Raw genomic sequence first — 228,928 nt, 5'->3', positions numbered from 1 at the left:
CCGGACCTTCGCCACGGGCTTCTCCAACGGCGGCTTCTTCTCGTACCAACTGGCCTGCCAGCGCGCGAGCCGCTTCGCCGCCATCGCCCCCGTGGCGGGCATGGAGGGCGCCACGCCGTGCAACCCGTCGCGCCCCGTGCCGGTGCTGCACATGCACGGCACCGCCGACCCGGTCATCCGCTACCAGGGTGGCAGCAACCTGGGTCCCTTCGGCGGCACCTACCCGTCCGCCGAGGAGTCCGTGCGCCGCTGGGCCGAGCGCAACGGCTGCACGGGCCCCACCGTGGAGACATACCAGCAGGGCGACAGCACCTGCACCGCCGCCACCGGGTGCAGCCCGGAGTCCGCCACCGCGTCCCTGTGCACGGTGCAGGGTGGCCAGCACACCTGGCCCGGCTTCACGGACTTCAACCACGGCGGCACACCCCACCTGGACGCCACGCGGGAAGCGTGGAAGTTCTTCCAGACACGCCCCCGGCCCTGAGCCCACCGCGAGGAGAACCCCGCCATGCCGTCACGCGCCCTCATCATCAACGCCGACGACCTGGGCTACGACCCGGCCGTCACGCGCGGCATCCTCCGCTCCATGCGCGAGGGCGTCGTCTCGTCGGCCACCTTCATGGTGAACACGCCCTTCTCCGAGGCCGCCGCGCGCGAGGCCCGGGGACTCTCCATCGGCCTGCACCTCAACCTCGCCCGGGGCACACCCGTGTGGAGCGGCTTCCCGCGCGAGCTGCTCGGCGAGGACGGCGGCTTCGTGGAGGCGCGCGCGGGCAGCCTGCCGGCGGACGTGGTGGAGGCGGAGGCCTTCGCCCAGCTCGCACGGCTCGCGGGCCTGCTGGGCCAGCCGGCCACGCACGTGGACGTGCACAAGCACCTGCACCTGCACGCGGGGGTCCTGGAGGGCCTGGCGCGGGCGGCGCGGAGCGTGGGCGTCCCGGTGCGCTCCATCGACGCGGAGATGCGGCGCACGCTGCGGGCCCAGGGCGTCGCCACCAACGCGCACTTCGTGGGGGACGCGGGCGCGGAGGCATACTGGACGCTGGAGCGCTTCGCCTCGGAGCTCGCCGCCCTGCCCCAGGACGGCGTCATCGAGCTGATGTGCCACCCGGGCTACCGGCCCGAAACGCTGAAGAGTGGCTACGCGGCCCAGCGGGAGGTCGAGCTGGAGACCTTCCTCCACCCCCAGGCGCGCGAGCTCCTGGCCCAGGCGGGAATCGTCCCGGTGGACTTCCGCGTGCTCACGTCCGGGAGCTGAGCAGGTCCAGCGGCGCCTCGGCCGTGGACCGCCGCTCCACGGAGAGCGCGTTGCGCACCCGAGTCACCAGGTCCTCGGGCCGGTAGGGCCGCGTACACAACGACGTGCCCTCATGCGCCCACCAGGGGCGCTCGTCCCCAGCCAGCAGGATGGGCACCGGCCGCGCGCGAGGCAGCGTGGCGAAGGTCTCCAGGAAGACGCTCGTCTGTCCCTGCGTGGCGCTGGTGGACAGGACGATGAGGTCCACCGGCAGGTGCGTGGCTCGCCGCAGCGCCTCGGCCCCGTCGCGCGCCGTCAGCACCTCGAAGCCCTCGGAGAGCAGCACCTGCTCCGCCGCGGCCTCCTGGGTCTGGTCCTCGTCCAGCAGCAACAGCCGGTGGGGCAGCCGCCTCACGTCGTGCGGCGCCATGCGGGGCAGGCTCAGCGAGAAGGTGCTGCCCTTCCCTTCCGCGCTGCGCATCGACAGCGCGCCGCCGTGAAGCCGGGCGATGGAGTGGCTGATGAAGAGGCCCAGCCCCAGTCCGCCGAAGTTGCGGTGCGACACGTTGCGCGCCCGATAGAAGCGCTGGAACACCTGCGACTGGTCCGCGCCTGGGATGCCGATGCCGTGGTCCTGGACGTGGATGCGCGCCTCGCCCTGGGAGCGCTCCACCGTCACGGCGATGGGCTCTTCCGGCGCGCTGTACTTGTGCGCGTTCTCCAACAGGTTCACCAGCACCTGCTCCAGCCTGTCCCGGTCCCCGCGCACCCAGACGCGCTCGCGGGGCACCTCCACGGCGAAGGGCCGCTCGAAGGCCGCGCGGAAGTGGTCCACCACCTCCGCCACCAGTTGCCCCACCTCCAGCGGCGCCAGGTCCAGCGCCAGCCTTCCCGCGTCCAGGCGCGACGCGTCCAGCAGGTCATCCACCAGCCCCACCAGCCGGTCCACCTGTCGCTTGGACTTGAGCACCGTGGCCAGGTCCACCGGCTGGCCCGACGACAGGCGCCGCTCCATGGTGAAGAGGCCCAGCTTCAGCGGCGTGAGCGGCGTCTTCAGCTCGTGGCTGGCGATGGAGATGAACTCCTCGCGCACCTGGAGCGCCGCCTTGGCCTCGCGCAGCAGGCGCGCGTTCTCCACCGCCACCGCCAGCTGGTTCGCCGCGGCGCTCCACAAGTCCAGCTCCCGCACGGAGAAGGACGTGCCCTGTTCCTTGTAGAGCAGCAGCAGGCCCACCGTCCGGCGCGGCGCGCACAGCGGCACCGCGGCGAAGATGGAGCCCATGGAATCCCCGTAGCCCCGCTGGATGCCCAGCTGCGCCTGACGCAGCGCCAGCGCCTGCCGGAACGGGTCCGACTGAGAGTCGAAGGTCGCCTCGGGGGACTCCGAGCCGGCCAGGTCCGACACCGCCACCCGGCGCAGGCTCCCGCCCTCCTCTTCGCAGAGGAAGACCTCGGCGCGGCGCACGTGCGCGCAGCGGACCAGGGCCACCACGGCGGCGGCGCAGACGCTGTCCACCTCCAGCGTCTCCCCCACCGAACGGGCAATCTCCTGCACCGCCTGGGAGAAGGCCCCCTCGTCGTCCACGCCCGAGGGCTCCACCACCAACCAGACGCCCGCTGCCTCGCCCGCCGAGGCGGGCTTCACCTGCACCCGGACCTGACGCAGCGCGCGGGTGATGACGTGGCCGGTGTGGGACGCACCGTCCCGGATGGCGCGCTCCAGGGCGTCCAGACTCCGGGTGCGCTCCAGGGCGTCCCGCAGGTCGCCACCGGCGTGCAGCGCCACGCCCGTCTTGTGGGCGAATCCTTCCTCGCACCACTGCACGCGCAGGTCCGGACCGACGCGAACCAGCGCCAGCGGCAGGCACGAGAATGCATCTTCGACGTCGGAGGGAAGCGGCATGTGCTCGGGCAGGGGGAAGAGGCTCCCCTTGATTATGGGCCCCTGCCCACGCGGCAACCGGGCCCTCCCCAGGATTCCCCCCTGCTGGGCGCCAGGCGCGTTGGCAGGCGGACATCGAAGGGAGGGATGACACGCGGCGTTGGTGTGGTAGACGACAGCGCCATGCCCTCGCAGCCGTCCAAGGAACTTCAGACCTTCCCCAACCCCGCCGCCGATCGCGACTACGAAATCGTGTTCGACGTCCCGGAGTTCACCTGTCTCTGCCCGCTCACCGGTCAGCCGGACTTCGCACGTTTCAAGATCAGCTACGTGCCGGACCAGAGCTGCATCGAGCTGAAGAGCCTCAAGCTCTACATGTGGGCGTACCGCAATGAGGGGGCCTTCCACGAGAAGGTCACCAACACCATCGCGGACGACATCATCAAGGCCATCCAGCCGCGCAAGCTCACCGTGGTGGGCGACTTCTTCGTGCGCGGCGGCATCGGCACCATCGTCACCGTCACGCACGACAAGTCCAAGCAGCAGGCCTGAGCCACCCGCCGGCCTCAGCGGGCGAGCTGCTCCACCAGCGGCGCCCACTGGGCCTGGGTGAAGTAGAGCCCGGTGCCCGCCGCCGTCATCAACGCGATGGCGGCGGCCAGAGCCCACCGCAGCTTCCCGCCCTGGCGGGAGCGCCCCGTGTCGAACACCTCCACCGCGGCGTCCAGCTCGTGCGGCCGCATGAGCTGCTGGGCCTCCGTCTCCGTCAGCTTCTGACGGTGGCGCAGGAAGGCCACCAGCAGCGCCGCGTGGGACACCTGCACCTCCTGCGCGAGGAAGACGTCCAGTTCACGGCGCATGGCGGCGGCGTCCGGGAAGCGGTCCTCCGGCTTCACCTCCATGGCGCGCTGGATGATGCGCACCAGCGGCGCGGGGACGTTGGGCGCCACCTTGGAGAGCGGCGTGTACTTGCCGTCGCGAATCTTCGCGAAGACCTCGCCCGCCGTCTTGCCGTGGAAGGGGCGCGCGCCGGAGAGGGCTTCGTAGAGCAGCACGCCGAGCGAGAAGATGTCGGTGCGGCCATCCACCGGCACGCCCGTCACCTGCTCCGGGGACATGTACGACGGCGTTCCCACCGCCATGCCCTGCTGGGTGAGCGCCTCCATGCCCACGTCCTTGGCGATGCCGAAGTCCATCAGCTTCACCTCACCGGACTTGGTGAGCATGACGTTGGCGGGCTTGAGGTCGCGGTGGATGATGTGGCGGAAGTGCGCGTGGTCCAGCGCGCTGGCGATGCGCGCGGCGATGACGCCGGTGACGTCCGCTGGCAGCGGGCCTTCCTTGATGAGCGTGTGGAGGGTGGGCCCGTCCACCAGCTCCATCACCATGAAGAGGCTCTCACCCTTCTCCACCATGTCGTAGAGCGTCACGATGTTCTGGTGACGGAAGGCCGCGAGCGCGAGCGCCTCGCGCCGGAAACGCGACAACGTCTCCCTGTCGCGCTGGCCATCCGGGAGCAGCTCCTTGATGGCGACTTCGCGCTGCAGCATCTCGTGCAGGCCTCGGTACACCAGGGCCATGCCACCACGTCCCAGCTCTCCGAGTACGCGGTAGGCACCAATCTTCCGATGACGAACGGGCTTCGCAGCAGGGGGCACGGCGCGCAGGCTATCGAAGCAATCGCACAGCGTCGATGGGGGGAATGTGGCCGCGCGCCGCCGGGCCGGGTCCGAGCATTCATGTCCTGGCCCCGCACGATGAAAGCCCGTCTCCTCCTCCCCGTTCTCGCGCTCTTCACCTTCAGTGGCTGCTTCCACCATCACCACTACGACTCGCGTCCGCCCAAGTCGAAGAAGTCCAAGCGGAGCAGCAAGCACTGCCACCCGAGCCAGTACTGGGACGGCACCGAGTGCAAGCACAAGGGCAAGGGCAAGGGCGCGCGGAAGCACGACGGGCGATGACGGCTCGCGGCGGGACGGCCCCCATGTCACGGTGAGGCTGTCCCGTCGAGACGCTGGGAACGGTAGGGTGGAAGGCGCTCATGCGCGCCGAAGCCTCACCGCCGCCGTTGACCGCTCCTGGCGTCCGCGTTCCCCTCAACGAGGTCCGTGAGGAGCGCTTCACCCTGCTCGACGGCGGGACGGAGGCGTACCCGCGGATGCTGGAGGCCATCGCCTCCGCGCAGGTGCGGGTGCACCTGGAGGTCTACACCTTCGAGCGGGATGGCATTGGCGCGAGGTTCCTCGAAGCGCTGGTGGCCGCGGCGCACCGGGGCGTCGCGGTGAAGGTGGTGGTGGACGGCTGGGGCAGCATTGGCGCCAGCCGGCACCTCACGCAGACGCTGGAGGCCGCGGGGGCGAAGGTGCGCGTGTACAACCCGCTCACCTCGCTGTGCACCGGCCGCTCCTGGCGCAACCACCGGAAGATTCTCCTCGTCGATGACTCGGTGGCGTTCCTGGGAGGCATCAACATCGGGGACGCGTACGCGGCGAATGGGGATCAGCCCGGCTGGGCCGACCTGGCGCTGGAGCTGCGAGGTGACATCTGCCGCCAGCTGGGGGCCACGCTGCACGCGGGGGCCTCCGCGCTGGAGTCGGGCGCGGTGCGGCTGTTCCTGTCCGGCTTCGCGGGTGGGCACCGGCTGCGCAAGCGGTACCTCCAGGCGATTGACGGCGCGGAGCACGAGGTGGTGCTGGCGCACGCGTACTTCCTGCCGGACAAGGGCTTCATGCGGGCGCTCAAGCGCGCCTCGCGGCGAGGCGTGGCGGTGCGGCTGATGCTGGCCGGGCGCAGCGACGTGGTGTTCGCGCGCGCGGCGACCATGCGGCTGTACCGCGACTTCCTGCGCGCCGGGGTGAGCATCCACGAGTGGACCGACTCCACGCTGCACGCGAAGGCGGCGCTGGTGGACGGAAGGAAGCTGCTGGTGGGCAGCTTCAATCTGGACCCGCTGTCGCTGGTGAATCTGGAGACGCTGGTGGAGGTGGAGGAGCCCGGCGTGGCGGCGCAGGCGCAGCGGTGGTTCGACAAGCACCTGCGCGGCTCGCGGCGGGTGTACCTGGAGGACTGCGCGCGCTCCGGGCTCCAGCAGTGGCTGCTGGACATCGTGGGGCTGGCCGTCGCCCGCCTCGCGGAGCGCTTCGCCAGCTTCATGGGCCGGCGGCGGAAGCGGTAGCGTGTCCCCCGTGTGTGCGCGGCCCCCATGGCCCTGCACGGGAGGGGACATGCCGCGACGTCCGTGGATGGCGCTGGTGGTCAGTGGCCTGGTCGCCGGTTGCGCGGCGCGGCCGGAGCGCTACGGCTTCGACTCAGCGACCAGCGCGTGCCGGCAGAATCCGGCGGTGTGCGCGCGAATGGCGGGCGAGGAGGCCGTCCTCCCTGGCACCCGGGCCCTGCGGGTGGCGGCCTCCATTGGCACCGCGGGCGACGCGGCGCTGCGACTGCTGAAGGCGGAGGAGCGGGATGCCATTGAAGAGGCCCTCGCGCGTTGTGCCGAGGACGCCCGCTCGACCATCCTGGTCGAACGCTTCGGTGGCCGGAATCCTACCTCGGAGGAATGCAGAGAGGAGGTCGGCAGAGATGCCCAAGGCCAGCCCGTCACCTGGGCCATGAAGCTGGGAATCGAAATGCACCGGATGGCGCTCGACTGCGCCCGGCGGGAACTGAGCAAGCAACGCCCAGGAGGGTTCAGCGTGGAGCCGAGATACCATCGCGATCCGCGAACCCAGACCTGGGAAACACTCAGCGACAAAGCGGTACAGGCGCTCGTGCAGCAGGGCCGCGGCAGCGAACTGAAGGGTTCGCTCATCCCCGATGTCGTCATTCACGCGGGAAGCCCCCATCAGGCACTCGTCGTGTACGACTTCAAGTTCCCCTGCCTGGGCGATGACCCATCGAAGTGGAGGGTCTACCCCAGAGGACATCCACACGCGGGCCGAACGCAGAAGTTCATGTACGAACTGGCGGTGGGTGCGCGAGCCTTCCGCATCATTCCCCGGTGGGGAGTCCTGCCATGACCGAGCACTACCCTCGCCTTCGCGTCCATGCCCGCAATGGGCACCTCGTACTTCGGGAAGGACTGAATATCTGCTTCTACATGCATCGGCCGCATGCCGCCGTGGCGCAGCATGTCCTGCGTGCCCTGGAGACCTTTCGGGAGGCGGTCGGCGCTGACGTCTTTGGCAGATATGCCGATTCAGAAGGGGACTGGCACCCGCTGGATGCGTCGGGCTGGCAGCACGTCCGGAGCGACCTTCAGGCCGATGACTGGGCCGTGGTCCGGCTCCAGAGCGGTCCCCACGAGGAATCGATTCACGCGTTCGAGTATCACGGGAAGGACCTCCAGACCGCCGCCACCGAAGCCCCAGGCGCTGTCACCGCGCTGGGATTCTGGTTGCCCACTGAACGCCTGGAGGACTGGGGCCCCCAACGCATTCGCGAACTCGCACTCGACCTGGCACGGCCGCTCCCCTTCTGCTCCGGACATGCGGGCCTCTCCTTCAACGGGGAACTCGACCTCGTGGGCGTCGAGCAGCAAACCGATGCGTGGCGCTTCCGTTACCCGGGGCTCGACATCATCGACGTGGGAGGGCTCTCCTGGAAGCTGGGCACGCGACTCCGAGGACCTTCCTGGCTCACCTTCCTGGGCCAGCCCGTGCTGGACGAACTGAACGGCGCCATGGGCCTCCAGACTCGCCTGAGCGCGGCGGGGACCACGGTGCAGGCCCTGGATGACGGTCGTGCCGTCGTCACGCTCGGGGAACGGCCAGAAGCCGGGGATATGGACCAGGGCGACAGGCTCCCCGCCTATCGCGAACTGGCCCGTGCGCTGGAGCCTTGGATGTATCGCGAGGAGCACCTGCTCGGATTTGGGGCGGAAGCGCAGCGCCGCTGGGAACGCCGCTTCCTCGACTGAGCAACTGATACAGGGCTGTCACGCGCTGAAGCGAGGGGCCAACCTGCCGGTGCGGTTCCCGCTGCGATTACCACCGGAGCCCCGTAGACTCCGGCGAGAACCACCCATGCCTTCTCGCCCCACTCCGCCCGTACTCGCCGCCATTGACGTGGGCACCAACGCCGTCCGTCTGGAGCTGGCGCGGCCAGACGCCGACGGCGCGCTCGAAACCCTGCACCAGGAACGCGACGCCATCCGCCCGGGAGAGGGCGTCTTCGCCACCGGTTCCATGCCGGAGGAGACGGCCGAGCGCCTGCTGGCCACCCTGCGCCGCTACGCCGCCCTCTGCCGCCGCCACAAGGCCCAGGTGCGCGCCGTGGCCACCAGCGCCATGCGTGAGGCCAAGAACAGCGCCGACATCGTCCGCCGCGTGCGCGAGGAGGCCAGCCTCAACCTGGAGGTCGTCAGCGGAAAGGAAGAGGCCCGCCTCATCTGCCTGGGCGTGCTCCACCGCAAGCCGTCCCACACGCGCTCGCTCCTCATCGACATCGGCGGCGGCAGCACCGAAATCGCCACCGCCATGGGCGAGAAGCCCGACAACCTCTGGAGCCTCGCGCTGGGCTCCGTGCGCCTCACCGAGGTCTTCGACGCCTCGCGCACCGTGCCGCCCCGGCAGCTGCGCCTCATGCGCAGCTTCGTCTCGGACGTGCTGCAAAAGACGCTGCCCCCCACGGTGCCCAACGTCCCCCGCGTGGCGCTCGGCTCGTCCGGCACCATCAACGCCGTGGTGTCCTTCGCCGCCGCGGAGAACAGCGGCAACGCCACCGTCCGGCAGCTCACGCAGACAGTGGACACCCTGGCGCAGATGCCTCCCGAGCGCCGCCGCAAGCGCTTCGACCCGCGCCGCGCGGACATCATCGTCTCCGGCGCTGTCATCCTGGAGGGCGTGGCCAGGCACCTGGGCGTCGAGTCCGTCAGCGTCGTCAACCGCGGCCTGCGCGACGGCATCCTCGTGGACCTGCTCTACCGGCAGGATGAGCACCGCCAGGACCACAGCCTCGCGGACGCCGCCCTCGCTCTGGGCAAGCGCTTCTACTTCGACGAGAAGCATGCCCGACAGGTCGCCCGGCTGGCACTCACCCTGTTCGACAACCTGGCCGCCCTGCACCAGTTGCCGCTGTCGGTGCGCTCCCACCTGGAGGTCGCCGCCCTCCTCCACGACGTGGGCCACGCCGTCAGCTACGAGCGGCACCACAAGCACACGTACTACCTCATCCGCCACGCCGACCTGCCGGGCCTCGCCGACCGCGAGCGCGAGCTGGTGGCCCGCGTCGCCCGCTACCACCGGCGCAGCCCGCCGGAGCTGACCCACGCCGGCATGGCGGGCCTCAACCCAGCCGAGGCGCGGACGGTGCGCAAGCTGGCCACCTTGCTGCGCGTGGCCAACGCCCTGGACGTCAGCCACCACCAGCCCATCAAGGACTTCAAGGCCACCAACGGCCGCGATGGTGTGGCGCTGCACCTGCACACCCGGCACCCCGTGGACCTGGAGCTGTGGAACGCGGACCGCGAGGTCGTGAACTTCCGCCGCGTCTTCGGCAAGCGGCTCACCTTCCACGTCCACCACGCCTCCAACGGCCGCTAGCCCCCGCTCCCCCGTCCGCCGGGCAGAAGAGGGGGCGGCGCTCGCTTTGCCCTCATTCGGGGCGATGCCCAGGCTCCAAGTCACGCGGGTCTGCGTCCGCGCAGGCCCTTTTCGTCTTGGGGCCCCGAGGGGGCAGGAGCGCGCGCAATGAAGGCTGTCGTTTTCCATGGGATTGGGGACATCCGGCTCGACGACGTGGAGGAGCCGCGAATCGAGAAGCCGACGGATGCCATCGTCCGCCTGACGGCGAGCGCCATCTGCGGCACGGACCTCCACATGATTCGCGGCACCATGCCGGGCATGAAGCCGGGCACCATCCTGGGCCACGAAGGCGTGGGCGTCATCGAGGCGCTGGGCGATGACGTCCGCAACCTCAACATCGGCGACCGGGTGGTCATCCCGTCCACCATCGCCTGTGGCAACTGCTCGTACTGCCGCGCCGGGTACCACGCGCAGTGCAACGACGCCAACCCCAACGGCCCCAGCGCGGGCACGGCCTTCTTCGGCGGTCCCCAGGAGACGGGGCCCTTCCACGGCATGCAGGCGGAGAAGGTGCGGGTGCCCTTCGCGAACGTGGGTCTGGTGCGCATTCCCGAGGGCGTCAGCGACGAGCAGGCCATCCTCATCTCCGACATCTTCCCCACCGGCTACATGGGCGCGGAGCTGGCGGAAATCAAACCCGGGGACACCGTGGCGGTGTTCGGCTGCGGTCCCGTGGGCCTCTTCGCCATCGTCAGCGCGAAGCTGCTGGGCGCCGGCCGTGTCTTCGCCATCGACTGCCACGAGGACCGGCTGGACCTGGCGCGGGCCCAGGGCGCCGAGGTCATCAACTTCGAGGAGGAAGACCCGCTCGAGACGCTCAAGCGCCTCACCAACGGCATTGGCGTGGACCGCGCCATCGACGCGGTGGGCGTGGACGCCATGCATCCCCACCACGGCCCCGCGGCGAAGAAGGCCCACCAGGAGAAGGCCGAGTTCAAGCGCGAGGTGAAGGAAGCCGCCCCGAAAACGAATCCCAAGGGTGACAACTGGGTGCCCGGCGACGCGCCCGCGCAGGCCCTGATGTGGGCCGTGGAGGGACTGGCCAAGGCCGGCACCCTGTCCATCATCGGCGTCTACCCGGCGCAGGTGCGCACATTCCCCATCGGCATGGCGATGAACAAGAACCTCACGATGAAGATGGGCAACTGCAACCACCGCAAGTACATCCCCAAGCTGCTGGAGCTGGTGCGCACTGGCGTGGTGGACCCCACGGCCATCCTGTCCCACGTGGAGCCCATGGGCAGCGCCATTGACGCGTATCGCAACTTCGACGTGCGCAAGCCCGGCTGGGTGAAGGTGGAGCTGGAGCCCACGCAGCTCCAGTAGGGCCCCGAGGCCCACACCGCTCACGCGTCCAGCAGCAGGCACGAGTCTCCGAACTCGTGCCCCAGGTAGCCGCGCGCCTCCGCGTGCGCGGCCACCTCCTGGAGCAGCGGCAACGGCGCGAAGGCCTGGAGCAACGCATGGTGGCTGCTCCCCGGCTCGTGCACGCCGGTGAGCAGCCCGTGCACCAGCCGGGGGACGAAGCCCGGCCCCAGCAGCAGGTCCGTCACCTCCTCCCCTGCCACCAGCCAGCCGCCGTGCCGCGCCGCGCGGCCCTCCAGGGCCCGCACCACGGTGGTGCCCACCGCCACCACCCGCCCGCCGGAAGCGCGCGTGTGCAGGATGGCCTCCACCGTGGCGGCGGGAATGTCGGAACGCTCGGGCCGAGGCAACGCCGCGTCCAGCGTCGAGTCTCCCGTGGAGGACAGCCCCGCCGCGTGGGTGAGCGAGGCCAGCCGCACGCCCTGCTTGCGCAGCGTCAGCAGCACGCTCCAGGAGAGGGGCAGCCCCGCGGAGGGCGCCTCCACGGACCAGGGCCGCGCGCCATACGCCGTCTGCACATGCCACAGCGACAGCGGCGCCTCCATGTACGCGTACTGCACCGGACGCCCGCTCCGGTAGAGCCCGGACCAGAGCGCCGCCCCCGTCTCGTCGAAGGCCACCCGCAACAATCGGGGAGACGGTGGCAGCACCGCCACCACCCGCGCCTTCAGGCCTCCCACCACGAGCCCCGCGCCCACGGCCAGCACCGGCGGTGGTGGCCGGTCCTCCGTGCGCCGTCGCCAGTCCCCCGCGCCGAAGAGCACCCCTGTCCAGGTTCCGTCCGGCTCGCGTGACAGCAGGCGCAGCTCGATTCGCTCTCCGGACTCCGTTCGCCCCACCAGCGACGCGGGCAGCGTGGCGGCGTCGTTCACCACCAGCAGGTCCCCGGCGCGCAGCAGCGACGGGAGGTCCGCCACGCGGGTGTCGCGATAGCGGCGGGCGCGCGGCTCCACATGCAGCAGGCGTCCCTCATCGGGGTGGTCCGCGGGCCAGCGCGCGGGCTTCATGCGGCCTCCAGCTTCGCTGCCTCCAGGCGGGCGCCCGAGGGCACAGACTCCGACTGCCACACCATCCACTCCACGAGCCGGGCCGCCACCGCCTCCGGGCGGCTCAACTGCGAGTAGTCCCCATCCGGCACCGCGTCGCGGTACATCCGCGTGTCCATCTCCCCGGGGTCCACCGAGACGAAGCGCACGCCCGTGCCCTCCAGCTCCGCGGCCCAGACGCGCCCCAGGTGCTCCAGCGCGGCCTTGGACACGCCGTATGCGCCCCAGCGGGGATAGGCGGACACCGCCGCATCCGAGGTGATGTGCATGACCAGCCCCTTGCCTCGCACCGCCATGTTCCCGGCCACCGCCTTGGTGAGGCGGAAGGGGCCCACCACGTTGACCTCCAGCACGCGCTGCAGGTCCTCGCAGGCGGTGTCCAGCAGCAGCGGCAGCGGTGTGGGCCCCAGCGTGCTCGCGTTGTGGACCAGCACGTCCAGCGGGCCCACCAGCGCGGTGGCCGCGCCCACCATCGGGTAGATGGCCTCCTTGTCCCCCACGTCGTAGGCCAGCGCGTGCGCCTCCAGCCCCTCCCAGCGCAGCGCCTCCGCGACGGCCTCCATCTCCGCGGCATGACGCGCCACGCCCACCACCCGCGCGCCCCGGCGAGCCAAGCCATTCATCAGCGCCAGCCCCAGTCCCCGGCTCGCGCCCGTAATCAGGATGCTCTTGTCGATGCGATTCATTCGTGCGTTCTCCTTGCGACGGGAGATACACGCCGCTCGCCATTGCGTTGGCATGTGGGCCAAGGGCTTGGCAGATTGCCAATCCATGAACGACGATGACCTGCCCGGCAGACTGGCCCGCAACATCCGTTCCCTGCGCGAGACGCGAGGCGCCACACAGGCGCAGCTGTCCCGGCTGGCGGGCGTGCCGCGCGCCACCTGGGCCCATCTGGAGTCCGGCGCGGCCAACCCGACGCTGTCCGTGCTGCACCGCGTGGCCGCCGCGCTCCAGGTGTCGCTGGAGGAGCTGATTGCGAAGCCCCGCGCCAGTGCCCGGCACTACCCGCGCGCCATCCTGCCCGTCCGGACGCGTGGGGGCGGCATGCTGCGCAAGCTGCTGCCGGACCCGCTGCCTGGCATGGAGTTCGACCGCGTGGAGCTGCCGCCGCAGGTGCGCATCACCGGCGTTCCGCACACCCCCGGCACCCGGGAGTACCTGGCATGTGAGTCGGGGGAGCTGGTGCTCGTCGCCAGTGGGGAGCGCTTCCACCTCCAGCCCGGGGACGTGGTCGTCTTCCGGGGGGACCAGAAGCACTCGTACGAGAATCCTGGAGCACGGACGGCCGTGGGTTACTCGGTCGTCCTGCTGGCGCCTTCGCTATGAGCTCGCCGGAAGCGCCTGCCCGAGGAGGTACACTGGGGCCCATGGCGCACCTCTCGCGAGTCCTCACCGTCGTCCTGGGCGCCGCGCTCGGCGCGCTGGGGGCCTGGCTGCTGATGAAGCCCGCATCGCCATCGCTGCCGGACACGCCGTCCGTCGTGCAGCAGATGCGGGACGTGGCCCGGCTGGAGACGCTGGAGGTCGCGCTCTACAAGAAGGTGACCTTCACGCCGGAGCCCCAGGCCACGGATGCGCTCTGGAAGGACGTGCTGAACTGGGCGCGTTACGCGCTCCAGAATCCGCATGGCCGCGCCATCGTCTTCGCGAACGCGCACCTGGGCTTCGACTTCCAGCGCTTCGACCGCTCTCATCTCCAGGTGACGGGCACGCGCGTCTACGTGGTGCTGCCACCCATGGAGGTGAAGGTGGAGCTGCGTCCCGGGGAGACGGAGGTCATCGACTCCAACCTGGACAGCGAGCAGACGGCGCAGTTGCTGGAGAAGGCCCGCCTCGCCTTCGAGCAGGAGGTCCGCTCGAACGGGAAACTCCAGCGGCGGGCGCGGGAGTCCGCGGAGCGTTCACTGCGGGCGCTGCTGCTCACGCTGGGCTACCGCGAGGTGCTGTTCGTGGACCAGCTGCCCGCGGGCACGGCGGGCTGAAACCGCCTCACACCGCGGACAGGCCCTCTTCCGTCAGGCGGAAGGTGCCCGGGATTCCATCTGGCGAGGGCACGAGTCGCGCCAGCGCCTCGCACGCGGCGGCATCCGACTCGCGGCAGACCAGCACCAGCTCCCGCCGTCCGAGGGCCACGCGCAGGGGGCCCTCTCCGGCGAGCAGGGCCAGCGCCTTGCGCTGCGGAGGCAGGAGCAGCCGCGCGGCGTCGTGGCCGTCCCCCTCCGCGACGGCCCAGAGTCCGGAGAAGGCCTCCGCCAACCGGACTTCCCCCTGGTCGACGAGCACGGGCCGCACCGGAGCCAGACGCGAGGCGAGGTTGCGCCACGCCGCCGCGTCCGCCGACTCCGGCGTGAGTCCCGCGGGGGCCAGTGCGGCTTCGGGCAGGTAGCGCACGAACTCCGCGTCCTCCAGCACGTAGAAGACTTCCAGACCCGCGGGACCGGGCCGGTGCAAGGCGCCCACGGCGCGCGCCGCGAAGTCCGCTGGGCGCAGCACCGGACGCAGCCGCGCTTCCAACGCCGCGACCTCCGCGCTCAGGCCGGAGGACAACCCGCCGAGCCGCGCCGCCAGCGCATCCGCGTAGGCAGTGAGCCCCTGCGTGCCCGGGGACTCCTGATAGGCCGCGTACAGCGAGCCCACGTCCACGCGTCCGACACCGCCCGTGGCGAGCTTCACGAGCAGGTCCTTCCCCTGCCGTCGGAACGCCACCCGGGCGCGGCCCAGCGCGGCGGTGAGCGCGGCGGTGAACTCCGGGCGCAGCACCTGCTCCTGGGGAACGGACGGAGGCGGCAGGTCCACGGACTCCAGCTCCTCCTTCAGCAGCCGCGCCTCGGCGTCGAAGGGGTCGCGAGCCAGCGCATCCGCGACATAGGCACGCGCCTTGTCCGCTTCACCGCGCCGCAGGCCCAGCACCGCGAGCACCTTGAGCACCTCCGGGTCTCCTGGCGATTGGGCCAGGACCTCGGTCAGCAGCCGCTCCGCGTCGCCGTGGCGCTCCAGTCCGAGCAGGGCCCGCGCCAGTCCCAGCCGCACAGGCAGGTCGCGTGGGAAATCCCGCCGCAGGCTCTCCAGCAGGGGCAACGCCTCACGTTCAGCGCCCGCGTTGATGAGGGCGTGCGCCAGGGCCAGGCGCAAGGCGGAGCCGGTGCCACGCTGCGCCTCGGCACGGAGCAGGGCCAGCTCCGCGTCGCTCAGAATCTCACCCGCCTCCACCTTGCGGCGGACGCGCTCCAGGTCCAGGGGGGCACTCACTGGCGGGACTCTAACGACCATCTCGGCGCTGGACGATAGGTTCCCCCAACCATGCGAACACTCCTGTCACTCTGGCTACTGCTGCTCACGGCACCGTGGGCAGGCTGCGCGTCGGCTCCGCAGGTGCCCACTCAGCAAGCATGGAACGGCGCCGAGGAGGCGTGCGCCACGCCAGATGAGGACCAGTGCGTCTCGCTCTTGTGCATGGGAGACGCTTGTGGCTTCTACCGGTGTCAGGACGTGGACGGCGCGGTGGAGCTCGCGCGCTTCCCACCGGCTCGCCCGCCCGTGGCGGCCGCGGCTCCCGGCAGAGGCCCCCGGAGGCATTGGGGCGGAGGACAGCACCTGCCTCGGGGCGCCGTCATGGTGTTCCCCAACTGGAAGGGCGGCCCTGAGCGATTCTTCTCAGCGCCATCTCGACTCACGCCTGGGCGCTGGGAGAAACACCACATCTTCCCGCAGGCAGAGGACCTCGCCCGCTGGTTCGAACGGCAGGGAGTGAAAATCCACGACTACACGATGCCCATTCCACGCCACGTCCATCAGCGGATTCACCGAGGCGGCGAACGCGGCGGCGAGTGGAACAGGGCCTGGCGTGAGTTCAAAGACGCGAACGAGGGTGCGACTCCCACCGAGATTTTCAGACACGCAGGGGAGCTGATTCACCGCTTTGAGCTCATGGGCGGTCCCATCCAGCCCTACTATTCTCGCCCTGGAGCATGAGGACGAATGACGCGTTTCTTCTGGCTGCGCGAAGACTCGACGGTGCAAGCCCACACCAACGGCAGCCTCAACGCCGCGCACAAGTGGGGGCTGCCCGGCCTCGCGGGATGCCCGGGCTGCGGTGAAACCTGGGCCAGTTCAGGACACCAGTATCCCGCCGTTGATTTGTCCGTTCTGCCCGAGCAGAGCGCCTTCTTGAAAGCCAGGCCTGAGCCATTCACCGAGTTCTCACGGCTCCGGGAGTTGGTACGGCCCCTGGCACCGCCAGGTGCTCTGCTTCCTCCGGGGACGACGTTCGGCCCGTTGGTGGGAACCGCCTCCGGGCGGTTCGGTTCCTTCGCATGGCTGGGCAGCAGTCTGCTGCTGATTCGCCACGAAGAACTGGAGCGACTTCGGGAGGAAGGCCTCCGCGGGCTGCTCGGCGCGCGAACAGCGCTGCGATTCCGGCAGAAGGACGCCCCCGAGTTCCTGGAGCTTCAGCTCGACCCGCGTGGCCAACTGCACGCGGACTGCATGCCTCCTGACCTGCCCCCTCGGTGCGCCACCTGCGGGCGCCTCGGGTTCCGTCGACCCGACGAGCCCATCCTCGACGCGGCCTCGCTCCCAGTGGACGTGGACCTGTTCCGGGTGGGCAACTTCGCCACGATGATTGTCGGCACCGAGCGGTTCATGGAAACGGTGCGCCGCCTGGAACTGGACGGAGTCTCGTTCCGCGAGCTGCCCACGCGCTGACAGGCGCGTCCCTCAGTGCCTGCTCGGCTGCTGCGGCTCCTGCATCGACATGGGCCGGCCCATGCTGGCCTCGGGTGCCTCGTCCTCGAGCATGCCGCGAATCATCTCGCGCAGCTCACCGGAGTCCTCGTGGCCGTGCGCGGAGACCGCGTGCGCGATGGCCGCCTGGAATACCTCGTCCTCCTCGCCCGAAATCGTCAGCGTGCAGTGGGTGTCACTGGGCGCCTTCCGGCAGTCCATCGTCTTGCGTGACATGGTGGTGTCTCCTCCTCCCTCAGAGGTGGACACCGCCACCCAGCGCCACAAGGGAGGGACAGGCAGCCAGGGCCCGGCTGCCGTGCCCACCATCACACCTTCCGCCTCAGCGCGTGTTGAGCGTGGCCACGAAGAACGCACTCCGCTCGCCGAACAGCCGCGCTGACACCGCATCGTATTGCTGCTGCGCCTCGGGCGTCTCGAAGTACTGGTCGTTCCACGAGCCCATGCCGCCAAATACATCCGACAGCAGGTAGGCGAGCAGTCCACGCAGCTTCTCCTCGGACATCCCCAGCGACTGGAACAGTCCCAACGAGCCCAGCCTGTCCTCGAAGACCTGCACCGGCCGCCCGTCGAAGCCCGCGGCCTTCACCGCCTCCAGGTAATCCGGCACCCGCTCCGGTGACAGTTCGTCGTAGCGCGGCGCCTGCCCTTCGAGCGCGAAGAGCGCCAGCTTGAACGCATCCGCGAAGTTCGAGCCCTGCGCGGCCGAGAAGGCAACTGCCTCCCGCAGTGCCTTCGTGAAGCCACGCCGCGCCTCGTCCCAGGACGGCCTCTCGGACACGGGCGCGGGCCCGGCCGCCAGTTCGTGGAACAGGTACATCTGGTACACGTCGGGATTGGACTGCAGGCGCAGCAACTCCTTGCCCGGAATCCGCCCCGTGTCCTCTTCCTGAGAGAACACAGGCCGGATGCATCCGCGCAAGGGCTCGGGGATGACCAACTCCGCGCCATGGGCCCGGGCCGCCTGCTGCAACGCCATCATCAGGTTGCCGGTCAGCATCGACTGGAGCCCATCCGGCGCCATCGTCCGGAGCCGGGCCTCGAAACCCTCCGGCGTCACGGGCGGCTCCCCCTCCGCCAGGAACGAGTTCTGGTCCCGGGCGATGCGCGTCCAGGCATCCGCGGCGAAGGGCTGCGCGGCCACCAGGTCCGCGAACTGCTGGGGCGTGGTGGTGTCGGTGAGGAGGAGCTGCTCCTCCGACGGGACGAATTCCGCCTGCTGCTCGGGAGACAGCATCTCGCGAAACAGTGCGTCCGGGTCGCTGGTGTAGAAGCAGGCTCGGAGCGCGTCTGGAATCGTCACGTCCGCGCCGTGACGGCGAAGGGTGGCCTGGAGTTCCTCCACCAGGTCACCGCCGCGCAAGTCGTAGTGCACGAACCCGTCCGGCGAGGCCAGGTAGTCCGGCACCTCCGAGGCCGGCACCGCGGGCCGGTCGTTGAGCTGGTTGTTCTCGGAGATGGACGCCGCCCAGGCCTCGAAGACGCGGTCCGCGTGCGACTGCGCACGAGCGAAGTCCACGAGTTGCCGCGCGGTGAGCAGGTGCGGGCGGCTGGAGTGCATTCGCAGGAGGAAGAGCGAGGACGCCCCACCCGAGGTCACCTCCAGCACCACGCCTCCCGAGTTGGCGAACGCGGCGGCGATGTGCGCGGGCAGCGCCTCGGACGAGGACGCGCCGAGGTCCACCACGCGAACGGAGCGCCCCCCACCTTCCTTGAACGAGTCGAGCCACGCGGCGAGCGGGAGCTCACGCCCATCCAGGAGCCGCACCCCCAGGGAGTACGCTCTCGGCACCTTGAGCCGCCGCAGCGCCCAGGACTCGCCCAGTTCCTCTTCCAGCGCCTCGAGCCGCTGAGGCCACCGGGCACGGTCCTCCCGCAACAGCGAGGACACCAGCACCAGGCAAAGGTCATCCACCCGCACGCACTGCCTCCGGGAAAGGACGCGGCGGGAAGCGCCGCGCCGGAGACCAGACAAAGCACGGCGACGGACGGATGCAAACACGTCACGGCTCCGCCCGCGCCAGGACGGCACGCGAGCGAAGCCGCGTCAGGCGAAGCGACGGCTACTGCTTCGGCTTCGGCTCGCCGTGGGTGTAGATGTCGTAGCCGATGCCGCCCAGGCTCTCACGGTCAGGCTTGTCCTGGTCGAACTGCACGACCTCCAGGTGGTAGGGCTCCGGCGTGGCGTCCGCCGAGCGCTCGAAGAACATCCGCAGCTGGTGCTCCTCGCGGAAGCCTAGCGGCAGCTCGTGGAACACGCCCCCTTCCGGAGACACGACCTCGAACTCGCCCTCGCTCAGCATCTTCATGCCCTCGGCCTTGCCGCCCGCCTCCACCCAGCGCTTGAACAGCGCGTCCGGCAGACGCACGACGACACGGCCGCCATTCACCGGGAAGGGCCGCTGCCGGTCCGTTTCCGGCACCCGCACCGCCAGCCGCAGCGCGCGGATTCCCTCGTGCACGTTGCGCACGATGAAGTGGACCTCCTCGCTGCCGGACTCCAGGTCCACGATGTTCACGTTGCGCCAGATGATGTTGTTGTTCTGACGGACGTTGGTGTCGATGTCCGTCGTCTCGGTGAACGACATGGGGTCGGATGCGGACTCCCAGCGCGCCACCAGGCAGTAGTGGCCCTCGCCGGGCAGGCTGCTCCACGGCGCCTGGACGATGTGCGTGTCGGGCGTGAAGCCGTTGACGGCGACGTCACCGAACTGCGTCCAGTCCGTGGGCCAGGCCAAACCGGTGGAGGCGTTGGCGTAGTACAGCTTGAGGCGCCCGAGGCGCCCGGACGGGGCCCGCCGTGCAGCTTCACGTAGGCGTAGTTCGTCGCGCCCAGCTCAGGGTTCTGGTGGACGTGCGGGTTGGCGACGCCGTCCGGGTTGCGGCGAATCCAGATGTACGGGCTGGCCCACATGTCCTGGCCCGCGGTGGCGGGGTCCGGCTCCAGGCCGGTGTCGGACCAGGTGTCGCGCATCCAGACGTCATACGGGTCCGGGCAGGTGGCGCTGCGCAGCGCGCACTGAGGCAACAGTGAGCCCAGGTGGGAAATGATGGAGGTGATGGGCACGCCACGGTTGGGGCAGTTGGCGCAGTGGTGCAGCGCGACGACGCGGTGGTCGGAGTTGGCGATGACGGGAGAGCCGGACGAGCCACCCTGGGTGTCCGCGTAGTAGCCGATGTCCAGCGGGCCACCCGGCGAGCACGCGGGCCGGTTGAGTGCGAAGATTTCCGCGAAGCCCGAGGCGTCCGACGCGTGCGTGGAGTTGCGGGCGATGTGCTTGCCCCAGGCGGCGGGGTGCTGGGGAATGTAGATGCGCTCATCCACGAACGCGGTGGTGTTGCGAAGTTGGAGGTAGCCGTAGGTGGCCGTGGGGTTGGTGGGCAGCCGCACCAGGGCGTAGTCCCGGGGCGCGTCCACGGCGATGAGCGTGGAGCTCGTGGCCACCACCGTGCCCGGACAGCCGAACCAGCTGTTGCAAGCGGAGGTACAGGCGCCGCCCTCGGCCATGAACTCGAAGTCGGTGTTGAGCGCGTCCGAGGTGTTGGCGATGCAGTGCTCGTTGGTCATCACGTGGCCCTGGTTGCCCACGAGCCAGCCCGTGCAGGCCCCGCTGCCGTTGATGAGCAGACGGGCCACCGCGCGCGAGTGCTTGTACTGACGCGGGTCCGACGTCTGGTAGCAGCGCGCGTTGCGCGAGTCGTCCGGACCGCAGAGGGCCTTGTTGTCCAGCTCCTCGCCCAGCGCCGCCAGGTTGGCGAAGCCGCGAGCGAACCGGTCGATGGTGTAGCCGGACTTCGCTTGGCCGCCCGTGCTCCACAGCTCGACGATGGCGACGTCACCGGAGATGTGACCACTCCAGAAGCCGCCCCTCACCGGCGCGTTGCCCTCGCCCTTTCCGAAGCCCTCGTAGCGGTACTCACGCGAGCCGTCCGGCGCGCGGACGATGACGTAGTCCCCCGACGCGAGCGCGAACTGGCTGAAGTGCGGCGCGATGTACGTGGCACCCGGGCTGCTGACGCGGTCCGTCCAGGCCAGCTCGGCCTTGGCGCGAACGCCCTCCGGCCGCGCACTGGGCTGACGTGACTTGAAGGTGGCGACGACGTCCTCGCCCACCTTCACGCGCCCCTGGGCATCCCGCTGCAGGGGAGGTTGTGACGTACGGCCTTCGCAGACCGCGCTCTCTTCCGCCATGGCACCGCCGCCGGCCAGCATCATTCCGGCCAGCAACAGGCCTCTCAGATTGAATCTCACGCAGCACCTCGTGGGGGGTGGCAACCACCGGGGGTGGACGCCCGAATCAGGACCGCGGGCACCGGCGGGCCCGCGGACCTGGAGCAAGCGACGAGCCACACTCGCAGTTCTATCCAGACAAGGAGATTGCACTGGGGAAGCACCCGCTCCCCTCGGACACGGGCCCATCCCGGCGGAACGGGCTTCGCGGTGTGACCCGCGCCGCAACACTTTGAGTGAAAACTGTAACGCCGCGAGCTACCGGTCCGACGGAGGCACCACGTCGTCCAGTCCGCTGCGCTCAGGCGGGGGGCGCGGAACCCGAGGTCGACGCACCGTTCTCGGAAGCGGCGGCGGTATCGGACTGTCCTAGGAAGTCATCCAGCGCGCCCACGTCGATGGGCTTGCGGAACACGGCGTCCACCAGCGCGAGGTTGGCGCGGTTCTGTCCACGCACGTCCATGCCGGTGACGATGGCCAGCAGCGCCTGAGGGGTCTTCTTGCGCAGCTCGCGCGCCAGCTCCCAGCCGCTCATCTCCGGCATCACCGCGTCCAGCAGCGCGGCGTCGTAGCGGCGCCGGTCCCACATCCCCAGCGCCACCGCGGGGCTGTGGGCCACCTGGACCTCGTAGCCTTCCTCGCCCAGCACCTCCGCCATCATCCGCGCGTTGTCGAGGTCGTCATCCACCACCAGCACGCTGCGCGTCTGCTGGAAGCGCCGGGGCCCCGTCGGCCGCATCAGCTCCGCGCGCGACGGCTCCGGACGTGGCGCGGTGGACACGGCGCCTTCATGCACGCGGGGCAGACGCACCACGAAGGCCGTGCCCGTGCCCGAGGCCGGAACCTCCGCCGTCAGCTCGCCGCCCCAGCGCTCCACCTGTGCCCGCGCCACCGCCAGGAACAGGGACAACTGCGGCGCGCTCGCGTCCCGGCGCAGCGGGTCGAACAGCCGCGCCAGCTCATCGGGCGCGTAGGGCGTGCCCTCGTCCTCGATGCGCAGCACCAGCCACGAGGAGCCATCTGTGCGCGTGGAGACATGCAGCCGGCCGCCGGTCTCCATCCGGTCTCTCGAGACGAGCAAGAGGTTCACCACCAGCTCGCGGAAGAAGCCCGTATCCGCGCGCACGTTGCCGGCGTCGCCCAGGTCCAGGTCGACGTACACCGGGTGCTCGCGCTGCTCCAGCTCGCCGCGCGCCAGCTCCAGCGCCTCGCGCACCGTCTGGTCCACGGGGACGTCGGTGGGCTGCTCCTGGGTGCGCTGGATGTTGAACTCCTGGAGCCGGGCCACCAGCTCGCCAATCTGCTGCACCGTCTTGTCGAGCGCCTCCAGGTGCTCGGGCTTGAACTCGCGTTGCAGCAGGGTGATTCGCAGCCGCAGCACGTTGAGGAAGTTGTTGAGCGCATGCGCCGCGCCGCTGGCGAGCTGTCCCAGCGCCTGCTGGCGGGTGCGCTGGAGCAGGCGGCCCTGGAGCCTGCGCAGTTCCCCGTGCGCGCTCTGGAGTGCCTTCGTCTTGTTCACCGCTTCCGTTCGGTCGGTGAAGGTCTGGATGGCGCCGGCCAGCTCGCCCTCCTCTTCCCAGACGGGCGTGGCGCTCAGCTCCAGCGTCGCGGTGTCGCCGCCGGGGCGCTCCACCACCATCATCACCCCACGCACGGGCCCCTTCTCCTTGAGTGCCCGCAGGAAGGGCATGTCGGCCAGCCTGAAGGGCTCACCCGTGAGGTGGCGCGCGTTCACCTGCGTCAGCACGGGATTGATGGTGTTCGCCGCCCGCCCCCCCACCACCGCGCGCATGGGCACCCCCATGAGGCGGCTCACCGGCGGCGTGGCGAAGGAGACGGTGCCGTCCACCTCCGCCAGCATGATGCCCACGTCCACTTGGTTGAGCACCGACTCCATCACCGCCGCTTCACGAAAGCGCACCTCCTCCGTCTTCAGGATGCGCGCATAGGACGCCTGGGCCGCGGCGTCCGCCTCCCACACCAGCTCCGCCACGAGCTCCGCCACCTGGGGCTCGATGAAGCCACCGTTGCGGCGCGCGTAGACGTGGAGCATCACCTCTTCCAGGGACTTGAACTCACGCGTCAGGTCCTCGGGGTCGAAGTTCTGGGTGTAGCGGAAGGCGCCGTGCGGGCGGACCACCTCCGGCCAGAGCCGGACGACGTCGTCGGGCCGGTCCCTGAGCAGGCGGGCCAGTTCGTCCAGCAACCGGCGCAGCGGGGCGCGCAGGTCCCTGCCGGGGACCTCCACGTCGTATGTCTCCGCGCGCAGGCGCTTGGCCCACAGGCGTGCCAGGCGCTCGCGCTCCTCCTGAAGGAGGTGGGACAGGGCCTGTATGGGATTCACGTCGGGCACGTTCAAGTCAGCAAGCTGCACACGCGCGCCCGCCATGGCCACCCGTGCGCCCGCCCGCCTGCCTGCCATCCCCACCCCGCCTGCGTTGCAAACGCCCACTGCCCAGCCCACCTTCCGGCGAAGGATGCCCGTGCGTGAACGTGACAAAAACGATGTGCTGGAGTCGCCCTGGCTCTCCCAGCAGGCCATGGCCCAGCTGTTCCGGGGGGAGCTGAGCCGCTCCGATACCTGGCGCACGCGCCTGGACACCACCACCAACTGGGCAATCACGACGACGGCGGCGGTCATCTCCTTCGGCTTCGCGTCGACGCAGAGCTCACACGTCACCTTCCTGGTGGGAATCTGGATGGTGGTGTCGTTCCTCCTCATCGAGGCGCGGCGCTACCGCTACTACGACTTGTGGAACCGCCGGGTGCGCCTGCTGGAGGACGGCTGGTGGGCCCCCATGCTCCGGCACGAGCCGGTGGACCCAGACGCCCTGCGCGAGCTGGCCCTGGAGCTGGAACGGCCCCAAATCCAGCTTTCCCTCTTCTCCGCCATCTCCACCCGGCTCAACCGCGCCTACGGGCCCATCTTGATGGTCCTGATGATGACGTGGTTCGTGAAGGTCTACAGCCACCCGAAGCCCCCCGTGGACCTCGACGAGTTCCTGGCGCGGGCGGGGGTGGCCTGGATTCCCGGCGAGGCCGTGACGGCCATCCTGCTGCTGCTCACGCTGACCGCGTCCTACCTGTTCCTGTCGTCCTTCTTCATCCGGGCGCCCCTGGGCGAGCTGCGGACCCGGCCCCGGGGACGCCGGGCGGCCCTGTGGGAGGCCTTCTACCGGCCCTACGCCATCCGCACCCGGCGCAAACCCACCCGCCGCCCGCGGCCGTCTTCCACGTCCGAGCACTGACACTCGGAGCGGATGCCCTCCCGCCCGGAAACCGGCCAGGTGACCCACCAGGGTGCGCCTACCTCATGGCCGCCATGCCTGCGGCTGAATTCCGGGCGTTTTCGTCCTTTCGACACCAGGGAAATTGTGCTGTGACTCCGCACCCATGGCGACCACACGAACTGTCACGATCATCAATGGCGATGGCATTGGCCCCGAAGTCATGGCGGCCACCGTTCGCGTCCTCGAGGCGCTCAAGGTCCCCCTTGATTTCGAGTACAAGGACGCAGGCACGGAGGTGGTGGCCAAGTACGGCACCAACCTGCCTCACGAGACGGTGGAGGCGGTGCTGCGCAGCGGCATCGCGCTCAAGGGCCCCACGGGCACGGTGGTGGGCGGTGGCCTCCCGTCGGCCAACGTGGGCCTGCGCAAGCGGCTGGACCTGTACTCGTCGCTGCGGCCCGTGAAGAGCGTACCGAACGTGAAGACGCGCTACGAGAATGTGGACCTCGTCGTGGTGCGTGAGAACACGGAGAGTCTCTACGCCGGCCTGGAGCACATCATCGTCCCGGGCGTGGTGGAGTCGCTGAAGATCATCACCGAGAAGGCCTCCACGCGGATTGCCCGCTTCGCCTTTGAGTACGCCCGCAAGCACGGCCGCAAGAAGGTCACCGCCGTGCACAAGGCGAACATCATGAAGCTGTCGGACGGCCTCTTCCTGGACTGCTGCCGCAAGGTGGGCCGTGAGTTCCCGGACATCACCTACGAGGAAGTCATCATCGACAACCTCGCCATGCAGCTCGTGAAGGACCCGACGCGCTTCGACGTGCTGGTGGCGGAGAACTTCTACGGCGACGTGCTCAGCGACCTGTGCGCGGGCCTGGTCGGCGGCCTGGGCGTGGTGCCGGGCGCCAACATCGGCGAGCGCACCGCCGTCTTCGAGGCCGTGCACGGCACCGCCCCGGACATCGCGGGCAAGGGCATCGCGAACCCCACCGCCCTGATGATGTCCGCGGTGATGATGCTGGACCACCTGGAGCTGGGCGAGGCGGCGCGCCGCATGGAGAACGCCATCTGGAAGGTGTACGGCTCGGGCGAAGTCCGCACTGGCGACCTCGGTGGCAAGGCCACCACCCGCGAGTTCACCGACGCCATCATCGGCGCGCTGTAGTTCGCTCGGCGCAGGCCGTAGCAAGAAGCCCGGGCGCCTTCACGGCGGCCCGGGCTTTTTCGTGTCTGGGCTACACCCTCGTGAACTTCACGCCGGTGGCCTCTAGCCGCTCCAGAGCCTGTTTGATGTCCTCGGAGACGATGAGGGCCATGGTCCAGCCTTCCGTGCGGAACACCTTGGTTTCGCCCACCTTGGCGGGGGCGATGCGCAAGTCGCCCACTGATTTGTGGCAGCGAGCGCGACACACGGTTCGACCTTCGCCGTCTCCGCGTCGTCACCTGACATGGCCGGAGCGTGGTGGGCTCGTGCCTGGTGGAGAACACCAGGCCTCGCCCTCCGCGAGCAAAGCCCGACGCCGAGCCCGTCAGCCGACCGTGACCTTCCGCACGCCCCGCGCCTCGAGCAGCGCGGGCAGCCGCTCACGCTGGTCGCCCTGGAGCACCAGCGTGTCGTCCTCCACCACGCCGCCGCAGCCGAGCGAGTTCTTCAGCGCCTTGAGCCACACCTCGCGCTGAGCCGCGGGCAGCTCCAGGTGCTCCACCACCGTGACTTCCTTCCCACCTCGGCCCTTGCGCTCCATGCGAACCACCGCGCGCGCGGGGCCCTTGGGTTCGGCCTTCACAGGCGCCTGGGCCACGGGCGCGGCGGGAGCCTGGGGCAAGGCCTCCCGCTGCGCCGAGAGCGCGGCGAACGGATTGTTGAACGGAGCCGCCGGTGCCGCCGGCGGCTCACCCTTCTTGTCGCGCTTGCCCATGGTGAGGGTGCCGCGTCCTCAGTGGTTGTGGCCCGCGTGGTCGTCGTGGCCGTGGCCATGGCCACCGGCCGGGCGCGGGCGCGGCGGGGGCAGCACGTCGAAGCCAGGGGCGCTCGGGTTCCCGTCCGCCATCACCAGCGCGTAGAGGAACGGCGCGGAGGGCGGCGTCTCGCGGCCGTTCACCAGCACCAGCGGCGTGCCCTGGATGTGGTGGCGCATGGCGTAGCGGGAGTCCTCTTGAATCTTCGCCGCCGTGGCCGGGCTGTTCATGCACACCTCCAGCTGCGAGCGCGGCACCGAACCCGACGACGCAATCTCCACCGCCCGCTCCGTGTCCAGCACGGCCTGCGCGGCGAACATCTTCTCACGCAGCTCCCAGTAGTCCGGCGCGCCCTCCAGGCAGATCTGCGCACGCGCCGCCACACAGCGCACGCTGGGCGCATCCGGGCCCCGGCGCGGAATCGCCGGGTTGCACGCGCCATCCAGCGGGAACTGGCGAGCCTCCAGCGACATCTTCCCTTCGGGAACCCGCTTCTTCAGCGCGGACAGCTCCTCCACCAGCATCTTGCAGTGGGGGCACTTGCTGTCCGTCCACTCGACAATCTTCACCGGCGCATCCACCGGTCCGTAGCGGTGGCGCGCGGGCGCCGCGGCCGGCTGCGGCGTCTCACTGCGGTACGCGGCCAGCGCGTCCGCGATGAACTGCTGGTGCTGCGGCGGCAGCGAGCGCAGGAACTCCTCCAGCGACGCGGGCGGAGGCGGCGGCGTCTGCGGCGTCACGCCCGGCGTCTGCGTGCTGGCCACCTGCGGCGCGGGCGGCAGCAGCGCGGCACCGGACGCCTCCGACGCCTTGGGCGTGGCCCGGCCGGGCAGCAGCGTCGCCAGGAAGACCGCGGCGGTGACACCCGCCGTCCACTTCAGCGTGGCGCCCCACTCGCCCGCGCCGGGCAGCAGCGGTCCGGGCAGGCCCTTCCAGGCCACACCCGCGAAGGCCACCACCAGCGCATAGGTCGCCAGACACGTGGGGCACAGCGCGCCCGACTGCGCGCTGGCCACGGCGAAGACCACCACGGACACCAGGCCCGCGGCGGCCACCAGCCGCAGCCCGTTGGCCGCCGGACGCACCGGACGGCCCGAGCGCGCCCACGCCAGGAACAGCGCGGACAGGCCCACCGCGACCAGCCCCCACACGAGGCCCAGGGCCGCCACGGGCAGGCCCACCAGGTCATGCACGCGGCTGGCGAAGGCGGAGTTCCACACCGTCTCGCAGTTCACCGTGTCGGAGACGCCGCACACGGTGGAGCCGCCACCGCGCAGGGTGAGCAACTGCATCCACTGGAAGATGGACAGGCCGCTCTCCGCGAGGCCCAGGACCAGCAGCGCCAGCGCGCCACGAGTCGCCACGGGAGTGGGCGAAGGGGAAGACGTCGAGCTCATGCATGCTCCGGGGGCGGGGACATCAGGACGAGGAGGCGGGCAGCATCGGGGCCGTCGTTGGCGACGCCGTGTTCGGCGCCCGCGGGGGCGAAAATGGCGGCGCCAGGGCCGTGGACTTCTTCTTCGGCGCCCACGCGAAAGCGGCAGCGCCCGTCGAGGACGACATACACCTTGTCCGACGTGGCATGGCGGTGGGGCTTCTGGGCCTGTCCCGGCTGGAGGCAGTACACGTCCAGGAAGAAACGGCCGGACTGGAAGACATTGTGCTTCAGGAGCTTCTCCGGTGAGAAGTCCTGGAAGGACGACAGGTGCTTCACATCCATCGTGGCATTCGCTCCTTCGCCTCTATATAGCGACGGACATGGAACCGCTGTCTCTGCATTTTCTTCACGAGAAGGCGGGCGCCCGCTTTGGCGCTGTGGGCGGCCGGGAAACCGTGGCCGGGTATGGAGACTCAGAGGGAGAGTACCGGGCGGCGAAGGCGTCCGTGGCCCTCCATGATGCCTCCTACCGCGAAACCCTCCGAATCACTGGAGAAGACCGGACCTCTTACCTACACGGGATGGTCACCCAGGAGGTGAACAACCTGCCCGTGGGCACCGCGGCCTATGCCGCCATGCTGACCGTCAAGGGGGCCATGGTGGCGGATGCCCGCATCCTCAAGCGGGAGACAGACCTCCTCCTGGATTTGGAGCCCGGCACCGGCGCCAAGGTGCGGGAGTTCCTGGATAAATACCTCATTTCCGAGGACGCCGAGCTGCACGAGGCCACGGGGGAACTGGCCCTGCTCCGGCTGCTCGGGCCCCGGACGGCGGACGTCCTGTCGGCCGCCCTGGGCAGCCCCCATGCGCCGCTGTCGCACCATGCCTCCCGCACGGCCACGCTGGCGGGCCATGAGGTGTGGCTGCTGGGGAGCACCGCCATCGAGCCCCATGGGGTCGACGTGTGGGTGCCGCGCGCCGGCCTGGAGGACGCCTGGCGGGCCCTGTCCGAGGCTGGCGCCGCTCACGGCCTGAAGCCCCTGGGCTTCGAGGCCCTGGAGCTGCTCCGAGTGGAGGCCGGCGTCCCCCGGTACGGCCAGGACATGGTGGACACCACCATCCCGCTGGAAGCCAACCTGGCGAACGCCATCTCCTACAACAAGGGTTGCTACATCGGGCAGGAGGTCATCGCCCGAGCCACCTTCCGCGGCCACATGAACCGCAAGCTGACGGGGCTGCTGCTGGGCGACGCGGACGTGGCCCCCGGCACCGAGCTGCGGCGCGGGGAGAAGAAGGTGGGCTGGCTGACCAGCGTGGTGCAGTCGCCTGTCGCGGGGCAGCGGGTGGCCCTGGGCTACGTGCACCGGGACTCGCTGGAGCCGGGCACCGAGCTGACGCTGGCGGCGGGCCCCGCCACGGTGAAGGTGGCGTCCCTCCCCTTCTCCGCGTGAAACAGTCCCAGCATACTGGTGAGCCATGCTCCATGGCTCACCGTGCACCCTGCTTCGTCCCGCGCTGCTGCTCACAGCGCTGTCCCTCTTCCTGACGGGCTGCTTCAACGTCGAGCAGGACCTCTGGATTGAGCCAGGAGGTTCGGCGCGCCTCGTCGTCGACATGGGGATGCCCAAGTCACTGACGGCGCTGGCGCGGCTGGGCGGTGCGACGGATACCAAGGAAGCGTTGCTCGCGCAGGCGCGCGAGGCGGAGCAGGCGCTGCGCCAGGACCCGGAAGTCTCCCAGGTGATGCTCCGGGACTACGAGAAGGACGGCCAGGTCCATCTCGTCTACGACGTGACGGTGAAGGACGTCACCCGGCTCCCGGAGCTCTACCGCCGCGCCGCCGAGCAGCACACCCAGGGCCAACCGTCGTCGCCGAAGGATGCGTGGGACTTCCGCATCGAGCGCCAGGGCGGGGACTACGTCTACACCCAGCGTTTCAACCCAGAGAAGGCCTTCACCGCGCCGGTCGGCATCGGTGACGAGGCCGCGGAGCAGGCCGCCCAGGAGCTCGCGAAGGGCATGGTGAAGGCCATGCTCATCAACAACCGCCTCACCCTTCGCATCCACGGCCCTGGCATCGGCGAGACGAACGGCACGGTGAACGAGCAGAAGGACACCGTGGAGTGGAAGCTCAACCTCGCGGAGTTGATGGACGCCCCCACCGAAGGCCGCGAGTTCCGCGCCGTCATCCACGGCGGCGAGCCGCTCTGGCTGTGGCCACTGGTGCTGGGCGTGCCCATGGTCGTGCTGCTGCTGACGATCACCGCCGCCCGGAAGCGGCGGGGCATCGCCGCCCGATAACACGCCCCTGACACACCTGTCACAGCACCCCTGCCGTCGCTGTCCCCCCACATCAATCATTTCGAGGACTTCGCCTTGGAACGGGCCTTGCTGAAGCAAGCGTCCGAGCATGCGACCCACGTCTTCGCTGACATGGCTGTCCTTCATCACCGGCGCGACCGTCATGGCGTCGGAGATGGCGGCGTCACGCCTGATGGCGCCCTACTTCGGCAGCAGCACGCCCGTCTGGGCCGCGCTCATCTCCCTGGTCCTGGGTGGGCTCGCGTTGGGCGCGCATCTGGGAGGCCGCGTGGCGGACCGCTCGGGTCGCCTGACACTGCTGCTGAGCGCGCTCTGCCTCTCCGCGCTCGCCCTGGCCATGTTGCCCTTCCTCGCGCGGGTGCTGCTGCCCGGCGCGACGGCCGCGGTGCTGGGCGGACGCCCCATGGAGGGGCTGGGCCGCGTGGCATTGCTGCTGGTGGTGGCGATGCCGCCCCTGCTGGTGCTGGGCGCGGTGGGGCCGTACGTGCTGCGCGTGGGGCTGGCGGGAGTGGAGTCAGCGGGCGCGCACGCCGGACGGCTGTCCTCCGCATCCACGGTGGGCAGCATCACCGGAACGCTGCTGGCGGCCTTCGTCGTGCTGCCGCTGCTGGGCACCGCGCGCACCATGGCGCTCTTCGCGGCGGTGCTGGGGCTCACGGCCTCCTGGAGCCTGGGGTGGCGGTGGCGGCTGCCCGCCGTGGGCGTGCCCATGGTGGCACTGGCCCTGGGCGCCCACGCCCTGCCCCGCGCCCCCAAGGCCGTGGACGTGGCCGAGTCCCCCTATGCCTTCATCCAGGTGGTGAAGGACGAAAACGGCACCCGCTCGCTCGTCTTCGATGAGGGCTACGCGGTGCAGAGCGTCCACCGGCCTGGCCTGCCTGTGCGCGGAGAAGTCTTCGGGCACTACCTGCTGGTCCCCGCCATGGCCCAGGCAGCGCCACGAGCGCCCCGGGTGCTGGTCCTGGGCCTGGGCGCGGGCACGAGCGCCAGGGGCCTGCGGGAGACGTACCCCGGCGTGGAGGTGGTGGGCGTGGAGCTGGACGCGGAGGTGGTGCGGCTGGGCCGTGCGCACTTCGACCTGCCCTCCGAGGTGGAAGTCCACGTCGGAGACGCGCGCGCCTTCCTCGCGAGCGACACCCGCCAGTACGACGTCATCCTGGTCGACGCGTTCCGCTTCCCCTACGTCCCCTTCCACCTGACGACGCGCGAGTTCGCCGCCGCAGTGGCCGCGCGCCTGAAGCCCGGTGGCGTGGCCTGCTTCAACGTGGGGCGCTACGCGCAGGAGCGCGCGGTGGTGGAGGCCGTGGGCGCCACGCTGGCCACCGTCTTCCCGGAGGTCCGAGCCGCCGACGCGCGCAACCACAGCAACACGCTGCTCTTCGCCGGGGCCCCCGGGCTCGCGGAGCGGCTCGCGGCACGCACGGCGTCGCTCCCCGCATCGCTGCGCCCGCTGGCGGAGCGCGTTGCCGGAGAGCTGAAGCCGGTGCCCGAGGGCGAGCCGCTGACGGACGACCGGGCCCCGGTGGAGCTGCTCACGGACGCCATCCTCCTGCGGGCCCTCTCGAGTGGGGAGAAGCTCCAATGAAGCGCCTGCCCGCGATGCCGGAGTTCCTCGCGCCGCTGCCCCTGTTCGCGGTGGTGCTGATGGCGGTGAATGACCGCTGGCTCAAGCCCACCTTCCACAACGCTCTCACCGGCAAGCTGTCCGACGTCGCCATCTGCTTCTTCCTGCCGCTCTACGTGTCCGCGCTGCTGGCGCTGGTGACGCGCTGGCCCAGGGCGCGCAGGGTGGCCGTGGGCGCGGGCTTCACCGCGTGCCTCTACACCGCGCTCAAGGTCTCCCAGCCCGCGGCGGACCTCTTCTGTGAGCTGCTGCGACCCTTGGGCTTGCCGCTCGGCATCCGGAGCTTCCGAGCCTGGGCCGACCCCACCGACCTCGTCACCTTGCCGCTTGTCTGGGCGGCGGTGCGTTACAGCCGCGCCGCCGCCCGTGAACCGTCGTCCCTCCCCGCCTCACCCTCCACTGGAGTCAGCACGTGAAAGTCATCCTGATGAACCTCGCGGCCACGGCCGCGCTCGCCACCACGGCGGTGCTGCTCGTCGCGGACTCGGGAGAGAAGGGCTGCCACCAGCCCGCCCAGAGCGTCACCTTCGACGTGGGCCACAACACGTGCGGAGCGCCGGGCATCCTCATGGTGAGCACCCCCCAAGACACCTGCCGCCTCGACGTGGAGGTGGAGGAACGAACGGGCCTGCCCATGACGGGGGACGTCTACGACGGCAACGTGGACCTCCGCCAGGGCGACAACTGGTACCTGGCGGACATGAACGTCGCCATCACCGTGGGCGCGGATGGTGGGACGCTGCCCGGCGACGCGGGCACCGGAACAGCGGTCGAGGTCAACCGCGCGTGCGAAGTCCTGCGCGAAGGCGAGGTCCTCCGGCTGAAGTGCACCGCGCGCAGGGCGGACCTCGCCAACGAGCCGGTGAGCGCCTGCGAGGCCGTGCTCACCCCGCGCTGAGACCCCCGGCGGCCAGCACTCCCACGCAGCCGCCGCCCAGCACCAACCACGCGGAATTGACGCGATAGCGGATGAGCAGCACGGCGGCCACGGCCGCCAGGGCCACCGGCAACGGACTCACCAGCACAGCCCGCCCCAACTGCCACGTCACCACCGCCATCAGCGCGAGCGACGCCACGTTGACGCCGTCCAGGAAGGCGCCGGCCACCCACGAGCGGCGCAGCCGTGGCACCAGCGGTCCACTCAGCGCCACGAAGACGAAGGCGGGCAGGAAGATGCCCGCCGTGGCCACCACCGCGCCCGATGGGCCGCCCATCACGTAGCCGATGAAGGTGGCCGTGGTGAACACGGGCCCCGGCGTCACCTGCCCCACCGCCACCGCGTCCAGCAGCTGGGCTTCGGTCAGCCAACCGTAGCGCTCCACCAACCCGGTGCGGAGGAAGGCCAGCAGCACGTAGCCGCTGCCGTACAGCACAGAGCCCACCTTGACGAAGAAGAGGAAGAGGCCGTGCAGGGTGAACGGCGCGGCAGCCGTGGCGGTGGTGGCCCCCAAGGACAGCAACGGCCACAGCGGCGCCACCCCCGCCCGAGGCGCGCCTGCCCGTTGTCGTTCCATGCCGCGCCACGCGAGCACGGCGAGCCCCGACAGGAGCAGCAGGAGCAGCTCATTGACGCCCATGAAAGCCGCCGCCACGGCAGCCGCGCCCACGCAGGCGGCCAGCGGTGTCCGCACGACGGTGCGCAGCAGCCCCCAGAGCGCCTGGGCCACCACGGCGATGATGACGGCCTTCACGCCGTGCAACACGGCGTCCACCTTCGGCAGCGTGCCGAATCGCGTGTACGCCCAGGCGATGACCGCGACCATGAAGAAGGCGGGGAGGATGAAGCACGCGCCCGCCACCAGCAGGCCGGGCCAGCCCGCGCGCCGATGGCCGATGTGGATGGCCAGCTCCGTGGAGTTGGGCCCCGGAATCAGGTTCGTGGCGCCGAGCAGGTCCACGAACTCCTCGCGCGACAGCCAGCCGCGGCGGCGCACGACCTCGTCCTCCATCATCGCGATGTGAGCCGCCGGGCCGCCGAAGGCGAACGTCCCCAGCCGGAGGAACAACCCCGCCAGCTCCCGCAGCGCGGCGGCGCGGTCCACCGGCGAAGCGGGAGACGACGGAAGACCACCCTGAGGGGACGAAGAGGGACGCATGGGAATCGAGTGTCCCACGCCGCGCTTCCGGCGACCGCGCCCACGACAGGCGCGGCCGCCACACCGGACTCAGGCGGGAACCGCGTCCGGCTGCCGGTCGGCCTGGGCGGCCTGGAAGGCGGGCAGCGCCTGGCACTCGGCTTCGATGCGCAGCAGCGTGGGGTACGGCGACAGGTCCACGCCGAAGCGGCGCGCCCCATAGAGCTGCGGCACCAGGCACACGTCCGCGAGCGACACCGCGTCCCCGACGCAGAAGCGGCCCATCGTGGACTGCACCGCCGCCTCCAGGGCCTCCAGGCCCCGCGTGTTCCAGTAGGCCGACCACGCCTTGTCATCCGCGTTCAGCGACTGCTTCACGTGCTGCATCACGGACAGGTTCTGCAGGGGCTGGATGCCGGAGTTCACCATCTCCGCCAGCATCCGGGCCTTCGCCCGGAGGAACGCGTCAGCGGGCAACAGCGCGGGCGCCGGGAAGCGCTCGTCCAGGTACTCCAGCACCGGCAGCGACTGGGACAACCGGCGCACCGTGCCATCCGCCTCCGTCCACTCCAGCGTGGGCAGCGTGCGCATGGGATTGACCGCCCGGTACGCGGCGCTGTTCTGCTCGCCGCCGTCCTTCACCAGGTGCACCGGCACGTACTCGAACTCCAGCCGCTTCAGGTGCAGGCCGATGCGCACCCGCCAGGACGCGGACGAGCGCCAGTAGCTGTAGAGCCGAAGGCCCTTCATGGAACCTTCACCACCTTCTGGGAGATGCGGCCGAACACGCTGCGGCCCTCGGCGTCCGTCATCTCGATGTCGATGGTGTCGCCCGGCTTCATGAAGGGCGTCTTGGGCGCGCCCTGCTCAATCGTCTCAATCATCCGGCGCTCGGCGAGGCAGGAGATGCCGCGCTCGCGGTCCGCGTTGGACACGGTGCCGCTGCCCAGGATGGTGCCCGCCGTGTAGCTGCGCGTCTTGCACAGGTGCTGGATGAGGTCGAAGAAGGAGAAGTGCATCTCCGGACCCGCGTCCGTGTCGCCCACCTGCTGCCCGTTGAGCACCGAGCGCAGCCGCAAGTGGATGCGCCCGTCGCGCCAGGCCGCGCCCAGCTCGTCCGGCGTCACCGCGAAGGGGCTGAAGGCCGTGGCCGGCTTGCTCTGGAAGAAGCCGAAGCCCTTGGCCAGCTCGTTGGGGATGAGGTTGCGCAGGGACACGTCATTGGCCAGCATCAGCAGCTTGACGTGCGGCGCCGCGTTCTCCGCCTTCGTGCCCTGGGGCGTGTCGCCCAGGATGGCGCAGACCTCGCCTTCGAAATCCAGGCCCCAGGCCTCGTCGGCCAGGGGGATGTCGGCGGTGGGCGCCAGGAAGTCCCCGGAGCCGCCCTGGTACACCAGCGGGTCCGTCTTCAACGTCTCCGGGGGCTCGGCGCCGCGCGCCTTGCGCACCAGGATGACGTGGTTGAGGTACGCGCTGCCGTCCACCCATTCGTAGGCGCGCGGCAGGGGCGCGTGCAGGGCGCTGACGTCCAGCGGGCGGCTCTGCACCGTGCCCGCCTCCAACTGGGCATCCAGCGCGCGCAGTTGGGGTTCCTTCGTCTCCCAGTCATCCAGCGCGGCTTGCAGCGTGAGCGCCACGTTGGTGGCCAGCGCATAGGCCGTGTTGTCCCGCTTGACGACAATGAGGCGGCCGTCACGGGTTCCGTCCTTGAGCGTCGCGAGCTTCAATGCCGGGCTCCCCGGCGGCCTCTGAGGAAATGAGCCGGGCCGCCTCGTGTGTCCGGGCTTTTCCGACGGAGATTCCGGGGTGTCAAGCAAGACGGACACGCGCCGCCGGAGAAAAGCGAACGGCCGACACGTCGCGAAAAAAAGAGCGCACGGGCGGAACTGGCCGCCCGTGCGCTCCTCGCTGCTTCAATCACTCACGCCCGGAGCGGATTCACGACCTCGGGGCAGTGCCAGTACGTGTACTCGCAGGCCTCCTGCTCGGCATCGCAGGGCACCTGGATGATGGTGATGGCCTCGCACGGATGGCGCGGAGCCTTGCTCTGGCCTCCACCCCTCGTGCGGCCTTCGTCGGGGACCGCGCCCTGGTTCTCCAGCGCGTCCTTCGCGTCTGGAGGTGGCGTCACCCCCGCCGGATGGACGGGAGCGGATGCGCCCTTCGCCGGGCCTCCCCGGCCCTTTCGAGAAGTCCCGCGCGAGTCCTGACGCGACTCCTGCGTGGACGCCACCGGCGGCGCCGACACCACCGGCAGCAGGCCCGGGGCGGCGCCCAGCACCGCGCCCAGGACGTACAACTTCGTGTTCATGAAACCCCCTTGCCGGGTGCAGCCGCCGGCGCGCCCCTTCGGCGCGCCGGTACCGGAGCAGCGGCAGGGACGTCAGTACCAGGTGGGTCTGACATTCCCTGCCCTTCCGGACAGGGCCGGGAAGGTGCCGCCAGGGCGCCCCATCCACCCTCCCGCTCTAGACGTGTCACCGCCTGCGGCTAGGATGGCGCGCCCGCCCGGAGCCCGTCACCGTCATGCCATTCCAGATCACCGTTCACTCGCAGGACCGCATCCTCGAGGTTGTCTATCCCCCGCAAGTCACGACCGCGGACCTGGCCGAGTACCTGGCCGACGTGAAGAAGGCCATCAACGACCTGGCCGGTGAGTGGTCCGCCCTGGTGGACCAGTCCCAGCTCCGGGTGATGCCCAGCGACGTGGTGACGGCCATGGCCAGCCTCAACGCCTTCGCCCAGCTCCACGGCATGAAGCGCTCCGCCCGGGTCGTCAGTGACGCCCCCTCCGGACTCCAGGCCTGGCGGATGACGAAGCGCGCCATGCTGAGCATCCCCACCCGCACCTTCGAGACGCGCGGGGAAGCCCTCCAGTGGCTGCGCGACCCCGACGCGGACTGAGGCGCGCGCGGACTGTCCGCCAGCAGACAGCAGGAACGCCTTTTTTCACATATATTGCGGCAGCCCGCCCCCGACGGGGCTGGGCCTCACATCTCCCGTAGGAGTGGTTGTCTCATGCGTATCCCCCGGACCGACGCCCGCAGGAAGCTGCTCGGCGCGCTGTTGTGTACCTTCTCCGTCGCGGCCTGTGGACCGGCTCCGGAGGGCGAGCCCGCTGGCAGCGGCTCCACCGAGCAGCCCGTCGTCTATGGCAACGACGACCGGATGGACGTGTACGCGCACCCCGACGCCACCCTGCGGCAGTACGCCATGCAGGCCAGCGCCGTCATGGTCGACCCCTTCGAGATTGACGACTCGGACCCCAACAACGTCGTCTTCACCAGCCTCACGCTGGGCGAGTATGGCAACCTCTGCCCGGGCCAGCGCTTCATCGACGACCCGTCGCCCGGCTACTGCTCGGGCACGCTCATCGACGATGACCTCCTGCTGACCGCCGGCCACTGCGTGGAAACCGCGGCCGACTGCAGGGACTTCAAGTGGGCCTTCAACTTCTACCGGCCCGACGCGAACTCGGTGCAGACCATGACCACGCAGGACATCTTCAGCTGCAAGGAGATTGTCGTGCGGCGGGACAACACCTCCGGCGGCCGCACGCTGGACTACGCCATCATCCGCCTGGACCGTCCGGCGGCGCCGCGCTTCACGCCCGCGCCCATCCGCCCGGGCAACGCCGCCATGACGACGGGCGCCAACGTGGCCGTCATCGGCTCGGGCAGCGGCATCCCGCTCAAGATTGACGCGGGTGGCATCGTCCGCAATGGCCGCGCCAGCACCCTGGACTACTTCACCGCCACCACCGACACCTTCGGCGGCAACTCCGGCTCGGCCGTCTACGACATGTCCAGCCACACCATCGCCGGCATCCTGGTGCGCGGCGAAACGGACTACGTCATTCAGGGCAGCTGCTACGTCGTGAACGAGTGCAGCCAGAACGGCACGGACTGCGGCGGCGAGGACATCACCTACGTCCGCCCGGCCATCGAGGCGTTCTGCGCCGCCCACACCAGCGTCCGGCTGTGCAACACCACGCCGCCGCCGCCGACGTCCTTCGACTTCACGGCCAGCAACACCCAGAACGCCACCGTGAACACCACCCGCCACATGGTGGAGCTCACCGCCGGCCAGAGCATCACCGTGGGCACCTGCGGCCTGACGGGCGCCAGCGCCACCGGTGACACGTGGCTGCGCGTCAATGGCCCCAGCGGCATCGAGGTCGCCTCCAACGATGATGGCTGCGCCACGGGCCGCGGCTCCAAGGTGACCTTCACCGCCGGCGCGGCTGGGAACTACGAAATCATCGCGGGCTGCTACGGCAACACCAGCTGCAGCGGCACGGTGGCGTGGACCATTGGCACGGCGACGCCGCCGGCCACCTCCGGCACGTTCAACTACAGCTCGGTCAACTCCGACAGCGCGCGGCAGAACACCACCAACGAGAACGTCACCCTCACGGCCGGCCAGAGCCTCTCCTTCGGCACCTGCAACGTGGCGGGCGCCTCCGGCACGGGTGACTCGTTCATCCGCCTGTACAACGCCGCCGGCACGCAGGTGAAGTTCAACGACGACGGCGCCGGTTGCGGCTCGCTGTCCCACGCCACCTACACGGTGCCGGCGGGCGCGGGCGGCACGTATCAGATCCGCGCGGGCTGCTACGGCAACACCAGCTGCAGCGGCACGGTGGGCTGGACCGTCCAGTAGTCACGTTCCACCGACGAGGTGGGCACCGCGGGGCGTGTCACTCTTCACGGAGTGGCCGCCCTGCTGTCGCATCTGGCCACCCGCTCGCGGTTGAAGGTCCTCCCCGCAAAGCGTTAAAATCCACACATTCGGCCGTTCGGTCCCGGAGCGTGCGTGGTCCTGAGGATTCGCCCCGAACAGATGGCGTGCCTCGACACCTCGGTACGCGGCGCCTACGTGAGCAGCGTGGTGCGCTTCCTGAGGACGCAGCTCCCTCGGGAGAGCGCGGACCTGAAGGAGCGGGAGCTGCGCGCGCGGGCCGAGCGCGGCATCGACGCCGCGGCCCGGCATGGCATCACCGCGCGCTGGGACGTGGCCCGCTTCATCGCCTGTCAGCTCTGCCTGGGCGAGCACTTCGACACGGACCCGGCCCATGCCTGGCCCCAGGCCGTGCTCGCGCGGCCGTACCTCACGCCTTCCCGGAAGATGGACTGGATTGAGCGCCACTACCTGCGGCCCCGCCGCGGGCGCTCCCCCACCGTGCCCTGACCCATGCCCTACCTTCCCCTGCGCTGCGACTGGACGCACTTCGCTCCTTCCCAGGAGACGCTCGCCGTCACCTACGACCCGCCGGATGAAGGACGGCTCGTCTCCGTCCAGTTGGAGGTGCGCGACTACGCGGACGCCCTCGTGTACCGCTCGGACGCACTCGATTGCCGCGGCGGCCCGGCGGCCATCACCTGGTCGGGCGCGCTGAACGTGGGCAATGACGCCGTCCAGGAACCCTTCGCCACGCCGCTGAGAGCGCCCTACACGCTCCGGGTCGAAGCCGTCATCGCAGCGGATGCGCGCGAGGACCTGCGCCAGCCCGAGGACCTGCCCAACACCGAGCTGGGCAGCGTGGCGCCCTGCGAGTCCCGGCGCGACGAATCACTCCCGGAGGAAGAAGCGAGGGAGCTGCCGCCCCCGCCCCCCACCACCGCGCGGGTCAACGTCCTCTACCATTCGGTGGAGGTCGTCCGCGGCCCCTGGCTGGCCACCGGCGAGGTGTTCGTCCGGGGCACCGCCGCCAGCATCTGCCACAAGCTCAACCAACTCGGGTACTACGCCGGCCCTCCGGCACGCGCGGCGGCCACCACGGACCTGCTGGACAAGGCCAAGGAGCGCTTCCGTCGCAACCACGGCGACCTGCGAATCATCGCCGCGCCCACGAACGACGACTTCGAGAACGCGCTGGACGGCGCGCTGGGGCACGCCCATGGCGCACGGCCGACGCTGGTCGACGACCAGAGCAACCCTGTCCCGGAAGGCACCGCGATTCCCGGAGGGAATGGAGCGCCGCTGCGCGTCTACGTGGAGGCCGTGGGCTTCGACGAGGACCTCGCCAACCAGACCGACGAGTTCATGCGGCAGATTCCTCCCAACCGGGGCAACGCCGCCATCGACTGGAGCACGCTGCACAACAAAACGAGGAGCGAGGCCGGCAAGCTCAACCGCCCGCTCGTGCCGCTCGAAGCGGTCATCTACCTCAAGGGCCATGATGGAAGCCGCGTCGCCGCCCCCCAGGCCGTGGGCGCGGTGAGGGTGGACTGGTCCGCGCTCGAGCCGGGCGAGGACGTGTCACACCTGCCCTTGAACCACGACCTGCACTTGGGAACCCGGGCCTACGTCAACCGCGTCCTCGGTAGCGACTTCGTCGACCTCGCGGGTGACGGTGGCACGAACTGCCCCGTGGACTACGGCGGCATCCGCACCCAGGACGGCAACTTCCGCAACCCCTTCTGGCGGGAGCCCCAGTCCTATGCCCCGTATGCAGCGCCCACGGAGGACGCCAGGGCCAGGAAGCTCTGGGTCCCCGCCTTCACGGACGGCGCCGCGCATCCGAACCGCGTGGGTCGCTCAGGCATCTACTTCCAGCCGTCACTGATTGCCGGCGACCGATACCAGGTGCGCGCGCGGCTCAGCTACGCGGGCCGCGGCAATGCCATGCAGCTCGAGGCCGCCAACCCCGTCTGCCAGTACGAGACGAAGCCCATCGTCGTCTGGCGCCGGGTGGAGGTCTTCGGCATCGTGGGATGGCCGCTGCGCAACCACGGGAACCTGCCGCAGAAGTGCCGGGACCGCTATGCGGAGGCCTACCTGGAGGTCGACTTCTCCTACACGCAGTACCGGCGCATCTCCCAGGTCATCAACGACACGGACTATTCGGACTGGTTCACCCACATCCGGACGCACGTCAAGCCGTCCGTCGCCAGCGTCGTCGGCCTGCTGGACACCACGCACGTGCATGACGCCAGCCCCGTCGTGCGGCTCCGCCCTGACGTGGAACTCAGCGCCAACCAGAAGAACAACATCTGGTTTTTCGTCAGCGACATGTTCAACGAGCTGGTCAGCACGGCGAACGTCCGCAGCGCCGGCGGATTCCTGCTGTCGCGCATCTCCGACAGACTCCGCATCGGGGATGCCCCCTGCGGCGGCATCGTCATGCTCGAATACAAGCTGTCGGATGACATCGTGGACGCGCTCGAGACGTCGGACGCCGGAGAGGTGCCCACGACCTCCAACGGCAACGGCGACCTGCTGGGCATCATCGACCAGAGCGTGGATGCGAACCCCGACTTCGTCTTCACCCACGAGGTGGGCCACTGCTTCTGGTTGACCCACCACGAGGCCTCCTCGGGCGTGGTTCCCCAGCACCACGACCCGCTCGACCACAACTGCATGATGAGCTACCCCGACTGGGAGCAGAAACGGCCGCAATACCCGCATCATGCGCCGGCCCGCTTCGACCCGCACTTCTGCGGCAAGTGCAACCTCAAGCTGCGGGGCTGGGACATCACCCACGACGACATCCTGGCGCTCGACCCGCCCGCGCCGGTCGACCAGCTCAGCACCCTCTTCTATTACGACCGCGCGGACCCCGAGCTGCAGTGGAACGTCGAGATGGGGCACGTGCGCAACGCCTTCGCCCTGGCCTCGCGGGGTCCGTTCCGTGAGCGCTTCTTCGACCGGGACGCGAACTTCGACACCTGGGTGAACCAGCTCGGCGACTGCGACATCTACCACCACGTCACCCACGGGAACGTGCGCTGCTCGAAGCACGCCGTGCGCCTCGCGTCCATGGACATGGCCTATCCCCGCTACCCGACGTGGTGCAGGAACGACCGGTCCAAGGTGGAGAGTCTGGCGACCCGGGAGGAGGAGCTCTGCGTGGAGACCGGCTTCGACCCGGTCGCGCTCACCCAGTGGGCGAAGGAGTCACTCATCATGCCGAAGCTGGGCTGGAGCCTCTTGAGCCCCGACCACACGCTGAGAAGCGTCATCCAGTGGACCGTGGACGACAACGACAGCAGCCGCGACGTCGAGTTCACCTACGAGGCCATCGAGCAGGCCTTCAAGCGCGGCAAGAAGCCGCCCCGGCTGCTCGCCTTCTTCAGCTCGTGCCTGATTGGCTGGGAGCATCACTTCGCCCGGCTCTTCATCAACCATGGAACGCCCTATGTCATCGCGTTCCGCAGCCGCTACCAGACCTCCCAGGCCCTGCCCTTCAGCCAGGAGTTCTACCGCATCCTGGCCCTGAGCAAGCTCGAGCCCCAATTCATCCACCGCGCGTTCCAGACCGCGGCGACGGGCCACCCCCACGCCGAGCCCTGCCTGTTCACGAAGGACCACATCGTCCGCTGCGTCGCGAAGACCAAGGCGGGCGAGGCGGAGTTCCACGACGTCAAGTGGGACTCCAAGGAGTTCTACGAGCCGCGCTTCCCCACGCAATGACGCATGGTCCTCAAGCGAGCCCCACCCCACCCTTGACAGTCCCCAGCCCCAGGTCTAACGCAAGGCGCCATGAGCACTCCCCAGTTCCCGCCCTCTCCGACGCGCGCCATCAGCAGTGACGGCCCCTTCCGAGCCCTGCTGCTGGAGAACATCCACCCGTCCGCGGGCGAGATGCTGGCCGCCGAGGGCTTCCAGGTGGAGCGCGTCTCGTCCGCCCTCAAGCCGGACGAGCTGGCGGAGCGGCTGAAGGGGGTGCACCTGCTGGGCATCCGCAGCAAGACGACGGTGCCGCTCGCGGCGCTGGAGCACGCGGAGAACCTGCTGGCCATCGGGGCCTTCTGCATCGGCACCAACCAGGTGGACCTGACGTCCGCCAACACGCACGGCATCCCCGTCTTCAACGCGCCCTTCAGCAACACGCGCAGCGTGGCGGAGATGGTGATTGCGGAAGTCATCGTCCTGACGCGGCAGCTCTTCGAGCGCAGCCGGGAGGTCCACGCGGGCCAGTGGCGCAAGGTGGCCACCGGCAGCCATGAGGTGCGCGGCAAGACGCTGGGCATCATCGGCTATGGCCACATCGGCTCGCAGCTGGGCGTCATCGCCGAGGCGCTGGGCATGCGCGTCCTCTACTTCGACGTGATGACCAAGCTGCCGCTGGGCAACGCGCAGCCAGCCATCACCCTGGAGGAGCTGCTCGGCGCTTCCGACTTCGTCACCCTCCACGTGCCCGCGCTGCCCACCACGCACATGATGATGGGCGCCGAGCAGATTGCCCAGATGAAGAAGGGCGCCTGCCTCATCAACGCCAGCCGAGGCACGGTGGTGGACATCGACGCGCTGGCGCGGGCGCTCAAGTCCCAGCACCTGGGCGGCGCCGCGGTGGACGTCTACCCGGAGGAGCCGGAGAGCAACTCGGACGGCTTCGTCACCGCGCTCCAGGGCCTGCCCAACGTGGTCCTCACGCCGCACATCGGCGGGTCCACGGAAGAGGCGCAGGCCTCCATCGGCAAGGAGGTGGCCACCAGCCTGCTGAAGTACTTCAAGGCGGGCGCCAGCACGGGCGCGGTCAACTTCCCGAACATCGAGTCGCCGCTCATCCCGGGCACGCACCGCATCCTCAACGTGCACCGCAACATCCCGGGCGTGCTGCGCGACATCAACCGCATCGTCTCCGACCTCAACGCCAACATCCACGCCCAGGTGCTCAGCACGGACGCCAACATCGGCTACCTGCTGATGGACCTGGACCAGGACGTGTCCACCCCGGTGTGCGACGCCATCGCCGGGCTGGAGACGGACATCAAGACGCGCATCCTGTCCTGACGTCCGGCGCCCTCAGGCATCCACGACCTTGCCCGGGTTGAGGATGCATCGAGGGTCCAGCGCCCGCTTGAGGGTGCGCAGCAAGGCCAGCTCCGCCGGCGCGCGTGAGTAGCCCAGGTAGTCCTTCTTCAGCAGGCCGACGCCGTGCTCGGCGGAGATGCTTCCGCCGTGCTTCTGCACCAGCGCGAACATGGTGGGGTCCGCCTGCTTCGTGTGGGCCAGGAACTCCGCCTTGTCCATGGCGTCCGGCTTCATCACGTTGACGTGCAGGTTGCCGTCGCCGATGTGGCCGAAGAGGCAGATTTCCCAGCCCGGGTAGCGCGCGCTGAAGATGGCCTCCAGCTCCGCGCAGAAGGCCTCCAGCCCCGCAACCGGCAGGGAGATGTCGTTCTTGTGCGGCAGGCCGGTGGCGGAGAGGCTCTCGCTGATGCCCTCGCGCAGCGCCCACAGCTCGGCCGCCTGCGCCGCGCCCTGGGCCTGGACGCCGTCCGTCACCAGCTCGCGTTCGAAGAGCGAGCCCAACCAGCCCTCCACCGCGGCGGCGTCCTTCGCCTCCGCCTCCAGCAGCACGTAGCACTCGCTGGGCGTCTCGAAGGGCGGGCGCAGCTTGCGGTGGCGGCCCAGGCGCGCCATGCACCGGTCGGTGAAGAACTCGTAGGCGGAGATGCTGAAGGCGTTCTGCCGGCGCGCGTCGCGGAACAACCGCAGCACGGCCGCCACGTCCGGCACCGCGAAGAGGAACACGTCCTGCTTGCCGGGGAGCTGGGTGAGCTTGAGGGTGGCCTCGGTGATGACGCCCAGGGTGCCCTCGCTGCCGATGAAGAGCTGGCGCAGGTCCGTGCCGGTGTTGTTCTTCTCCAGCGCGCCATTGAGCTCCAGCACCTCCCCCTGGGCGGTGACGACCTGGAGCCCCAGCACCCACTGGCGCGTGAGGCCGTAACGGATGACCTTCACCCCGCCCGCGTTGGTGGCGATGTTGCCACCCACCGTGCTGGAGCCCTTGGAGGCGAAGTCCACCGGCCAGGTGAGGCCGTGCTCCGCACAGTGGTGATGGACGGCCTCCGTCACCGCGCCCGCCTGCACACGCACCGTATTGCCGAGCAGGTCCACCGGCCCCATGCGCGTCATGCGCTGGAGGGACAGGACCAGCTCGCCCCGGGCCGCCACCGCGCCGCCTGCCAGCCCGGTGCGACCGCCGGAGGGCACCACGGCGATGTGATGCTGGTGGCACAGGGCGAGCAGCCGGGAGACCTCGTCCGTCGTCCGGGGAAGCGCCACGGCGGCGGGGGCGGGCGCGTAGACGCGCGTCCAATCGCGGCCGTACTCCTGGAGTTCCCCAGGCTCCCGGGTGAGGAAGTCTACGGGGAAGCCCTCGGTGATGGCCTGGAGGAAGTCGGCGGGGAGCGCGGCGGTGGACATGCCTCTAGGCGTATTGCAGCCAGACGGCTGTGACAAGGTGCAGCACGGGGCGCGTTGGCGCCGAACCCGCCAAGGAATCGAATGGAGGGCGTATAGGGCGTGGGCCCATGGCGGAATCCGCCCGTTTTCAGCCCCTCCGCGAGGAACCCCTTATGCCGAAGTCCCTGTCCCGGCGAATCCAGGCCTTTTCCATGCTCGCGGCCGTTGCCCTGGCTCCGACCGCGCTCGCGGAACAGGCAACAGTGGGCCAACCCTATGTCTTCACGACAGTGGACGACTACACCATCAGGCTCGATGGCAACGTTGAAGTCACGGGGGTGCTCCAAGGTGAAGCGGCTCCTCGGACCGTGACCTTTCGGGTGACACATGGCTCGGAAGAGAATTTCCAGGTGCTTGGTGGCCGCTGCGACCGGATGGCCCTGCTCACCATGGCGAAGCCCGGCGTCTACCTGTTCACGATGTCGGTAGAAGCGCAGACGAATTACTACCGTCAGTTCGCCTGCAAGCTGACCCGCCTCCCATAGCGCCACACGCGGATGGCACGAACGGCGCCCATGGGGACGAACCGAAAGACGTGGCTGGTGTTGACGCTGACCGTGGCGGGACTCCTCGCGGGGTGTTCTCCGGAAGCAGGCCCCACGGAAGAGGACACGGACGGGGACGGTGTCGCGGACGCGGCGGACTGCGCACCCGGCGATGCGAGCCGGTGGCGGCTCCTGGAAGGCTCCGCGGACGATGACCGCGACGGCGTGGGCGCTGGCGCGATGCGCGAGGTCTGCGCCGGCGAGCGCCTCCCCGAAGGCTGGAGTCAGCAGAGCGGCGACTGCGCTCCGGGCGACGCGACCCGCTGGCGGGAGCGGGCCGGGCTCTATCCTGACCAGGATGGCGACGGAGCGACCGCGGAAGGCCCGGTGACGGGCTGCGTGGGAGAGCCTCTCGTGGGCTACCGCGAGCAACCCGGCGCGCCGGACTGCGACGACAACGCCCCCCGCTTCGCCGCATCCATCCAGCTCTGGCCGGACGCGGACTTCGACGGCATCGGCAACGGCGAGCCCATCTCCCACTGCGCGGGCATGGACCTGCCCCGGGGCTACGCGGCAGTCGACGGCGACTGCGCGCCCGACGACCGCGCGCGCTCGACGTGGCGCGACTACACCCACCGGGACGCGGACGGCGACGGCTTCACCGTGCCCGAGGAAGGCCGGGTCTGCTCCGGCATGACCCTGCCCGCCGGCTACGCCCTGGAGGCGCGCGGCCTGGACTGCGACGACACGAACGCCGCATGGTGGCAGGAGCGCACCGTCTACGCGGATGCGGACGGAGACGGCTTCGGCAGTGGTGACCCCGTCATGCGATGCACGGGCCGCACGGCGCCACCCGGCTACGCGCTGGACTCCGTTGACTGCGCGCCGGAGGACGCCACGCTGTGGCAGTGGCGCTCCTATGCCCACCGGGACTTGGACGGTGACGGCGACACGGTGCCCGAACAGGGCGTGACCTGCAGCGGCGCGGCGCTTCCTCCGGGCTATGCCCAGTGGCCCACCGGTCATGACTGCGACGACCGCGATGCCACCGTCATGGTGACCTGGCATGTGTATTCCGACGATGACGGGGACAGCTTCGGCGCGGGCACGCGGCAGACCTTCTGCGCGGGTCGGCAGATTCCCTTTGGGTACTCGGCGGTGAACACCGACTGCGACGACACGGCCCCCCTCCGCTGGAGGCTCCTGGCCTACTCGCACCGGGATGCGGACGGTGACAGCTTCACCGCGCCGGAAGAGGGCACGGTGTGCTCGGGCATGGCGCTGCCGCCCGGCCATGCCACCACACCACGAGGGAACGACTGCGACGACGCGGACCGGAGCGTCCACACCACGCTCCAGGCATGGACGGATGCGGACGGGGACGGCGTGGGCGAGGGAGACGCGGTCGCGCTGTGCACGGATGGCACGGTGCCCGCGCCGTGGTCGGCCCAGGGGACGGACTGCGCGGTGGAAGACGCGGCGCGCTGGCGACAGGTGGCCTACGCACATGTGGACCGGGACGCGGATGGGCACACCCAACCCGAGGCCGGAACCCTGTGCACCGGTGCGTCACTTCCCGCTCCCTACTTCACCCAGGCCACGGGTAACGATTGCGATGACACGGACGCCGCGCGCTACCGGAGGGTCGTTCTCTACCCCGACGTGGATGGCGACGGCGTGGGGACCTCGCCCCGCACGACTCCCTGCATCGGCGCACAGACACCCCTGGGCTTCTCCCTCAAGGGCTACGACGTGGACGACTCGGACGCGTCCATCCAGGAGGACCCCGAGGACGACCTGATGTTGGAACTCATCCTCGACTAGGCGCGGACGCTGGCAACGCCAGACGCATTCTGAATAACAATTCCCAGTGGGCGACAGGTCGCTGCCACAGGCTTTATTCCTCGTCGAAGGCCTCCTCCTCCCGCCCGAGGAGCGCCTCCCCCGCACACACTGGAATCCCGATGATGCGTCTCGCAAGAACCTCATGGCTCTGGGCCCTCCTCCTGGTCCTTTCCGCCTGCACCCCTGACAGTCCCACCCCCACGCCCGACGCCGGCACACCGCCACACGACGCAGGGACACAGCTCGGCCGCGTGACGGGGCAGGCCCTCCTCGAAGGGGAGAGCCACCATGAGGGCACCACCGTCATCCTCTCCGGCGTGCGCGACAGCGTGACCACGGACGCGCAAGGCCGCTTCACGTTCGACAACGTCCCCCCGGGAACGCACACCGTGGAGGCCCATCGGAGCAACTACGAGCAGGCCGGGAACACGCTGGAGGTCCAACCGGGTCAGACGACGTCGGTCGACCTGTCGCTGAGCCGCCGCCAGGAAGCCCTGGTGCTCCAGGCGCCCGCCCTCACCGTGCAGCGGGGCCACCTGAAGCTCACCGGCTCCGGCTTCGGCGAGGCGCGTGGCACCTCCCGCGTCTCCATCGGCGGCGTGGACGCCGAGGAATACCTGTCCTGGTCGGACACCGAGGTGGTGGTGCGCGTGCCGGGGAGCCTCGTGCCCGGCGAGCAGGAGGTCGTCGTCACGCCTGGCGTGGATTGGAAGCCCGCCGCCACCGCGTCGCTGCGAGTGCTCCGGCAGCGGACCCTCGCGCATGCGGCCGACTGGGGCATTGGCGTCCTGCCGAACAACACCGTCACCGTCTGGGGCTCGGCCGACTCCCTGAATGATGTCACTCCGACGCCAGCAGGGCTTTCCGATGTCGTGAGCGTGGGCGCGGGGATGTCCTTCGCCGTGGCCCTGCAGGCGGATGGAACCGTCGTCAAGTGGGGAGGCCCCGACCCCGTCCCGGTGCCCGCGGGCCTGTCGGACGTCGTGGACATCAGCGCGAACGGAGTCCTGGTCCTCGCGCTCAAGCGGGATGGGACGGTCGTGGCCATCGGCGCGGAAACCGACCCGCAGACGCATGTCCCTGAAGGGCTTCAGGACGTGGTCGCGGTGTCCGCGGGGGCGTACCACGGCATGGCGCTCAAGGCGGATGGCACCCTCACCGTCTGGGGGCAGGACGTGTTCGACCTCCTCGCCGTCCCGGCGGACCTGGACGACGCAGTGGCCATCGCCAACACGAGCAGCAGCGCGCTGGCGCTGCGGGCGGACGGGACCGCGGCCGTCTGGGGATTTGGCGCGGCGTACTACGACCTCGCGCTCACCCCGGACCTCAGCGACGTCGTGGAGGTCGCGGCAGGCGAACACCACTACATGGCGCTCCGGTCCAACGGCACCGTCGTCGCCTGGGGGAACGGCGCCTATGGCCAGACGACGCTCCCTGCGGGATTGACGGATGTCGCCGCCGTCGCGGGCCAGGCCTTCAACAAGAGCCTGGCGCTCCGGCACAACGGCACCATCGCGGCCTGGGGAGACACCACCTCTGCCTGGACCCTGCCTCCGCCGGGCCTGGTCCTCCGCGTCCCTGCCCGGTAGCCCCAAGCCGCTCCTCCGGCGCCCTCACCTCGGACGCCGGAGCGACAAGTATTCCAAGGAATACAGGTTGCACATGGAGTCATGCGGAGGAACACTCCGGCATGCTCGCAATCCAACGGAGAGACGCGGCGATGACAGCTCCCGTCCAGCTCGACGCGCCCGACATCCAGGATGTGGTGCGGAGCCGAACGTTGGGGCTGGCATATGTCGGCACGGTGCTGGTGGTGGCGCACAACGCGCAGCCACCGGCCCCCGACGACTGGGCGCGCTACTGCGAGCTCATCGCGCGTCACCAGGACACGGCCACCGGGCAGCTCGTCCTGGCCGAAGGGCCCGGGCCCAATGCCACCCAGCGGCAACAGGCGCTCAACCAGGTGCCCAAGGACTACGTCATTCCGCCCACGGCGGTGTTCACCGAATCCCCACTGGTCCGCGGCGTCGTGACGCTCTTCAACTGGTTCAGTCCCCGGGCCATGCGCGCCTTCATTCCGGGGGACGTCCCGGGCGCCGCGCGGCACCTGGGCTTGAGCGAAGAACAGGTGCGGCGGCTGGTGGACATCGGCAAGACGGTGCGGCCGGAACTGCAGTGACACGCACCGGCTACGGCTGGGTGCCCTGCTGGATGCGCAGCTCCCGGATGCCCTTGAGGATCCGGGGCGCCGTCAGCAGCATGTTCTGGTTGAGGAGCTTTCCATCCACGGGGGTGCAGCTTCCCGACACACAGGCGGTGTACGCGGGGCACGGTGACTCGCACTGGAAGGACTCCGGCGATATCTGGCAGGTCTCCGAGCAGTAGCCGGAGAGGCAGGCCTCGTGCCGCATGCACGGCTGTCCATCTGGGAGCTGGCACAGCTTCGTCGCGCCACACTGCGTGGGCGAATGACATTCGGCGTTGCTGTCACAGCGCCCGTCATCCCGGTTGCATTTGCGCTCCGCGTTGCAGAAGAAGCTGGCGCAGTCGCGGTCGTGCTCGCAGTCCTCTCCCGGCTCGAGGAGACAGACGGACGAGCCCAGCACGTCGGCGCACGTCAGCGCGCCCGGGCAGTCCTCCGGGGAGGCGCAGTCCTTTCCCAGCGGCACCGTGCACCCCACGCCGGGCTCACAGTAGCCGGTGATGCACTGGGAGCCGGCCTCACAGGGCTGGCCTTGCGAGGCCAGGCACACGCCCCCATCGAACTGCTTCGCGCACGTCAGCCCCCTGCCACAATGCCCATCCGGACAGGGGGCCCCGGGGCTGGGCTGCCGCGCCCTGCCCGCGGCGAGCAGGGAGGCCACCGTCCCCAGCAGGATGAACGTCCCCACCGCCATGACAGCCCAGTTCATGGGGAATGCCCTGGCGGCGGGCGGCGAGGAGACCACCTCCACGGTGACGGCGGGCCCCTGCGCGAACCGCGCGTCGGGGCTGTCGCAGTCCTCCACTCGCAGGTGGAAGGTGAAGTGGCCCGGTGGCGTCCCCGCTGGCACGCGGAGCCGGATGAGGATTCGCTGCGCGCCCGTCGGAGGAAAGTCGCGCTGGGTCTCGCCGTCGATGAAGAGCCACTCCCGCCGGGCACCTGCTTCAGGCACCACCGAGAGGCGCGCGCGCACGGGTGCACGCGAGGCGTTGATGACGTGGAAGACGGCCTCCCCCGTCCCGCTGGGGGACAGACGAAGGGTGTCCGTGACTGCGGAGACATCGAAGACGCGAGACATCGACCTGTTCTCTTGGAGGACCGTGCGGCATTGAGCGAGTCAGGCCAGCGCTCCCGCCTCAAGCCCGGCGGTTCCCCCATCGCCCGGCCTGTCGCGGAAGGCTGTCCGTTCCATCATTCACCTCGTCGTCGCGTCCCTGCGGTGGCCACGGGAGGAGGCTCGCTCCGCTCCCTGGCCTCCGACGTGGCTGCCTGAAGGCCCCGCGCCGCCGGGCTCAGCGCATACACCGCGAGCCACTCGGGCCCCACGCCCCACGCATCAGGCGCCGCCGTCTCCGGCCCCGGGCTCCGCGCAGCAAGCGCAGCAGGGACAATCGACACCCGCCCTGCATCCCACGCGTCGAGCGCGGCAGAGACAGTCTCCTCCAGCCCTGCGCCCCACGCATCGGAGACACCGGGAATGGAAGCCACGGGGCCCACGCTCCACGCATCGGGCGCACCGGCGACCGACGCCTTCAGCCGCGCGCTCCACGCATCGGGGAAGGACGCCACGGGCGCCATGCCCCATTCATCAATCCAGGACGTCTCCAGCGTCCCGTGAGCAGGGGTCGGCGCGGTGGCACTCGGTGACGCGGGCACGCGCTCGGCGCCGCGTGGCGTCTCCTCGGAGGTGACAGACGGCGGGTGGCTTTGCGGCATGTCACTCCTCCTTCAACGGCAGGCGGATGAGCAGCGGCTGGGGCTCGGCGGCGAGCACCTCCGAGCCCAGCTCGAGCAGCTCACCCCTGGCGCGCACTTCCAGCCGCCCCAGCGTGGCCACGGGGGGCACGCTGGGAAAACGGAAGCAGCCCTTGGCATCCGTGCGCGTGGTGAGCTTCAACGTGGGCAGTTCGACGAGCGCGCCCGGAATCGGCACGTCCCCCGGGCCGACGACACAGCCCAGCAGCGCCTCCGCGGGCGTCGGCGCGGCCTGGGGCGTGGCGGGAAAGAGCACCCGGTGGATGACGGGCATCGCGCGCTCCCGCCGCACCGGGACGCGCAGGCGGAAGCAGGGACGCGGCGCGGTCCTCAGCCCGGCCCACACCGTGGTGGGCACCGGCGTGAGCTCCACCTCGAAGTCCGCCTCCTCCATGGCCGCGAAGACGAGCTCACCCAGCAGCCGGTGCGCTCGCTCCGGGGACTCCGCCCCCGCGGTGATGACGTAGCAGACCGAAATCTGCAGCGACGCGCGCCCCCCGCCCCCGCCTCGGGCCGGAGGCGCGGGCCCCAGCTCCAGCAGGTACAGGCAGACGCCTCGCTCGAGCGATTCGCGGTCCGGCACGCCCAGGAACACCGGGACATCACCGGCAATGCGGCCCACCCACGCCTTCAAACGTTGATCGACTTCGTCGATCATCCGGACCCCCCGTCCTGGGCCGGTCGACCCGGGCCACTCGCAGCCCGGTGCTTTCCGGACTTGCAACGTGTCACCGGCTTCCAGGTGCAGGTATTGACCGGCGGGGCGGAGCGACGTCCGGCCTTCAACAACCCCCGGCAATCGCAGGGAAAAAGAAGGCACACAACTCTCGGACGGCTGGGACGGATAATTCCAAGACGCGCTACCCCCACGCGCACCGGGACTCCTCCACCATGGCCACGAAAGTCAGCGACAGCCCGCGTCCTCTCCCCTCACTTCCGCCGCGCGCCGCCGTGGCGAAGGACCCCCGGGCCGCCGAGTCCCCGGCGAAGCCCGCCAGCGCGCCTCCTGGTTGGAACGCGGACCGCTTCGAGTCATCGGCCCGCGCGCCCCGACCGCTCGTGTGCACCGTGCCCACGCCGCCGCCCACCGCGCCGGTGGAGCCGGCCCCCGCGCCGGAGCCGGAGGTGGACAGCGTCGCGGTGGACTCGGACCCGATGACGCACATCGCGTACCTGTCCTCGGACGAGCTCCAGGGCCGCGACAGCCCGTCAGCCGGTCTGGATGCCGCGTCGCTGTACGTGCAGCAGCACGTGCAGAAGTACGGCCTCGTCGGCCCCAACACGAACAACCCGGACAACGCCTTCGAGCAGCGCTTCGACGTGTACTCGTTCGCGGGCCGGCCCGGGGTGCGCGGCGAATCGGGCGAGCACGCCCACACGCCGAGCACCTACGGACACGCGCTGTTCGAGGGCGGCTTCTACCTCGACGACAACATGCCCAAGGAGACGCTCGCGCTGCTCAACCAGCAGTACGAGAAGTCGATGAACGCGCGCGGCCTGCCCCTGGCGCCGCCGCGCGAGGGGGCGCGGCGAAGCGTGGAGGAGCTGCGCCAGCTCGCCTCCCCGTCCGGACAGGCGGTGAACACCATGGCGCTGCTGCCGGGCTCGGGGCCGAACAAGGACGAGGTCATCGTGGTGATGGCCCACCTGGACCACGACGGCGTGGACCGGCGCGGCAACGTCCTCAACGGCGCGGACGACAACGCCTCCGGCAGCGCGGTGCTGATGGCGGCGGTGCCGGAGCTGGCGGAGGCGGCCAGGCGCGGCGAGCTGGACCGCTCCGTGCTCTTCCTGTGGACGGGCGCCGAGGAGAAGGGCCTGGTGGGCTCGCAGTACTTCGTGGACCACCCGATTCCGGGGCTCGGCATGGAGGAGATTGCCGGCGTCATCAACGTGGACATGGTGGGCCGCTGGGATGACCAGCGCCTGTCCGTGGTGGACACCAACTCGCGCGGACAGCCCAACTACTTCCGGGACGTGCTGGACCAGGCGAACGCGAAGCTCGATGACCCGTTCGACCGCATCAACCGGGACATCAACGTGTTCCGCGACCGGCAGGACGGTGCGTCCTTCGGGCGCAAGGGCGAGGACGTCCTCTTCATGTTCGAGGGCCTGTCCAACCCCAACGGCGGCGGAGACCTCATCCCCGAGTACCACCGGGCCGACGACGACATCGACCTCATCGTCCGCGACAACGGCGGAGAGAAGCCGCGCCGCATCAAGGATTTGATGGTCAACGTCATCGGGCTCGCCGCCAATCGGACGACAGAGCCCTGAAATACCGGCGGCCCTGGCCGCCAATGTCGGATACCAGCGCCGAAGCGGCCTCTTCCCGCCGTCATTTTCCCTGACGTCGCTTCTTTTTCCGCCCGGTCGCGCGAATGATGGCCACCGGGCCGGAACACGCTGGAACACGACATGACGATGGCGACATCCTCGACGAGACGACAAAGGACATTCCTGCTGGGACGGCACGGCGCGGCGCTCACCTGCGCCCTGGGCCTGGGGGCCGCGACGCCGGCCCTGGCCGACGGGTCGGATACCCCTCACCGCTTTGGCCTCATGCTGGACGCGGGCGCGCCGCACGGCGTGGGCCTGTCCGCGGTGCTGCGGCCGCTGCCGTGGCTGCGCTTGCAAGCGGGCCCCACCACCAACACGCTCAGCTTCGGCTTGCGCGGCGGCCTGAGCATCCTGCCGATGCAGACCTTCCTGGCGCCATCCTTCAACGTGGAGGCGGGGCACTACTTCGGTTCGGACTACAACGACGTGGTGGACTGGCTGGGCGCGACGCCGAGCCGGGCCAGCGCGGCCATTCGCGACGTGACGTACAACTACGTCACCGGCAGCGTGGGCCTGGAGGTGGGCGCGGCCAGCCGCTTCAACTTCTTCCTGCACCTGGGCCTCAGCTACGTGGACCTGGGCGTGGACGACGCGAGCGCCCTGCTCCAGGACGCCACGGATGACCCGGACGTCACCGCGAGGAACCTCTCCGTGCGCGCCACCATGCCCTCCGTGAAGCTGGGCTTCATCCTCTACTTCTTCTGAGCCAGGAGCTTTTCAACCATGCGAACGACTTCCTTCCGCATCCTGCTCCTCTCCAGCATCGCGATGCTCGCCACCGGCTGTGAATCCCTCTTCTTCATCGAGGCCGAGGCCGAGGAGATCTGCAAGACGGAGCGCGACCTGTCCTTCCCCGCGGCGCTGCCGCTCACCGTCAACGTGGAGCGGAGCATCACCTTCCCGCTGGGCGACTTCTCCGACCCGCTGCCCGAGGACACGGACATCGAAACCGAGCTCCGGCTGCGCCTCTTCGAGGTGACGGCCGACACGGACCTGAGCGGCGTGGAGCGCGCCAACGTCTCCGTGCGCCTGCCGGGCTCCAACGACACCCACGTCATCGGTGAGTACACGCGCACCAGCACCGCGCCCACGCGCACCCTCCAGCTCACCAGCACCGGCCCGGTGGACCTGATGGACCTGGCCCGGCAGCCCGAGCTGGAGTTCATCTTCGACGCCCGGGGCACGCTGCCTTCCGAGGACTGGACCGCCTCGCTGCGCGCCTGCGCGGGCGTGAAGGCGCACGCCAACTACTTCGACCTGGTGTTCTAGGCCGCCCGCCGTTACCGGAGCCCGGAAGCCGCCGCCGCGCGCTTCCGGGCCTCCACGGGCGCGGGCACGGGCTGTTCGACGGGCGCGGGCTGCTTGGACGCGGGAGGTTGCACGTTGAGGAACTCGCGCCGCGTGCCCATGACCAGGTCGAAGAACGGGTGCGTCACGCACCAGTTCGCGTTCTGGTCCTTGCCCATGTGGTGGTCGTAGTGCCACGGCAGGTGCTCACGCGCCCACTTCGGGTCCAGGTGCGCGCGCCGGTGGACGAAGTAGTAGTTCGCCGCGCAGGCCCACACCGTCCCCACGAAGAAGGGCGCCACCGGCAACAGCGGCGCGTGGGCCAGCGCCAGCACCGCCAGCCCCATCAGCTCCTTGGTCTGCGCCGACCAGCTCCACAGCGAGCGCATGTACTGGTCGTCCACCATGTCGTGGCGCCGCGACTTCTGGTGGTGCTCGTGCCAGTGGAAGCTCCAGAAGCTCTTCCGGTTCTTCCCCAGGCCGTGCAGGACGGACCTGTGAAGGACCCATTCACCGAAATTGGAGTAAACCCAGCCCAGGGGGATGCCGATCATCGTCGCCTCCGGCGAAGCGCCCGGCCGGCGCTTCGCTTCCCATAAATGACTATTTGGTCACTCTTTTTCTACCGCGCAATGGACTGGAGCGCACGGCAATGGCGAGCCGGGATGGCACGCGGGCGGATGGCGCCCAGGAGACGGGCAAGCCGCCCGCACGGCCCGGAGGCCGCCGCGAGGCCCACCGCCGAGAGCGAGAGCAGTCCCTGGAGGACGCCGCGCTGAAGCTGTTCCTGGCGCGGGGCCTGGATGGCGTCACCATCGACGACATCACCCAGGCGGCCGGGGTGGCCAAGGGGACGTTCTACCGGTACTTCGACGACAAGGCGGCGCTGGTGGACGGCCTGCTGGAGCCGGTGCGCCGCGAGCTGCTGGCCGGGCTGGAGACGTGCGGCCACTCCCTGGCGGAGGCGCGCAACGTGGAGGCCATGTTCGACGCGTACCGCGCGGTGGCGGCGGTGATTGCCAGCGCCCTCCTCCAGTACCCGGGTGTGGTGCGGCTGTACCTCCAGGAGTCCCGGGGGCCCGCCGTGGGGGCGCGGACGAAGGTGGCGGAGCTGGCGCGGCAGGTGGCGCGTCACGCGGTGGACATCACGCAGAAGGCGCACACCAGCGGGCTGCTGCGCCCCATCCGTCCGGCGGTGAGCGGACTGGCGGTGGTGGGCGCCGTGGAGCGGCTGCTGCTGGCGGTGCTGAGCGAGGAGGACATCGGCAACCCGCTGGAGCTGCCGGACGCGCTCACCACGCTGGTGCTGGACGGGCTGCGCCTGCCCCCGGAGGTCCGCCCCGGGCGCCGGAAGTTGGACGGAGGCCCCAAGCGCCCCTAAGGGTGGAGGGGTGGGACGCAAGCGGGCGGCACGGCGTGCGGGGATGACGGTGCCCGGGTGGGCGTGGTGGTTGCCGTGTGTGCTCGCGCCGGTGGTGCTGCTCAACGTCGCGGTGGCCTGGTTCGGCAACAGCTTCGTGTCGCCGCTGTCCTTCTCGTTCCTGGAGGCCAAGGCGGGCGCGCTGCGCGCGTATCTGGCGCACCGGCCGTCGTGCCTGGTGGAGGGACACGCGCCCCTGGAGCCCGTCATCGACGCGGCCGAGCGCCGGCACCGCCTTCCCGCGGGGCTGCTGCGCGCGCTGGTGCAGGTGGAGTCGGAGACGCGCGTGCACCGCATCTCCCCGGCGGGAGCCATGGGGCCCGGACAGCTGATGCCCGGCACCGCGGCCATGCTGGGTGTGAAGGACCCGTTCGACCCGGAGCCGGCGATTGACGGCAGCGCACGCTATCTGGCCCAGCAGCTTCGGCGCTTCGGTGACGTGCGGCTCGCGGTGGCCGCGTACAACGCGGGCCCAGGCGCCGTGAATGGCCGCGTGCCGCGCAATGGCGAGACGGAGTTCTACGTGCCCAAGGTGCTCGCGGCGTGGGAGCTGACGCGCCCGCCTCCGCCGCGGAAGGCGCCGCCCGCGGTGAAGCCCGTGGCGAAGCCGAAGCCGGTGGCTCCGGCACGCTCAAAGGCACCGGCGTCCGCGGCGAAGGAGCCGAAGAAGCCCGCCGCGCCCGCGGAGAATGGCCGGAGCTGAGGCGGGCGCAGCAGCCTACAGCGCGCGAGCCGCCGCCGGGTCCAGCCACACCTCGACGTCCGGGTGGAGCTGGAGGAAGGAGGCGGGACAGCGGGGGGAGACGGGGCCCTCCACCATGCCGCGCACCGCCTCCGCCTTGGCCTCGCCGAAAGCCAGCAGCAGCGCCTGCCGTGCCTGGAGGATGCTGGCCATGCCCAGCGTGAGCGCCTCCATCGGCACGCGCGACGGGTCATCCCCGAAGAGCATGAGGTTGGCCTCGCGCGTCTGGCGGCTCAGCCGCGTCCGGTGACACCGCGCGCGCAGGCCGTCCGCCGGCTCGTTGAAGGCCAGGTGCCCGTTCGAACCGAGCCCCAGCAACACCAGGTCCAGTCCGCCCGCTTCTGCCAACCGGGCCTCGTAGCGCGCGCACTCCGCCTCCGCGTCCTCCACCGCGCCATCCAGGAACTGGATGTTCGCGGGCGACAGGTTGACGTGCTGGAAGAGGTGCCGCTCCATGTAGGCGCGGAAGCTGCCCGCGTCGTCCGCCGACACCCCCAGAAACTCATCCAGGTTGAAGGTCCGGACCTGGGCCCAATCCAAACCGCCGCGTGTGAACAATTCCACCAGCTCCCGGTACACGTTGAGCGGCGTGCGCCCCGTGGGGAGCCCCAGCACCAGGGAGGGGCGTGCCGCCACCGCTCGGGCGATTCGCTGGGCGCACGTGGCGGCGGCCTCCCGCTCGGAATCGAAGACGCGGATGCGCATGGGTCCGAAACATAGGCACGCACCGGGTGCGCTTCCAGGTCGCGTGAATCATGCCAGAGTCGGGGACATGGACCCCTTTGTCAGTCTCGACGCGACGGCACAGGCGGAGCTCGTCCGGCGCCGGGAGGCCACGCCGCTCGAGCTCGTGGATGCGGCCATTGCCCGCATCGAGCGCCACAACCCGACACTCAACGCGGTCGTCCAGACGCAGTTCGACCAGGCGCGCGAGCGTGCCCGGGGAACGCTGCCTCCGGGCCCCTTCACCGGCGTCCCCTTCCTGCTCCAGGACCTGCTCACGGCCCAGGAGGGTCACCCGCTCACTCACGGCTCGCGCTTCGGGAAGGACTACGTTCCAGACCAGGACAGCGAGCTGGTGAAGCGCCACCGGCGCAGCGGCCTGGTGGTGCTGGGCAAGTCGAACACGCCGGAGATGGGGCTGCTCCCCACCACGGAGGGCGAGCTGCACGGGCCCTGCCGCAACCCCTGGGACACCTCGCGCTCTCCGGGCGGGTCCAGCGGCGGCGCGGCGGCGGCGGTGGCCAGCGGCATGGTGCCCTTCGCCCACGCGACGGACAGCGGCGGCTCCATCCGCATCCCCGCCGCCGCCTGTGGCCTCTTCGGCCTCAAGCCCACCCGGGGCCGCAACCCCATGGGCGCCGACATCGCGGACGCCGTCCACTGGCTCGTCACCGAACACGCCCTCACCCGCTCCGTGCGAGACAGCGCGGCGCTGCTCGACGTCACCTGCGGCGCGGACGCGGGGACGCCGTACCAGGCCCCCGCCAAGGCCCGGCCCTACACCCAGGAGGTCAACACGCCCCCGGGCCACCTGCGCATCCGCGTGGCCGTACGAAACCCCATGGGCGCCGCCATCCACCCGGAGTGCCTGGCCGCCATCCACTCCGCGGCCCGGCTGCTGGAGGACCTGGGCCACCACGTGGACGAGGGCAGCCTGGAGGTGCCCGGTGATGACGCGGTGGGCCAGCACTTCATCACCATGTGGACCGCGGGCGTCGTCTTCAGCATCGACGCGATGGCCGAGCGCCTGGGACGCAGTCCGGAGGCTTCGCACTTCGAGCCCTTCACCTGGGCCCTCTACCAATATGGCCTGGACCAGGGCCTGTCCGCCTATCTGCGCGCCAGCGCGGAATTGCAGCGTCACAGCCGCGCCGCGCTCCGTCACTTCGACGACGTGGACATCTGGTTGATGCCCACCCTCAACGAGCTCGCGCCGCCGCTGGGCTCGTTCTCCTCACCACCGGGCGAGCCCATGGCCGCGCTGCTCCGCGCGGGCGCCTTCGCCTCCCACTGCCCGATGGCCAACACCACGGGGCTGCCCGCCATGAGCCTGCCGCTCCACTGGAGCCCGGACGGCCTGCCCGTGGGCGTTCAGTTCATAGGGCGCTTTGGAGACGAGGCCACCCTGTTCCGGCTCGCCGCCCAGTTGGAGGCTGCCCGCCCCTGGGCCCAGCGTCGTCCAGCGGTGTTCGGATAGAAGGTTGGAAGGTCCCCGGGTGAGCGCTCGGGCGAACTTGGACATCGCGTCTGGCGCCGGGCGCGATAGAACGTTTCTCCATGAAAGTCGCCGTGCTCACCGGCGGGGGCGACTGCCCCGGCCTGAACGCCGTCATCCGCGCCGTCGTCCGCCGCGCCAACGCCCACGGCTTCGAGATGATGGGCCTCCGCGATGGTTGGAAGGGGTTGTTGGAGGACAACCACTTCCGCCTCACGCGTGAAACCACGTCCGGAATCCTCCACCGGGGCGGCACCATCCTCGGCACCTCGCGCGTCAACCCGTTCAAGGTCGAAAACGGGCTGGAGCGCGTCAAGCGCGCCATCGAACGCAACGGCATCCACGCCGTCATCGCCATTGGTGGTGAAGGCACGCTGTCGGCCGCCACGCGCATGTCGCAGGAAGGGCTGCGCATCGTCGGTGTGCCGAAGACCATCGACAACGACATCAACGCCACGGACTTCACCTTCGGCTTCGACACGGCCGTCGCCATCGCCACCGAGGCCATTGACCGGCTGCACTCCACCGCGGAGTCGCACAAGCGCGTCATCGTCTGCGAGGTGATGGGCCGTCACGTGGGCTGGATTGCCACCTACGCGGGCATCGCTGGCGGCGCGGACGTCATCCTGGTGCCGGAGATTCCCGCCGACCTGGCGAAGGTGGCCGAGCACATCCAGCGCCGCCACGCGGGCGGGCGCACCTTCTCCATCGTCGTGGTGGCGGAGGGCACGCGCATCAAGCTGTCCGCGGACCAGCAGGAGCAGCTCGTCACCAGCGGCGCGCTGGACGAGGCAGGCAGGCCGCGGCTCGGTGGCGTGGGCACCATCCTGGCGCACGAAATCGAGCGGCGCACCGGCTTCGAGACGCGCGTGTCCGTGCTGGGCCACATCCAGCGCGGCGGCGCCCCCACCGCGCATGACCGCGTGCTCGCCACCCGCTACGGCGTCCACGCCTGCGACATGGTGGCCCGCGGCGAGTTCGGGAAGATGGCCGCGCTGCGAGGCAACGACATCATCAGCGTGGACCTGGGGGACGCCACCCGCGAGCTCAAGCGCGTCCCGCAGGAGTTCTTTGAAGTCGCCCAGGTCTTCTTCGGCTGACGCGACGCAGCATCGCGGAGCGTGGATGAAGCACGGGTCCGCGCTCCGTTAGCATCGTCACCTCCTCACGCCGTCACAAGGAAGGGTGCCGATGCTGCCAGGCCGCATGATGGATTTCCCGCTCACGCTGAACCACTTGTTGGAGCGTGCACGGACGTTCTACCCGCGCTCGGAAATCGTCAGCCGCAACCCGGACAAGTCGCTGCACCGCTACACGTACGCGGACTTCTACGCGCGCACGTGCCAGTTGGCCAACGCGCTGACGCGGTTGGGCGTGAAGGCCGGGGACCGGGTGGCCACGCTGAGCTGGAATCACTACCGGCACCTGGAGGTGTATTACGGCGTGCCGTGCATGGGCGCGGTGGTGCACACGCTCAACCTGCGCCTGCACCCCAATGACCTGGGCTACATCGCGCGGCACGCGGAAGACTCCGTGGTGGTGGTGGACCGCTCGCTGCTGCCACTGTTCGAGAAGTTCAAGGACGCGGTGCCCAGCATCCGCCACGTCATCGTGGTGCCGGACGCGGGCCCCGCGCCGGAGGGGACGCTCGACTACGAAGCACTGCTGGCGGCCGAGTCCCCGGTCTTCGACTTTCCCCAGCTCGATGAGAACTCCGCGTCGATGCTCTGCTACACGTCGGGCACCACGGGCAATCCGAAGGGCGTGCTCTACAGCCACCGCTCCACCGTGCTGCACGCCCTGGCGTGTTGCATGACGGACGTGACGGGCATGCGCGAGGCGGACGCGGTGATGCCGGTGGTGCCCATGTTCCACGCCGCCGCGTGGGGCCTGGCCTTCGACGCCGTCCTCACCGGCGCGAAGCTGGTGCTCCCCGGGCCGCACCTGGACCCGCCCTCCCTGCTGGACTTGATGGCGGCGGAGAAGGTCACCCTGGCGGGCGGCGTGCCCACCATCTGGATTGGAATCCTGGCGCTGCTGGACCAGTCGCCGAACAAGTGGGACCTGAGCAGCATGCGGTCCATGCTGATTGGTGGCTCGGCGGCGCCTCCGTCGCTGATTGAGGGCTTCCAGCAGCGGCATGGGCTGGAAGTGGTCCACGCGTGGGGCATGACGGAGATGAGCCCCGTCGGAACGATGGCGAAGGTCAAGGGGCCGCTGCGGCAGGCGGCGCCAGAGACGAAGTCCTCGGCGCGGGCGTCCCAGGGGTTCGCGCTGCCGTTCGTGGAGACGCGCGTCACCAGCGACGACGGCACGCTGCTGCCCTGGGATGGGGAGACGATGGGTGAACTGGAGGTCCGGGGGCCCTGGGTCGCGTCGTCCTACTTCAGCGACGAGGGCGCGGACCGCTTCACGAAGGACGGCTGGTTCAAGACGGGCGACGTGGTGACCATCGACTCGCACGGTTACGTGCGCATCTGCGACCGCAGCAAGGACGTCATCAAGTCGGGCGGTGAGTGGATCTCCTCCGTGGCGCTGGAGAACGCGCTGATGGCGCACCCGGCGGTGCTGGAGGCGGCCGTCTTCGCAGGGAAACATCCGAAGTGGGATGAGCGCCCGCTGGCCGCGGTGGCACTCAAGGAGGGGCAGCAGGTCACGAAGGAGGAGCTGACCGCGCATCTGGCGGGCCAGTTCGCGAAGATGTGGCTGCCGGATGACTATGTCTTCGTCCCGCAGGTGCCGCGGACGTCCACCGGCAAGTTCCTCAAGACGAAGCTGCGCGAGGACTACGGCGACCACCTGCTGAAGAATCCGAAGGCGGACGCGGCGACGTAGGCCGCGACGAGGCAGTGACCTCCACGCGTCCGCCTCTGACGCGCGGAGGTCACTTCTGGCCCTGCGCTAGTTGCCACCCAAGCAGATGCCGTCGCAGGTGACCTCCACCTGCCCGCCCGGCCGCAGGAACCGGTCCACCTGCTCCCGTCCGTCGTCGTCCCGGCGCACGCCTTCGTGAACGGCATTGTCGGCGGCCGGCAGGTCCGCCACGGTGCCGGGCAGCGGCGGCGGCAGCCCGAAGTCGAACTGCACCAGCGCCGAGCCCTCCACCGTTCCCTCTTCCGCGGGCAGCATGGGCACGCGCCAGGTGGCGGGCAGTTGCTGCGTCAATCCCATGGCGCGGGCATGCAGCTCGGTGGCCACGTTGGGAACCTGCGCATCCCCCAGCCCGTACTGCACCAGCACCCGGCGCGACGCGGGCGCTCCGGGATACAGGTCGCCGAGCACGTGCGGCGCATAGGTGAGCGGGTCGATGCGGTCGAAGGACGTCTGCGTCAGCGCCGCGAACTTCTGCTGGTCGAGCGCGTCCGGCACCGTCTGGGCAATCGCATCCAGGAACATGCCGAAGGGCCGGGCGCGGAACATCATCAGCGAGAAGTCCGCCCCGCCCACGCTGAACACGGCCCGTGAGACGTGCGGCGACAGCGCGACATACGCGCCGCCCAGGATGTGGCCCTGGCTGATGCCGTAGAAGTACGTCTGCTCCGGGTCAAAGACGCGCACGCCGTCGTCTTGCAGCTCGGCCAGCTCCGCCAGGGTCGTCCGGGCCGCGTACGTCACGGCGAGCTGATTCACCATCCCCTGGTGGACGCGGTCGGTGAAGCGCAACGTCTGGCCAGGGTTGCCCGCCATCGCCTGGAGCACGCCCGGCGCGTCCGTCTGCGACATGCCCCACCAGTCCACCGTCAGCACCACCATCCGCGTGGCCTGGATGAAGGGCCGGACGAAGGAACCATCCGCCTCCGCCTGCCGGCCGAAGAAGCCGTGGCCGTACTGGAGCAAGCGCACCGGCGCCACGGACTGCCCCCAGACGCTGCGAGGAATCTGGAGCGTGAAAGGCACCTCCGCGTCGCCGTTGCGGCGCACACGGCCTTCCTCGTCACGGGCGAGCAGCGCACCGGGCTGGTCGCTCTCCAGGAAGAGCGGGACCCGCAAGGTGCCGGTGATGCGCCGGGCGACGTTGGCGTCCACGTCATCTCGCACGTCCGTCACCGTGACGGCGGGGGGCGTGGCCTCCAGCGCCTCCATCGCCAGGCGGCGCACCTGGAGCATGTCCTGCGTGACGCCCTCTTGCGACTCGGTGGTGAAGTCCCACGCGAGCTGGAGCTCCGCGCGCGGCACACCCGCGGCCTCCAGCGCCGGGAAGATGTCCGCTTCGTATCTGGCGGCCAGCGGCGCCAGCAGCGGGTCTCCCGCCGTCTGGCCATCCCGGATGCGCCGGAAGCCCTCAGGCACCGGCACGGGCGTGCCGTCCTTCGCCGTCAGCCCGCGCAGCGCGATGATGTAGCGGGCCGTGTTGCGCAGCCGCACCACGGGCCGCAGCAGCAAGGCGCGGCGCGCGTCGTCCGGAGCCCTGGGGTCCAGCTCCGCGAAGTGGAGCACACCCTCGCCGCGCTCCGCGTCGAGGAACACCGTGTTCCCATTCGTCGCGGCGGTGGGGCTCGTCACCGACGGCAGGCGCGCGTCATCCACCCCGTCCGGAAAGAGCGCGAGCACCTGCGTGCCATGGGAGTAGCCGTCCGCCGGGTGGAGGTCCGTGAAGTCGAACGCGGCGCCGTCCGGTGCCTTCAACTTCGCCGCCTCGGAGAGCCGCACCCGGTGGCCGGACGGCAGCGCGGCATCCTCCTCGAGGAAGTAGTCGGAGGGGTATGGCAGGAGGCAGTCATGCTCGGAGGCCAGCGGGTTGCAGCCCGCGGGCACCAGCAGCGGAGGCAGCTCCTCACCCGCATCGGGCGTGCCGCTGTCTCCCGCATCCGGAATCCCACTGTCACCCGCGTCGGGCAATCCCGCGTCCGGTGGCGCGCCTTCATCCGAGTCGCCGCAGGCGGGAGCCACCGCCAGCAACCACGCCGTCAACAGTCCAGCGCCATACCGCTTCATCCGCATCATCATGTCGTCGCTCCTGGAGGGCTTCGCGGAAGGGGTTCAACTGCCCCGGCGCGATGAAAGCGGACGCATTTCCCCCAAGAAAGGTCGCGCGCGTCATGGCGCGGAAGGACGGCGCGGCTCCCGACCGGCGGTGGACACTCCATGGGGAATGGACGCGGTCCAGCGCCAACTTCGCGCAACGCGGTCTAAGGTGCGGGCACCATGCCGTCCGTCAAGCAACTGCGCCCGTTCGCCCTGGCAACCCTGGAGGCCTTCCTCGAAGCGTCCGGCCGCGTCGTGCTGGTCCAACAACCTCCCGAGCCCGTCTTCCAACAGGTGGCCATGCGGCTCGGCGAGGCACGCACCGTGGGCATGGCTCACCGGACACGGCTCGTGGACCGGCTGTTCGTCATGCTGCGCGGGTTCGATGCCCTGGAGGTCCACTTCCTCAGGCCGGAGGCGGAGGGAGAGGAGTTCTCCGTGGGACGCATCGAAGGCTGCTCCCTGGTGGTACCCGACCCGTCCGTGTCCAAGCACCATGCGACCCTGCAGTGGCACGCCCAGGCCGGTGACTGCTCGGTGCGCGACCTGGGTTCCATGAATGGCACCTGGGTCAACGCCTCCTCGCTGGGGCCGGACCAGGACCGGATGCTCAACGACGGCGACGCCCTGGCCTTTGGCGATGCCCAGTTCCTCTACCTGCGCACGGAGACGCTCCACGCCCACCTGCGGATGGCCAGTCCCAGCCGGGGCTGAGCGGCCCGGGGACGGAACATTCCGTCCAAGCCCCAGCCACTTCCTGCGGCGCATGTCGCCCGCCCCGGCTATGACTGTTCCCCTTCACGCCACGGGAGCACCGTCAATGGGTAGGCTGCTGTTCCTCCTCGTCTTCAACGTCGGCGCCTGGGCCGTGCTCCGGTCGCTGTGGCCCGGCCTGCTCCGAAAGTGGCGCCTGGGTGTCTTCGCGCTGGGGACCTTCCTGTCCCTGGTGGCGTGGCTCTACTCCGCGGTGGCCGGACGGCACGCGCAGCTCCCCGTGGGGGATGCGGCCCTGCGCGTCTTCTCCGTGGGCTGGTCCGTCGCCATCATCATGATTGTCCTCGCCGGCGCGCCCTTCCTCCTGCTGCGCAGGTGGCTGGACCGGCCCGCCCGTCAGGCGCCGCCCCTCACCGCGCCCGAGGCCAACCCCACCCCGCCGGTGAACATGGCGCGCCGCAACCTGCTGACGAACGCCGGCCGCGCGGTGCCGCTGCTGGCGGCCGGGACGAGCTCGGTGGGGCTCGCCAACGGCTACACGCAGTTCTCCGTCCGCGAGGTCGACATCCACCTCCCCGGCCTGCCTCCGGCGATGGATGGGTTCCGCATCGGCCAGATTACGGACGTCCACGTCGGCACGTTCATCGACACCCAGTACCTCCAAGACGCCGTGCGGGCGATGAACGACGCCAAGGTGGACCTCCAGGTGATGACGGGGGACCTCATCGACGACCTGGACCAGCTCGACGGCACCATGGCGGCGCTGTCGGAGTGCAAGGCCCGCCACGGCATGCTCGCCATCCTGGGCAACCATGAGCACTGGCGCGGCCTGGAGGCCATCCGCCAGGCCTACGCCGACGTGGAGGCGCGAGGCGGCCCCGTGCGCCTGCTGGTGGACACGTCCCATGCCTTCGAGCACGCCGGCCAGCGCGTGCGCGTGGTGGGCGTGGACTACCCCATGTCCGGCCGCAGTCACCGCGTGAAGGCGGAGCGCATGCAGCAGTCCGCGGAAGCCGGCTTCCGCGACGTAGCGCCCGAAGAGGTGGTGCTCTGCCTGACGCACCATCCGGACTTCTTCCCGCTCGCGGCCGAGCGCGGCGCACGGCTGACGCTGGCCGGCCACACCCACGGCGGCCAGGTGGCCTTCCTGGGCGTCCCGGCCTTCTGGTTCGCCTTCAAGTACATGCTGGGCCGCTACCGCCAGGGCGACCACCAGCTCTACGTGTCCGGCGGAACGGGGCACTGGCTGCCCTTCCGCATCGGCGTGCCGACAGAGGTGACGGTCCTCACGCTTCGCGCGACGGGGGCGTCGGCTGCTGTCCGTACGTCTTGAACTTCTCCAGGACGCGCGCCATCTCCGCGCCGTCCAGCAGCACCGGTTCACCCGCCTGGAGCGCCCGCCAGTACATGGCGGCCAGCGTCTCCACTTCGACGGCCAGCTTGAAGGCCGCCGGCAGGTCCCTGCCCACCGCCACCATGCCGTGGTTCGCCATCAGGCAGGCCTTGCGCCCCTCCAGCGCGGCCAGCACGTGGGCCGCGAGCTCCGCCGTGCCGAACGTGGCATAGGGCGCGCAGCGCACGTCCGTGCCGCCCGCGGCGGACACCATGTAGTGGAAGGCGGGAATGTCCCGGTGCAGGCACGCCAGCGTGGTGCAGAACATGGAGTGCGCATGCAGCACCGCGCCCACCTCCGGCCTGGCGGCCAGGATGTCCCGGTGGAGCTGCCACTCCGAGGACGGACTCCGGCGACCCTCGTGGCTGCCGTCGAAGCGCATGAGGACCAGGTCCTCCGGCACCAGCGAGTCGTAGTCCATGCCGGTGGGCGTCAGCAGGAAGCCGGCCTCCACCCGCACGCTCAGGTTGCCGGAGGTACCCTGGTTGAGCGCGGACGCATTCATCCGCCGCGCGGTGGCAATCATCGACTCGCGCAGGGCGAGGTGCTCGCACGCACCGCTCATTCCGCCCTCCCGCGCCGCTCCGGGAAGAGCGACAGCAGCCCGTCATGCGAAGCCGGGCACACGCCGCGCTCGGTGATGAGCGCCGTCACCAGCCTCGCGGGCGTCACGTCGAAGGCGTAGTTCGCCGCGGGGCTCCCCTCCGGCGTAATCCGCACCGTGGCCACCTCGCCCGACGCCAAACGTCCGGTGACGTCGCTCAGCTCCGTGCCGTCGCGCTGTTCAATCGGAATCTCACGCACCCCGTCCCGCAGCGTCCAGTCGATGGTGGGCGAGGGCAGCGCCACGTAGAAGGGCACGCCGTTGTCCTTCGCCGCCAGTGCCTTGAGGTAGGTGCCAATCTTGTTCGCCACGTCGCCCTGGGCCGTGGTGCGGTCCGTGCCGACGATGCACAGGTCCACCTGCCCGTGCTGCATCAGGTGGCCCCCCACGTTGTCCGCGATGACGGTGTGCGGGACGCCGTGCTGCCCCAGCTCCCAGGCCGTGAGCTGCGCGCCCTGGTTGCGCGGGCGCGTCTCGTCCACCCAGACGTGCACGGGGATGCCCGCGTCGTGCGCCTGGTAGATGGGCGAGAGCGCGGTGCCGAAGTCCACCGTGGCCAACCAGCCGGCGTTGCAGTGCGTGAGCACCTCCAGGCGGCCCTGGCGCCCCTTGCGCGCCCAGGCGTCCTCCAGGAGCTTCAGGCCGTGCGCACCGATGGCGCGGTTGATGGCCACGTCCTCGTCGCTGATGGCCTCCGCGCGGCGAAGCGCGGCAGCCACCCGCTCCGCGGGAGGCAGCGGCGCCAGGAGCTGGCGCATGTCATCCAAGGCCCAGTGCAGATTCACGGCGGTGGGGCGCGTGCCCCGCAGCACCGCGAGCCCGTGCTCCAACGCGCCGTCCGAGGCATCCGCGCGCAAAGCCAGCCAGACGCCATAGGCCGCGGTGGCACCGATGAGGGGCGCGCCGCGCACCTGCATGCTCCGGATGGCATGAGCGGCTTCATCCAGGGTCGTCAGCCGCACGGTGACGAGCGCGTGGGGCAGCCGCGTCTGGTCAATGGCCTCCGCGGCCTGTGCGTCCGGCGCCAGCCAGATGGAGCGCATCGGCTTGCCATGGACCTTCATCGGCGCAGCACCCGGCCCGCCACCGCGGACAGCTTCTCCACCATGGCGGCGTCCCAGGCCGGGGGCGCGGTGATGATGGCGTGGTCCAGCGCCTTGTGGCAGCCCTGTGCACAGGGGCCGGCATGCGACCCGAGCAGCGGCACCACGTTCTTCACCAGCCCCTTCGCCTTGCCCGCATTGCCCAGCAGCACGGAGACGACCTGGTCCACCGTGACGGCGTCATGGTCCGGATGCCAGCAGTCGAAGTCGGTGACCATGGCCACCGTCGCGTAACAGAGCTCCGCCTCCCTCGCGAGCTTGGCCTCCGGCATGTTCGTCATGCCGATGACGTCACAGCCCCAGCTCCGGTACAGGTGGCTCTCCGCGATGGAGGAGAACTGCGGCCCCTCCATGGCCAGGTACGTGCCGCCCCGGCGCGCGACGACGCCCAGGCCCTCGCACGCGGAAATCACCGCGTCCCCCAGCCGCGAGCACACCGGCTTCGCCATGGAGACGTGCGCCACCAGCCCCGTGCCGAAGAAGCTCTTGTCCCGGGCGAAGGTCCGGTCGATGAACTGGTCCACGACGACGAAGGTGCCCGGTGGGTATTCCTCGCGCAGGCCCCCCACGGCGGACAACGACAGCAGGTCCGTCACCCCGCTGCGCTTGAGCGCGTCGATGTTCGCGCGGAAGTTGATGTCCGTCGGCGCCAGCCGGTGGCCTCGCCCGTGACGCGGCAGGAAGACGACGCGGTGCCCTCCGAGCGTGCCGAAGCACAGCTCGTCCGAAGGCTCACCGAAGGGGGACGTCACCTTCTTCCATTCGACGTCCGTCAGGCCATCCATCTGGTACAGGCCACTGCCACCAATGATGCCGATGACGGGCGAGGTGGGGTTGGACATGCGGCGGGCTCCCGGTGGACGCCGGCACAAGGACTGCGCCGGCGGCAGGGAGCGTAGGAGTCGCGGCGGCCTCGAGCAAGCCAGAGCGCGGTCCTGTCCAAGCGCTCATGGGGCCGTGCGCCCGGTCCCCTTCGACACCGCCCCGGTGCGGCGCCATGTCGCCATGGGTCGACATTGAAGCCAGACAGACAGCGTCAAATCCACCCGACTCCGCCGCTCAGGGTTCTCCCAACGCGAATGACGCCATCCGATGTCTGTAGACCTTTCCAGGGTCTTCGAGGACATCGTTGTGCCCCGCCCCCGCCACTGTCTCCACGACGGCCTGGGGGAAGAGCGTGCCCAGCCGGCGCCCCATGTCCACGGGGATGAGGGTGTCTTCCTCTCCGTGGATGATGAGCACGGGGAGCTTCACGGCGGCGGCCTTGGACGCGGTGTCATACCGGTCCCGGGCCAACAGGCGGACGGGCAGGAAGGGAAAGGCCGTGGCCCCGATGTCCGGGATGGACGTGTACGGACTCACGAGCATGACCCGCGAACCGTGCCCGCGCCGCGCCATCTCCACCGCCACGCCCGTCCCCAGGCTGCGGCCACTGAGCACCGTCTGCTCGGCGCTCACACCCTTCGCGCGCAGCCAGGCGAGCGCCGCTTCCGCCACGGCGTAGATGCCTTCCTCCGTGGGACGCCCCGGTGACGCGCCATAGCCCGGGTACTCGACGGTGAGGAAGCCCAGCCCCCGCGCTTGCATCAAGTTGCCCAGGCCTATCTGCGTCAGCACCTCCTCCCCGTTGCCGTGGAAGTGCACCACCGTGGGCGCGCCCGGAGGTGCCGGCAGGTGGAACAAGTCCACGAACAGGCCGCCCTCCAACGGGAGGCGGCTGAAGCCGTCACCTTCCGCCAGCGGCGGCGTGCCCTTGGGAGCCGGGTAGAGCAAGGAGCGTTGCAGCGCGAACACCGCCACACACAACACGAGGTAGAGCGATCCGAAGGTGGCCAGGATGAGGATGAGCATGCGGCGCAGCCGAAGCATCGGCCCAGTGTGCCGCAGTTCGCAACGCAGTGCGACGGCGAGTGGCGTCACGCCGGTGGTGCGCAGAACCTGTCATCCCCACCCGGCCAGGCCCCCTGGCATCCGAACCGGCGGCAATGCAACGATAGCGATTGGAAGCCCTCTCACAGACACGCCGAAGGACGACTCGGACACCCCAGGCCGCTGCCTGGATTGGAGAAGGCGTGACGTCTCATTGGGTGCTGGGCCATGCCCTGGAAGAGCGGCTGCCATCGCTCCGGATGCGCGGCACGCCGGAGGCGGTGGACGAGGCACGCGCGCGGCGCAGGCTGGAACGCTGGCGCAAACAAGAACCGCTCACGCGGGACGCACTCTGGGCCGAGCGACTGCGTGCCTCGGGGCTGACGGAAGCGGAACTGCACACCCTCCTGGGAGAACCAGCGGAGGCGCTGCATGCACGCATGGGCGCGCCTCCGCCGTGGCAACGTGTCATCGAGCAGGCCTACGTGTCGGAGATATCGCCGCCCTTCTCCTGGCCGGAGCCCATGCCACCGGGCGTGGCCCTGCTCAGCCTGGTCGAACCACTCGTCCATGCGGCACACGCACGGCTCATCTCCGCCCTGGACACCTGCCTGCGTGACACGCCCGGAGCGCCGTTCGAGCCAGAGCACACCGCCCGCATGTTGCTCGCGCCGCTCCCGCGGATGTTGATGCCCTTGCTGGGACGGACGCTCGCGGTGGAGCTGCGCATCGCTCAGCTCGAAGGGCGACTCCAGGGAGACACGCCCGAAGCGCGCTTCCAGGACTTCGCCCAGCACCTCCGGCGACGCGACGTGGCGCTCGACATCCTTGCCCGCTACCCGGTGCTCGCGCGGCAAGCCGTGGAGTACGTCACCGCGTGGGAAGCCACGGGCGTGGAGCTGATGCAGCGGCTGGCCCGGGACGCCGCCGCGCTGTGGCACCGCTTCCACGGCGGCGTTCCTCCCGGCCCACTGGTGGAGGCCCAAGGTGGTCTGTCAGACCCGCACCGAGGTGGACGCACCGTCTTCCTGCTCCGCTTCGCCTCGGGACTGCGGCTCGTGTACAAGCCGCGCCCGCTCACGGCGGAGGCCGCCTTCCAGCAACTCCTCTCCTGGCTGAACGCGCGCGGCCTCACGTCTCCGCTGCGCACGGCGGAGGTCCTCTCCTCGGAGGGCTACGGGTGGATGGAGTACGTGGAGGCCGCGCCCTGCCAGTCAGCCGAGGAGGTGCGGCGCTTCCATCTGCGGCAAGGCGCGCTCGTCGCGCTGCTCTACGCGTTGGACGTCACCGACATCCATTACGAGAACCTCATCGCGGTGGGCGAGCACCCCGTCCTGGTGGACCTGGAGACACTCTTCCATCCACACACGCTCGCAGCATCCATCCGGGACGTGGAGAAGCAACCCGGTGCGGTGCTGAACGGTACGGTGCTCAAGAGCGGGCTGTTGCCCCAACCCGCATGGCGCGCGAAAGACGGCACGGAGGTGGACTTCAGCGCCCTGGGCGCTGGCGAGGGACAGCTCACACCACTGGGCTATCTGGTGGCGACAGCGCACGGCACGGACCAGCTCCGCTTCGAGCGGCGGCGGATGGAGATTCCAGGCGCGGCGAACCGTCCTCGCATGGAAGGACAGGACGTCTCCGTGACGGTGCAAGCGGACGCGCTCGCGCAGGGGTTCTCTACCCTGTACCGGCTACTCGCCGCGCACCGGGATGCGCTGCTCGCCCCAGGAGGGCCGCTCGCGGCTTTCGAGCACGCGCCCGTGCGAGTGCTCTTTCGCGGCACAGCCAGCTACGACGCCCTGCTGCACGAGAGCATGCATCCCCATGCGATGGGGGACGCACTGGACCGGCAGCGCTTCTTCGACCACCTCTGGCTGGCCGTGAAGGAGCGTCCGTACCTGACGGCCCTCATCCCCTTGGAGCAGGAGGAATTGCAGCGCGGCGACATCCCCCGTTTCACCGCCCTGCCCGGCTCGAAGGACCTGTGGTCAGGCGCGGGCCGCCACCTGCCCGACTTCTTCGACGACTCTGGCTTGGAGCGGGCGCGGCGGCGCTTGATGGGGCTGTCGCCGGATGACCACGAGCGGCAGCTCGGCTTGCTGCGAAGCGCGCTCGGCCGGGTCCAGTTGGCGGCAAGCCCTGGCGACCGCCCCCGCTATCCGTTCCGCGAGCCGTCCGAGCCCGCGCACCCAGACGCACTGCTGACGGCTGCACGACGCGTAGGAGAGCGATTGGTGGCGCTGTCGTTCTCCGGCGCGGGCCATTCCCACTGGCTGTCGCTCGAGATGTCCGACACGAAGGAGTGGCGGCTCGTCCAGGTGGGAGTGGACTTCTACCAGGGGCTCTCAGGCATCGCGCTGGTGCTGGCGCAGCTCGGAGCCCTGACGGGCGAAGCACGCTTCACGCAGGCGGCACGAGGCGCACTGCGCCACCTGACCTGGCGCCTGGAGGCCGCGCCAACGCAGGTCCGTGGCGTGGGCATCCTCAATGGCTGGGGCGGCATTCTCTACGCCCTGACCCACCTGGGGGCACTGTGGGGGGAGCGCGCGCTGTTCGAGACCGCCGAGTCGTTCGTGGGCGCCATGGCTCCCCGCGTGGAGCAGGACGAGCACCTGGACCTGGGCAGTGGCTGCGCGGGCGCCCTGCTGGGCCTGCTGACGCTCGCGGCGCGGCATCCGTCCGAGCGAGCGTCACGACTCGCGCGCGTCTGTGGGGAGAAGCTGCTCCAGACGGCCACGCCCCAATCCCATGGCATGGGCTGGCTTTCACCCGCGACCGGTGGCCAGCCGCTGTGCGGACTCGCACATGGAGGAGCGGGCATCGCGCTGGCGCTGCTGCGGCTGGCCTCCGCCACGGGAGAGTCCCGCTTCCACACCACGGCGCTGGAGGCGCTGGCGTATGAGCGTGACCGGTTCTCGCCCGAGGCCGGCGACTGGCCCGACCTCCGCGCCGACGCCGGGATGCACGGCGGTGATGGCCCCACCTTCATGTGTGGCTGGTGCAATGGCGCACCCGGCATCGGGTTGGCGCGCATCTCCGGGCTGCCGCTGCTCGATGACCACCGGGTGCGTGAGGAAATCGCCGCGGCGGTCCGCGCCACGCTCGCGGGAGGCCTCGGCTACAACCATGGCCTGTGTCATGGCGACCTGGGCAACGTGCTCTTCCTGCTGGAGGCCGCGCGCGCACTGCAGGATGACACGCTGCTGCGGCGCACCTATCAGCTCGCGGGCGGCATCCTCCAGGGCATCGAGTCGCACGGCCATCTGCATGGCCTGCCCGACAGCATCGAGACGCCAGGGCTGATGGTGGGGCTCGCGGGCATCGCCCACGGCCTGTTGCGGCTCGCCGCGCCGGAGCGGGTGGCGGACGTGCTCTCCGTGGCCCCTCCCGTCTCGTGAAGCGGCTTCGTTCCCGACGAACTCCGGCACCGCGAGGGTTGGCGGTCCGTTGGCAGTCCCCCAACAACCCAAGAGGAGCAGCACCATGAGCCACAGCGACAAGAACCACATCCTCCGCGCCTGGCGTGACGCCGACTACTACGACAGCCTCTCCGACGCGGAGCGCGCCGCGCTTCCGGCGAGCCCCGCCTCCGTCATGGAGCTGGAGGATGCGACGCTGGCGTTCATCACCGGCGGCGATGCCGAGGCCACCTGCCCCGCCACCCCCACGCCCAACGAGCTCACCTGTCTCTATACGAACTGCGGGCGCATCGCCTGCTGCCGCTGAGCGGAGGGACGTGAGCTGATGTGGAAGAACCGTGGCGGCTCGACGTGAATACGGACGTGGACCGCTCGGGGGAGCGGCGGAGAAATGCCGCTCCCCCGCCTGCCCCACCGAGAAGCTGAGCGCAGCGCCTATCCAAACAAGCCCAGTGACGGAGGCGGCTTGAAGCCAGGGAACACCCTCGCCAACTCCACACCGGGCCGACAGGCACGCAGGACTTCCGCCAACGGCGCGCGTACGTCCGTCCATGCAGGCACATCGCGCCCGTCCTGCAAGTGGTCCGGCGCCAGCGAATCGAAGCGTCCGTACACCTTGCCACCCTTCACGCCGCCGCCCAGCACCAGCATCGCGCTGCCCACACCGTGGTCCGTTCCGCGACTGCCGTTCTCCCGCACGGTACGGCCGAACTCCGTCAACACCACCACCGTCACCTGCTCCAGCCGAGGTCCCAGGTCCGCGGAGAAGGCAGACAGCGCGCTCCCCAATTCCTGGCAGCGGTTGGCGAACGCGCCCGTCGCGGCCCCCTGGGCGGCATGCGTGTCCCAACCGCCCGACTCCGTCGCCGCCACCTCCAGCCCCACTTCTCCGTGGATGAGCCGCGCGATGTCCCGCAGCCGCTGCCCGAGCGGCCCCTTCGGATACGCCACCGCCGCGCGCGAAGGCAGCTCCGCCAGCCGGTCCTCGTCCAGCAGGGACATCGCCTCGAATGCGCCCTGCCCTGTCGTCCGCAGCGCCTCGTCCACGGCGCCCGCATAGAGCGCACTGAAGCCCCGGGTGGCATCCTCCCCCCGGCGTCCGCCTCGCAACCGGAACTCCTCCAGCCGCCCCATGGCCACCGCCCCCGCGTCTCCGAACAACGAGCGAGGCAGCGTGGGTTGCAGCGCCACGGCGCGCAGCGCGGCGCCCTCCTCTTCCTCCAGCGCGCGGTTGAGCCAGCCATCCGGCGTCGACTTGCGCCCCGGCGTTCCGGACTCCACGAAGTCCTGCGCGTCGAAGTGGGAGCGGACCGGCTCCGGCAATCCCACGCCATGCAGCACCGCCAGCCGGCCGTCGTGCCACAGCGGCATCAGCGCATCGAGCCTCGGATGCAAACCGAACGGCCCTGACAGCTTCAGCGCGGCATCCGGCCCGGTTGCCCGCAGCGCCAGCGAAGGGCGCGCCCGGTGGTACGCCGCATCTTCGATGGGCGGCACCAGCGAGAGCCCGTCCACGCCTCCGCGCAGGAAGACTGTCACCAGCGTGCGGCGAGCGGCTGACGATGGACTTGCGGCGAGCGCCCGTCCCAGGAACCCCGGAGCCCAAACAAGCCCCGCGCCCGTCACTCCCAGGGCGCGCAACAGATGGCGGCGAGTCAGCGGTGCGGTCATGGCGTCTGGAGCTCCGAACGAGAGGTTAACTCGCACAACACCTCCAGCGGCCGTCCCTCGCGGCGCGTCCGCGCGCCTTGACAGTCCAAGAACGCCGACAGTACATACCGCCCCATGTGGGTGCCTGGGCCTTGGCCCGGGCTTGAAAGGGAACCCGGTGTGAATCCGGGGCTGCCCCGCAGCGGTAAGTGAGAACGAACCTCGTCACACGCACTGGTTCCCCCTGGGAACTGGGAAGCGACGAGCAGTAGGAACCCGGCTCCGACCGGAGTGCTCACGAGCCCGAAGACCTGCCCGCATCCGCTCGTGGGAGAAATCCACGGACGGTTTCGACCTGGAGCCGCGTGGGACGGCCGGAAGGTCCGAGCAGCGCTGGAGCCTCCAGCCAGTCTTCGCGCGCGCCTCGGCTTTTCCGACCCAACCCCGCTCGTGTGTCCAGTCGCCCGTGGGGGGCGAAGGTCGGTCCGTGGGCTCCTCCGGGGCCTGGTGTGCGCCGACGCGCGTGCATCGCGACAATCCTTCTTCCACGCGGGAGCCCTGTCGGGCGACCTCGGTCGCCCGCGCTGCGTGGAGGACGGACGATTCAACATCCATGGAGGCTGCATCGCCCTGGCGCATCCGCTGGGCTCCAGTGGCGCTCGAACGGAGCGCTTCCCATCTTTCTCTCGACACGGAGGCCGCGCCCCACACCTGGGGCTACTGCCTCACGGGCCCCGGCCCAGCATCAGGCGTCATCGACTCGTTGGACGCGCTCGCCGATGTCCTGACACGCCATGGCGGACTGCTGACAGACCTGCCGTGGACCGAGCTGCCGACCTTCGGCGGGCCGCCGCCTTCCTTCTCTCTGAACCCCAGGACCCTGCATGACACCCGAGCCCTCCCCCAAGCAGCGCATCGAAGCGGGACGCATCACCGAGGTCAGCCTCATCGAGATGGTCTTCCCGGAGCAGACAAACCACTACGGCACCCTCTTTGGCGGACAGGCCCTGGCCCTCATGGACAAGGCCGCCTTCATCGGGGCCTCGCGCTACGCACGGCGCACCGTCGTCACCGCCAGCAGCGAGCGTGTCGACTTCCACGTCCCCGTGCGGCAGGGCCAGCTCGTGGAGTTGGAGACCCGCATCGTCGCCACGGGCCGCACGTCCATGACGGTGGAGGTGGACCTCTACGCGGAGGACCTGCTCACGGGGGACCGGCAGCTCGGGACGCGGGGGCGCTTCGTGCTCGTCGCGCTCGACGCCCACGGCAAACCCACGAGCGTTCCGCCGTTGCAGCCTCCGGCGACGCCGGAGCTGGAGGACGCCGCGCCCGCGCCGTGACGCTGGCGGCTCTCGTCCGCCGCAGCGCAGCCGGTCCAGGAACTGCTGGCCGAATGACAGCCATCAGCGGTCGAGGTCGAACACCAGCTCGAGCTCGGTGACGTCCCCCTGGCAGGGCCCCTCGCTCCTGACGTCGGCCCGGAGCGAGAGACGGCCCTTGAGTTTCGGAGGATCATCGAGCACCAGCTCTCCACGCAGCTGCTGAGGCGTCTGCTCGATGTAGCGCGGCATCTCGTCACAAACCGTCCATGCCCACGCCGAGACGATTGCCGGAGCGTGGCCCACCTGCGCGGTGAACTCAGCGGTGCCATCGGCACCGTAGGCCAGGGGGATGGCGGTGCCCGCGATGGTCAGCGCCGAGCGGTCGGCGCCCAGGGCCGTGAAGTCGAATCGCAGCTCCATGCAGGACTGGTAGGTGCCGTCGGCGTCGGCGTCCGTCACACCATGGAAGCCGCACACGGACATCTCCCTGAGCCCCGCGCTCCCCGCCCCCTCTTCGGTGATGAAATGCGAGCCGGGGGACTCCGTGAAATCCCTCCATGCGTCGCCATGACGGGCGCGCATGGTGAGGTTCCAGATCGGCTCATCCCCACCACAAGCGGCGAGCAGGAGCAGCAGCGCCAGCGAACAAGCCGGCGTGAAGAGACGGGACCGCTGGGCGAATGGGGTCATGTCGGGAGACGTGACTAGCACGACGTCCTGCCTATGTTTCCAACCTATCCAGCAATGTCAGAGGGCTCCGATACGTTGGTTTCTCAACATCAGGAGACGCTGGATGCACCCCGACAACACGGAAGTGAAGAGCGGCCTCAAGGCCATGATCGTCGACCGCCTGCGGCTGGACATCGACCCCGCGAGCATTCCGGACGGGGCACCGCTGTTCGGCGGTGACTCGCAGGAAGGTGAGGCGGGAGGTCTGGGACTCGACAGCGTCGAGGCGTTGGAGATCGTGGTCGGCATCGAGGAGAAGTGGGGCGTCGTCATCGCGGATGACAGCGTCGCCAAGGAGTTCCACTCCATCGACACGCTCGCGGCGCTGGTCAACCGGCTCATCGCGGAAGGCGGGAAGAAGGCCGCCTGTGCCTAATCAGCAGGAAGCAACGCCCGCCGGGCTCGGCATCCAGGAGCTCCTCCAGCTCCTGCCGCATCGCTATCCGATGCTCATGGTCGACCGGATTGACAGCTTGGAACCCGGCGTGTTCGCCGAGGGAATCAAGTGCGTCACGGCGAACGAGCCTTTCTTCCAAGGGCACTTTCCCGAGCACCCCATCATGCCCGGCGTGCTCATCGTCGAATCCATGGCCCAGGTGGCGGGCGTCATGCTCCGCACGAGGAGCCGCCCCGACCTCGCGCCCGTGGAGCCGGCGACACAGCAGCCAGCGCGGCCGGGCGTGATGGCCAACATCCACCGGATGCGCTTCCGCCGCCCTGTCGTTCCGGGAGACCAGCTCCGTGTCCGGGCCACGCACCTCAAGAGCCTCGGCACCATCCACCACGTGAAGGTCGAAGCACGGGTGGGTGAAGCGCTGGTCGCCGACGGCGAATTGATGCTGGGCGCCTAGCCCAAGGAAACACATCACCATGCTCTTGAATGTGCTGCTCCAGGGGAGCGGCTTTCCACGGCTGCGCTCCACTGTCACCCTCGTGCAATCCCAACAGCGCAACATCCTGGTGGACAGCGGTCTGTGCGACGACGCGGGACGCCTGGTGCTGGCACTCAAGGAACGCGGCCTGACACCGGATGACGTGGACGTGGTCGTCGCCACGCACCTCCACTACGACCACTGCGGCAATCACTTGCTGTTCCGCAACGCGCAATACGTCGTGGGCGCCAAGGACTTCGTCGAGAACGCGCACTTCATCGAGGCGTATCACCAGGACCATACCCCTGGGAAAGCCGCGACCTCGGAGCTGCTGCGCGAGCATTACCAGACGGTGAAGGAGTTCTATGTCCGGTCCATCGTGCGCGAGGTGACTCGGAACATCGGGTTCTACAACCGCGTGCTCGAACGTGACTCGCGCTTCGTCCCTGTCGACGGCAGCCACTGGCTGACGGAGGAGGTCGAGGTGCTGCCCACGCCGGGCCATACCCATGGGCATATCTCCGTCGTCGCGCACCGCGCCCGCACGGACGATGAGGGCACGCCGCGAAAAATCCTCATCGCGGGGGACGCGCTCTTCACACGGAAGACCTTGGTGGAGAACGCCGAGCGGGAGCTCCAGCTCGCGCAAGACACCGAGCTCTACAGCCACACCCGCCGCAAGCTCCTCCGTGAATACCGCCACATCATCCCGGGCCACGACTGTCTGGTGGACACGGCGCCGTCCGAGCCACTGGAGAAGCTCTCATGAGCCCCCACCGCGTCGTCATCACGGGCCTTGGCGTGACGGCCGCCAATGCGCTGTCCGCCGACGAGCTTGCCCAGGCCCTGTCGAACCGCCGCAGCGGCATCCGGCGGACCGCCCCGTTCGACATCGAAGGCCGGACGTACTCCGCGGGCGTGGTGGACCTGCCGGACGAGGCGCCCGACGACGGTGTGGACCGCGTGTCAAAGCTGGCCCTTCACGCCGCGGAGCAGGCTCTCCGCGACAGTGGGCTCGAAGCCCAGGGGAGCTGGCGGGAGGAGACGGGGGTCATGCTGGGCACGAGCCGTGGACCCGCCTTGTCCCTCGAACAGGTCATTCGCTCCGGAGGTGATGAGGACACTCGCCGGAGACACTTCGGGGAGGTCCCCTTCTCCTCCATCGCGCGGAACGTCGCGGACCGGTTCGGCCTGGGCGGCATCCTGTCCACCGTCACCATGGCCTGCGTGTCCAGCAGCCTCGCCATGGGCCGGGCACTGGACGAAATCCGTCAGGGACGGGCCTCCGTGATGCTGGCGGGAGGAGCGGACGCACTGACCCTGCTCAGCTTCAGTGGCTTCTCCGTCCTGCGCGCCATGACGCCCACGGTGTGCCGCCCCTTCGACCATCGGCGCAATGGGATGGTACTCGGCGAGGGCGCGGGCATCCTCGTGCTCGAGGAGCTGAACCACGCGCGCCAGCGGGGCGCGCGAATCCATGCGGAGCTGTGCGGCTGGGGAACGGCGGGCGATGCCCATCACCCCACCAGCCCCCACCCCGAGGGTCGGGGGCTCCAACAAGCGATGACGCTCGCCTTGCGACAGGCCGGGCTGACGACGGAGCAGATCGACTTCGTCAACCTCCACGGAACCGGGACGCCGGCCAATGACCCCGCGGAGTGCCAGGCCCTGCGAGGCGTCTTCGGTGCGCGAGCCGCGTCGGTGCCGGTCAACTCCCTCAAGCCCTACTTCGGCCACACGCTGGGGGCCTCCGGCGCGCTGGAGCTCATCGGCTCCGTGCTGGGCATGGCTCGCGACTTCCTCCCGCCCACCCTCAACTGCGAGGAGCTGGACCCGAAGTGCGACGTCGACGTGGTGCGTGGCGAGGGCCGCGCCCAACGCATCGACACGCTGATGAGCACCAAGTCCGCGTTCGGTGGGGCGAACGTCGCCCTCGTCGCCCGGCGCTTTCCGGAGACAGGGAGGGCCGCCCAATGAGCCGGCGCATCGTCATCAGCGGGCTCGGCGCGGTGTGTCCCCGGGCCACGGGACCTGCGGCCCTCTGGGAGCGCTTCTCCCAAGGCGATGCGGGCCCACCGTCCTCCTTGGCGGAGCGCATTCCCGACGCGGCGTTCGCGAAGCAGTCCGCCCAATTGCGGCACATGGACCGGCTCGGGCGCATCGCGCTCACCGCGACCACGCTGTCCATCGAGGATGCCGGGCCCGGCAATCCGCTCCAGACAGGCATCGCGTTCGGCTCCAGCTACGGCTGCCTGCCCACGAACGCGGAGTACCTGGAAGCCATCCTGGAGCGGGGCGGCCGCTACGGGAACCCGGTGGTGTTCCAGAACACCGTCACCAACGCGGCGACGGGCTACATCTCCATGGTGCACGACCTTCGCGGTCCCACCGCGACCTTGTGCTCGGGCCACGCCGCGGGACTGGAGGCGCTTCGCTTCGGCTGCCAGCAAATCGAGGAGGGGCAGGCGGAGCGGATGGTGGTGGTGGGCGCGGACACCCTGAGCCCCATGCTCCTGGCTGGCATCGCCCTGCCTGAGGGAATGCGGGTGAGTGAAGCAGCGTGCGCCCTGGTCCTGGAGGAGCACACGCGGGCCCTGACGCGCGGCGCACACCGCCACGCGGAAGTCCTGGGCACCGGGCACCGGGGAGGCTCGCTCACGAACCAGGCGCACACGCTGGCCCGCGCGGTGCGGGACGCGATGCACCTGGCCCGAATCGAGCCCGAGCAACTGGGCGCCGTCTTCTCCTGTGCGAGCGGCCGAGGAGACTTCAACGGATGGGAGCAACGTGGGCTCCACGAAGCCCTCGGGGCGCACGCGGCGAAGGTGCCCGTGAGCTGTCCCAAGGACGTGCTCGGAGAGACCTTCAGCACGGCGGGCATGCTGGCCGTCGTGCTGGCCACGCGGGCCCTCGACAAGGGATGCGCGCTGGTCACCGCCCTGGGAGGTGAGGGCAGCGCCCTGGCCGTGGTGCTGCGCGGGGGTGCTCATGACTGAGCACCCCATGGCCCGCATCTACGGCGGGACACCACACCGATTCCCCATGCTGCTGGTCGACGCGGTGGAGACGCTCTCACCGGGCTTTGGCAGGACGTTCAAGCAGGTCTCCGGCAACGAGATGATGTTCGAGCGTTTCGGAGACGCGCCCCCCGCCCTGCCCTCCTGCCTGCTGGTGGATGCCCTGGGACAGGTCGCCATCATGCTCCTGCGCGAGCCCGACGAAGTCACACCGTCTGTCTGGTACCTCGGCGGCATCGAGACAATGACATTTCACACACCCATCCCGGCCGGCAGCGTCCTGCGGATGGAAGCCAACATTCTCAAGCGGTGGCGAACCACGGTGCGCGTCGAGGTCAAGGCCTGGGCCGACGCTGTCCCGGCTGCCATCGGCGTCATGGTGCTTTCCCAGAGAGGTTCAAAGTCACATGAGTCACCCTGAAACAAACACACCGTTCCTGGACGGTCTTCTCCACCAGCAGGTGGTCCTGGTCACCGGAGCAGGACAGCCCATCGCCAATGCCATTGCACGGCGCCATGGGAAGGCGGGGGCGCGTCTGGCCCTGGTCTTCCTGCCGGAGCACGAGGCGGAGGCAACGGCATTGGCCAAGAACCTGGGCGCGGAGCTGGCCCTGGCCTGTGAGTCTTCTGACGCACAGGCGGTAGGCACGGTGGTCCGCCGTGTCGCCACGGACTTGGGCCGCATCGACCTGCTCATCAACGCGTCATTGAGCCGCGCGGCCGGCCGGCTCAGCGACCTGTCCGCCGAACAGTGGAAGGCCGTGCTCGACCGCCAGTTGAGCGGAACAGCGTGGTTCTGCAAGGAGGTCATCCGCCCGATGATGCGCAAGCGCTCGGGGCGCATCATCAACCTGCTGGATGCCGCTTCCGGAGGCGCGAGCCGCGTGGCCGCCGAAGGCATCACCGCGATGACACGCGCGCTGGCGAACGAGGTGGCCCGGCAAGGCATCTCCGTGAACACGCTGGCGGTCCAACTCCTCAAGGAGGAGACAGCACACCTCACCCCAGCGCAGCGCGAGCGGCTCGATGGCGAGTTGGGTCCCCTGGGGCGGCTCGGGAGCGCGGAGGAGGTTGCCGAGGCCGTGCTCTTCCTCGGTTCGAGCGCGGCGAACCTCACGACGGGTCAGCGCCTGTCTGCCACCGGAGGTCTGTGGTGAGTGAGTCCCAGGCAGCACGTCAGCGGTTCCAGCAGCAGGCGGTCATCATCACGGGCGGCTCGCGTGGCATTGGCAAGGCCATTGCCCTCGCCTTCGCCGCGGAGGGCGCGGACATCGTCCTCAACTACGGGAGCAACGCGGAGGCCGCGCGTCAGGCCGCCGCCGAGGTCGAGGCGCAGGGCCGACGCTGCGTGCTGGTCCCTGGCTCGGTCGCCAGCCCCGACGTACCAGGACAGCTCCGGGAGGCGGCGCTCTCCCACTTCGGCCGCATCGATGTGCTGGTGAACAACGCCGGCATCAGCCGGGATGGGCACTTGATGATGCTCCAGGCCGCGGCGTGGCGGGAGACGGTGGACGTCAATCTCTACGGCGCGCTCGCCTGCTGTCAGGCGGTCATCCCGACCATGGTGCAGCAAGGCCGTGGCGCCATCATCAACATGTCCTCCTCCGCCGGAATCAGGGGACGCGCGGGACAGGTGCCCTACGCCGCTACCAAAGGGGCCTTGATTGGGCTGACGCAGGCGCTGGCGGGAGAGCTGGGGCCACATGGCATCCGGGTGAACTGCGTGGCGCCTGGCTTCGTGGAGACGGAGATGGTCGCGGGGCTGATGAACCGTCCCGGGGTGCGCGAGGGCTTCATCCAGGCCACCCCCATCCGCCGGCTGGGAACCGTGGAGGACGTCGCCAACGCCACGCTCTTCCTGGCGTCTCCGGAGAGTGCCTACGTGGTCGGCGACGTGCTGCGCGTGAATGGCGGGCTGGTGCTGTAGCGCGCCGCTCGCGACAGCGGTCTTTTCAAGGAATCGCGCAACACGGGTTGAGAGGAACAGAATGAGCAACAAAGTCGTCGTTACCGGCATTGGCGTTCTCACGCCCATTGGCAACAACCTGGCGGAGTTCTCCGAAGGGCTTCGCTCGGGGAGGGATGGCATCGCGCCCGTCACCCATTTCGACGCCAGCAAGCACCGGTGTCAGTCCGCTGGCGAGCTGAAGAACATCGACTTCTCCGCGCACTTCAGTCCCGAGGAGCTGCCCTACCTCAGTCGCGGCGCCCAGATGATTCGCGTGGCGGCGGCGCAGGGGCTGGCGGCGTCCGGGCTGGACCTGGACGCCGAGGACCGCTCACGCATTGGCGTGGTGCTCGGCACCAACCTGGGAGGAATGCCCGCGAGGAAGGAAGGCTACGCCGCGCTGCACTACCCCTACCGGCGCGGACGCGCGGGCCTGAAGGAACCCTGGCGAGCCCTGGTGCTCGACAGCTTCATCTGCGCCATGAGTGACCACGTCGCCAGCCAGTACCAGTTGGGGGGACTCAGCCTGGTCATGTCCACCGCGTGCAGCGCGGGCCTGCATGCCCTGGGCGTGGCGATGGATGTGATTCGCTCCGGGCGGTCGGAGGTGATGCTCGCGGGCGGAGTCGATCCGCTCAGTGAGATGCCCCAGGCCGGCTTCGGCGTCCTGCGCTCCCTGGCGAGCGACAAGCTGCGGCCCTTCAGCAAGGACCGAGATGGGACACTGCTGGGCGAGTCCGCCTCGCTGTGGGTGCTGGAGAGCGAGGCCCACGCGAAGCGCCGCGGAGCGAACATCCTGGCGGAGCTCGCGGGCTACGGCGGCTCCACGGACGCCTACCACATGACCCGGCCCGACGAGACGGGGCGAGGCCCCGCGCGGGCCATGCAGGCGGCGCTGGCGAGCGCGGGCATGAAGCCCGAGCAGATTGGCTACATCAAGGCGCACGGCACGGGCACGCCGGCCAATGACGTCATCGAGACGCGCGCCATCAAGCATGTCTTTGGCGAGCAGACCCGAGTCCCCGTCAGCTCCATCAAGGCGATGGTCGGCCACAGCCTCGGGTCCAGCGGCGCCATGGAGGCGGCCGCGGCGGTGGTGGCGCTGAACGACGGCTTCCTGCCGCCCACGCTGCACCTGGATACGCCAGACCCCGAGTGCGACCTGGACTACGTGCCCCATCACAGCCGGCCTACGAAGCTGGAAGCGGTGCTCTCCAACGCGTTTGGCTTTGGCGGCAACAACGCCGCGATGGTCTTCCGCCGCTGGGAGGGCTGATGGAACACAAGGGGAAACGCATGGCTGGCGGTACGCGAATGACAGACGAGATGCGAGTGGTCATCACCGGCATGGGCGCGGTGTCCCCCTACGGGGCGGGCGTCCCGCCCTTGCTGGACGCGCTCGCCGAGGGACGCAGCGCCATCCGCCCCATCGACGACTTCGATGTGTCCGGGTGCGGCTGCAAACACGGGGCGCGCGTCCCGCAGGGGAGCCTGTCCGCGCTGACAGGCTCCAACAACCTGCGGCGGGCGCCCCGAGGGACGCAGTACACGATGCTCGCCACGGAGGAGGCGCTCCAGATGGCGGGGCATGGGCCCTCCACGTGGAACCCGGAGCGGGTGGGCGCGTTCCTGGGCACCTACCGGGCCATGGCGGAGGTCAGCCAGGACATCTGGCACCGCATCATCACCAGCGAGCCGCGCTTCGTTCAACCGCTGCTGTTCCAGGAGACCGTGACGAACGCGGTGGCCAGCGCGCTGAGCATCCGCTGGGGCTGGCGCGGCACCAACTACGCCATCAGCGCAGGGAACGCCTGCGGCTTCCAGGTGCTCGCGCTGGCGGCGCAGGCGCTGCGCAGTGGGCGGGCGGACGCCCTCATCGCGGGGACGTTCGACCTGTTCACCACGGCCACGCACTTCGACATGGATGACATTGGCGTGCTAAGTGATGCCAACGTGAGCCGCCCCTTCGATACCCGGCGAGATGGCTACATCATGGGAGAGGGGGCGGCGGTGGTGGTGCTGGAGACGCTCGCGTCCGCGCGGGCAAGAGGCGCCACCCCGCTGGCGGAGCTCGCGGGCCTGGGCGTGGCGCACGACGGACACGCCTTCGGCATCCACCACCCAGAGGGCCGGGGACTGGCCTCCGCGATGCGTCAGGCGCTTCGCGACGCGGAAGCCTCGCCCGAGGCCGTGGACTACATCGCCGCGGCCAGCAACTCCACGCAGTCGTTGGACAGGGCGGAAGTGGCCGCGCTGAAGACGGTGATGGGCGCCGCGGCGAGCGCCGTTCCCCTCAGCAGCGTGAAGGGACTCATGGGCGAGGCCGAGTCCGCCAGCGACATGTTCAACCTGCTCGCCTGTGTCGGCGCGGTCCGGGGAGGTGGGTTGCCTGTCCACGCCGGCACCGAGCAGCCGGAGTTCGAGCTCAATCTGGTGCGCCAGCCGCGGCCCCACCGGCCCGTCCAGACGGCCCTGGCGCACTCCTATTCGTTCGGGGGCAACGCCGGCGCGGCGTTGGTCCGGGCGCTCTAGCATCGAGGAACACAGACATGGCCAACTTGGAAGGGACGGCGGCAAGCACGGCGAACGAGGACGTGCTCCTGTCCCTGAATGACATCCGGCGCGACTACGTCCTGGGAGAAACACGGGTCGAAGCCTTGAAAGGCGTCTCCCTGCGCATCCACCGGGGAGAGTTCGTCGCCATCTGGGGCCCGTCGGGCAGCGGCAAGTCCAGCCTGATGAACATCCTGGGGCTGGTGGACGCGCCCACCTCGGGTGAGGTGTCGCTGGAAGGCACGCCCATCGCGAAGCTGACGGACAACGCGCTCTCCGACTTGCGCAGCCGCAAGGTCGGCTTCGTCTTCCAGAGCTTCAACCTCATCCCCGTGCTCAGCGCCCTGGAGAACGTCATGGTGCCGCTGCAGATTCAGGGCGTGGGCGCCGCCGAGGTGCGCGAGCGCGCCAGTCAGGCCCTCAAGGACGTGGGCCTGGAGAATCAAGCCAGCGCGCGCCCGGACAAGATGAGTGGCGGTCAGCGCCAGCGCGTGGCGATTGCCCGCGCGCTCGTCACGTCGCCGTCCATCGTCGTGGCGGATGAGCCCACGGCCAACCTGGACTCGGAGAACAGCTACATGGTGGTCAAGCTCATGCGTGAGCTCAACCGCACCAGGCGCGTCACCTTCATCTTCACCACCCATGACCCGCGGCTCCTGGACCTGGTCGACCGGAAGCTCCTGCTCAAGGACGGTCTGCTCCAGACAGACGAGGCTGTGCGATGAACTACTTCTCCATTGGCTTCCGCAACATCCTCAAGAATCACCGGCGCAGCCTCGTCACCCTCCTCTCGGTGGGCTTCGGCTTCGCCTCCATCAGCCTCTTCGCGGGATACATCAAGTATGTGTACGGCGGGCTGGCCAAGCAGGCCATCCATGGGGAGCTGCTGGGGCACCTGACGGTGATGAAGCAAGGCCTGCGCACCGAAGGCCGCCTCCATCCGGCGCAATACATGTTCTCCAAGGAGGAGCTGGACCGGGTGATGCCCATCCTCCGGCAATACCCTCACACCCGGCTGGTGACGCCGCGCATGTCGCTCAGCGGAATGGTGTCCAACGGCACCGCGTCCACCGTCTTCGTGGGCGAGGGAATGGTCCCCGAGGACGTCAAGAAGCTCCAGGGTGACTTCCAGCGCAAGCTGTCGGGTGACTTGAAGGCGGACAACCCCATCGGAGTGGCGACGGCGGAGGACCTGGGCAGGATTCTCAACCTGAAGCCCGGCGACTCGGCCGCGCTGCTGGTGAGCACGGTGACAGGTCAGGCCAATGCGCTAGACGTGGACATCGTGGACGACTTCAACACGGGCAACGTCGGCACCAACGACAAGTTCCTGTACCTGCCCTTCGACCTGGCGAAGTCCCTGTATGACTTCGACGGCGCCGAGCGGCTCATCGTGCTGCTGGATGACAAGGCCTTCACCGAGCAGGCGCGGACGGAGCTCACGGCGCAGCTCAAGCAAGCGGGCTTCGACGTGGAGCTCAAGACGTGGCTGGAGCTGTCGAGCTTCTACTCACAGGTGAAGCGCCTGTTCGACATGATTTTCGCCTTCATCTTCAGCAACGTCTTCATCGTGGTGGTCATGAGCATCGTGAACTCCATGAGCATGACGGTGGTGGAGCGGACGCGGGAGATTGGAACGCTGCGCGCCATGGGTCTTCGCCGCTCGGGCATCCTGCGGCTCTTCACCACCGAGGCCTTCATGCTCGTGGTGCTGGGATGCGCCGGAGGGCTGCTCTTCACGTTGCTGGTGCGGCTGGCCGTCAACAGCGCGGGCATCACCTATACCCCGCCCAACTCCTCCAACGTGGTCAGCCTCATGGTCGACCTCGACGTGCCCCGGATGGCGAGGACGTTCGTGATGCTCTCGCTGCTGGGCATCGCCGCGGCCTTCTTCCCGGCGCGTACCGCCGCGCGCAAGTGCATCACCGACTCGCTGGGCCATGTCTGACGGAAAGAGAGACCTCACCATGAAACACATCCTGGCGCTCATCCTGGGGCTGCTGCTCTTGCACACCGGCCCGGCGCGGGCGGCGGAGCCAGACGCGGCGGAGATTCTCAGGGCCTCGGACCGCTCGCGGGGTGGCGGGCTTCCTGGCATCCGCTGGACGGTCCGCATCACTCCCGAAAGCGGCGTGGACAAGGAGCCCGAGCGGCTGCTCACCCTGAAGGCCAACGCCACCGCCAGCCTCGCGGAGACGCGAGAGCCCGTGCGCTTCAAGGGCTCCAAGCTGCTCCAGGTGGACCGGAACATGTGGATGAGCCGTCCCGGCCTCCGCAAGCCCATCCCCATCTCACCGAGGCAGAAGCTCTCCGGTCAGGCGTCTCAAGGCGACATCGCGTCGACGAACTACGCCGTCGACTACCAGGGCAAGCTGCTGCGCGAAGAGGAGGTCAACGGCGAGACCACCTACGTGCTGGAGTTGAAGGCCATCAACACGTTCTGCACCTATGACCGCATCACCTACTGGGTCTCCAAGGAGCGGCAGGTCGGCGTCAAGGCGGAGTTCTTCTCCCTCTCCGGCAAGCTGCTGAAGTCCGCGACCTTCGAGTACGGCAACCAGCTCACCCACGAAGGCAAGACGTTCCCCTTCGTGAGCAAGATGACCATCCAGGACGCGCTCACCCCGGCCAAGACGACGCTGGAGTACGCCGACGTTCAGGTGACGGAGCTGGCGCGCGGGACGTTCGACGTCAACCGGCTTGGGAACTGAGGCGCATGCGCTCCAAGCGAATCGCTGTCTTCTCGCCAGCGGGCCTGCCGTTGTTCGTGGGCTTGCTGGCGGGAGGGCTGGGTACGACGGCGAAGGCCCAGGCGTTCCAGGAGCTGCTGGAGCAGGGCTCCGCCGGCCTCCAGGTGCTGGCACTGGACAGTGAGCGAGGACTCCGTGAGAACAGCCTGCTCAATCCTGGCAATCGCATCGCCCGTCTTCCAGCAGGGCAGACGGAGGTGGAGGGCCGGCTTGATTTGAAGCTCGCCACGGACACCTTCGAGGTGAGCCTGAAGCCCCGGGCCCGCTTCGAGTGGCGGCGCTTCGGGGAGACGGGACCGGAGACGCGGCTCGACGCCTGGGTGAACCAGGGATTGGTGACGCTCTACCCGGTGCAGTCGCTCGCGGTGTCTCTGGGGAGGGACGTGCTCATGTGGGGGCCCTCCAATTTCCGCTCGCCCAGCAACCCCATCTACTTCGAGAACGGCCGGAACAACCCCATGCGCGAGCTGCGAGGCGTGGACGTGGCCCAGGCCACCTGGTCCCCCACGCAGGCCCTGTCCCTGTCGCTGCTGCACCAGTTCGGCGACGGGCGCGGTGACTGGCAATGGGAGAAGGAGGACGGGTTCAAGGCCCTGTCGTTGCTGAAGGTGGACTACACGGCGGAGTCCTCCGTCGTGGGACTGAACGCCTCCAAGCGGTGGGCCCACGAGCGCCCGCGCTTGGGTGCCTTCGGGCAGACCACCGTCAGCGAGGCGCTGCTCCTCTACGCGGAAGGTGGCCTGCGGCAGGGGACGGCCGCGCTCTACCCCGAGCGGATCCCCAACGCCGTGGGTGGCGCCTTCCTGCCGCGCCATGTCCGGGACCACCGGCTCCTCTACTCCGCCCTCGCTGGCGGTGGCTACACGCTGGACTCCGGCCACACCATCTACCTGGAGTACCTGAGCAACAATGAAGGCTACCGGTGGGCGGATGGCGCGCGGTACTTCGACATCGCCAGCAGCGCCTCCTCCGTCCTCGCAACGCCCTCCGCTGACGCCGCGCTCGCGGGCCAGACGCTGGGGGCGGCGCTCAACAATGGGCTGGCGCTGCTGGGGCGGCACTATCTGTTCTTGCAGGTGCAGAACAACCCCACCGACACCGGGCCCACCTGGCAGCTTCGCTATTCGCTCAACCTGGTGGACGGCAGCGGGCAGGCCTCCGCCTATGCCGAGTGGAACGTCTGGAGCCGCCTGGCGCTCTTCGCGGTAGGCGTCATGCACCACGGAGGCAACCGCACTGAGTTCCACTCATTGCTGAGCCAGTCGATCCTCGTGGGAGCCAAGGGCTACGTCCTGTAGCCGCGTGGACAAGGACATGCCGCCACCCCAGGAGTGGAACATCTCCCCTACTGCTTCTGGAACTCCGGCGAGCCCAGCAACAACCCGGCGATGAGCGGGACGTCCACGGGGCGTGTCTCTCCCACGGCGCTGGCGGCCTCCGCGCGCTTCGACAGCGCGTCGAGGATGGTCGCTCGCGTCTCCTCCGACGGAGGCGCGCCCAGCAGCGCGTGGCCCAGCGCGTCCACCCAGGCGCGCTCGGTGGGCTCGGCCGGCGTGGCCAACGTCTTCAACGCGACCTTCGTCCCCGGCATCCGCCCGGACACCAGCTCCAGGCTGAAGTTGAGCCGGGCCACCAGGGAGCCGCTGTTCACCCACGGAGCCGCCCCTTCCGGAAAGCCCGTGGGCGCTGGAGCCCGGAAGAGCGGCTCGCCCATCTTCGCCAGGGACTGCACCAGCCGGGGGCGCACCGTCACCTCCGCTTCGGTGGCTCGCAGCGCGGACACCACGAACTCGAAGGGCGTCTTCACCTTCGCCGCCCGCGCCTCGGGTGCCCAGAACTCTGGTGACTGGAAGAGCGCGCGGTACACGGTGGGCAGGTCCCCGCCCGAGTCGAGGAACACCTTCGCCACCCGCTCCACCAGCGCCGGCGGCGGCGTGTCCGAGACGAAGCGCCGCGCCAGCTTGCGAGCGACATGGCGCGCGGTGGAGGGATGTCGCGCCAGCAGGTCCAACACCTGCTCCCCATCCGCCACGCTCCGCTGACCGGGGATGCGCTGTCCCAGCACCCACTTGTCGTCCGGGTCATGCGCCCGGCGACGGAAGTAGAACGCAGGCTCCTGGCGCGGCTTGCGGATGCTCCAGCCCGTGAAACAGCGGGCCACCTCGCGCACGTCCTGCTGCGTGTAGCCACCCTCCACGCCCAACGTGTGCAACTCCAGCAGCTCGCGCGCGTAGTTCTCATTGAGGCCGGGCTTCGGCGCTTCGGGCTCGCGTGACACGCGCTCCGGCATCCCGTCACGGACGCTGCGCCAGTTGTCCAGGTAGAAGAGCATCGCCGGATGGCGGGCCGTGGCGCCCAGCAGTTCCCGGAAGTTGCCGAAGACATGCGGGCGGATGGCATCGCGCTCGTAGGCCGTCACCATCCACCGCACCGCGCCTTTGTCCGAGGACACGTTGAAGTGGTTGAACCAGAAGTCCACCAGCACCTCTTCGAGCTGATTGGGACTCTCCACCGCCCGCAGCAGCTTCGCCGCGGATTGCTCCAGACCGATGAGGGCGGGACGCTGTGGCTCACGCCCGTCCTTCAAGGCTTCCTCCCGCTGGCGCTTCGGCGGGTACTCCCGCACCAGCTCCGCCATGGACATCGTCAACGTGGGCAGCGCTTGAAGCTTCGCCTCCAGACCAGCGGGCAGCGGCGCACCGGGACGGGAGAGCTGCGACGCCATCCATTCCTCCACGCCCTGGCGCCGCAGGTCCGCCAACGCCTGCCGCGAAGGTCCGAAGGCCATGCGCCTCAGGACGTGGACCGCGCGTGCCTCGTCGAAGGCGGGTTCGGCCGACACAGGCTCCGACGCCACCACGGTCGTGGGGTGCGGCCCGCTCGCACATGAGAGCACGAAGGCCACCAGGAATCCGACAGACAGAAGTCGCATGACGATGGAGGAACCCCACACGGTACCTGAAGTTACGCGGTGAGCTGTGGGCTCGAAGTCAAATGACGCTTTCCTGGCGCAAAGGACTCCCGGGCCACTGCATCGTGACTTGCCGTAGGGCGCACGATGTCGTTCCACCGGGACCGGGCTGCCCGTCGGTGCCCCCGGAGAGCGCCATGCCGCCGTCCCCGCCTGCCCGAGCACGTCTCCTGCCGCTGTTGCTGGCATGCCTGTGGGCCAGCGCCTGCGGGCCCGTGGCCGATGACGAAGGGGGACGCCCCGGAAACGAGGATCCACTCGAAGGGCCCTTTCATCCGGTGGTCGACCTGCGCGCGGATGTGAATCGCAATGGCATCGTCGAGCTCGACAACCCCACGGAGGACGAGGGCGAGGACACCTGGACGGCGGAGCGCGGCGCCATCTTCCTGGCCAACCTGGACGACGACGAGGACGCCTGCCCCTTCTCCATGGACCCCCACCGCATCAGCGATGACGCGCTGACGCAGTGCCATGACGCCATGGACGCGGTGGTGAATGGCGAGTCGGACCTGGAGGACCTGGCCCGGCTGCGCACGGTGCCCTGGCCCGAGGCGCCCCCTGGCACAGTGGGCTCCGTCATCGTGTCCGGGGCCGCGGGCAAGAAGGTGCGCCTGTTCAAGCGCGTGCGGGGCAACTTCATTTCGGGCGGCTTTCCCGACACGGTGTTCCTGTCGACCGCCGAGATACGGCGCGGCGTGGTGCTCGCCATCGAGGGGCGCGACATCGTTCGTGACCCCGAGGAGTGGGATGGCTTCGCGGACGTGGTGCTCACCATCGGCCGGAACAATCCGCACGACCCGGTGTTCACCGACACCGTCCGCATGCGCGTGGCGCCCGTGGTGCTCTTCCACCACATGACGCCCGCGTGGAACGTCTTCGTCTCCAAGCCCGCCGCCAGCATCGAGGCCAACCAGTTCCGGCAGGCGCTGGGCGGCGTGCTCGCGGACTCAGGAGAGCGGATGGTCTACTCCGAGTTCGCGGTGGATGACTTGTGGACACAGGACTACTTCGAGCCCGCGTACATGTCGATGCCCGGCCCGGGGGGCCGCCAGCACGTCATGCAGGTCCACTACCGCGCGCCGCACGTCTACAACACTGACGCGAACGCGCCCCTGCGCGCGGCCGGCCGCATCGCGTTCTGGCTTCGCGGCCCCGACAATGCCGCCATCCAGCAGTACCAGCAGGGCATGTCCATGGCATCCCAGACGCTGAACTCCTTCGGCAATACGGAGGTCATCCCGCCTTACGAGAAGGACGGTGTCACGTATCCCCTGGGCCGGCTGTTCCGGGGCCGGGGGCCGGACTCTCGGCCGGACTATCAGCCCGACCCCAGCTTCACGAAGATGCTGGAGGCGCAGGCCGTGCAGCCTCCCATCTACGTGGACACCTCGTGGCTGTTCGTGGACCACGTGGATGAGACGTTCACCTTCCTGTCCGCCCCCACGCCTCGGGGCTGGATTGCCCTGGTGGCCGACCCGGCGCTCGCGCGGCGGATGCTCCAGGACGCGCAGTCCCGAGGGCACGGAGACGCGAAGCTCTTCGCCGGCCTGTCCTGGGCGTACTCCATTCCCGCGGAGGCGAGCATCGCCGAGGTGCTCGACAACCCCGAACTGATGGATGCCAGCGCCGTGGCGGCACTGGAAATCGACACGCAGCTCTCCATCCTCCGCGAGGAGACGGGCCTCACGGACGCCGACATCATCCGCGTGCCCTTCCTCTTCCAGCACGCTTCAGACGGCGTGACGGCGTACCAACCCGCCACGCTGAACCTGCTGTCGCTGACGCCCACGCAGGTCGTCGCGCCAGACCCGCACGGACCGCTCATCGATGGGAAGGACCCGTTCAAGACGCGGTTCGAGGAGGCGCTCGGGGCCCATGGCATCCGCGTGCACTGGGTGGATGCGTGGGCGCCGTTCCACATCGCCCAGGGCGAAGTCCACTGCGCCACCCAGAGCGCTCGGCAGGTGCCCGACGTGAAGTGGTGGGAGGGTGGACGATGAGACGCGCACTGCTTCGCGGCCTCAGCGCCGCCTGGATGCTGGCCTCCTTGAGCGCGAGTGGGGCGGAGACGCCCCGCCCGGATGATGACTGGAGGGCCAGCTTGAAGACGAACATCTCCCGGGCTCGCCGGGAGACTCCAGCGGCGTTCACCCGGTTCGACACGGCCGCCGCCCAGGTGGACGCGCTGGACGCGAAGAAGCGGGGCGCCCTGGCCGCGGTGTCACCGGGGCTTCGTGCGCTGGGGCCGGAGGCGCTGTGGCCCATGGTGGAGCGGCTCGCCTTCCCACCTCAGGAGACGCTGCGGCTCCCCTCGCGTGAGTCCGCGCGGCTGGCCTTCAAGGTGGGCCTGGTGGAGGCCACAGGGGCGCTGCGTGACCTCCGCCTGGCCCCCTTGTGGAAGAGCCTTCTCGAAGGTCCGGACACCCAGCCCCAGGTCCTTCGCGCGGTCGCGGGAGCGCTGGCGCGGCTGGAGACCTTGGACGCGGCGAACACGCTCATCGCCGCGTCGAAACAGAGGGACGCCCGGGGCGAGGCCGCGATGGAGGCCCTGGGTCTGTGCCGGCGGCTCGTGGCGACACGGGCGTTGGCGGATGCACTGGACGCCCGGCCGGAACGCGACGTCATGCGACGGTTGGCCAAGGCCCTGGGCGATGCTGGGTCCGCGTGGGCATGGAAGACCTCGGGCGTGAAGGCGCGCTCGGAGGAAGGCGCCATCCGTCGCGTGGCGGCCGAGGCGCTGGTGCGGGCGTACCTGGACACGGACGGTGACGTGCGGCGCGCCGTCTCCAACGCCCTGCTGCGCGTGGATGCGCCCCAGACGCCCACGCTCATCGACGCGGCCCGGCTGGGCGCCCCGCCCTCCCAACAGGCGGCGCTGGACGCCCTGGCGGAACGGCTGCGCCACAACCCGCTGCGCTGACGTCAGGCCGCTTCAATTTCCATCCGGTACCCCACGCCGCGCACCGTCTGGATGGCGAAGCGGGACGTGCTGTTCCAGCCGAGCTTCTTCTTCAGGCTGGAGACGAAGTTGTCCACGGTGTGCGGATCCACCACGACGTCCCGGCCCCACACCGCGTCCAGGATTTCGTCGCGGCGCAGCACGCGCTCGCGCTCCCGCACCAGGAACGCGAGCAGGTCGAACTCCGTCCGCGTCAGCTCCACCGAGGCGCCCGCCGGCGTCTCCACCTTCCGGCGGTCCAGGTCCATCCGGTAGCCCGCGAAGCGCAGCCCCTTCACCGGCGCCGCGCCGGAGCGGCGCACCAACGCGCCCACGCGCGCCAGCAGCTCGCGCAGCCGGTAGGGCTTGCCCAGGTAGTCCTGCGCGCCTGACTCGAAGCCCCGCACCACGTCATCCTCCAGGGTGCGCGCGGTGAGCATCAGGACGGGCGTCGCCACGCCTTCTTCGCGCAGCGCGCGGCACAGCGTGTAGCCGTCACCATCCGGCAGCATGACGTCCAGCAGGATGAGCTGGAAGTCGCGCCGGCCCAGGTGCTCGCGCGCCTCCCGCACGCAGGTGGCTTCCTCCACCGCGTAGCCGCCCTGGTTCTCCAGGTTGTCGCGCAGCGCAAGCCGCAGGTTGGCGTCGTCCTCCACCAGGAGGAGCGCCGGAACGGATGAGGTCATGTCGTCACCGTATGAGGAAAGCGAAGCTCGAAGGTGGTGCCTTCCGGGCTGGAGGCCGCCACGCGCAGGGTGCCGCCGTGCACGCGCATGATGCGGCGGCATAGGGCCAGTCCCAGGCCACTGCCGGGTGCATCATGTCCCTGGCCCGGCAGGCGCACGAACTCCTCGAAGGCGCGCTCCCACTGCGCCTGGGGGATGCCCACGCCGTTGTCGGAGAAGCGCACGCGGCCATCGGACAGCGCCTCGATGCGCAGGCGCACCGGGCTGCGGGTGTTGTAGGCACAGGCGTTGCGCGCCAGGTTTGAAAACAGCAGGCGCAGGAGCTGCCCGTCCGCGCGCAGGGAGAAATCCCCCACGTCCGCCTCCAGCTCCACGGGGACCTTGGACCAGAACTCCAAGTCCTTACGTAACTGGGCCACCAGCTCGTCCAGGCGCACCGGCGCCAGCTTTGGCACCCAGCGCCCCTTGTCGATGCGGTTGAAGGACAGCAGGTTCTCCACCAGGAAGCCCAGGCCGTCCGCTTCCCGGACGATGCGCGCCGGGTAGTCGCGCGCGTCCGTGCCCTCCGCCAACCGCCACTCCAGCGTCTCCGCCAGCAGCCGGATAGAGGCCAGTGGCGTACGCAGCTCGTGTGACACGGTGGCCACGAAGTCACTCTTCAGTTCCAGGAAGCGCAACTTGCGGTGCTGGGCCACGAAGGCCAGCGCGGCGATGCCCAGCGCCAGCACCGCGCACGCGGCCACCATGCCCGTCTTCAGCCGGTAGCGTCGCGCCAGCGCCCCTTGGGCCCGCGCCCACTCCGGCGTGTCCACCGACAGCGGCAGGTCGGCCAGCGGCAACACCTCCGCGTCCGCGAGCAGCCGCACCTGCCCGTCCGCTTCCAGCAACCCGCGCTCGCGCATCTCCCGTGTCAGCGACTGGAGCAACGCGCCCGAGTCCACCGCCACGCCCCGCACGTGATTGCCGCCGCGCGGCTCCAGGTACCACCCCGCTCGCACCAGCGCGGGGCCCGGGAGCGTCCTGGGCAATGGCAACGGCTCGGACGCGAGCTCGGCGGCGCGGGCCTCGAAGTCCGCCGCCGGCACGCCGGCCTTCATGGAGAGCGCCACGATGCGCTCGCGCAGGAAGTCGAAGTCCGCCTTCGTGAAGCGCGCGCGGCGAAGCAGGAGCAGCCGCTGCAATCCATCCAGGCGGCCGCTGCGGCCGTCCGCCAGGCCGTCACGCACCAGCGCGTGCATCAACTGGGGCACGGGGTCGCCCCGCTCCGCCAGCGACTCCAACACCACCAGGAAGCCCGGCACGTCGCGCGTGGAGGCCAGCACGTACTGCGCGCGGTGTTGGAGCAGCGCCATCAGCGCCACGGTGGACGCACGGCGGTCGCCGCGTGACAGCGCCCGGTCCACCTCGCGAATCAGCGCGAGCCGCTCCGCCCAGGGGTCCTCCGCCTCGTCCGCCCGCTCCGTGCCGGCGCGCAGGCCCGCGTAGCGCTCTTTCGCGGGCGTGTCTTCGCCGGTGTCGTGGAGGGCCAACCGGGGCAGCAGCTGCGTACCGCGCTCTCTCAGGTAGAGCCCCGTCGCGGGGGCGAGCGGATCCAGCGCGGCGGCCTCCAGCGCGGGGCGCGCCGCTTCCAGGCGGTCTCTCAGGGACTGCGCCAGGGAGGCACGCGCGTACTGCTCCAGGGCCTCCCGGCGGGAATCGAGCGAGGCCTGCGCATCATCCCGCTCGGTGGCGAAGATGCGCTGGAGCGAGCCCAGGCCCCAGGCCAGCCCGGCGAAGCCCAGCAGGAGCGCGATGAGGGTGGGCAGCAACCGGCGGAGCATCGGAGCGGCTCAGTTTCCCAGGGAGGGCACGTCGTCGAAGTCCGAGCTTCCGCCGGGCATCAGTCGCTCGAAGCGCTCCTTGCGCGTGTCCAGCGTCTGGGCCTTGCGGATGAGCGCCCCCAGCTGCGCCACGTCCTTGCGGGCTCGCAGCGGCTCGCCGATGCCTTCCCACAGCGTCAGCAGCCGGGGCCAGTCCAGGGCGCGCGTCCAGAAGGAGCCTCGCAGCTTCTCCGCGAACGCGGAGGCCACGTAGGCCAGGCGCGTGGAGGAGGAGGCGCGGGCATAGTCGGAGCGCAACGTGCTGGAGGGCATCATCATCTGCACGCGGCGCCAGGTGCTCGAGTTGCCCTGCTCGTAGCGCACCCGGAGCATCCCGAAGGCGATGGAGGGCCCGTGCACCTTCACCTCGTGGATGGCGGTGACGGATTGGCCAGCGGCCAGTGGAAACAGCTCCGTCTCGTCGCCTGGGTCGAGCGGCTCCGGGTTCGGAGACAGGTACTCGTAGCCCAGCAGCCGGTAGCGGGCGACGGCCTTCCGGTTGAACTCCATCTGGACGCCGACCTCGCGCACCGGCTCGCGGGCCTTCACGGTGATTCGCACCACGTGATAGCCCTTGCGGCTGGGCGAAGGGAAACCCTCGACGTAGAGCAAGAAGGGGCCGTACGGCTCGCCTTCGTCCCCGAAGTCGAAGCTGTTGATGAAGGCCTCCGTCCGCACCGCGCCTTCCGCGGGGAAGACGTCACGAGACAGGTAGTCGCGCGCCACCGCGTAGGCGCGGGTGTCCACGGCCACGGGGACCTCCGAGACGCGCGACTCCTCCGTGTCGATGGTGGGGTTCACCCCAAAGCCCCGCGTCTCGACGCCGGAGCCCGGCTTCCCCAGCGACGCGCGATAGACGGTCTGCCACGCCCCATCCGGCACGAGCACGGGCAGGTGCTGCAACGTCCAGGCGGGTGCCCGCTCCCGGTCATCGTCCACCGGCGCGGGGGGCAGCACGGGGGGGCGCGTCTGCAACGCCGCGGAGAGCGCCACGTCCACGCGGGGCTCATGCCCGGCCTTCACCGTGATGTCCGTCCGGATGAGCGCCTGGAAGGACTCCTTCTCGAAACGGAGTGAGTAGACGCCCTCCTCCAGTTGGGGAAAGCGGAAGCCGCCCTGCGCGTCCGTCACCGTGGAGCGGGGCGCTGTCAGCGCGGGTGAGGTCGCGGTGACGCGCACCTCCGGGATGGGGCTCTTGTCGCTGGCACGCACGACGGTGCCGGAGAGGCCTCCGGCCGCCAGCACAGGCGCGGACAGCAGCAGGAGGACGGCACAGAGGGCATTGCAGAGGGTGGGCTTCATCGTGGGTGCCATCCCGGGCCACGCACGCCGTGACCACCCTTGGGGAGGTGCCTGCAGCGTGCCGCAGGCGGACCCTCCGTTCATCATGGTTTCATCATGTCATGGCGGGGAGAAGGGCACGTCCAGCACGGGGCGCTTCTTCGCGTCCGGCAGGTCGTAGTGCCACCACTCCATGCGGTTGCGCTTGAAGCCCACGCCTTCCATGGCCTCGCGCAGGATTTCGCGGTGCTTGCGCGACGCCTCGGTGCCGCCCTCGTACCCATGGTGGGCGGCGCGTGTGAAGGTGTCGAAGGGGGTGGGCATCTCCACCTCCTGGCCCTCCAGCGTCGTCAGCGTGAGGTCCACCGCCCCGCCCCGGTTGTGATTGGAGCCGGTGCGTGGGTTGGCGACGTAGCCGGGCACCGGCATGATTTCCCACATCTGGTACTGCACCGCGCGCGGCCGGTAGCAGTCGTACACCTTCAGCCGGTAGCCCCGGGCGCGCAGCACGTCCGCGGCCTTCTTCAGGCGCTCGGCCGACTCGGGCAGCAGCAGGCAGCGCGCCGTGTCCGGGTACACCTTCCGCTTCAAGAAGTTGTCCGCCGTCGCGTAGCGCAGGTCCACGACCAGGTCCGGCACCACCGTGGTGGCGTCCACCAGGGAGGCCGCGGCCTTCGGCGCCGCAGTGGCCTTCGGCGTTCCCGCGTCGTTGGCCAGCGCGGGCCCGGACGACAGGCCCAGCGCCACCACCACGCCCCAGCCGAGGCGCGGCGTCACGCGGACTCCGCGTAGCGCGTGGGGTCCGGCACGCCAGCTTCCTCGAAGCCCTTCTTGCGCAGCACGCAGCTGTCACAGCGCCCGCAGGCGCGGCCCTGGGCGTCCGGGTCGTAACAGGAGTGCGTCAGGCCGTAGTCCACGCCCAGCTTCACGCCTTCACGGATGATGTCCGCCTTCGTCAGGCCGGACAGCGGCGCGTGCACGGTGAAGCGCGCGCCCTCCACGCCCGCCTTGGTGGCCAGGTTGGCCATCGATTCAAAGGAACGGATGAACTCCGGGCGGCAGTCCGGATAGCCGCTGTAGTCCACCGCGTTGACGCCGATGTAGATGTCCGTGCTGCCCACCACCTCCGCCAGCCCCAGCGCCAGCGAGAGGAACAGCGCGTTGCGCGCCGGCACGTACGTCACGGGGATGCCGTGGCTCATCTCATCCGAAGGCCGGTCCTTGGGCACCTCGATGTCCGCCGTCAGCGCGGAGCCGCCCACCTGCCGCAGGTCGATGGACACCACCCGGAAGTCCGTCACGCCCATGGCGGCGGCGACCTTCCTCGCCTGCTCCAGTTCCACGGCGTGCCGCTGTCCGTAGGCCACTGCCAGACAGACGGGCTCGAACCCCTTCGCCTTGGCCATGGCCAGGCACGTCGTCGAATCCAGGCCGCCCGAAATCAACACCACCGCGCGCTTCACCATCAATCCCTCCGCTCTCCCTGCACGGTGTACACCGTGGTGCAGGTGGACGGCTGGCAATTGCAGTTGCGGGTCCCCGGCAAGAAGATGTCCGTGAGGGAGCCGCACGCCAGCGACACGTCGTAACCGTTCTCCGTGGGGCCCGGCACCGAGCCGTCGGGGATGCCGCCGTCGAACTGGCGACAGTCGCGGCTGAGGCTGCGCGCCTGGCTGTCGCTGAAGAGCGTCACCCGCAGCGTCTCCTCGATGGAGGAGTCCTCGCAGCCCGTGCCACAGGACGCGCGGGGCGCCACGGCCTTCAGCGTGGACGTGGCCACCTGCCCCTCATAACCCGCGTCACGCGAGTAGCCCTGCACGGTGAAGAAGCCCGTGCCCGCGTCCGTGTCGCGCGAGAAGGTGCCCTCGAAGAGGAACACACCGGCGTCGTTGAGTTGCGCGAAGTCCGGCACCGAGGCGTCGCACGTGGTGCGCGCGGCATCCAGCCGGGCCTCGAAGCGGAACGAACCGAGCACCTGGTCACCCGGGTACACCGGCTCGGAATAGCAGGCCATCGCCACGGCGACGGCCGTGACGGGCAGGGCGGCGAGAGCAAGGCGCTTCACGTGCATGGCGGCGTCACGCTACACGGCTAGACGCCGTCCAGCACGCAAAGGGCCAGCGCCCGGAAGGTGTCGCCGCGGGCAAGCACGGCGCCTACATCCACCTGCGCCGGGTCCCCTCCACGCACCTCCGCGTCGAGCCGCGCCAGGACGCGCCCCGCCGCCAGCGAGGCCGGCACGGCGCGGAAGGCCGCCACCGCCGCCGCTTCCATGGCCGGCACCGGACCGGGACGGGCCAGCTTGACGCCGTCTTCCCCGAGCGCCAGCGCCAGCGCGCACAGGTAGCTCAGCTCGGAGGCGCCGAAGCAGGACAGCGCGCCCGCGCCCAGCACCAGCACATCGCCGCTGGCCAGGTACGCCTCCACCCCGCCCACCGGGTCCACCACGAGTTGCAGCGAGCCCGCGCCCAACGAGGCCAGGACGGGACGAAGCGCCGCGGCGAGCCGGGGCAGGCGCTCGGCCGTCACCGGCACCGCGCCGGCGGGTACCGGGTGCTCGAAGCCCGAGGGCACCGGCAGCGTGGACACCGGGGCCTGAGGCGCCGCCGCGTCGCTGGAGGACAGGGCCGCGCCCACGCCGTCCGCGCGCTGCGAGTCCTCCGTCCGGCCCAGCGCCCGCAGGGCCTCCGCGTAGAGCGTCCACCCATCCACGTCCAGCGGATGCTCCCGGAGCAGGTGCGGCCAGATGCGGACGGCCAGGGACACACCCTCGGGCACCGTGGAGAGGTGCTCGGCGGCCATGCGGGTGACTTCGGGAGACAGCTCGCCGGCCTCGAAGAGGCGCGCGGCGAGCCGGGCTCCAGGCGACACCAACTGCGCGTCCAGGTAGCCGCGGAGAATGGCCTCCAGCACCGCGGGTTCGTCGGTGAGCCGCTCGCGCAGGCGCAGGGCCTCGCCGGTGAGGCCGCGCTCCTCCGCCAACCGCGCGCGGCGGGCCAGCCGTTCGTCCGTCTCCGGCAGCCGCTCGAGCTGCGCGGCGGCGTCTGCCACCATGCCCAGGGCCTCGTAGGCGTCCGCCAGCCGCTCGCGGTAGGTGTTGCCGGACTCCGCGCCCGCGGCCTGCTCCAGCCGCTCCACCAGCGACACGAAGACAGCGGGCTCCTCGCCCAGGTCCACCAGCGACAACAGGTGCCGCAGGGAATGGAGCTGCGCGGGGTCGTCCTTCAGGGCCTGTTCGAAGGCCTCGCGCGCCTCGGGCAGTTGCTCCAGCGGGCTGAGCAGCAGCTCGCCGCGCTCCAGGTGCAGGACGGCGCGAGCCACCGCGTCCGACTCTTCGCCCGCCAGCTGCGACAGCGTGCGCACGCAGGCCTCGTAGCGGCCCAGCTCCAGCTCCAGCGCGTAACGCTCGCGCAAGAGCGCCTTGCGCCGCGAGGGCCAGCCGTCCGCCGCCATGGCCAGCGCTTCCACGCGCACCGTGCCCGGCTGCGCGCGCACTTGCGTCAGCACCGCCTCCGCCAGCGCCTCCGGGAGCTTCTCCAGGGTAGGCAGCAACAGCGTCAGGCGGGCCGCGAAGCCCGGCTCGGGCGCCAGCTCTTCCAGCGCGCGCAGGCGAGGCAGCACCGAGGCCGCCGCCGAGCGGAGCACCTCATCGCGCAGCGCCACCGCGAACGCGGCGTCACGCGCGGCGGACAGGCCCGCGAGCTCCAGCAACCCTTCCGCGTCGCCTTCCGCGCGCAGGCCATCCGCCAGGGCCGAGGCATGCGCGGGGTCCGCGTCCGCCAGCGCGGCCAGGGCCCACAGCGCCTCGCGCGTGCGCGCCGCGTCGCCCGCCTGCGCGGCCATGGCCAGCGCGTCGGTCAGGTCGCCCGAGGCCATGGCGGGCGCGAAGCCCACCTCCAGCGCGCGAGCGAAGGCGCCCAGCCGACCGAAGCGCTCGGCCAGCTCCGAGGGCGCGAGCATGTCCGATGCCTCGGTGGCGATGCGCTCGAACACCTCCAGCGCCTCACCGTGCTCTCCCGCCTTCTCCCAGAGGCCCGCGGCCTCCAGCAGCAGCGGGGGGCGCTCCTCCGGCGCCGCCAGCCGCGCGGCCTGAAGCAGCGCCCGCGCCGCGCGAGGCGCCTCGCCCGACGCGCGGTACAGGTGGGCCACCCGCAGGGCGGCGTCGACGTCCGGCTCCACCGAGGCGGCGTCCTTCGCGGCCTTCAGCGCCTCCGGCAGCTGTCCGGCGGCCTCGAAGCCCCGCGCGGCCGCCAGGAGCAGGACCTGCCGCTCGCGGCCAGAGGCCAGCTCCGCGCGCGCCACCTGCACCTCCGCGCGGCGGGCGGGGGCGTCCTTCAGCAGCGGCTCGAGGGCTTCCAGCGCGTCCGCGTAACCCGCGCCCGAGGCGCCACGCGCGGCCACTTCCTCCAGTGCCTCGCGGGCCACGTCCACGCGGCCCGCGTCACGCGCGAGCGCGGCCAGCTCCAACCGCAGCACCGCGGCCTCGTCGGCGTCCTCGACGCGCGGCACCCACTGCTCCAGCGCCTCCAGCAGCCGCGTGGAGTCGCCCCGCTGACGCAAGCCCGTCACCAGTGCCTGGAGCGCGGTGAGGTCCTCCGGCGCGGCCTCCGCGGCGCGCTGGGTCAGCGTCCAGGCCGCGTCTTCATCCGCCAGCGAGCTGGAGGCCACCGACGCGGCGGCCAACAGCAGCTCCGCGGCCCGGCGGCCACCCGCCGCCTCCGCGCCCGAGGCGTACACGTCCAGCAGGTCGCCATGACGGCCCAGGGCGTGCAGCCCCGCCACGGCCCGGTCGATGACGGACGCATCCGCGGGGCGCAGGCGCGCCAGCGGCAACAGCGCGTCGATGGCGTCCTTCGGGTCATCGAAGAGGTCCGCCGCGCGGCGGTAGAGCACCTCGGCGGTGGCGGCGTCCTCCGCATGGCGCGCCAGTTGGAGCGACGCCCGGTAGAGGCCCGGCGCGTTGCCCGTGCGCGAGTGCACCTCGGCCAGGAGCGACAGCGCCTCGCGGCCGCGCTCGCCTTCCGGCTCCAGCGCCACCACGGCCTCGAAGGCATCCGCCGCGTCGTGGAACGCGCCCGCGCCGAGCGAGGCATGGCCCAACCGCAGCCAGGTCCGCGTGCGCACCGGCACCGGCAGCGCGTCCCCGCCCACGTCCAGCAGGCGGCGGTCGTAGGGGCGCGCGGCGACGGGGCCTCCGCCCTTCGCGGCCAGCTCGGCGCGCGCGGACAGGGCGTCCACGTCATCCCCCGCCAGGGAGAGGTATTCGTCGAAAGCCTCCGCGGCCAGCAGCGCCTCGCCCGCGTCCAGCAGTCGCGAAGCGCGCTCGCGCAGCAGCGGCAGGGCCTCCGGCGTGGACAGGGCCGCGGCGCGCTGGGACAGCAGGTCCGCCAGCCGGCGCACGTCACCGGCCGCGCGCTCGCGCACGCGCTCGAAGGCCTCCGCGCTCGCGGGGCTCAGCTCGAAGGCCTGGTCCTCGCACAGCAGCGCCCGCTCGCGGGCACCGGCCGCGCGGAAGGCACGGGCGGCGGACAGGTAGCTCTCCGCGGCGCCCGAGGCTTCCTGGCGCTGCGCCCTGCGCAGCATCAGCTCGGCGAGCGCCTGATGGTCCTCGGCCTCCTCCAGGAAGGCGAGGTGCCGAGCGAAGACGGGCTCGCGGAACGGGTCCGCCTCCAGCAGCACCGCGTCGAACTCCGCGGCGTCCGCGTGGCGCTTCACCTCGTGCAGCAGCTCCGCCGCCTGCGCGGTGAGCTCCAGGTCGTCCGGGCGCGCGCCACGCGCCGCGATGAAGGCCGCGGCGGCGGACTCCGGGCGCCCTGCCCGGTCGCGGTACAGCACGGCGGCGCGCAGGAACAGCTCCGCGCGACGGGCCGCGTCGGGCTCGCCTTCCGCGCACTCCTCGTACCAGGCCGCCAGCTCCGCCAGCCGGCCGTCGCTCTCCAGGAGCTTCTCCAGCAGGCCCTCGGCCTCCGTCAGCGCCCGGTCCTTGCGCAGCGCCGAGCGCAGCAACTCCTCGGCCTTCGCCACGTCCGACAGCACGCCCAGGTTCAGCCGCGCCAGCCGCAGCAGCACGGCCGCGGCCTCGCCCGCGTCATCCAGCAGCGGCAGCGCGCGCTCCAGCCAACGCGCCTCGGCCTCCGCGTCGTCGCGACGCTCGGCCAGCGCCGCGCCCAGCTTCGCGGTGCCCAGGTCCACGGCCAGGGCGAAGGCACGCTCCAGCGCGACCTCGGCGCCGGCGGGGTCCAGCTTCACGTCGCGCAGCAGCTTCGCCCGGTAGCGCTCGCAAGCCGCGGCCTCGGACTGCTGCCCCCGCGCCTCCAGCAAGTCGCGCGCATCCGCCAGCGCCCGCAGCGCGTCGTCCGCGCGGCCCAGGTCGACCGCGAGCCGGGCCTCTTCCTGATAGGCCTCGAGCGCCGCGTCCGGGTCCCCTGCCTCGAGGCTGAGGGTGGCCACCTGGCGCAGCTCGGCGAGCAACTCCACGGTGCGGCCGGTCTCCCGGTGCAGCGCCGCCAACCGGCGACGCAGCGGCAGCGGCTCCGACGCCAGCGACGCGGCGCGCGCCAGCAGCGAGGCCGCCACACCCGCGTCCGCGAGCACCTCGCGGGCCCGCGCCGACAGCTCGACGAGCCGCTGCACGGTGTCCTCGGACGGAGCCAATGCGTGCGCGTGGGTGACGCGCACCTCGAAGGCGCCACGCGGGTCATCCTTCTCCAGCAGCGCGGCCAGACGCATGACGGCGGCCTCGCACAGGGGCCGCTCCACGAGCAGCTTCCGGTACGCGGCCACCGCGCGCTTCGTCTCTCCGGTCTGCTCGGCCAGCTCCGCCAGGCGCAGCCACGTGGACTCCGCGGCCTCCGGCGCGCTCCGGAAATCCGCGGCGGCGGCGAGTGCGTCTTGCAGCGGCAGCGCCTCGATGACCGCGCCGCGCAGGTAGAGCAACTCCGCCAACGACGCCAGCTCCGGCCCCTGCGCGGGGACCAGCGCGTGGGCCTTGCGCGCCAGCTTCAGCGCCTTGTCCAGGTCGTGCGCGCCGCGCGCGTAACCCGCGCCCTCACGCAGCAGCAGCGCGGCATCCTGCGCCGTGGCGCTCTCCGCAGCGGTCTCCAGCAGCGCCGCGGCCTCACGCAGCTCCCCACGCTCCGCCACCAGCGAGACGAGGCGACGGCGAACGGCGGCGTCAGACGGGGACAGGCGCAGCGCCTGCCGCAGCGCGGCCTCGGCGGGCACCGGCTGCGACAGCCGGTCCAGGTAGAGGCTGGCCAGCTCGGCGTACATCGCGGCCGCCTCGGCGGGCGCCATGTGGGGGGCCTCAGTGGAGAGCAGCTCGGCCAGCGCGGCCCAGTCCTCCCGGGTCCGCAACACGCGCTGGAGCGCGGCGGTGGCCTGCGCGTGCCGCGGGGCCAGCGCGAGCGCGGCCTCCAGGCTCTGCCCCGCGTCCTCCATGCGGCCGCTGGACTCCAGCAGCGCGGCGCGCGCCAGCAGGGCCTCCACGCGACGAGGCGCGGGTCCCTGGAGGGCCGCCTCGGCGAGCGCGGCGGCCTCGTCCTCCGGCTGGCCATCACGGCGCGCCAGCTCGGCGAGGGAGAAGAAGGCGTCACACCGCTCCGCCGCGGACAGCTCCAGCCCAATGGCCGCGCCCAGGGCCTCGCGCGCGAGGGCGCGCTCGTCCTTCTCCACCAGCGTGGCGGACAGGGCCAGCAGCCGCTCGCGAGCGCGGGTGGCGAGGCTGGCGTCGGCGGACACGGCGCGGCGCCACACGTCCAGCTCCGCGGCCTCGTCGCCCGACTCGCGCGCCAGCTCCGTCAGCGCGAGCAGCAGCGATGCGGGACGACGAGAACCCTTCGCGGCCTCCGAGAAGTCGTCGCGCGCGGCGGACACCCGGCCCGCGGCGCGGTGAAGCACGGCGCGACGGGCCAGCAACTCCGCGCGCGCCTCGCCCGAGGCGGCGGCCACGAGCGTGCTCAGCAACTCCAGCCGCTCCGTCTCCTCTTCCGGCGTGCCGGTGCCGGGCGGAGGCAGCAGGTCCAGCAGCGACTGCGCCGCCCAGGTGTCGTGCGGCTCCTCCAGGCGCAGGCTGCGCAGCGCGTCCACCGCGGTGGTGGCGCGCCCCAGGCCCAGCGAAAGCTCCGCCAGCTCGCGGCGAGCGGCGCGGCGGGGCTCGCCGGACAGGCGCGGCCACAACTCCACCAGCAGGTCCGCCAGGGCCTCGCGTGCACCCGCCTTGCGGTGCAGCGACGCCAGCTCCACCCGGGCGTCCAGGTCTTCCGGCGCGCGGGCGCTGTACTCGGCCAGCAGGCGGCGGGCGGCATCCGTGCGGCTCGCGCGCACCGCGGCGGTGGCGGCCTTGCGCGTCAGGGCCACGCGCTCGCTCTCACGCGGCGCATCGCTGTCCGCGGGCGGCAGGGCCAGCACCGCCTCGAAGTCCTCCAGCGCGGCGCGTGCATCCGTGGGCAGGCGCAGCTCTCCCCGGCGCTGGCGCGCGGGCGCGTAGCTCGCGTCACGCTCCAGGGCGTCGGCGAGGAAGGCCTCCTCGCGGCTGGTCCCCGCGGCGAGCAGCGAGGCGCGGAACAACAGCTTCGCGCCAGCGCGGGCCTCGGGCATCAGCGCGGCGCGGCGCGCGTACAGGCGCGCGGCCTCCAGCTTCTCGCCGCGCTCCAGCTCCAGCTCGGCCAGCGACTCCAACACCTCGGCGGCCAGCGGGCCCTCGGGGCTCGCCTCCAGCGCGGCCGACAGGCGCATCAGCGCCGCGGCGTTCTCGCCTCGCTCGAGCAGCGCGCGAGCGCTCTGGAGGAACAGCGGCGCGGCCTCCTCGGCGCGGTCGGCGCCCATCAGCGCCTGGGCGCGGCTGGCCCACAGCTCGGCCAGCGCCTGCGACTCCCCGGCCTCCGTGTAGAGCGCTTCCAGGCGCGCGGCCAGGGCATCATCCAGCCGGCGCAGCGGGAAGGCCTGCGCGTAGGCGGCGATGGCGCCTTCGCGGTCACCCAGCATCTCGCACGCGCGCCCCAACCGGGAACGCACGTCCGCCAGCTTCTCCGGCGCCGCCGTGCGAGGCAGCGTGGACAGCAGGCTCTCCAGCGCGCGCCGCGCATGCTCGGGGCGCTCGCAGCGCAGCGACAGGTCCGCCAGGTCCAGCAGCACCGCGGCGTCCGGCGCCAGCCGCGCGGCCTTCTCCAGCGCCACCAGCGCGTCGCCCACGCGGCCCAGCCGGGCCTCCAGCACACCGGCCAGCTCACGCAGCGCCGCCGCGGCCAGCCGCTTGTCGCCCTGCGCCTCGGCCACCCGCGCGCGCACCTCCAGCGCGTCGGCGAGCCCCGCCATGTCGGCGCGCTTGCGCTGCAAGGCGCACAGCTCGCCCAGCGCGGGCAGGTCATCCGGCTCGGCGCGCAGCACTTCCTGGAGCGCGTGAACGGCCAGGTCCAAATCGAAGGCCAGGTCGCGCGCGGCCACCGCGAGCCGGCGGTACTTCTGCGCGCGCTCCTTCAGGTCCGTGGCGAGCCGCGCCAGTGAAGACAGGCACCGCGTCAGCAGCGCGCCGTCACGCCGGGCCTCGGCCAGCGCCAGCAACGACTCCAGCGCGGGCCGGTGGTCGCCATCCGCCTCCAGCGCCAGCAGGAGCAGCCGCTCCGCCTTCTCGGGCTGTTGCAGCTTGCCCCGGTACAGCTCGCCCGCCTCGGCCCAGGCCGCCGCGCGCTTGCCGGGGGCGTCCTGGAGCGCCGCGGCCTTCTCCAGCGCCTCCGCCAGCTCCTGCGAGCGGCCGGTGGCGCGGAAGTACGGAATCAGCTCCTCCAGCGCCACCGCGTCGCGTGGGTCCAACGCCAGCGCGGACTCCAGGTGCTCCCGCGCGCGCGCCGGGTCCCCCAGCCGCGTGCGGTACAGCCGCGCCAGGGCGTGGTGGCTGGCGTGCGCGGCGTGCCGCACCCCTTCCGAGCGCGGCGCCGGCCCCGCCAGCTCCAGCGCCTGCTGGTAGCCCGCGAGCGCCTCCTGCAACCGGCCCAGCCCCTCCGCCACCCGGGCGGCGGCGAACAGCGGCTCCGGCTCACCGGGCAGCAGCGACACCGCCTCCCGGTAGCGCAGCAGCGCGTTCTCCGGCTGCTTCAGTCCTTCGTCCCACACGCGGCCGGCCATCAGGTCGGCATGGCCCACCCGGTCCAGCTCGTGGCGGCCCATGGCCACCTCGCGCAGACGGTCCAGGGCCTTCAGCGCGCGCAGGTGCTCGCCGCCGCGATGGCACAGCTCGCCCAGCAGCAGCAGCGCGTCTGGATGGTCCGGCGCCAGCCGCAGCGCGGCCTCGCAGTGCAGGCGCGCGCCGGCGATGTCGTCTTCCGTCTGCGCGCACAGCCGGGCCAGGTGCACGTGCGCATCGGCGGCCTCGGCCGGGTCGCGAGCGAGCGCCGCCAACCGGCGATAGGCCCGCACCGCGCCTGCCCTGTCGCGGGCCTGGTCGGACGCACGCGCCAGCGCCTTGAGCGAAGGCAGGTGGTCGGGCTTGAGCCCCAGCAGCTCGTGCAGCGCCTTCACCGCCACCTGGGGCGCGGTGTCGCGCGAGCAGCGGGCGGCGGCCTCGGCGGCGAAGAAGGCCGCGGCCTCCTCCGAGGTCCGGCGCGCGAGCGCGCACAGCGCCAGGTAGCGCTCGGCGGCGCGGGCACCTTCCCCCCGGCGCTCGCGCACCACGGCCTCGCCCCAGAGCGACGCGGGGCTGCGGTCCCTGCGGCGTTGCAGCGTCGCCGCCACGTCCAGCGCCAGGTCATGCGCCTGCGGGTCCGCCACCATCAGCGACAGCAGCCGCTCGGCGGCGAAGGGGTGCGCGTCCTGCGCGTCACCGGCCTGGAGATACGCCTGACGCGCGTCGGCCAGCCGGCCCTGCGCGATGAGGCCCTCGGCGTCCGCGAAGGCGCGCGCGCCTTCCAGTGCGAGCAGCAGCTCCTCGTCCGGGGGCGACGGCGGCGGCAGTCCTCCCGCGGAGAAGCGCAGGCGCAGGCCCGTGCTGGAGACCTCTGCGGCCGACAGGCGCGCGGTGTCCAGCGTCGGCATCTTGTAGCCGCGGCTCACCGCCGCCAGTTGGCACAGCGCGGGCAGCACGCGCGTGGAGAAACCCGTGGCCCCGCGGACCTCGACATCCGGCACCAGCGCCAGCGCGCCCACGGCCGCGGACAAGAGCCCCGGCACCTGCACGGATGGCGTGGAGGAGAAGCCATAGAGGCGCACGTCGTAGAGATAGACGGCGAGCCGCTCCCCATCCGCGTCGAACGCCACCTTGAAGGTGAAGGGCGTGTGCTCCGGCGCGGGCAGCCGTCCCTGGCCTTCGAGGTAGCCGGGCCGGAAGTGCACGCGCAGGTCCTCGATGCCGGCCAGACGCCCGGCCAGCTCCGCCACCCGGCGCGTCACCAGGTCCGCGTCGACGGACAGCTCGAGGAAGCCGAAGTGCAGCTTCTTGCGCTGGTAGCGCGTGGCGCCGGCGCTGACGTTGAAGGGGAAGCTGACGTCCGGAATCTGGAGCGCGAAGTCGGAGATGCGCAGTCCCGGCAGGACCTCCAGCGCCGGGAAACCCACGAACGCCCTGCGGTCCAGCAGGCGCAATTCGGGGGCGGCGGCGCGCGCATCCAGCGCCGTGGCGGGCTTGGGAGAATCGCTTTCGGTAGCCATCGCGGGAGCAGGGACGTTAGCACGGGGTCCAAGCCCTCGAAATTTCTGGCAAACCCCCGCTTGTGGGGCAAGCAACGAGACGTGATGGCTCCCCGAATCCTGGGTGAAGGAACGGGCTGCGCGCTGGACCGAAGTCGGACAAGATGCGCCCCGCGTGCTGGCCCCTGACTCCCTTGTCCTCGACGGTCGCTTCCGGGTTCTCCGTCCGCTGGGCTCGGGCGGAATGGGGGAGGTCTACCTTGGCGAACAGGTCTCCCTGGGCCGCAAGGTGGCCATCAAGGTCCTGCACCATGACCTCCACGCCCAGGCCGGCATGGCGGAGCGCTTCAAGCGCGAGGCGCGCCTGCTCTCCGCCGTGGAGCACCCGGCCGTGGTGCGCATCGTCGACTTCGGCGAATCCGGCGACCACGCCTGCCTGGTCATGGAATTCGTCGAAGGTGAGAGCCTGTACGACGTACTCACGCCGGGCCCCATGCCCCCGGGCCGCGCGCTGCCCCTGCTCCAGCAGTTGGCGGAGGGCTTGGCCGCCATCCACGACAAGGGCATCATCCACCGCGACCTGAAGCCAGAGAACGTCTTCATCTCCAAGAGCGCCCGGGGCGAGCAGGCCCGGCTCCTGGACTTCGGCATCGCCCGGTTGGTGGAGCCAGACGCCGCCAGCAGCGTCAGCCAGATTGGCGTGGTGCTGGGCACGCCGGAGTACCTGTCTCCAGAGCAGGCCGTGGGCGCGAAGGTGGACACGCGCAGCGACCTGTATTCGTTCGGCGTGCTGACCTACCGCGTGCTGTCCGGGCGGCTCCCCTTCGATGGGCCCCTGCCGCGCAACTTCCTGTCGCAGCACGCCTCCGCCGCGCCGCTGCCCCTGGACCGCGCGGCTCCCGCGCTGTCGCGCTATGTGGGCCTGCTGTCGCTGGTGATGCGCCTGCTGGAGAAGGACGCGAGCAAGCGTCCCCAGAGCGCGCACGAACTGGCCGACGCGTTGGCCGCGGCGCACTCCGCCCTCTCCGCCTTCACGCCCGGCCTGGGCACCCCTGCCTACGTCCCGCCGCCGGGAAGTGGCGCCACGCCCACCTCGGGCACGTCGGTGTTCGGCACCGGGAGTGCCATGGGGAGCAGCTCGGGCCCCACGGGCACGGCGGCCTTCGCGGGAGCCGCTCCGGCGCCGCAGGCGAGCAGTGGTACCGCCGCGTTCGGCGTCGCCTCCAGCGGCGGCTCGGCCTCGGGCGCCCTGCCGGCGGCCTCCCCGCGCACGGGGACGGCGTCCTTTGGACTGAAGTCCTCCGGCGGCGTGGCCGCGGTCACGGGCGGCAACGCGTCGGTGGTGAAGCCGCAGAACCTCACGGTGATGCTCACCGACATCCAGGGCTTCACCGAACGCACCAGCCGGCAGACGCACGAAGAGAACGCGCGGATGCTGGAGACGCACGACAAGCTGCTGATGCCCCTCGTGAAGGAGCACGACGGGCGGCTGGTCCAGAAGCGCGGGGACGCGTTGCTGGTGGTGTTCCGCTCCCCCACCGCGGGCGTGCTGTGCGGCATGGCCATGCAGGACCGGCTGTGGCGCCACAACCAGACGGTGCCGGAGGTGGACCGCCTCAATGTGCGCGTCTGCCTGCACGCGGGCGAGGTGCTCGCCACGCCGGACACCGTGCTGGGCGAGCCCATGGAGGTCATCGAGGCCGTGGAGCATGTCGCCAGCGCGGGTGAGGTCACCTTCACCGAAGCGGTGAACCTGGCGCGCAACCGCGCGGAGGTCACCGCCGAGCCCTGTGGCGCCATCGCCCTCCCCGGCCGCGACGAGCAACTCCAGCTCTACCGCTGCCAGCGCGCCGCGGAGGGCCCGCCCTTTGGAGACCGCTTCGCCTCGCAAGGCAGCCGGGGCAACGCGCTCGCGCCCCTGCTGGCGAAGCTCCAGGCCGTGAAGCTGCCCGCCGGCCTGGGGGAGCTGCTGCGTCAGCGGCGGCGCGAGGCGGCGCTGGTCGCCGGCGCGGTGGTGCTCCTGGGCGCTGGCGCCGCGTGGCTGAGCCAGCGCAACGATGCCGGCACCCGGGCCTTCGCGCTGCTGGAGGATGGGAAGCTGGACGAAGCCCTGGCGCTGATGGACGCCGCCACCGACGAGGAGAAGGAATTGCCCTCGCTGAGGCGCGCGCGCGTGGCGGCGCACCATGCCAAGGGGCACCACATCAGCGAACGGACCGCGCTCAGCCACCTGAAGGAGGAGGAGCTCGAGGACGTGGAGCCGCTCATCCTCGACGGCCTGGCGGAGGACTACGGCAAGGAGCCGCTCACCGTCCTGGGGAATGCCCTGGCCCGGCTTCCGAAGGACCGCTTGCGCGCCCACTACGAGGACCTGGCCGAGGAGGCGTACTCCCTGCGCCAGTGGGGCGCGCTGCGCTACCTGGAGTTCGCGAAGGCCGCGGACGGGGTGAACCTGGTTCGCGCCTATAGCGAGGCGCTGAACTCCCCGGACTGCGACATCCGCACCCAGGCCGCCAACCGTCTCTCGGCCCTGGGTGACGCGGATGCCATTCCCGCGCTGGAGCGCGTCACCTCGCTCCCCAAGGCGAAGGGCCTCCTGGGCAGCAAGGACTGCGGCCACGACGCAGCGGCGGCCGCCATCAAGTCACTCAAGCAGAAGCGCGACTGACTCAGTCATCCCACCGTGCGTGCCCCTTCTTCTTGCCGCGCCCGCGCCCGCGCCGGTCGTCATCATCGTCATCGTCGTCCCAGTCATGTCGGCGGGCCTTCACCTTGTCATCCACCCGCAGGAGGCTGCGCGAGTACGCATCGAAGTCCAGGTGCAGGTGGCCCTTCGCCCGCCGCGTGGAGGCATGGAACTTCACCCGCCACACGTCCCGCCCCTTGCGGTCCGCGTCCTTCAGGCGGCACTCATAGCCACGCGAGCGGCATTGGTTGAAGCCCAGGTTCACCGCTTCCCTGTACGTCATCGCCACCGGACGCTGCGGAGGAGGCGGTGGATGTGGTGGAGGTGAGCGGGTGTGCAGGACACAACCCGAAGCGAGCATCAGACAGCCAATGACAAGGGCGAGTCGCATGCCATCCATGACGCATCAGCGCGGCACATCTTCAAAGCCACGCAGGGTATGAGCCAGGCACTGGAAAGTTACAGCCCTTCAGGCGACGCGAAGGCCGCGAACAGCTCACCGGCGAGATAGGCCCGCGAGCCCTTCGCGGCGGGACGGATGTAGTCGTTGACCACGGGCCCGCCCTGCTCCAGTTGGTGCCTCGACGGGAAGGACAGGTTCAGCCGGCCTCGCGCGACGCCCTTGCCGCCCCGGTGGATGAAGGTGACGGTGCCATGGGCATCCACCGCCTCCACCACGCCAATGTGTGTCATGCCGTCGTTGCGGCGGCCATCGCGGTTGCGGTCATACGTCTCACGGAAGAAGACGAGGTCTCCGGGACGCGGCGGCTGGTGGTGGACAGAGCCGACATCCACCGCGCGGCGGAAGATGGCGGAGACGGCGTTCTCTCCCGCGCGGAAGCCGTGCGCCACCAGGTCGATGCCGGCGGAGCGGTACGCCAGGCGCACGAAGCCGGAGCAGTCATCCGGGACGCCGCGGCTGACTCGGCGCAGGCTGCGCATGCCCACGAGCTGGAGGGAGCGCTGGACGATGGAGCGCGACATCTGCGTGGGCGCGAGCACCACGTCCCAGAACCGGCCGGTGGTGCTGGCGGGCCCCGTCACCTGCTCGGCCGCCCGCAGCGTGGCCTCCAGCACGCCCGCGCTCACCCACTGTGTCGCCACCGTCGTGGGCGCCACTTCGGCGGCCCCCAGCTCCACCGCCGTGACGGGCACCGGCACCGGCTGCGCGAGGCCTCCTGGCGCGGCCACCGTCACCGCCTCCGCCGTGGCGACGGGCGCCGTGGGGCGCGGCTTCACGGTGGCACACCCCACGAGCACGCTGAGGGGGAAGACGGCAAGGAGTGGAAGGCGGAGCGACATGAGGGGCCGCATTCAAGACCACCTCCCAGGCCGTCCGCCAAGAACTCCCGGTGTCAGCCCTCCCAGGTCGCGAGCATGGCTCGCACCCGTGCATACCTCTGGAGCAGCGCCGCGCGGTGCGCAGTGAGCATCACCATCGAACCAATGACCATCAGTCCAAGGACGAACAACGAGGCCGCGGCAATCCGGTGGTCCCGCATGCCGAAGCGCACCAGGTTCGCGACGATGCACGTCACCAGGAACGCCGTACCCAGATACACGTAGGAGCGGATGCGCAGCGCGATGCCACACGCCACGCCCACCACACAGAGCGTGACGCACAGGAGCATCGAACCGCCATCATTGAACATGAGCGGCTTCCAGGCACCCGCCACGTAGATGGCGGTGACGGCCAGCGCACGCAACCGGGCATAGGTCTCCGCCTCGATGGCCTCGCGGAACACGCGCAGCAACGCGAGCAGGGAGAGCCCCGCGGGGATGACATAGAACTGCGCCTCTCCCGCGCCCGTCCCCTGCCACACCAGCAGCAGCGCCGCGTTGAACGCCACCACCGACGTCAGCGACGCCAGACCCCGATGCCGCGGGTGCGTGGCCAGCGCGGCGAAGTGAGCGGCATACCCCACCATCAACGCCGCCCCGTGAAGGGGCTCGCTCCAGGGTGCGGAGAACAGCCCCGCCAGCGGGAAGAGGTATGCGCCCAACAAGGCGGGCCGTCGGAAACACGCCAGGGAGGAACCCTCGCGCTGCACGAAGAAGTAGAGGCCGGTGAACAGCGCACCGCCCACCAGGGCCGCAAGACTGTCGCCGGGGCCCGGGTGCGCCCCCATTCCCAATATGCGGACGGAGAGATAGCCCAGCGCGAGCACCACCTGCGCCATGTAGGCGGACGCCTCTTCCTTCTCCGTCGCCGCGCGGCGGACCAGGGCGAGGAGCAGCACACCCAGCGCCACGCTCGCCACCAGTCCCTCGCGGAGCGCGCCCAGCGACGTGTCCACGAGCGCCAGCCCCGCCATCACCTCGAAGAGCGCCACCCCGGCGAAGCCGTGCCCCACGCTCCGGCGCCGCGACTTGCTGGCCACGAAGAGCGAGAGGGCCGCCAACAGCGCGCTGGCCGCTCCGAGGTACGGCAGGATGAACGCCGCGCCCCGGCCGCTGGAGTACACCGCGCCCAGATGCAGCAGCCATCCGTGCACGGCGGCGAGCGAGGCCAGCCACCCCACCACCTCGCGCTCGCGACGCCGCCACACCACGGCCCACGCCGCGCCCACGCCAAAGAGGAACGTCAGCGGGGTGCCCACGTGCTCCAGTTCGCGCAAGCCCGCGAGCGACAGCAGCGCCAGCACCCAGCCGCCATGGTGCAGCGAGGCGCCCACGCGCACACCGCGAGCGTCCACGAGCGACCCGATGAGGCACAGCGCCAGCCCTGTTCCACTGACGACAGCGGGCACCCACAGCGGGTCCACGGCGGCGACGAGCGAGGCCCCCAGCAACGCGGTGGCCACGTTGGCCATCCACCGCTCCCTCGCCACCATCAACACACACGCCGTCACCGCGGCGCCCACCGCCACCGGCGGGGGCAGCGAGCCAGGGCCTGACAGGAGCAGGCGCTCCAGCAGCAGCGCGCCCAACGCACCGGCGCTGCCCACCCACAGCGGCTCGCTCCAGGTGTCCTCCAGCGGAGGCAACACCTTCGCGAAGGTCTGGGTGAGCGCGCGCTGGAGGCTTCCGGACTGGAGCACGGCGGACGCCACGGCCGCGCCCAACACCACGGCGATGACGGACAGGCCCGCGTCGAGCCCCCGCTCGAACAGCTCGTTCACGCTGACCGCGCCCATGGGCGCCAACGCCAACGCCCAGATGGCCGGAGCCAGCAGCCACCGCCGAGACAGCAGGAACGCGGCCAGCGCCAACACGCCCGCCAGCGTGGCCAGATGAGACGGCGTGGGCGAATAGAGGGTGGGCAGCGCCGCGAGGATGAGCGCCGTGACGACGGCGCCGGGCCGCAGCGCCGTGTCCGGCGCGCTCCGGAAGAACGCCCACACGCGAGCGGGCCGCTGACTCTCCGCGATGGCCAGCGCGAGCAGCAGGCCGATGACGATGGGACGCGCCTCCAGGAAGAAGAGGAGGGCCAGCGAGGAGCCGCACACGCGCAAGAAGGGACGCGGCCCGGGCATCAGCGCCAGGGACGCCAACAACACATAGAGCGACGTGGGGACATGGTACGGCCTGAGCGCGACGACGAGCACGGGCAGGGCCACCACGGCGAGCCATCCCTGCATCCACGATGACAGCGCCTGGCGAGGCGCCTCCTCACGCGAGCGCAGCAGCAGCGATGCCGCGGCGGGGACGTGCGCCACGACACGCACCACCGCCAGGCTCAGCAGCGGAAGCGCCTGAACCCACGAGGGCAGCTCACCTCCCACCACCACGATGCCCACGAAGGAATACGGGACAGCGAGCGACGCGAAGAACGGCTGACGGCTGGCTCGCGTCCAGAGCAGGGGCAGCACGCAGGTGCCCACGAGCAGCAACGGCAGCCCCGCGTCGTCCCACTTCACCACCGCGACGCCCAGCACCACGGCGGCGGACAACGTCGCCGCCAGGGCGAAACGGTGACCGCCCGCCCCCACGCGCAAGACCGCGGGGACCTCCTCCAGCACGGCCAGGAGACTCAACACCGCGGCGAGACACAACAACGGCACGGCGCCGAAACTGAACGTCGCGGTGAGCGCATAGAGCGCGGACACGGCGACACTCAGCCCCGCGGGCAGTACGCGCGCGGTGAGCAGCGCCGCGAGCGCTGCCCCCAGCAAAAGGGGCGCCTGCTCCGACGAACGCGCGCCCAGCAGGGCCGTCAGTGGGAAGACGAGCGCGATGAGCCCGGCGACCGTCGCGCTGATGCCTCGACCCCACCGCGCCGCGGCGACGGAAGCCCCCAGGGCCCAGCAGCAGAACAGCGCCACGGACAGGCCCGGCGACATCCATCCACCCCATGGCGAATAGAGCCCCGGGATGTCATGCACCAGCGCCAGGGCCGACATGAGCACCGCGAGGGGACGCACCACCGGGAAGGTCCGTGACGCCACGGCCACCGCGCCCGCGGACACCAGGATGACGCCGGCCAGCCCCGGCGCCTGGGCCAGCACGCCCCAGGGAATCGCGAGCACCGCGTAGAAGACGCCCGGCAGACCCAGCCACCGCGTCAGCCCACCCCGCATCCCCAGCAGCGAGAGCCCGAGCGCCACCGCCGCGAGCGTGGGCGCCACCGCCGTGGACGAGAGCTCTCCGGCCAGGCGCGGAAGCGCGGCCGCCGCCAGCACGGACGCCAGCGCCATGAGGGAGGCACGCTGGAGCACCCAGGAGACAAGCACCGCGGCGGCGCCACACAGGGCCATGCCCGTCACGGCCGTGAAGCCATCGCCAGCAATCAGGCCCATGAGGAACCCCACCGTGGCCACCACGCCCACGACAGCGCCCAGCAACCCGCGCGTGCGCGCGGTGCACAGCATGCTCACCGCGGCGAGCACGAGGGCCAGCGCCCCCGACGCGACCGCGCCGCCGGACGCCCCCAGGACGGCGTAGGCCTGGAAGGGAAGGAACAGCGACAGCCCCGCCCCCACCACCGTCAGGAAGAAGCGCTCCACCAGCAGGCCCAGGACGAGACACAGCATCGCCAGCGCCAGCGCGCTCCAGAAAGAGGGCCGAGCGTCCGGTCCCGACAGGCCAAAGAAGACGAAGAGCGGGCTCGCCACCGCGGTGGCGCGCAGCAGCACCTCCGCCAGCGCGAGGTCCCGTGCATTGCCCGTACGCTGGCCTCGCCACAGCCGCGACACGGCGAACAACGCGCCCGCGAAGATGAAGGGAAGCGCGGACAGCGCTCCGAATTGAAGCGGCAGCGGCTCGGTGACGTAACCGAACCAGGCCTTCACCGCATTGATGATGCGCCGCACCGGCCCAGGGATGAGCTGGGAGAAGGAGGCATAGGCGAAGTACGTGCTCGCATAGGCCGCGTAGACCCACCGGATGCGGGCGACGCCGCCGCGCGACAGCGACAGCAACGTCCACGAGATGACCGCCGCCGTGACGAAGAGCGCCGGCGCCGGAGCCAGCGCCGCGGCGATGAGGCAGGCGGCCTGGAGTGAGACCACGCCAATGGACAGCGAATCCGCGCCCCGCTCAGCATCCAGGGTGCGGAAGCGCAACGCGGTGGCCAGGAGAAAGGCGCCGAACGGGGCATAGGTGCCAACGGAGACCGCCACGTCCGCGCCCGCCAGCGCGACGTGCAGGCGCGTGAAATAGAGCAGCAGCAGGTACAGCGGCGCGGCGAGGACGAAAGCGAGCGCGGTGCCCTCACGCGGCGCTGGTGGCGGACGCGAGGGCAAGAGGAAGAAGAGCGCGCACGGCAGGACGTTGAGCCACAGCGCATGGATGCCCAGCCCCGCAGCGAGCGGCGCCAACCCCATCATCAAGGTACTGGCCACGAGCGCCAGTTGGATGAAGGGACGGGACGTGGAATCGAAGGCCTCCAGCGGCTTGCGCGCCAGGAAGGCCGCCACTCCGGCCCATGCCAGCAGCGCGGGAATGAGCCACACCGTGCCGACGCCTCCCAGTTGGAAGACGTCCCCCAAGCCCATGGGCCCCAGTGCGATACCAGCGAGCGGAGCCACGGCTGTACCGATGAGCCCCAGGATGTACCCAGGCTTGCGCAACGCCTCGCGCCTGGCGAGGTACGCGCCCCAACCGGTGAAGCCCGCGGAGCAACTCGCCGTCAGCCCGAACACCGTGAGCGAGCGGAAGCCAGACGACATCCCCACCCAACTCTCGAACACGAGGTAGAGGGCACTGGAGAGGATGAGGAAGGCCCCGACGAACCACATGAGGCTCTCGTAGAGAAACGGCCTCCACACGCGGTTCCAGGTGGAGGTCTCCTCGACGAGGCGCGCGGTGAGGCTTCGCGCCGACGGCGGCTCCGCGTAGGGCTCCGCCGGATTCGCGGGCAGCGGCAGCCAGACAGGCGGTTCCTCGGGAAGCGGCTCATCCGGCTGCACAGCTTCGGGCGCAGCGTCCACTCCAGCATCGGCCTCCGGCGCGGACGGGGGCGACGGCGCCGCGACGTCCTCCGGCTCCGACGGAGCAGACGCTTCGGCCTGGCGCGGCTCCTCGGTGAGACCCGGAGCCTCCACGGCCGGAGTCGCCTCGACCTCCGGTCGTACCGAGGCCGTCTCCTGCTGCGCGGGAGGCTCCTGCATCAAGGCCGCGGGAACGGACGTCGCGGCATCCGCGTGCGCCGGAGCCACGACGGTGGCAGTCTCCGCGGAGCCCGCTGGAGGCAGCTCCGTCAAGACCGCGAGGAGGATGCGAGCCTGCCGCTCATACCGCTCCGAAATGAAGCGCCGGACGTTGGGAGGAACCTCGGACGACTCCCACCGCGTCAGCTCATCGAGCAGGAATTGAACGTGCGTGAGCTCGGCTTCGATGACCTCACGCGAGCGCCCCGTCATCCGAGCGCCACACAGCGCGCACCACAAGTCCTTGCCACGCCGCTCTTCGCGGCAGTCAGCGCAGTACATACATCCCCCTCGATACAACGAACATGCCATCCAAGAGGCCGTCGCGTACAGGCACCCCTGACGAAGGGGAACGCGTACACGCTGCATCACACCCGTGACACCTGTGCATCCGGCTGCACAACCCGTGCGTGAGTGTCACCGCAGCGGGCGGCCGCCTTGCCGCCGCTGGCACCTCGGCCCCGGCTGTGAAACGTTGCGCGCATGAGCACGGAAGAGCTGACGCTGCGACGCATCGAATCGAGGGATGACGCGGCGGTGGCCGGCATCATCCGGACCGTGATGCCGGAGTTCGGCGCGGACGGCCCTGGCTTCGCGATCCACGACCCCGAAGTGTCGGCGATGAGCGCCGCCTACGCCCGCCCCCGGCACGCCTACTTCGTCGTAGAGCGGGCGGGGCGAGTCATCGGCGGCGGTGGAATCGCCCCACTGGAAGGAGGAGACACGGGCGTCTGCGAGCTGCGGAAGATGTACTTTCTCCCCGAAGCCCGGGGCCTCGGTCAGGGCGAGCGCCTGCTCCGACGCTGCCTGGAGTTCGCACGTGAAGCGGGCTTCCAGCGCTGCTACCTGGAGACGCTGGCGGGAATGCAGCAGGCCCAGAAGCTCTACCGCCGCATGGGCTTCGAGCCGCTGTGCGCGCCCATGGGCAGCACGGGCCACTTCGGCTGCGATCACTGGTACGCCCGGGATTTGTCAAAGCCGCTCGACTGACGAAGACGGACGGCCCCCTGCCCTGCCAGCGGCCCTTCGTACGGCCCAGGGCCTCGTCGCGCCCGCGTCCCCAGGTTTGGGGCGGGAGGCAGCACATGACGAGCATCCATCCCGCGGAAGGCGCGCGCCATGCCTGACCGGCGGGCGCCCACGAAGCCCGGCCGCGTCGTGGAACCACCGCCCCGGCCGGACAAGAAGCCCTTCGACATCGACGAAGTGCTCGGCCGCATCCGAGAGGCGGTGCGCCACTTCGCGGACGCGGCGATGTTCGCGCTCGCTGCCCGAGGCCATGACACGCTCTTCGAGCAGCTCGTCGCCTGCATCCTCTCCATCCGCACCCGCGACGAGGTGAGCCTGCCCGTCTCGCTCGCCCTGCTCCAGCGCGCCTCAACGCCGGAGGCCCTGGCGCGCATGTCGCCGGAAGACATCGACGCCCTCATCCAGCCCGTCACCTTCCACGAAGCGAAGTCCTGGCAACTTCACGCCATCGCCACGCGGGCGCAGGATGAATTCGGAGGCGCGCTGCCGTGTGATGCCCAGGTGCTCCAGTCCTTCAAGGGCGTGGGCCCCAAGTGCGCGCACCTGGCGCTGGGCATCGCCTGCGGGCACGAAGCCATCAGCGTGGACATCCACGTCCATCGGGTGACGAACCGCTGGGGCTATGTGCAGGCGCGCACGCCGGAGGCCACCATGGAGGCGCTGGAGGCCGTGCTCCCGCGCGCCTGGTGGGTGGAGCTCAACCGGCTGCTGGTGCCCTTCGGCAAGCACGTCTGCACGGGCACGCGGCCGAAGTGCTCCACATGCCCGGTGCTGAGCTTCTGCCGGCAGGTCGGCGTGAGGGACGCGCGCTGACGCTACCGGTCCTGCCCCACGAGCTGTGTCGCCCGGCGGGCCAGCCGCTGAGCGCCTCGCGGCCCGCGCTGCGGTGCTCGCCGCTGCCTACGCCGCTCACCCTGAGCGATTCCCCCGCGGTGCCCCCATGCCGAAGACACCGCCAATCGTCGTTTGGAAAAACGAACCCGCGCAGTCGTCTCTCGAACGCACTGTCTCACTCGCGTTGACAGGTTCCGCGCGTCGCGCCGCAGCCAAGGCGCTGGCGTGCGCCACCTCGACGGTGGTGATGGTTGTAATAGGCAGAGATTTCCCCCGGATGGCATGGAGACTTCTGGCCTCGTGCACGGCTCGCTTGCTCGCCTCGACGCGCTCATGACGCAGCGAGCGAATTTTGGATAGGCACAGGTGACAGGGTATTGGACGACCTCAGCACTTGAGCCCTTGCGGGTGCAATTCATTGAGCATTGAGATAAATTCGCACGGATGTCCCGTCCCAGCGTCCCCCCTCCCCGTGCGCCCGCGAGGACCTCGGACGTGTCCACGGCCTCCGAGTCGGTTCCGTGCGGACAGCGCCCGTCGGCGCGCCCGATTCCAGCGTTGACGCTCATCTCGCACACCACCGTCACCCGCCTCGGGGAGAGGCTGCTGCTGCACGGACTCCTCGCCGGCCGGGAGGTCCCGCTCTCCCGCAATGCCCCGGACTTCTGCCGCCCGGGCGAGCCGCTGGGCCTGCCCCTGGGCGACCCCTTCATGAGTCGCAAGTCGATCCTGTTCGTCCCCGCGGGAGCAGGCCTCCGCGTCGTCCTGGGCGAAGTGGGACGATGCACGTCAGCGGGTGAGCCACTCCACGGGGCCCGCGAATTCGGTCCCACAGAACTTGAAAGAGGAGTCCCGCTGGAGTTCTCCAGGCGGACGGGGGTGCTGCTGCACCTGGCCCCTCCCCCCGAATCAAACGCAACATCCGCCCTGGGAATGGTGGGAGAAAGCGCCGCCATCCATGCCCTGCGCCGACACATCGAGCGCGTCGCCGACCTGGATGTGCCCGTCCTCATCCGGGGCGAAACCGGAACTGGCAAGGAACTGGTCGCCCGGGCCCTCCACGAGCGGAGCCAGCGCCGAGGCCCCTTCGTCAGTGTCAACCTGGGCGCCCTCCCGAAGGAACTGGCCGCGGCCGAACTCTTCGGCAGCGTCCGGGGAGCCTTCACCGGTGCCCAACGCGACCGTGAGGGCCTCTTCCAAGCCGCGGAGGGCGGCACGCTCTTCCTCGACGAGGTGGGAGAGGCCTCATCCGACGTACAGGTCATGCTCCTCCGAGTGTTGGAGACGGGGGAGCTGTACCCGGTGGGGGCCAGCAAGCCCGTGGCGACGAACATCCGCCTCATCGCGGCCACGGATGCGGACCTGGAAGCGCAGATCGCCGAGGGGCGCTTCCGGTCTCCCCTCCTTCACCGGCTGGCCGGCTATGAGCTCCGGCTTGCCCCTCTCCGCGAGCGCCGGGAGGACATCACTCCACTGTTCCTCCACTTCGCCCGCCAGGAGTTGGACGCGCTCGGAGAGGCCCACCACCTCACCGCGAGAGACCCTCATGCACTACCTTGGATGCCATCAGACCTGGCGGCGCAGCTCCTGCTGCATCCCTGGCCGGGTAACGTCCGTCAGCTCCGGAACGTCGCCCGACAGCTCGTCATCGGCAGCAGGGGTCAGCCCTGCCTGGAGCTTGATGCACGCCTCGCCCAGGAGTTGAGGCTCGACCTGGCGCCGCCGGCCCGGCCCTCCGCCTCCGCCGTCCCCCCGAAGCGTGAGGTTGCGGCCCGTCGCAAGTCCACGGACGTGGGCGAACAGGAACTCCTCGTGGCCTTGCGTGCGCACGACTGGGACGTCAAGAAGGCCGCCCACCACCTGGAGATCGCCCGCTCCTCCATCTATGATCTCATCGAGCGCAGCCCCAGCATCCGGCTGGCTGGAGACCTGAGCGTGGAGGAGCTCACCCACGCCTTCCACGCGTGCCAGGGCAACCTGGATGAGATGGCGCGGCGCCTGGAGGTGTCCAAACGGGCTCTGAACCGGCGTGTCAAGGAACTGGGGCTGTATTCGAAGGAGTCCTGAGCGGACGGCCTCACACCGCCTCAATGGCAGACCAGGAGACGACCATGCAGCCCGACAGCATCACCATCGACTTCAAAAAGAACCCTAAACCAGAACCGAAGACAATCGCGGTCCTAGACGGCACCAGGATAACCTTCAGGATCATACTCCCTGACGGCTTGAAGCTGACTCCAACAATCACCTTCTGCGAGACCGACCCCGATGCCTGCATCCTGACAATCAATGATCCCACCCACGCCTTCGCCTTCACCGAAGAAACAAACACATACGAACACGACGTCGTTCCTCAGATAGACAAAACCAAGGCCCCCACCTCCCAAGATCAATTCATACGCAACTATGTCGTCAAACTCGTGGAAACCGTGCCCCCCGAGTACCCTCTGAGAGACAGGGTGGAGAACCGCCCTTCAAAAGGGGAACCCCCCACATCCTCTGGGAAAATCGAAGTATCAGGCGGTCCTGGCTCAGAACTTCCCTCTCTGGTCTAGCCACCGCTCCCGAGGTACGCCCCACGCTCGCGGCACGACGTTCCATTCTCACGCCAGTCAGCCGCGGACGTGGCGGAGGGCGACGCAAGCACTGGCTCAGGGGCATGCGGCAAGCCGCTGAGCGCCAGCGAGTGGACCGCCCCACTCGTTGGAGAGGTTTGAATTGTGCGTGAGCGCCTGGGTCAGCTCATCCAGGGATTCGCGCCTCCAGGTGCACAGGTCCCCGGGGGGCTCGGCTTCAACCCACTCCAACCTCAAACCGGCCCGCAGGGCGCGGGCCGCGGCCCAGTCGGGCCGGAGCTTCAGCGCTTGCTCGGCGTGTTCGAGGCCCCGCAGAAGGAGCGGGCCGTTTTCACGACCCGTGCGCTTCTGGTGTTCCGCCCACCGTCGGTAGAAGCGGCCAGCCTCCAGGCGATATTCCGGGTCCTCCGGAGAGAGCGTGAGGGCCCTGTCGAAGGACTTCGCCGCCGCCTCCATGGCCTCGGTCTGGAGCGGCCCGCGCTGTGCCCTCCAGTGCGCCTGGAGGGCCTGCGCCTTGCCAAGCTGGAGCCAGGGCTCCGCCTCCAGGGAGTTCACCTCCAACGCGGCGTGGAGTTCCTTCAGGGCGCGAGCGATGGCAGCCCCGGGGTCTCGCCCTTGGTCCGACTCGACGCGGGCCTGGATGACATGCACCGTGCCGAGGAGGACCCGCAGCCACACGGCCCCCGGCATCCTCTCGGAGGCTTGTCTCAGTGCCTCCCTTGCCTCATGCGTGCTCGAAAGTGGCGACTCGCCAAGCGCGAGCAGGTAGTTCGCGCGCCGGACGAAGAGAGAGCCCAGGTTCGCATAGGCAAAGCCCTGTCCGGGCGCGACAGCGATGGCCTGTTCGAAGCACGTCCGAGCCTGCTCCAGCGCGGGCAGGGGATCCTCACCCCGGTTCCAGGAATCCTCGGCCCGCAGCAAGTGCACCACGCCCATTCCGTTATGGAAGTTGGGGATCCGGCGGTTGATTTCAATGCCACGCTGATACTGCTCCAATGCATGCGCCAGGACGGGTCGCGGGTCCTCGCCGCGACGACCCCGCCGCCGAGCCAACTGCTCGTCGACCTGCCCCGCATAGAAGTACAGCGCCATATGCTGGGGGTTGAGGGCCCGAGCCTCCTCGAGTGCCGCTGCCGCCCGCCGCAGGTCCTGCTCCGCCTCCGCATTGAGTGGACGGGATGCTCGTGAAAAAAACGCACGCCCCAGGTTGATCCAGTCCTCGGGGACACGATTGTCCAAGGCGATGGCCGCCTCGTAGGCCAGGATGGCTTTGTCCCTGTTCCCGCCGGAATCCCTCCCGATCTGCTCCTCGTAGTCCGCCCACGTCGTGAAGACGAGACCTGAATCGCCGTGGTAGGCGCGGTCCCGGTGCGCCACGTCGATGCTCGCGAACAACGCGGCGGCTTCGCCGAGCAGCGCGCGTGGGTCCTCGTCCTTCTCGATTTGATAGCGCGCTTGGAGCCAGGTGCTCCGAGCCAGATTGAATGTGGCCGCCGGAAGCCCAGGCGCCACCAAGAGGGCACGCCGCGCTGCCTCCAGTGCCTTCGCGAGAGGCTCCTCCCCATCGCCCCCATGGGTGAGCCGGTGCTCGGCCAGGCGGTGGTGCGCGCGCGCCATGCGGATCAGACACTGGGCGTCGTCCGGAGCAATGGTGAGACAACGGGAGAGCGCGTCCAGGGAACGGTGGTACGCAGGCATCACATCCCCCCTGCCATACAGCTCCATGACCATCGCATCGTTTTCGAGCAAGGCCAGGGACCGGTAGACGGCGGGGTCGCTTTCAGCGGTGGCGATGGCGGCGGCGTAGGCCTTTCGACCGGCTTCGAAGCTCGCTCGGGCTCCCTCGGGATCTCCCCCGTTCCAGCGTTTGAAAGCCTGTGCCGCATGGACGTCCCCGCGCAGCATGGGCAGCTCGTGAAACCAGGGCAGCTCGCTGGCAGCGCGATCCGCCAGGAGCAGGGCGTCATCGAAGCGGCCCTCGTAGAAGGCGACCAGCGCCGCCACGTATTCCCTCGAGGGCACCTGAGCGCCTTCACTCTGCTTGAACCACGCGAGCGCCGGATCCCGGTAGAGGCGCTCCGCTTCACGCGTCGCGGCCTCCCGCAGCGCCGGCACACGGATCCGCTGCGCCTCCAGGAGTTGCTGCTGATAGCGCCGCCCGCTCACCAGCGCGAGCGCATACGCGGCCCGGGGCGAGCGAAAACCATTGCGCCAGGAGGACTCCAGGAACTCCAGGGCCTTCGCCTCGTCTCCGAGCGCGAGGTGGCCACGCCCCAGCGCATGGTGCCCAGGGCCCAGCGCCTGCGGACCGGAGCGCTGGATCTCTGCCTCCAGTTCGGCCATCTGGGCCTGGAGTGCCCGGCGGTCCTGCCGGATGTCATGCAGCCGCGAGAGCGCGGAGTAGCGGCCCCTGGACTCGATGCCCTCCACCAGCTCGGTGAATCGCTGGACGATTCGCTCACGCTCGGCGGCCTCCTGGCGGGCCCGGATGCCCCAACCGAGGGCCCCTCCCGCCGTGACCAGCGCGGCGGCGCCCACCGTGGCCAGGAGCCGGTGTTTGCGCAGGCGCTTGCGCAGGGAGTACGCGAAGCTCGTGCGTGCCAGCACCGGCTCGCCGCCCAGGAAACGCTCCAGGTCATCCGCCAATGCACGCGCCGAGTCGTAACGGGCGTCGCGATCCTTCTCCAGACACTTGAGGGCAATGGCCTCCAGGTCCGCCGGGAGTCCTGGAGCAAGCAGGCGCGGCGCGCGCGGCTCCTCGGTGGCGATGCTGTTGAGCACTTCCAGGCCATTGGCCCCAGGGATGGGGACCTCGCCGGTGAGGAGGAAGTAGAGGGTGGCCCCCAGGCTGTAGACATCCGCGCGGCGGTCGAGCCCGCTCACCTCTCCGCGAGCCTGTTCCGGGGCCATGTAGTGCGGCGTTCCCAAGACGGCGCCGCTGGCCGTGACGGACGCGTTCCATTCACGCGCAAGACCGAAGTCCATCACATAGGGCCTGGGAGTCCCGTCGTCGGAGGACTCCACCATGATGTTGGAAGGCTTGATGTCCCGGTGGATGAGCCCGACGCGGTGGGCCGCATGAACACCCAGAGCAGCCTCGCGCATCACCAGTGCCTTCTGCTCGATGGTGAGCGAGCGCACCTGAGCGCCGAGCGACTGGCCGTCGATGTACTGCATGGCGATGAAGACCTTCCCCCCGACGTGGCCCACCTCATACACTTGACATACGCGCTCGTGTTTCACCTTGGCCTGGGCACGGGCCTCGGAAACGAAGCGGCGAGTGTGCGATTCCTCGTCGCGGACGAACTTGAGGGCGACCTGTCGGCGCAGCCGTGGGTCCCAGGCCAGGAACACACGACCCATTCCGCCCTGTCCCAGGAACCGCACGGGTTGGTATCGCTCCCACCCGGGGAGCGGGAAAGCAGGGACGTCGGCGTCCCCCGGGGCCAATGCCTGTTCAGCCCGGACCGGGTCGGCCGTAACGGTCTGCTCGGGAGAGGGCTGCTCACCTGACAGGCGCTCCTCCAGGACAAGGTTCTCCCGCAGCAGAGAGGCAAGTGTCTCTTCCGAAACCCGGCCCCGCTCCTGAAGCAACTTCAGCGGGCTTCGTCCCAGGCGTCGCGCATCCTGAAGCAGGGCCGCCGCCTCCTCGCGGGACAGGATCCCCTCGTCAATCGCGAGCCAGATCTCCGTCTCATCGTCACGATTCATCGATGGGCACCTCAAAGAGAGTGGCGCGCAAAGCCAGCGGCCGTCTCAGTTGAAGGGCCCCGCGCTCCCCGGTCGTTCCTATATCACGAGGTCTCTTCTCAGAAGAGACACGGGAGCCGCTTCGGTCCAAGGAGTGCTCGCGGCATGTCGCCGACATGTCGCCGGACTGTCGAGACATCCCCCTGGGGCGCAATCACCCTACCAACGCGTGCGCTGGCGGAGACGCGCCACGCCCCTTGATGGAAGCGTGAGCAGTCCGATTCGGAAGCGAAGCTCGAGTGGGCACGAGAGGTGCAAACACAGACTTACGCCTGGTGATTCCACCACGCATTGCCGCTCCCTTGCCCCTCTTCAGGTGAAAGCCATGAGAACCATGTCCGAATTCAGCTCGCGAAACTCCAAGCCGCGCGGAGGGAGGGACGCACTCCGCCACGCCACGAAGGTTTCCGCCATGTTGGCGGGAGTCCTCGGTCTGGTGGGGTGCACGCCCGAGCAGCAACTCCAGCTCGAGCAAGACGCGTTGAGCAGTTCGCGTGCGGGCCTGACGCTGGGCGGTTCGAGCCTCCTCCACCGCTACAGCTTCACCGCCGGCGGGACCGACTCGGTGAGCGCGGCGCATGCCACGCTCGAGGGGGGTGCCACGACCGTCAATGGCGAGGTGATTCTGAACGGAGCGGGGGCCTATGTGAACCTGCCCATCACCGGGACCCTCGCCAGCCTCCAGGATGCGACCTTCGAGGCGTGGGTGAAGTGGGATTCCGCCTCGGGGCAGACATGGGCGCGCATCTTCGACTTCAACGATGGCGTTTGGAACAAGTCCCTGGTTCTCACCCCGCGCAATGGTGGCCTCGATTCGGGGCCGGCGGTCAATACGCCACGCTTCAGCATCTTCAGCCCGGCCATCAGTGGAGAGGAGCAGGCCACCAGTGCGACCGAGTTCCCAACGGGCGCGCTCACGCACGTCGCAGTGACCATGGACAGCGTCGCGAGGGTCAACCGCCTGTACATCGACGGCGTGCAGGTGGCTCAGACCACCACCCCTACCGCGCTCACTCCGGCGAGCCTGGGCACGCTCGCGAATGCGTGGTTGGGTCGTTCCGCCTACTCCGCGGATCCATTCTTCAAGGGCTCGATCTCCGAGTTCCGCGTTCACGGCGCTGCGCTGTCGTCGAATGACCTCACCGCCAGCTACCAGGCTGGCCCGGATACCGTGATGGCGCCTGGCACGGAGCACGTGGTCATCTACGGGCGAACGGACGTCGCGGGCATGGCCGCGGACACCACGAGCGTGTACTGGGTCGAGAACCGAACCTGCGGCCAGGTGATGAAGGCGTCGCTCTCCACAGGTAGAGCGCAGGTTCTCGCCTCCGGCCGCGAAAACCCGAGCGCCGTGACCACGGATGCCACGTTTGTCTACTGGGTCGAGAACGGCACGACCATCTTCAAGATGCCCGTCAATGGCGGGAGCATCACATCCCTGGCCTCGGGGCTATCGGGGATTGGCCAGCTCGTCACGGATGGCGCGGAACTCTTCTGGACCCAGGGAGGCTCCATCCTCCACATGCCGGTCCAGGGCGGCACGCCTGCCATTCTCTATACGACGGCCCTGGCTGGCCCCCTTGCAGTGGATGGTCATCATCTCTACTGGATGCAGCCGGGCGGCACCATCGTGAAGGCAGCCAGGCCCGGCGGCCCTGCTTCATCCCTCTGGAATTCGTCGAACTCCACCACGGGTATCGCCAGCGACGGAACGGACCTCTTCATCGCGGAGAACCTGAGTCCATACGACATCCTCCGGCTCCCGGTAGGAGGGAGCCAGTGGGCGCTAGCGTTTGCCGTCAGGTACGGCAACATCACGAGCCTTGCCGTGGGGCCCAACCGCGTCGCCTGGTTCGACCCCAGCCTCGGTGCGATTCTCGCCAAGGGCAAATAGAGCACGCTGACACAGGGCCGGCGGGGGGAGGCCCACCGGCGGCCGTTCCCCTCGCTACCGGTCCTGCCCCACGAGCTGCGTCGCCCGCCGTGCCAGCCGCCGCCAGGGGTTGGTGCGGCCCCCATTCTCCAGCGTGATTTCCTTCGAGTGCCGCAGGTCCCTGGCCCAGCACCGCGCCAGCTTGCGGACGAAGGACGCGTCGTGGATGACGAGCGAGCCCTCCTTCAGCTTGTTGAGCGACAGCGAGTCCATGTTGGTGGAGCCCACCACGGCGAGCCAGTCGTCCACGAGCAGCGTCTTCGAGTGCAGCATCGACGGCTGGTACTCCCAGATGCGCACGCCCGCGGCCAGCAGCCGCTCGTACGTCGAGCGCTGGGACGCCCTCATGATGGGCACGTCATGGTTGGGCCCCGGCCCCAGGACGCGAATCTCCACGCCCTGACGGCACTTCTCCTCCAGCTGCTCCAGAATCGCGTTGGGCGGTGAGAAGTACGCGTTGGCAATCCAGATGCGCTCACGCGCGGCGCCAATCACGATGCGAATCATTCGCTCCGCGTCGGTGAGGCCCAGCTTGCCCGCGCTGTCGATGAAGCCCGCGGCGCAGGGGCCCGCGGGTTCCGCTTCCGGAAAGGCGCTCGGTGGAATCAACCCGCCACCCGACTCCTGCCAGTGCCGGGAGAACGACAACTGCATCCGGCGCACCTCGGGGCCCTCCACGCGGATGTGCGTGTCGCGCCACTCGTCCGGCTTCAGGCCGTCGCCTTCCCACACCTTCCAGATGCCGAAGCCGCCCGTGTAGCCAATGCGCCCGTCGACGATGACGAGCTTCTGGTGACTGCGCCCCAGCAGACGGCCCAGCACCTTGCCCGCAAGGAGCCGGAAGTAGTGGACCTCCACCCCGGCGTCCGTGAGCACCTTCTCCACCTTCTGGTCGAAGTCACGGTCGCCGCGAATCTCCTCGCTGCCCACCGGGTCCACCACCACGCGGCACGCCACGCCCGCCCGGGCGCGCTCCACCAGCGCCTCCACGACACGGTCCGACAGCTCACAGGGCCGCCAGATGTACACCAGGACATGGACGCTGCTTTGGGCGGCGCGGATGTCCGCCAGCATGCGCTCGAAGACCGCGCCGTTCTCCAACAACTCCAGCGCGTGTCCGGGAATCAGCCCCACGCCCGTGGACTGATACAGCGCGAAGGAGAAGGCCTCCGGCCCCGGCGGCAGCGTGAAGGGCCCGTGCATCTCATGTCGCGCACGCTCCACGCTCCCCGAGAAGCCCAGCGCCCCGGGCTTGGGAATCAGCGCCTCCAGCTCCTGCATTTCATCCATACGGGCAAGCTAGGGATGCCTCCCTCCGCTTGGAATGCCGCGCCTGCCCGCCTGCCTTGGGCCCGACGCATGCTTCCCGTTGCCGCGCGGCGGCAGGCTGGCCACACTGCGCCCGTCCTCGAGCCTCCAGGAGCGCCAACCATGGTGGATGACACCCGACCGACAGCCCACGAGCTGCTGTCCCTTCCTCGACTCGCTCCGCTCGTGCCCATGCTGTACGTGGCCTGGACGGATGGGGAGCTCACGCCAGAGGAGATTCGCGCCATGGGCTCCGCCGCCCGCGCGCAGCCCTGGTTGGACCTGCGTGCCAACACCGTGCTGGCGCGCTGGCTGGACCCGCTGGTGCCGCCCAGCCCCGGTGAGCTGGCCCAGGTGCGCGAGCACATCCGCCGCACCGCCGAGCGACTGTCCCACAGCGAACACAACAACCTCGCCGAGCTGGGCGCGCGGCTCGCCCAGGTGGGCAACGGCGACGAGGGCCTCCCCGCGCCCATGCCGGAGCTGACGCGCGCGCTGGCGCAGCTGGAGGCGTCCCTGGGCGTCTCCGGCAGCGAGGCCGTCCGCGCGCTCGTCCCCGCCGCGTCCCCCAGCCGCGCCCATGAGGGCACGCCCACCTCCTTCGACCCGGAGGCGCTGCGCGCCGTGCTGGACCGGACCTATCCGGAGACGCGCGCCCAGGTGCGACAGTGGCTGGCGGACCCGGCCTTCCGCTACACGGACACCCGCGACACCGCGAAGTACCGCGACAAGGTGCTCGCCTGGCTCAAGGCCATGGCCGACCACGGACTGGGGCGCATCGCCTTCCCCGCGGACAATGAGACGAGCGCGGACCTGGGCGCCTTCGTGACCGCCTTCGAAACGCTGGCCTATTTCGACCTGAGCCTCGTCATCAAGGCCGGCGTCCACTTCGGCCTCTTCGGCGCCAGCATCCTCTTCCTCGGCACCGAGAAGCACCACCGGAAGTACCTGCCCCAGGTGGCCTCGCTGGAGCTGCCCGGCTGCTTCGCCATGAGCGAGCTGGGCCACGGCTCCAACGTCCGGGACGTGGAGACGGTGGCCCGCTACGACGCGGAGGCCGGCGAGTTCGTGGTGCACACGCCGACGGAGACGGCGCGCAAGGAGTGGATTGGCAACGCCGCGCGGCACGGGCGCATCGCCACCGTGTTCGCGCAGCTCGAGGTCGGCGGCCGGGCGCTGGGCGTCCACGCGCTGCTGGTGCCACTGCGCGACCTGACCGGGAAGGTGCTGCCCGGGATTCGCATCGAGGACTGCGGCGAGAAGATGGGCCTCAACGGCGTGGACAACGGCCGCATCTGGTTCGAGCACGTCCGCGTCCCACGGGAGAACCTGCTGGACCGCTTCGGACAGGTGAACGCGCAGGGCGAATACACCAGCGCCATCACCGGCGACTCCAAGCGCTTCTTCACCATGCTGGGCACGCTGGTGGCGGGCCGAGTGAGCGTGGCCGCCGCGGCGCTGAGCGCGGCCAAGAGCGGGCTCACCATCGCCGTGCGCTACGGCGACCTGCGGCGCCAGTTCGGCCCCGCGGGCGACCAGGAGTTCCGCCTGTTGGACCACCAGGCCCACCAGCGGCGCCTGCTCGTGCCCCTGGCCAAGACGTACGCCATGGACTTCGCGCTCGAATACCTCGTCGAGCGCTACGTGAAGCGCACCGAGGAGGACGCGCGCGAGGTGGAGTCGCTGGCGGCCGGCCTCAAGGCCTACAGCACCTGGCACACCACCGCCGTCCTCCAGGAGGCGCGCGAGGCGTGCGGCGGCCAGGGCTACCTCCAGGCCAACCGGCTGGCGGCGCTCAAGGCGGACACGGACGTGTTCACCACCTTCGAGGGCGACAACACGGTGCTGATGCAGCTGGTCGCCAAGGGCCTGCTCACCGGCTACCGGCAGCGCTTCGAGGACGACCGCGTCTTCGCGGTGCTGAAGCTGCTGGCGGACCGGGCCACCGCCGTGGTGGACCGCAACCCCTTCGCCGCGCGGCGCACCGACAGCGACCACCTGCGCGACAACGACTATCACCTGCGCGCGCTGCGCTTCCGTGAGGACGAGCTGCTGGCCACCGTGTCGCGGCGCCTGCGCAAGCGGCTGAGCGCGGGCGTGGAGGCCTTCGAGGCCTTCAACCAGGTCCAGGTCCACCTGCTGGAGCTGGCGCACGCCCACGTGGAGCGGCTGGTGCTGGAGCAGTTCCTCGAGGGCGTGGCCGACGTGAAGGACCCCGGGTTGAAGACGGTGCTGGGACGCCTGTGCGACCTCTACGGCCTGTCCTGCCTGGAGTCCGCCAACGGCTGGTTCCAGGAGCACGGGTGGCTGGAGGGCACCAAGGCGAAGGCCATCCGCAAGGAGGTGACGCGGCTGTGCGCCGAGCTCCGCCCGGACGCGGTGGCGCTGGTGAACGCGTTTGGAGTACCGGACACCTGCCTCGCCGCGCCCATTGGATTGGGCCACCTGTCGCCATGAGGTGAACGTTTGAGGCAGGCGGCACTGCCCGCCTGCCTCCCCTATGCACAGCATCGTGGGGCCATGACACGACACACGACGATTCTGATGTGCGCCCTCGGGTGGCTGTCGGGATGCGCCACGATGTCTCCCGTGGAGCGCGCGGCCGCCCTGGAGGCCCAGAACAAGCAGCGGGTGCGGCAGCTCACCGAGGAGCTCTACAACCTGCGCAAGCTGGACCGCATCCCGGAGTTCATCGCCGAGGACTTCGTGGACCGCTCCCAGGGCGCGCCCCTCAACGCCGTGGGGCCCGCCTTCATCCGTCAGCAGGCGGAGGCCAGCTTCAAGACGTTCCCCGAGCTGAAGTTCGACATCCTCCACCTGGTGGCGGACGGCGACCTGGTGCTCGCGCACTGGAAGGCCACCGCACCGGCCCCCCAGCCCCTCCTGCTGCAAGGGCACTCCCTGTACCGGCTGCGCGACGGCAAGGTGGTGGAGTCCTGGGACATCTCCGACCGCCTGTCGCCGCTGCTCCAGCGCGGCTACAAGGTGGTACCGCCCACGCTGTAGCCTTCGGCTCAGCCGCCGGGCGCGCGGAACACCGCGCCGTCCTGGCCTTCCACCACCAGGCTGGCGCCATCCGACGGCGACACCCGGAGCGCCACGCGTGGCAGCCCCTTGCGGTCCCTCAGCACCAGACCGGGAGAGCCATGCTCGTCCGCACCCAGGATGGCCCGGGGCCGTCCGTCCGCGTCCGACAGCTCCAGCCGCGACGAGCCATCCACCTGAAGGCCCACCGCGAACAGCTCCCCGCCGCCGGGCTTGGACAGCGTCAGGCGCGGCGCCTCGTCGGAGTACACCATCAGCTCCGCCAGGGACTGGCCCTCCGCGGTGGAGAAGCGCAGCCGGGGCGAGCCGTCCTCGCCCACGCCCAGCAGCGCCCGGGGCCGGCCCGCGCCGTCGCGCAGCACCAGGCCCGCGTTGCCCTGCGCGTCGGTGTCCAGCGTGGCCCGCGTCTGCCCGCGCGCGTCCGTGAGCACCAGCCGGGAGGCCACCAGCGTCCCAGAGGACACGTCTTCGCCCCGGAGCGCCGCCGCGCCCAGCCCCAGTCCCGCCAACGCGAGCGCGGTGAACGTCAGCCCCTGCCACCGCCGACAACTGCGCTCCAGCCGCGCCATCCGTGCTTCGAGCGAATCCGAATCCATTCGAACGCCTCCTCGCGAAGAGAAGCTAACGGAAGCGGGCCCGGTGCGCGCGCCCGACTGTCCAGCAGTGACGACCCGTCCACCCCCACCGTGGTCGCCGTGCCGCCGCTGACCTATTTGCGCATCCACCACTACCAGGAAGGCCCCATGACTTCACGACTCCGGCTGCTGCCGCTGCTGGCCCTGCTCTCGCTGACCACCTGCGTGCGCAACCCCGCCACCGGCAAGCGCATGCTGTCGCTCGTCTCTCAACAGGACGAGATTGCCCTGGGCAAGCAGAGCGCGGAGGAGGTGCGCGGGTCCATTGGCCTCATCCAGGAGCCCAAGGTTCAGGAATACGTCGCCCGGGTGGGCCTGCCCATGGCGAAGGCCTCCGAAAGGCCGGAGCTGCCCTGGACGGTCCAGGCCGTGGATGACCCCGTGGTGAATGCCTTCGCCCTCCCCGGAGGGCCCGTGTTCGTGACGCGGGGCCTGCTGACCGCGATGAACTCCGAGGCGGAGCTGGCCTCCGTGCTGGGGCACGAAATCGCCCACATCACCGCCCGGCACTCCGTGGAGCAGCTGTCCCAGGCGCAGCTCGCCCAGGCCGGCCTGCTGCTGGGCAGCGTGCTCAGCGAGGACGTGGCCCGCTTCGGGGGGCTGGCCGCCGCTGGCCTCCAACTGCTGTTCCTCAAGTACGGCCGCGACGACGAGCGCCAGGCGGACGAACTGGGCTTCAAGTACATGCTGAACGCCGGCTACGACGTGCGCCAGGCGGCCAACGTCTTCGCCACCCTGGACCGCGTGGGCAAGGCCGCGGGTGGACAGAGCCTCCCCACGTGGCTGTCCACCCACCCCGACCCGGGCGACCGCGTGAAGACGGCGAAGGAGCGCGCCGCGAAAGCCAACGTGGACTTCAACCAGCTCAAGGATGGCCGGGAGGAATACCTCGCCATGCTCCAGGGCATGGCCTACGGCGACGACCCGCGGCAGGGCTTCTTCCGGGGCAACGTCTTCATGCACCCGGGACTGCGCTTCCAGCTCACCTTCCCCCAGGGATGGAAGACGGCGAACCAGCCGCAGCAGGTTGCGGGCATCAGCCCGCAGGAGGACGCCATCGTCGGGCTGGTGCCCACCGGCAACATCGCACCGCAGGAGGCGATGCGGCGCTTCCTCGCGCAGGAAGGCATCCAGCCGGTGAGCGCGGCGCCCACTGGCTTCCCGCCGGGCGCCGCGTTCTTCCAGGCGCAGACGGAGCAGGGCGTCATCGCCGGCGTCACGGCCTTCGTGACCCAGGGCGGCACCACGCTCCAGCTCCTGGGCTACACCGGCGCGCAGCAGCTTCCCACCTACGAGGACGCCTTCCGCGCGACCTTCTCCAGCTTCGGCGAGCTCACGGATGCCTCGGCGCTGGCCGTCCAGCCCGCACGAATTGAACTGGCGAAGGTGACGTCCCCCATGACGTTGCAGCAGTTCAACGAGCAGCACCCGTCCACCATCCCCGTGGAGGAGCTGTCCATCATCAACGGCGTGCAGCCCGGTGACATGCTTCCCGCGGGCCGCACGGTGAAACGAGTGACGGGCGGGGTGCGGTCCACGCCCTGAGCCGTGCTCCGGCAGGGTGCGCCGGAGCCCGGTGCGTCTCTCCGTATTCGATGTCGCTGCCGTCGCGCCCGTCCTGGCGGCGGTCCGTCTCCTCCGTGTAGTCGGTGGGGATGATGTCGGGGCCGCGCCGAGGACGCTCGGCTCAAGGCCAACCTGGAAGCGACCCGCTCCGAGTGGGTCCGCCATCTGGACGTGGCTCACTGAACCGAACATTCACATTGAATTATCCGAAACCCGATTTTCCACGGAAGGCACGCAGCGCATCATGAGCGGAATGAGCCACCACGAACGCGAGCGGTTGGCGACGGCCTACGCGGCGACGCGCTACCTCATCCGGCCCCATCCCAGCACGGGGGGTGTCGAGCAAATCCTGCGGGCGGGCGCCTTGCACCCGGCGCTGGACGCAACGCTTGCGGCGCGCGGCCACCGCGAGTGGGCCTTCCTGACGGCGTGGAATCCCGGCTCGCGGTGGCGGAGCGACGAGGAGAACCGCCGCGCACAGGAGCGCATGGTCGCGCAGCTCGTCGCCGGGGGTTGGGGGGCCGCCCCCGCGCTGGGCGAGGCGGATGACGGCAGTTGGTGCGAGCAGAGCCTCTTCGTCCCCGGGCTTCCCCGCGAGGAGGCCGGGCGCTTCGGCCGCGCCTACGGACAGGTCGCCGTGCTCGTGGGACGCACGGGAGGCCGGGCGGAGCTGCTGTTCTGCGAGGAAGCCCGCGCACCCGCCCCGTGAAGCACGCGGACAGGGTGCCCCCGCGCCGCCCGTGAGGACCGGGGCGCGGGGCGACGCCCACGCTCAGGGAATGGGGCCTCGGGGCTGCCCCGCCGCCGGCACGGAGCCGCTGCCACCCAGGGCGGTGTCACCCGGGTTCTCTGGGATGACCTCCAGCTCGCGGGCATTGATGACCCTGCGCGCCAGCTCATCGAACTCGATCTCCAGCACGCGGCCGGGCTGGTCCGCGAGGCCGAAGCGGATGCGCCAGAAGTTGGGGCGGATCTCCACCGCCTCCCCGGTCTCGGCCAGCACCAGTGCGTTGTTGCGGGCGTATTCCTCACCGGCCTGGACCACGTCCCGGGCTCCCAGCTCCGTCTGCACGGCGGCCGAGCTGGGAGGGGCGGGGGGGCGGCCGGTGGGCCCCGTCGCGCAGGCCATGGAGGCCAGGATGGCGCCGGGCAAGAGGAACCGGGGGACGATGCGAAATCGGATCGGCGTCATATGCCCATGGTGAGCACGCCGCGTGCCACCTGCAGGCAGGGAAGCCGGAAACGTCCAGTGCTGGGCCTGCGTCCGGCGCGGCGCCCGTGTGGCCCCCCGCCGGGAGGAGCACCCCGCCCCGGCATGCGTCCGGGGCGGGAAGGGCCCTACTTCGCCGGAGCGGGCGTCGGGGCGATGGCGCGCTGCTTCTCCACCACCTCGTCGATGAGGCCGTACTGCCGCGCGTCCTCGGCGCTCATGAAGTAGTCGCGCTCGGTGTCCTTCTCGATGCGCTCGATGGTGTGCCCCGTGTGCTTCACGATGAGGCCGTTGATGTAGCTGCGCAGGCGGAGGATTTCCTTGGCCTGGATGTCGATGTCCGTGGCCTGGCCCTGCGCGCCGCCCAGCGGCTGGTGAATCATGATGCGGCTGTTGGGCAGGGCGTAGCGCTTGCCCTTCGCCCCGGCCAGCAGCAGCAGCGCGCCCATGGAGGCCGCCTGCCCCACGCAGATGGTGGACACCGGACACTTCACGTACTGCATGGTGTCGTAGATGGCGAGGCCCGCCGTCACGGAGCCACCCGGCGAGTTGATGTAGAGGTTGATGCCCTTGTCCGGGTCCTCCGACTCCAGGAAGAGGAGCTGGGCAACGATGATGTTGGCCACGTCGTCATTGACAGGCGTGCCCAGCATGATGATGCGGTCCTTGAGGAGCCGGCTGTACAGGTCGTACGCCCGCTCGCCGCGGTGCGTGGTCTCGATGACGAAGGGGACGTTCATGACGCCCCTACCCTAATCGCCCTTCCGCCGCCGCGCCCGTCCCTTCTTCCCGGAGCGTACGCTGCCCCACGCTTCGACGCCGGAGCCCCCCCTGCCCCCCTGGGGGCCTACCCCTTGTGGCCCGTCATGTCCTCCGGGCGGACCCACTGGTCGAACTGCTCGGGTGTGACGAGCCCCAGCGCCACGGCCGTCTCCTTGAGCGTCGTGCCGTCCCTGTGGGCCGTCTTGGCGATTTTCGCCGCGTTGTCGTAGCCGATGTGGGGGTTGAGCGCCGTGACGAGCATCAGGCTGCGCTCCAGGTTCTCCTGGATGCGGGGCCGGTTGGGCTCGATGCCCACCGCGCAGTGCAGGCGGAAGCTGCGCATGCCGTCCGCCAGCAACCGGCAGCTCTGGAGCAGGTTGTGGGCGATGAGCGGCTTGAAGACGTTGAGCTGGAAGTTGCCGGACGCCCCGCCCACGGTGACGGCGACGTCGTTGCCCATCACCTGGGCGCACAGCATGGTGAGCGCCTCACTCTGGGTGGGGTTCACCTTGCCCGGCATGATGGAGCTGCCCGGCTCGTTCTCCGGGATGGTGATTTCCGCCAGCCCCGAGCGCGGCCCCGAGGACAGCCAGCGCACGTCGTTGGCCACCTTGAAGAGCACCACCGCCAGCCCCTTCAGCGCCCCGTGCGCCTGCACCAGCGCGTCGTTGGCGGCCAGCGCCTCGAACTTGTTGGGCGCGGTGACGAAGGGGTGGCCGGTGAGCTGGGCCACCTCCTGCGCCACCCGCTCGGCATAGCCCTTGGGGGCGTTGAGGCCGGTGCCCACCGCCGTGCCGCCCAGGGCCAGCTCCAACAGGTGAGGCAGGGTGCGCTCCAGGTGGCCCTTCGCGTGGTCCAGCTGCGCCACGAAGCCGCTGACCTCCTGCCCCAGCGTCAGGGGCGTGGCGTCCTGCAAGTGGGTGCGGCCCACCTTCACCACGTCATGGAAGGCGCGGGCCTTCTGCGCGAGCACGTCGCGCAGCGCCTTCAGCTCCGGCAGCACGTGCTCGGTGATGGCGGCCACGGCGGCCACGCTCATCGCGGTGGGGAAGACGTCGTTGGAGCTCTGCCCCTTGTTGACGTCGTCGTTGGGGTGGACCTTGCGGCCCTCGCCGCGCTCGCCGCCCAGCAGCTCCGAGGCGCGGTTGGCGAGCACCTCGTTCGTGTTCATGTTCGTCTGCGTCCCGCTGCCCGTCTGCCAGACGCTCAAGGGGAACTCCGCGTCGTGCTGGCCGGCCAGCACCTCGTCCGCGGCCTGGATGATGGCCTCGCCCTTCTCCTTCGCCAGCGAGCCGTTCTCCACGTTCACCCGCGCGGCGGCCTTCTTCACCAGCACCAGGGCGCGGATGAGGGCCAGCGGCATGCGCTCGGTGGAGATGGCGAAGTTCTGGAGGCTGCGCTGCGTCTGCGCGCCCCACAGCCGGTCGGCGGGGACGTCGATGGGACCGAAGGTGTCTTTCTCGGTACGGACGTTCTTCGTGCTCACGCGCGGGGCTCCTCGGAAAGAAAGGTGGCCCCATCGAATAACAGGCCGGAGCCCTCAGGCAGGGCTCCGGCGTGATTTTCTCCGTTGGACGCTGAGCACTACACCCGGCGCTCGACGCGGGGCGCGCGCTCCGAATTGCCCAGACCGGACAGCCAGCTGTACGTGCGCCGCAGGGGCGCGGTGCCCGTCGCCGACGGCGGCGTGAAGGCCCACAGCAGCAGGTACACCATCAGCGCGGTGCCCCCGGACACCGCCAGCGCCACCACGAAGCCCACGCGAATCAGCGCCGCGTCCACGCCCAGCTCCCGCCCCAGCGCCGCGCACACCCCGGTCAGCAGCCGCCCATCCACGCCCCGGTGCATGGGCTCCGTGCGCGCGCCGCAGCGCGGGCACCTCCGGACCTCCAGGCTCACTTCCTCGGTGCAGGTGGCGCAGCGTCTCTTGGCGTCCATCACATCTCCCTTCTGGGGCCGCTCCCACTTGGCGTCCGTGGCCCTCATTCCTACCTACGCGCCCTGGTGCACCCCATTGCGTACGCCCCGGGGGCGATTTGTTGATTTACAGATTTAACACGCCGGCTGTTGACACAGTTACAGGCAAGCAGGCAAAGATTCACTCCGCACTTCCCTTTTGCCCTCGTAGGACTCATTTTCCGAGCCGTCGAAGCAGATTTACAACGCACCTAGCCAAAGGAGCTCAGATGTCGGACCAAGCCCCCTCTGTGAATCCCCCGGCGTTCGGACCGGGAGTGGTGGTGAAGGGGACCTGGCACCCCGACTACGCCGAGGTCCTCACGCCCGAGGCCCTGGAATTCGTGGCGAAGCTGGCCCGCAACTTCGGCGAGCGGCGGCTGGCCCTGCTGGAGCGCCGCAAGACGGTGCAGGCGGCCTGGAGCAAGGGAGAGCGGCCCCACTTCCTGCCGGAGACGAAGGCCATCCGGGAGGGCGACTGGACGGTGGCTCCCCTGCCCGCCGACCTTCAGGACCGCCGCGTGGAGATCACCGGCCCGGTGGACCGGAAGATGGTCATCAACGCGCTGAACTCCGGGGCGAATGTCTTCATGGCGGACTTCGAGGACGCCAACAGCCCCACCTGGGACAACGTGGTGCGCGGGCAAATCAACCTGCGCGACGCCGTGCGCGGCACCATCTCCTTCACGGCGGAGAACGGGAAGCACTACGCCCTCAACCCGAAGCGCGCCGTGCTCTTCGTGCGCCCCCGCGGCTGGCACCTGCCGGAGCGGCACATCGAAATCGACGGCAAGCCCATCTCCGGCTCGCTGTTCGACTTCGGGCTCTTCTTCTTCCACAACGCCCGGGAGCAGCTGGCGCGCGGCACCGGCCCCTACTTCTACCTGCCGAAGATGCAGAGCCACCTGGAGGCCCGGCTGTGGAACGACGTGTTCCACCTGGCCCAGGCGGAGCTGGGCATCCCGCGAGGCACCATCAAGGCCACCGTCCTCATCGAGACGCTGCCCGCCGCGTTCGAGATGGACGAAATCCTCTACGAGCTGCGCGAGCACTCCGCCGGCCTCAACTGCGGCCGCTGGGACTACATCTTCAGCTTCATCAAGACGCTCCAGTCGGACACCCGCGTGGTGCTGCCCGACCGCGGCCAGGTGACGATGGACAAGGCGTTCCTCAACGCCTACTCGCAGCTGCTCATCCAGACCTGCCACCGCCGCAACGTGCACGCCATGGGCGGCATGGCGGCCTTCATCCCCATCAAGGGGGACGCGGCGGCCAACGACGCCGTCATGGACAAGGTCCGCGCGGACAAGCTGCGCGAGGTGAAGAACGGCCACGACGGGACGTGGGTGGCGCACCCCGGCCTCGTTGAAATCGCGCGCGACATCTTCGACTCGCACATGAAGGGCCCCAACCAGCTCTCCAACAAGCGCGAGGACGTGAAGATTGGCGAGGCGGAGCTGCTCAAGGTGCCGTCCGGCACGCGCACCGAGGAAGGCCTGCGCCACAACATCCGCGTGGGCATCCAGTACACCGCCGCGTGGCTGGGCGGCCTGGGCTGCGTGCCGCTCTACAACCTGATGGAGGACGCGGCCACCGCCGAAATCTCACGCGCCCAGGTGTGGCAGTGGATCCACCACGGCGCCACCCTGGAGGACGGCCGCAAGGTGACGCCCGCCCTCTTCCGCGACGCGCTGGGCGAGGAGATGGGCCGCCTCGAGAAGGAAGGCGCCAAGGAGCGCTACGGCGCCGCCCACCTGGAGCGCGCGCGCGTGCTCTTCGAGCAGCTCTCCACCGCCAGCACCTTCGAGGACTTCCTCACCCTGCCGGCCTACGACGCCCTGGAAGCCCAACGCTGAACCCTTCGCACTTTCGCAGCAGCAACCCACCACTTTTACCGTAGCGAGGAGCCCACGATGTACGACGCCACTCCGACGACCGCCGATGCCTCCCCTCACGCCAAGCTCCACGCGCAGCGTTTCGAGGGCATCCAGCGCAACTACACCCCGAAGGACGTGGAGAAGCTCCGCGGCTCCATCACCGTCAGCCACACGCTGGCGGAGCTGGGCGCGAAGAAGCTCTGGGAGCTGCTCCACACGGAGGACTACGTCAACGCGCTCGGCTCGCTCACCGGCAACCAGGCGGTGCAGATGGTGCGAGCGGGCCTGAAGGCCATCTACCTGTCCGGCTGGCAGGTGGCGGCGGACGCGAACTCCGCGGGGCAGATGTACCCGGACCAGAGCCTCTACCCGGTGGACAGCGTCCCCACCGTGGTCCGCAAGATCAACAACGCCCTGCGCCGCGCGGACCAGATTGACCACGCGGAGGGCCGCAAGGACCGCTACTGGTTCGCGCCCATCATCGCCGACGCCGAGGCCGGCTTCGGGGGTCCGCTCAACGCCTTCGAGCTGATGAAGGGCATGATTGAAGCGGGCGCCGCGGGCGTGCACTTCGAGGACCAGCTGGCCAGCGAGAAGAAGTGCGGCCACATGGGCGGCAAGGTGCTGGTGCCCACCAGCCACTTCATCCGCACCCTCAACGCGGCCCGGCTCGCGGCGGACGTCATGGGCGTGCCCACCCTGCTGGTGGCGCGCACGGACGCGGACAGCGCCAAGCTGCTGATGAGCGACGCGGACGAGTACGACCACGCCTTCATCGACAAGAAGGCCGGCCGCACTGGCGAAGGTTTCTACCGCCTCAACGGCGGCCTGGACTGCGCCATTGCCCGCGGCCTGGCGTACGCGCCGTACGCGGACCTGGTGTGGTGCGAGACGAGCACCCCGGACCTGGCCCAGGCGAAGAAGTTCGCCGAGAGCATCCGCGCCAAGTACCCGAACAAGCTCTTGGCCTACAACTGCTCGCCGTCCTTCAACTGGAAGAAGAACCTGGACGACGCCACCATCGCCAGGTTCCAGCGTGAGCTGGGCGCCATGGGCTACAAGTTCCAGTTCGTCACCCTGGCTGGCTTCCACGCGCTCAACTTCGGGATGTACGAGCTGGCGCGGAAGTACAAGGACCGCGGCATGGCGGCCTACAGCGAGCTGCAGCAGGCCGAGTTCGCCGCGGAGAAGGACGGCTACACCGCCACCCGCCACCAGCGCGAGGTGGGCACCGGCTACTTCGACCAGGTGGCCGAGGCCATCTGCGGCGGCAACGCCAGCACGCTCGCCCTGACGGAGTCCACCGAGGCCCACCAGTTCTAGGCAACGGCGCCTCCTGAAGTCCCAGGAAGGCCGCGGCTGACGGGGAGCACGCCCGTAAGTCCGCGGCCTTCGGACGTTTTCGGCCTTTCGCGCAACTTCGCCGGCGGCCGGGCGATAATGGGGTTTCGAGAGGTCCGACACGTGCGTGGTGCGCGTCCCGGGCCGAGACGGAGGCGCCATGACCCGCATCAACTCCTTCACCGGTCCGATGATTCAGCCCGCCACCACGCAGGCGCAGGCCCGCGCCGCGAGCACGAGCTTTGGCGCGCTGGTGAACCCGATGGCCCCGGCCAACCGGCCTGGGGATCCGCTGATGGTGTCGGGGGGCGCGGTGGTCGCCTCGGCGCTCGCCTCGGTGGGCAGCTCGCCGAACAACGGCCTCCTGAACTCCTACCTGTCCGCCGTGGGCCGCGGGCCCATCTCCGAGGACGGCTCGCGGGGCCCGGTGTCCCAGGCCCCGGCTGGCTCGGAGCAGGCGCAGCAGGAGCAGGTCCTGATGGAGCTGGCGGAGATGTCCGCCGCGACGCTGTCGAACTCCATCCTGCACATGGGCAACAAGATGAAGGTGGACCTGGACCGCGAGTAATCGCGGTGGGGCTCAGCCCTTCTTCTTGTCGCTCTCCGCGTTGTAGGCGTCGCGCTGGCCTCGTTGCAGTTCGGGGCCCTTGCGCCACGGTAAGTCGACGTCGGTGCGCTGACCGCCGTTGTGCTCGGAGACGTCGTTGAGGAACTCGGCGCGCCCCTCGGCGGGGACGCGCTCGCCGTCTTCCTCGGGGTCCTTCTGCTTCTTCGGATCCAGCGGGATGCCCGCGCCGCGCTTGAGGTAGTCCTTGGGGTCCATGTCTCCAAGATAGAGACGCCCACTGTCCGCGAGCAGGGGGCGGACAGGCGGGCGGGCCCGCGCTGGCTCAGTTGAGGTACTTGGGCCGGGGCGGCTCGGCGGGCTGCTGCTTCATCATCTCCAGCCCCTGCCGGGTGAGGACGAAGCGGACGACGCCGGAGCCCCGCTCGGTCTCGATCTCCGCCTCGAAGGCCGGCCCGGCGATGCCGCCGAAGGACACGTCCTTGCGGAGGTTCACCACCCGGCCGCTCACCATGTCCCCGGCCACTTCCTTGGCGCCCTCACCGCGCTGGTGGAGCTCATAGGCCACCTGGTGCAGCGTCATCGCCAGCGAGGGCGACAGCGGCTGGTTGCTGAAGAGGACGGAGATGAGGAGCCAGTAGGGAGGTGCCTGGTCGGTGGACATCGCGCCCCCATCCTAAGCGCCTGGCGGAGCGGAGGCCCGTGGAAGTGAAGGCCCGGGCGCTAACGGGTGGGGAGCTCGCGGAAGGTGATGCCCTCCAGGCCCAGGCGCTGCACCGCATCCTTGAAGCGCTCGGTGCCCACCATCACGGTCGCGAAGTTGCCCACGCGGAAGACATCGCGGTCCGTGGGCAGCGTGGCGGCGTCGAGGATGGGGTCGTCTGGCAGCGTGAGTTTGAATCGGCCACAGGTGTCACACGGTGGAGGCAGCTCCGGCGGATAGCAGTCCGGGTGCAGGTGTCCTCGAGGTTCGAGCTGAAGCTCCAAGAGCTCCGGCGGGTCCTTCTGCCGAAAGCGCAGCTCCGTCTTGCAGCCCACGAGGCCACGCACACCTTCCACCTGGAGCCGTTCCAGCGCTTCCCGGCGAACCACCAGCAACATGCTCCCCTGCGTTTCGAAGTCGGCGAATCGTCCCGAGGCAGTTCCAACCAGCGGGCCGAACAATGTCCCTGGAGGCAGCAGCGCGCCTGGCGGAGCCAAGGGGCGGACCAACTCACGCAGCCTCGCGAACTCCTCGAATGGCTCGGGCCGGGCCTTCAGGAATTCGCACTGCGCAGGCAGGTTCGACAAATCGACAGCGGGGTACTGATGGCCCGAGGAGGCCCAGGTCACCCCACAGCCAGGACACCCCGCCAGCCCAGGCAGTCCCCACTTGTGCGCGGCGTTGAAGCTCCCGTTGATTCGGGGCCACATCGCGCTGTCCTGGGAGAGTTCAAACACACGAAGGGTCATGTTCCGGGCCTGGAATAGTACGGGCGAATCGGCCCACCAAGCAGCTCGAAGCGGTAGATCAACTCTCCGGCGTGTTTGAAAATCTCTTCAGGGCTCGCCCCACTGTTCCGCCGCATGTACGCGCGCCAGGCTTCGTTCCACGCACCACCGGCTCCCGCACCACCGTGAATGCGTCGATGGAGCTCTCGCGGTATCGGCATCGTGTAGTCGTGAATCTTGACGCCCCGCTGCGTGAACCATTGGGCAAGCTCTGGTGCCTGGGGAAAGATGTGGTGCTTCTCCCAGCGTCCGGGCGGCAGCCGATGTGACGGCGGGATGACTCGCCCAGGCGCACCACCCCAACTGGGGAACACCATGACAGCGCCCCGGGGCAACTGCTGGCCGAGGCCCCAGTTTCGCCGGGGACCTCGGCCAGGCGCCGCGGCAGCCACGGGTGGACGGGCAGGCGGAAAGCGCGCCAGCTCCACCTCCCCCGGCAGGTCCGCGCAACGGTAGAACCCACACGCGTCGCCCAGACACAGCAAGGACACACACTGGTCCTCGTGCGGAGTCCAGCACTCCAGTTCCGCGTCATCCCAGGCCTGCTGCATGGGCGGCTTGACCGAGGTGGAACACCCCAGCCAAAGCACAGCGAGCACCGGGAGCATTCTGAGCAGACAGGTTCGCATTCCGCGAATCCTAGACTTCAGGTCTGTCTTGCCCGTTCCGCGCGGCCCTTACCCCGCTCGCGGGCGGCGGCGTGAGGCAATGCCCTCGGCGAGCGCGACCTGCTGCTTCCAGTGCCCATACAGGCGCCCCTGCGAGGCCAGCCGGTCCAGCTTGCGCTGTGTCGCCTCATCCACCGACCCGGGCGGCGCATCACGGAAGGGCGTCCCCGGCAGCGGCATGAATGTATGCCCATGCACGCGCGCGCCCAGGCCCGCCAACTTCTCCATCAGCGCCACCGTGGCATCCACGTCCGCGGGCTCCTCGCCGGGAAGCCCGAGGATGAAGTCCACGTTGGGCACGAAGCCACACTCCACCGCGATGCGCGTGGCGCGCACCACCGTCTCCACGTCGTGCCCCCGGCGGGTGCTCTGGAGGATGCGCTCGGAGCCGGACTGGCCGCCGATGATGAGGTTGTCGTTGTGGACGTAGCGCTTGAGCAGCGCCAGCGCCTCGGGCGTGACGTGCTCGGGGCGGACCTCCGAAGGGAAGGTGCCGTAGTAGACGCGCCCATCGGGCGCCATGGCCTCCTTCACCGCGGCGAGCAGGGCCTCCACCGCGTCCAGATTCACCGACTCGTCTGCGGTTCCGTAGGACATGGAGGTGGGCGTGATGAAGCGGATGTCTCTCCGCCCCGAGCGCCGCAGCTCCCGCGCCCAGTGCGCCACGTTGGCCACGGAGCGGTGGCGGAAGCGCGCCTTGCTCATGAACGGCGTCTGGCAGAAGCGACACGCGTAGATGCAGCCGCGCGTAATCTCGATGGCGCCGTACTGCCCGTTGCGCGCCGCGAAGGGCGGGAAGTCGTCCAGTTGCACGCCCTCCCCTCGGCCGTGCTGCACCAGCTTCCCGTCCTTCAGATACGCGACGCCGTGCGTCTCACGCGGCTCCTCGCCGCGCAGCACCCGGCCGAGCAAGGCGCGCAGGGAGTACTCACCCTCGCCCACCGCCACCAGGTCGAAGCCCGCCTGAAGCGTCTGGAGCGTCTCCGCCGTGGCGTGCACGCCGCCGGCGATGCACAGCACGTCCCGTCCCTCCAGCCGCTCACGCACCCACGCCAGCTCCTCCGCCGCCGGGGCGAAGCTGGCCGAGTAGAAAGACCACGCCGCCACCACCGTGTCTCCGGCGTCCACGCGCTCGCGAATCGTGTCCAGCAGCGTCTCGCGGCTGCGCGGAAAGTGCAGCGTCACGTCCGCCAGCGCCGGGTCCGACTCCACGGCGCCCGCAAGCACGGTGAAGGCGTACTTACCCGGGTACTGGTAGCTCAGGACGAGCGAAACACGGCGAGATGGCTGCATGCTGGAAGCGCTTTATGCCACAGGGCCGGCGGCGCAGGCAGCCGGGCCCGCCGCGTGCGCCCTTGGCCAGTCAGGGAGAAGGCACCAGTGAGAGGGCCAGCGTGTTGAATGCAGGGAACTCCATGACGTCTGGAGGAACCCGCCCGTCCGGCACAGCCATGCGCACCACCACCAGGTCCTGCGCTGGCACCACCAGCAGGAGCTGCCCGAAGGAGCCTCGCGCGGAGTAACCCCGGGGCGCGCCCTCCACGTGCGTGCGCAGCGGGATGCGGGCGCTCTTCTCCATGAACGCCATGACGCCCTTCATCCCGCCCAGCCGCTCGGAGAGCACCTGCATGAAGTCGCCGGAGGGAATCGGCTTGTCCACCACGTCCCGCAGGCGGGACAGCGACGCCTCCGGCATGCCGTTGCGACGCGCCTCGTTCACCATGTCCTGCCCCAGCACGCGGAACGCCTTGTCGTAAACGAGCCACCACAACAAGCCCGCCGTGGGGGTGTGGGCCTGAGATGGCGCGGCGGTGGATTCCTGAATCCAGGCCTCGCTCAGGATGCGCTGCCCCTGCCAGACGCCCCGCTGGAGCATCAACTGGCCCACCTTGGCGAAGTCCACGGGGTGCAGGCGCAGGCCGGACATGCCCAGCGGATTGCCGGACGGGTCCTTCTGCCAGAACACGTCACGGATGCCGAGCGGCTCGAAGAGGCGCCGCATGAGAAAGGCGTCCAGCTTCTCGCCCGAGGCGCGCTCCACCACGCCCGCCAGCAGGTTGGTGGCCTTGTTGTTGTAGAAGAACCGGCTGCCCGGCACGTCCACCACGTGGCTGTCCAGCGCGTAGCGGACGAAGTCTCGCGACTCGTAGATGTCCATCGCGCTGGCGTTCGCGGCCAGCCCCGAGGTGTGGCTGAGCAGGTGCCGAAGCGTGACCTTCCCCTTGAGGCCGTCCTTCCACTCCGGGAAGAAGGTGGAGACAGGCGCGTCGACGGAGGGAATGCGGCCCTCGTCGATGAGCAGTCCGATGGCCAGCGCCACCACGCCCTTGGTGGCGGACATGGACTCGATGCGCTGCGTCTCGCCGCCGAAGTACCACTCCCCTACCAGCTTGCCGTGGCGGAGCACCACCAGGGCCGACGAGCCCGATTCTTCGGCCGCCTTCACGAAGGCCGCGAGCGCCGGCTCCGACAGCCCCGCCTCCGCGGGCGTCGCCTTCTCCAACCCCGCCCCGACGTTGCCCTCGGCGCGCGCCTTCAGCGCGTTCTCTCGCGCCCGCGCCACCAGCCCGTCGTAGCCCGGCATCCGCCGCAACGGCTCCAGGGACTTGTCGTGCAGCAGGTCGCCCGGCGAGCCCATCCCCCGCTCGACGGCGCGCTCCAGCCACTGGAAGGCCGCGGCGTCGTCGCCTGTACCCAGCGAGGCGTAGGCGGCGAGCCATGCCACTTCGTCCGTCTGGCGGCCCCCCTCCCACAGCCGCTGCATCTCCGAGAGCGCGGCATCGAAGCGCCCGGCCTCCATCGCCCTGCCAGCCCGCTGCAACGCCTCGCGGAGCTGGGACTCGGGGTCTGCTGGCGCCGGCTGCACGGCAGGGACTGGAGACGAAGCGGGCGCGGCCACGGGTTGCGTGTGGGCACAGGCCAGCAAGGTACAGAGCGGGAGGTAGAGACTGTGTCGCATGGGCGTTCCCCAGGGGCGGACCTGCTCGAACTACGCACCGGAAACCCCGATATTGCCTGGCCCGCACGCCATGGCGAAGCGGCATCAATCCCCTGCGAGGGCACTGACGCCGGGCCGGAGAGGAACGAGGCATGCGGCCGCCACTCGAGCGCCCGCGCCATCAGACGGCGCGGGGCCACCGCTGGCCGCCCGGGTTCCATCGAGGCCCGGACGGCAGCGGTGGCTTTCTGCGCGGCGTCGTGCAAGCCCAGCCTCATCAACAGCAGCCGGCTTGCGCGGGCAGCGCGTGCGCTGAAGGGAGCATCAGCTCGACTAACCGATCTTGAGGAAGGGGTCGAAGTAGAAGTACTGGACGTTCGCCCCGTCCCTCGTCAGCGCGAACACCACTCCGTACTCGAGCAGACCGCTCACGAGCTTGCTGGCATTGAACGTGACGTACGGAACGAAGGTGGGCGTCCAGCCCGCCCGGAGCTCCTGGTCAATCAGCGGCATGTTGGGCCAGGCCCAGGAGGGAGGCGTCTGGGTCCACTTCGGGGTTTCCTCGGTGTTGTAACCAATGAAGTCCGGAATGGGGCCCAGATCCAAATCGAAGTTGGGGATGTCGATGGGCCGCTGCCTGGCGTCATTCATGATGGCGTCCGTGAGCGGAACATCGTTGAACCTGCGCACGATGATGCCATTGGGCGCGATCCCCCCGGTCGAGCCGTAATTCGACTCTTGGATGTAGATGCGGACGTTCTCCCCACTCGGGACGGGCACCGCGTAGTCGGGGTCATCTTGATGGGGATGGGTCTTGTCGTTCAGGAGGAACGTCGGATGCTTAATCGCGACCGCGGCACCGATGGAGGCCCCTCCCTTGGGAAGCGAGTTGGAATCAATCAGGAAGCTGATCTTCAGCATGTCGCACCAATCCCTTCGTGTGGTTGATGTATGTCGCTGCTGAACCCTCACATCGGGTTCACGGCAAGGAGTTCATCCCGCCTGACACTCACCAAAGCAACGCACATGCCATCGATTGCCCTGCCCCTGCTTCCTCTGAAGCTCGCATCGAGCCTGGAATTGCACCTTGCGACTGACGCGTCAGCTCCAACCGCCGGAACGCCAACCACTTCCATGCAATTCATTGCCCCCGAACGCTTGAGTCCACCCCAATCCCAGACGCAATCCACCTCCATTCCAGCCGCAGCACATGGAATCGTGTGGATACCTGGACCCGCCGCATCAGGTCGCCACCTCCCATAGCGAGGCCAGGGAGCGCCACGACGCGGCCCGTGACGGGCGAGTCCGCACCCGGCAGGCCCCTTTCAGACCTGTCAGGTCATTGGCCTTGCGGCTCACGAGCAGAGGAGCGGCACGGAGCGCTGCTGACACGTCAGGCACACTCTGAGTCCGTCAGGAATGAGGCTGGAGTTCACGCCTGGAGTAGCGCTCCACCGGCCGCCTCGGCTTCGATACGACGGGGCATGAGACGTATCACGTCGGGTTCATGGCTCGAACGAGAGCGGCGCACCGCTTCGGAGCCGGACGGACCTTCCCGGGCGAGCCGACCTCGCCCGTGGGTGCGAGCGCTCCGGACACGTGGAGCGCGCCGCATCCCTCACTTTTCCCCACGATGGCGCGCGAGCCCGGGGGCCCGCGCGCCCCGGGAGGCTCAGCCCTTGCGGCGGCGGTAGCCGGCCAGCCCCATCAGCCCCAGCAGCGCGAAGGCCGCCGCGGAGCCACCGGTGCTGCTGCACCCCGACTGTGCCGCGGCGCCCTCATCCGAGGAGATGCCTCCGGGCGGGGGCACGTTCGGCCCAGGCTCCGTGCCCGCGTCCCAGGCTGGCGTCCCCGCGTCCGCCTCCGGCTGCGGCCCCGGCTCCTCGGCCCCACCCGCGTCCACGGGGCCCGGGTCCACGCTGCCCGCGTCCTCGGGCGAGCCGGCGTCCACCGGTGAGCCAGCGTCCATGGGCGAGCCGGCGTCCATCGGCGTCCCCGCGTCCATGGGTGGCGGCTCCGGCTGCTCCTCCAGCACGTCCGACAGCGCCGTCGCCTGGATGAAGCCGTCGTGGTAGACGACGCCCACCGGCTTCACGGTGTCACTCCGGTAGAGCCCGAGCTTCAGGTAGTTGCGCTGCCCCGAGAACATCGTCATCGCGCCGCGCTTGGGCAGCACCAACTTCTTGTTGTGCCACAGCTCGACGAAGCCCACCTTCGGGTCGGCCGACCACTTCGCGTGCAGGATGAACTCGTGCCACACGCCTCGGGTGAGCTTCGTGCGCCACGGAATCTCGTTGGTGCCGGGGAGCGACAGCCGGATTTCCTCCCCCTTCACGTAGAACTCCACCGGCGGCGAACCACAGCAGCCGTCGTGGTGCCACTGGGTGAAGAGCTGCCAGGTGTCCACGCTGGGGAAGTCGTTCGCGAACATCACCTTCCAGCGGTAGTAGTACTCCGAGCCCACCGGTTCGTTGCTGAGGTAGACCAGCTCGTTGCGATTCCCGCTGGCGTTGATGGGGTCGTCGCCCTGATGCACCGTCGCCTTCAGCGCGTATTTGCCCTCGGCCACGGGTGACGTCACCACCTGCAGCCGGTCCGCGTTCACCATCTGCGCGCGGGAGTACTGCGAGCGGTCCCCCGTCTCGAAGTCCCCCCGCCACACGACGCCTGCCATGGCGAGCCCGGGGACGCACCACATCACAAGCCATCCGGGGATAAAGGCTCTCAAAACACGTCCTCGCAAAGGTTTGGAATGCAACAACCGGCACACGGTATCGCAAACCATTCACTGCTTCATTCCCCCGCGAAATCCTTCCCGCTGGGCCGGCAAGTGGGCAGGCGGGCATGCAAGGCCTTGAATGTTTCACGCCATGTTTCACGTCGAGCGCAGGGCGGCTGACACACTCCGGGCGTCCTGGCAAGCCGACAGCAACACGTCGCGTCATCAACACGCCGGTCAACCTTCAAGCTGACGGGCGGCAGGTGTGGGGTATAGTCCGCACTTTCCGGCGCTCCGTTCCGGGGGCGCCCCGAGTGTCCCCATGCTTGTCCTGCGTGACGTCCAGAAGACCGACCTGCCCGGGCTCAAAAGGCTCGCGGCCGTGCTGAACACGGTGAACCTGCCGAACAACGAGGAAACGCTGTCGGCCATCGTGGACACGTCGGTGAAGAGCTTCGCGGGCAAGGTGAAGAACCCCTTCGAGCGCGAGTACCTCTTCGTGCTGGAGGACGTGCGAAACAGCCTCATCATCGGCACGTCGATGATCATCGCGCAGCACGGCACCTATGAGGCTCCGCACATCTATTACGAGGTGAGCGAGCGCGAGCACTACTCCGCGTCCCTCTCCCGTCACCTTCGCCACAAGGTCCTCTCCATCGCCTACAACTACGAGGGCCCCACCGAGGTGGGCGGCCTCGTCGTGGACCCGCCCTACCGCGCCACGCCGGACAAGCCCGGCAAGCAGCTGTCCTACGGGCGCTTCCTCTTCATCGCCATGCACCGGCGGCTCTTCCGCCCTCGCGTGCTGGCGGAGTTGCTGCCGCCCCTGCTTCCGGACGGCCGCAGCCTCTTGTGGGAGGCCTGCGGCAAGAAGTTCACCGGCCTCACCTACCAGGAGGCGGACCGCCTCAGCCGGCAGAACAAGGAGTTCATCAAGGAGCTCTTCCCCGCCTCGGACATCTACGCGTCGCTCTTCCCCGCGCGCGTGCAGAAGGTCCTGGGCGAGGTCGGCCCGCAGACGCGCGGCGTGCAGCGCATGCTGGAGCGCATCGGCTTCAAGTACATGGAGCGCATCGACCCGTTCGACGGCGGTCCCCACTTCGAGGCCAACACCGCCGACATCTCCCTCGTGCGCAAGTTCCGCACGCTCAAGGTGGCGGAGGAGGACTTCGACCTGGAGGGGGATGACGTCCTCGTCGCGGCGGAGAGCGACTCCGGCCGCAACCGCTTCCGCGCCGTGCGCTGCCAGGCCCGGCTGGAGAACACCCAGGCCTTCCTGCCCGCACGAGCCAAGGAGGTCCTGGACATCCAGGCCGGCGCGAAGGTGTCCATCATCCCCTTCGAGTAACCTGCTGCCTCACGGCCGGCGCACCACCCGGTGCGCCCCGCGCAGCAGCGACAGCCAGCGCGCCCCCGCCTCCAGCGCGGGGCCCTGCGCCTCCGCCAGGGCGATGGGCAGGTGCGTCTGCGGTGACACCTCGTCCAGGGACGTCGGGTCCAAATCCAACGTCCCGCCCTTTGCCAGCGCCACGCGCACCCAGGCGTGGGGGCGCGCCGGCCCGCCGTCCACCACCAGCAGCCCGTGCACCAGCGCCACCTTCACGCCCCGAGCACGGGCCCCCGCCGCGAAGCGCAGCGCGTGCGCCAGGCACCCTCCCGCCTCGCCCTCGCCGTCCTCGCTCCAGTCCGCGCCACCGGGCGTCTTCTCCGGGAAGGCCGCGTGGACCTCGGCCGCCAGCGCCCGCGCCGCCGCCGCCTTCCACGGCGTCAGCCCCGCGAGCCGCGCGGGAACGGCGAGCGGCGGCTCCAGCGACAGCGCGCCCCGGGCCCCCTCCACGGGCAGTCCGTCCGCGAAGAGCTCGGGAGGCGCGCGCAGCCGCTCCCCTGGCGCGGCCACGGTGAAGCGCGAGTCGCCCACCTCCAGCGCCTCCATCCGGCCATCCGCCCCATAGCGGGCCTGGAAGGCCGTCCCCAACAACGTTCCCTCCACGCGCCGGTCCTCCACCCGGGTGACGCAGTGCGGGCCCTCGCGGCCCGTCAGCTCCTCCCGCCCCACGACACACCCCACGGCGGGCACGCCCTTCCAGAGCCACAGCGCCTGCGGCACCGCCGGCGAGCCACGCACCAGCCCCTGCGCATCCACCTCCAGGGACTGCTCCCGGCGGCGCGCTCCCGCCTTTCCGGCGCGGGTGTGCAGGTGCTGGCTGACGTAGGTAAAACGGCCCGGCTCCAGCTTCAGCGTCACCGTGCCGACCGGCACGCCGCGCCAGGCGAAGACGTAACGCGTGGAATCCACCTGGGGCGCGGGTGGCGCGCCAACGCTACCAGGATTCTCTGGCTTTACCGGGAGCGTCAGCAGCAGCAGGGCAAGCAGGGTGGCCACGGCCCCAGTGTGCGGCGTTTTGAGGACCGGCGCGAGAAGGCGGAGTAGCGTTCCACTCCTTCATGGGCGCCAAACGGTACCTGTTCACGTTCGGCCTGGCGGCAGGGCTGGTCTCCGCGCTCCTCCTGGGGGGGATGCTGCGAGCCGTGTCCGGGGCGCCGCTTCCGAATGCCACCTGGGCGGTGGTGCTGCTCGCCACGCCCGCGCTCTATCTCGCGGGGGGATACCTCGCGTGGTTCCGCTGGGCGGCCCAGCGGCGGCGGGTGCGCCGGCAGGTGATGGCGCGGCTGGCGGAGGGCGACCTCACCACCACGGTGGGGCCGCGCTATGAAGGCCACGAGGACGTGCGCCGCCTCATCCTGTCCCTGCGGCGCGCCCTGGCGCAGGTGCAGCGGGTGACGGCCAACCTGCACCGCACCAGCACGGACGTGAGCGGGCAGGCCCGGATGCTGCTGGAGGCCGCGCGGCGGCAGGGCGGCGCGGTGGAGCGCACGCTGGAGGCCGTCAGCGGCATGGGCGGCAGCCTCCAGGTGGCAGGCAAGCGGGTGCACCAACTGGAGGTCTTCGCCGTCGACACCACCGGCGCGCTGCTGGAGATGACGGAGCGGCTGGAGCAGGTGGTGGACTCGCTGGCCCAGGTCAACACCTTCGCCCACAACACCACGTCGCTGATGCAGGCCATGGCCGAACGGATGGCCAACATCGCCGCGTCCGGTGACGAGCTGGGCCGCTTCGCCAGCGAGGCCGAGGACTTCGTCGCCGCCGTGGAAGGCGGCATCGATTCCGTGCGCCGCCGTGCCAATGAGACGAACCAGCTGGCCATCGCCGTGACGGCCACCGCCGAGCGCGGCGAGGTGCTGGTAGGCGACAGCGTCAAGGGCATGTACCGGGTGGAGGAGACGGTCCGGAAGGCCGCCGAGCTGATGGAGATGCTGGGCACGCGCTCGACGGAAATCGGCCGCATCGTCGACGTCATCCAGGAGATCGCGGACCAGACCAACCTGCTGGCCCTCAATGCCGCCATCATCGCCGCCCAGGCGGGCGTGCAGGGGCGCCCCTTCGGCGTGGTGGCCAACGAGATTCGCAACCTGGCCGAGCGCACCACGCGATCCACCCGCGAAATCGGCGCCATGGTGGCGGGCGTGCGCGACGCCGTACAGACGGCGGCGGCGCTGGTGCAGGAAGGCCGCGAGCGAGCCACCGCCGGTGTGGCCCTGGGCGACCGCGCCGCCGAGGCCCTGGTGGAGATTCGCACCATCACCCAGCGCACCTTCACCGCCGTTGAAGCCACGGTGGCGGAGACGCAACGGCTGGAGGCGCAGGGTGCCACGGTCGTGGAGGCCAGCCGCCGCGTGGCCCTGCGGGTGGAGAACGTCACGCGCATGGCCATCGAACAGTCCGGCCACGCGCGCGAGCTGCTGCGCCAGACGCAGGAGATGGCCCGCGTGGGCCAGGGCGCCTCACAGAAGGCGGAGGCCCAGGCGCGCACCGGGCGTGACCTCTCCGAGTCGGTGGTGCGGCTGAGCGCCGCCTTGGAGGAGCTGCGCTCCGCCAACGTGGTGCTCACCAAGGCCGACGCCTCCATCCGCGAGGAAGTCGCCCAGGTGCGCGAGGACGCTCGCCGGGTCATCCGCATCGGCGACGGGCTGACGCGAACGGTGGACCAGCTGGGCCACGAAGCCGAGGGCCTGGAAGCGGAAGTGTACCACTTCAAGCTCCCCACGCCCCACTCCGGCGGGACGCTGCGCGTGGGCATGCACCAGGCCGCGTCGCTGCGGAACCGCCAGGCGGTGGACCCGCTCTTCAGCGTGGAGAACCAGGTCTCCGAGCTCACCGCGTGCGTGTTCTCCACGCTGGTGCGCAGAGAGGACGGCGGGCTGGAGCCCGACCTGGCCGAGCGCTGGGACGCAGACCCTTCCGCGCGCCGCTACCGCTTCTATCTGCGCCGTGGCGTCGCCTTCCACGACGGCACGCTGCTGACGGCGAGCGACGTGAAGCGCCACCTGGAGCGGCTGCTGGACCCGGCGCTCCGCTCGCCCGACCGGAGCCTCTTGGAGGACGTGGAGGGCGCGCCGGAGTACGCCGCTGGCATGGCGCGTGACGTGTCCGGCCTGGAGGTGCTGGACGACCACACGCTGGAGATTCGCCTCCGCGAGCCCAAGGCGTTCTTCCTCCAGTTGATGGCGCTCACCGCCACCGCGGTGGCCCGGACGGACGCCAACGGGCGGCTGGTGGGCACCGGGCCGTTCCGGCTCCTCGCCCTGGAACCCGAGCACGTGGTGCTGGAGCGAAACCCCTCCTACTGGCGCCCGGGCGTACCGATGGTGGACCGGCTGGAGTTCCTGCTCGCCGGTTCTCGCAAGGAAGCGGTGACGCTGCTGCGCCAGGGGGCGGTGGACCTGGTGTCGTTCCTCGACACGGAGCATGTGGAGCTGCCCGGCCTGGAGGCCTTCCAGCTCGCCGCGAGCACCACGCCCTCCACGGCCTTCGTGGTGCTCAACCACCGGGAGGCGCCCTTCGACGACGTGAGAGTCCGGCGCGCACTCCGCGCGGGCATGGACATCCCGGCCATGGTGAGCCAATTCCACCCCGGCGCGCGCGTGGCTCGCTCACTGACCCCACCCGAGCTGCTGGATGACGCGGACATGGGCCCCGCCCCCGTCCCGGACGTGGCCCTCGCCGAGCGGTTGCTGCGAGAGGCAGGCCTGCGCAGGCTGCGGCTGACGCTCCACCGTCCCACCGGCAATGACCACTCCGCGGAGGACGCGGTGCTCTTCCGCCCCCTGCTCCAGGCCGGGCTGCTGGAGCTGCGCTACGTGGAGATGTCGCTCGAGGAATACACGACCCAGGTGACCGAGGGCCGCCTCCCCGCCTTCCGCAGCCGCTGGCTGGCCGACTACCCGGACCCGGACACCTTCCTGCACTTCCTCCTCCACTCCAACGCCCAGACGGTGTTCCCCATGGGCTACCGGAACCCGGAGCTGGACCGCCTCACCGCCGAGGCCCGCGTCTCCATCGACCCGGAGCTGCGCCGTCAGCTCTATCTGCGCGCGGAGCAGCTCTTCCAAGAAGACTGCCCCCTCATCCCGCTGTACCACGACCGCGCCCACGCGGCCGCGACCCCCGCAGTCCAAAGCCTGAGGCTGCACCAGACGCCGCCCCAGGTGCGCTTCGACGACCTCTGGGTCGACCCGAACGCCGCCACCTGAGACAGCCCAAGGCACGGGTGGCGCGCGACGCCGGCATCACGGAGATTCGATTCTCCTCCGCGAGGGCCCGCCATGGCGCTGCGGCCAGCCGCGGTCCTCCGTCGTGAAGTCCCGCCCCAGGCCGTACGACTCCAGCCGCCACACGCCATCGCGGTTCAAGACGACATACAGGTGCTGCCCCAGGAACGCGGCACCCGCCACCCGCGGGCGACTGGGAAGCGGGCAGCTGCCGACTCGGGCACCTTGAGCAAAGAACTGTATCCAGGCCTGGGGGCCCTCCGGCAGTTCGGCGTCAGCGAGCACCCCCACCGCGCCCCCTTGAAGCAACGCGGCTTCGTACACCGTGCCCGGTGCCACCTCATCCGGAAGCGCATCCACCTCCCACACCACGTGTCCGGACTCCGGGTCCACGGCGCGAAGCACGACACGCTCCTCCCGCGCCGTGCAAGGAACGCCGTCCGTGCGCGCACATGCCCGCGCGAAGAGATGGCCAGGCTGTCCAGCCGAGGACAGGAGCGCCGGCTCCGCGATGGGCACCCGCCCGCTGGCCCCACCGCCCCCTTCCGAGAGCATGACGGGCACGCCGCCATCCTCCGGAACAAAGGCTCGCGCTCCCACCAGCAGCCGCCCACCCGCGATGGCCAGTGACGCACCTCCATCCGGAACACCGCCATCCAGCAGCGCGCTCAACGTCAACGCCGCCCCCCCACCGCCATCCGCCACTCCTGGCGACACCTCCACCCGCGCCAGCCGTCCATCCACCGTGTAGAGATAGGCCGTCCCCAGCACGTCCAGCCCCAGCCGCGCCTCACCTCGCCAGGCTTCGACCTCTGACGCGCCCACCAACGTGCCCGCGTCCTCGCGACCCGACAGCCAGACGAGCCTCGCGGCTTCGGGCGAGGTGCCGCCATCATCCACGCCGCCGGCATCCGGCACGGCCCGCCACGCGACGTACGCGAGGATGTCCTCCTCGTGCGTGAGTGCGATGTGGCTCGCGGCGGCGGCTCCTAGCGGAAGGCCCTCGCCCGCCCCCAGCGACGCCCACGACGCCTGCCACAGACGCGCACCGGAGCCGCGCGGCGCATAGGCCTCGAGCCCCTCTGGCGCATGGACCACCACGCCCGCATCCGACGCGGCCAGCAGCGTCCGCGCGCCCCCATCCGGGTACGAAGACGCGTACCGCAGCAGCCCAGAGCGCGTGTACGCGACCAACTGGCAGCCCGCGTCCCCGCCACACACGGAGGTGTAGAGAGCGTCCTCCGAGACGAGCAACACCGTCCCACCGTCCGCCGCCACCGGCACGCCTTCCAGCTCCAGGCTGAGCTCCGGCGCGAGCTCGACAGGGTCCGGCCGCTGACACACGCCGCCCTGGCACGTCCCTTCTCCCTGGCAGGCGGTAGCGGGCGCGCAGACGAAGCCCTCGGGGGGCGTCACCTCCCGGCACGCGCCGCTGAAGCACAGACGCGCCTTCTGACAGTCCGCCGGGCCGCAAGGACTGAAGTCGTCGGCGTCCACCGCCGTGCAGCCCTCGTCCCGGTCGCACAGCCCCACCTTGCAGGGGTTCTCCGGCGCGGGGCACGCCACCCGCGACGTCACACACCCCCGCGTGGGCGAACACGCATCCACCGTGCACGGGTTGTTGTCGTCACACGTCCTCGGGTGGCCCACGCAGACGCTCGCCTGGCAACGGCCATCCACCTGACAGCGGCTCTCCGGCGTGCACGCGGCGCCTTCCTCCAGCGGCGTCTCCACGCACGTCCCCGATGCCACGTCGAAGCGGGAGTCGAAGCAGGGACGCTCCGGGCACGGCGTGGGCCGGATGCCCAGGCCCATGAGGCGAACGGACTCCGTCAGCCCCGCGCCTGACAGCAGCAGCGTCCCTTCCGACGGCCCATGCCCCGCGGTGAAGACGACCTCCACTTCGGTCGCGCCGCCGCCAGCGACGCTCACCTCGGACGTCACCACGGCGAAGGGCGCCTCCACGGATGCCGCCACCGTCAGGCCCACACGGCCCGTGGCCAGCACCGTCACCGCGCGGCGCGCCTGCGTCCCCTCCAGCACACGGCCGAAGTCCACCACCGCATCCCGGGGCCGGAACCCCTGACGCGAGCCTCCCGTCCCGGAGTCCCCCGACTGGCACCCGCCCACGGCGAGCATGAGCGCCACCCACAATGGACTCCAGGAACGCGCCGGCGGATGCATGCCCGCGACTCAAGCGCGGGGCCGCGCGCCCGTGCAATGCAACGCCAAGGCGCCGTCCTGAGACGAACTCAAGGCCCCGGCGCGGGGGCACGGCGCCGAGCCAACATCCGGATGCCCACGCCAATGGCGCCAATGACGACCAGTCCCACCACCGCGTACTGGTACCGGGTGACGAGCGCCGTCAGCCGCTCCAGATTGCCGCCCACCGCCGCGCCCAGCCCCAGCACCAGCCCGGTATGTGCCATGGCGGACACCGCGCCCAGCGCCAGCGCGTTGAAGCGCGGCATGCGAGAGGCGCCCGCGGCGACGAAGATGAGGCCCCGGATGCCCGGCAGGAAACGATTCACCAGCAGCAACCACGGCCCATTCACGCGCATGCGCGCTTGAACCTGTTCCAGCCGCGCATGGGTGATGCCCAAGAAGCTGCGCTCGGGGTGGGCGTCGAAGCGCTTCGCCAGCCAGTGCCCCACCGCGTAGTTGATGGCCGCGCCCACCACGCTGCCCACCGTCACCACCAGGAAGACGAGCATCCACGGCTGCGAACCACGCACCGCGTACACGCCCCCCAGCAGGGTGATGGTGTCTCCGGGAAAGGGCGGCACGACGTACTCCAGCATCGCCGCCAGCCCCAGCACGAGCAGACCCAGGGGCCCCAGGGCCGAGATGAGCTGGTCGATGAATTCCACCATCCGAGCGTGCGACCTCCGGCGAGTCGTGCCCCGTCGGATTTAAGTCGGAAGCCGCCAACGCGAAAGGTGCTTCCGCCCTGGCCCCGCCAGCGGTGAACATCCCCGGGGCCCACGCGGGGCCCGCGTCATGGCGTCGTGGACGGAGGCGCCTCGGCGGGCCGCGGCATCACCGTGCCGCCATACTGCGTGGCCGCCAGCGTGCCACACGCCGCGCCAATCTCCTTGCCACCGGAGTACCGACGCGCCACCGGCGACTTGAGAATCTGGAGGTGGTCGCGGAACGCGCTCAGCTCCTCGGGCGTGGGCGGCAGGTACTTCCCAGTCGGGTCCGTCACGTCGATGAGGTCCACCTTGATGCGGATGCCCTCGAAGGCGGCCTTCAGCGCCTCGGCGTCCTCGCGGCCCATGTTGAAGCCGCTGATGGCGACATAGGCGATCATCGCCCGCTCGCGCCGCACCTCGCTGTATTCGCGGATGGCGGCGATGAGCTCCGGCAGCGGGTGCGTCTTCTCAATCGGCAGCACCTTCGCTCGCTTCTCCGCGATGGCGCTCGTCACGGAGAAGGCCAGCCGGTACGGATGCCCTTCGCGCACGTAGCGGCGGATCGCCGGCACATGGCCCGCCGTGGAGAAGGTAATCGCCTCGCCCGCGATGGAGAACCCCGCCGGGTGCCGCAGGATGTCCGCGGCCCGCAGCGTCTCCTTGTAGTTGAGCAGCGGCTCCCCCATCCCCATGAAGACGACGCCGCGCACCGGCCGGTCCGCTTCCTCCCGGACCTGGAGCACCTGGTCCAATATCTCCCAGGTCTGGAGGTTCCTTTTGAAGCCCAACTTCCCCGTCATGCAGAAGTCACACGCCAGCGCACAGCCCACCTGGCTGGAGACGCAGATGACGTACTTCTCATCGAAGATGGGGATGCGGACCGCTTCGATACGTCCGCCCAGCGGCGAGTCGAAGAGGTACTTCACGAAGCCGTCGTCCGCGCGGCGGCGCTCGACGATTGCCAGCTTCGGCATCTCTGCGTGGGCACGCAGGTGGTCTCCCACGCGGCGCGGCACCTGACGGGCCGAAGCGACCTCCTCCACGGACTGCGCGCCGTGGGCGAAGACGGCCGCGAACACCTTGCGGACGGCGGCGGGCGACGGGGAGAGCGGCGCGAGCGCGGCCTCCAGCTCCTGCAACGACAATGACTTCAGGTTCACGAGGCGGACTTGATTTTGGAGCGAAGGAACTCGGTGAGCTTCTCGGAGACTTCCTTCGGCATCTTCGCCGCCAGCGCCTTCTTGCACAGCCCGGGGGTGGCCCGGTAGGTGCGCAGGAAGTCCACACAGGGACTGCATCCGCGCAGGTGCTCACGTAGGTGCTGTGTGTCCTCGGGAGACATCTCTCCGTCGAGGAATTGCAGCAGGAGGTTGATGGAATCTTTGCAGTTGTACATCCGAACCTCGGCTGGCTGCGGCGCGCCCTCGTTCCTCTCGATGATGCCGAGCGCTTCGTCGCGTTTCACAACTCGCGGCTATCCCGGTTGTAGAAAGCGTCGATGGCTTCACGGAGCGCGAGCCGTGCCCGGTGCAACCGGCTCTTGATGGCGGGGATGGAGTCCCCCGTCGCCTCTGCAATCTGTTCGTAACTGAGGCCCTCCACGTCTTTCAAGAGGAAGACCTCCCGGTACCCCTCGGGCAGGCGGTCCGAGGCTTGCTGGATGGCGGAGCCCAGCTCGGCGTCCAGGGCCTTCTCCTCGGCGTCCCGGCTCCAATCCGTCTGGGGATACTCCGCCAGGGAGCCACGCTCGGTGAACTCCGGGCCCTGGAGCTCCTGCTCGGCTGCCTGGGCCACGCGGCGGTGGCGCAGGCGCATGAGCGCATGGTTGGCGGCGATGCGGTGCACCCAGGAACCGAAGGCCGCATCCCCCCGGAAATCCTTCAGGTGTTGGTAGGCGGACAGGAAGGTATCCTGGGTGATTTCGGCCGCATCGGCCTCCGAACGGGTCATCCGGAGCGCCAGGCCATACACCTTGTCCCGGTGGGCATCCACCAGGGCCTCGAAGGCGGAAACATCCCCATCCTGTGCGCGAGCGAGGAGCTGACGGTCCTCGCCCATGACGGCCTCGTCGGACATGGCGGGGCGCACCCAACCAGCCAGGAAGCCCGCCGTCAAGCGGGCTTGCGGCGCCCCGGTGGCGGCCCCTTGCTGACATGTTGACTGTCCCGGACCCACAACCGGAAGGGCTCGGCGGCCCAGGTCCCGGCGTAATCCACGCCAATCCGAGGCCCCCGGGACACGGCTGACTCGGGAACAGGCGTCCCGGGTCGAAGGTGCAGCGCGGGCGTACACAGGCCCCGCCGGTTGTGCGCCCGGGTGAGGCCCAGCGCCTTGCACAGGCGGCCCGGCCCGTCCGTGCGCGTCCCCGGGGGCAGGCCCTCCACCGGCTCCACCGCCCGCACCAGCACCGCCGCGCCCACCCCCGTGGCATCCGTCACCACGTTGAAACAGTGGTGCATGCCATAAATCAGATAGACGTACGCCACGCCGGCCGGTCCGAACATGACCTCGGTGCGAGGGGTGAGCCCCTTGGCCGCGTGGCACGCCAGGTCATGCTCGCCGACATAGGCCTCCGTCTCCACGATGCGGCCCACCCGGCACTGCCCGCCCTCCTCCACCACCAGCCAGGCGCCGAGCAGCTCCCGAGCGACCACCAGCGCGGGACGGGCGTAGAAAGACTCCGGCAACCAGTTCACACCTGGATGTTAACGGCCCTTCCGTCCGGAAAGCGAAGAACCCAGACACACTCGGAGAGCGTCCGCAGTTCCCACCAGCGCGGGGCTGGGGCAGATTGCATCGCACCATGTCCACCCCTGGCCGGCTCTCCGGTCTCTTGCTCCCGCTCTTCTCCCTCCGCTCGCAGACCGACTTTGGCATCGGTGACTTCGGTGCCCTGGAGGGACTGTTCACCTGGATGAAGGCCGCCCGCCAGCGGATGCTGATGGTGCTGCCGCTGCTGCCCACCGCGCCGGGCGACCCGAGCCCCTACGCAACGCGCTCGGCCTTCGGCCTCAATCCCCTCTTCATCGACCTGCAGCGGCTGCCGGAGTTCACCGCGGCCGGCGGCGAGGCGGCCCTGTCCGACGCCCAGCGCGCCCAGCTGGCCGAGGCGCGCTCGGCGCCGCGCGTGCGCTACGATTTGGTCTTCCCCCTCAAGGACACCGCCTTCGCGCGCGCCTTCGACGTCTTCGAAGCGCAGCACTGGGCGCCTCAGTCCGAGCGGGCGAAGGCCTTCCGCCAGTGGCGCGACGCCCAGGGCGAATGGCTGGAGAGCTACGCGCTCTTCACCGCCATCAGCGAGCAGGAGGACCGCCGCCCGTGGTGGGAGTGGCCGGAGCCGCTGCGCACCCGTCAGCCCGAGGCCCTGGCCCAGAAGGGCCGGGAGCTGGAGCGCCGCGTGCGCTACCACGCCTGGCTCCAGTGGGTGGCCGAGCAGCAGTGGAACGAGGTGCGGACGCAGGCCCGCGCCAAGGACGTCCTCCTGTGCGGCGACGAGCCGTTCATCATCGGGCAGGACAGCGCGGACGTGTGGGCGCACCCGGACATCCTGCGGCGCGACGCCCGCCTGGGCGTGCCTCCGGATGACTTCTCCGCCACGGGCCAGGACTGGGGCCTGCCCTACTTCGACCTGGCGGCCATGGAGAAGGACGACTTCGCGTGGCTGAAGACGCGCGCGAAGAAGGCGGCCAGCTACTACGACTTGCGTCGCGTGGACCACGCGGTGGGGTACTTCCGGCAGTGGATTCGCGACGCGCAGACGCCCACCGGGCGCTTCATCCCGCCGGACGAGGAGAGCCACCGCCGCCTGGGCGAGAAGACCTTCCGCCTGCTGTCCGAGGGCGCTGGCATCGTCGCCGAGGACCTGGGCGTGATTCCGCCCTTCGTGCGCCACATCCTCGCGGAGCTCCAGCTGCCCGGCTACCGGGTGATGCGCTGGGAGCGCGACGACAACCACTACCGCGACCCGCGCCAGTTCCCGGCGGTGTCCCTGGTCACCACCGGCACGCATGACACGGACACGGTGGCCGAGTGGTGGGAGGGCGCGGGCGACCACGAGCGGCATGCGGCGGCGCGCGCATGGCCGGAGCTCAACGGCGTGGCCATCACCCGCGAGTTCACCCCGGACGTGCACCGGGCCATGCTGGCCTCGGCGCTCAACGCCAACAGCGACCTGTGCGTGTTGCCCTGGCAGGACGTGCTCGGCACCCGGGACCGCATCAACCTGCCCGGCTCCATGAGCGATTCGAACTGGGCCTACCGCATCGAGCAGAACGTGAGCGACCTGCTCACCGATTCGCGCACGCGCGAGGCCGCTGAACGGCTGGCCTGGCTCACCGCGTCCGCGCGGCGCTGAGACACCGTCCGCCCGGGGCCCCGAAGCGAGCGGACACGCGCGACCGTGACGGCCTCACGGCTTGATGCACTTCACCTGGGCCGGGAAGCCGTCGAACAGGGCGCAGGTGCGGTTGGAGTTGGCGCACTCCAACCGCTCGCAGATGTCGTCGAAGACGCAGATGGGCGGCGAGCGGCCGAACTCCAGGAAGATTTCCGCGCAGAACTGGTACGGGTTCACGCAGCCGAACGAGCCGCAGTAGGGCGCGTCCGACAAGCTCTCGCCCTCCTTGGGGCGCACCGCCTCGTCCTCGGAGACACCACACGAGGACGCGCATACCGCGAGCACGGAGAACACCAGGCTTCTGATTCGCCGGGACTGGGCCATGACCCCCCATCTTGGGCCAGGTGGGAGCGGCTTGCACGTCTTCGCGAGGCGCCATTCCGCGGCACCGGACACTGGGGTTTGACCCGACGTCCCGGTATGCGACAAAGCATTGCCATCCTGGACGGAAGAAGTGTTGGGGCCGCGAGCCTTCCAGCTATGAAACACCCCGTGGCCGCCGACCTGCTCAGATACCTCCGCCTTGCCACTCCGCTCGCGCTGCTGCTCACCGCGGCCTGCGCCACCACGAATGCGCCGCCCCCTTCGGGGCCCAAGGTCACCGACCTGGAAATCCGGGGCACGGACCAGGTGAGAGAGGGCGCCATCAAGGACCGCATCCTCACCACCGCCACGCCCTTCTGGGGCTTCTGGCCCTTTGGCGGCCCCAGCTACTTCGACGCCAACGCCTGGCAGGCGGACCTGCGCCGCATCGAGCGGTACTACCAGGCCCAGGGCTTCTACCAGGCGAAGGTCACCCACGCCGAGGTGAAGCCGGCCGGTGACGACAAGGTCGCCATCGACATCAGCGTGCAGGAGGGCGAACCCACCCGCATCAGCGAAATCCAGGTGACGGGCCTGGACACCCTGCCGGAGGACGTGCGCGAGGAGCACCGCAAGTACGTGCTGGATGGACTGCCCCTGCGCGAAGGCGACATCTTCAAGGAAGAGTCCTGGGAGGAAGCGAAGGTCCGCGTCCAGGAGCGGCTGCGCGAGCTGGCCTACGCCGAGGCCGAAGTCGACGGCGAGGTCCGGGTGGACGTGGACACGAGGCAGGCGGTGGTGGAATTGCGCACCCGGCCCGGCATTCGCTACCGCTTCGGCAACACCTTCGTCGCCACGGACGCCAATCCCCAGGTGCCTCCGCGCCGCATCATCGAGCAGGTGACGGGCGCGCTGAAGAAGGGGGACTGGTACAGCGAGACGGCGCTGGCCAACGCGCAGGCGCGCGTGTTCCGCATGGGCGTGTTCGGCGCGGTGAAGGTGAACCGCGGCGCGCCGGACCGCGAATCCGGCACGGTGCCGGTGGTGGTGGACGTGCGCGAGGCGCCCTTCCGCTCCGTGCGGCTGGGCGGCGGCCTGGGCGTGGACGCGGCCCGGCAGGAGGTCCGCGCGGTGGGCGAGTGGACGCACCGCAACTTCGGCGGCGGCCTGCGCCGCTTCACCGTCCGCGGCCGGCTGGGCTACGCCTTCATCCCCAACGTCCTCAACTTCAACAAGGACGGTCCCGTCTTCGACGTCACCGCCGAGTACGAGCAGCCCCGCTTCCTCTTCAGGGACTTGCGGGCGCAGAACTCGCTCAGCGTGGAGAAGGGCCTGGAGCAGGCCTATGACTTCTGGGGCGGCAGGCTCCAGACGGGTGTCATCTGGCAGCCGCACCCCGACTTCTCCATCTTCCCGTCGTACAACCTCCAGGTGTACCGGCTCAGCGGCCGCGTCAGCGCCGACTCCCGCGTGCCGCCCATCGTCCTGGGCTGCGGCGAGGGCCAGGCGCAGTGCAACGTGGCGCTCAGCTTCCTGGAGCTGGCCTTCACCTGGGACCGGCGCGATGACGTCATCGAGCCACGCGACGGCTACTACATCTCCCTCTCCGTCCAGAAGGGCGGAGGCACGCCCCTCATGGGAGACTTCAACTACGTCCGCTTGCTGCCCGACCTGCGCGTCTACCGTTCGTTCGGCGAGGACAAGCGGTTCATCCTGGCGGCGAAGGTGCGCGCGGGCACGCTGAACCCCGCGGGCGGCAGCCAGAGCTCCATCGTCACCCGCTTCTTCTCGGGCGGTGGCACGTTCATGCGCGGCTTCAACGGCCAGCGCCTGTCCCCCCTGGCCGCCCTGCAACGCACGGCGGACGTGGACGGCGACGGCAACCCGGATGTCGTCCAGGACGCGGAATGGGACACCGTGCCCGTGGGTGGCAACAGCCTCTTCGAGACCTCGGTGGAGATGCGCTACCAGTTCACGGAGAGCCTGATGGTGGCGGCCTTCTATGACACGGGCCTGGTGGGCATCGAGGACTTCTCCCACGCGAACCGGCCCAAGCTCTTCGGCCCCCAGCACTACCACGCCGTGGGCATGGGCCTGCGGTATCTGACGGTCGTCGGGCCCGTCCGGCTGGACATCGCCCGGCGGTTGAACATTGGCGGGGGATTGCCCGTTTCCACCCCGGGATACATCTATCCCGAAGCCGGAGGCTGCTTCGGCATCGGAAGCCGGTGGAGGCCCACGGGCCCGACGACGCCCAGCGGCGCGTTCGCGGGCGCTCCGGACGGGCTGTGCGCGCTGCACCTGTCGATTGGAGAGGCGTTTTGACGGAATCCGCCCCGAGCGCCGCGCCTCCCCCACCCCGCCGGCCCGCGCGCTGGGGCCGCCGCGTGCTGTGGGGCCTGCTGGGCCTCGTGGGCCTCATCGTGCTCGTCGTCGCGGGCGTGCTCGTCTTCGTCACGACGTCGCGCGGAGAGGCCTGGCTCGTCCAGAAGGGACTCGCGCTGGCCCATGAGCAGCTCTCCGGCCGGCTGGAGCTGGGGCGCCTGGACCTGTCCCTGAGCGGCGTCATCCTCGAGGACGTGAAGCTGTATGACCCCGAAGGCGAGCTGGTGGCGGAGATTGCCCGGGTGGACGTGCGCGCGCGGCTGGCGGGGCTGGTGCGCCAGCACGTGAACCTCCCCTCCGCGCGCCTCGAGCGTCCGCGCCTGTATCTGGCCCAGGACGAGCGCGGACTGAACCTGACGCGCGCGCTGGAGCCCCGCACGCCCAGCCCCGAGGAGCCCTCCCAGGGCCGCGGCTCGCTGACGCTGGACTTGCACGAGCTCGTGCTCGAGGACGGCTATGTCGACTTCCGTCAGGCGGTGCCCGAAGGCGGTGAGCGGCAGGTGCGGCTGGAGGACCTGGATGCCCGGGGCTCGGCCCGCTACGCCGCCGCGACGCAGGGCGTGGGCGCGAACCTGGACGCCACCGCGAACCTCGCCCGTCCCGTGCCTGGGCCCGTGCGGCTGGCGCTGAAGGCCCGCGGCGAAGAGGGCGCCTTCGAAGGCGATGTCGACCTGGAGGCCGCGGGGCTGGTGTTGGACGCCAGCGGCCGCGCGAAGCTCCCGCCAGAGACGCCGCCGGGCGCGCCGGAGGGCCGGCTCCAAGCAGGACTGGAGCTGCGGCGCCTATCCGCGCCGCCCGACCTGCTGCGGGCCTTCGTGCCCAACTGGCCTTTGCGGGTGCCGGTGTCCGCGGAGGGCTCCGCCGGACTGGACGGCGACGCGGCGCGGGTGGACGTCACCGCGAAGGCCGCCAGCGCCTCCGTGTCCGTGAAGGGCGGCATGGATTTGGAGCGGATGCGCACCGACGGCCTGTCCGTGAAGGCGCGCGACGTGGACCTGTCGGAGCTGATGGCGCAGGGCCCCAAGACGCGCATCGCCGCGGACCTGGACGCGAAGGGCGGAGGCACGAGCCTGGAGTCGATGGAAGGCGAGGTGAAGCTCACCGTGTCCCCCTCCCAATACCTGGGCCAGCCGCTGGGTCCGGTGGAGCTGGAGGCCAGCGCGAAGGAGGGCCGGTATTCGCTGATGCGGCTGCGGATGCTCGCGCCGGGCGTGGCCCTGCAGGCCAAGGGAGACGGCACCGCGGAGTCGGTGAACCTGCAAGGCGGCCTCACCGCCGGCAACCTCGCCCTGCTCTCGCAGATGCTGTCCAAGCTGATGCCGGGCGTGGTGGCCCCCATGGCGGGCAACGGCACGTTGGACTTCTCCGTGAAGGGCCCGCTGCGCACGCCCGCCGTGAAGGTCGACGGTGGCTTCGCGGCGCTGCGGTACGGCGACGTGGCGGCGCAGGAGGTGTCCCTGAAGCTGGAGATGCCGGACGTCAGCCACCCCCTCACGTCCAACGCCACGCTGGTGGTGTCCCGGCTGAAGGCGGGCGGACGGGACTTGCGCGACGTCGCCGTCACGCTGGCCACGCAGGACCGTGCGCTGGAGGCCAGCGTGCGCGTGGCGGGAGACGCGGAGCTGGGGCTCACGCTCAGTGGCCAGGTGGACGGCAATCGCCAGGGACTGGCCATCCGGCAGCTGGCGCTGTTCTGGCCGGAGGCCACCTGGACGCTCCAGGCGCCCACGCACCTGGGCTTCGGCGGAGGCAACGTCGAGGTGGCGCCCCCGCTGCGGCTCGCGTCGGAGGGGCAGACGCTGTCGCTACAGGGCGCGATGCGCGGCCAGCGCGTCAACGCGCGCGTGGAACTGGGCGCGCTCGATTTGTCGCGGCTGCCCAGGGCCTTCGTCCCGGAGTCGCTGGGCCTGGGGGGCAGGCTGACAGGCCACGCCGCCGTCAGCGGGACGATGGCGCGCCCCGACGCGGAGACCGACCTGCGGCTGGAAGACGGCAGCGCGCGCGGCTACGAGGGGCTCCAGGCGAAGCTGAAGGCGCGCTACGTGAAGGACCGCGCCACCGGGACACTGGCGGCCAGCCTGCCCGTGGCGCGGCTCGCCGCCGAGTTTGACGTGCCGGTGCAGGGCGTGCTCAAGCGCCGGCGCGATGCGATGTCCGTGCGCCTGAATCTGGAGGACCTGGACATCGCCGGCGCCATGAAGCTCGCGGGCCAGCCCGAGAGCGCCAGCGGCCGGCTGGCCGGCACGCTGACCGTGGAAGGCCCCGCGCGTGAGCCCCTGCTGGACTTCACCCTGCGCGGGCAGGACGTGCGCTACCAGACGCCGCCGCCGGGCTTCTCGCTGCCCGTGCCGTTGGCCTTCCAGCTGCGCGCCGCGTCCGACCGCGAGGACCAGACGCTGGATGCGCGCCTGGACGTGGAGGGTGTGGGCTCGCAGATGTACCTGGCCCTGCGGACGCCCTTCACGGTGGGCGGGCTGCTGGCGAAGCCGCCCACGCCCGATGAGCTCCTGGCGACGACGCTGGGCGTGGAGGCCCGCGTGACGCAGTTGCCCCTCACGCTGCTCGAAGGCATGAGCGGCGTGCAGCGGCCGGGCGGCACGGTGACGGCGCACCTGGACTTCGAGGGCTCGGTCCTGGTGCCCCACGCGACGCTGCGCGTGCAGGCCAACGCGGTGACGATGAACGGGCTGCCACCCATGAACGGGCAGCTCAGCGTCGTGGGCGGCGACAAGGACGTGAAGCTCACGCTGAACGCGCAGCGCCAGGACGGACCGTTGGCGCAGCTCACGGCCACGCTGGCGGCCCCGCTGGGCGCGCTCCAGGACCGCGAGGTCTACGGCTACATCCCCTTCGACATCACCGGCCGCGTGGGCCCGGTGCCGCTCCAGGAGCTTCCCGGCCTGGCCACCCCGGCGTCGCCCGTGGCGGAGGGCGCGCCGCCACCGCAGGGCGGCCGGCCCCAGGGCATCCAGGGCGTGCTGGCCATGGAGCTGGGCGCGCGGGGCACGCTCGACACGCCGCAGGTGGAGCTCACCGCCGGCGTGCAGGACCTGGGCGTGGGCAACACGGGGCTGGGCCAGGTGCGCCTGAACTACACGTACCGGGACACCCGCTCCCGCTTCGACCTGCTGCTCACCGAGCCGGGCGGCGGCACCATGCTGGTGAACGGAGGCCTGGGCCTGGACGTGTCACTGCCCGCGCTCAACCGGGGCCTCCAGACAGACAACGCTCCGGTGGAGGTCGCGCTCAAGGCGCGCAACTTCAACCCGGCCTTCCTGTCCGGCACGGTGGAGATGCTGCGCAGCATCGGCGGCGTGCTCCAGGCGGACGCCAGCGTCGCCGGCACGTTGGGCGCGCCCCGCATCAACGGCAGCGTGGAGTGGAAGGACGGCAAGCTGGGGCTGATGGGCCTGGGCGAGTACCGCGACATCCAGCTCGCCCTGAAGGCCAGCCGCGAATCCATCGCCGTCACGACGCTGTCGGCGAAGGCCGGCAACGGCTCCCTGCACCTCAACTCGCCACTGACCGCGGTGCTCAACGCCCGGAATGAGTACGAGCTGTCCAGCCCCGGGACGTCCGACCCGCCGCTGGTGATGCGCAACTTCCCCATCATCGTCGACGACCAGCTCATGGCGCTGGTGAGCCTGCGCGCGAAGGTGGAGGGCACGCTGTCCCAGCGACTGGTCAACCTGCGCAACGTCACCATCCCCGAGGCCACCATCGAGCTGCCGGAAGCCAAGCGCAAGGACCTGCAGGCGCTGGAGCGGCCCGGTGACGTGGTGCTGGTACGCAACGGAGAGCCGCTGGACCGCAAGAAGCGCAAGGAAGCGGCCCAGGCGCAGCCCCCGGCGAATCCCAACGAGCCCCCCGCGGAAGGCGCGGCCCCGGCGGAGGGCGTGGCGGTGGAAGACGAGGAAACGGCCACGCCCCCCATCGTGTTCTGGGTGAATGTGAATGCGCCCCGCAACCTCTGGGTGAAGGGCTCCGACATCAACGCGGAGCTGGGACTGTCGGATGACTTTCGCGTCGAATACACGGACGTGGCGCGCCTGTTCGGTGAAGTGCGCGTGCTGCGCGGACGCGTGGACGTGCTCGGCCGCCGCTTCGACATCCAGCGCGACAGCCAGGTGCGCTTCACCGGCCCGGCCATGGCGCCGTACATCAACGTCACCGCCGAGCACCGCAACGACAGCGCCAAGGTCACCGTGTTCGTCACCATCCGGGGCCAGGGGCGGGAAATCACGCTCAAGCCCACCAGTGACCCGCCGCTGCCGGAGTCGGAAATCTACACGCTGCTGGCGACGGGCCGACGCACGCTGGAGCGCAGCTCCGGTGCCTCCATGAACGCCAGCGCGCAGGCCGCGTCCGTGGTGGGCTCGCTGGTGGCCAACGAGGCCCGCAAGGCCCTGGCCGCGAAGCTGCCCCTGGACGTGGTCTCCATCGAGGCGGGGGACTCCGGCATCGCGGGCACCAAGCTGGAAGTCGGCACCTACGTGACGGACAAAATCTACGTCGGCTACACCGGCCGCGTGGGCGCCAACCTCCAGCAGGGAGAGAACGCCAACGCGGTGCGCTTCGAGTACCAGCTGGGCACGCGCTGGAGCCTGGAGGGCCAGTACGGCGACGCGCGCTCGGGCGGGTTGGACCTCATCTGGACCAACCAGTACTGAGGCTCGCTGGGACACGGCGGGCTCCCGTCCTTCCGGGCGGGAGCCGCCGCTTCGACGACTAGAGGCCGTACATCGCGAAGCACGAGCCCGCGGGGCCCGCGCCGGAAATGGGCGCGCTCGGCGCGCTCAGCCACGTGCTGTTGGCGCCGCACTGGTGCCACTGCTGGTCGCCCGTGGACTGCACGCAGGTGCGCGGCGGCACGGAGCGGCCCAGCGTGGCGGAGGAGCACCAGCCATAGGACGCGGTGCAGTTCGTGGGCTTGGTGGTGCTGCCCGCGGTGAAGGCGCCCGACTGGCACTGCCGCCACATGGCATCCGACGAGCTCTGCACGCAGCCGAGCTCCGGCACGGTGGTGTCGGCCGTCTCGGAGTAGCAGCCGGAGGCGGAGCCCCACGCATACGCCGACTCGTAGCGGTGGTAGACGACGGACACCAGCGACGAGCCGCCCACGTTGGTGCGGCCACACTGGAGGGCGTACGCGCCCACCCAGGGCGTGTACGTGTAGAGCGCCGCCGTCGCCTTGTTGGCGGGACGCACCGAGCACGGGTCCGACGTGGACTTCGTCACACCCACGCGCCAGCCGGAGATGGTGGCACGGCCCGCGTCCAGGTCCGTCAGGTAGCCGCGCAGCTTCTTGGCGGAGCAGTCAATCTGCTTGCCGAAGCCCACGTATTGCGCGTCACAGCCGCTGGTGTCCGGACAGCCACAGCCGGTGGCCTTGGCCAGGTTGTTGGAGTTGCCGCTCTGGATGAGGCTGGACTCCACCTGGATGCGGGCCAGCATGTACAGCGGGCTGATGCCAAAGGCCTTGGAGCGCTCGACGATGAGCGCGGCGGCCGTCTTGTTGCTGAAGGCCGGGTCCCGGTAGTTCGCCAGGAACGAGTTGTTCTGCTGGAGGAAGGCCTGCACCTGCGCGGTGGTAATCCACTGGCCGCCGGTGATGTCGGTGTCCTCCAGCAGCCGGTGCATGTCGTACTTCGTGGTGGCCTCCAGCAGCACCTGGCCAGTCAACTCATCGATGACGGGCTCATCTGCCTCGTCGATGGGACCACAGCCGGCCGCCACCAACGCGGGCACCAGGAGCAACCACAATCGCGTCTTCATCGCGTCCTCGGGGGGATGGGCCGCGAACCCGGAGAGCGGCGCTCACCGTCCACCGGACACGGCCTGGGGGAGTCCGAGGCTCCAGCCGCGTGAAACATTATTCAAGAATTTCTTATCTTTAATGCCTAACGGATTATTAATGTCCTGCTGAATCCGTCACCCAGGCTACACAGACAGCGCGCGGGCGCCGGGAGTAGCGTACCCGCCATGAGGCACTTCCTCGCTGGCGAAGGGCGGCAGACGACGCCGGAGACAGACAGGCCCCGTGCATCTCCACCCTGGCGCCCTGAGCGCCCTGCCCGTCCGTAGGCTGACCGCGTGCCCACAAGCCCGCCCCTCCTGGATGACATGCTCCTCTTCACCGAGGTGGTGGCGACCGGTGGCATCACCGCCGCGGCGGAGCGGCTGGGGCTGCGCAAATCCACGGTGAGCCGCCGCCTCGCGGCATTGGAAGAGCGGTTCGGCGTCCGGCTCATCGAGCGCAATACGCGCGGGCTCCGGCTGACGGAGGTGGGCCGCGACTACCACGCCCACTGCGCGCGGCTGGTGGCGGAGGCTCGCGAGGTGAATCGCGCGCTCGGCGAGTCGCGCGTCACGCCGCAGGGCACCTTGCGCATCGCCACGCTCTCACTGCTGGGCGAGCTGCTGACACCGCTCATCGCCGAGCTGCTGTTGCGCAATCCCCTGCTCCGCGTGGAAGTCTCACTCGCCGAAGCGCACGTGGACCTCATCTCCGAGGAGTACGACGTGGCGCTGCGGACCGGCCCGCTCGCGGACTCCGCCATGGTGGCCCGAAGGCTCGGGCGCCTTCGCACCGGCTACTACGCCAGCCCCGCCTATCTCGCGAGGCAAGGGGCACCCCGGACCTCGGCGGAGCTGCAAGGTCATGCCTGCGTCGTGCTCGCCACGCCCGGCACCGACGAGGTCTGGTTCTTCGGCGAGGGCCGCGGCGCGAAGAGCCTGCCGGTGACGGGACGGCTGCGCGTTCCCAGCGTGCGCGCGGGACAAGCGGCCGCGCGCGCGGGCCTGGGCGTGGTGCGGCTTCCTGCCTCGCTCGTCGCCGAGGACGTGCGCGGCGGGCTCCTCGTTCCGGTGCTGGAAGCCGAGACGCCGCCGGGCATCCCTGTCTTCGCCGTCTATCCCAGCAGGCGACAGCTCCCGCCCAAGGTGCGCGCCTTCCTGGCGTTGTTGAGTGAACGCGGCGCCTCGCTCCCCTGGGACGACGCCACCGAGCCCACGTCCTCCCGGAGCCGGTAAGGGACCTCGCGCAACACTGCGTTCCCTCGCGGGCGCTCGTCCGTTCCCGTAGAGGCCACTACACCTGTGTCCACACCCAGGCAGGGCCACGCGCCCGGCCGAACGAGGAGGACACGCCATGACGACGAACGTCATCTCGCTGGACGACGCGCACTTTCAACGGGAGGTGCTGGAGTCATCCGAGCCCGTGCTGGTGGACTTCACCGCTGCCTGGTGCCCGCCGTGCCGTGCGCTCGCCCCCGTGCTCGACGCGATTGCCGCCGATTTCCGGGGCCGGCTGAAGGTGACCCGCCTGGACGTGGACGACCATCCGGAGTCCGCCATGCGCTATGGCATCCGCTCCGTCCCGGCGCTGCTGCTCTTCAAGGAGGGCAAGGTGGTGCGGCAACTGCTGGGCGCCCAGCCTCGCGCCAAGCTGGAGCAGGAACTGCGCACCCACCTCGGGTGACGCGGCGCCCCTCTTCCTTCAGGCCGTATTGGCCAGCAGGTTGCGCGACCAGTGGTTCTCGTAGCCGCCAGTGGACAGGTCGAGCACCTTCTGCCCTGTCGGGTGCCCAACACCCCGGGCCGACCAGGACGTGCGCTACCGCACCACATTCCGCTCACGGATAATTTTAGGCCCGTGTTGCAAAGTGTACACTGTTCGTGTATCCACTCATTCGCCCTGTGAGTCTCACAGGGCGCGGGTCGCCCCACATCTCCGATCCCCCCATCTCGTTCGGGGCGACTCGTACCCACCGCGGACAGTCGCCCTCCTCCGTGCCAGCCCCTTCCTGTCCGGGGCGGCCCGCACCTCCACCAACGCCTTCGTCTCAACGGTCCAGCCGCCGGCGGGCCCGGGCTCGCGCGGCATCCAGCGCGGAGTCCACGCTGCCCTCGGCTGGCTTCGCTGGCACCGGCGCCGCGTCGCCCTCGCGGGCCTGCGGAGCTGACGTCGGGGTTGTCCGTGTTGCCGGAGTGGACGACGGCGCCGTGGGTGTCGCGGGGATGGACACGGAGCGCTCGCGGGTCCGCGGCGCACGCAGCCGTGGCGCGGAGAGGAAGCGGCGCACGGCCACCTCCGCCAGCAGCAGAGCCAGCGCCAGGGCCACCAGCCACGGCGCCAGGGCCACGCGGCCCAGCGACTCCGGGGCCTCCATGAAGAGGCCCGTCATGGACAAGCGCTCCACGCCGCCTCCTACCGCCGCGATGGCGCGCAGCAGCTCCAGTCCCGCCTTCGTGGAGCCGGGCTCGAACTCCGGCGCGTAGGGCAGCGTGACGGGCGGCGCGCGGAGCACCTTCGCGCCCAGCCGTACCACCGGGTGCCACGTTCCACTGCCCTCCAGCGGGTACTCGGCGACGAGCCGGTCTTCATCCTCCCACCGCATCGGACGCTCCACCGGCGCGGCGCGTCCGTCGCCGGGCAAGAGCACCATCGTCGGTGCCGCGCCGGGCAGCGCCTCGCCGGGAGGCAGGTCCAGCGTCACTCGCAGCAGGTGCCCCCTCCGCTCGGTCCGCACCACCGCGTCCCCGACGGGCGCCGCGCCCGCCAGCGTCCAGCGCACCATCCCCTCCAGGGCCGCGCGCAGGGAGGACCACGTTCGCAGCTCGCCGGTGTACGGCCCGTCCACCTCCGCGGTGAAGGCCACCGTGCGTCCCGCGCCTCGCGGCCACATCGCCAGGATGGGCGCGCCATTCGTGTCCAGGGTGCGCAGCGCCACGTTGGCGCGGGGCTTGAGGTAGGTGAGGTTGTAGCCGCCCACCTGGGGCAGCCCCTCCGCGGACAGCCGGCCGAGCAGCGGCAGGTCCGGCGCGCCTTCCAGCGACGCGGGCTCATCCACGAAGGTGGCGCGCGCCACCGTGAGCGTCTCCTGGCTGAAGATGCGCGGCAGGCTCATCGCGTCCTCGGCGAAGTAGACGCGCCCACCGCCCCGGTGGGCCACTTCCCGGAGCAGGTCCGCGTCCGGGTCCGAGGGCACGCCCAGCCCGATGACGGACACCGTCACCTCCTGCTCGCGCAAGTGGGCCAGCGTGCGCTGGTAGTCGTCGGGCTCCTCGGAGTCCGCTGCGTCGGAGAACAGGAGGACGTGGCGCGTGGGCTTCTCGCTGCGGAGGATTTCCGTGCGGCCGGCGCGGAGCGCCTCGCCCACGTAGATGCCACCCCCACCGCTGAATCCGCGCGCAACGGCATCCAGAGGCAACCCCGCCTCCACCGGGCTGAGCGGGAAGATTTCATGGGCCGCCGTGTCCACCATGTGCACGGAGACCTCGTCCTTGGGGTTGAGCAGCGTCAGGGCGGCCACGACGCCCTCGGCGGCCAGCTCCATCTTCGTCCGCCCATCCGGGACGGTCATCCCCATGGAGCAGGAGGCATCCATCAACACGCTCAGCGCCAGGGACGCGCGGCGCTGCTCCTCGCGCATCTCCAGGGACACTGGGAGCAGCGGCTCCACGGGCGAGCGACGGAAGCCGCCCTCGCCGAAGCTGTTGCGTCCGCCGGTCATCACCAGCCCGCCTCCGGCCTGCTCGACATAGGCCGCCAGCGCGTTGAGCCCCGGCTCGCCGAGCGCATTGGCGTCCACGTTCTCCAGCACCACGGTGCCCACGCCGTCCAGGTCATCCAACGTGAGGCGGAACGGCGTGCGCACATCGAGTTGCAACCCCGAAGCGGCGAGCGACTGCGCGAGCGTGCCCCGGGACTGGTTCGTGAGCAGCAACACCCGGGGCGGGCCCTCCACGCGCAGCACGGCGACGCCCTGGTCGTTCTCCACGACGCCGTCGCCGGGAGCGGCCACGGAGAGCCGGTAACGGACCAGGCCGGGCTCCTCGACCAGGTCGCGCAGCGGCAGCACGTTGGGGCCCGGCTGGAAGTCGAAGGGGCCCTGGAGGAGCACGCGGCCATTTCGCTCCAGGCGCACGGTGCCGGTGACGGCGGCGGAGGCATGCACCACGGCGGAGAACTGGAAGGGCTCACGCTCGGAAACGGCGGCGGGGACGTCCACGGAGACGACGGCCACATCGAGCGGCGGTTCGGGGCGAGCGATGTGGCGCCAGTCCACCGCGAGGCCTCGGGCCGCCAGTCGCCGCGCGGCGCCGCGCGCATCCACGCCCGTGGCGCGGCCATCGGACAGCACCAGCACGCGGCCGGTGCGCTCGTCGGGGATGAGGGCGCTCGCGGCATCCAACGCGGCGGACAGGTCGGAAGCCTCCGCGTCCACGGGGCGTGTGAAACCGCCAAAGCCTCCGAGCGAGGAGAGGGGCTGCTCGACGCGCGCTTCCCGGCCGAAGGTGATGACCCCCACGCGGTCCCCGGGACGGCGCTGCGACTCCAGGAGGGTGATGAGTTCCTGGGCCGTGCGGTCCACGTCGCGAGGCATGGACGCGGAGCGGTCCACCACCACGACGACGTCACTGCCGGCATCGGCCCAGCGCAGCTCGGGGCCCGAGAGCGCGCCGACGACGAGCACCAGCAGCGCGGCGCGCAGCCACATGGGCGGGCCCGGCCGGCGGCCGTACTTCCAGAGGAAGAGGCCCAACGGCAGCAGCAGCACCCACGCCTGCGGGAGGGAGAAGGTCATGCGACCGTCACTCTCCTTCCGCGAGGATGCGGCCCTTCCCATCGATAGCGTAGACGACGCCACCGTCGAGAAGAACGAGGCCAGGGCCACACGCGCTCAAGTTGGGGGAGAACGTCACATAGAACAGGTCGTCATTCGCCTGGACCACACGAGCGTCGATGTATCGCCAATCCGCGAGGCACTTCTCCTCCAGGTGCTCCTGCTTCTCCGCCGTAACCCAGGGTGGACGAAAATCATCCATGGCGACCTTGAGGGCCGCCATCATGGGTCCGGTCAGCGCCACGCCCCCCTCAATCTGGCTCGGAATCGTCACCGACTCATTCGCAGGGGCTCGCTCCGGCTTGTCGAATCGGTAGATGCCCAGCGCGGAACATCCACAGAGGCCCAGGAGTGGGACCCAGGCCAACGCCCGTCGCAGAGAGGTTCCCCCATCGTGACAGCACCTCATGGCAGCCACCCCATCCCGTCGAGCATCTCGACGTTTCCTTCGTCATCGTAGACTCGGCCAATCGGCACCCACGCTCCGTCGCGGAGCGAGAAGACACCTTTTGACGGAAGCTCATACCGATACACCCGGCACTCGCCTGTCTTCTCCCGGTAGAGGAGCAGGATGGACTTGGGAAAGACCCTGCCCGTGCCCTTCTCCGCCACGCGCGTCGGCAGCCAGCGCAGATGCGTCTTGAGGTCGACTCGCGAGAACTCGCGATTGTGCGGATGCGTGTGCGGCGCCCAGAAGACCACCGCATCACCATGCGCTTCATCGTCGAGCGCCGACGGAATCAGGCAGCTCTTCCTTCCACTGTCCAAGCGTGACCTCAACTCGGACAAGTAGCTCAGGAAGTATCCCTTTCCCTCGCCTGAGTCGTACCCGAGAGCGCAGTACTCCGTACCGTACATCCCCGCGGATGCGCCGGGCTGACGGGTCATGATGGAACATGCGTTCTGCGCAAGCTCCTGCTCGGTCTCGAAAGGCCCTGCCAGGGGCCCCTTCACCGCGATGCCGCCAGAGGGCAACCGACGGGCCCTCACGTTCGGGTTCGGACTGGAGCATGCGGCGACCCAGGCACCACCGATGAGCAGCCATGAAGCCTTGAAGTGGGAGCGGCTGAACGCCCGGATATTCACGGCACCTGCCGTCCTGCTGGTAACGCGGCCCGTGCTTTGCGATTCCGACGCGCTCATGACGCGCCCCCGGTACTTGGCGCACTCGCCCCTGAGGCGCCCGGCGTCTCTCGCCGCGTGAGGTAGAAGTCCGCCACCAGTGCGGCGAGCAGAAGAACCAGAGGCCATCGGGCCCGGCCCGGCGCGCTGCCTCCCGCGTCGTCGTCGCCGGCCTCACGTGCCGGCACCTCCGCGCGTCCGCGCTCACGCAGGTCCGACTCCCGGGCGTCCAGCGCCAGCACCTGCGCCGTGTCCACCACGTCGCCGCCACGCTCCAGCGAATAGGCCCCCGGCCCGGTGGGAGGAGACAGCGACACCTCGCCCGCGCCAAACACCGGCCGGCTGCCACCCGGCCCCACGAGCGTGTAACGCGCACCTGCGAGCGTCACCACTGGCAGCGGCTCGCCCAGCATCAGCTGCCGCCGAGGAAACCCCTCCCGCGTGCGGCGGGCCTCTCGCACCAGATTGCTCAGCAGCACCGGCCACGCGGACACGCGCTGCACGTTCGAACGCGACAGGTCCACGTTGACGTGAACCCGGCCGTCCGCCTCCTCGGACACCAGCACCGCGTCCCCGGCGCTCACCAATGGCTTTCCAGGCGGATTGTCCCCTGCCGTCCACCGCACGCCCGAAAGCTGCACGTCATCCAGCAGCGGGTGCCCCTTCTCGGAGAAGAACGGCCCCACGAAGGTGCGCGGCGCGCCGCCCGCCCCCACCGTCACCCGCGCATCCGTCCCCGGCGGGCCCAGCACCAACACCGCGTCCGTCTCCGAGCCCTCCGCTCCGCGCGCCACCTCCGGCGATACCGCGAGGAACCGCTCCAGTGCGGTCTGCTCGGGAGCGCCCAGTCCCTGCGCCAACGCCACCGCGATGGGCCGCATGGGCGCGGGCGGCAGCCGCACCTGGCCGTCCTCGGGCAACGCGTCGTCTGGGAGCGACACCTCCACATCGCCCGCTTCCTGGAACGTCAACCGGACCGTCGCGGTGCCCTCCTCCGGAAGCTGCACGCGTTCCACCCGCTCCGTGCCGGCCTTCGCACCGGCCCCTGGCAACGCGCGGACCCGAACGTCCACCTCCTCCGGCGCCTCCCCGAAACGCGCCACCCTCAGCGTCACCGTGGCAGTGGGCCCCTCATCACGCCGCTGCGCGGAGACCAGCGCCACGTTGCCTCGCGCGGTCCCCAGCGCCGTCCACCGCACGGATGCGGGCACCAGGGCCGCGTTCACCGGAGGAACATCCGTGAAGAAGGCCACGCGCCGTCCCGCCCCCGCCAGTTCCTGCGCCCAGATGAGCGTGGGCATCGGGTCATGGTCCGCGCCCTGCGCCTGGAAGGACTCCAGCGCGGCCAACGCCCGAGAAGGCTCCACCTCCGGCCCCGCGAGCATGCGCGGCGTGCCGCCACTGGCCAGCAGCGTCACCTGCGTCGCCTCCTCCGACTCCACGCGCGCCGCCGCCTCGCGCCGCACCTGCTCCAACACCGACACACCGTCCGGCCCGCGCGCGGACATGGACAGACTCCCATCCACCACCAGCACCAGGTGCCGGACCCGCGCCGAATCTCCCCACCGGACGTCCGCCAGGAAGAGCGCGGCGGCCACCACCGCCAGCACCTCCAGCAGCAGCGACGCCTCCCGCGTGAAGCGCTCCCAGCGAGGCCCCGCCTCGGCGCGGGGACTGGGTCTGCGCCACAGGAAGAGCGCGCTCACCACCACCGGCTTCTGCCGGCGCCGCAGGAAATACGCCGCCACCAGCGGCACGAGCGCACCCAGCGCCAGCAGCCCCCACGGGAAACCGAAGCTCACGCGTCACCTCCCGCGACGCGCTCCATGCCCGCCACCCCGCGCCCGCTCACGACGCACCCGCCGCGAGAAACAGAGGCCGCAACGGCCCCGCGACCAACGCGCCCAGCCCATCCTGAGCCCGAGCGGTGAGCAGCGCCCCGCGAGCACGCAAGGCCGCGCCCCTCAAGCCGCGCTGGTGCTCCGCGAAGCGTCGCGTGTACGCGGCCAGCACCTCGTCCGTCAGCAACTCCTCCAGCGCCGCGCCGCTCTCCGAATCCACCAGCCGGGCGCCATCTCCACCCGCCGGGTCCAGGTCCTCGGCGTCCAACACCTGCGCCAGGAAGAGGCCCGACGCGCCACGCGCCAGCCGCGCGCACAGCGCCGGCAGGTCCGCTTCGAAGAGGAAGTCACTCACCACCACGCGCAGCCCACACGGCCGCAGCGGCGGCAGGCGCCCCAGCGACTCCGGCAGCCCGTCCCGCGCGTCGAAGTCCGCCGCTTCCAAGGCCGCCCGGCACGCCTGTCCCTGAACACGCTCCGGCCGGGCACCGGCCACCAGCAACGTGGGCGACAGCCCCTGCCGCGCCGCCACCTCCGCCGTCAGCAGCGCCACCTCCCGCGCGCACGCGGCCTTGCGTGGGGACAGCGCCATGGAGCGCGAACCATCCAGCACCACCTCCACGCGCGGCGACACCTCGTCCTGGCGGATGCGCAGCACGAGCTCTCCCGTGCGCGCCACCGCGTTCCAGTCCACCTGCCGCAGGTCATCCCCGGGCTGGTACGCACGGAAGTCATGCAGCTCCAGCGCGCTCCCCTCGGATGTGGCACGGACCTCCCCCACGAGCCCCCGGTGGGGCCCCCTGGGCAGCGCCAGGGCCAGCCCCGGAACAAGCCGCGCGACGGCGGCTGCGTCCATCCGCTCGCTCACGACGTGTGAGCCCGCTGCTCACGCGCCATGAGCATCCGGTCCGTCCCGAAGGCGGCCACCAGCGCCAGGCCCACGACCGCGCCCAGCAAGTCCCAGGACATCTTCGGCCCGGACGCCCCGTAGTCATACGTGGCGAAGTTCGCGATGCCCACCACGGGGTTGAAGAGGTTGAGGATGGGGTCATCCCCATCGAATCCCATCAACACCGCCACCAACGGAGGCAGCGCCGAGGCCAGCGCCACGGAAGCCACGAACATCAAGCGCACCGCCACGGGCGTGGCCAGCCGGTCCGGGCGCACCTTCCGCCCCAGCCACACCGCCAGCGACAGGAAGAGCACGCCATACGCCGGTAACGCCAGGGTGGCCATCCGCAGGGAGAGGCCCTTCAGCGGCAGGTCCGAGGACCCCACCTGCAGGCCCCAGAACAGCGCGCTCCAGGCCCCCAGCAGGAACACCATCCAGCGGAAGCCCCGCAGCGCGCCGGGCCGCAGCACGGACCAGGGCCGGGTGGTCGCGCGCAACGGGCGCGCCTGACCATCCACGTCCGCGACCACGAACATGCCCACGCCCAGCAGGTGGACGCCGCCCAGGAGCGCGAACATCTCCGGAACATTGTGCTTACGCCCCGTCAGCCACCAGATGGCACAGCCGGCGAGCATGCCCACCAGCACCTGCACCCCCACCGCGCGACGTGGCCCCCGCGTGTAGTCCTCCGTGGGCAGGGACAGCCGGGACGCGGCGGCCTCGAAGAGCAGCCAGCCGTCCATGAGCATCAGCATCAGCGCGATGCCCACCAGATAGAGGAACTCCACATCATTCAGGAACCGGTCTCCCATCTCCGATATCGCGTAGGCCGCGCCCAGGCCCTGCACCAGCGCCAGACCCAATGCGCCCAGCAGGCCGAAGTGGACGAAGGCACGCCCCATGCGGGCGTCGGCCAGCGTCGCCGCGCACACGCTGGCCACCGTGAGGAAGACGAGCCACGCGCCGCCCAGCGCCAGCACCACCAGAATCGTGGGGAGCGTGATGCCATTGAGGAAGTAGCTGAAGAGGAGGAAGGGCCCGGCCGCGGAGGCATACAAGGCCGCCTGCACGAGGAACGACGCCACCTTGCCCCGGAGGATGCGGCGCGGCCCCAGGCCGGTGAGCACCAGCAACACCCACGTCTCGTCCTCGCGCTCACGCGCCAACGAGCGGTAGGCGCTGTACGGGATGACGAAGAAGTGCGCGACGCCCAGGCAGACGAAGAAGGAGAAGAAGTAACCCTGGCCGTGCCGCGCGTAGGCGCCCTCGCGCGTGTCCACGTAGGCCACCAGCGCCACCGCCAGGCACGCCAGCAGCATCAACCCGAAGCACACCCAGAAGACGCGCGTGCGCAGTCCCTGGCGGAGCTCCTTCACCACCAGTGGGTTGAGCCGGTCCCCCCACCGCTGCGACCAGGGCTCCGCGCCCGCGACCTGGCCACCACCCGAAGCCATCGGCTCCGGGGCCGGAGGGCTCATCGCCGTATCCACGGGCGCGCTCACGCCACCCTCCCCTTCGTCACCGTCATGAAGGCATCCTCGAGGTTCCGCTCCCGCGTGCTGAAGGCGCATACGGGAAGCCCCGCGGCCACCAGCGCCGCCAGCAGCACCGCCGCCGCCGCGTCCACCTGCGCGGGGCCCGCGCCCGCATCCAGCTCCAGGCGCACACGCAGCGCCTCGCCTTCTCGCGCCACACGCGTCACACGCGGCTGTTCGAGGAGCACCCGCTCCGCGCGCTCCCAGACGGCGTTGCCCGCGTCGCCCACGGCCAGCCGCACCGTCAGCTCGGGCGTCACCGCCGCGCCCACCTCCTGCTGCTGGAGCAGGTCCGCCACCTTCCCGGTGGCCAGCAGACGCCCCTGCTCGATGATGGCGCAGGTGTCGCAGATCTCCGCCAGCTCCGTGAGGATGTGGCTGGAGATGATGACCGCCTTCCCCTGGTCCGCCAGGGCGCGCAACAGCTCGCGCAGCTCGATACGGGCGCGCGGGTCCAACCCGTCCGCGGGCTCGTCCAGCAGCAGCAGCGACGGGTCGTGCAACAGCGTGCGCCCCAACGCCACGCGCTGCCGCATGCCCTTGGACAACGCGGTGGTGAGCCGGTCGGCCAGGGGCGTGAGTCCGGTGAACGCCATCACCGACTCCACCCGCTGCCGGCGCGCCGCGCCCTTCAGTCCATAGGCGCGCGCGAAGAAGTCCAGGAACTCGAAGACAGTGACGTCGTCATAGGTGCCGTACCGGTCCGGCATGTAGCCGATGAGCGGACGCGCCCGGTCCGGCGCATCCACCAGCGAATGGCCGTCCAGCAGCACCTCGCCCGACGTGGGCACATCCAGCGTGGCCAGGATGCGCAGCGTGGTGCTCTTGCCCGCGCCGTTGGGCCCGATGAAGCCCAGGATGCTGCCGGCCTCCAGGGAGAACGACACGTCATCCACCGCGCGCAGCGGCCCGTAGTCGCGCCGCAGTCCCTTCACCTCCAGCAGGCTCATGGCCGCCCCCCTTCCGACTGGCCTCGCACCAGGTGGATGCCGGCCTCCAACTCGACGTCAACGGCGGACGAGGGCGCCGGCCCCAAGCCCCCCAGGCGCGCGATGAAGCCTCCCTCCGGGAGCGGAGCGCGGAAGTTCTCCTCGCCCCCTGACAGACGCCCCTCGGCGAGCGACGGCCCCCCCACACTGGACACCAACTGGTTCACCGGCGTCGCGCCCTCGGGCAGCGGCTCGCCCAGCGTCCCTTCCGCGCCATCCTCCAGCGCGGGCAACGCGTAGCTCTGGCTCCCCACCCGGACGTAGCCCTGCTCCAGCCGCGCCCCCAGCGCGTTCTGGACGCGGACGGTGCCGCCCTCCCGCCGGACGACGAGCCGCGCGCGAGAAGGCAGCACGGCCACCTCGCCCCACTCACGGTAGGTCCGTGGCGGCAGGAAGCCTTGCGTCACCGTCAGGCCATTCGTCCAGTCCAGGTCCGCCAGCATCTCGTCGGCGTTGTCCGGTGCCAGCAGCGCGCTCGTCGCCGGGAAGCGCACCGGCCCCGAAGACACGTTCGCGTACCAGGCGGAGACGCCGAGCGTCACCGCGCGCGAACGCTCCGCGTCCAGCCACGTGAGGCTGTAGCGCGCGGAGTGCACGGCGAAACCATCCACGAGCACCGACCAGGTCACGAGCGCCACACAGGTGAGGACCGACACCAGGGGCACCGCCACGAGCACCGCCACCGGCCCTCGGCGCCGCGCCAGCATCAGCCCGCCCGGCCCCACCGCCAGCACGAAGGCGAAGATGAGCAGCAGGAACCGCCCCACGGGCGTGTTGGCATGGTCCAGCAGCGGCGTGATGCCCCCGGCGAGCAGGTTGCTTCGCTCCCACCGAGGCGCGGCCCCCGCGGGATTCACAGGCCCTGGGATGAACTCCCCCAGCATCGCGTTCAAGGCCTGTCCGCATTCGAGCGCGGCGCCACACAGCCGCACCCGCCCGAAGCCATACGGCACGGCATCCCTGGAGCCTTCGGCGGTAAACAGCGGCAGATGCTCCGTCAGGCTGCTCGACACCCGCGGCAGGACGAGCCGTCCTCCCGAAAGGACATAGGACTCCAGCACGGCCCAGACATCCGGGGGGACGGAAGCCAGGTCCCCCGGCACCATCACCACGGAGTAGCCTACGTAGGAGGACAGCTCCCTGGGCGCATCGCGCAGGTCAACGGTGCGCACGGAGAACAGCGGGCTGCCGGACGCTTCCACCCGAGGCACCCCCGACGTGTCGTCGAAGTCCTTGAGCGTCCCCAGCACCAACACCGTCCCTCCCGTGGAACGCTCCACATAGATGGGGGTGTGGGCGGGGAGCGTCAGCGGAGACAGGCCGGGCGACTCCACCAGGATGCTCCCCGCCTGAACTGTCGCTGGCACCGGCAGCCAGGTGACGAGCCGCCGTTGCGGCGGCACCTCCACGGTGCGCTCGGAGGTTCGCGTCCCCGAGTTCGAATGTCCCTGGAAGGTCAGACGGACCTGGAGGGACACGAGCCCCGTGTTGTGGAGCACGACATCGATGGGAGTGTAGCCGCGCTCCGGCTTCAGCGCGCTGGTCCGGATGGAGACGCGCAGGTCGCCGTGGTTCCGCGTATCAATGGTTCCCGAAGCATCGCGATACCCGTAGCCCGTGGGCGCGGCCTCGTCCGCGAGCGATGTGGCGAAGGCCCGCGAGCCACCCAGGGCGCAGAGCAGGACACTCGCGGTCAGCACCGCGCTACGCACGCGGCACCTCGGGGACGGCCTGGAGCAGCGCGCGCACCACGTCCGCCGCGCTGACCTTCTCCAGCGAGGCCTCGTAGGCGAGCACCAACCGGTGATTGAGGACGGAAGGCGCGGCGGCCACCACGTCATCGAAGCCCACGTTGGGCCTGCCTCGCAGCAACGCCAGCGCGCGCCCGGCGGCGGCGAGCGCGAGCGCCGCGCGAGGACTGGCGCCATAACGGACGAAGCGGCGCACGGCGTCGGGCGCCGACGGTTGGCGTGGGTCTGAGGCCTCCACCAACCGGCCGATGAAGTCCGCCACGGGGCCCGGCAGGTGCACGCGGTCCGCGGCGGCGAAGAGGCGGCCCAGGCCCTCCGCGTCCAGCACCGGCGACAGCTCCGGCGGCGCGCCACGCACGCGCGTGGTGAGCAGCGCGCGCAGCGTCTTCGCGCCCACGGGGGGCACCTGGATGCGGAAGAGAAACCGGTCGAGCTGCGCCTCGGGCAACGGATAGGTGCCCTCCAACTCGATGGGGTTCTGCGTGGCGAGCACGAAGAAGGGGTCCGGCAACGGACGCGTCTGCCCCAGCACGGTGACGCTGCGCTCCTGCATGGCCTCCAGCAGCGCGGACTGTGTCTTCGGGCTGGAGCGGTTGATTTCGTCCGCCAGCACCAGGCTGGCGAAGAGCGGGCCCTCGCGGAAGACGAAGTCGCGGCGGCCGTCGCCTTCCAGCACGTAGGTCCCCGTGATGTCGCCGGGTAGCAGGTCGGGAGTGAACTGGATGCGGCGGAAGGGCAGCGACAGCAGCCGCGCCAGCGCCTTGCACAGCTCCGTCTTGCCCAGGCCAGGCAGGCCCTCCAGCAGGACGTGCCCGCGCGCGAGCACCGCCACCACCACCTGCTCGACGACGGATTCCTGGTCCAGCATGACGGTGTTCAGCCCGTCCTTGAGCCGGGCCGCCACCTCCGCCGCTCCCTGTGCCTCGGCGGGACTGAGAAGCTCCGCTGCCACGTCATTGCCCCCTTCCAGACGACTCGCCACCAAAGTACCGCCTCACCATGTCCCGGTTGCGGGGAAGCAGCGGCGCCGCACCGGGCCCCGCCGTCGCATCCCCCCGCGCCTGGGTGCCCTGCGCGCCGCCAGGCCCGGCCGGGCCCGCGCGCCGCCGAGGATCCGCGGCCCGGAGCCCCCAGAGTTCCTCGCCCTCGTCGCCCCCCTGCCCGGGAGGCAACGGCTCGAAAGCAAGCCGCTCCGGGTTCATCTCCGCCTCGTCACCAAAGACGAGCGGTTGGCTTCCGCCACCACGTGACACCCCCGCGCCCTTCCGCACGCCCCGGCTCGCATGCCCCTGCTGGCCCGAGTTGGATTGCCCCTCGCCCGCGCCGGATTGCCCCTCGCCCTCGCCGCCGCGCCCCGACTGCCCCTGCCCCTGGCGCCCCTGCCCGCCAGAACCCTGGCGACGGGCCTGCGAATTGGAACCGTTGCGGCGGTTCGAATCGAAGCGGTTCTCCAGCGACTGACGCCTGCGCTCCAACGCCTCGCGCAGGCTTGCAATCTGGTCCGGTGAACCGGAGGCCCGCGCGCGGGCAGCGCTCTGCGCCTCACTGGAGCGCTCACTCCGTGAGCCTTCCGTTCCCTGCTGTCCCTCGGCGCCCTGCGTTCCTTGCCCGGACGCGCGCGCGGCATCCGCCTGTGCCGCTTCGCCATTCTTGGACTCGTGCGGCGCCCCGTCCTCCCCCGTTCCGTCCGCGTCGTCGGACGAGCCACCTTCTTTGCCGCCTTCCAGCGCCATCAGCGCCTGCTCCAAGGCCTCGCGCTCACGCATGGCGGCCTCGGCGCCTCCCGCGGCGCCCAGCGCGTCCTCCAACGCCCGCGCGGCCTCCGCGGCCTGGGCCAATTGCGCGGCGGCCTCCGCGGCCTGCTCGGCCAACCGCTTCTCCAGCGCGTCGGCGGCCTCCCAGTCTCCGGCGTCGAAGCGACCCTCGGCGACTTCCTCGGCCAGGCGCCGCAGTTCGTCCTCCACGGCCTCCTCCAGCACCTCTTCCTTGGCGAGCGCCTCCGCCTGCGCCTGGACCGCGGCCACCTTCGCCGCGGCGGCGGCATTCACGGCGCGGCCTCGTGGCGCGGACAGGGGCAACAGGAAGCCCGCTGCCGCGAACAGCACCGCGCCCGCGAGCGCCGCGGCCGGGCGCCGCCACTTCACGTCGGGAGGCTTCACCCCACCCGCGAACTGATTGACGGCCAGCTCCCACTCCCCCACCGGGCGCTCCAGTCGGGTGAGGAGCAGCCCGCCCGCGCTCGCCGACCGGTCCGCGAGCACCGCCGCCTGCTCCAACGACACCCGCCGGGAGCGCGCACGCCAGAACCACGCGCCCAGCCCCAGCGCCAGAAGCGGTGGCAGGGCCCACACGAAGGCGCCGCGCAGGAGGAACCGGGCCAGCACGCAGGCCGTGGCGGTGGCCCACATCGGAACGATGCCGGCCTCCGCCCATGCCACCGCGTTGAGGCGCCGCTGCACACGCCGGATGGGCGCGAGCACCAGGGCCTGGAAGCGGCGTTCTTCACTGGCAGCCATGAAGCGGCGAGTGTCGACTACTCGGCCCACTCCCCACAAGCGACGCGACGCCCAGCCGTCGCGGTCCGGGTGTGTGCGGTCGCATCCCGCCGTGCATTGACGCCCCCTTTCCGCCGCCTGGCACGGATCGCCCGAGCCTCGCGGACACCGACGCGGCATCCCCGCGGAGGAAGTGCCCATGGCCGCGCCTTCACGCGAGACTGCCCCAGGTGCCGCCCCGCGCGGCAAAGACGGCCCACGCACCGTCCCCCAGTGCCATCAAGCCCACCGGACTGCTGCTACAACCCCTCTTCCGGATGCTCCTCGCCCGCCCTCCAGAACTGGCGCCCCAGGCGCCGTGGCCGGACATGCCCCTGGTGGTGTGGCCCACCGCGCTGGCGATGTGGGGCCCTGGCGACGCGACGACGAAGCACGCCCACCACGCCATGCACCTGGTGCTGTGCCGGCGGGGCACCCTGTCCGTCCGCGCGCAAGGCATGAAGACCGCCGAACAGGCAGCCGGCGTGCTCGTGGGCCCGGACATTCTCCACGCGCTCGACGCACGAGACCGCGAGGTCATCATCCTCTTCGTCGAACCCGAGAGCGACGACGGCGCGCGACTCCAGGCCGCGCTCGACGGTCCGATACGCCTGTTCGAGACGACGCAGCGCGATGCCCTCCTCGGCGGGCTGCCCACTGCGGGAGCACTGGCACACGAAGCGGTCGGCGGATGGATGGAGTCCACGCTGGCCACGCTCTCCGGGACGCCCGAAGCCCCCCGTCACCTCCACCCGCGCGTGCGCAAGCTGCTGCGCCACCTGCGCGCGGAGGCCGCGCCGGAAGACACCTCGCTCGAAGCCCTGGCCCAGGTCGCGGGCCTCTCGCCCGGAAGGCTGATGCACACGTTCACCGAATCCGTCGGTGTGCCACTGCGGCCCTACCTCCTGTGGCTCCGGCTCCAGCGGGCCGCGGGCGCCATCGCCGCGGGCCACACCTTGACTGAAGCCGCCCACGCGGCCGGCTTCTCGGATGCGGCGCACCTGACGCGCACCTTCCGGCGGATGTTCGGCACCACGCCGTCATCGCTTCAGCGCCGTGGACCGCGCGTCCAGGCGCAGGGCCGCAATGGCGCGCCCCGCTGAGCACCGCGCACCTGTGGCGCAGCAGCTTGCGCACGCGCTGCTGCTCGAGTGCGCCCGAATCACCCTCCAGTCGGAGGGCAGCCCGGCAGCATCAGCGCCGACGCGTTCATCGCCGCGAACGGCCCCAAGGACCTGAAGGAAGAGGACCACCGGCTCCTCGATGGCACGCTTTACCTGCAGAGGGTCAGCCTGCTGGGGCGCATGTGCGCCCCCTATTCAACGGAAGAGATGCTCGAGCTGGAGCCCCGGTCGCTCCTCACCGAGCGGTTGGGGAATGCCGACTTCAGCAGCATCCTGGCCGACACGAAGGCGCGGGCGAGGAAGGCTCCTGAGTTCCTGCGTGAGGTGCTCGCCGCCACCGACAAGGCCGCGGAGCGGGATGGCGTCTCGGCCCGGAACAAGGTGTGGTGGCCCATCGGCAAGGCGGTGGAAGCCGTCAGCCAGCGCGACAAGCGGTAGCGGCAAGGCGGGTGGCGGCGCGACGCGCGCAGCCTCTCGGTTCGCAGCCAGTTCGTTCAAGCGAACGCCAGCACCGGGGCCCCATCCTGAAGTCAACGGCACGGCAGGCCACTCCCTCCCGTGCCTCTCTTTTCAGGAGCACACCCCATGTCCTTCGCCATCCTCCTGCTGTCCTTCTTCCTGCTGCTGCACCTGCCGCCGCTGCGGCGCATCCCCGCGCTGTCCACCCCCACGGCGCGCGCCGCGGTCGCCGCGGGGCTCTTCTTCGTGGGCGCGGGCGTCATGCACTTCGCCATGCCCGCGCGCTACGCGGCCATGATTCCGCCGCGACTGCCATCACCCGCCTTCTGGGTCTACCTCTCCGGAGCCGCGGAGGTCGCGGGCGGGCTGGGGCTGCTGCTGCCACGCACCCGTCGACTCGCGGCGCTGGGGCTCATCGCGCTGCTGCTGGCCATCCTCCCCGCCAACATTCATGAGGCCCAGGCCAACACCGCCGCCCACGTGCTGCCCTTCCCGGACTGGTACTTCTGGCTGCGCATCCCCTTCCAGCTCGTCTACGTCGCCTGGGTGGCGTGGGCTGGCGGCTGGTGGCCCGTCCGCGGCCGTGCGCGACTGGCAGCCCACGGTTAGGCTCGCGCGCACCATGCACTTCCGCAAGCTCGGCCGCAGCGGCCTCGTCGTCAGTGAGATTTCCTACGGCAACTGGATCACCCATGGCTCCCAGGTGGAGGAAGAGGCCGCGCTCGCCTGCGTGCGCGCGGCGCTGGACGTGGGCATCACCACCTTCGACACCGCGGACGTGTACGCGGCCACCCGCGCCGAGGAAGTGCTCGGCCGTGCCCTGAAGGGCCAGCGCCGCGCCGGCTACGAGCTCTTCACCAAGGTGTACTGGCCCACCGGCCCCGGAAAGAATGACCGCGGCCTGTCGCGCAAGCACATCCTGGAGAGCATCGACGGCTCGCTGCGCCGGCTACAAACGGACTACGTGGACCTGTACCAGGCCCACCGCTTCGACGTGGAGACGCCGCTGGAGGAGACGATGCTCGCGTTCGCCGACATCGTCCGCCAGGGCAAGGCGCTGTACATCGGCGTCTCCGAATGGACGGCCGACCAGATTCGCCAGGGCGCCGCGCTGGCCCGCGAGCTGCGCGTGCCCTTCATCTCCAACCAGCCGCAGTACTCCATGCTCTACCGCGTCATCGAGCCGCAGGTCATCCCGGCCTCCGACGAAGCAGGCCTGGGACAGATTGTCTGGTCCCCCATCGCCCAGGGCGTCCTCACCGGCAAGTACCTGCCCGGCCAGGCCCCCCCGCCGGGCAGCCGCGCCACGGAGGCCAACGCCGTGCGCTACGGCATCACCCGCTTCATGACGGATGACGTGCTCACCCGCGTGCAGCAGCTCGTCCCGCTGGCGAAGGATGCCGGCCTCTCCATGGCCCAGCTCGCCGTGGCCTGGGTGCTCCAGAATCCCAGCGTCTCCTCCGCCATCGTCGGCGCCTCCCGGCCGGAGCAGGTGCACGACAACGTGAAGGCCGCGGGCGTGAAGCTGGAGCCAGAGCTGCTGCGCCGGATTGACGCGGTGCTGGGCCCCGCCATCGAACGAAATCCAGCCCTGACCGACGTCCCCGCCCAGCGCCCCTGAGCCCGCCCCACCCGGGCGGGCGCCTGAGCGTCCGCTTCCGGGAGGGCGGCACCCAACCCGATCCGTTCCATTTGACTTTCCGCGCCAAGGGAACAAGACATGGGCCCGCAGGTTGGCAACCGGGTTGCGAGTGCACCGTGACCCACCTTTACCCAGGCTTCCCTCCATGACGCCCTTCCTCTCCCTGGCCCAGACGAATCACACCGAGCTGGGCTGGCTCAGCAGCAAGCTGCTCGGCGTGACGCTCACCTCCGCCGAATGGGTGCTCTGGGTGCTCGTCATCCTCTCGGTGCTCTCCATCGCCATCATGCTGGAGCGCACGGTGTACTTCGCTCGCCACCGGCTGCCGGACTCGGAGGCCCTGGCGGTGCGGCTGGCCCGCGGCGAGTACGACGTGGCCCGCAAGGCCATTGAAGGCAAGACGGGCATGGAGGCCGCCATCATCCGCGAGGCCCTGGCCTCCGCCGACCAGGGCGCGGACACGGTGGAGCAGGTGATTGCCTCCACCCTGTCGCGTGAGCGTCCCCAGTACGAGCGCTTCCTGTCGTACCTGGGCACGCTGGGCAACAACGCGCCATTCATCGGTCTGTTCGGTACGGTGCTGGGCATCATCAAGGCCTTCAATGACCTGGGGAAGATGAACGCCCAGGGCGGCGGCGGGGCCATGCAGCAGACCGTCATGGCCGGCATCTCCGAGGCGCTGGTCGCCACGGCCGTGGGTCTGGCGGTGGCGATTCCGGCGGTGGTGGCCTTCAACGTCTTCAACCGCCAGCTCAAGACGCTCACCAGCCGCGCCAATGCCCTGGGCTACGCCCTGGTGGGCAGCATGCGCGCCGAGCGCCCCGCCTCCAGCACGGCCACTGCGGCTCGCGCCGCGGAGGCCCGCTAGGCCATGGCGGGCGGCGCGCAGGACAACGACGACGAAATCACAGGCATCAACGTCACCCCGCTGGTGGACGTGGTGCTGGTGCTGCTCATCATCTTCATGGTGACGGCCAACTTCATCGTCCGCGAGACGGTGGAGGTGGACCTGCCCCGCGCCGCCAACGGCGGTGAGACGGTGCAGGGCCTGGTCAACGTGGTGCTGGACAAGGAGGGCAAGCTCTTCTTCGACGGCACCGAGATGACCGAGAAGGAGCTGGAGGCGCGGGTTGCGGAGGCGGTGGCCAAGGACAAGGAGACGCGCGCCATCATCAGCGCGGACCAGTCGCTTCCCTATGGCCGCGTCATGCGGCTCATCGACGTGGTGAAGGGCCAGGGCATCGCCAAGTTCGCGCTCAACATCGAAAAGGACGTAGCCCCCGCGGCCGCGCCCTCAGCCCCCTGAGGCAAGGCGTCACTTCATGAGTCAGGCGGTCCTCGACAACGCTCCGACGCCCCGACGCGACCGCTCCCTGGCCGTGGTGGGCGTCTTCCTGCTCGTGTCGCTGGGGATTCACGTCGGCGGCTTCTGGGCGCTCGGGGAAGGCGCCTCGCGCACCCTCCCCGCGGCCAAGCGCCCCGTGGAGATGGTGATGGTGGAGGTGGTGAAGCCGCCCCCGCCACCCCCGCCGCCCCCCGAGACGCCGAAGCCGGAGGAGCCGCCCAAGCCGCCGCCCCCCAAGCCCAAGGTGGTGAAGCCGCCGCCGGTGAAGGTGGCCGAGGCCCCCAAGCCGCTGCCCCCGCCGCCCGTGGACGCGCCGCCGCCGCCCAACGACACCCCGCCGCCGGAGCCGCAGGCCAAGCCGCCGCCGCTCGTGGTGGGCATGACGATGTCCTCCACCACCAGCGCGGGCTCGTTCGCCGCGCCCGTGGGCAACACCGCGTATGGCAGGACGGGCCCCACCGCGAAGGACCCCAAGGACGTGAAGGGGTACAGCGCGCCGAAGTACGCGCCCATCTACCAGGTGGACTCCGAGCCCACGGTGGCCTCCGAGGTGAAGATTCCCTATCCGGAGGAAGCGCGCCGCGCGGGCGTGGAGGGCACCGTCACGCTCTCCATCACCATCGACCACGAGGGCAAGGTGGTGGCGGTGAAGATTCTCAAGGGGCCCGGCTACGGTCTCAACGAGGCAGCGCGGGATGCCATCCGCCGCTTCCGCTTCAAGCCCGCCATCAAGGGCGGCGAGCCCGTCTCCACGGAGATGAAGTACTCGTACACCTTCCTGCTGGACTGACCCGGGGCGCCTACTGCGCGCCCAACGCGCGGCGCATGATGTCGCGCAGCGCGCACAGGTCCTCTTCCGGCAGGCCGCAGATGGCGTCCGGCGGCTCGAAGATGCGCTCCAGCAGCCGCTCGCGCAGCGCAGCGCCGTCCTCCGTCAGGACCAGCATCTTCACCCGCCGATCCTGCTCGGAGCTGCGGCGCACCACCAGTCCGCGCGCCTCCATCCGGTCCACCAGGCCCGTGACATTGGACGCGTCACACGACAAGTAGGCGGCCAGCGTGCTCATGGCCAGCGGCCCTTCCCCCAGCTGTCGCAACACGTGCGCCTGCACCGGCGACAGGTCGAACTCCGCCGCCAGTGCGGGGAAGTTGCGCATGTGCGTGTGCATCAGCTCGAAGAGGAGTGTCCACGCCTGGCGTGGCAAGTCACCCGCGGGCCCGGCCTGCCCGGGCCCGCTCCCCGGCTTCGTCTTCCGCTCCAGCTGCTCGCCGCTCCCGTTCATGCCTCTCATGTTATGTCACCTGAGCCACCTAAACAATTGACCTCATCAACTATTGAGGGTTACTACATTCCGGAGCTTCCAAATTCGGACGTCATGGACTATGGCTGCCGACCCGAGGCTCGAACCCGTAGCAAGTCCATTCTGGACGCAGTGGCCCGCGCCGGCGCGGGCCCTTGAGGAGGTAGAGGCGGTCATGAGTTCATTCCTGGCGCTGTCCCTCGCGGCCACCCTGGCCGCGGCACCGCCGCCTACGCTGACCCTGGAGGACGCGCTCAACCGCGCCCGCAAGGAGAACCTGGACCTCAAGGCCGCACAGGCCCGCCTCGCTCAGGCGGATACCGCGTCGCGCAAGGCCTGGGCCGGCTACCTCCCCAACGTCACCGTCAACGGCGCCATCACCCGCAACTCCATCGAAGCGGTGATTCCGGCGGGTCCGCTCGCGCCCGTGGAAATCGTCATCCAGCCGCGGGTGCAGATGCAGGCCCAGGGCCAGGTGCGGCAGGCCATCATCGCCCCGCAGCTGTGGGCCGGCATCCAAGCCGCCTACAAGGCGGAGCGCGTGGCGGAGCTCAACGTGGAGCAGGCGCGGCGCGAAATCTTCTTCGGCGTGGCGCAGGCGTACTACGGCACCGTGGCGCAGGCCCAGGCCGTGGCGGTGCAGGAGCGGCTGGTGGAGCTCAACAGCGCGCGCGCCAAGGACACGCAGGTCCGCTTCGAGGCGGGGACGGTGACGCGCGTGGCGCTGCTGCGCGCCGAGCAGGACCTGGCCCGTGCGGAGCAGGACCTGATCCGCGCGCGCAACGCGGAGGCGTCCGCCAAGCTGGTGCTGGCCACCCTGCTGGCGCTGGACGACCCGAACTTCGACGTGGCGCCGCCGCCGGAGCCCCAGGTGCCGGAGAAGACGGACACCAACGTGCTCGTCGAGCGCTCGCTCGAGCAGCGCGCGGACGTCGCCGCGGCGCGTGAGTCCGTGGAGCTGGCGCAAATCAACAAGCGCGGCGTGTGGCTCAGCTACCTGCCCAACGTGCAGGTCTCCGGTACCTACAACATCAGCAACGCGGCGGGCCTCGTGGGCTCCAACCGCATCTGGCTCATCACCCTGGGCGCCAGCTGGACGTTGTGGGACGGCGGCCTGCGTGAGGCCAACCTGCAGGAGGCCTCGGCCGTCATCGCGGAGAACCGGGCGTTGCAGCGCAAGGCGGAGCTCACCGCACGCCAGGAAGTGAATACCGCGCAGCTCGACCTGGAGAGCGCCCTGGCCAACCGCCTCAAGGCCTCGCAGGCCGTGGAGCTGGCGCGCGAGTCCCATCGCCTCACCGAGGTCTCCTTCAAGGAAGGCGTGGCCACGTACCTGGAGGTCGCGGACGCGAACACCGCGCTGACGCAGGCGGAGATTGGCCTGGTGGGTGAGCGGCTGCAGGCCTCGCTCGCCGGCCTGCGCCTGCTGCGCGCGGTGGGCGCGTTCGGCGCCCGTCCCCTGACGACGGACCTCAAGGTGGAGACCTCGGAGGCGCCGTTCCTCCAGCCGCTGCCGGAGCAGACGCAGCCGACGCAGCCCACCCAGGAAGGGCCGGCGGACGCCCCCCGGCAGCCGTAATTCCGCGCGGCCTCCCGGCGCCCGCCATTCCCAGGCGCCGGGTTGCCCGCAGTGGAAGGTGGGCGGCGAGCGCCGGTTGTGAGCGGCCTTCGCCAGCCCCACCCTCGTGGAGAGAGGCATCACACCCTTTCCCGAGGAGGACGTCATGGCGGAAGGACAGTGGGGCAACTGCAAGGGCTGCCGTTACTTCGCCAACCAGACACCCCAGAGCGCCGGCGAGACGCACCGCTGCATGCAGCCGGAGCTGGCCGAGTTCGAATTGGAGGTGTCCGGAGAAAGCGGCTGCAACGCCTACGAGGCGCGCACCGGCGTGGCCACTCCGGCGTACGAAGGGCCCTCTCCTTCACTGCACTGAGCGCGAGCGCACCCTGGGAGTCTTCAGCCGCCCGGGGCCTCGCGGGTGAGCGGCACCACGGCCCCCGTCATCTTCGGGCCGGCGCCGTAGTAGATGCGCTCCAGGAGCCGCCGCTGGTGCACCAGCGGCGCGTCGAAACGGTCCAACCGCATGCCCTTGTGACTGTAGGGCGTGTCCGCCACGGTGGTGATGAAGCGCGCGTCGTCGCGCACCTCCCACCAGGTGAGCGCCATGGCCGCCCGCGCCGCCACGGGGAGCAGCGGACGCAGCAGCCGCTGCTCGGTGCGCAGGAAGGAGAAGACGTGCAGGCGCGTGGTGCGCGCCGTCTCCGGCACGAAGAAGATGTTCGCCCGGGTGATGAAGGGACGCGGCGAGCCATCCGGCGCCACCCAGCGGATGGTGTACTGGCTGCGCACCGGGTCGAAGCGCGTCACCCAGTCGTTCTGGAAGAAGTCACCGTCGCGCACGCCCAGCACCGTCATGATGGGCGCGGGTCGCTGCGGGGCGCGGTAGTGCACCTCCGTGCGGTCCTCCAGGTTGCGCGCCTCGAACTCCACCCGGCCCGCGTTCGGGTCGTCCCAGCCCAGCCGGGTGTGGACGTAGGGCGTGTGTTCGTCCTCGCTGAAGTTGTCGAGCGACACGTGCAGCGGCGCCGCGAAGGGCGTGGAGAACGCGCCGCCGAAGACGTAGCCCTCATCGCCCATGTCGGGCATGGCCGAAAGCGGCGTGTCCCGCTCGGCCAGCCAGAGGTAGCCGTAGCGCTCCACCACCTGGAAGCTGCGCGCGTCACAGTGGCGCAGCTCCGGCTGGCTGGGGTTGCTGCCGCGCCCCTCCGCGTCGAAGCGCCAGCCGTGGTACGGACACTGGAGCCGGCCGTCCGCGCGCACAGTCCCCTTGGACAGCGGCGCGAAGCGATGGGGGCAGGCATCCGCGAGCGCCGCGGGCTGCCCCGTGCCATCCCGGAAGAGCGCGTAGGCGCGGCCCGCCACCTCCACGCGGACCGGCCGGGTGCCCAGCGCGCGGGCGGAGAGCACCGGATGAAAGTGACGGATGACCTTGGGGGTAGGCTCCATGAGGGCCCAGTATAAATCGACGACTATCCCTGCTTGGAATGGACTCCGAGTTACGCGGGGTGAACTGGAGGGCCGGGCAGCCCCCTTCCCCCTGGGTTATGCTCCCGCCCCCGTGGCCACCTCTCCCGCTCCTCGCCGTCGTCCCCACGTCTTCGCCGTGCTGCTCGCCGTGGCCGCGTTGCTGGGCGCGGCAGGTGCGCTGCATGTCCAGGGCCTTTTGCCCGCGCGCGTGCCCTCCCCCGCAACCCCGTTCAGCTACCACGACTACGAGAAGGTGCTGCGGCACGTGCGCCCGGACGGGGACGTGGACTTCGCCTCGGTGGGGCGCGAGCGCAAGACGCTGGACGGCTTCGTCGACTCGCTGGCGTCGTTCTCCCCCCACAACCGCCCGGACGTCTTCCCCACGCCGGAGGACGCGCTGGCCTACTGGCTCAACGCCTACAACGCGCTCGTGCTCCAGCAGGTGGTGGACGGCTACCCGTACCTCGAAACCGTGCAGCAGCCCGTGCTGGGGCGCTTCTTCTGGGGCCGCTCCTGGGCGGTGGGCGGTGAGCGGCTGACGCTGTGGGCGCTGCACAACCGCGTGCTGCGCCGCGAGTTCGCCGACCCGCGCATCCACCTGGCGCTCTTCCAGGCCGCGCGCGGAGGCCCCCGGCTGGACGGCTCGCACTTCCAGCCGGAGTTCCTGGACTCGCAGCTCAACGAGGCCGGACGCCGCTTCGTGGGCGACCGGCGCAACGTGCGGCTGGAGCGGGACACCGTCTACCTGACGTCGCTCTTCGAGGAGTACCGCGAGGACTTCCTCGCCGCGCTGCCCGAGGGCCGCGGCGGCAACGTGCTCCAGTTCGTCTGGGCCTTCCTGCCGGACACCTGCGAGGAGCGCCCGGGCTGCGACACCCGCAGTGATTTGGACCGCGCCTGCGGCCCCCGGCTGGACCAGTGCCGCATCGCCTTCATGGAGCGAGACTGGACGCTGCCGGACGCCGCCGCACGGCCCGCGCGTCCCTGAGCCGCCTCACGTGGGCACACGCTCGCGCAGCCGCGCGGCGCCGCGTCCTGATGAAGCGTCCGTGTCGTCCTTGCGCTGCCGCAGCCACTTCTCCAGCCCCACCACCGGCAGCACGACCGCGCCCACCAGGATGGACAGGCCCACGTCCTCCAGGCCCAGGGGCGCGGTGCCGAACACGCGCTGCATGAAGGGCAGGTACATGAAGGCCACCTGGAGCAGCACCAGCAGGCCCATGCCCACGAACACCGAGCGGTTGCTGAAGAGGCCCACCTTGCGCACCGAGCCCATGAGGCTGCGGCACATGAACAGGTAGAACATCTGGAAGCTGATGACGGTGTTCACCGCCATCGTCTGGGCCTCGGCCAGCGCGTGCGCGTGTCCCGTGCGAGGAATGTCCCGGCGGTACTCCCACAGGAAGAGGCCGATGGCGCCCGCGGCCATCAGCAACGCCACCAGTCCGGTGCGCATCACCACGAAGTGGTTGAGCACCGGCGCCTCGGGGTCCCTGGGGGCCCTGCGCATGACGTCCGGCTCCCGGGCCTCGAAGGCCAGCGGCAGCGCCAGCGACACCGTGGCCACCAGGTTTATCCAGAGCAGCTGCGTGGGCAGCATGGCCATCAGCGGCACCAGCCGTCCGCCCACCTCCTGGATGGGGAAGAGGGACACGCCGAACAGCAGGATGAGCGCCAGCCCCAGGTTGGTGGGCAGGACGAAGGCCAGCGACTTGATGAGGTTGTCGTAGACGCGCCGCCCCTCCTCCACCGCCGCGACGATGGAGGCGAAGTTGTCATCCGTCAGCACGATGTCCGCCGCGTCCTTCGCCACCGCCGTGCCGGTGATGCCCATGGCCACGCCGATGTTGGCCTGCTTGAGCGCGGGCGCGTCGTTGACGCCGTCCCCCGTCATGGCCACCACGTGCTGCCGGCGCTGGAGCGCGCGCACCAGCCGCAGCTTGTGCTCGGGCGCCACCCGCGCGAAGACGTTGGAGCGCAGGGCCACCTCCTCCAGCGCCGCGTCATCCGTGGTGGCCAGCCGCGCGCCTGTGACGCCCTCCTCCCCCGGCTTCAGCAGGCCCAACTGCGCGCCGATGGCCGCCGCCGTGGAGGGGTGGTCACCCGTAATCATCTTCACCGTGATTCCCGCCTCGTGACAGGCGCGCACCGCGGCCATGGCCTCCTCGCGAGGCGGGTCAATCATCCCCTCCAGGCCGAGCAGCCGCAGGCCGCCCTCGACGTCCTCCATGCGCAACGCGACGTGTGACACCGTCACCTCCCGGGAGGCCACCGCGAGCACGCGCATGCCCTGCCGCGCCAGACCGTCCACCTCCGCCAGCACCGTGTTGGACGAGCAGCCGTCCTCCAGGGCGCAGCGGCGCAGTACGACTTCCGGCGCCCCCTTGAGCAGGATGCGGCGGCCGCCCTTCCCGTCGTCGTGCAGGGTGGCCATGAACTGGTTCTCCGACTCGAAGGGGATGGCGTCCACGCGCGGGTGCGCCTGCCGGGCGTCGTCCACATGCATGCCCGCCTTCTCCGCCGCCACCAGCAGCGCGGCCTCGGTGGGGTCGCCCGTCATGTCCCACTGTCCATCGCGGGGCTGGAGCGCTGCGTCGTTGCACAGCACGCCCGCCAGCAGCAGCTCACACACGTCCGGCGGCGGCGCCTCCAACGGCGGGCCCCCCCGCGTCAGCGCCCCCTTGGGGGCGTAGCCCACGCCGCTGAGCGCGTAGCGCCCGTGGGTCGTCCACAAGGCCTGCACCGTCATCTCATTGCGGGTGAGCGTGCCCGTCTTGTCCGTACAGATGACGGTGGTGCTGCCCAACGTCTCCACCGCGGGCAGCTTGCGGATGACGGCGCGCCGGGCGGCCATGCGTTGCACGCCAATGGCCAGGGCGATGGTGACGATGGCGGGCAGTCCTTCTGGAATGGCGGCGACCGCCAGCGTAATCGCCACCACGACGGCCTCGCTCACCGCGTAGCCACGAACCAGCCCCACCCCCAGCAGCGCGGCGGAGATCACCAGGATGCCCAGGGTGATGTACTTGCCGATGACGGCCAGCGCCTTGGTGAGCGGTGTCTGGAGGTCGGTGACCTCACGGAGCAGCGTGGAGATGCGGCCCAGCTCGGTGGCCTGCCCGGTGGCCACCACCACCGCGGTGGCGGAGCCGGACGTCACCAGGGTGCCACCGAAGAGCAGGCTGGCCCGGTCTCCCAGCTCCGCGTCCTCCGGCACGGGCGCCACGGCCTTCTGCGCGGGCACGGACTCGCCCGTGAGCGCGGCCTCCTCCACCGTGAGGTTGCGCGCGGAGAGCAGCCGCATGTCCGCGGGCACCTTGTCACCCGGCGCCAGCTCCATGACGTCGCCCGGCACGCCCTGCGCCGCGGGGACCCGCAGCTTGCGGCCCGCGCGAATCACCGTGGCGTTCTCCGGCACCATGCGGCTGAGCGACTCAATGGCCTTCCCCGCGCGGTACTCCTGCACGAAGCCGATGAGGGTGTTGAGCACCACCACCGCGGCCACCACCAGCCCGTCCGTCACCTTCCCCATGATGACGGCCAGCACCGCGGAGGCGATGAGCACCCAGATGAAGGGGCTGTTCACCTGCCGCCACAGCAGCTTCAGCGGGCCATCCCGCTGGGCGCGCTCCAGCACGTTGGGCCCATGACGCGACAGGCGCTCGCGCGCTTCCTCGTCCGTCAGCCCTTCGGCCGTGCTCCCGAGCGACGTCAGCACCTGGTCCGGTGACAGCGCGTGCCACAGGGGCTTCGTGCCAGCAGGCGGCCCGGCGGGCGCTGGTGCATCCGGTCGTTCGGGTGCGGCGGGCTGGTCTTTCATCCGGTGACTCCTTCCAATGCAATCTGGCAACGGTCGCGCGCATCTCCACCTGGGCAGTGGGCGGGTGGACATCACACGGCCCTCCAGGGCCATTGTTCCGGACCAAGAGGGAAAGAAAGGCGCCCCCCAGGGCGAGGCACGGGCCAATCCCCCACGGCTTTCAGCACCCCGGGGACGCCTGTCATTGGCACTGCGAGTGCAATCACTTTGCAACGGACAATGGGTCCGGGAGGCGCAAGTGATTGTGAAGCAGTGGAGAAAGGGATTGGGCCTGTTGCCCGTCCTCGGGATGGCGGTGGGGTGTGGCGGCGTGGTGGCGGAGGAGCCCGGGGAGCAGCAGGCCCAGGGCACGGCGGTGAAGGTGCAGGCGCTTCCGCCCGGCTGCGAGGACCTGGGCATCGAGTACAACAGCGTGGCGCGCCACGCGGGTGACACGTACGTCGTGCAGGGCGCGCCAGACACGCCGCACAACACGTCCACGGTGCTCATCTCCGACGGCAACCCCCGGCAGGAGACCTACCTGCGCTTCCGGGTCGACGCCGCTGCGTCCACCACCGTCATCCAGGCGGAGCTGAGGCTCCATGCCCTGGATGGCTCGAGCAACGGCCCCGCCGTGTATGCCACCCGCGCGGATTGGGACCCCTACTCCCTCACGTGGAACAACCGCCCCGCCCTCGTCGGCGCGCCGCTGGCGAACGTGGGCCCCATCGCCTCCGGGACCTTCGTGACGTACGACGTCACGGCCCACGTGACGGGCAATGGCCTGTACAGCTTCGCCCTCGTGCCCGACGTGGGAGACGGCACGGACTTCGCCTCGACCCGGCACCCCACGTATGGCCTTGGCCCTGAGCTGCGGCTGCGACTGCGGGAGACGGAGCCCCGGTGCCAGCACCGGGGCACGGGCGGCGCCGTCACCCAGGTCCTCCGCGGTGACACGCTCCCTCGCGACCTGGCCATGGATGGCAGCGGCGGCTTCGCTACCCTGGCCACGTACTCGACGGACACCGGGTCCGGGATGCGGCTGACCCGGCACGACGCGAACGGCTCCGTGGTGTGGATGCAGAACTACCCCGAGAACAACGGGGGCTGGCGGACGCTCGGAGGGCTCGTGATGACGCCCCTAGGCAATCTGCTCGTACACGGGAGCTTCACGGGCCCGCTGGACTTCGGCACGGGCCCCCTCCCCGGAACGGGTCCTGGCAACCATGGCCTGTTCATCGCGAAGTTCAGCCCCACCGGGCAGTTCGTCTGGGGCAAGGCCTTCCGCGCCTTCACCCACGAGCAGGGCATGACCACGCCGGCCCCAATCTGGGCGCGCGGCATCGCCACCGACGCCAACGGCAGCCTCATTGTCACCGGTGACTTCCAGGGCCGCACGGACCTGGGAGGCGGCCCCCTGGACGCGGGGCCTTCCAGTCACACGACCGTCGGCCGCCGGGGAATGTTCCTCGCGAAGTTCTCATGGGAGGGAACGCACCTGTGGTCCCATGCCTTCGCCGCGGGCAACGATTGGGACACGCTGGGGCTGGCCGTGGCGACCGACAGCCAGGGACACATCCTGGTCGGCGGAACCACGAGCGGCGTCAATGACCTGGGCTCCTCCACGTGGATGACGCCCTTCATCGCGCGCTTCCTCCCCACCGGCGAACGCCACTGGGTGCGCCGCCTCGACGGGGCACGGGGCAACATCACGGGGGTGGCGGCGATGCCGGATGGCGCCGTGGCGTTCAGAGGCTATGTCCGTGGCACCTTCACCTTCGCGGGCACGTCGCTGTCGAACCCCACCGAAGACCCGGACATGGTGCTGGGCGTGTTGGAGTCTTCTTCAACGGACCGCTGGGGATGCCTGTACGGCGGCGTCCATGGTGAGTACGGAGGAGACCTCGTCGTGGACGCGCAGGGCAACCTGGTGACGTCGGGCGTGTTCAGCTACGAGACGGACCTGGGCGGCGGCACCTTGAATCCCGACCAGGCCGGCGAGGAGAGCGCCTTCGTGGCCAGCTACGGGCCCGACGGCAGCCACCGCTGGTCCCGCGCCGTGGGAGACGGACTGGCGCCGACGCTGCTGGGCCTGACGCCTTCGCGAGAGGTGTTCTTCGGTGGCCTCCTCGAGGAGTCGGAGGTCATCCGCGTGGACCAGACGGAGTACTCCTCCGAAGGAGGCTTCACCCTCCTCCTGAGGCTGTCGCCCTGAAGCCCGCCGTGTCCTCCGGGATGGGCGGGGAGCAATTACGTCCTGGAGGACAGGCGAATCCACCGGCGCTCCACATGTGAGCGCCGAGCCGCATCCAACACCCGCTGGTTGCGCCAGCCGTCCTCCAGCGTGGCCGCGTCCTCCACCGAGGCGCGGCCTTCGCGCAGGGCCTGGGTGAATGCTCGGGCCAGCAGCAGGAAGCCGCGCGCCCACTCGTTGTCCGGCAGGCCGGGGGGAAGCGGCGGTTCCTCGGGAAGCGCCACCCGCTCCCAGGAACGTGTCCCCACCGTGGAGCGCCACAGCTCGCGGCCCTCCACGCGCAGGCCCCCGCGCGCGCAGGACACCTCGACGCCGTGCACGGGCTTGCCGGGGGACACCATCGACATCTCGATGGCGGCCGTCGTCGCACCAAAGCGGAGCAGCAGCCGCGCCTCGTCGTCGCTCGTCACCGAGCGCGACTGTCCCGTGAGCGCATCGGGCCGCTCGGGCGTGTGCGTGGCCAGCTCGCCCAGCACCTCGTCGGGCTCGGCGCCCAGCATGAAGCGCAGCGTGTCCACCGCGTGTGAGCCGATGGCGCCCAGGAGCCCGCCTCCTTGCGACGCGTCCGACCACCAGTCCCACGGCCGCTCCGGCGAGGCGCGGTTGTCGTTGCGATAGAAGACACGCGCGCCGCGCACCGCGCCCAGCTCGCCAGAACGCAGCAGGGCTCGCATCCGCTGCCGCGCGGGCAGGAAGCGCAGCTCATGGTCCAGCAGCGCCAGGACACGCCGCTCACGCGCCGCGTGCCACATGGCCTCCGCATCCCTCGCATCCAACGCGGTGGGCTTCTCACACAGCACCGCCTTGCCCGCCTCCAGCGCGGCCAGGGTGATGTCCCGGTGCAGCGCGGGCGGCGTGGAGATGCACACGCACGTCACATCCGGCCGGGACACCACCTCACGCCAGTCCGTCGTCACATGCGGCACGCCCAACTGCCGGCCCGCCGCCTCCACCTTCTCGCGCCGCGCACTGGCCAGGCTCACCACCTCCACGCCCGGCAAGGCGCGCAGCGCGGGGATTTGCGTGGTGCGCGCGAAGCCCGCGCCAATGACACCCATTCGAACCGTGCGAGCCGTGGACATTTCTGTCTCCCTTGAAGCGATGACGCGACGCGCAGGCTGAGTTCTGGGGGTCCCCATTGCCAAGGCCCTCAAATTCAAAGTATCCAAGAATTCGCAGGATTCACTGACTCAGCCCCTCCCCTGATGACTTCCAGAAACCTTCGTTGGACCGTGGCCGCAGGCGTCTTGCTGGTCGCGGCAGCCGTGGCGTTGCTGTGGCCACGGACTGGCCCCTCTCTTCCCGGCGAGCCCGTATCGGCCGAGACCTCCCCCTCGGCGGCCTCCGGCCCTCGCGGTACGCCCGGTGTCGGCACCCCAGGCGCCACGCCCTCGGAGCCCGAGCCCGCGGTGGAGCAGATCCCCATGCCTGGGTGCTGGGACGGCCTGCATGCCTTCGACGCCGCGGTGTCCATGGACTCGTTCCGGAAGGCGCTGACGACGGCCATCGGAAACGGAGACCGGTACCTGGCGGCCTACCTCCAGGAGCGGCTGACGGAGCTGGTGGGCAACGACGCGACGCGCGCGCTCCAGGTGTTGGAGTGGGCCAAGGGCGCCAGCGGACCAGAGTTGGGCATCTACATGGACGCGCTGAAGGCCGCGCCCGCGGTGCATGCGCCGCAGGTGGCGCAGAGCCTGCTGAAGCTGGGCGAGGACCCAGGTGCGCCCTTGCAGACGCGCTCCGCCGCGCTGGACGCCCTGGAGACGCAACGGAAGCTGGCGCCGGGAGACATCCAGCGACTCAAGAAGCTGGCGCTGGACGAGACGCTGGACTCCACCGCCTGGGTGGCCACGCGCACGCTGGGCCGGGTGATGAAGGAGGACTACGAGCGCACCGGGACCTTCGAGCCCTATTGGAAGGAGCTCCTGGACATCGGCGGCACGTCCGACGACATGGCCGTGCGGCTGCTCGCGCTGGAGATGCCGTCGTATTCGAACCCCGTCATCGGCGCGGAGTCCTTCGACTCGCTCAAGCGCATCCTCTCCAGCGACCGCGAGCGGGACGTGCGGGAGATGGCGGCCTTCCGGCTGGGCGTCACCAGCGAGCCGGAGAAGGCGATGGAGATCCTCCGCGCCGCCTTCCTGGCCGAGCATGACCTCTGCGTGCGCTGGGCCATCTTCCGCTTCGCCGTGCGCGCGGGCGGCGACAAGGCGCTGCCGATGCTGGAGCAGTTCGCCGCGAAGGACCCGCGCTTCACGCAGGACTACCTGGAGTTCCAAGCCCTCTACGCGTCGGGCACGGTGGACTTCGCCCGCATCTGGCTGGGCAAGCGCGAGCACCACAACTGTCTGGTCGAAGAAGGAGCGCCGCACTGATGTCCCCCCTGTCGATGAAGCGAATGGGGCGCGCGGCGCTCCTGGTGGCCCTTTCGTCCCTGACGCCCGTGACGGCGCGCGCCGAGGCGACGCTCCGCCCCACGCAATGCACGGTGCAGGGCATGCTGGACGACGTGCGCGTGGCGATGAAGAACGGCTCCCCCGCGCTGAAGCGCTACGTGAAGATGCGGCTGAAGGAAGCCGCGCTCGCCATGCCCGCGGAGTCACTGCTGGCGGCGCTGCAGGGTGAGCGGGACCCGGAGGTCCTGGAGGCCCTGGGCGCGGCGCTGGCCACCAAGGCGAGCAACGCGGAGAACCCCGGCCTCATCCAGCCGCTGCTCGCCCGGGCCACTGGGGATTCGGACCCGGCGCTGCGCGCGGCGGCGGTGCGGGGCCTGCGCGGCGTGCCCTCCGTCGAGTTCATGGAGAAGAACGGCGGCGTAGTGACGTACGAGCAACTGGTGCGCGACGCCTCCCCCGAGGTGCGCGCGGCGGTGGCGGACAACATCGTCTCCGAGAGCGCGGACGTCTACAGCGGCCATGACCGCCGGGTGTCGGAGGCGGCGGTGTCGGTGGCATCGGCATCGGAAGACCCGGCGGTGGCGGCGAAGCTGCTGCGCGAGGTCTCCATGGAGGCCGTGGGCCACGAGGCGGTGGAGCAGGTGACGCGACAGCTGCGTTCGGAGAACCCGGAGCTGCGCGCGGCGGCGGCCACGGCGCTGGGCGGCGTGCCCGGCGGCGAGTCCGCGGGCGCGCGAGGCTCGCTGGTGGACCTGTTCCGAGAAGACAAGGACCCGGCGGTGCGCAAGGCGGCGCTCCAGGGGATTGCCCGGCTGGGGCAGGCCCACGCGGTGCCCGTGCTGGAGTCCTTGCGCGGCGTGGACCGCGCCATGGATGCGGAAATCGACGCCTGGGTGTCCGTCCTGAAGCTCAACCTCCAGGAGTGGGAGCTGGTGCTGCGCGAGAAGCAGCGCCGCCGGAGGTGACCCCTGCTTCACCGCAGTACGCAGCGCTACACCAACGAGGGAGTCTCTTGATGAAGACGATGAAGCTGACCATGGCGGGCCTGGTGCTCGCCGCCGCGGGCTGGGCCACCTCTGTCACGGCCGCGACGGCCGTGGGTCCCATCTGTGACACCGCCGCGCGCGTGGGTTCCACGACGTACTACTCGTGCTCGGGCAGCAGCCACAACGCGCTCGACATGAGCAACGGCACCTGCAGCGTGTGGAACCACCGCGGGATGATCAACGTCAGCCGCTACTACGCCTACTACGGCGGCTGTGCGAACAACTGCAGCGGCGGCACGAGCTGCAATGGCGGCGCGGGCAACTACTACGTCGTCACGGGTGGCAGCGGCTGGGACTTCCGCCAGCTCCACCTGAACTCCAACGTGTCGTCGGGCTCCAAGACGTGCGACCGCTGTGCGCTGGGCCTCGTGGGCTCCACGGGTAACTCCACGGGCGCGCACGTCCACGCGGACAACCGTCAGTACGGCACGCGCAAGACGGCCTGGTACGCCAACGTCGGCACCACCTGCGGCTCCAGCGCGTACTGCAGCAACCGCGTCGGTACGCCCACGCTGTAGTCGCTCCACAGCCTGCTTCACCCACACCCCGCCCCGTCCCGGTGCCGAGATGCACTGGGGCGGGGTTTCTCGTGCCGAGGCATGGCCCGCCCATGACTGAACACCGGCCCGCCCCAAGGGACACCGCACATTGACGCGGCACTCCACATGGCCGCACCGTGGAGCAGCCCAGCAGTCTCGCGTTCCATCCCATTCAGGAGCGTGCGCGCCATGCCATCGGCTTCTCCCGGAGTACGCGGCATCGACCATGTCGGCGTGACGGTGCCGGACCTCCAAGCGGCAACGGCCTTCTTCATCGAGGCCCTTGGCGCCGAAGTCCTCTACGACAGCCTGGCGAAAGGCCAGCCGCCCCAGGAAGGCCCGGACCTGCAACGACGCCTGCGCTTCCTCCCCGGCTCCAGCATCCGCGCGATGCGGCTGCTCCGCTTGGGCAACGGCCCCAGCCTCGAGCTGTTCGAATACGCAGCCCCCGAGCAGCGCCCACCCGCCCGCCCCAACGACCTGGGCATCCAGCACCTGGCCGTCTACGTGGACGACATGGACACAGCGCTCGCGCGCTTCCAGGCGGCGGGAGGCGAGGTCTTCTCGAGCCCCCACGAACTGCCAGCACTGGAGAAAGGCCCGGGCAACGCCTTCTGCTACGCCCGGGCCCCCTGGGGCACCATCATCGAGTTCATCACCTACCCGTCGCCCCAGCCCTACGAGCAGCAGACCGCGCTGCGGCGCTGGAAACCGCCGGAGCGCGGCTGAATCTCCGTCACAGCGCCGCGCGGACCGCCTTCATCGCGCCGTCGTAGTCCGGCTCGTGCGTCATCTCCGGGACAATCTCCCGGAACACGACCTTGCCCTTACGGTCCACCACGAAGGTGCTGCGCGCGAGCAGCCCCAACTCCTTCATGTACACGCCGTACTTCTCACCGAACTCGCGGTCCTTGTAGTCCGACAGCGTGGTGACGTTCTGGATGCCCTCAGCGCCGATGAAGCGCCCCAGCGCGAAGGGCAAGTCCAGCGTGACGAACCACACCTTCACGTCCGGCCCCAGCGCCGTGGCTTCCTTGTTGAACGCGCGAAGCTGCGCCGCACACACCCGCGTGTCCACGCTGGGCGCCACGCTCAACACCACCACGCTGCCCTTCACGTCCGACAGCCGCACGGCGTCGTTGAGTCCCTTGAAGACGGTGAAGTCCGGAGCGGCGTCGCCCACCTTCACCTCGTCCCCCACCAGCGTCACCGGCTGCCCCTTGAACGTGACGATGCCCTTGTGCTCGGCCATGGAATGCCTCCTCCTCCGGAAAGGGGCGCGGACTACTTCACCAGCAACGCCGCGCCAATCAGACCGCTGTCATCTCCCAGCTCCGCGTCCGCGATGAGCAGGCCCTCGCGCGACGTGGTGGAGGACCAGGCGCGCACGCCCTCCTCCACACGGCGCCGCAAGCCCGGGCAGTGTCTCAGCACGCCGCCCCCCAGCACCAGCCGCGCCGGGTTGAGCATCGTCACCTGGTTGGCCACGGCCAGGGCCAGGAACCGCGCTGCCCGCTCGTAGACTTCGCCGGCCGCCACGTCGCCCGCCTCCGCCGCCTGCTCCAACGTCACCGGGGTGATGCGCGCCGGGTCTCCACCCGTCAGCCGCGCCACCTCCGGCGCACCACCGCTGGCGAGCAACTCCCGCGTCTGCGCGATGAGGTTGTGGCCACCAGCGTAGGCCTCCAGGCACCCCAGCTCGCCACAGCCGCAGCGGCGCCCGCCAGGAACCACCTTGATGTGGCCCAGCTCGCCCGCCACACCGCCACCGCCGTCCACGAGCCGACCACCCGCGATGATGGCGCTCCCCACCCCCGAGCCCACGAACACCACCAGCATGTCCTGGGAGCCCCGACCCGCGCCGGCGTGGAATTCGCCCCACGCCGCCGCGGCCAGGTCATTCACCACGCGCACCGGCTGGCCCAACCGGTGCGTGAGCAGCGCGCCCAGCGGCACGTTGCGCCAGCCCAGGTTGGGAGCCACCGACAACACGCCCGAGTCCTTGTGAATCTGCCCGGCGGCCGCCACACCACACGCGCCCAGCGGCACACCGGCGACCATCACCGCGTCCGAGGCCGCCTGGGCAATGGTCTCCACGACCCCTGAAGGACTGCGCTCCACCAGGGCCACCTTCGAGGAGGCAATCAGCTTGCCAACCTCGTCCACCACGGCGGCGCGGGCGAAGGTCCCCCCCAGGTCGATTCCGAGCGTTGGCATGAGCGCGTCCTCTCAGGGCTTCAGCTTGGAAACCAACGCGGCCGCCAGCGCTTCCACTTCCTTCTGGCGCGCCTCGTCCTTGAGCTTCCCGTCGGGGGTGAAGGCATCCGACACGCGGGCCATGTGCACCTGCGTGGGCAGCACGTGCGCCCCCACGGAGGCCATCACCTGCCGCAGGTGCGGCTGCATGCGCGCGGTGCCGAAGACGCCGGGCGTGGCGCCCATCATCGCCACCCACTTCTCCTGGAAGAGCCTGCCGGGCGGGCGGGACACCCAGTCGATGGCGTTCTTCAGGCCTCCCGGAATGGAAGAGTTGTACTCCGGGCTGGCGATGAGCAGACCCTGGGCCTTGCCCAGCCGCTCGCGCAGCTCCTCCACGGGAGCGGGCAGGGCCTTGGCCTCCACGTCGCCGTCGTAGAGGGGCAGCTCCAGCGTCTTGAGGTCCACCACGTCCACCTCCGCGCCCAGCGAGCGGGCGTGGGCAACGGCGATGGCCAGGAGCTGGCGGTTGAAGCTCCCCGTCCGGAGGCTGCCACTGATGGCGAGGATGCGCGGCGTCGTCATGTCAGCCCCCGACCTCGACCTTGACCTTCTCCACGGTGCCCTCGATGAGGGCCTGGATTTCCTTGAGGCGCTCGGGCGTGTTGGCCTCGAAGCGCAGCACCAGGATGGGCTGCGTGTTGGAGGCACGGATGAGGCCCCAGCCGTCGGGGAACGTCACGCGCACGCCGTCCACGTCGATGATGTCGTGGCCCGCGTCGCGCAGCGTCTCCGTGGCGCGCTTCACCATCTCGAACTTCTTCTCTTCCTTCGTGTCGAAGCGCAGCTCCGGGCTGGCGTAGGTCTTCGGCACGTCGGACAGGAGCTCCGACATGGTCGCCTTCTCGTGCGTGAGAATCTCCAGCAGGCGCGCGGTGGAGTAGATGGCGTCGTCGAAGCCGAAGTAGCGGTTCTTGAAGAAGATGTGGCCGCTCATCTCTCCTGCCAGCTCCGCCTGCGTCTCCTTCATCTTCGACTTGATGAGCGAGTGCCCGGCCTTCCACATGATGGGCTTGCCGCCGCGCTTCGCGATGTCGTCGTACAGCGTGTAGCTGCACTTCACCTCGCCGACGATGGCCGCGCCCGGGCTCTCCTTCAGCACGTAGCGGCTGAAGAGCACCATCAGCTGGTCGCCCCAGAGGATGTTGCCCTGGTCGTCGATGACGCCGATGCGGTCACTGTCGCCGTCGTAGGCGATGCCCACCTCGGCCTTCTCGCGCTTCACCGCCGCGATGAGGTCCTCCAGGTTCTCCACCACCGTCGGGTCCGGGTGATGGTTGGGGAACGTCGCGTCCATCTCACAGAACAGGGGCACCACGTCGAAGCCCATGCTCTCGAACAACGGCACCGCGATGGCGCCGCCCGTGCCGTTGCCGGCGTCGATGACGATGCGCATCCCCTTGCGGCCCACCTTCACCGTCTGGCGGACGAAGTGGTTGTAGGGCGTGATGATGTCGTACGGCGTCACCGTGCCCGGCTTGGGAGACACCTCGAAGTCCCGCGCCTCGATGAGCTTGCGCAGGGCTTGAATCTCATGGCTGTGGAAGGTCGTCTTCCCCGCGCCAATCTTGAAGCCGTTGTACTCGGGTGGGTTGTGGCTGCCGGTAATCATCGCCAGGCCGTCCACCGGCAGGGTGTTGGCGGCGAAGTACGTCAGCGGCGTGGGGACCACGCCCACGTCGAACACGTTGAGGCCCGTGGAGGTGAGGCCCGCGCAGAGCGCGTCCCGGAAGCGGGTGGAGGACTCGCGGCAGTCGCGGCCCACGGCGATGGAGCGCCCGCCCTGGCGACGGATGATGGTGCCCAGGCCCTTGCCCAGCAGCTCCACCACCTCGGTGGTGAGGTCCTTATCGACCAGGCCTCGGATATCGTATTCGCGGAAGATGTGCGCGTTCATGAAGGTGTCCCCGCCCCCGTGACGACGGAGGGCATGGCAGAGGGCGGCGGACTCTACACGAGCGCGGGCCAGGGGGGCACCCGACCCGAGGGCGTCCCTGGCCCGTTGGAGGGCCAAGGGGCCGGAAAAGGCCCCCGCGCTACGGAAGCAGGGCCGAGGGGGCCATGGTCCCCTCGTGAGGTACGGGGGGCATGGAAGGCGTCAGGCCCTGTGCCCGCTGGCGCAGCTCCTGGTAGTGCCGCAGCCACGACACGTTGAGCGGATCCAACGCCAGCGCGTTCGCATAGCGAGAGAGGGCTGCGCGCAGGGCCCGCTGCGCCTCCAGCGCGTGTCCCTGGGTGAAGAGGGCCCGGGCCCGAGCCTCCGAGCCCGGCCGGGCCGACAGGAAGGCGTGGCGCAGGGGCTCCACCTCCTCGTCCGGCAGCCCTGCCTCCACGCAGCGGGCCAGCCCCGGCAGGTTGCCCCGAACGGCGTCGAAGCCGGCGCGGCTCAGCGGCTCGCCCAGGGTGCAGCGGGCGGACTCCACCCGACCCCGCAGCGCCTCCAACGCGCGGCGCTGCCCGGACGGCAGCGGACGGGCGCGGAAGCCCTCCAGCCGGCGCAGGGCGGCGCTGGCCCGGCGGCGAATCTCCTCGAAGCCGGCGTCGGGCCGCGCGCCCAGCAGGACATACGGGTCCTTCGCGGCCTCCGCGGCCCGGGCGAGCAGCCGCGCCAGCTCCCCATCGGGACGCGGCTCCGGCCGGCGCCCCTCCTCCAGCATCCACGCCACCCACTGGCGCAGCGCCGGCGCGGGCTCGGTGAAGTGGATGAACGCGCCCGCGGCCACGCCCCAGGTCCGGGCCTCGTCTCCCGTGACATGGCGGACGACGTCGCCCTCGCACGTCACGGTGCGCCCCGCGAAGGACAGCTCCACGCCCAGGCGCGCGGCCAGCGGCGGCAGTTCGCCATCCCACGCGGCGAAGAAGCCATCCACCGACACGTCGTTGGCCGCCACCCGCGTCCAGCCCTCCGCGAGACGCACGCGAACGTCCAACCCCTCGGGCGCGGCGACGCGCGGGGCCGGCGCCTCCAACACCGGCTCCGCATGGGCCGCCGCCCGCAGCGCCAGGTGCAGCGGCGTGGCACCGTCCTCCGGAATCGCCTGGCCGAAGATGGTGACGTTGCCTTCTGGTACGCGCATCTCCGGCAGCAGCAGGATGGGCGCCTGGGACACGGGCGCTGCGTCCTCGTCGAACGTGATGTCGATGTCCACCAGCAGCTCCACGTCGTCGACCAGCGCCGCCTCCCGCTCCGCCGCGCGGGCACGCGGGTCCATGCAGCGCGCCAGTTCCTCTCGGAACGCGCGGGCATCCGGGAAGCGCTCGGCGGGCCGCGGCGCCAGGGCCCGCAGCAGCACCGCGGACAGCGCGGGTGGCACGCAGGGATTGAGGACATGCGGCTCCGGAGGCGCCAGCTCCCCCGCGCGGCCGACGCCGAAGGGCAGCCGCCCGGTGAGCAGCAGGTAGCCCACCACGCCCAGCGCATACACGTCCGCGCGGCCATCCACGCCCTCACCGGACCACTGCTCGGGCGCGATGAAGGCCGGCGAGCCCACCACCATGCCGCGAGCCCGCTCCTCGGGAGACAGGCTGGAGCTGAGGATGGCGCTGGCGCCGAAGTCGAGCACCTTCACCCGGCGCTCCCCCCGCGCATCCCGCGTGAGGACCAGGTTGTCCGCGGACAAATCCCAGTGCATGAGCCCGCGCGCGTGCGCGGCCTCCACGGCCTCCAGCGTCTGCCCCAGCAACTCCACCGCCTCCACGGGCGCCAGCGGCATGGGAAGACGGGAGAAGGACTCACCGTCGGCGTACTCCATCAGCAGGCACGGCAGACCGCCGGGCCCCGGGCGCGCGTCCAGCACGCGGGCAACGTGAGGGTGGACCAGCTCGCGCAACGCATGCGCCTCCGCGTAGAAGCGGCGCTGCATGGCCGGCTGCGCCGCCAGGTGCGGGTGCAAGACCTTCACCGCGAAGCGGTGCCCCGTGGGGAGGTACTCCGCCAGGTACACCGTGCCCAGCGCCCCCGCCCCCAACCAGCGCCGGAAGAGGAGCGGCCCGTGCCGCTGCCCCTCCAGGCAGCTCGCTGACACGGCGACGCCGTCATGCACCGCCGAGCAAGACGCCCCGGCCGGATGGTCCACGTCACACCGCATGCAGGCCATACCCCACCACCCTCTGTCGCCCCGGAGCGGGGCAGGCGGTGGGGGCCTTGCAACCGGCGTGCAGAGGACCCTTGTCCACTCATCGACAGAGCAAGCCCCCAACTGACCGAGGTCACCGGTGAATCAGGGGTTCGCGGCCAGTAATTCTTCCCGGGTGGGAACCGGGCGTTTCTCCAGCGCACCCGGCCCCACCTGGACGCCTACAGGTACTTCGTCAGCTTGCGAGCCTTGAGCGCCTCCACCACCTTGCGCACGTCCTGGCTCTTGTCCTTCGGCACCACGAGCACCGCGTCGCCGGAGTCCACCACCACCATGTCGGTGAGGCCCACCACGGACAGCGGGCGCTTGTCGGCGAGCACCACGCAGTTGTGGCAGTCCACCACCACCGCGAGGTTGCCGGACACCACGTTGCCGTGGGCGTCGGCGGGGCGCACCTCTGGAATCGCCGCGAACGAGCCGACATCCGACCAGCCGAAGTCACCCGGCAGCACCGCGATGTTGGAGGCCTTCTCCATGACGCCGTAGTCAATGGAGGTGGAGGGCAGCTTCGGGAACACCTTCTTCAGCACCGCGCCGAAGGTCCGCTTGCCCGCGGCCTTGCGCAGGGCGTCCAGGCCCTTCTGCATCTCCGGCATGTGCTTCGCGAAGGCCTCCAGGATGACGTCCACGCGGAAGACGAAGATGCCGCCGTTCCACAGGTAGTCCCCGGAGGACACGTAGCCGCGCGCCGTCGCCAGGTCGGGCTTCTCCTTGAAGGCCTGCACCTTGCGGCCACCGCCCTCCAGCGCCTCGCCGACCTGGATGTAGCCATAGCCCGTCTCCGGGCGCGAAGGCTTGATGCCCAGCGTGACGATGTGCCCCGCCTCCGCCAGGTCCGCCGCGTCCGCGAGCGTGCGCTTGAAGCCGGGCACGTCCGCCACGTGGTGGTCGGAAGGCAGCACCACCATGACGCCCTTGGGGTCGCGCGCGGCCACCTGCACCGCCGCCAGGGCGATGGCGGGCGCGGTGTTGCGCGCAACCGGCTCCACCAGGAGGTTCGCCTTGGGCAGCCCCTTCACCAGCTTCGCCGCGGCCTTCGCGTGCAGGGGGCCACAGACGATGAAGGTGTCCTTCACCGAGGCGAGCCCCTTGAGGCGCGCGGACGTGTCGGTGATGAGCGGCAGCTTGGAAGCCAGCGGCAGGAACTGCTTGGGCCGCGCCTGACGGGACAGCGGCCAGAAGCGGGTGCCGGAACCTCCGGCCATGATGACGGGGTAGAGGGCCATTGCGGGTGTTGCACTCCTGAAGGCCCCGGACCCAGCCGGCGGCCATGGCGGCGCACCATACCGTTTCAGCCTCGCCGGGAAAGAGGGACTCGCCTGCCCGCCCTCCAGACGGCGAGGCCACGAAGGGAGGTGAGAGTTTTGACCCGCCACCAAAAAGCCAGTCTCATGCCGCGCTGTTGGACTTCCTCAAGGCCAGATCCACCGGGCTGACGCTCATCCTCACCGTCGCACTGGCGTTGGGGCTGTCGCTTGCCCCGGTCCCAGACGCCCTCCGGCCCCTCCCGAGTCTCCAGCGGGGTCCCCTGCCCGAGAAGCTGGTGGCGCTCGTCCTGCCGACCTCGCTGTCGGGCGGTCGCGCCACGCGTCCGCCCGGAGAAGTGATGACGGCGGGTGCGGGCGCCGCCAAACGCCCGCCGGAAGAGACGGAAGAGGAGGAGCCCGCCGACGCCGGTGCCCTGGTGGCGGAGCCTTTGCCCGCCGTACCCACCACGCCGGGCATCGGACTGGAGGAGCTGAGCGCCCCCACCCTGGCCCGCGCGAAGGACCTGGAGGCCCTGCGCGAGCGCATGGGCTCCCAGCACGTGGACATCGAGCTGAACTGCCGCAAGGCGGGGCCGGACGGGAGCTGCCAGGAGGACGGACTGGCGCCCTACACCCGGGCCCTGGCCGAGCTGCGCGAGGACGCCCGGCGCACGCCGGTGCGCGTGGTGCACCTGGGCGACTCGCTGGTCGCCTCCGACCACATCACGGATTTGGTGCGCGACCGGCTCCAGGAGCGCTTCGGCGCGGGCGGCAAGGGCTTCCTCTTCATCACCCGCCCCGCCAGCGCGGGCCGCTGGACGCGCTCGGGCCGAGGCTCGGACGGCTGGGAAATCGAGCGGCTGGTGGACTCCAAGTGGCCCCGCGACCGGGTGGGCTGGACCGGCGTGGCCTTCAGCTCGGAGAAGGGCTCCCAGAGCACGCGTTATGACGTGGAGGGCTCGCGCGTGGCGGAGCTCTTCTTCCTGGCGCAGCCCGCCAGTGGCTCCGTGCAGTTCTCCGTGGACGGCAAGCCGCTCCAGCGCATCCACACGCGGGGCTTCTCCAAGAACAAGTCGGAGGCGGCCTTCGCCCGCGTGACCCTGCCGCAGGGCGCGAAGTCGCTGACGCTCACCACGTCCGGCAAGGTGGAGCTGCACGGCATGACGCTGGAGTCGGGCACGCCGGGCGTCGTCTACGACACGGTGGGCCTGCTGGGCGGAATGGCGGAGGTGTACCTGCGCGCCCAGCCCGCCGCCTTCCGCGCGCAGCTGCGCCAGCGCAAGCCGTCCCTGGTGGTGATGATGGTGGGCGGCAACGAGGCCTTCTTCTACTCGCGAGACCGCACCACGCTGGACGAGGTGCGCGCGCAGATAAAGGAGTTGATGTCTCGCGTGCGCTCCAACGTGCCGAACGCCGCGTGCCTGTTGATGGCCCCCATCGACGCGGGCGTGCGCACCATGAGCGGCGAGGTGGTGTCACGCCGGGGCACCCAGGAGATTGGCGCCATCTACCGCGAGGAGGCCCGCGCGGCCGGCTGCGCGTTCTGGGACGCCTATGCCGCCATGGGCGGCGAGGGCTCCGCGCTGCGCTGGCTCGAGGAAGGGCTGATGCTGGACGACCTCGTCCACCCGCGCGCCCGGGGCTCGGATTTGCTGGGCCACCTCTTCGACCTGTCCCTCCAGCGTGCGTTCGCGAAGAGCCGGGCGCCGCTGGTGGCCGCGGTGGACCCGGCCGGCCTGCAGAACGCGGACACCGCGCTGGCGCGCACGTTCGACAAGCTGAAGCGCCGCGAGGCGGGCGAGGCCCTTCGCGTGGGCGTCGCGCAGCTGGGCGGTTCGCACACCGCGTCGCACGACTTCACGGACGCGGTGCGCGAGGTGCTGACGAAGCGCTTCGGCGCCGCGGGCCGGGGCTTCATCGCCGCCGGCAAGGCCTCCCCCCGCCTGGAGCCCGCGGGCGTGACGCGCGCGCTGGAGGGGGACTGGACCATCGAGGACGCCGCCAAGGACGCGCCCCCCGGCGGTCTGTGGGGGCTGACGGGCATCCGCGCCGTGGGTGGTCCGGGCGCGAAGCTGCGCATCCAGTTCTGCAAGGACTGCCCGGAGGCGAAGGAGACCTCGGGCCGGTTGGATTTGTACGCGCTGGACGCGCCGGACGTGCGCGCGCCGGACATCGCGATTGACGGCGAGCTGCTGCCGCCGGACGCGCCTCCGCCGGAGCCGTTGACCGCGCCCACCGTGCGCATCCGCTCGTTCCCCGTTACGGGGTCCTCGCACACCGTGGAGGTGACGGCGCCGAAGGACGGCAACGTCACGGTGCTGGGGGCGTCCCTGGAATACGACACGCCGGGCGTCGTGTACGACGCGCTGGGCCTTCCCGGCGCCACGGCCTCGACCTTGGGGGCCATGGACGCGGCGGCGGTGGACGCGCAGCTGGCGTCGCGGCGACCGGACCTGCTCGTGTTCTGGTACGGCACCAACGAGGCGGGCCGGCCGGACCTGGACGCCTCGGCGCTGCGCCGGGACTACACGGAGCTGCTGACGCGGCTGCGCAAGGCCACCAACGCGGAGTGCCTGGTGATGGGCCCCACGGACCGGCTCACGCAGGACGCCAACGGCCGGTGGAGCGAGGCGCCCTCGCTGGCGTCGGTGCTGAACACGCTGCCGCAGGTGGCGAAGGACGCGGGGTGCGCGTACTGGTCAACGCGCGCGGCCATGGGCGGAGAGCGCTCCATGCTGCGCTGGCAGCGCACGCAGCCCGCGCTGGGCCACGCGGACGGCGTCCACCTGACACCGGAAGGCTACGCGCGGCTGGCGGGGGCCTTCTCCCGGGAGCTGCTCACGGCGTACGAGGCCCACAAGAAGGCAGGCCCCACCTCGCGCGTGGAGGACAACTGACGTGCTGTCGCACAGCGTCCAGTACCTCGTCTTCGTCATCGCGGTGTTCGCCCTGTACTGGGCGGTGCACCGGCACTACTGGCCGCGCATCGGCGTGCTGCTGGTGGCCAGCCTCTTCTTCTACGCGGCCTTCACGCCCTTCCCCATCCTCATCTTCCTGGTGGGCGTCACGGTGGACCACCTGTGCGTGAAGGGCATGGCCCGCGCGCAGTCACAGGGGGTCCGCAAGGCGCTTGTCACGGTGTCGGTCGTCTCCAACCTGGGCCTGCTCGCGGGCTTCAAGTACCTGGAGATGCTGCGGCAGACATTGCTGTCGCTGCTGGCGCCGTGGGGCATTGAAGTCCGCGCCGAGCCCTTCAACCTGCTGATGCCGGTGGGCCTGTCCTTCTTCGTCTTCCAGGCCATCAGCTACACGGTGGACGTGTACCGGCAGAAGGCGAGCGCGGAGCACTCGTTCATCGAGCACCTGCTGTACCTGCTCTTCTTCCCGCGCGTGGTGAGTGGCCCCATCATCCGGGCGTCGGAGCTGATGGTGCACTTCCGCCAGACGCCGAGCCTCACGCCCGACGCCGGTGGCCACGCCCTCTTCCGCATCGCGGTGGGCCTGGTGAAGAAGCTGGTCATCGCGGACGTGCTGGGCGCGGGACTGGTGGACCCCGTCTTCGCCGCGCCGGAGAAGTACGCCTCCGCGGAGTGCATCGTCGCGGCGGTGGCCTACACCTTCGAGCTCTACTACGACTTCTCGGGGTACTCGGACATCGCGATTGGCGTGGCGGCGCTGTTCGGCTTCAAGTTCCCGGAGAACTTCAACCGCCCGTACCTGGCGAAGAACATCGGCGAGTTCTGGAACCGGTGGCACCTGAGCCTGTCCACGTGGCTGCGCGACTACCTGTACCGGCCAATGGGCGGCAACCGCGTGTCGAAGCCGCGCGTGCTGTTCAACCTGATGACGGTGATGGTGCTGGGCGGCCTGTGGCACGGCGCGGACTGGCGCTTCGCGGTCTGGGGCGCGGTGCACGGCGTGGCGCTGTGTGTGTCGCGCTGCTGGGAGTGGTCGGTGGGCAAGCCCGAGTCCCCGGGCATCCCCCGCGTGGCGCTGGGCATGTTGACGACGTTCACCATCGTCGTGCTGACGCGCGTGGTGTTCCGGGCGGCGGACATGGCGCACGCGGGCGAGTTCTACGAACGGATGATGGCGGGCGTGCCCGGCATCGCCAACGTGAGCCCGCTGGTGTGGGCCATGCTGGCCGCGGCCGTCTTCTTCCATGCCGTACCGATGAAGCTCTACACGGTGTCGTCGGACCTCTTCGTCCGCATGCCCATGCCGGTGCGCGCCGCGGTGCTGGTGGTGCTCGGCCTGGGCATCCGCCACCTGTCCGCCGTGGAGACGCGGCCGTACGTGTACCTGCAGTTCTAGACGGGCGTAGGGGCTGTCGGGCCCCTGTCGCCCAGGCCGACGTCGGCGTCCCATCCACTGGCGCCAATGAACCCGGCCGTGTCTGGCCCCATGACAGGCCCGGGTCACGGCCGCAGTCCCTCGCAGGCGTCTTGCCGCCGAACTCGAGCGTTCGCAGTCTCTGGGGGGGTGGACCCGTCGCCGGATCCAGGGAAGCCCCAGGGGCAGGTCCGGTCGCCGTGGCCAGTCGGCCTGAGCGCACTGGCTCAGGGCCAGTGCCGTGGCGGAGGTACTGCGCATGGCGGGCATCCAGGCACTCCCCCGCACAGCCCTGGGACGTAGAGTCCCCAGGTCCGGTCCGCCGCGAGATGCACCGCCGCTCCGTTGGTGGCTGCGGCATCGGCTGTGGCTCACGCCCGTGGTGGGCGCGGTGATTGGGGCTTGCCTGGGCGTGGTGTTCGTGGCGCCCCCTGTGTTCGCGGCAAGGGTTCTGCGCGGCGTCGCCTGGCAGGCCACTTCCTCGGAGGCGCGGGACATGCTCTCCACCGTGCTGGGGATTGCGCTGACGTCCTTGAGCATCGTCCTGTCCCTCTCCATGCTCGTGGTGCAGAACGCCGCTGGGCAGTTCTCGCCGCGACTGCTGCGCCACTTCGTGCACGGCGCGGGTATCCGCGTGGTCATCCCGGTGTTCGTCGCCACGAGCGTCTTCTGCCTCGTGGCCACCCACGAGTTCGGGCTCGTGGCGGGCGCCGAGCGCGCCCCGCGCCCGGCGCTCAGTCTGGCCATGTTGCTGCTCGTCGTTTGTGAGGGCGCGCTCGTCTTCCATGTGCTCCATACGCTCCAATCCATGCGCGTGGAGAACATCGTCCAGCGAGTGCGCGTGGACACGCTGCGCGTCGCGCGCAGGCTGGAGCGCCTGCGCGCAGGGGACATGGAGGCGCCGGCCAAGGTGCCGGCGCCCACGGGCGAGCGGTGGCCACTTCGGGCCGAACGGAACGGCTTCGTCGTCTCCGTGGATGCGCGGCCCCTGCTGGAGGTGGCGACGGCGCGGAGACTCATCGTCCACCTGGAGCGGGCCATCGGCGAGCCGGTGATTCAAGGCGGCGAGGTGGGCTGGTTCGCGTCGGATGACCGCCTCTCCCCTGCTTCGTGCGAGGTGGCCGAGGCCCTCCTGCTCCGAGCCATCCACACGGACCGCTGGCGGGACGAGGACGTGGACGTCGCGTTGGGCGTGCGCCAGTTGGTGGACGTGGCCGTCAAGGCGCTGTCGCCGGGCATCAACGACCCCTACACCGTGGTGGAGGCGCTGGACCAGCTCACCTTCTTGATGTGCGAGCTGAGCCAGTTGCGGCTGGGCCCCCGCGTGGTGCCAGACATGTCCGGGCGCCCTCGCGTCTTCCTTCGCGCGCTGTCGCTGCGCGACTACCTGGACCTGGTCACGGACCAGACGCTTCGCTACGGCGCCACCGAACCCGCTGTCGTGCTCCGGCTGCTGCGGCTGGCGGGAGCCGTGGGCCAGCACGCGCGGCAGGCAGCGGCGCGCCGGACGGCTCGGGAGACCCTGCACCGCGTCCTCGCGGCCACGGAGCAGGGCCAGAAGGACGCCTCGTGGCTCGCGGGCATCCGCCGTTACGCGGAGTCGCTGGAGCAGGCGCTGGAGGGGAAGCCCCTGCCTCCGCTGCCCGCGATTGGGTTCTGAGGGGTCACCCTGCGGCGCGCCGCGCGCTCGGGTACACGCTTCAGTGCGGCCCTGGCCGCGCTTCTCCCAGCGCGGACTCGGCCCGGCCCGGATTCGCCCAGGGGCATGCGGCCATGCCAGGAGCCGCCGGGGCGAGGACCTTGCGTTGCGAAGCGGCCCCAGCGTTCACAGCGTGTCCCGGGGCACCAGCGCGAGGGGATGGGCGGTGAGCGACCTGGTGGCGCGGACATGGCGGGCGGTGCGGCGAGGCCTGCCGGGCCTGCGGCAGGCACGCGGCTATCAGCGCCGCTGGTTCCGGGCGGACCTGCTCTCGGCGCTCACCATTGGCGCGATGCTCATCCCCCAGGGCCTGGCCTACGCGCAGCTCGTGGGCGTGCGTCCAGCAGCGGGCCTCTACGCGGGCGTGGCGGGAATGCTGGCCTATGCGCTGTTCGGGCCCTCGCGGCATCTCATCATCGGACCCGAGGCGGGGGCCGCCATCCTCACCGCCGCGGCGCTCGCGCCAGTGGCGGCGGGCGCGGACGCCGCGCGCTACGCATCCCTGGCTGCACTGCTGGCGCTGCTGGTCGGCGTGCTGAGCCTGCTCGGAGGGCTGCTCAAGGTGGGCGCGCTCGCGGACTTCCTGTCCAAGCCCATCCTCATCGGCTACATCAATGGCGCGGCGCTCATCATCATCGGCAGCCAGCTCGCGCGGCTCTTCGGGCAGGAGCGCCAGTCCGACACGTTCTCGGGTCAGGTGTTCGAGGTCGCCACCCACCTCGAACGGACCCACGTCCCGACGCTCCTGCTGGGGCTGGGCGTCATCACCACGCTCGTGCTGCTGCGGCAACTGCTGCCCAAGGCGCCCGGTCCGCTCATCCTGGTGGTCCTCACCACGGTGGCGGGGGGGCTGTTCCAGTTGGAGCATGGGGGCATCAAGGTCGTGGGCCACCTTGCCGCCGAGCCCCCCGCGCCAGGCCTGCCGGCCCTGCGCTTCGAGGACGTGCGGTCGCTGCTCCCCGCCGCCTTCAGCCTGGCGCTCGTCAACTACGCCAGCTCCGTGCTGACGGGCCGATTCTACGCCGACAGGTTCCGCTACCGGCTGGACAGCAATCAGGAGTTCCTCGGGCAGGCCGCCGCCAACCTCGCCAATGCGTTCAGCCAGGGGTTCCCCGTGACGGGGAGCGACTCGCGCACGGCCGTCAACGTCTCCATGGGGGGGCGGACCCAGCTCGTGGGGGTGCTCGCCGCTGGGGTGGTGCTGGTGTTCGCCCTGTTCCTCACGCCCCTGCTGCACGACTTGCCCATGGTGACGCTGGGCGCCATCGTCTTCGTGGCCGCGGTGTACCTGCTGGAGTTCCGAGCCATCATCGACTTGTGGCGCGTGCGGCGCGTGGAGGCGGTGCTCGCGTGCGTGACGATGGTGGGGGTGCTCGTGTTGGGCATCCTCCAAGGCATCCTCGTCGCGGTGGCGCTGGCCCTGGCGGACCTCATCCGCCGGGCCGCCAGGCCCCACGACGCGGTGCTTGGCGAGCGCGAGGGCGTGCCCGGCTACCACGACATCGAGCGGTTCGAGAACGCCGAGACGGTGCCCGGGCTCGTCATCTACCGCTTCGATGCGCCGCTGTTCTTCGCCAACGCGCGACATCTGCGGGAGCAGGCCCGGGCCTTGGTCTCCAGCGCGGATGCGCCTGTGCGGTGGTTCGTGCTTGATGCGTCCGCCGTTTTCGACATGGACGTCACCGCGGCGGAAGGACTGGAGAAGCTGCGCCGTGAATTCGAGGAAGAGGGCGTGGTGCTGGGCATCGCCGAGGCCCGGGCTCCGCTGCGGGCGCTGCTGCGGCGGAGCGGTCTGCTGGAGCGGCTGGGGCCAGAGAATGTGCATGCCACCGTGGGGGCGGCGGTGCACCATTTCCTGATGGACGCCGACGCGAGGCACGCCCGTGACGGTGAGCCTCGGACGCTGCCCCCCGTGCATTGAGCGGGACTCGAGCATCCTCGCGGGCGACCATGCTTGCGCCCGTCCTCACCCTGTCCGCAGTCCGGCCCGTTGCCTCCCCTCCCGCCCCCTCCTCCCGAACCATGTCCCCGAGGAGGCGCGTGCACACCTCCTGCCCAGGAGGCAACACATGGCAAGCAAGGCGAAACCCACGGGCAATGGAAACGGCAATGGCAAGCAGTCGCGCAAGCCCAACATCCTGGTCATCTGGGGCGATGACATCGGGCTTTGGAACGTCAGCGCCTACAACCAGGGGATGATGGGGTACCTCACGCCCAACATCGACCGCATCGCGAAGGAAGGCGCGATGATGACCGACTGCTATGGCCAGCAGAGTTGCACCGCGGGCCGCGCGGCCTTCATCACCGGCATGAACCCGCTCCGCACGGGGCTCACCACCATTGGCATGCCCGGAGCGAAGTATGGACTCCAGGACTCCGACCCCACCATCGCGGAGATGCTGAAGCCGCTGGGCTACACCTGCGGCCACTTCGGCAAGAACCACGTGGGTGACTCCAACCCCTACCTGCCCACCGTGCACGGCTTCGACGAGTTCTTCGGCAACCTCTACCACCTCAACGCGGAGGGCGAACCGGAGTGCCCGGACTACCCCAAGGACCCGACCTTCAAGGAGCGCTTCGGTCCTCGGGGCGTCCTCCGGAGCTGGGCCACGGACCGAAATGACCCCACCGAGGACAAGCGCTGGGGCGTGGTGGGCAAACAGCGCATCGAGGACACCGGCGCGCTCACCCGCAAGCGCATGGAGACCGTGGACGGGGAGTTCCTCCAGGGGACCCTGGACTTCATGGAGCGCGCCGTGAAGGACGGCAAGCCGTTCTTCCTCTGGCACAACACCACGCGCACCCACGTCTGGACCTATCTCCAGGAGAAGTACCGGAACGCCACCGGCTACGGCCTCTATGCGGATGCCATGCGGGAGCTGGACGACATCGTCGGCGTGCTGCTGGCCAAGCTGGACGAGCTGGGCATCGCCGACAACACGCTGGTGGTCTTCTCCACCGACAACGGCGTGGAGAAGATGGGCTGGCCAGACGGCGGCAACAGCCCGTTCCGGGGCGAGAAGGGCTCCACCTGGGAGGGCGGCGTGCGCGTCCCCTGCCTGGTGCGCTGGCCGGGCGTGGTGGAGCCAGGGCGCGTCATCAACGACATCTTCGCGCACGAGGACTGGATGCCCACGCTGGTCTCCGCGGCGGGCGGCCCCAAGGACCTCGTGGCGCAGTGCCAGCGCGGCTACAAGGCGGGTGACAAGACCTTCCGGGTCTATCTGGATGGGTATGACCAGACCGGGCTGCTCGCGGGCAAGGAGAAGGGAGCCCGGCATGAGTTCATCTACGTGCTCGACAGCGGAAACCTCGCGGCCGTCCGGTACGACGACTGGAAGCTCATCTTCAGCTACCAGGAAGGCGAAGGCCCGGACATGTGGTTCAGCGGCAAGCGCTTCGACCCGGCGTGGCCGTACCTCATCAACCTGCGCTCGGACCCGTTCGAATACGGCCCCAAGGCCGGCCTGTATTTGAAGTGGTACGGGGAGCGGATGTTCACGTTCGTGCCCGCGCAGGCGCTGGTCCAGAAGTTCGCGCAGAGCCTGCTCGACTACCCCCCCAGCCAGGCCCCGGGCAGCTTGAGCATCGGGCCCATCAAGGAGCGCGTGAAGCGGCAGTTGCTGGAGGCGCGCGAGCGAAAGGAGGAGACCGCCATCGGCGACCAGGTCATGGCGCTGGCCGAACAGGTGGAGCGGTTCGTCCGCCGCGCTCAGCAGTCGCACGCGTAGTTACGCGCGGCGCCGGGCGGCGGAGCAGCGCCGCCGCCTGTGTCCGCCGGGCGGACGGCATCGTTCGCCCCAGAGGCGCTACGTGCTCCCGGAACGCGATGGCGCGGTGTCATCGCCGTTCACGGGGATGCGCGGCGGCACCACCAGGGTCGCGAACACCAACCCCAACACCAGTTGGAGTGCCACCATCAGCACGTCGAACGGCCGGGCATCGTCCGCGCCCGGGCGCCCCATGCCGAGCAACGCGATGATGGCCTGCGTCCCCATGAAGCCCGGCGCGAGCTGCAACAGGCCCGGCATGATGACCGTCATCGGCATCCGCTGTCCGCCCCGGCCGTAGAGCAACCCGGCCACGCCCAGCACGAACGCGGCCACCATCGGGCTCCCCTGCTCGCCCAGCACCGCCTTCATCCCAGCCTGCGTCCCGTAGGCGAGCAGCACCCCGCCGACGATGCCCACCAGGTCGCGCCGCCGCCCCGCCATGCAGACAGCCAGGGCCACGCCACCGACCGCCAGCAGCAAGAAGGTGACCCAAGGCGACAGCACGTGCACGTCGCTGTACTCCGGTATCGGCCAGAGAAAGCCCCACAAGGTCGTGGCCGCCACGATGCCCACGCCAATCATCAGGAAGCGCAGCAGGCCATAGACCAGACGCGTCATACCGGCCTCCACGGACTCCGAGGCCAACTCCAATGAGCCGAGCGTGACCACCATCGCGGGCACCAGCAGCACCGCCCCGCCAAACAACGCCTGGACCACGTCGAAGGGCGGCAGGACGAAGCGGAGCCCGAACGCCACCAGCGTTCCCAGGAACGCCGCGAGGAAGCTCTTCTGCAGGTCCACCCGCTGCGAGCGCAGCGTCCCGAAGTGGATGACGCCCGCGATGGCGCCCACGAGGAGGGCCGCGAACATCTCCCACCACGCGCCCCCCACGCGCGCCGCGACGGCAGCGCCGTACACGCCATAGGCCAGGAGCACGAGCCACTTCGAGTAGGGAGAGCGCTCGGCCACGATGCGGTCCAACCTCGCACGGGCCTCGGGCAGGTCCACGCCTCCCGCCGCGATGTCATCCGTCAGTTGGAGGAGCCTCGCCGCACGGCCCAGGTTCCAGTGCGGGTTGAAGGGCAGCCGCGCGAAGTCCGCGGGCGACCGTCGAGGGGCCACCACCTGCGTCATGGCCAGGCTCTGGACCGTGAAGACCTCCGTGCTCAGCCCCCAGGCCCTCGCCGCCCGGCGCACGCGCGCTTCCACCAGGAGCGAGGGTTGATAGGCCAGGTGCAGCGCCCTGGCCAGGTCCAGCAGGAAGCGGGACGCCGCCTCTTCATCCCCTCCCGTTCCCAGTCCGTGCTCGCGTTTCATCGAAGATGCGCCTCCAATCCCGCTGCATGCTGACCACGGCCCAGCCGCCCTCGCGCGCGGCCTTCAATGACGCGCCGTCCTTCTCCTCGTAGGCGAACTCGCGCGCCGCGTCGTCGTGGTGGATGAGCAAGGCGAAGCCTGGGCGCGGGCGCTTTCGCGTGTACTGGAGCATCTGGATGTCGCCGCCGGAGCGCACGTTTCCCGCCGCGAAGACGGGCCGCCGGCCGATGTGCTCGTCGATTCCCACCGGCTTGCCCGCCTTGTCATTGACGTGGGCGACGCGCGCCTCTCGGCGCAGCACCGAGGGAGCGTGCGCGTCGTCGAAGGTCTTCTTCAGTTGGCTGCCAATGACCTGCTGGGGCGGGATGCCGTAGGTCTCCTCGGAGATGACACGCATGAAGTCGATGCCCCCCGCCGAGGCGAGCCAGGTCTGGAAACCGTTCGCGCGCAGGTACCGGAGCAACTCCAGCATGGGGGCATAGGCCAGTTGGTTGTACGGAACGTTCCACCTCGGGTGGCGAGCGTGTTGGAAGAACGCGCGGACCTCGCGGATGAACGCCTCCTCGGTCATGCCGGCATGGGTCACGCCCAGCACCTTCATCAGCTTGGACTTGTCCATGGTGGAGAGTTCGGAGAGGTCCCCCTCCAGGATGGCCTTGAACGGCTGCCGCTTCGCGAGCGAAGAGTCCTGCTTCACGCGGGTACGGAGCGGCTTCAGCATGAAGGCGCCCTGTACGAGCGGCTGCTCCGGCCAGAGCGTGCCATCATTGTCGAAGGTGGCGATGCGCGCCTCGGGCGGAACGAAGCCGGCCCCGCCCTTGGTGGTGGCGCGGGTGACGAAGTCGATGATGGCCTGCTTCACGGGCCCTTCGTTCCACGACGGCAGCACGTCCGCGGCCAGTGCATGGAGAGGCATCGCCATCAAGCGCGAGAGTGCGCCAAACAGCCTGCCCCCTTCATTCCGTGCGCCCCGTACCATGTCCGGCTCCAGGCGCGCCCCCGCAATGGCGGCGCCTCTCGGGACGGTGAGGTCGGCATCAACGCTTTACAACGCCGCATGGGAGGCGCGCGCAGAGGGCTCGCTGGGCCCGGCCGCCGCGCGCCCCTGGGCCGCCATGGCGCGGGCGAAACGAGCGTCATGGCGGAGAGGCGATGCAAGGGCCCACGGGACGCAGCCCTCGGCGCGGTGGGCTGAGCCTCACGCATCGCTCGCGTTGCGCCATGGGCGAGGTTCGCAGCCACTCAGCCAGCCCGACGACTCGCACAACCCCCTGATATTTCTTGGACTCCTGGGGCTTCCCTGCGCCCTGGGCCAGTCTGGCTCGCGATTTTTTCGCCGCGTGTCGATCCGCTTCGAGCTTATTCGTCGCCATTTTGAACGAGGACGCAGCGCCTCCCGAACCGAAAGGAAGAACCGATGCGCGTCATGGTCATTGTGAAGGCGACGAAGAACTCCGAAGCCAATGTGATGCCCGACGAGAAGCTGATGACCGAGATGGGCAAGTACAACGAGGAGCTGATGAAGGCCGGCGTGCTCCTGGCCGGTGACGGTCTCCACCCGAGCAACAAGGGCAAGCGCATCCGGTTCGCGGACGGCAAGAAGAGCGTCATCGACGGTCCGTTCGCGGAGACGAAGGAGCTCATCGCCGGCTATTGGATGTGGCAGGTGAAGTCGATGGAAGAGGCCGTGGAGTGGGCGCGCCGCTGCCCGCCCCCCATGCCCGGCGAGGAGTCGGAGCTGGAGATTCGCCCCGTCTTCGAGGCCGAGGACTTCGGCGCCGAGTTCACCCCGGAGCTGCGCGCGCGGGAAGAGAAGCTGCGTGCTGAGTTGGAGCAGAAGCAGAAGGCGTGAGCCGCAACGGAGGGAGGTCCGTTGCCTCCGGACCTCCCCAGGTCGTCAGAGCCAGGTGCTAACTCCTGACGAGTGCTCCCGCGGGTTCGGAGCACACGCCAGGGGGACGACATGTCATTGCGTGGAGCAGGTGCACTGCTCTTGAGCGTGCTTCTCGTGGGCTGCGCGACACCTCGTGTCGTGCGCCTGGATACGGGCCAGGGCGAGCCCATCGTCTACGTCCCTCCGAAGGGCGCGAAGCCGGTTGAAGTGGACGAAGGCGCGTTCCGGAAGGTGATGACCCGGCTCGTGCTCGACATGCGCTTCTCCCTTCGAGAGGAGGCGGAGCGCCCACGGGTCCGGCTCGCGTCGTGGGATTCGGAGCCCCAAGGTGCCAGAAACGACTACGGCGCCTGGTGCTCCCGACAGGACAGCCCTGGCGAGTGCCTCACGCTCCTGGAGGGTGGCTTCTCCTTCCTGGATGCCAAGGCACGCCGGCAGATGGCGCTCACCTTCGCCTGGGATGACGTGTGGGACGGTGTACAGGACGCCGTGAAGGAGGTCGTCAACCCGCTCGCGCTCAAGGCGATGCTGACGTCGGCGATGGCCGCGTACATGTTCCTCATCGTCGCGCCGGAGCCCGTGACCAAGGTCGTCGCGGTCGCACTGACGACCTTCGTCCTCGCCTACCTCGGCGTGGACGCCTTCATGAGCCTCGTGGAGGGCTGGCAGAGACTGTCGGCGGACGCTGACCGCGCGGAGTCGTTCCGGGAGTTGGAGGACGCGGGGCACCGCTTCGGCCGAGTCATGGGGGAGAACGGAGCGCGCGTGCTCATCCTCGCGCTGACGGCGGCGCTGAGTGGTGGGGCGGCGAGCATGGCCTCCAAGGGACCCACCCTTCCCGGCTTCGCCAGCGCGGCCCTGGCCGCCGAGACTCAGGCGGGCTTCCGGCTATCCGCGGCGATGGCAGGGGGCGTGCGCTCCATCACCGTGGCGGAGGGCGTCATGACCGTGGGCCTCGCGCCCAATGCGGTCGCCATGACAGCTCGCGGCCAGGGAGGAGCAGTCGTGCCTTCCTCCTTGGACGGCGCTCCCACGAAGCTCCTTGAGAATCAACGCCCCCACCTATTGGACAACGAGCAGAAAATCGCGCGGTTGGTAGGCGTTCGCCCCGTCCGAGTCACAGACCCCGACTTTCTACGGTATGTGAACAACGGTTCCATCAAGTGGGTGGTGACTGCGGAGGGGGAATTGCTGATTGTCCCTCACACATGGCGAACAAAAGAAATCTCGCACGCGGTCGCCAGCGGAGGACGCCCAGTGCTCGCAGCAGGCGAAGCTGAAATCGCCGCCCATGGCATGCTACGCACAGGTGTGGAGATCACGCCTCACAGTGGCCACTACCTCTTCGGGGCTCCCTCAGCCACGAGTGCCAGAGCGCTGGAAATCGGCAGACAGGCCTTCTCCCGAGCCGGTATCTTGTTCCCGTAGGGACCTGCCCAATGAACCCGACTCGTGACCTGTTTGACGACGTCCTGGAATGGCCCCTCTCGAAAGTGAATCCATGGCTCGACAGGGTCACCCTGGGT

General features: G+C 70.2%; 187 protein-coding genes, 1 pseudogene and 1 riboswitch (1 of these 189 cut by a window edge). Of the genes and pseudogenes, 100 read left to right on the top strand and 88 right to left on the bottom strand.

All coding sequences use genetic code 11. The annotated features are described in order from the left end of the window. A protein-coding gene (locus BLU09_RS10220) for an extracellular catalytic domain type 1 short-chain-length polyhydroxyalkanoate depolymerase (RefSeq protein ID WP_090488679.1) crosses the window boundary here: on the top strand, nt 1-484 show its 3' end. The gene continues 539 nt to the left of window position 1, outside the view; the window shows 484 of its 1,023 coding nt (coding positions 540-1,023); its start codon lies off the left edge, out of view; its stop codon occupies nt 482-484. Nucleotides 485-508: 24 nt separating this feature from the next. Further along, nucleotides 509-1,258: a carbohydrate deacetylase gene (locus tag BLU09_RS10215; RefSeq protein WP_090488677.1), complete on the top strand. Its 750-nt coding sequence runs from the start codon at nt 509-511 to the stop codon at nt 1,256-1,258. On the opposite strand, the gene BLU09_RS10210 is transcribed toward BLU09_RS10215, so the two are convergent. Continuing rightward, a complete protein-coding gene (locus BLU09_RS10210; RefSeq protein ID WP_090488791.1) occupies nt 1,242-3,140 on the bottom strand; it encodes a hybrid sensor histidine kinase/response regulator in 1,899 nt (632 codons plus the stop codon). The genes BLU09_RS10215 and BLU09_RS10210 overlap by 17 nt on opposite strands. A 162-nt stretch (nt 3,141-3,302) precedes the next feature. On the opposite strand from BLU09_RS10210, the gene queF reads away from it, so the two are divergent. Continuing rightward, a complete protein-coding gene (gene queF / locus BLU09_RS10205) occupies nt 3,303-3,671 on the top strand; it encodes a preQ(1) synthase (protein ID WP_090488789.1) in 369 nt (122 codons plus the stop codon). 14 nt (nt 3,672-3,685) lie between these two features. On the opposite strand, the gene BLU09_RS10200 is transcribed toward queF, so the two are convergent. After that, on the bottom strand, nt 3,686-4,699 hold the full coding sequence (locus BLU09_RS10200; RefSeq protein WP_244171600.1) for a serine/threonine-protein kinase: 1,014 nt from the start codon (nt 4,697-4,699) through the stop codon (nt 3,686-3,688). A 177-nt stretch (nt 4,700-4,876) separates the two neighbouring features. Between BLU09_RS10200 and BLU09_RS10195 the strand changes: the two genes are divergently transcribed. The 6 genes from BLU09_RS10195 (at nt 4,877) to BLU09_RS10170 (ending at nt 11,026) form a co-directional block, all read left to right on the top strand. Next, the gene (locus BLU09_RS10195) at nt 4,877-5,080 is read left to right on the top strand and encodes a hypothetical protein (protein ID WP_225909537.1); all 204 of its coding nucleotides are present in this window, start codon (nt 4,877-4,879) and stop codon (nt 5,078-5,080) included. 80 nt (nt 5,081-5,160) lie between these two features. Beyond that, the gene (locus tag BLU09_RS10190) at nt 5,161-6,294 is read left to right on the top strand and encodes a phospholipase D-like domain-containing protein (RefSeq protein WP_090488673.1); all 1,134 of its coding nucleotides are present in this window, start codon (nt 5,161-5,163) and stop codon (nt 6,292-6,294) included. A gap of 49 nt (nt 6,295-6,343) precedes the next feature. Then, nucleotides 6,344-7,135, top strand: coding sequence for a hypothetical protein (locus BLU09_RS10185; RefSeq protein WP_244171599.1), 792 nt, complete (start codon nt 6,344-6,346; stop codon nt 7,133-7,135). Beyond that, complete coding sequence (locus BLU09_RS10180; RefSeq protein WP_090488669.1) at nt 7,132-8,034, top strand: type VI immunity family protein; 903 nt, start codon at nt 7,132-7,134, stop codon at nt 8,032-8,034. The genes BLU09_RS10185 and BLU09_RS10180 overlap by 4 nt, the downstream gene beginning before the upstream one ends. A gap of 106 nt (nt 8,035-8,140) precedes the next feature. Then, the gene (locus tag BLU09_RS10175; RefSeq protein ID WP_090488668.1) at nt 8,141-9,658 is read left to right on the top strand and encodes a Ppx/GppA phosphatase family protein; all 1,518 of its coding nucleotides are present in this window, start codon (nt 8,141-8,143) and stop codon (nt 9,656-9,658) included. 147 nt (nt 9,659-9,805) lie between these two features. Next, nucleotides 9,806-11,026, top strand: a complete 1,221-nt coding sequence (locus BLU09_RS10170; RefSeq protein WP_090488667.1) for a zinc-dependent alcohol dehydrogenase — start codon at nt 9,806-9,808, stop codon at nt 11,024-11,026. Between the two features lie 20 nt (nt 11,027-11,046). On the opposite strand, the gene BLU09_RS10165 is transcribed toward BLU09_RS10170, so the two are convergent. Together BLU09_RS10165 and BLU09_RS10160 are read right to left on the bottom strand one after the other, a co-directional pair. Further along, nucleotides 11,047-12,072, bottom strand: a complete 1,026-nt coding sequence (locus BLU09_RS10165; RefSeq protein ID WP_186817740.1) for an S-adenosylmethionine:tRNA ribosyltransferase-isomerase — start codon at nt 12,070-12,072, stop codon at nt 11,047-11,049. Next, complete coding sequence (locus BLU09_RS10160; RefSeq protein WP_090488663.1) at nt 12,069-12,797, bottom strand: SDR family NAD(P)-dependent oxidoreductase; 729 nt, start codon at nt 12,795-12,797, stop codon at nt 12,069-12,071. Before BLU09_RS10160 ends, BLU09_RS10165 begins: the two co-directional genes overlap by 4 nt. Nucleotides 12,798-12,882: 85 nt before the next feature. On the opposite strand from BLU09_RS10160, the gene BLU09_RS10155 reads away from it, so the two are divergent. Both BLU09_RS10155 and BLU09_RS10150 read left to right on the top strand, forming a co-directional pair. Further along, complete coding sequence (locus BLU09_RS10155; protein WP_090488661.1) at nt 12,883-13,440, top strand: helix-turn-helix domain-containing protein; 558 nt, start codon at nt 12,883-12,885, stop codon at nt 13,438-13,440. Nucleotides 13,441-13,481: 41 nt separating this feature from the next. After that, on the top strand, nt 13,482-14,096 hold the full coding sequence (locus BLU09_RS10150) for a DUF4230 domain-containing protein (RefSeq protein WP_244171598.1): 615 nt from the start codon (nt 13,482-13,484) through the stop codon (nt 14,094-14,096). Between the two features lie 7 nt (nt 14,097-14,103). Here BLU09_RS10150 and BLU09_RS10145 read toward each other — a convergent pair whose 3' ends face one another. Next, nucleotides 14,104-15,384 (bottom strand): tetratricopeptide repeat protein, encoded by a 1,281-nt coding sequence (locus BLU09_RS10145; RefSeq protein WP_090488657.1) that lies wholly within the window; start codon nt 15,382-15,384, stop codon nt 14,104-14,106. Between the two features lie 30 nt (nt 15,385-15,414). Here BLU09_RS10145 and sitA6 (BLU09_RS10140) point away from each other — a divergent pair, with 30 nt between their 5' ends. Beyond that, entirely contained in the window at nt 15,415-16,086 is a 672-nt protein-coding gene (gene sitA6 / locus BLU09_RS10140; RefSeq protein ID WP_090488655.1) for a SitA6 family polymorphic toxin lipoprotein, read from the top strand. A 6-nt stretch (nt 16,087-16,092) separates the two neighbouring features. Beyond that, nucleotides 16,093-16,818 (top strand): SitI6 family double-CXXCG motif immunity protein, encoded by a 726-nt coding sequence (gene sitI6 / locus BLU09_RS10135; RefSeq protein WP_090488653.1) that lies wholly within the window; start codon nt 16,093-16,095, stop codon nt 16,816-16,818. A gap of 12 nt (nt 16,819-16,830) precedes the next feature. Here sitI6 (BLU09_RS10135) and BLU09_RS10130 read toward each other — a convergent pair whose 3' ends face one another. The 5 genes from BLU09_RS10130 to BLU09_RS10115 form a co-directional block, all read right to left on the bottom strand. Next, nucleotides 16,831-17,073 (bottom strand): DUF1059 domain-containing protein, encoded by a 243-nt coding sequence (locus BLU09_RS10130; RefSeq protein ID WP_090488787.1) that lies wholly within the window; start codon nt 17,071-17,073, stop codon nt 16,831-16,833. Nucleotides 17,074-17,179: 106 nt separating this feature from the next. Next, nucleotides 17,180-18,772 carry a hypothetical protein gene (locus tag BLU09_RS10125; protein ID WP_244171597.1) on the bottom strand — a complete coding sequence of 531 codons (1,593 nt, stop codon included), beginning with the start codon at nt 18,770-18,772 and terminating at the stop codon, nt 17,180-17,182. 148 nt (nt 18,773-18,920) lie between these two features. Then, the gene (locus BLU09_RS39335) at nt 18,921-19,445 is read right to left on the bottom strand and encodes a hypothetical protein (RefSeq protein ID WP_244171596.1); all 525 of its coding nucleotides are present in this window, start codon (nt 19,443-19,445) and stop codon (nt 18,921-18,923) included. After that, nucleotides 19,373-21,109 carry a trypsin-like serine peptidase gene (locus BLU09_RS10120; protein WP_244171595.1) on the bottom strand — a complete coding sequence of 579 codons (1,737 nt, stop codon included), beginning with the start codon at nt 21,107-21,109 and terminating at the stop codon, nt 19,373-19,375. Before BLU09_RS10120 ends, BLU09_RS39335 begins: the two co-directional genes overlap by 73 nt. Before the next feature lie 280 nt (nt 21,110-21,389). After that, nucleotides 21,390-23,552: a response regulator gene (locus BLU09_RS10115; protein WP_090488649.1), complete on the bottom strand. Its 2,163-nt coding sequence runs from the start codon at nt 23,550-23,552 to the stop codon at nt 21,390-21,392. 13 nt (nt 23,553-23,565) lie between these two features. On the opposite strand from BLU09_RS10115, the gene BLU09_RS10110 reads away from it, so the two are divergent. Together BLU09_RS10110 and BLU09_RS10105 are read left to right on the top strand one after the other, a co-directional pair. After that, a complete protein-coding gene (locus tag BLU09_RS10110) occupies nt 23,566-24,336 on the top strand; it encodes a DUF2270 domain-containing protein (RefSeq protein WP_090488647.1) in 771 nt (256 codons plus the stop codon). Nucleotides 24,337-24,481: 145 nt separating this feature from the next. Then, nucleotides 24,482-25,486, top strand: coding sequence for an isocitrate dehydrogenase (NAD(+)) (locus BLU09_RS10105; RefSeq protein WP_090488644.1), 1,005 nt, complete (start codon nt 24,482-24,484; stop codon nt 25,484-25,486). A gap of 70 nt (nt 25,487-25,556) precedes the next feature. Here the strand turns inward: BLU09_RS10105 and BLU09_RS38720 are convergent. The 4 genes and pseudogenes from BLU09_RS38720 to BLU09_RS10090 all read right to left on the bottom strand — a co-directional run. Then, nucleotides 25,557-25,715, bottom strand: a pseudogene (locus tag BLU09_RS38720) (imm11 family protein); the annotation flags it as partial. A 135-nt stretch (nt 25,716-25,850) separates the two neighbouring features. After that, on the bottom strand, nt 25,851-26,240 hold the full coding sequence (locus BLU09_RS10100) for a translation initiation factor (protein ID WP_090488642.1): 390 nt from the start codon (nt 26,238-26,240) through the stop codon (nt 25,851-25,853). A gap of 18 nt (nt 26,241-26,258) precedes the next feature. Continuing rightward, complete coding sequence (locus tag BLU09_RS10095) at nt 26,259-27,677, bottom strand: vitamin K epoxide reductase/DsbA family protein (RefSeq protein ID WP_186817741.1); 1,419 nt, start codon at nt 27,675-27,677, stop codon at nt 26,259-26,261. Beyond that, nucleotides 27,674-28,000: a cupin domain-containing protein gene (locus tag BLU09_RS10090; protein WP_011556273.1), complete on the bottom strand. Its 327-nt coding sequence runs from the start codon at nt 27,998-28,000 to the stop codon at nt 27,674-27,676. The genes BLU09_RS10095 and BLU09_RS10090 overlap by 4 nt, the downstream gene beginning before the upstream one ends. 38 nt (nt 28,001-28,038) lie before the next feature. Between BLU09_RS10090 and ygfZ the strand changes: the two genes are divergently transcribed. The 5 genes from ygfZ to BLU09_RS10065 all read left to right on the top strand — a co-directional run bounded on the left by ygfZ (nt 28,039) and on the right by BLU09_RS10065 (nt 32,502). Continuing rightward, nucleotides 28,039-29,109 (top strand): CAF17-like 4Fe-4S cluster assembly/insertion protein YgfZ, encoded by a 1,071-nt coding sequence (ygfZ, locus tag BLU09_RS10085; RefSeq protein WP_090488636.1) that lies wholly within the window; start codon nt 28,039-28,041, stop codon nt 29,107-29,109. 25 nt (nt 29,110-29,134) lie between these two features. Further along, a complete protein-coding gene (locus tag BLU09_RS10080; RefSeq protein WP_090488634.1) occupies nt 29,135-29,959 on the top strand; it encodes a hypothetical protein in 825 nt (274 codons plus the stop codon). Between the two features lie 109 nt (nt 29,960-30,068). Next, on the top strand, nt 30,069-31,565 hold the full coding sequence (locus BLU09_RS10075; RefSeq protein WP_090488633.1) for a fused MFS/spermidine synthase: 1,497 nt from the start codon (nt 30,069-30,071) through the stop codon (nt 31,563-31,565). Next, nucleotides 31,562-32,020, top strand: a complete 459-nt coding sequence (locus BLU09_RS10070; RefSeq protein ID WP_090488631.1) for a hypothetical protein — start codon at nt 31,562-31,564, stop codon at nt 32,018-32,020. Before BLU09_RS10075 ends, BLU09_RS10070 begins: the two co-directional genes overlap by 4 nt. Continuing rightward, the gene (locus BLU09_RS10065; protein ID WP_090488629.1) at nt 32,017-32,502 is read left to right on the top strand and encodes a hypothetical protein; all 486 of its coding nucleotides are present in this window, start codon (nt 32,017-32,019) and stop codon (nt 32,500-32,502) included. The genes BLU09_RS10070 and BLU09_RS10065 overlap by 4 nt, the downstream gene beginning before the upstream one ends. Here the strand turns inward: BLU09_RS10065 and chrA are convergent. The 4 genes from chrA to BLU09_RS10045 form a co-directional block, all read right to left on the bottom strand. Then, nucleotides 32,489-33,700: a chromate efflux transporter gene (gene chrA / locus BLU09_RS10060; RefSeq protein ID WP_090488627.1), complete on the bottom strand. Its 1,212-nt coding sequence runs from the start codon at nt 33,698-33,700 to the stop codon at nt 32,489-32,491. The two genes, BLU09_RS10065 and chrA, sit on opposite strands and share 14 nt — an antisense overlap. Before the next feature lie 69 nt (nt 33,701-33,769). Then, nucleotides 33,770-34,429 carry a maleylacetoacetate isomerase gene (maiA, locus tag BLU09_RS10055; protein WP_090488625.1) on the bottom strand — a complete coding sequence of 220 codons (660 nt, stop codon included), beginning with the start codon at nt 34,427-34,429 and terminating at the stop codon, nt 33,770-33,772. Continuing rightward, nucleotides 34,426-35,406, bottom strand: coding sequence for a fumarylacetoacetate hydrolase family protein (locus BLU09_RS10050; RefSeq protein ID WP_090488623.1), 981 nt, complete (start codon nt 35,404-35,406; stop codon nt 34,426-34,428). The genes maiA and BLU09_RS10050 overlap by 4 nt, the downstream gene beginning before the upstream one ends. Nucleotides 35,407-35,600: 194 nt before the next feature. Beyond that, nucleotides 35,601-35,990 (bottom strand): hypothetical protein, encoded by a 390-nt coding sequence (locus BLU09_RS10045; protein WP_090488621.1) that lies wholly within the window; start codon nt 35,988-35,990, stop codon nt 35,601-35,603. Between the two features lie 215 nt (nt 35,991-36,205). Between BLU09_RS10045 and BLU09_RS10040 the strand changes: the two genes are divergently transcribed. The 5 genes from BLU09_RS10040 (at nt 36,206) to serA (ending at nt 43,417) form a co-directional block, all read left to right on the top strand. Beyond that, nucleotides 36,206-36,583, top strand: a complete 378-nt coding sequence (locus BLU09_RS10040; RefSeq protein ID WP_011556283.1) for a SpoIIAA family protein — start codon at nt 36,206-36,208, stop codon at nt 36,581-36,583. A 114-nt stretch (nt 36,584-36,697) separates the two neighbouring features. Continuing rightward, nucleotides 36,698-38,341: a trypsin-like serine peptidase gene (locus BLU09_RS10035; protein WP_090488619.1), complete on the top strand. Its 1,644-nt coding sequence runs from the start codon at nt 36,698-36,700 to the stop codon at nt 38,339-38,341. Nucleotides 38,342-38,521: 180 nt separating this feature from the next. Further along, nucleotides 38,522-38,869, top strand: coding sequence for a hypothetical protein (locus BLU09_RS10030; RefSeq protein ID WP_228557752.1), 348 nt, complete (start codon nt 38,522-38,524; stop codon nt 38,867-38,869). A 3-nt stretch (nt 38,870-38,872) separates the two neighbouring features. Further along, nucleotides 38,873-42,094, top strand: a complete 3,222-nt coding sequence (locus BLU09_RS10025) for a hypothetical protein (RefSeq protein ID WP_090488615.1) — start codon at nt 38,873-38,875, stop codon at nt 42,092-42,094. Nucleotides 42,095-42,163: 69 nt separating this feature from the next. Beyond that, nucleotides 42,164-43,417: a phosphoglycerate dehydrogenase gene (gene serA, locus BLU09_RS10020; RefSeq protein ID WP_090488613.1), complete on the top strand. Its 1,254-nt coding sequence runs from the start codon at nt 42,164-42,166 to the stop codon at nt 43,415-43,417. A gap of 12 nt (nt 43,418-43,429) precedes the next feature. On the opposite strand, the gene BLU09_RS10015 is transcribed toward serA, so the two are convergent. After that, nucleotides 43,430-44,836 (bottom strand): FAD-binding oxidoreductase, encoded by a 1,407-nt coding sequence (locus BLU09_RS10015; RefSeq protein ID WP_090488611.1) that lies wholly within the window; start codon nt 44,834-44,836, stop codon nt 43,430-43,432. 152 nt (nt 44,837-44,988) lie between these two features. Between BLU09_RS10015 and BLU09_RS10010 the strand changes: the two genes are divergently transcribed. From BLU09_RS10010 to BLU09_RS09995, 4 genes are all read left to right on the top strand, one after another. Further along, on the top strand, nt 44,989-45,360 hold the full coding sequence (locus tag BLU09_RS10010) for a hypothetical protein (RefSeq protein WP_244171593.1): 372 nt from the start codon (nt 44,989-44,991) through the stop codon (nt 45,358-45,360). Nucleotides 45,361-45,390: 30 nt separating this feature from the next. Next, a complete protein-coding gene (locus tag BLU09_RS10005) occupies nt 45,391-47,184 on the top strand; it encodes a hypothetical protein (protein ID WP_244171592.1) in 1,794 nt (597 codons plus the stop codon). A 272-nt stretch (nt 47,185-47,456) separates the two neighbouring features. Further along, on the top strand, nt 47,457-48,794 hold the full coding sequence (locus tag BLU09_RS10000; RefSeq protein WP_090488604.1) for a carboxypeptidase regulatory-like domain-containing protein: 1,338 nt from the start codon (nt 47,457-47,459) through the stop codon (nt 48,792-48,794). A gap of 101 nt (nt 48,795-48,895) precedes the next feature. Then, entirely contained in the window at nt 48,896-49,384 is a 489-nt protein-coding gene (locus tag BLU09_RS09995) for an STAS/SEC14 domain-containing protein (protein WP_244171591.1), read from the top strand. A gap of 10 nt (nt 49,385-49,394) precedes the next feature. Here the strand turns inward: BLU09_RS09995 and BLU09_RS09990 are convergent, their stop codons facing one another. The 3 genes from BLU09_RS09990 to BLU09_RS09980 form a co-directional block, all read right to left on the bottom strand. After that, nucleotides 49,395-50,486, bottom strand: a complete 1,092-nt coding sequence (locus BLU09_RS09990) for a hypothetical protein (RefSeq protein WP_090488601.1) — start codon at nt 50,484-50,486, stop codon at nt 49,395-49,397. Between the two features lie 113 nt (nt 50,487-50,599). Then, nucleotides 50,600-51,124, bottom strand: coding sequence for a hypothetical protein (locus BLU09_RS09985; RefSeq protein WP_244171590.1), 525 nt, complete (start codon nt 51,122-51,124; stop codon nt 50,600-50,602). 1 nt (nt 51,125) lies between these two features. After that, entirely contained in the window at nt 51,126-51,821 is a 696-nt protein-coding gene (locus BLU09_RS09980) for a carboxypeptidase-like regulatory domain-containing protein (protein ID WP_244171589.1), read from the bottom strand. A gap of 233 nt (nt 51,822-52,054) precedes the next feature. Here BLU09_RS09980 and BLU09_RS09975 point away from each other — a divergent pair, with 233 nt between their 5' ends. From BLU09_RS09975 to BLU09_RS09965, 3 genes are all read left to right on the top strand, one after another. After that, the gene (locus BLU09_RS09975; RefSeq protein ID WP_090488597.1) at nt 52,055-53,440 is read left to right on the top strand and encodes a M28 family metallopeptidase; all 1,386 of its coding nucleotides are present in this window, start codon (nt 52,055-52,057) and stop codon (nt 53,438-53,440) included. A gap of 141 nt (nt 53,441-53,581) precedes the next feature. Further along, nucleotides 53,582-54,208: a hypothetical protein gene (locus BLU09_RS09970; RefSeq protein ID WP_011556298.1), complete on the top strand. Its 627-nt coding sequence runs from the start codon at nt 53,582-53,584 to the stop codon at nt 54,206-54,208. An 18-nt stretch (nt 54,209-54,226) separates the two neighbouring features. Beyond that, nucleotides 54,227-54,772 carry a hypothetical protein gene (locus BLU09_RS09965; protein ID WP_090488595.1) on the top strand — a complete coding sequence of 182 codons (546 nt, stop codon included), beginning with the start codon at nt 54,227-54,229 and terminating at the stop codon, nt 54,770-54,772. Nucleotides 54,773-54,783: 11 nt separating this feature from the next. On the opposite strand, the gene BLU09_RS09960 is transcribed toward BLU09_RS09965, so the two are convergent. Continuing rightward, a complete protein-coding gene (locus BLU09_RS09960) occupies nt 54,784-55,344 on the bottom strand; it encodes a sterol desaturase family protein (RefSeq protein ID WP_090488593.1) in 561 nt (186 codons plus the stop codon). 98 nt (nt 55,345-55,442) lie between these two features. On the opposite strand from BLU09_RS09960, the gene BLU09_RS09955 reads away from it, so the two are divergent. Together BLU09_RS09955 and BLU09_RS09950 are read left to right on the top strand one after the other, a co-directional pair. Next, nucleotides 55,443-56,171, top strand: coding sequence for a TetR/AcrR family transcriptional regulator (locus BLU09_RS09955; RefSeq protein ID WP_090488591.1), 729 nt, complete (start codon nt 55,443-55,445; stop codon nt 56,169-56,171). Between the two features lie 10 nt (nt 56,172-56,181). After that, a complete protein-coding gene (locus tag BLU09_RS09950) occupies nt 56,182-56,913 on the top strand; it encodes a lytic transglycosylase domain-containing protein (protein WP_090488589.1) in 732 nt (243 codons plus the stop codon). A 15-nt stretch (nt 56,914-56,928) separates the two neighbouring features. Here the strand turns inward: BLU09_RS09950 and BLU09_RS09945 are convergent, their stop codons facing one another. Further along, entirely contained in the window at nt 56,929-57,657 is a 729-nt protein-coding gene (locus BLU09_RS09945) for a glucosamine-6-phosphate deaminase (RefSeq protein ID WP_090488587.1), read from the bottom strand. Nucleotides 57,658-57,724: 67 nt separating this feature from the next. On the opposite strand from BLU09_RS09945, the gene BLU09_RS09940 reads away from it, so the two are divergent. The 3 genes from BLU09_RS09940 (at nt 57,725) to BLU09_RS09930 (ending at nt 62,005) form a co-directional block, all read left to right on the top strand. Next, nucleotides 57,725-59,152, top strand: a complete 1,428-nt coding sequence (locus tag BLU09_RS09940) for an amidase (protein ID WP_090488585.1) — start codon at nt 57,725-57,727, stop codon at nt 59,150-59,152. Nucleotides 59,153-59,232: 80 nt separating this feature from the next. After that, on the top strand, nt 59,233-60,270 hold the full coding sequence (locus BLU09_RS09935) for a 6-phosphofructokinase (protein ID WP_090488583.1): 1,038 nt from the start codon (nt 59,233-59,235) through the stop codon (nt 60,268-60,270). A gap of 91 nt (nt 60,271-60,361) precedes the next feature. Further along, the gene (locus tag BLU09_RS09930; protein ID WP_090488582.1) at nt 60,362-62,005 is read left to right on the top strand and encodes a long-chain fatty acid--CoA ligase; all 1,644 of its coding nucleotides are present in this window, start codon (nt 60,362-60,364) and stop codon (nt 62,003-62,005) included. 66 nt (nt 62,006-62,071) lie between these two features. Here the strand turns inward: BLU09_RS09930 and BLU09_RS09925 are convergent, their stop codons facing one another. Then, entirely contained in the window at nt 62,072-64,117 is a 2,046-nt protein-coding gene (locus BLU09_RS09925) for a hypothetical protein (RefSeq protein WP_090488580.1), read from the bottom strand. A gap of 198 nt (nt 64,118-64,315) precedes the next feature. On the opposite strand from BLU09_RS09925, the gene BLU09_RS09920 reads away from it, so the two are divergent. Both BLU09_RS09920 and BLU09_RS09915 read left to right on the top strand, forming a co-directional pair. Continuing rightward, complete coding sequence (locus BLU09_RS09920) at nt 64,316-64,849, top strand: FHA domain-containing protein (protein WP_090488579.1); 534 nt, start codon at nt 64,316-64,318, stop codon at nt 64,847-64,849. Nucleotides 64,850-64,955: 106 nt separating this feature from the next. Then, nucleotides 64,956-66,182 (top strand): metallophosphoesterase, encoded by a 1,227-nt coding sequence (locus BLU09_RS09915; protein WP_186817742.1) that lies wholly within the window; start codon nt 64,956-64,958, stop codon nt 66,180-66,182. Here the strand turns inward: BLU09_RS09915 and BLU09_RS09910 are convergent. The 4 genes from BLU09_RS09910 to BLU09_RS09895 all read right to left on the bottom strand — a co-directional run bounded on the left by BLU09_RS09910 (nt 66,136) and on the right by BLU09_RS09895 (nt 69,818). Then, a complete protein-coding gene (locus BLU09_RS09910; RefSeq protein ID WP_090488575.1) occupies nt 66,136-66,807 on the bottom strand; it encodes a class II aldolase/adducin family protein in 672 nt (223 codons plus the stop codon). The two genes, BLU09_RS09915 and BLU09_RS09910, sit on opposite strands and share 47 nt — an antisense overlap. Next, nucleotides 66,804-67,910, bottom strand: a complete 1,107-nt coding sequence (mtnA, locus tag BLU09_RS09905) for an S-methyl-5-thioribose-1-phosphate isomerase (protein ID WP_090488573.1) — start codon at nt 67,908-67,910, stop codon at nt 66,804-66,806. The genes BLU09_RS09910 and mtnA overlap by 4 nt, the downstream gene beginning before the upstream one ends. Continuing rightward, nucleotides 67,907-68,791 carry an S-methyl-5'-thioadenosine phosphorylase gene (locus tag BLU09_RS09900; protein WP_090488570.1) on the bottom strand — a complete coding sequence of 295 codons (885 nt, stop codon included), beginning with the start codon at nt 68,789-68,791 and terminating at the stop codon, nt 67,907-67,909. The genes mtnA and BLU09_RS09900 overlap by 4 nt, the downstream gene beginning before the upstream one ends. Before the next feature lie 217 nt (nt 68,792-69,008). After that, a complete protein-coding gene (locus BLU09_RS09895; protein WP_090488568.1) occupies nt 69,009-69,818 on the bottom strand; it encodes an alpha/beta hydrolase in 810 nt (269 codons plus the stop codon). A gap of 203 nt (nt 69,819-70,021) precedes the next feature. On the opposite strand from BLU09_RS09895, the gene BLU09_RS09890 reads away from it, so the two are divergent. Both BLU09_RS09890 and BLU09_RS09885 read left to right on the top strand, forming a co-directional pair. Further along, on the top strand, nt 70,022-73,219 hold the full coding sequence (locus BLU09_RS09890; RefSeq protein WP_244171588.1) for a type 2 lanthipeptide synthetase LanM family protein: 3,198 nt from the start codon (nt 70,022-70,024) through the stop codon (nt 73,217-73,219). A gap of 85 nt (nt 73,220-73,304) precedes the next feature. Further along, on the top strand, nt 73,305-73,547 hold the full coding sequence (locus tag BLU09_RS09885) for a mersacidin/lichenicidin family type 2 lantibiotic (protein ID WP_174257142.1): 243 nt from the start codon (nt 73,305-73,307) through the stop codon (nt 73,545-73,547). 128 nt (nt 73,548-73,675) lie between these two features. Here the strand turns inward: BLU09_RS09885 and BLU09_RS09880 are convergent, their stop codons facing one another. Then, nucleotides 73,676-74,911, bottom strand: coding sequence for a DUF1501 domain-containing protein (locus BLU09_RS09880; RefSeq protein WP_090488563.1), 1,236 nt, complete (start codon nt 74,909-74,911; stop codon nt 73,676-73,678). A 101-nt stretch (nt 74,912-75,012) separates the two neighbouring features. Further along, nucleotides 75,013-75,223: riboswitch (cobalamin riboswitch) on the top strand. Nucleotides 75,224-75,774: 551 nt separating this feature from the next. On the opposite strand from BLU09_RS09880, the gene BLU09_RS09870 reads away from it, so the two are divergent. Beyond that, nucleotides 75,775-76,230, top strand: coding sequence for an acyl-CoA thioesterase (locus BLU09_RS09870; RefSeq protein WP_090488561.1), 456 nt, complete (start codon nt 75,775-75,777; stop codon nt 76,228-76,230). Between the two features lie 63 nt (nt 76,231-76,293). On the opposite strand, the gene BLU09_RS39330 is transcribed toward BLU09_RS09870, so the two are convergent. Beyond that, complete coding sequence (locus tag BLU09_RS39330) at nt 76,294-76,902, bottom strand: hypothetical protein (RefSeq protein ID WP_244171587.1); 609 nt, start codon at nt 76,900-76,902, stop codon at nt 76,294-76,296. Nucleotides 76,903-77,005: 103 nt separating this feature from the next. Here BLU09_RS39330 and BLU09_RS09860 point away from each other — a divergent pair, with 103 nt between their 5' ends. The 14 genes from BLU09_RS09860 to BLU09_RS09795 all read left to right on the top strand — a co-directional run bounded on the left by BLU09_RS09860 (nt 77,006) and on the right by BLU09_RS09795 (nt 89,379). After that, nucleotides 77,006-77,317, top strand: a complete 312-nt coding sequence (locus BLU09_RS09860; RefSeq protein ID WP_090488559.1) for an acyl carrier protein — start codon at nt 77,006-77,008, stop codon at nt 77,315-77,317. Then, a complete protein-coding gene (fabZ, locus tag BLU09_RS09855; RefSeq protein WP_090488557.1) occupies nt 77,310-77,792 on the top strand; it encodes a 3-hydroxyacyl-ACP dehydratase FabZ in 483 nt (160 codons plus the stop codon). The genes BLU09_RS09860 and fabZ overlap by 8 nt, the downstream gene beginning before the upstream one ends. 19 nt (nt 77,793-77,811) lie before the next feature. Then, nucleotides 77,812-78,582 carry an MBL fold metallo-hydrolase gene (locus BLU09_RS09850; protein WP_090488555.1) on the top strand — a complete coding sequence of 257 codons (771 nt, stop codon included), beginning with the start codon at nt 77,812-77,814 and terminating at the stop codon, nt 78,580-78,582. Beyond that, nucleotides 78,579-79,790 (top strand): beta-ketoacyl-[acyl-carrier-protein] synthase family protein, encoded by a 1,212-nt coding sequence (locus tag BLU09_RS09845; protein ID WP_090488553.1) that lies wholly within the window; start codon nt 78,579-78,581, stop codon nt 79,788-79,790. The genes BLU09_RS09850 and BLU09_RS09845 overlap by 4 nt, the downstream gene beginning before the upstream one ends. After that, nucleotides 79,787-80,809 (top strand): beta-ketoacyl synthase N-terminal-like domain-containing protein, encoded by a 1,023-nt coding sequence (locus BLU09_RS09840; protein WP_090488550.1) that lies wholly within the window; start codon nt 79,787-79,789, stop codon nt 80,807-80,809. The genes BLU09_RS09845 and BLU09_RS09840 overlap by 4 nt, the downstream gene beginning before the upstream one ends. Then, a complete protein-coding gene (locus BLU09_RS09835) occupies nt 80,802-81,251 on the top strand; it encodes a 3-hydroxyacyl-ACP dehydratase FabZ family protein (RefSeq protein WP_090488780.1) in 450 nt (149 codons plus the stop codon). The genes BLU09_RS09840 and BLU09_RS09835 overlap by 8 nt, the downstream gene beginning before the upstream one ends. Beyond that, on the top strand, nt 81,238-81,987 hold the full coding sequence (locus tag BLU09_RS09830; protein ID WP_090488548.1) for an SDR family oxidoreductase: 750 nt from the start codon (nt 81,238-81,240) through the stop codon (nt 81,985-81,987). The genes BLU09_RS09835 and BLU09_RS09830 overlap by 14 nt, the downstream gene beginning before the upstream one ends. Beyond that, nucleotides 81,984-82,757, top strand: a complete 774-nt coding sequence (locus tag BLU09_RS09825) for an SDR family NAD(P)-dependent oxidoreductase (RefSeq protein ID WP_244171585.1) — start codon at nt 81,984-81,986, stop codon at nt 82,755-82,757. Before BLU09_RS09830 ends, BLU09_RS09825 begins: the two co-directional genes overlap by 4 nt. A gap of 61 nt (nt 82,758-82,818) precedes the next feature. Beyond that, a complete protein-coding gene (locus tag BLU09_RS09820) occupies nt 82,819-84,054 on the top strand; it encodes a beta-ketoacyl-[acyl-carrier-protein] synthase family protein (protein WP_090488544.1) in 1,236 nt (411 codons plus the stop codon). Nucleotides 84,055-84,092: 38 nt separating this feature from the next. Further along, nucleotides 84,093-85,310, top strand: coding sequence for a beta-ketoacyl-[acyl-carrier-protein] synthase family protein (locus tag BLU09_RS09815; protein ID WP_090488542.1), 1,218 nt, complete (start codon nt 84,093-84,095; stop codon nt 85,308-85,310). Between the two features lie 17 nt (nt 85,311-85,327). Further along, complete coding sequence (locus BLU09_RS09810) at nt 85,328-86,056, top strand: ABC transporter ATP-binding protein (protein WP_090488540.1); 729 nt, start codon at nt 85,328-85,330, stop codon at nt 86,054-86,056. Continuing rightward, nucleotides 86,053-87,279, top strand: coding sequence for an ABC transporter permease (locus BLU09_RS09805; RefSeq protein ID WP_090488538.1), 1,227 nt, complete (start codon nt 86,053-86,055; stop codon nt 87,277-87,279). Before BLU09_RS09810 ends, BLU09_RS09805 begins: the two co-directional genes overlap by 4 nt. Before the next feature lie 19 nt (nt 87,280-87,298). Continuing rightward, nucleotides 87,299-88,042 carry an outer membrane lipoprotein-sorting protein gene (locus BLU09_RS09800; protein ID WP_090488536.1) on the top strand — a complete coding sequence of 248 codons (744 nt, stop codon included), beginning with the start codon at nt 87,299-87,301 and terminating at the stop codon, nt 88,040-88,042. A gap of 5 nt (nt 88,043-88,047) precedes the next feature. Beyond that, nucleotides 88,048-89,379 (top strand): hypothetical protein, encoded by a 1,332-nt coding sequence (locus BLU09_RS09795; protein WP_244171584.1) that lies wholly within the window; start codon nt 88,048-88,050, stop codon nt 89,377-89,379. A gap of 47 nt (nt 89,380-89,426) precedes the next feature. Here the strand turns inward: BLU09_RS09795 and BLU09_RS09790 are convergent, their stop codons facing one another. Continuing rightward, the gene (locus tag BLU09_RS09790) at nt 89,427-91,013 is read right to left on the bottom strand and encodes a DUF1800 domain-containing protein (RefSeq protein WP_244171583.1); all 1,587 of its coding nucleotides are present in this window, start codon (nt 91,011-91,013) and stop codon (nt 89,427-89,429) included. A gap of 176 nt (nt 91,014-91,189) precedes the next feature. On the opposite strand from BLU09_RS09790, the gene BLU09_RS09785 reads away from it, so the two are divergent. Both BLU09_RS09785 and BLU09_RS09780 read left to right on the top strand, forming a co-directional pair. Then, complete coding sequence (locus BLU09_RS09785) at nt 91,190-93,052, top strand: protein-arginine deiminase family protein (RefSeq protein WP_090488534.1); 1,863 nt, start codon at nt 91,190-91,192, stop codon at nt 93,050-93,052. Continuing rightward, nucleotides 93,049-93,972 carry a HEAT repeat domain-containing protein gene (locus tag BLU09_RS09780; protein ID WP_090488532.1) on the top strand — a complete coding sequence of 308 codons (924 nt, stop codon included), beginning with the start codon at nt 93,049-93,051 and terminating at the stop codon, nt 93,970-93,972. Before BLU09_RS09785 ends, BLU09_RS09780 begins: the two co-directional genes overlap by 4 nt. A 2-nt stretch (nt 93,973-93,974) precedes the next feature. On the opposite strand, the gene BLU09_RS09775 is transcribed toward BLU09_RS09780, so the two are convergent. From BLU09_RS09775 to BLU09_RS09745, 7 genes are all read right to left on the bottom strand, one after another. After that, on the bottom strand, nt 93,975-94,676 hold the full coding sequence (locus tag BLU09_RS09775; protein ID WP_090488530.1) for a response regulator transcription factor: 702 nt from the start codon (nt 94,674-94,676) through the stop codon (nt 93,975-93,977). Beyond that, on the bottom strand, nt 94,673-96,496 hold the full coding sequence (locus tag BLU09_RS09770; protein WP_090488528.1) for a sensor histidine kinase: 1,824 nt from the start codon (nt 96,494-96,496) through the stop codon (nt 94,673-94,675). The genes BLU09_RS09775 and BLU09_RS09770 overlap by 4 nt, the downstream gene beginning before the upstream one ends. A 9-nt stretch (nt 96,497-96,505) precedes the next feature. Continuing rightward, nucleotides 96,506-97,837, bottom strand: a complete 1,332-nt coding sequence (locus BLU09_RS09765; protein ID WP_244171582.1) for a YfbK domain-containing protein — start codon at nt 97,835-97,837, stop codon at nt 96,506-96,508. A 99-nt stretch (nt 97,838-97,936) separates the two neighbouring features. After that, the gene (gene ddpX / locus BLU09_RS09760; protein WP_090488524.1) at nt 97,937-98,593 is read right to left on the bottom strand and encodes a D-alanyl-D-alanine dipeptidase; all 657 of its coding nucleotides are present in this window, start codon (nt 98,591-98,593) and stop codon (nt 97,937-97,939) included. Beyond that, entirely contained in the window at nt 98,590-99,282 is a 693-nt protein-coding gene (queC, locus tag BLU09_RS09755) for a 7-cyano-7-deazaguanine synthase QueC (RefSeq protein WP_090488523.1), read from the bottom strand. Before queC ends, ddpX begins: the two co-directional genes overlap by 4 nt. After that, nucleotides 99,282-99,887, bottom strand: coding sequence for a hypothetical protein (locus BLU09_RS09750; RefSeq protein ID WP_090488521.1), 606 nt, complete (start codon nt 99,885-99,887; stop codon nt 99,282-99,284). Before BLU09_RS09750 ends, queC begins: the two co-directional genes overlap by 1 nt. Before the next feature lie 20 nt (nt 99,888-99,907). Then, on the bottom strand, nt 99,908-109,456 hold the full coding sequence (locus tag BLU09_RS09745; RefSeq protein ID WP_090488519.1) for a tetratricopeptide repeat protein: 9,549 nt from the start codon (nt 109,454-109,456) through the stop codon (nt 99,908-99,910). Nucleotides 109,457-109,610: 154 nt separating this feature from the next. Between BLU09_RS09745 and BLU09_RS09740 the strand changes: the two genes are divergently transcribed. Continuing rightward, entirely contained in the window at nt 109,611-112,103 is a 2,493-nt protein-coding gene (locus tag BLU09_RS09740) for a protein kinase domain-containing protein (RefSeq protein ID WP_090488517.1), read from the top strand. A 1-nt stretch (nt 112,104) separates the two neighbouring features. On the opposite strand, the gene BLU09_RS09735 is transcribed toward BLU09_RS09740, so the two are convergent. The 3 genes from BLU09_RS09735 to BLU09_RS09725 all read right to left on the bottom strand — a co-directional run bounded on the left by BLU09_RS09735 (nt 112,105) and on the right by BLU09_RS09725 (nt 119,023). Beyond that, nucleotides 112,105-112,512, bottom strand: a complete 408-nt coding sequence (locus BLU09_RS09735; RefSeq protein WP_244171581.1) for a hypothetical protein — start codon at nt 112,510-112,512, stop codon at nt 112,105-112,107. 68 nt (nt 112,513-112,580) lie between these two features. Next, on the bottom strand, nt 112,581-113,435 hold the full coding sequence (locus BLU09_RS09730) for a CHAP domain-containing protein (protein WP_090488513.1): 855 nt from the start codon (nt 113,433-113,435) through the stop codon (nt 112,581-112,583). A 41-nt stretch (nt 113,436-113,476) separates the two neighbouring features. After that, on the bottom strand, nt 113,477-119,023 hold the full coding sequence (locus BLU09_RS09725; RefSeq protein ID WP_090488511.1) for a hypothetical protein: 5,547 nt from the start codon (nt 119,021-119,023) through the stop codon (nt 113,477-113,479). A gap of 171 nt (nt 119,024-119,194) precedes the next feature. Here BLU09_RS09725 and BLU09_RS09720 point away from each other — a divergent pair, with 171 nt between their 5' ends. The 4 genes from BLU09_RS09720 (at nt 119,195) to BLU09_RS38710 (ending at nt 123,129) form a co-directional block, all read left to right on the top strand. Next, the gene (locus BLU09_RS09720) at nt 119,195-119,701 is read left to right on the top strand and encodes a GNAT family N-acetyltransferase (RefSeq protein ID WP_090488509.1); all 507 of its coding nucleotides are present in this window, start codon (nt 119,195-119,197) and stop codon (nt 119,699-119,701) included. 129 nt (nt 119,702-119,830) lie between these two features. Beyond that, nucleotides 119,831-120,553: an endonuclease III domain-containing protein gene (locus BLU09_RS09715; protein ID WP_090488507.1), complete on the top strand. Its 723-nt coding sequence runs from the start codon at nt 119,831-119,833 to the stop codon at nt 120,551-120,553. Nucleotides 120,554-121,018: 465 nt separating this feature from the next. Beyond that, nucleotides 121,019-122,641 carry a sigma 54-interacting transcriptional regulator gene (locus BLU09_RS09710; protein WP_090488505.1) on the top strand — a complete coding sequence of 541 codons (1,623 nt, stop codon included), beginning with the start codon at nt 121,019-121,021 and terminating at the stop codon, nt 122,639-122,641. 44 nt (nt 122,642-122,685) lie between these two features. After that, nucleotides 122,686-123,129 carry a hypothetical protein gene (locus BLU09_RS38710; RefSeq protein WP_167371062.1) on the top strand — a complete coding sequence of 148 codons (444 nt, stop codon included), beginning with the start codon at nt 122,686-122,688 and terminating at the stop codon, nt 123,127-123,129. 96 nt (nt 123,130-123,225) lie between these two features. On the opposite strand, the gene BLU09_RS09700 is transcribed toward BLU09_RS38710, so the two are convergent. After that, nucleotides 123,226-126,861, bottom strand: a complete 3,636-nt coding sequence (locus BLU09_RS09700; RefSeq protein ID WP_090488503.1) for a serine/threonine-protein kinase — start codon at nt 126,859-126,861, stop codon at nt 123,226-123,228. 451 nt (nt 126,862-127,312) lie between these two features. Between BLU09_RS09700 and BLU09_RS09695 the strand changes: the two genes are divergently transcribed. Continuing rightward, complete coding sequence (locus tag BLU09_RS09695) at nt 127,313-128,794, top strand: LamG domain-containing protein (protein WP_244171579.1); 1,482 nt, start codon at nt 127,313-127,315, stop codon at nt 128,792-128,794. A gap of 54 nt (nt 128,795-128,848) precedes the next feature. On the opposite strand, the gene BLU09_RS09690 is transcribed toward BLU09_RS09695, so the two are convergent. After that, nucleotides 128,849-130,123, bottom strand: coding sequence for a phospholipase D-like domain-containing protein (locus tag BLU09_RS09690; protein WP_090488489.1), 1,275 nt, complete (start codon nt 130,121-130,123; stop codon nt 128,849-128,851). A gap of 141 nt (nt 130,124-130,264) precedes the next feature. Here BLU09_RS09690 and BLU09_RS09685 point away from each other — a divergent pair, with 141 nt between their 5' ends. Together BLU09_RS09685 and BLU09_RS09680 are read left to right on the top strand one after the other, a co-directional pair. Further along, nucleotides 130,265-132,598, top strand: coding sequence for an acyl-CoA dehydrogenase family protein (locus tag BLU09_RS09685; protein ID WP_090488487.1), 2,334 nt, complete (start codon nt 130,265-130,267; stop codon nt 132,596-132,598). 63 nt (nt 132,599-132,661) lie between these two features. Beyond that, nucleotides 132,662-133,147 carry an ester cyclase gene (locus tag BLU09_RS09680; protein ID WP_090488484.1) on the top strand — a complete coding sequence of 162 codons (486 nt, stop codon included), beginning with the start codon at nt 132,662-132,664 and terminating at the stop codon, nt 133,145-133,147. Nucleotides 133,148-133,155: 8 nt separating this feature from the next. Here BLU09_RS09680 and BLU09_RS09675 read toward each other — a convergent pair whose 3' ends face one another. Continuing rightward, the gene (locus BLU09_RS09675) at nt 133,156-133,782 is read right to left on the bottom strand and encodes a hypothetical protein (protein ID WP_186817743.1); all 627 of its coding nucleotides are present in this window, start codon (nt 133,780-133,782) and stop codon (nt 133,156-133,158) included. Between the two features lie 147 nt (nt 133,783-133,929). On the opposite strand from BLU09_RS09675, the gene BLU09_RS09670 reads away from it, so the two are divergent. Together BLU09_RS09670 and BLU09_RS09665 are read left to right on the top strand one after the other, a co-directional pair. Beyond that, nucleotides 133,930-135,366, top strand: coding sequence for a M48 family metalloprotease (locus BLU09_RS09670; RefSeq protein WP_090488480.1), 1,437 nt, complete (start codon nt 133,930-133,932; stop codon nt 135,364-135,366). A gap of 265 nt (nt 135,367-135,631) precedes the next feature. Beyond that, nucleotides 135,632-136,096, top strand: a complete 465-nt coding sequence (locus tag BLU09_RS09665; RefSeq protein WP_244171578.1) for a DUF3293 domain-containing protein — start codon at nt 135,632-135,634, stop codon at nt 136,094-136,096. Nucleotides 136,097-136,159: 63 nt separating this feature from the next. On the opposite strand, the gene BLU09_RS09660 is transcribed toward BLU09_RS09665, so the two are convergent. The 4 genes from BLU09_RS09660 to BLU09_RS09645 form a co-directional block, all read right to left on the bottom strand. Further along, complete coding sequence (locus BLU09_RS09660) at nt 136,160-136,579, bottom strand: hypothetical protein (protein ID WP_090488479.1); 420 nt, start codon at nt 136,577-136,579, stop codon at nt 136,160-136,162. 146 nt (nt 136,580-136,725) lie between these two features. Continuing rightward, nucleotides 136,726-137,337 carry an ATP-dependent Clp endopeptidase proteolytic subunit ClpP gene (gene clpP, locus BLU09_RS09655; protein WP_090488476.1) on the bottom strand — a complete coding sequence of 204 codons (612 nt, stop codon included), beginning with the start codon at nt 137,335-137,337 and terminating at the stop codon, nt 136,726-136,728. A gap of 107 nt (nt 137,338-137,444) precedes the next feature. Continuing rightward, complete coding sequence (gene fumC / locus BLU09_RS09650) at nt 137,445-138,845, bottom strand: class II fumarate hydratase (RefSeq protein ID WP_090488475.1); 1,401 nt, start codon at nt 138,843-138,845, stop codon at nt 137,445-137,447. Nucleotides 138,846-138,943: 98 nt separating this feature from the next. Further along, complete coding sequence (locus BLU09_RS09645) at nt 138,944-139,297, bottom strand: PspC domain-containing protein (RefSeq protein ID WP_244171577.1); 354 nt, start codon at nt 139,295-139,297, stop codon at nt 138,944-138,946. A 248-nt stretch (nt 139,298-139,545) separates the two neighbouring features. Between BLU09_RS09645 and aceB the strand changes: the two genes are divergently transcribed. From aceB to BLU09_RS09630, 3 genes are all read left to right on the top strand, one after another. Further along, nucleotides 139,546-141,171, top strand: coding sequence for a malate synthase A (gene aceB, locus BLU09_RS09640; protein WP_090488471.1), 1,626 nt, complete (start codon nt 139,546-139,548; stop codon nt 141,169-141,171). Between the two features lie 57 nt (nt 141,172-141,228). Then, nucleotides 141,229-142,515, top strand: coding sequence for an isocitrate lyase (gene aceA / locus BLU09_RS09635; RefSeq protein WP_090488469.1), 1,287 nt, complete (start codon nt 141,229-141,231; stop codon nt 142,513-142,515). 178 nt (nt 142,516-142,693) lie between these two features. After that, nucleotides 142,694-143,101, top strand: coding sequence for a hypothetical protein (locus BLU09_RS09630; protein ID WP_186817744.1), 408 nt, complete (start codon nt 142,694-142,696; stop codon nt 143,099-143,101). 12 nt (nt 143,102-143,113) lie between these two features. Here the strand turns inward: BLU09_RS09630 and BLU09_RS09625 are convergent, their stop codons facing one another. The 8 genes from BLU09_RS09625 to BLU09_RS09590 all read right to left on the bottom strand — a co-directional run bounded on the left by BLU09_RS09625 (nt 143,114) and on the right by BLU09_RS09590 (nt 150,980). After that, nucleotides 143,114-143,356, bottom strand: coding sequence for a hypothetical protein (locus tag BLU09_RS09625; protein ID WP_090488465.1), 243 nt, complete (start codon nt 143,354-143,356; stop codon nt 143,114-143,116). Between the two features lie 67 nt (nt 143,357-143,423). Further along, nucleotides 143,424-143,762: a hypothetical protein gene (locus tag BLU09_RS09620; RefSeq protein ID WP_011556377.1), complete on the bottom strand. Its 339-nt coding sequence runs from the start codon at nt 143,760-143,762 to the stop codon at nt 143,424-143,426. 59 nt (nt 143,763-143,821) lie between these two features. Then, on the bottom strand, nt 143,822-144,550 hold the full coding sequence (gene sitI6, locus BLU09_RS09615; RefSeq protein WP_090488461.1) for a SitI6 family double-CXXCG motif immunity protein: 729 nt from the start codon (nt 144,548-144,550) through the stop codon (nt 143,822-143,824). Beyond that, nucleotides 144,547-145,218 carry a SitA6 family polymorphic toxin lipoprotein gene (sitA6, locus tag BLU09_RS09610; RefSeq protein ID WP_090488459.1) on the bottom strand — a complete coding sequence of 224 codons (672 nt, stop codon included), beginning with the start codon at nt 145,216-145,218 and terminating at the stop codon, nt 144,547-144,549. The genes sitI6 (BLU09_RS09615) and sitA6 (BLU09_RS09610) overlap by 4 nt, the downstream gene beginning before the upstream one ends. 48 nt (nt 145,219-145,266) lie before the next feature. Continuing rightward, the gene (locus BLU09_RS09605; protein ID WP_090488457.1) at nt 145,267-146,550 is read right to left on the bottom strand and encodes a TIGR04013 family B12-binding domain/radical SAM domain-containing protein; all 1,284 of its coding nucleotides are present in this window, start codon (nt 146,548-146,550) and stop codon (nt 145,267-145,269) included. Between the two features lie 70 nt (nt 146,551-146,620). Next, nucleotides 146,621-148,216, bottom strand: a complete 1,596-nt coding sequence (locus tag BLU09_RS09600) for a serine hydrolase domain-containing protein (protein WP_090488455.1) — start codon at nt 148,214-148,216, stop codon at nt 146,621-146,623. A gap of 312 nt (nt 148,217-148,528) precedes the next feature. Next, the gene (locus tag BLU09_RS09595; RefSeq protein WP_090488453.1) at nt 148,529-149,116 is read right to left on the bottom strand and encodes a hypothetical protein; all 588 of its coding nucleotides are present in this window, start codon (nt 149,114-149,116) and stop codon (nt 148,529-148,531) included. A gap of 751 nt (nt 149,117-149,867) precedes the next feature. Further along, entirely contained in the window at nt 149,868-150,980 is a 1,113-nt protein-coding gene (locus BLU09_RS09590; protein WP_090488451.1) for a heparin lyase I family protein, read from the bottom strand. 256 nt (nt 150,981-151,236) lie between these two features. Between BLU09_RS09590 and BLU09_RS09585 the strand changes: the two genes are divergently transcribed. Continuing rightward, nucleotides 151,237-152,262 (top strand): arginine N-succinyltransferase, encoded by a 1,026-nt coding sequence (locus tag BLU09_RS09585; protein ID WP_090488449.1) that lies wholly within the window; start codon nt 151,237-151,239, stop codon nt 152,260-152,262. A 9-nt stretch (nt 152,263-152,271) separates the two neighbouring features. On the opposite strand, the gene BLU09_RS09580 is transcribed toward BLU09_RS09585, so the two are convergent. Continuing rightward, nucleotides 152,272-153,297, bottom strand: coding sequence for a transglutaminase-like domain-containing protein (locus BLU09_RS09580; protein ID WP_090488447.1), 1,026 nt, complete (start codon nt 153,295-153,297; stop codon nt 152,272-152,274). Nucleotides 153,298-153,359: 62 nt separating this feature from the next. On the opposite strand from BLU09_RS09580, the gene BLU09_RS09575 reads away from it, so the two are divergent. Then, nucleotides 153,360-156,506, top strand: coding sequence for an ABC transporter substrate-binding protein (locus BLU09_RS09575; RefSeq protein ID WP_090488445.1), 3,147 nt, complete (start codon nt 153,360-153,362; stop codon nt 156,504-156,506). Between the two features lie 36 nt (nt 156,507-156,542). On the opposite strand, the gene BLU09_RS09570 is transcribed toward BLU09_RS09575, so the two are convergent. The 6 genes from BLU09_RS09570 to BLU09_RS09545 all read right to left on the bottom strand — a co-directional run bounded on the left by BLU09_RS09570 (nt 156,543) and on the right by BLU09_RS09545 (nt 162,135). Continuing rightward, nucleotides 156,543-158,663 (bottom strand): hypothetical protein, encoded by a 2,121-nt coding sequence (locus BLU09_RS09570; RefSeq protein ID WP_244171605.1) that lies wholly within the window; start codon nt 158,661-158,663, stop codon nt 156,543-156,545. Nucleotides 158,664-158,776: 113 nt separating this feature from the next. After that, nucleotides 158,777-159,397 carry a DedA family protein gene (locus tag BLU09_RS09565; protein WP_090488441.1) on the bottom strand — a complete coding sequence of 207 codons (621 nt, stop codon included), beginning with the start codon at nt 159,395-159,397 and terminating at the stop codon, nt 158,777-158,779. A 125-nt stretch (nt 159,398-159,522) separates the two neighbouring features. After that, the gene (locus BLU09_RS09560) at nt 159,523-160,599 is read right to left on the bottom strand and encodes a radical SAM protein (RefSeq protein ID WP_090488439.1); all 1,077 of its coding nucleotides are present in this window, start codon (nt 160,597-160,599) and stop codon (nt 159,523-159,525) included. After that, nucleotides 160,596-160,904, bottom strand: coding sequence for an anti-sigma factor family protein (locus tag BLU09_RS09555; RefSeq protein WP_225888203.1), 309 nt, complete (start codon nt 160,902-160,904; stop codon nt 160,596-160,598). Before BLU09_RS09555 ends, BLU09_RS09560 begins: the two co-directional genes overlap by 4 nt. Beyond that, on the bottom strand, nt 160,901-161,515 hold the full coding sequence (locus tag BLU09_RS09550; RefSeq protein WP_090488437.1) for an RNA polymerase sigma factor: 615 nt from the start codon (nt 161,513-161,515) through the stop codon (nt 160,901-160,903). Before BLU09_RS09550 ends, BLU09_RS09555 begins: the two co-directional genes overlap by 4 nt. Nucleotides 161,516-161,550: 35 nt before the next feature. Continuing rightward, nucleotides 161,551-162,135, bottom strand: a complete 585-nt coding sequence (locus tag BLU09_RS09545; protein ID WP_090488436.1) for a DNA-3-methyladenine glycosylase — start codon at nt 162,133-162,135, stop codon at nt 161,551-161,553. Between the two features lie 107 nt (nt 162,136-162,242). On the opposite strand from BLU09_RS09545, the gene BLU09_RS09540 reads away from it, so the two are divergent. After that, nucleotides 162,243-163,793, top strand: a complete 1,551-nt coding sequence (locus BLU09_RS09540) for a 4-alpha-glucanotransferase (RefSeq protein WP_090488434.1) — start codon at nt 162,243-162,245, stop codon at nt 163,791-163,793. A gap of 54 nt (nt 163,794-163,847) precedes the next feature. On the opposite strand, the gene BLU09_RS09535 is transcribed toward BLU09_RS09540, so the two are convergent. After that, complete coding sequence (locus BLU09_RS09535; RefSeq protein WP_090488432.1) at nt 163,848-164,159, bottom strand: hypothetical protein; 312 nt, start codon at nt 164,157-164,159, stop codon at nt 163,848-163,850. 156 nt (nt 164,160-164,315) lie between these two features. Here BLU09_RS09535 and BLU09_RS09530 point away from each other — a divergent pair, with 156 nt between their 5' ends. After that, a complete protein-coding gene (locus BLU09_RS09530; RefSeq protein WP_090488430.1) occupies nt 164,316-166,463 on the top strand; it encodes a BamA/TamA family outer membrane protein in 2,148 nt (715 codons plus the stop codon). Beyond that, entirely contained in the window at nt 166,460-171,193 is a 4,734-nt protein-coding gene (locus BLU09_RS09525; protein ID WP_090488428.1) for a translocation/assembly module TamB, read from the top strand. The genes BLU09_RS09530 and BLU09_RS09525 overlap by 4 nt, the downstream gene beginning before the upstream one ends. A gap of 58 nt (nt 171,194-171,251) precedes the next feature. Here BLU09_RS09525 and BLU09_RS09520 read toward each other — a convergent pair whose 3' ends face one another. Further along, complete coding sequence (locus BLU09_RS09520; RefSeq protein ID WP_090488426.1) at nt 171,252-172,298, bottom strand: hypothetical protein; 1,047 nt, start codon at nt 172,296-172,298, stop codon at nt 171,252-171,254. Between the two features lie 348 nt (nt 172,299-172,646). On the opposite strand from BLU09_RS09520, the gene BLU09_RS09515 reads away from it, so the two are divergent. Both BLU09_RS09515 and trxA read left to right on the top strand, forming a co-directional pair. Continuing rightward, on the top strand, nt 172,647-173,555 hold the full coding sequence (locus BLU09_RS09515) for a LysR family transcriptional regulator (protein ID WP_186817745.1): 909 nt from the start codon (nt 172,647-172,649) through the stop codon (nt 173,553-173,555). Nucleotides 173,556-173,673: 118 nt separating this feature from the next. Beyond that, nucleotides 173,674-174,003, top strand: a complete 330-nt coding sequence (gene trxA / locus BLU09_RS09510; RefSeq protein WP_090488423.1) for a thioredoxin — start codon at nt 173,674-173,676, stop codon at nt 174,001-174,003. A 364-nt stretch (nt 174,004-174,367) separates the two neighbouring features. Here trxA and BLU09_RS09505 read toward each other — a convergent pair whose 3' ends face one another. From BLU09_RS09505 to BLU09_RS09460, 10 genes are all read right to left on the bottom strand, one after another. Further along, nucleotides 174,368-177,112 carry a VWA domain-containing protein gene (locus tag BLU09_RS09505; RefSeq protein ID WP_090488422.1) on the bottom strand — a complete coding sequence of 915 codons (2,745 nt, stop codon included), beginning with the start codon at nt 177,110-177,112 and terminating at the stop codon, nt 174,368-174,370. A gap of 7 nt (nt 177,113-177,119) precedes the next feature. Beyond that, nucleotides 177,120-177,425: a hypothetical protein gene (locus tag BLU09_RS09500; RefSeq protein ID WP_225909555.1), complete on the bottom strand. Its 306-nt coding sequence runs from the start codon at nt 177,423-177,425 to the stop codon at nt 177,120-177,122. A gap of 131 nt (nt 177,426-177,556) precedes the next feature. Further along, nucleotides 177,557-178,294, bottom strand: coding sequence for a hypothetical protein (locus BLU09_RS09495; protein WP_244171575.1), 738 nt, complete (start codon nt 178,292-178,294; stop codon nt 177,557-177,559). After that, nucleotides 178,291-180,075, bottom strand: a complete 1,785-nt coding sequence (locus tag BLU09_RS09490) for a vWA domain-containing protein (protein WP_090488419.1) — start codon at nt 180,073-180,075, stop codon at nt 178,291-178,293. The genes BLU09_RS09495 and BLU09_RS09490 overlap by 4 nt, the downstream gene beginning before the upstream one ends. A 46-nt stretch (nt 180,076-180,121) precedes the next feature. Next, nucleotides 180,122-180,970: a DUF58 domain-containing protein gene (locus tag BLU09_RS09485; RefSeq protein WP_186817746.1), complete on the bottom strand. Its 849-nt coding sequence runs from the start codon at nt 180,968-180,970 to the stop codon at nt 180,122-180,124. Nucleotides 180,971-180,978: 8 nt separating this feature from the next. Beyond that, entirely contained in the window at nt 180,979-182,508 is a 1,530-nt protein-coding gene (locus BLU09_RS09480; RefSeq protein ID WP_090488415.1) for an ABC transporter permease, read from the bottom strand. After that, a complete protein-coding gene (locus tag BLU09_RS09475) occupies nt 182,505-183,491 on the bottom strand; it encodes an ABC transporter ATP-binding protein (protein ID WP_090488414.1) in 987 nt (328 codons plus the stop codon). Before BLU09_RS09475 ends, BLU09_RS09480 begins: the two co-directional genes overlap by 4 nt. Then, complete coding sequence (locus tag BLU09_RS09470) at nt 183,488-185,242, bottom strand: hypothetical protein (RefSeq protein WP_090488412.1); 1,755 nt, start codon at nt 185,240-185,242, stop codon at nt 183,488-183,490. The genes BLU09_RS09475 and BLU09_RS09470 overlap by 4 nt, the downstream gene beginning before the upstream one ends. Then, on the bottom strand, nt 185,235-186,233 hold the full coding sequence (locus BLU09_RS09465; protein ID WP_186817747.1) for an AAA family ATPase: 999 nt from the start codon (nt 186,231-186,233) through the stop codon (nt 185,235-185,237). Before BLU09_RS09465 ends, BLU09_RS09470 begins: the two co-directional genes overlap by 8 nt. Nucleotide 186,234: 1 nt before the next feature. Continuing rightward, nucleotides 186,235-187,797, bottom strand: coding sequence for a hypothetical protein (locus BLU09_RS09460; RefSeq protein WP_167371061.1), 1,563 nt, complete (start codon nt 187,795-187,797; stop codon nt 186,235-186,237). A 296-nt stretch (nt 187,798-188,093) separates the two neighbouring features. Between BLU09_RS09460 and BLU09_RS09455 the strand changes: the two genes are divergently transcribed. From BLU09_RS09455 to BLU09_RS09425, 7 genes are all read left to right on the top strand, one after another. Continuing rightward, nucleotides 188,094-188,918 (top strand): helix-turn-helix transcriptional regulator, encoded by an 825-nt coding sequence (locus tag BLU09_RS09455; protein ID WP_244171574.1) that lies wholly within the window; start codon nt 188,094-188,096, stop codon nt 188,916-188,918. 48 nt (nt 188,919-188,966) lie between these two features. Then, the gene (locus tag BLU09_RS39325; protein WP_244171573.1) at nt 188,967-189,377 is read left to right on the top strand and encodes a hypothetical protein; all 411 of its coding nucleotides are present in this window, start codon (nt 188,967-188,969) and stop codon (nt 189,375-189,377) included. A 147-nt stretch (nt 189,378-189,524) separates the two neighbouring features. After that, a complete protein-coding gene (locus BLU09_RS09445; RefSeq protein WP_090488397.1) occupies nt 189,525-190,007 on the top strand; it encodes a DoxX family protein in 483 nt (160 codons plus the stop codon). Between the two features lie 13 nt (nt 190,008-190,020). Then, the gene (locus BLU09_RS09440) at nt 190,021-191,019 is read left to right on the top strand and encodes an aldo/keto reductase family protein (protein WP_090488395.1); all 999 of its coding nucleotides are present in this window, start codon (nt 190,021-190,023) and stop codon (nt 191,017-191,019) included. Nucleotides 191,020-191,185: 166 nt separating this feature from the next. Further along, the gene (locus tag BLU09_RS09435; protein WP_090488393.1) at nt 191,186-191,908 is read left to right on the top strand and encodes a MotA/TolQ/ExbB proton channel family protein; all 723 of its coding nucleotides are present in this window, start codon (nt 191,186-191,188) and stop codon (nt 191,906-191,908) included. Between the two features lie 3 nt (nt 191,909-191,911). Further along, complete coding sequence (locus BLU09_RS09430; RefSeq protein ID WP_090488391.1) at nt 191,912-192,346, top strand: ExbD/TolR family protein; 435 nt, start codon at nt 191,912-191,914, stop codon at nt 192,344-192,346. 16 nt (nt 192,347-192,362) lie between these two features. After that, nucleotides 192,363-193,175, top strand: coding sequence for an energy transducer TonB (locus BLU09_RS09425; RefSeq protein ID WP_090488389.1), 813 nt, complete (start codon nt 192,363-192,365; stop codon nt 193,173-193,175). Nucleotides 193,176-193,185: 10 nt separating this feature from the next. On the opposite strand, the gene BLU09_RS09420 is transcribed toward BLU09_RS09425, so the two are convergent. After that, nucleotides 193,186-193,677, bottom strand: coding sequence for a MarR family winged helix-turn-helix transcriptional regulator (locus BLU09_RS09420; RefSeq protein ID WP_011556416.1), 492 nt, complete (start codon nt 193,675-193,677; stop codon nt 193,186-193,188). A gap of 184 nt (nt 193,678-193,861) precedes the next feature. Between BLU09_RS09420 and BLU09_RS09415 the strand changes: the two genes are divergently transcribed. Further along, nucleotides 193,862-195,265: a TolC family protein gene (locus BLU09_RS09415; protein WP_090488387.1), complete on the top strand. Its 1,404-nt coding sequence runs from the start codon at nt 193,862-193,864 to the stop codon at nt 195,263-195,265. 145 nt (nt 195,266-195,410) lie between these two features. Beyond that, nucleotides 195,411-195,620, top strand: a complete 210-nt coding sequence (locus tag BLU09_RS09410) for a hypothetical protein (RefSeq protein ID WP_225888207.1) — start codon at nt 195,411-195,413, stop codon at nt 195,618-195,620. A 23-nt stretch (nt 195,621-195,643) separates the two neighbouring features. On the opposite strand, the gene BLU09_RS09405 is transcribed toward BLU09_RS09410, so the two are convergent. Next, the gene (locus BLU09_RS09405; RefSeq protein WP_090488383.1) at nt 195,644-196,693 is read right to left on the bottom strand and encodes a Rieske 2Fe-2S domain-containing protein; all 1,050 of its coding nucleotides are present in this window, start codon (nt 196,691-196,693) and stop codon (nt 195,644-195,646) included. Here BLU09_RS09405 and BLU09_RS09400 point away from each other — a divergent pair. Continuing rightward, nucleotides 196,671-197,702 carry a DUF547 domain-containing protein gene (locus BLU09_RS09400; protein WP_090488765.1) on the top strand — a complete coding sequence of 344 codons (1,032 nt, stop codon included), beginning with the start codon at nt 196,671-196,673 and terminating at the stop codon, nt 197,700-197,702. The genes BLU09_RS09405 and BLU09_RS09400 overlap by 23 nt on opposite strands. Before the next feature lie 6 nt (nt 197,703-197,708). Here BLU09_RS09400 and BLU09_RS09395 read toward each other — a convergent pair whose 3' ends face one another. Further along, the gene (locus BLU09_RS09395) at nt 197,709-200,534 is read right to left on the bottom strand and encodes a cation-translocating P-type ATPase (protein WP_090488381.1); all 2,826 of its coding nucleotides are present in this window, start codon (nt 200,532-200,534) and stop codon (nt 197,709-197,711) included. Nucleotides 200,535-200,778: 244 nt separating this feature from the next. Here BLU09_RS09395 and BLU09_RS09390 point away from each other — a divergent pair, with 244 nt between their 5' ends. Next, entirely contained in the window at nt 200,779-202,728 is a 1,950-nt protein-coding gene (locus BLU09_RS09390) for a CBM96 family carbohydrate-binding protein (RefSeq protein ID WP_244171571.1), read from the top strand. Nucleotides 202,729-202,763: 35 nt separating this feature from the next. Here BLU09_RS09390 and BLU09_RS09385 read toward each other — a convergent pair whose 3' ends face one another. Continuing rightward, entirely contained in the window at nt 202,764-203,849 is a 1,086-nt protein-coding gene (locus BLU09_RS09385; RefSeq protein WP_090488377.1) for a Gfo/Idh/MocA family protein, read from the bottom strand. Nucleotides 203,850-204,191: 342 nt separating this feature from the next. On the opposite strand from BLU09_RS09385, the gene BLU09_RS09380 reads away from it, so the two are divergent. From BLU09_RS09380 to BLU09_RS09365, 4 genes are all read left to right on the top strand, one after another. Further along, entirely contained in the window at nt 204,192-205,142 is a 951-nt protein-coding gene (locus BLU09_RS09380; RefSeq protein WP_244171570.1) for a HEAT repeat domain-containing protein, read from the top strand. Then, nucleotides 205,142-206,128 carry a HEAT repeat domain-containing protein gene (locus BLU09_RS09375; protein WP_090488372.1) on the top strand — a complete coding sequence of 329 codons (987 nt, stop codon included), beginning with the start codon at nt 205,142-205,144 and terminating at the stop codon, nt 206,126-206,128. Before BLU09_RS09380 ends, BLU09_RS09375 begins: the two co-directional genes overlap by 1 nt. Before the next feature lie 50 nt (nt 206,129-206,178). Then, nucleotides 206,179-206,727 carry a M23 family metallopeptidase gene (locus tag BLU09_RS09370; RefSeq protein ID WP_186817773.1) on the top strand — a complete coding sequence of 183 codons (549 nt, stop codon included), beginning with the start codon at nt 206,179-206,181 and terminating at the stop codon, nt 206,725-206,727. Nucleotides 206,728-206,937: 210 nt separating this feature from the next. Next, a complete protein-coding gene (locus tag BLU09_RS09365) occupies nt 206,938-207,477 on the top strand; it encodes a VOC family protein (RefSeq protein ID WP_244171569.1) in 540 nt (179 codons plus the stop codon). A 7-nt stretch (nt 207,478-207,484) separates the two neighbouring features. Here the strand turns inward: BLU09_RS09365 and tpx are convergent, their stop codons facing one another. From tpx to BLU09_RS09335, 6 genes are all read right to left on the bottom strand, one after another. Then, nucleotides 207,485-208,000, bottom strand: coding sequence for a thiol peroxidase (gene tpx / locus BLU09_RS09360; protein WP_090488366.1), 516 nt, complete (start codon nt 207,998-208,000; stop codon nt 207,485-207,487). Between the two features lie 32 nt (nt 208,001-208,032). Then, the gene (locus BLU09_RS09355; protein ID WP_090488364.1) at nt 208,033-208,965 is read right to left on the bottom strand and encodes an ROK family protein; all 933 of its coding nucleotides are present in this window, start codon (nt 208,963-208,965) and stop codon (nt 208,033-208,035) included. 12 nt (nt 208,966-208,977) lie between these two features. Then, nucleotides 208,978-209,529 carry an NADPH-dependent FMN reductase gene (locus tag BLU09_RS09350; RefSeq protein WP_090488362.1) on the bottom strand — a complete coding sequence of 184 codons (552 nt, stop codon included), beginning with the start codon at nt 209,527-209,529 and terminating at the stop codon, nt 208,978-208,980. 1 nt (nt 209,530) lies between these two features. Further along, nucleotides 209,531-210,901, bottom strand: coding sequence for a phosphomannomutase/phosphoglucomutase (locus tag BLU09_RS09345; protein ID WP_011556430.1), 1,371 nt, complete (start codon nt 210,899-210,901; stop codon nt 209,531-209,533). Between the two features lie 139 nt (nt 210,902-211,040). Next, complete coding sequence (locus tag BLU09_RS09340) at nt 211,041-213,101, bottom strand: serine/threonine-protein kinase (protein WP_090488360.1); 2,061 nt, start codon at nt 213,099-213,101, stop codon at nt 211,041-211,043. Between the two features lie 200 nt (nt 213,102-213,301). After that, nucleotides 213,302-214,366 carry a mannose-1-phosphate guanylyltransferase gene (locus BLU09_RS09335; RefSeq protein ID WP_090488358.1) on the bottom strand — a complete coding sequence of 355 codons (1,065 nt, stop codon included), beginning with the start codon at nt 214,364-214,366 and terminating at the stop codon, nt 213,302-213,304. A 44-nt stretch (nt 214,367-214,410) separates the two neighbouring features. Here BLU09_RS09335 and BLU09_RS09330 point away from each other — a divergent pair, with 44 nt between their 5' ends. From BLU09_RS09330 to BLU09_RS09310, 5 genes are all read left to right on the top strand, one after another. Continuing rightward, the gene (locus BLU09_RS09330; RefSeq protein WP_090488356.1) at nt 214,411-217,284 is read left to right on the top strand and encodes a GDSL-type esterase/lipase family protein; all 2,874 of its coding nucleotides are present in this window, start codon (nt 214,411-214,413) and stop codon (nt 217,282-217,284) included. Between the two features lies 1 nt (nt 217,285). Further along, nucleotides 217,286-218,701 (top strand): MBOAT family O-acyltransferase, encoded by a 1,416-nt coding sequence (locus BLU09_RS09325; protein ID WP_090488354.1) that lies wholly within the window; start codon nt 217,286-217,288, stop codon nt 218,699-218,701. Nucleotides 218,702-218,978: 277 nt separating this feature from the next. Next, nucleotides 218,979-220,379, top strand: a complete 1,401-nt coding sequence (locus BLU09_RS09320; protein WP_244171568.1) for a DUF2254 domain-containing protein — start codon at nt 218,979-218,981, stop codon at nt 220,377-220,379. Nucleotides 220,380-220,584: 205 nt separating this feature from the next. Next, on the top strand, nt 220,585-222,339 hold the full coding sequence (locus BLU09_RS09315; RefSeq protein ID WP_090488340.1) for a SulP family inorganic anion transporter: 1,755 nt from the start codon (nt 220,585-220,587) through the stop codon (nt 222,337-222,339). A gap of 148 nt (nt 222,340-222,487) precedes the next feature. Beyond that, nucleotides 222,488-224,149, top strand: a complete 1,662-nt coding sequence (locus BLU09_RS09310; protein ID WP_090488339.1) for an arylsulfatase — start codon at nt 222,488-222,490, stop codon at nt 224,147-224,149. A 78-nt stretch (nt 224,150-224,227) separates the two neighbouring features. Here BLU09_RS09310 and BLU09_RS09305 read toward each other — a convergent pair whose 3' ends face one another. Beyond that, nucleotides 224,228-225,508 carry a threonine/serine exporter family protein gene (locus BLU09_RS09305; protein WP_090488337.1) on the bottom strand — a complete coding sequence of 427 codons (1,281 nt, stop codon included), beginning with the start codon at nt 225,506-225,508 and terminating at the stop codon, nt 224,228-224,230. After that, nucleotides 225,471-226,430: an HAD family hydrolase gene (locus tag BLU09_RS09300; protein ID WP_244171567.1), complete on the bottom strand. Its 960-nt coding sequence runs from the start codon at nt 226,428-226,430 to the stop codon at nt 225,471-225,473. Before BLU09_RS09300 ends, BLU09_RS09305 begins: the two co-directional genes overlap by 38 nt. A gap of 495 nt (nt 226,431-226,925) precedes the next feature. Between BLU09_RS09300 and BLU09_RS09295 the strand changes: the two genes are divergently transcribed. Further along, complete coding sequence (locus BLU09_RS09295; protein ID WP_090488332.1) at nt 226,926-227,360, top strand: YciI family protein; 435 nt, start codon at nt 226,926-226,928, stop codon at nt 227,358-227,360. A gap of 111 nt (nt 227,361-227,471) precedes the next feature. Continuing rightward, nucleotides 227,472-228,830 (top strand): SitA5 family polymorphic toxin, encoded by a 1,359-nt coding sequence (gene sitA5, locus BLU09_RS09290; protein ID WP_167371060.1) that lies wholly within the window; start codon nt 227,472-227,474, stop codon nt 228,828-228,830. Nucleotides 228,831-228,928 lie beyond the last annotated feature (98 nt).

The sequence above is a fragment of the Myxococcus virescens genome (genome assembly GCF_900101905.1).
GTDB lineage: Bacteria > Myxococcota > Myxococcia > Myxococcales > Myxococcaceae > Myxococcus > Myxococcus virescens.
This window is presented reverse-complemented; position numbering and strand designations above follow the sequence as displayed.

What these genes read in the sequence shown, in the direction of transcription:
- BLU09_RS10215 (WP_090488677.1), top strand. Translation starts at nt 509, where the DNA reads ATGCCGTCACGCGCCCTCATCATCAACGCCGACGACCTGGGCTACGAC.
- BLU09_RS10210 (WP_090488791.1), bottom strand. Translation starts at nt 3,140, where the DNA reads ATGCCGCTTCCCTCCGACGTCGAAGATGCATTCTCGTGCCTGCCGCTG.
- queF (WP_090488789.1), top strand. Translation starts at nt 3,303, where the DNA reads ATGCCCTCGCAGCCGTCCAAGGAACTTCAGACCTTCCCCAACCCCGCC.
- BLU09_RS10200 (WP_244171600.1), bottom strand. Translation starts at nt 4,699, where the DNA reads ATGGCCCTGGTGTACCGAGGCCTGCACGAGATGCTGCAGCGCGAAGTC.
- BLU09_RS10195 (WP_225909537.1), top strand. Translation starts at nt 4,877, where the DNA reads ATGAAAGCCCGTCTCCTCCTCCCCGTTCTCGCGCTCTTCACCTTCAGT.
- BLU09_RS10190 (WP_090488673.1), top strand. Translation starts at nt 5,161, where the DNA reads ATGCGCGCCGAAGCCTCACCGCCGCCGTTGACCGCTCCTGGCGTCCGC.
- BLU09_RS10185 (WP_244171599.1), top strand. Translation starts at nt 6,344, where the DNA reads ATGCCGCGACGTCCGTGGATGGCGCTGGTGGTCAGTGGCCTGGTCGCC.
- BLU09_RS10180 (WP_090488669.1), top strand. Translation starts at nt 7,132, where the DNA reads ATGACCGAGCACTACCCTCGCCTTCGCGTCCATGCCCGCAATGGGCAC.
- BLU09_RS10175 (WP_090488668.1), top strand. Translation starts at nt 8,141, where the DNA reads ATGCCTTCTCGCCCCACTCCGCCCGTACTCGCCGCCATTGACGTGGGC.
- BLU09_RS10170 (WP_090488667.1), top strand. Translation starts at nt 9,806, where the DNA reads ATGAAGGCTGTCGTTTTCCATGGGATTGGGGACATCCGGCTCGACGAC.
- BLU09_RS10165 (WP_186817740.1), bottom strand. Translation starts at nt 12,072, where the DNA reads ATGAAGCCCGCGCGCTGGCCCGCGGACCACCCCGATGAGGGACGCCTG.
- BLU09_RS10160 (WP_090488663.1), bottom strand. Translation starts at nt 12,797, where the DNA reads ATGAATCGCATCGACAAGAGCATCCTGATTACGGGCGCGAGCCGGGGA.
- BLU09_RS10155 (WP_090488661.1), top strand. Translation starts at nt 12,883, where the DNA reads ATGAACGACGATGACCTGCCCGGCAGACTGGCCCGCAACATCCGTTCC.
- BLU09_RS10150 (WP_244171598.1), top strand. Translation starts at nt 13,482, where the DNA reads ATGGCGCACCTCTCGCGAGTCCTCACCGTCGTCCTGGGCGCCGCGCTC.
- BLU09_RS10145 (WP_090488657.1), bottom strand. Translation starts at nt 15,384, where the DNA reads ATGGTCGTTAGAGTCCCGCCAGTGAGTGCCCCCCTGGACCTGGAGCGC.
- sitA6 (WP_090488655.1), top strand. Translation starts at nt 15,415, where the DNA reads ATGCGAACACTCCTGTCACTCTGGCTACTGCTGCTCACGGCACCGTGG.
- sitI6 (WP_090488653.1), top strand. Translation starts at nt 16,093, where the DNA reads ATGACGCGTTTCTTCTGGCTGCGCGAAGACTCGACGGTGCAAGCCCAC.
- BLU09_RS10130 (WP_090488787.1), bottom strand. Translation starts at nt 17,073, where the DNA reads ATGTCACGCAAGACGATGGACTGCCGGAAGGCGCCCAGTGACACCCAC.
- BLU09_RS39335 (WP_244171596.1), bottom strand. Translation starts at nt 19,445, where the DNA reads ATGTCGTTCACCGAGACGACGGACATCGACACCAACGTCCGTCAGAAC.
- BLU09_RS10110 (WP_090488647.1), top strand. Translation starts at nt 23,566, where the DNA reads ATGCCCGTGCGTGAACGTGACAAAAACGATGTGCTGGAGTCGCCCTGG.
- BLU09_RS10105 (WP_090488644.1), top strand. Translation starts at nt 24,482, where the DNA reads ATGGCGACCACACGAACTGTCACGATCATCAATGGCGATGGCATTGGC.
- BLU09_RS10100 (WP_090488642.1), bottom strand. Translation starts at nt 26,240, where the DNA reads ATGGGCAAGCGCGACAAGAAGGGTGAGCCGCCGGCGGCACCGGCGGCT.
- BLU09_RS10095 (WP_186817741.1), bottom strand. Translation starts at nt 27,677, where the DNA reads ATGAGCTCGACGTCTTCCCCTTCGCCCACTCCCGTGGCGACTCGTGGC.
- BLU09_RS10090 (WP_011556273.1), bottom strand. Translation starts at nt 28,000, where the DNA reads ATGGATGTGAAGCACCTGTCGTCCTTCCAGGACTTCTCACCGGAGAAG.
- ygfZ (WP_090488636.1), top strand. Translation starts at nt 28,039, where the DNA reads ATGGAACCGCTGTCTCTGCATTTTCTTCACGAGAAGGCGGGCGCCCGC.
- BLU09_RS10080 (WP_090488634.1), top strand. Translation starts at nt 29,135, where the DNA reads ATGCTCCATGGCTCACCGTGCACCCTGCTTCGTCCCGCGCTGCTGCTC.
- BLU09_RS10075 (WP_090488633.1), top strand. Translation starts at nt 30,069, where the DNA reads ATGCGACCCACGTCTTCGCTGACATGGCTGTCCTTCATCACCGGCGCG.
- BLU09_RS10070 (WP_090488631.1), top strand. Translation starts at nt 31,562, where the DNA reads ATGAAGCGCCTGCCCGCGATGCCGGAGTTCCTCGCGCCGCTGCCCCTG.
- chrA (WP_090488627.1), bottom strand. Translation starts at nt 33,700, where the DNA reads ATGCGTCCCTCTTCGTCCCCTCAGGGTGGTCTTCCGTCGTCTCCCGCT.
- maiA (WP_090488625.1), bottom strand. Translation starts at nt 34,429, where the DNA reads ATGAAGGGCCTTCGGCTCTACAGCTACTGGCGCTCGTCCGCGTCCTGG.
- BLU09_RS10045 (WP_090488621.1), bottom strand. Translation starts at nt 35,990, where the DNA reads ATGAACACGAAGTTGTACGTCCTGGGCGCGGTGCTGGGCGCCGCCCCG.
- BLU09_RS10040 (WP_011556283.1), top strand. Translation starts at nt 36,206, where the DNA reads ATGCCATTCCAGATCACCGTTCACTCGCAGGACCGCATCCTCGAGGTT.
- BLU09_RS10035 (WP_090488619.1), top strand. Translation starts at nt 36,698, where the DNA reads ATGCGTATCCCCCGGACCGACGCCCGCAGGAAGCTGCTCGGCGCGCTG.
- BLU09_RS10030 (WP_228557752.1), top strand. Translation starts at nt 38,522, where the DNA reads ATGGCGTGCCTCGACACCTCGGTACGCGGCGCCTACGTGAGCAGCGTG.
- BLU09_RS10025 (WP_090488615.1), top strand. Translation starts at nt 38,873, where the DNA reads ATGCCCTACCTTCCCCTGCGCTGCGACTGGACGCACTTCGCTCCTTCC.
- serA (WP_090488613.1), top strand. Translation starts at nt 42,164, where the DNA reads ATGAGCACTCCCCAGTTCCCGCCCTCTCCGACGCGCGCCATCAGCAGT.
- BLU09_RS10015 (WP_090488611.1), bottom strand. Translation starts at nt 44,836, where the DNA reads ATGTCCACCGCCGCGCTCCCCGCCGACTTCCTCCAGGCCATCACCGAG.
- BLU09_RS10010 (WP_244171593.1), top strand. Translation starts at nt 44,989, where the DNA reads ATGCCGAAGTCCCTGTCCCGGCGAATCCAGGCCTTTTCCATGCTCGCG.
- BLU09_RS10005 (WP_244171592.1), top strand. Translation starts at nt 45,391, where the DNA reads ATGGGGACGAACCGAAAGACGTGGCTGGTGTTGACGCTGACCGTGGCG.
- BLU09_RS09995 (WP_244171591.1), top strand. Translation starts at nt 48,896, where the DNA reads ATGCTCGCAATCCAACGGAGAGACGCGGCGATGACAGCTCCCGTCCAG.
- BLU09_RS09990 (WP_090488601.1), bottom strand. Translation starts at nt 50,486, where the DNA reads ATGTCTCGCGTCTTCGATGTCTCCGCAGTCACGGACACCCTTCGTCTG.
- BLU09_RS09985 (WP_244171590.1), bottom strand. Translation starts at nt 51,124, where the DNA reads ATGCCGCAAAGCCACCCGCCGTCTGTCACCTCCGAGGAGACGCCACGC.
- BLU09_RS09980 (WP_244171589.1), bottom strand. Translation starts at nt 51,821, where the DNA reads ATGATCGACGAAGTCGATCAACGTTTGAAGGCGTGGGTGGGCCGCATT.
- BLU09_RS09975 (WP_090488597.1), top strand. Translation starts at nt 52,055, where the DNA reads ATGGCCACGAAAGTCAGCGACAGCCCGCGTCCTCTCCCCTCACTTCCG.
- BLU09_RS09970 (WP_011556298.1), top strand. Translation starts at nt 53,582, where the DNA reads ATGACGATGGCGACATCCTCGACGAGACGACAAAGGACATTCCTGCTG.
- BLU09_RS09965 (WP_090488595.1), top strand. Translation starts at nt 54,227, where the DNA reads ATGCGAACGACTTCCTTCCGCATCCTGCTCCTCTCCAGCATCGCGATG.
- BLU09_RS09960 (WP_090488593.1), bottom strand. Translation starts at nt 55,344, where the DNA reads ATGATCGGCATCCCCCTGGGCTGGGTTTACTCCAATTTCGGTGAATGG.
- BLU09_RS09955 (WP_090488591.1), top strand. Translation starts at nt 55,443, where the DNA reads ATGGCGAGCCGGGATGGCACGCGGGCGGATGGCGCCCAGGAGACGGGC.
- BLU09_RS09945 (WP_090488587.1), bottom strand. Translation starts at nt 57,657, where the DNA reads ATGCGCATCCGCGTCTTCGATTCCGAGCGGGAGGCCGCCGCCACGTGC.
- BLU09_RS09940 (WP_090488585.1), top strand. Translation starts at nt 57,725, where the DNA reads ATGGACCCCTTTGTCAGTCTCGACGCGACGGCACAGGCGGAGCTCGTC.
- BLU09_RS09935 (WP_090488583.1), top strand. Translation starts at nt 59,233, where the DNA reads ATGAAAGTCGCCGTGCTCACCGGCGGGGGCGACTGCCCCGGCCTGAAC.
- BLU09_RS09930 (WP_090488582.1), top strand. Translation starts at nt 60,362, where the DNA reads ATGCTGCCAGGCCGCATGATGGATTTCCCGCTCACGCTGAACCACTTG.
- BLU09_RS09925 (WP_090488580.1), bottom strand. Translation starts at nt 64,117, where the DNA reads ATGATGATGCGGATGAAGCGGTATGGCGCTGGACTGTTGACGGCGTGG.
- BLU09_RS09920 (WP_090488579.1), top strand. Translation starts at nt 64,316, where the DNA reads ATGCCGTCCGTCAAGCAACTGCGCCCGTTCGCCCTGGCAACCCTGGAG.
- BLU09_RS09915 (WP_186817742.1), top strand. Translation starts at nt 64,956, where the DNA reads ATGGGTAGGCTGCTGTTCCTCCTCGTCTTCAACGTCGGCGCCTGGGCC.
- BLU09_RS09910 (WP_090488575.1), bottom strand. Translation starts at nt 66,807, where the DNA reads ATGAGCGGTGCGTGCGAGCACCTCGCCCTGCGCGAGTCGATGATTGCC.
- mtnA (WP_090488573.1), bottom strand. Translation starts at nt 67,910, where the DNA reads ATGAAGGTCCATGGCAAGCCGATGCGCTCCATCTGGCTGGCGCCGGAC.
- BLU09_RS09900 (WP_090488570.1), bottom strand. Translation starts at nt 68,791, where the DNA reads ATGTCCAACCCCACCTCGCCCGTCATCGGCATCATTGGTGGCAGTGGC.
- BLU09_RS09895 (WP_090488568.1), bottom strand. Translation starts at nt 69,818, where the DNA reads ATGCTTCGGCTGCGCCGCATGCTCATCCTCATCCTGGCCACCTTCGGA.
- BLU09_RS09885 (WP_174257142.1), top strand. Translation starts at nt 73,305, where the DNA reads ATGAGCCACAGCGACAAGAACCACATCCTCCGCGCCTGGCGTGACGCC.
- BLU09_RS09880 (WP_090488563.1), bottom strand. Translation starts at nt 74,911, where the DNA reads ATGACCGCACCGCTGACTCGCCGCCATCTGTTGCGCGCCCTGGGAGTG.
- BLU09_RS09870 (WP_090488561.1), top strand. Translation starts at nt 75,775, where the DNA reads ATGACACCCGAGCCCTCCCCCAAGCAGCGCATCGAAGCGGGACGCATC.
- BLU09_RS39330 (WP_244171587.1), bottom strand. Translation starts at nt 76,902, where the DNA reads ATGACCCCATTCGCCCAGCGGTCCCGTCTCTTCACGCCGGCTTGTTCG.
- BLU09_RS09860 (WP_090488559.1), top strand. Translation starts at nt 77,006, where the DNA reads ATGCACCCCGACAACACGGAAGTGAAGAGCGGCCTCAAGGCCATGATC.
- BLU09_RS09850 (WP_090488555.1), top strand. Translation starts at nt 77,812, where the DNA reads ATGCTCTTGAATGTGCTGCTCCAGGGGAGCGGCTTTCCACGGCTGCGC.
- BLU09_RS09845 (WP_090488553.1), top strand. Translation starts at nt 78,579, where the DNA reads ATGAGCCCCCACCGCGTCGTCATCACGGGCCTTGGCGTGACGGCCGCC.
- BLU09_RS09840 (WP_090488550.1), top strand. Translation starts at nt 79,787, where the DNA reads ATGAGCCGGCGCATCGTCATCAGCGGGCTCGGCGCGGTGTGTCCCCGG.
- BLU09_RS09835 (WP_090488780.1), top strand. Translation starts at nt 80,802, where the DNA reads ATGACTGAGCACCCCATGGCCCGCATCTACGGCGGGACACCACACCGA.
- BLU09_RS09830 (WP_090488548.1), top strand. Translation starts at nt 81,238, where the DNA reads ATGAGTCACCCTGAAACAAACACACCGTTCCTGGACGGTCTTCTCCAC.
- BLU09_RS09820 (WP_090488544.1), top strand. Translation starts at nt 82,819, where the DNA reads ATGAGCAACAAAGTCGTCGTTACCGGCATTGGCGTTCTCACGCCCATT.
- BLU09_RS09815 (WP_090488542.1), top strand. Translation starts at nt 84,093, where the DNA reads ATGACAGACGAGATGCGAGTGGTCATCACCGGCATGGGCGCGGTGTCC.
- BLU09_RS09810 (WP_090488540.1), top strand. Translation starts at nt 85,328, where the DNA reads ATGGCCAACTTGGAAGGGACGGCGGCAAGCACGGCGAACGAGGACGTG.
- BLU09_RS09805 (WP_090488538.1), top strand. Translation starts at nt 86,053, where the DNA reads ATGAACTACTTCTCCATTGGCTTCCGCAACATCCTCAAGAATCACCGG.
- BLU09_RS09800 (WP_090488536.1), top strand. Translation starts at nt 87,299, where the DNA reads ATGAAACACATCCTGGCGCTCATCCTGGGGCTGCTGCTCTTGCACACC.
- BLU09_RS09795 (WP_244171584.1), top strand. Translation starts at nt 88,048, where the DNA reads ATGCGCTCCAAGCGAATCGCTGTCTTCTCGCCAGCGGGCCTGCCGTTG.
- BLU09_RS09790 (WP_244171583.1), bottom strand. Translation starts at nt 91,013, where the DNA reads ATGCGACTTCTGTCTGTCGGATTCCTGGTGGCCTTCGTGCTCTCATGT.
- BLU09_RS09785 (WP_090488534.1), top strand. Translation starts at nt 91,190, where the DNA reads ATGCCGCCGTCCCCGCCTGCCCGAGCACGTCTCCTGCCGCTGTTGCTG.
- BLU09_RS09780 (WP_090488532.1), top strand. Translation starts at nt 93,049, where the DNA reads ATGAGACGCGCACTGCTTCGCGGCCTCAGCGCCGCCTGGATGCTGGCC.
- BLU09_RS09775 (WP_090488530.1), bottom strand. Translation starts at nt 94,676, where the DNA reads ATGACCTCATCCGTTCCGGCGCTCCTCCTGGTGGAGGACGACGCCAAC.
- BLU09_RS09770 (WP_090488528.1), bottom strand. Translation starts at nt 96,496, where the DNA reads ATGCTCCGCCGGTTGCTGCCCACCCTCATCGCGCTCCTGCTGGGCTTC.
- BLU09_RS09765 (WP_244171582.1), bottom strand. Translation starts at nt 97,837, where the DNA reads ATGAAGCCCACCCTCTGCAATGCCCTCTGTGCCGTCCTCCTGCTGCTG.
- queC (WP_090488523.1), bottom strand. Translation starts at nt 99,282, where the DNA reads ATGGTGAAGCGCGCGGTGGTGTTGATTTCGGGCGGCCTGGATTCGACG.
- BLU09_RS09750 (WP_090488521.1), bottom strand. Translation starts at nt 99,887, where the DNA reads ATGCACGTGAAGCGCCTTGCTCTCGCCGCCCTGCCCGTCACGGCCGTC.
- BLU09_RS09745 (WP_090488519.1), bottom strand. Translation starts at nt 109,456, where the DNA reads ATGGCTACCGAAAGCGATTCTCCCAAGCCCGCCACGGCGCTGGATGCG.
- BLU09_RS09735 (WP_244171581.1), bottom strand. Translation starts at nt 112,512, where the DNA reads ATGCGACTCGCCCTTGTCATTGGCTGTCTGATGCTCGCTTCGGGTTGT.
- BLU09_RS09730 (WP_090488513.1), bottom strand. Translation starts at nt 113,435, where the DNA reads ATGCGGCCCCTCATGTCGCTCCGCCTTCCACTCCTTGCCGTCTTCCCC.
- BLU09_RS09725 (WP_090488511.1), bottom strand. Translation starts at nt 119,023, where the DNA reads ATGGCATGTTCGTTGTATCGAGGGGGATGTATGTACTGCGCTGACTGC.
- BLU09_RS09720 (WP_090488509.1), top strand. Translation starts at nt 119,195, where the DNA reads ATGAGCACGGAAGAGCTGACGCTGCGACGCATCGAATCGAGGGATGAC.
- BLU09_RS09715 (WP_090488507.1), top strand. Translation starts at nt 119,831, where the DNA reads ATGCCTGACCGGCGGGCGCCCACGAAGCCCGGCCGCGTCGTGGAACCA.
- BLU09_RS09710 (WP_090488505.1), top strand. Translation starts at nt 121,019, where the DNA reads ATGTCCCGTCCCAGCGTCCCCCCTCCCCGTGCGCCCGCGAGGACCTCG.
- BLU09_RS38710 (WP_167371062.1), top strand. Translation starts at nt 122,686, where the DNA reads ATGCAGCCCGACAGCATCACCATCGACTTCAAAAAGAACCCTAAACCA.
- BLU09_RS09700 (WP_090488503.1), bottom strand. Translation starts at nt 126,861, where the DNA reads ATGAATCGTGACGATGAGACGGAGATCTGGCTCGCGATTGACGAGGGG.
- BLU09_RS09695 (WP_244171579.1), top strand. Translation starts at nt 127,313, where the DNA reads ATGTTGGCGGGAGTCCTCGGTCTGGTGGGGTGCACGCCCGAGCAGCAA.
- BLU09_RS09690 (WP_090488489.1), bottom strand. Translation starts at nt 130,123, where the DNA reads ATGGATGAAATGCAGGAGCTGGAGGCGCTGATTCCCAAGCCCGGGGCG.
- BLU09_RS09685 (WP_090488487.1), top strand. Translation starts at nt 130,265, where the DNA reads ATGGTGGATGACACCCGACCGACAGCCCACGAGCTGCTGTCCCTTCCT.
- BLU09_RS09680 (WP_090488484.1), top strand. Translation starts at nt 132,662, where the DNA reads ATGACACGACACACGACGATTCTGATGTGCGCCCTCGGGTGGCTGTCG.
- BLU09_RS09675 (WP_186817743.1), bottom strand. Translation starts at nt 133,782, where the DNA reads ATGGATTCGGATTCGCTCGAAGCACGGATGGCGCGGCTGGAGCGCAGT.
- BLU09_RS09670 (WP_090488480.1), top strand. Translation starts at nt 133,930, where the DNA reads ATGACTTCACGACTCCGGCTGCTGCCGCTGCTGGCCCTGCTCTCGCTG.
- BLU09_RS09665 (WP_244171578.1), top strand. Translation starts at nt 135,632, where the DNA reads ATGAGCGGAATGAGCCACCACGAACGCGAGCGGTTGGCGACGGCCTAC.
- BLU09_RS09660 (WP_090488479.1), bottom strand. Translation starts at nt 136,579, where the DNA reads ATGACGCCGATCCGATTTCGCATCGTCCCCCGGTTCCTCTTGCCCGGC.
- clpP (WP_090488476.1), bottom strand. Translation starts at nt 137,337, where the DNA reads ATGAACGTCCCCTTCGTCATCGAGACCACGCACCGCGGCGAGCGGGCG.
- BLU09_RS09645 (WP_244171577.1), bottom strand. Translation starts at nt 139,297, where the DNA reads ATGGACGCCAAGAGACGCTGCGCCACCTGCACCGAGGAAGTGAGCCTG.
- aceB (WP_090488471.1), top strand. Translation starts at nt 139,546, where the DNA reads ATGTCGGACCAAGCCCCCTCTGTGAATCCCCCGGCGTTCGGACCGGGA.
- aceA (WP_090488469.1), top strand. Translation starts at nt 141,229, where the DNA reads ATGTACGACGCCACTCCGACGACCGCCGATGCCTCCCCTCACGCCAAG.
- BLU09_RS09630 (WP_186817744.1), top strand. Translation starts at nt 142,694, where the DNA reads ATGACCCGCATCAACTCCTTCACCGGTCCGATGATTCAGCCCGCCACC.
- BLU09_RS09625 (WP_090488465.1), bottom strand. Translation starts at nt 143,356, where the DNA reads ATGGACCCCAAGGACTACCTCAAGCGCGGCGCGGGCATCCCGCTGGAT.
- BLU09_RS09620 (WP_011556377.1), bottom strand. Translation starts at nt 143,762, where the DNA reads ATGTCCACCGACCAGGCACCTCCCTACTGGCTCCTCATCTCCGTCCTC.
- sitI6 (WP_090488461.1), bottom strand. Translation starts at nt 144,550, where the DNA reads ATGACCCTTCGTGTGTTTGAACTCTCCCAGGACAGCGCGATGTGGCCC.
- sitA6 (WP_090488459.1), bottom strand. Translation starts at nt 145,218, where the DNA reads ATGCGAACCTGTCTGCTCAGAATGCTCCCGGTGCTCGCTGTGCTTTGG.
- BLU09_RS09605 (WP_090488457.1), bottom strand. Translation starts at nt 146,550, where the DNA reads ATGCAGCCATCTCGCCGTGTTTCGCTCGTCCTGAGCTACCAGTACCCG.
- BLU09_RS09600 (WP_090488455.1), bottom strand. Translation starts at nt 148,216, where the DNA reads ATGCGACACAGTCTCTACCTCCCGCTCTGTACCTTGCTGGCCTGTGCC.
- BLU09_RS09595 (WP_090488453.1), bottom strand. Translation starts at nt 149,116, where the DNA reads ATGCTGAAGATCAGCTTCCTGATTGATTCCAACTCGCTTCCCAAGGGA.
- BLU09_RS09590 (WP_090488451.1), bottom strand. Translation starts at nt 150,980, where the DNA reads ATGGTTTGCGATACCGTGTGCCGGTTGTTGCATTCCAAACCTTTGCGA.
- BLU09_RS09585 (WP_090488449.1), top strand. Translation starts at nt 151,237, where the DNA reads ATGCTTGTCCTGCGTGACGTCCAGAAGACCGACCTGCCCGGGCTCAAA.
- BLU09_RS09575 (WP_090488445.1), top strand. Translation starts at nt 153,360, where the DNA reads ATGGGCGCCAAACGGTACCTGTTCACGTTCGGCCTGGCGGCAGGGCTG.
- BLU09_RS09570 (WP_244171605.1), bottom strand. Translation starts at nt 158,663, where the DNA reads ATGCTCGCCGTGGGCGGGTGCCAGTCGGGGGACTCCGGGACGGGAGGC.
- BLU09_RS09565 (WP_090488441.1), bottom strand. Translation starts at nt 159,397, where the DNA reads ATGGTGGAATTCATCGACCAGCTCATCTCGGCCCTGGGGCCCCTGGGT.
- BLU09_RS09550 (WP_090488437.1), bottom strand. Translation starts at nt 161,515, where the DNA reads ATGTCCGACGAGGCCGTCATGGGCGAGGACCGTCAGCTCCTCGCTCGC.
- BLU09_RS09540 (WP_090488434.1), top strand. Translation starts at nt 162,243, where the DNA reads ATGTCCACCCCTGGCCGGCTCTCCGGTCTCTTGCTCCCGCTCTTCTCC.
- BLU09_RS09535 (WP_090488432.1), bottom strand. Translation starts at nt 164,159, where the DNA reads ATGGCCCAGTCCCGGCGAATCAGAAGCCTGGTGTTCTCCGTGCTCGCG.
- BLU09_RS09530 (WP_090488430.1), top strand. Translation starts at nt 164,316, where the DNA reads ATGAAACACCCCGTGGCCGCCGACCTGCTCAGATACCTCCGCCTTGCC.
- BLU09_RS09520 (WP_090488426.1), bottom strand. Translation starts at nt 172,298, where the DNA reads ATGAAGACGCGATTGTGGTTGCTCCTGGTGCCCGCGTTGGTGGCGGCC.
- BLU09_RS09515 (WP_186817745.1), top strand. Translation starts at nt 172,647, where the DNA reads ATGCTCCTCTTCACCGAGGTGGTGGCGACCGGTGGCATCACCGCCGCG.
- trxA (WP_090488423.1), top strand. Translation starts at nt 173,674, where the DNA reads ATGACGACGAACGTCATCTCGCTGGACGACGCGCACTTTCAACGGGAG.
- BLU09_RS09505 (WP_090488422.1), bottom strand. Translation starts at nt 177,112, where the DNA reads ATGACCTTCTCCCTCCCGCAGGCGTGGGTGCTGCTGCTGCCGTTGGGC.
- BLU09_RS09495 (WP_244171575.1), bottom strand. Translation starts at nt 178,294, where the DNA reads ATGAGCGCGTCGGAATCGCAAAGCACGGGCCGCGTTACCAGCAGGACG.
- BLU09_RS09485 (WP_186817746.1), bottom strand. Translation starts at nt 180,970, where the DNA reads ATGGACGCAGCCGCCGTCGCGCGGCTTGTTCCGGGGCTGGCCCTGGCG.
- BLU09_RS09475 (WP_090488414.1), bottom strand. Translation starts at nt 183,491, where the DNA reads ATGAGCCTGCTGGAGGTGAAGGGACTGCGGCGCGACTACGGGCCGCTG.
- BLU09_RS09460 (WP_167371061.1), bottom strand. Translation starts at nt 187,797, where the DNA reads ATGGCTGCCAGTGAAGAACGCCGCTTCCAGGCCCTGGTGCTCGCGCCC.
- BLU09_RS09455 (WP_244171574.1), top strand. Translation starts at nt 188,094, where the DNA reads ATGCTCCTCGCCCGCCCTCCAGAACTGGCGCCCCAGGCGCCGTGGCCG.
- BLU09_RS09445 (WP_090488397.1), top strand. Translation starts at nt 189,525, where the DNA reads ATGTCCTTCGCCATCCTCCTGCTGTCCTTCTTCCTGCTGCTGCACCTG.
- BLU09_RS09440 (WP_090488395.1), top strand. Translation starts at nt 190,021, where the DNA reads ATGCACTTCCGCAAGCTCGGCCGCAGCGGCCTCGTCGTCAGTGAGATT.
- BLU09_RS09435 (WP_090488393.1), top strand. Translation starts at nt 191,186, where the DNA reads ATGACGCCCTTCCTCTCCCTGGCCCAGACGAATCACACCGAGCTGGGC.
- BLU09_RS09430 (WP_090488391.1), top strand. Translation starts at nt 191,912, where the DNA reads ATGGCGGGCGGCGCGCAGGACAACGACGACGAAATCACAGGCATCAAC.
- BLU09_RS09425 (WP_090488389.1), top strand. Translation starts at nt 192,363, where the DNA reads ATGAGTCAGGCGGTCCTCGACAACGCTCCGACGCCCCGACGCGACCGC.
- BLU09_RS09420 (WP_011556416.1), bottom strand. Translation starts at nt 193,677, where the DNA reads ATGAGAGGCATGAACGGGAGCGGCGAGCAGCTGGAGCGGAAGACGAAG.
- BLU09_RS09415 (WP_090488387.1), top strand. Translation starts at nt 193,862, where the DNA reads ATGAGTTCATTCCTGGCGCTGTCCCTCGCGGCCACCCTGGCCGCGGCA.
- BLU09_RS09410 (WP_225888207.1), top strand. Translation starts at nt 195,411, where the DNA reads ATGGCGGAAGGACAGTGGGGCAACTGCAAGGGCTGCCGTTACTTCGCC.
- BLU09_RS09400 (WP_090488765.1), top strand. Translation starts at nt 196,671, where the DNA reads ATGACCTTGGGGGTAGGCTCCATGAGGGCCCAGTATAAATCGACGACT.
- BLU09_RS09405 (WP_090488383.1), bottom strand. Translation starts at nt 196,693, where the DNA reads ATGGAGCCTACCCCCAAGGTCATCCGTCACTTTCATCCGGTGCTCTCC.
- BLU09_RS09395 (WP_090488381.1), bottom strand. Translation starts at nt 200,534, where the DNA reads ATGAAAGACCAGCCCGCCGCACCCGAACGACCGGATGCACCAGCGCCC.
- BLU09_RS09385 (WP_090488377.1), bottom strand. Translation starts at nt 203,849, where the DNA reads ATGTCCACGGCTCGCACGGTTCGAATGGGTGTCATTGGCGCGGGCTTC.
- BLU09_RS09380 (WP_244171570.1), top strand. Translation starts at nt 204,192, where the DNA reads ATGCCTGGGTGCTGGGACGGCCTGCATGCCTTCGACGCCGCGGTGTCC.
- BLU09_RS09375 (WP_090488372.1), top strand. Translation starts at nt 205,142, where the DNA reads ATGTCCCCCCTGTCGATGAAGCGAATGGGGCGCGCGGCGCTCCTGGTG.
- BLU09_RS09370 (WP_186817773.1), top strand. Translation starts at nt 206,179, where the DNA reads ATGAAGACGATGAAGCTGACCATGGCGGGCCTGGTGCTCGCCGCCGCG.
- BLU09_RS09365 (WP_244171569.1), top strand. Translation starts at nt 206,938, where the DNA reads ATGCCATCGGCTTCTCCCGGAGTACGCGGCATCGACCATGTCGGCGTG.
- tpx (WP_090488366.1), bottom strand. Translation starts at nt 208,000, where the DNA reads ATGGCCGAGCACAAGGGCATCGTCACGTTCAAGGGGCAGCCGGTGACG.
- BLU09_RS09355 (WP_090488364.1), bottom strand. Translation starts at nt 208,965, where the DNA reads ATGCCAACGCTCGGAATCGACCTGGGGGGGACCTTCGCCCGCGCCGCC.
- BLU09_RS09350 (WP_090488362.1), bottom strand. Translation starts at nt 209,529, where the DNA reads ATGACGACGCCGCGCATCCTCGCCATCAGTGGCAGCCTCCGGACGGGG.
- BLU09_RS09345 (WP_011556430.1), bottom strand. Translation starts at nt 210,901, where the DNA reads ATGAACGCGCACATCTTCCGCGAATACGATATCCGAGGCCTGGTCGAT.
- BLU09_RS09340 (WP_090488360.1), bottom strand. Translation starts at nt 213,101, where the DNA reads ATGGCCTGCATGCGGTGTGACGTGGACCATCCGGCCGGGGCGTCTTGC.
- BLU09_RS09335 (WP_090488358.1), bottom strand. Translation starts at nt 214,366, where the DNA reads ATGGCCCTCTACCCCGTCATCATGGCCGGAGGTTCCGGCACCCGCTTC.
- BLU09_RS09330 (WP_090488356.1), top strand. Translation starts at nt 214,411, where the DNA reads ATGGCGGCGCACCATACCGTTTCAGCCTCGCCGGGAAAGAGGGACTCG.
- BLU09_RS09320 (WP_244171568.1), top strand. Translation starts at nt 218,979, where the DNA reads ATGGCGGGCATCCAGGCACTCCCCCGCACAGCCCTGGGACGTAGAGTC.
- BLU09_RS09310 (WP_090488339.1), top strand. Translation starts at nt 222,488, where the DNA reads ATGGCAAGCAAGGCGAAACCCACGGGCAATGGAAACGGCAATGGCAAG.
- BLU09_RS09305 (WP_090488337.1), bottom strand. Translation starts at nt 225,508, where the DNA reads ATGAAACGCGAGCACGGACTGGGAACGGGAGGGGATGAAGAGGCGGCG.
- BLU09_RS09300 (WP_244171567.1), bottom strand. Translation starts at nt 226,430, where the DNA reads ATGGCGATGCCTCTCCATGCACTGGCCGCGGACGTGCTGCCGTCGTGG.
- BLU09_RS09295 (WP_090488332.1), top strand. Translation starts at nt 226,926, where the DNA reads ATGCGCGTCATGGTCATTGTGAAGGCGACGAAGAACTCCGAAGCCAAT.
- sitA5 (WP_167371060.1), top strand. Translation starts at nt 227,472, where the DNA reads ATGTCATTGCGTGGAGCAGGTGCACTGCTCTTGAGCGTGCTTCTCGTG.